210 protein-coding genes, 2 tRNA genes, 2 pseudogenes and 1 riboswitch (2 of these 215 running past the window's edge) are annotated in these 224,684 nt (G+C 71.6%); of the genes and pseudogenes, 127 read left to right on the top strand and 87 right to left on the bottom strand.

The window, feature by feature from the left end; translation table 11 throughout:
* A protein-coding gene (locus ACIQMR_RS10815; RefSeq protein ID WP_266386066.1) for an SsgA family sporulation/cell division regulator crosses the window boundary here: on the bottom strand, positions 1–188 show its start. It extends 229 nt beyond the left edge of the window; only the first 188 of its 417 coding nucleotides appear in the window; its start codon is at positions 186–188; the stop codon falls past the left edge of the window.
* Between the two features lie 158 nt (positions 189–346).
* Between ACIQMR_RS10815 and ACIQMR_RS10820 the strand changes: the two genes are divergently transcribed.
* A complete protein-coding gene (locus ACIQMR_RS10820; protein ID WP_401385069.1) occupies positions 347–1,444 on the top strand; it encodes a WD40/YVTN/BNR-like repeat-containing protein in 1,098 nt (365 codons plus the stop codon).
* A 98-nt stretch (positions 1,445–1,542) separates the two neighbouring features.
* Here the strand turns inward: ACIQMR_RS10820 and ACIQMR_RS10825 are convergent, their stop codons facing one another.
* Positions 1,543–1,842: a YciI family protein gene (locus tag ACIQMR_RS10825; protein ID WP_401385070.1), complete on the bottom strand. Its 300-nt coding sequence runs from the start codon at positions 1,840–1,842 to the stop codon at positions 1,543–1,545.
* A gap of 39 nt (positions 1,843–1,881) precedes the next feature.
* Here ACIQMR_RS10825 and ACIQMR_RS10830 point away from each other — a divergent pair, with 39 nt between their 5' ends.
* Positions 1,882–2,562, top strand: coding sequence for an endonuclease V (locus ACIQMR_RS10830; RefSeq protein ID WP_401385071.1), 681 nt, complete (start codon positions 1,882–1,884; stop codon positions 2,560–2,562).
* A gap of 201 nt (positions 2,563–2,763) precedes the next feature.
* Here ACIQMR_RS10830 and ACIQMR_RS10835 read toward each other — a convergent pair whose 3' ends face one another.
* On the bottom strand, positions 2,764–3,954 hold the full coding sequence (locus ACIQMR_RS10835; protein WP_401385072.1) for a saccharopine dehydrogenase family protein: 1,191 nt from the start codon (positions 3,952–3,954) through the stop codon (positions 2,764–2,766).
* Between the two features lie 95 nt (positions 3,955–4,049).
* Here ACIQMR_RS10835 and ACIQMR_RS10840 point away from each other — a divergent pair, with 95 nt between their 5' ends.
* Entirely contained in the window at positions 4,050–4,433 is a 384-nt protein-coding gene (locus ACIQMR_RS10840; protein ID WP_401385073.1) for an MmcQ/YjbR family DNA-binding protein, read from the top strand.
* Between the two features lie 80 nt (positions 4,434–4,513).
* Here ACIQMR_RS10840 and ACIQMR_RS10845 read toward each other — a convergent pair whose 3' ends face one another.
* Positions 4,514–5,023, bottom strand: coding sequence for a hypothetical protein (locus tag ACIQMR_RS10845; RefSeq protein ID WP_401385074.1), 510 nt, complete (start codon positions 5,021–5,023; stop codon positions 4,514–4,516).
* A 150-nt stretch (positions 5,024–5,173) separates the two neighbouring features.
* On the opposite strand from ACIQMR_RS10845, the gene ACIQMR_RS10850 reads away from it, so the two are divergent.
* Genes ACIQMR_RS10850 through ACIQMR_RS10865 form a run of 4 tightly spaced genes read left to right on the top strand, consistent with a single transcriptional unit; the run spans position 5,174 to position 10,956 of the window.
* Positions 5,174–6,328 carry a CaiB/BaiF CoA transferase family protein gene (locus ACIQMR_RS10850; RefSeq protein ID WP_401385075.1) on the top strand — a complete coding sequence of 385 codons (1,155 nt, stop codon included), beginning with the start codon at positions 5,174–5,176 and terminating at the stop codon, positions 6,326–6,328.
* Between the two features lie 5 nt (positions 6,329–6,333).
* Positions 6,334–7,476: an acyl-CoA dehydrogenase family protein gene (locus ACIQMR_RS10855; RefSeq protein WP_401385331.1), complete on the top strand. Its 1,143-nt coding sequence runs from the start codon at positions 6,334–6,336 to the stop codon at positions 7,474–7,476.
* 40 nt (positions 7,477–7,516) lie between these two features.
* Positions 7,517–8,731 carry an acetyl-CoA C-acetyltransferase gene (locus ACIQMR_RS10860; RefSeq protein ID WP_266386037.1) on the top strand — a complete coding sequence of 405 codons (1,215 nt, stop codon included), beginning with the start codon at positions 7,517–7,519 and terminating at the stop codon, positions 8,729–8,731.
* 44 nt (positions 8,732–8,775) lie between these two features.
* Positions 8,776–10,956, top strand: coding sequence for a 3-hydroxyacyl-CoA dehydrogenase NAD-binding domain-containing protein (locus ACIQMR_RS10865; protein ID WP_401385076.1), 2,181 nt, complete (start codon positions 8,776–8,778; stop codon positions 10,954–10,956).
* Positions 10,957–11,098: 142 nt separating this feature from the next.
* Here the strand turns inward: ACIQMR_RS10865 and ACIQMR_RS10870 are convergent, their stop codons facing one another.
* Together ACIQMR_RS10870 and ACIQMR_RS10875 are read right to left on the bottom strand one after the other, a co-directional pair.
* A complete protein-coding gene (locus ACIQMR_RS10870) occupies positions 11,099–11,707 on the bottom strand; it encodes a hypothetical protein (RefSeq protein WP_401385077.1) in 609 nt (202 codons plus the stop codon).
* A 58-nt stretch (positions 11,708–11,765) separates the two neighbouring features.
* On the bottom strand, positions 11,766–12,551 hold the full coding sequence (locus ACIQMR_RS10875; protein WP_401385078.1) for a MerR family transcriptional regulator: 786 nt from the start codon (positions 12,549–12,551) through the stop codon (positions 11,766–11,768).
* Positions 12,552–12,727: 176 nt separating this feature from the next.
* On the opposite strand from ACIQMR_RS10875, the gene ACIQMR_RS10880 reads away from it, so the two are divergent.
* From ACIQMR_RS10880 to ACIQMR_RS10890, 3 genes are all read left to right on the top strand, one after another.
* Entirely contained in the window at positions 12,728–13,297 is a 570-nt protein-coding gene (locus ACIQMR_RS10880; protein ID WP_401385079.1) for a MepB family protein, read from the top strand.
* A gap of 103 nt (positions 13,298–13,400) precedes the next feature.
* Positions 13,401–13,946, top strand: a complete 546-nt coding sequence (locus ACIQMR_RS10885) for an RNA polymerase sigma factor (RefSeq protein WP_401385080.1) — start codon at positions 13,401–13,403, stop codon at positions 13,944–13,946.
* On the top strand, positions 13,943–14,440 hold the full coding sequence (locus ACIQMR_RS10890; protein ID WP_401385081.1) for a transmembrane transport protein: 498 nt from the start codon (positions 13,943–13,945) through the stop codon (positions 14,438–14,440). The genes ACIQMR_RS10885 and ACIQMR_RS10890 overlap by 4 nt, the downstream gene beginning before the upstream one ends.
* 126 nt (positions 14,441–14,566) lie before the next feature.
* Here the strand turns inward: ACIQMR_RS10890 and ACIQMR_RS10895 are convergent, their stop codons facing one another.
* Together ACIQMR_RS10895 and ACIQMR_RS10900 are read right to left on the bottom strand one after the other, a co-directional pair.
* Positions 14,567–15,271, bottom strand: a complete 705-nt coding sequence (locus ACIQMR_RS10895) for a GntR family transcriptional regulator (RefSeq protein WP_401385082.1) — start codon at positions 15,269–15,271, stop codon at positions 14,567–14,569.
* A complete protein-coding gene (locus ACIQMR_RS10900) occupies positions 15,268–16,203 on the bottom strand; it encodes an ornithine cyclodeaminase family protein (RefSeq protein WP_401385083.1) in 936 nt (311 codons plus the stop codon). Before ACIQMR_RS10900 ends, ACIQMR_RS10895 begins: the two co-directional genes overlap by 4 nt.
* Positions 16,204–16,300: 97 nt before the next feature.
* On the opposite strand from ACIQMR_RS10900, the gene ACIQMR_RS10905 reads away from it, so the two are divergent.
* The 3 genes from ACIQMR_RS10905 to ACIQMR_RS10915 all read left to right on the top strand — a co-directional run bounded on the left by ACIQMR_RS10905 (position 16,301) and on the right by ACIQMR_RS10915 (position 18,829).
* The gene (locus ACIQMR_RS10905; protein WP_401385084.1) at positions 16,301–17,644 is read left to right on the top strand and encodes an MFS transporter; all 1,344 of its coding nucleotides are present in this window, start codon (positions 16,301–16,303) and stop codon (positions 17,642–17,644) included.
* 110 nt (positions 17,645–17,754) lie between these two features.
* Positions 17,755–18,237 carry a macro domain-containing protein gene (locus ACIQMR_RS10910; RefSeq protein ID WP_401385085.1) on the top strand — a complete coding sequence of 161 codons (483 nt, stop codon included), beginning with the start codon at positions 17,755–17,757 and terminating at the stop codon, positions 18,235–18,237.
* Between the two features lie 79 nt (positions 18,238–18,316).
* Positions 18,317–18,829 carry a hypothetical protein gene (locus tag ACIQMR_RS10915; RefSeq protein ID WP_401385086.1) on the top strand — a complete coding sequence of 171 codons (513 nt, stop codon included), beginning with the start codon at positions 18,317–18,319 and terminating at the stop codon, positions 18,827–18,829.
* Between the two features lie 119 nt (positions 18,830–18,948).
* Here the strand turns inward: ACIQMR_RS10915 and ACIQMR_RS10920 are convergent, their stop codons facing one another.
* The 3 genes from ACIQMR_RS10920 to ACIQMR_RS10930 form a co-directional block, all read right to left on the bottom strand.
* Positions 18,949–19,968 (bottom strand): cation diffusion facilitator family transporter, encoded by a 1,020-nt coding sequence (locus ACIQMR_RS10920; RefSeq protein WP_401385087.1) that lies wholly within the window; start codon positions 19,966–19,968, stop codon positions 18,949–18,951.
* A 92-nt stretch (positions 19,969–20,060) separates the two neighbouring features.
* Positions 20,061–21,050, bottom strand: coding sequence for a sphingomyelin phosphodiesterase (sph, locus tag ACIQMR_RS10925; RefSeq protein ID WP_401385088.1), 990 nt, complete (start codon positions 21,048–21,050; stop codon positions 20,061–20,063).
* 178 nt (positions 21,051–21,228) lie between these two features.
* The gene (locus ACIQMR_RS10930) at positions 21,229–21,951 is read right to left on the bottom strand and encodes an aspartate/glutamate racemase family protein (protein ID WP_401385089.1); all 723 of its coding nucleotides are present in this window, start codon (positions 21,949–21,951) and stop codon (positions 21,229–21,231) included.
* 119 nt (positions 21,952–22,070) lie between these two features.
* On the opposite strand from ACIQMR_RS10930, the gene ACIQMR_RS10935 reads away from it, so the two are divergent.
* Complete coding sequence (locus tag ACIQMR_RS10935) at positions 22,071–22,943, top strand: oxygenase MpaB family protein (protein ID WP_401385090.1); 873 nt, start codon at positions 22,071–22,073, stop codon at positions 22,941–22,943.
* Between the two features lie 228 nt (positions 22,944–23,171).
* Here ACIQMR_RS10935 and ACIQMR_RS10940 read toward each other — a convergent pair whose 3' ends face one another.
* The gene (locus tag ACIQMR_RS10940) at positions 23,172–24,275 is read right to left on the bottom strand and encodes a LacI family DNA-binding transcriptional regulator (protein ID WP_401385091.1); all 1,104 of its coding nucleotides are present in this window, start codon (positions 24,273–24,275) and stop codon (positions 23,172–23,174) included.
* Positions 24,276–24,340: 65 nt separating this feature from the next.
* Positions 24,341–25,870, bottom strand: coding sequence for a M1 family metallopeptidase (locus ACIQMR_RS10945; protein WP_401385092.1), 1,530 nt, complete (start codon positions 25,868–25,870; stop codon positions 24,341–24,343).
* A gap of 200 nt (positions 25,871–26,070) precedes the next feature.
* Between ACIQMR_RS10945 and ACIQMR_RS10950 the strand changes: the two genes are divergently transcribed.
* The 3 genes from ACIQMR_RS10950 (at position 26,071) to ACIQMR_RS10960 (ending at position 31,138) form a co-directional block, all read left to right on the top strand.
* Positions 26,071–28,047, top strand: a complete 1,977-nt coding sequence (locus ACIQMR_RS10950) for a Xaa-Pro dipeptidyl-peptidase (protein ID WP_401385093.1) — start codon at positions 26,071–26,073, stop codon at positions 28,045–28,047.
* Positions 28,047–29,333: a M14 family metallocarboxypeptidase gene (locus ACIQMR_RS10955; RefSeq protein ID WP_401385094.1), complete on the top strand. Its 1,287-nt coding sequence runs from the start codon at positions 28,047–28,049 to the stop codon at positions 29,331–29,333. Before ACIQMR_RS10950 ends, ACIQMR_RS10955 begins: the two co-directional genes overlap by 1 nt.
* A gap of 209 nt (positions 29,334–29,542) precedes the next feature.
* Positions 29,543–31,138: a BCCT family transporter gene (locus ACIQMR_RS10960; protein WP_401385332.1), complete on the top strand. Its 1,596-nt coding sequence runs from the start codon at positions 29,543–29,545 to the stop codon at positions 31,136–31,138.
* 42 nt (positions 31,139–31,180) lie between these two features.
* On the opposite strand, the gene ACIQMR_RS10965 is transcribed toward ACIQMR_RS10960, so the two are convergent.
* A complete protein-coding gene (locus ACIQMR_RS10965; protein WP_401385095.1) occupies positions 31,181–32,137 on the bottom strand; it encodes an FAD-dependent oxidoreductase in 957 nt (318 codons plus the stop codon).
* 66 nt (positions 32,138–32,203) lie between these two features.
* Here ACIQMR_RS10965 and ACIQMR_RS10970 point away from each other — a divergent pair, with 66 nt between their 5' ends.
* The 4 genes from ACIQMR_RS10970 (at position 32,204) to ACIQMR_RS10985 (ending at position 36,048) form a co-directional block, all read left to right on the top strand.
* Entirely contained in the window at positions 32,204–33,226 is a 1,023-nt protein-coding gene (locus ACIQMR_RS10970; protein ID WP_401385096.1) for an oxidoreductase, read from the top strand.
* 225 nt (positions 33,227–33,451) lie between these two features.
* Positions 33,452–33,985 carry a TrmH family RNA methyltransferase gene (locus ACIQMR_RS10975; protein ID WP_401385097.1) on the top strand — a complete coding sequence of 178 codons (534 nt, stop codon included), beginning with the start codon at positions 33,452–33,454 and terminating at the stop codon, positions 33,983–33,985.
* Positions 33,986–34,003: 18 nt separating this feature from the next.
* Entirely contained in the window at positions 34,004–35,641 is a 1,638-nt protein-coding gene (locus ACIQMR_RS10980) for an ABC-F family ATP-binding cassette domain-containing protein (protein WP_401385098.1), read from the top strand.
* Positions 35,638–36,048, top strand: coding sequence for a hypothetical protein (locus ACIQMR_RS10985; RefSeq protein ID WP_401385099.1), 411 nt, complete (start codon positions 35,638–35,640; stop codon positions 36,046–36,048). Before ACIQMR_RS10980 ends, ACIQMR_RS10985 begins: the two co-directional genes overlap by 4 nt.
* A gap of 204 nt (positions 36,049–36,252) precedes the next feature.
* On the opposite strand, the gene ACIQMR_RS10990 is transcribed toward ACIQMR_RS10985, so the two are convergent.
* Positions 36,253–38,631 carry a Tex family protein gene (locus ACIQMR_RS10990; protein WP_401385100.1) on the bottom strand — a complete coding sequence of 793 codons (2,379 nt, stop codon included), beginning with the start codon at positions 38,629–38,631 and terminating at the stop codon, positions 36,253–36,255.
* Positions 38,632–38,879: 248 nt separating this feature from the next.
* Entirely contained in the window at positions 38,880–39,743 is an 864-nt protein-coding gene (locus ACIQMR_RS10995) for a hypothetical protein (protein WP_401385101.1), read from the bottom strand.
* A 127-nt stretch (positions 39,744–39,870) separates the two neighbouring features.
* Here ACIQMR_RS10995 and ACIQMR_RS11000 point away from each other — a divergent pair, with 127 nt between their 5' ends.
* Positions 39,871–40,833: a GlxA family transcriptional regulator gene (locus ACIQMR_RS11000; RefSeq protein ID WP_401385102.1), complete on the top strand. Its 963-nt coding sequence runs from the start codon at positions 39,871–39,873 to the stop codon at positions 40,831–40,833.
* A 67-nt stretch (positions 40,834–40,900) separates the two neighbouring features.
* Positions 40,901–41,545 carry a DJ-1/PfpI family protein gene (locus ACIQMR_RS11005; protein ID WP_401385103.1) on the top strand — a complete coding sequence of 215 codons (645 nt, stop codon included), beginning with the start codon at positions 40,901–40,903 and terminating at the stop codon, positions 41,543–41,545.
* Between the two features lie 3 nt (positions 41,546–41,548).
* Here the strand turns inward: ACIQMR_RS11005 and ACIQMR_RS11010 are convergent, their stop codons facing one another.
* On the bottom strand, positions 41,549–42,310 hold the full coding sequence (locus ACIQMR_RS11010) for an enoyl-CoA hydratase/isomerase family protein (RefSeq protein WP_401385333.1): 762 nt from the start codon (positions 42,308–42,310) through the stop codon (positions 41,549–41,551).
* 74 nt (positions 42,311–42,384) lie between these two features.
* Between ACIQMR_RS11010 and ACIQMR_RS11015 the strand changes: the two genes are divergently transcribed.
* Positions 42,385–43,014 (top strand): HdeD family acid-resistance protein, encoded by a 630-nt coding sequence (locus ACIQMR_RS11015; RefSeq protein WP_401385104.1) that lies wholly within the window; start codon positions 42,385–42,387, stop codon positions 43,012–43,014.
* A gap of 136 nt (positions 43,015–43,150) precedes the next feature.
* A complete protein-coding gene (locus ACIQMR_RS11020) occupies positions 43,151–43,621 on the top strand; it encodes an ATP-binding protein (RefSeq protein WP_328726862.1) in 471 nt (156 codons plus the stop codon).
* 49 nt (positions 43,622–43,670) lie between these two features.
* Here the strand turns inward: ACIQMR_RS11020 and idi are convergent, their stop codons facing one another.
* The 5 genes and pseudogenes from idi to ACIQMR_RS11045 form a co-directional block, all read right to left on the bottom strand.
* Entirely contained in the window at positions 43,671–44,264 is a 594-nt protein-coding gene (idi, locus tag ACIQMR_RS11025) for an isopentenyl-diphosphate Delta-isomerase (RefSeq protein WP_358664123.1), read from the bottom strand.
* Between the two features lie 135 nt (positions 44,265–44,399).
* Positions 44,400–45,386: pseudogene (locus ACIQMR_RS11030) on the bottom strand (class I SAM-dependent methyltransferase).
* A 203-nt stretch (positions 45,387–45,589) separates the two neighbouring features.
* Complete coding sequence (locus ACIQMR_RS11035; protein ID WP_401385105.1) at positions 45,590–46,531, bottom strand: cation diffusion facilitator family transporter; 942 nt, start codon at positions 46,529–46,531, stop codon at positions 45,590–45,592.
* Between the two features lie 155 nt (positions 46,532–46,686).
* A complete protein-coding gene (gene galE, locus ACIQMR_RS11040) occupies positions 46,687–47,670 on the bottom strand; it encodes a UDP-glucose 4-epimerase GalE (RefSeq protein WP_401385106.1) in 984 nt (327 codons plus the stop codon).
* A 249-nt stretch (positions 47,671–47,919) separates the two neighbouring features.
* The gene (locus tag ACIQMR_RS11045; protein ID WP_401385107.1) at positions 47,920–48,192 is read right to left on the bottom strand and encodes a hypothetical protein; all 273 of its coding nucleotides are present in this window, start codon (positions 48,190–48,192) and stop codon (positions 47,920–47,922) included.
* Here ACIQMR_RS11045 and ACIQMR_RS11050 point away from each other — a divergent pair.
* From ACIQMR_RS11050 to ACIQMR_RS11135, 18 genes are all read left to right on the top strand, one after another.
* Entirely contained in the window at positions 48,124–49,827 is a 1,704-nt protein-coding gene (locus tag ACIQMR_RS11050; protein WP_401385334.1) for a DUF5941 domain-containing protein, read from the top strand. The genes ACIQMR_RS11045 and ACIQMR_RS11050 overlap by 69 nt on opposite strands.
* Positions 49,824–50,561 (top strand): sugar phosphate nucleotidyltransferase, encoded by a 738-nt coding sequence (locus ACIQMR_RS11055; protein ID WP_401385108.1) that lies wholly within the window; start codon positions 49,824–49,826, stop codon positions 50,559–50,561. The genes ACIQMR_RS11050 and ACIQMR_RS11055 overlap by 4 nt, the downstream gene beginning before the upstream one ends.
* A complete protein-coding gene (locus ACIQMR_RS11060) occupies positions 50,549–51,610 on the top strand; it encodes an iron-containing alcohol dehydrogenase family protein (RefSeq protein ID WP_401385109.1) in 1,062 nt (353 codons plus the stop codon). Before ACIQMR_RS11055 ends, ACIQMR_RS11060 begins: the two co-directional genes overlap by 13 nt.
* Positions 51,588–52,367 carry a CDP-alcohol phosphatidyltransferase family protein gene (locus tag ACIQMR_RS11065; protein ID WP_401385110.1) on the top strand — a complete coding sequence of 260 codons (780 nt, stop codon included), beginning with the start codon at positions 51,588–51,590 and terminating at the stop codon, positions 52,365–52,367. Before ACIQMR_RS11060 ends, ACIQMR_RS11065 begins: the two co-directional genes overlap by 23 nt.
* A gap of 5 nt (positions 52,368–52,372) precedes the next feature.
* Complete coding sequence (locus tag ACIQMR_RS11070) at positions 52,373–53,245, top strand: glycosyltransferase family 2 protein (protein WP_401385335.1); 873 nt, start codon at positions 52,373–52,375, stop codon at positions 53,243–53,245.
* A gap of 94 nt (positions 53,246–53,339) precedes the next feature.
* The gene (locus tag ACIQMR_RS11075; protein ID WP_266385940.1) at positions 53,340–54,269 is read left to right on the top strand and encodes an ABC transporter permease; all 930 of its coding nucleotides are present in this window, start codon (positions 53,340–53,342) and stop codon (positions 54,267–54,269) included.
* Positions 54,256–55,056: an ABC transporter ATP-binding protein gene (locus tag ACIQMR_RS11080; RefSeq protein ID WP_401385111.1), complete on the top strand. Its 801-nt coding sequence runs from the start codon at positions 54,256–54,258 to the stop codon at positions 55,054–55,056. The genes ACIQMR_RS11075 and ACIQMR_RS11080 overlap by 14 nt, the downstream gene beginning before the upstream one ends.
* A 447-nt stretch (positions 55,057–55,503) precedes the next feature.
* Positions 55,504–56,421: a squalene synthase HpnC gene (hpnC, locus tag ACIQMR_RS11085; RefSeq protein ID WP_401385112.1), complete on the top strand. Its 918-nt coding sequence runs from the start codon at positions 55,504–55,506 to the stop codon at positions 56,419–56,421.
* A gap of 8 nt (positions 56,422–56,429) precedes the next feature.
* A complete protein-coding gene (gene hpnD, locus ACIQMR_RS11090) occupies positions 56,430–57,368 on the top strand; it encodes a presqualene diphosphate synthase HpnD (RefSeq protein WP_401385113.1) in 939 nt (312 codons plus the stop codon).
* Between the two features lie 229 nt (positions 57,369–57,597).
* Positions 57,598–58,986 (top strand): hydroxysqualene dehydroxylase HpnE, encoded by a 1,389-nt coding sequence (gene hpnE / locus ACIQMR_RS11095; protein ID WP_401385114.1) that lies wholly within the window; start codon positions 57,598–57,600, stop codon positions 58,984–58,986.
* Positions 58,983–60,083, top strand: coding sequence for a polyprenyl synthetase family protein (locus ACIQMR_RS11100; RefSeq protein WP_401385115.1), 1,101 nt, complete (start codon positions 58,983–58,985; stop codon positions 60,081–60,083). Before hpnE ends, ACIQMR_RS11100 begins: the two co-directional genes overlap by 4 nt.
* 143 nt (positions 60,084–60,226) lie before the next feature.
* Positions 60,227–62,215, top strand: coding sequence for a squalene--hopene cyclase (gene shc / locus ACIQMR_RS11105; protein ID WP_401385116.1), 1,989 nt, complete (start codon positions 60,227–60,229; stop codon positions 62,213–62,215).
* Positions 62,216–62,893 (top strand): 1-hydroxy-2-methyl-2-butenyl 4-diphosphate reductase, encoded by a 678-nt coding sequence (locus tag ACIQMR_RS11110; protein WP_401385117.1) that lies wholly within the window; start codon positions 62,216–62,218, stop codon positions 62,891–62,893.
* 5 nt (positions 62,894–62,898) lie between these two features.
* Positions 62,899–63,921 (top strand): adenosyl-hopene transferase HpnH, encoded by a 1,023-nt coding sequence (gene hpnH / locus ACIQMR_RS11115; RefSeq protein ID WP_401385118.1) that lies wholly within the window; start codon positions 62,899–62,901, stop codon positions 63,919–63,921.
* Between the two features lie 71 nt (positions 63,922–63,992).
* Positions 63,993–65,885, top strand: a complete 1,893-nt coding sequence (dxs, locus tag ACIQMR_RS11120; RefSeq protein WP_401385119.1) for a 1-deoxy-D-xylulose-5-phosphate synthase — start codon at positions 63,993–63,995, stop codon at positions 65,883–65,885.
* The gene (locus tag ACIQMR_RS11125; RefSeq protein ID WP_401385120.1) at positions 65,882–67,267 is read left to right on the top strand and encodes an aspartate aminotransferase family protein; all 1,386 of its coding nucleotides are present in this window, start codon (positions 65,882–65,884) and stop codon (positions 67,265–67,267) included. Before dxs ends, ACIQMR_RS11125 begins: the two co-directional genes overlap by 4 nt.
* Before the next feature lie 93 nt (positions 67,268–67,360).
* Positions 67,361–67,978: a helix-turn-helix domain-containing protein gene (locus ACIQMR_RS11130; protein WP_401385121.1), complete on the top strand. Its 618-nt coding sequence runs from the start codon at positions 67,361–67,363 to the stop codon at positions 67,976–67,978.
* A gap of 12 nt (positions 67,979–67,990) precedes the next feature.
* Positions 67,991–68,125, top strand: a complete 135-nt coding sequence (locus tag ACIQMR_RS11135) for a DUF6126 family protein (protein ID WP_401385122.1) — start codon at positions 67,991–67,993, stop codon at positions 68,123–68,125.
* 23 nt (positions 68,126–68,148) lie between these two features.
* Here the strand turns inward: ACIQMR_RS11135 and ACIQMR_RS11140 are convergent, their stop codons facing one another.
* Positions 68,149–68,964: a tyrosine-protein phosphatase gene (locus tag ACIQMR_RS11140; RefSeq protein WP_401385123.1), complete on the bottom strand. Its 816-nt coding sequence runs from the start codon at positions 68,962–68,964 to the stop codon at positions 68,149–68,151.
* Between the two features lie 217 nt (positions 68,965–69,181).
* On the opposite strand from ACIQMR_RS11140, the gene ACIQMR_RS11145 reads away from it, so the two are divergent.
* From ACIQMR_RS11145 to ACIQMR_RS11160, 4 genes and pseudogenes are all read left to right on the top strand, one after another.
* A complete protein-coding gene (locus ACIQMR_RS11145) occupies positions 69,182–69,391 on the top strand; it encodes a hypothetical protein (protein WP_401385124.1) in 210 nt (69 codons plus the stop codon).
* Positions 69,364–69,807, top strand: a pseudogene (locus tag ACIQMR_RS11150) (GH36 C-terminal domain-containing protein); the annotation flags it as partial. The gene ACIQMR_RS11145 and the pseudogene ACIQMR_RS11150, both read left to right, overlap by 28 nt.
* 509 nt (positions 69,808–70,316) lie before the next feature.
* Positions 70,317–70,470, top strand: a riboswitch (cyclic di-AMP (ydaO/yuaA leader).
* Between the two features lie 4 nt (positions 70,471–70,474).
* Positions 70,475–71,488 carry a peptidoglycan DD-metalloendopeptidase family protein gene (locus ACIQMR_RS11155; RefSeq protein ID WP_401385125.1) on the top strand — a complete coding sequence of 338 codons (1,014 nt, stop codon included), beginning with the start codon at positions 70,475–70,477 and terminating at the stop codon, positions 71,486–71,488.
* Positions 71,489–71,698: 210 nt separating this feature from the next.
* Positions 71,699–72,490, top strand: a complete 792-nt coding sequence (locus ACIQMR_RS11160) for an SGNH/GDSL hydrolase family protein (RefSeq protein WP_401385126.1) — start codon at positions 71,699–71,701, stop codon at positions 72,488–72,490.
* 24 nt (positions 72,491–72,514) lie between these two features.
* Here ACIQMR_RS11160 and ACIQMR_RS11165 read toward each other — a convergent pair whose 3' ends face one another.
* Genes ACIQMR_RS11165 through ACIQMR_RS11185 form a run of 5 tightly spaced genes read right to left on the bottom strand, consistent with a single transcriptional unit; the run spans position 72,515 to position 77,780 of the window.
* Positions 72,515–73,363, bottom strand: coding sequence for an STM4011 family radical SAM protein (locus ACIQMR_RS11165; RefSeq protein ID WP_401385127.1), 849 nt, complete (start codon positions 73,361–73,363; stop codon positions 72,515–72,517).
* 7 nt (positions 73,364–73,370) lie between these two features.
* On the bottom strand, positions 73,371–74,798 hold the full coding sequence (locus ACIQMR_RS11170) for an STM4012 family radical SAM protein (protein WP_401385128.1): 1,428 nt from the start codon (positions 74,796–74,798) through the stop codon (positions 73,371–73,373).
* A complete protein-coding gene (locus ACIQMR_RS11175) occupies positions 74,795–75,619 on the bottom strand; it encodes an STM4013/SEN3800 family hydrolase (protein WP_401385336.1) in 825 nt (274 codons plus the stop codon). Before ACIQMR_RS11175 ends, ACIQMR_RS11170 begins: the two co-directional genes overlap by 4 nt.
* Positions 75,620–75,669: 50 nt before the next feature.
* On the bottom strand, positions 75,670–76,830 hold the full coding sequence (locus tag ACIQMR_RS11180; RefSeq protein ID WP_401385129.1) for an STM4014 family protein: 1,161 nt from the start codon (positions 76,828–76,830) through the stop codon (positions 75,670–75,672).
* Positions 76,827–77,780 carry an STM4015 family protein gene (locus ACIQMR_RS11185; RefSeq protein ID WP_401385130.1) on the bottom strand — a complete coding sequence of 318 codons (954 nt, stop codon included), beginning with the start codon at positions 77,778–77,780 and terminating at the stop codon, positions 76,827–76,829. Before ACIQMR_RS11185 ends, ACIQMR_RS11180 begins: the two co-directional genes overlap by 4 nt.
* Before the next feature lie 151 nt (positions 77,781–77,931).
* Between ACIQMR_RS11185 and ACIQMR_RS11190 the strand changes: the two genes are divergently transcribed.
* From ACIQMR_RS11190 to ACIQMR_RS11200, 3 genes are all read left to right on the top strand, one after another.
* The gene (locus tag ACIQMR_RS11190) at positions 77,932–78,201 is read left to right on the top strand and encodes a hypothetical protein (RefSeq protein ID WP_401385131.1); all 270 of its coding nucleotides are present in this window, start codon (positions 77,932–77,934) and stop codon (positions 78,199–78,201) included.
* A gap of 102 nt (positions 78,202–78,303) precedes the next feature.
* Positions 78,304–78,630 carry a hypothetical protein gene (locus tag ACIQMR_RS11195; RefSeq protein ID WP_266385880.1) on the top strand — a complete coding sequence of 109 codons (327 nt, stop codon included), beginning with the start codon at positions 78,304–78,306 and terminating at the stop codon, positions 78,628–78,630.
* A gap of 137 nt (positions 78,631–78,767) precedes the next feature.
* Positions 78,768–79,808 (top strand): DUF6745 domain-containing protein, encoded by a 1,041-nt coding sequence (locus ACIQMR_RS11200; protein ID WP_401385132.1) that lies wholly within the window; start codon positions 78,768–78,770, stop codon positions 79,806–79,808.
* Here ACIQMR_RS11200 and ACIQMR_RS11205 read toward each other — a convergent pair.
* The 6 genes from ACIQMR_RS11205 to ACIQMR_RS11230 form a co-directional block, all read right to left on the bottom strand.
* Complete coding sequence (locus tag ACIQMR_RS11205) at positions 79,799–80,719, bottom strand: carbohydrate kinase family protein (protein WP_401385133.1); 921 nt, start codon at positions 80,717–80,719, stop codon at positions 79,799–79,801. The two genes, ACIQMR_RS11200 and ACIQMR_RS11205, sit on opposite strands and share 10 nt — an antisense overlap.
* 29 nt (positions 80,720–80,748) lie before the next feature.
* Positions 80,749–81,369, bottom strand: a complete 621-nt coding sequence (locus ACIQMR_RS11210) for a TetR/AcrR family transcriptional regulator (protein WP_266385873.1) — start codon at positions 81,367–81,369, stop codon at positions 80,749–80,751.
* Positions 81,370–81,412: 43 nt separating this feature from the next.
* Positions 81,413–82,636: a GDSL-type esterase/lipase family protein gene (locus ACIQMR_RS11215; protein ID WP_401385134.1), complete on the bottom strand. Its 1,224-nt coding sequence runs from the start codon at positions 82,634–82,636 to the stop codon at positions 81,413–81,415.
* Between the two features lie 181 nt (positions 82,637–82,817).
* On the bottom strand, positions 82,818–83,990 hold the full coding sequence (locus tag ACIQMR_RS11220) for an amidase (protein ID WP_401385135.1): 1,173 nt from the start codon (positions 83,988–83,990) through the stop codon (positions 82,818–82,820).
* A gap of 143 nt (positions 83,991–84,133) precedes the next feature.
* On the bottom strand, positions 84,134–85,321 hold the full coding sequence (locus ACIQMR_RS11225; protein WP_401385136.1) for a Glu/Leu/Phe/Val dehydrogenase dimerization domain-containing protein: 1,188 nt from the start codon (positions 85,319–85,321) through the stop codon (positions 84,134–84,136).
* 65 nt (positions 85,322–85,386) lie between these two features.
* Positions 85,387–85,995, bottom strand: coding sequence for a carboxymuconolactone decarboxylase family protein (locus tag ACIQMR_RS11230; protein WP_401385137.1), 609 nt, complete (start codon positions 85,993–85,995; stop codon positions 85,387–85,389).
* Between the two features lie 240 nt (positions 85,996–86,235).
* Here ACIQMR_RS11230 and ACIQMR_RS11235 point away from each other — a divergent pair, with 240 nt between their 5' ends.
* Positions 86,236–87,438, top strand: coding sequence for an MBL fold metallo-hydrolase (locus ACIQMR_RS11235; protein ID WP_401385138.1), 1,203 nt, complete (start codon positions 86,236–86,238; stop codon positions 87,436–87,438).
* Positions 87,439–87,489: 51 nt separating this feature from the next.
* On the opposite strand, the gene ACIQMR_RS11240 is transcribed toward ACIQMR_RS11235, so the two are convergent.
* The gene (locus tag ACIQMR_RS11240; protein WP_401385139.1) at positions 87,490–88,041 is read right to left on the bottom strand and encodes a histidine phosphatase family protein; all 552 of its coding nucleotides are present in this window, start codon (positions 88,039–88,041) and stop codon (positions 87,490–87,492) included.
* Between the two features lie 491 nt (positions 88,042–88,532).
* On the opposite strand from ACIQMR_RS11240, the gene ACIQMR_RS11245 reads away from it, so the two are divergent.
* The 4 genes from ACIQMR_RS11245 (at position 88,533) to ACIQMR_RS11260 (ending at position 93,421) form a co-directional block, all read left to right on the top strand.
* Positions 88,533–89,540, top strand: a complete 1,008-nt coding sequence (locus tag ACIQMR_RS11245) for an ABC transporter permease (RefSeq protein WP_401385140.1) — start codon at positions 88,533–88,535, stop codon at positions 89,538–89,540.
* Positions 89,537–90,466 carry a carbohydrate ABC transporter permease gene (locus tag ACIQMR_RS11250; protein WP_401385141.1) on the top strand — a complete coding sequence of 310 codons (930 nt, stop codon included), beginning with the start codon at positions 89,537–89,539 and terminating at the stop codon, positions 90,464–90,466. The genes ACIQMR_RS11245 and ACIQMR_RS11250 overlap by 4 nt, the downstream gene beginning before the upstream one ends.
* A 106-nt stretch (positions 90,467–90,572) precedes the next feature.
* Positions 90,573–92,234 carry a hypothetical protein gene (locus ACIQMR_RS11255; RefSeq protein WP_401385142.1) on the top strand — a complete coding sequence of 554 codons (1,662 nt, stop codon included), beginning with the start codon at positions 90,573–90,575 and terminating at the stop codon, positions 92,232–92,234.
* Entirely contained in the window at positions 92,231–93,421 is a 1,191-nt protein-coding gene (locus ACIQMR_RS11260; RefSeq protein ID WP_401385143.1) for a Gfo/Idh/MocA family protein, read from the top strand. The genes ACIQMR_RS11255 and ACIQMR_RS11260 overlap by 4 nt, the downstream gene beginning before the upstream one ends.
* 162 nt (positions 93,422–93,583) lie before the next feature.
* Here ACIQMR_RS11260 and ACIQMR_RS11265 read toward each other — a convergent pair whose 3' ends face one another.
* Together ACIQMR_RS11265 and ACIQMR_RS11270 are read right to left on the bottom strand one after the other, a co-directional pair.
* A complete protein-coding gene (locus tag ACIQMR_RS11265; protein WP_401385144.1) occupies positions 93,584–94,030 on the bottom strand; it encodes a hypothetical protein in 447 nt (148 codons plus the stop codon).
* A gap of 2 nt (positions 94,031–94,032) precedes the next feature.
* Complete coding sequence (locus ACIQMR_RS11270; RefSeq protein WP_401385145.1) at positions 94,033–94,605, bottom strand: MarR family winged helix-turn-helix transcriptional regulator; 573 nt, start codon at positions 94,603–94,605, stop codon at positions 94,033–94,035.
* Positions 94,606–94,891: 286 nt separating this feature from the next.
* Between ACIQMR_RS11270 and ACIQMR_RS11275 the strand changes: the two genes are divergently transcribed.
* Genes ACIQMR_RS11275 through ACIQMR_RS11295 form a run of 5 tightly spaced genes read left to right on the top strand, consistent with a single transcriptional unit; the run spans position 94,892 to position 98,866 of the window.
* Positions 94,892–96,802: a sensor histidine kinase gene (locus tag ACIQMR_RS11275; RefSeq protein ID WP_401385146.1), complete on the top strand. Its 1,911-nt coding sequence runs from the start codon at positions 94,892–94,894 to the stop codon at positions 96,800–96,802.
* A 7-nt stretch (positions 96,803–96,809) separates the two neighbouring features.
* Entirely contained in the window at positions 96,810–97,244 is a 435-nt protein-coding gene (locus ACIQMR_RS11280) for a roadblock/LC7 domain-containing protein (protein WP_358664087.1), read from the top strand.
* Positions 97,245–97,246: 2 nt separating this feature from the next.
* On the top strand, positions 97,247–97,618 hold the full coding sequence (locus ACIQMR_RS11285) for a DUF742 domain-containing protein (protein ID WP_266385833.1): 372 nt from the start codon (positions 97,247–97,249) through the stop codon (positions 97,616–97,618).
* Complete coding sequence (locus tag ACIQMR_RS11290; RefSeq protein WP_401385147.1) at positions 97,596–98,303, top strand: GTP-binding protein; 708 nt, start codon at positions 97,596–97,598, stop codon at positions 98,301–98,303. The genes ACIQMR_RS11285 and ACIQMR_RS11290 overlap by 23 nt, the downstream gene beginning before the upstream one ends.
* Positions 98,300–98,866 carry a GAF domain-containing protein gene (locus ACIQMR_RS11295; RefSeq protein WP_401385148.1) on the top strand — a complete coding sequence of 189 codons (567 nt, stop codon included), beginning with the start codon at positions 98,300–98,302 and terminating at the stop codon, positions 98,864–98,866. The genes ACIQMR_RS11290 and ACIQMR_RS11295 overlap by 4 nt, the downstream gene beginning before the upstream one ends.
* A gap of 215 nt (positions 98,867–99,081) precedes the next feature.
* Here the strand turns inward: ACIQMR_RS11295 and ACIQMR_RS11300 are convergent, their stop codons facing one another.
* Together ACIQMR_RS11300 and ACIQMR_RS11305 are read right to left on the bottom strand one after the other, a co-directional pair.
* Positions 99,082–100,278 (bottom strand): acyl-CoA dehydrogenase family protein, encoded by a 1,197-nt coding sequence (locus ACIQMR_RS11300; protein ID WP_401385149.1) that lies wholly within the window; start codon positions 100,276–100,278, stop codon positions 99,082–99,084.
* A gap of 480 nt (positions 100,279–100,758) precedes the next feature.
* On the bottom strand, positions 100,759–101,847 hold the full coding sequence (locus ACIQMR_RS11305; RefSeq protein ID WP_401385150.1) for a LacI family DNA-binding transcriptional regulator: 1,089 nt from the start codon (positions 101,845–101,847) through the stop codon (positions 100,759–100,761).
* A gap of 158 nt (positions 101,848–102,005) precedes the next feature.
* On the opposite strand from ACIQMR_RS11305, the gene ACIQMR_RS11310 reads away from it, so the two are divergent.
* The 5 genes from ACIQMR_RS11310 to ACIQMR_RS11330 all read left to right on the top strand — a co-directional run bounded on the left by ACIQMR_RS11310 (position 102,006) and on the right by ACIQMR_RS11330 (position 106,032).
* Positions 102,006–102,869, top strand: coding sequence for an ABC transporter permease (locus tag ACIQMR_RS11310; protein ID WP_401385151.1), 864 nt, complete (start codon positions 102,006–102,008; stop codon positions 102,867–102,869).
* A gap of 28 nt (positions 102,870–102,897) precedes the next feature.
* On the top strand, positions 102,898–103,920 hold the full coding sequence (locus tag ACIQMR_RS11315; RefSeq protein WP_401385152.1) for an ABC transporter substrate-binding protein: 1,023 nt from the start codon (positions 102,898–102,900) through the stop codon (positions 103,918–103,920).
* Positions 103,917–104,783, top strand: coding sequence for an ABC transporter ATP-binding protein (locus ACIQMR_RS11320; RefSeq protein WP_401385153.1), 867 nt, complete (start codon positions 103,917–103,919; stop codon positions 104,781–104,783). The genes ACIQMR_RS11315 and ACIQMR_RS11320 overlap by 4 nt, the downstream gene beginning before the upstream one ends.
* 113 nt (positions 104,784–104,896) lie before the next feature.
* Positions 104,897–105,481 (top strand): helix-turn-helix domain-containing protein, encoded by a 585-nt coding sequence (locus tag ACIQMR_RS11325; RefSeq protein WP_401385154.1) that lies wholly within the window; start codon positions 104,897–104,899, stop codon positions 105,479–105,481.
* The gene (locus ACIQMR_RS11330; protein WP_401385155.1) at positions 105,478–106,032 is read left to right on the top strand and encodes a GNAT family N-acetyltransferase; all 555 of its coding nucleotides are present in this window, start codon (positions 105,478–105,480) and stop codon (positions 106,030–106,032) included. The genes ACIQMR_RS11325 and ACIQMR_RS11330 overlap by 4 nt, the downstream gene beginning before the upstream one ends.
* A gap of 63 nt (positions 106,033–106,095) precedes the next feature.
* Here ACIQMR_RS11330 and ACIQMR_RS11335 read toward each other — a convergent pair whose 3' ends face one another.
* The 3 genes from ACIQMR_RS11335 to ACIQMR_RS11345 all read right to left on the bottom strand — a co-directional run bounded on the left by ACIQMR_RS11335 (position 106,096) and on the right by ACIQMR_RS11345 (position 111,587).
* Positions 106,096–107,079 (bottom strand): tetratricopeptide repeat protein, encoded by a 984-nt coding sequence (locus ACIQMR_RS11335; protein ID WP_401385156.1) that lies wholly within the window; start codon positions 107,077–107,079, stop codon positions 106,096–106,098.
* A 133-nt stretch (positions 107,080–107,212) separates the two neighbouring features.
* Positions 107,213–108,106, bottom strand: coding sequence for a sugar phosphate isomerase/epimerase family protein (locus ACIQMR_RS11340; RefSeq protein WP_401385157.1), 894 nt, complete (start codon positions 108,104–108,106; stop codon positions 107,213–107,215).
* 13 nt (positions 108,107–108,119) lie between these two features.
* Positions 108,120–111,587: a ThuA domain-containing protein gene (locus ACIQMR_RS11345; protein ID WP_401385158.1), complete on the bottom strand. Its 3,468-nt coding sequence runs from the start codon at positions 111,585–111,587 to the stop codon at positions 108,120–108,122.
* 426 nt (positions 111,588–112,013) lie between these two features.
* Between ACIQMR_RS11345 and tgmA the strand changes: the two genes are divergently transcribed.
* Both tgmA and tgmB read left to right on the top strand, forming a co-directional pair.
* On the top strand, positions 112,014–112,205 hold the full coding sequence (tgmA, locus tag ACIQMR_RS11350; RefSeq protein ID WP_401385159.1) for a putative ATP-grasp-modified RiPP: 192 nt from the start codon (positions 112,014–112,016) through the stop codon (positions 112,203–112,205).
* A 15-nt stretch (positions 112,206–112,220) separates the two neighbouring features.
* Positions 112,221–113,159, top strand: a complete 939-nt coding sequence (tgmB, locus tag ACIQMR_RS11355; protein WP_401385160.1) for an ATP-grasp ribosomal peptide maturase — start codon at positions 112,221–112,223, stop codon at positions 113,157–113,159.
* Positions 113,160–113,555: 396 nt separating this feature from the next.
* Here the strand turns inward: tgmB and ACIQMR_RS11360 are convergent, their stop codons facing one another.
* On the bottom strand, positions 113,556–113,795 hold the full coding sequence (locus ACIQMR_RS11360; protein WP_401385161.1) for a hypothetical protein: 240 nt from the start codon (positions 113,793–113,795) through the stop codon (positions 113,556–113,558).
* Positions 113,796–113,922: 127 nt separating this feature from the next.
* On the opposite strand from ACIQMR_RS11360, the gene ACIQMR_RS11365 reads away from it, so the two are divergent.
* Positions 113,923–113,996, top strand: a tRNA-Pro gene (locus ACIQMR_RS11365).
* A gap of 200 nt (positions 113,997–114,196) precedes the next feature.
* Here ACIQMR_RS11365 and ACIQMR_RS11370 read toward each other — a convergent pair.
* The gene (locus tag ACIQMR_RS11370; RefSeq protein WP_401385162.1) at positions 114,197–114,895 is read right to left on the bottom strand and encodes an SDR family oxidoreductase; all 699 of its coding nucleotides are present in this window, start codon (positions 114,893–114,895) and stop codon (positions 114,197–114,199) included.
* 276 nt (positions 114,896–115,171) lie between these two features.
* Here ACIQMR_RS11370 and ACIQMR_RS11375 point away from each other — a divergent pair, with 276 nt between their 5' ends.
* A complete protein-coding gene (locus tag ACIQMR_RS11375) occupies positions 115,172–117,253 on the top strand; it encodes a DUF1996 domain-containing protein (RefSeq protein ID WP_401385163.1) in 2,082 nt (693 codons plus the stop codon).
* A 139-nt stretch (positions 117,254–117,392) separates the two neighbouring features.
* Here the strand turns inward: ACIQMR_RS11375 and ACIQMR_RS11380 are convergent, their stop codons facing one another.
* From ACIQMR_RS11380 to ACIQMR_RS11390, 3 genes are all read right to left on the bottom strand, one after another.
* A complete protein-coding gene (locus tag ACIQMR_RS11380; protein WP_266385794.1) occupies positions 117,393–117,626 on the bottom strand; it encodes a hypothetical protein in 234 nt (77 codons plus the stop codon).
* 126 nt (positions 117,627–117,752) lie between these two features.
* Positions 117,753–120,725, bottom strand: a complete 2,973-nt coding sequence (locus ACIQMR_RS11385) for an AAA family ATPase (protein ID WP_401385337.1) — start codon at positions 120,723–120,725, stop codon at positions 117,753–117,755.
* A gap of 232 nt (positions 120,726–120,957) precedes the next feature.
* A complete protein-coding gene (locus ACIQMR_RS11390; protein WP_401385164.1) occupies positions 120,958–122,757 on the bottom strand; it encodes a S8 family peptidase in 1,800 nt (599 codons plus the stop codon).
* 616 nt (positions 122,758–123,373) lie between these two features.
* On the opposite strand from ACIQMR_RS11390, the gene ACIQMR_RS11395 reads away from it, so the two are divergent.
* A complete protein-coding gene (locus tag ACIQMR_RS11395) occupies positions 123,374–123,793 on the top strand; it encodes a DoxX family membrane protein (protein WP_401385165.1) in 420 nt (139 codons plus the stop codon).
* Between the two features lie 6 nt (positions 123,794–123,799).
* Here the strand turns inward: ACIQMR_RS11395 and ACIQMR_RS11400 are convergent, their stop codons facing one another.
* Entirely contained in the window at positions 123,800–124,783 is a 984-nt protein-coding gene (locus ACIQMR_RS11400; RefSeq protein ID WP_401385166.1) for an ArsR family transcriptional regulator, read from the bottom strand.
* Positions 124,784–124,843: 60 nt separating this feature from the next.
* Between ACIQMR_RS11400 and ACIQMR_RS11405 the strand changes: the two genes are divergently transcribed.
* Positions 124,844–126,058: an MFS transporter gene (locus tag ACIQMR_RS11405; RefSeq protein ID WP_401385167.1), complete on the top strand. Its 1,215-nt coding sequence runs from the start codon at positions 124,844–124,846 to the stop codon at positions 126,056–126,058.
* A gap of 254 nt (positions 126,059–126,312) precedes the next feature.
* Here ACIQMR_RS11405 and ACIQMR_RS11410 read toward each other — a convergent pair whose 3' ends face one another.
* Positions 126,313–126,798: a DUF309 domain-containing protein gene (locus tag ACIQMR_RS11410; RefSeq protein WP_401385168.1), complete on the bottom strand. Its 486-nt coding sequence runs from the start codon at positions 126,796–126,798 to the stop codon at positions 126,313–126,315.
* 146 nt (positions 126,799–126,944) lie between these two features.
* Between ACIQMR_RS11410 and ACIQMR_RS11415 the strand changes: the two genes are divergently transcribed.
* The 4 genes from ACIQMR_RS11415 (at position 126,945) to ACIQMR_RS11430 (ending at position 129,307) form a co-directional block, all read left to right on the top strand.
* Positions 126,945–127,018, top strand: a tRNA-Pro gene (locus ACIQMR_RS11415).
* Positions 127,019–127,350: 332 nt separating this feature from the next.
* Positions 127,351–128,565, top strand: coding sequence for a helix-turn-helix domain-containing protein (locus ACIQMR_RS11420; RefSeq protein WP_401385169.1), 1,215 nt, complete (start codon positions 127,351–127,353; stop codon positions 128,563–128,565).
* 125 nt (positions 128,566–128,690) lie between these two features.
* Positions 128,691–129,113, top strand: a complete 423-nt coding sequence (locus ACIQMR_RS11425) for an ATP-binding protein (RefSeq protein ID WP_401385170.1) — start codon at positions 128,691–128,693, stop codon at positions 129,111–129,113.
* Positions 129,110–129,307, top strand: a complete 198-nt coding sequence (locus ACIQMR_RS11430) for a hypothetical protein (protein ID WP_401385171.1) — start codon at positions 129,110–129,112, stop codon at positions 129,305–129,307. The genes ACIQMR_RS11425 and ACIQMR_RS11430 overlap by 4 nt, the downstream gene beginning before the upstream one ends.
* Positions 129,308–129,427: 120 nt before the next feature.
* On the opposite strand, the gene ACIQMR_RS11435 is transcribed toward ACIQMR_RS11430, so the two are convergent.
* Together ACIQMR_RS11435 and ACIQMR_RS11440 are read right to left on the bottom strand one after the other, a co-directional pair.
* On the bottom strand, positions 129,428–130,087 hold the full coding sequence (locus ACIQMR_RS11435; RefSeq protein WP_401385172.1) for a 4'-phosphopantetheinyl transferase: 660 nt from the start codon (positions 130,085–130,087) through the stop codon (positions 129,428–129,430).
* Between the two features lie 97 nt (positions 130,088–130,184).
* A complete protein-coding gene (locus ACIQMR_RS11440) occupies positions 130,185–130,646 on the bottom strand; it encodes a Crp/Fnr family transcriptional regulator (protein ID WP_401385173.1) in 462 nt (153 codons plus the stop codon).
* A 232-nt stretch (positions 130,647–130,878) separates the two neighbouring features.
* Between ACIQMR_RS11440 and ACIQMR_RS11445 the strand changes: the two genes are divergently transcribed.
* Positions 130,879–131,364, top strand: coding sequence for a hypothetical protein (locus tag ACIQMR_RS11445; RefSeq protein ID WP_401385174.1), 486 nt, complete (start codon positions 130,879–130,881; stop codon positions 131,362–131,364).
* On the opposite strand, the gene ACIQMR_RS11450 is transcribed toward ACIQMR_RS11445, so the two are convergent.
* A complete protein-coding gene (locus tag ACIQMR_RS11450) occupies positions 131,358–132,248 on the bottom strand; it encodes a LysR family transcriptional regulator (protein ID WP_401385175.1) in 891 nt (296 codons plus the stop codon). The two genes, ACIQMR_RS11445 and ACIQMR_RS11450, sit on opposite strands and share 7 nt — an antisense overlap.
* Before the next feature lie 120 nt (positions 132,249–132,368).
* On the opposite strand from ACIQMR_RS11450, the gene ACIQMR_RS11455 reads away from it, so the two are divergent.
* Positions 132,369–133,310 carry a DMT family transporter gene (locus ACIQMR_RS11455; RefSeq protein ID WP_401385176.1) on the top strand — a complete coding sequence of 314 codons (942 nt, stop codon included), beginning with the start codon at positions 132,369–132,371 and terminating at the stop codon, positions 133,308–133,310.
* A gap of 118 nt (positions 133,311–133,428) precedes the next feature.
* On the opposite strand, the gene ACIQMR_RS11460 is transcribed toward ACIQMR_RS11455, so the two are convergent.
* A complete protein-coding gene (locus ACIQMR_RS11460; RefSeq protein ID WP_401385177.1) occupies positions 133,429–133,860 on the bottom strand; it encodes a hypothetical protein in 432 nt (143 codons plus the stop codon).
* A 382-nt stretch (positions 133,861–134,242) separates the two neighbouring features.
* Between ACIQMR_RS11460 and ACIQMR_RS11465 the strand changes: the two genes are divergently transcribed.
* The 3 genes from ACIQMR_RS11465 (at position 134,243) to ACIQMR_RS11475 (ending at position 138,326) form a co-directional block, all read left to right on the top strand.
* Entirely contained in the window at positions 134,243–134,638 is a 396-nt protein-coding gene (locus ACIQMR_RS11465; protein WP_401385178.1) for an STAS domain-containing protein, read from the top strand.
* A 2-nt stretch (positions 134,639–134,640) separates the two neighbouring features.
* A complete protein-coding gene (locus tag ACIQMR_RS11470) occupies positions 134,641–135,225 on the top strand; it encodes an ATP-binding protein (RefSeq protein ID WP_401385179.1) in 585 nt (194 codons plus the stop codon).
* An 86-nt stretch (positions 135,226–135,311) separates the two neighbouring features.
* Complete coding sequence (locus ACIQMR_RS11475; protein WP_401385180.1) at positions 135,312–138,326, top strand: HAMP domain-containing protein; 3,015 nt, start codon at positions 135,312–135,314, stop codon at positions 138,324–138,326.
* A 157-nt stretch (positions 138,327–138,483) separates the two neighbouring features.
* Here ACIQMR_RS11475 and ACIQMR_RS11480 read toward each other — a convergent pair whose 3' ends face one another.
* Together ACIQMR_RS11480 and ACIQMR_RS11485 are read right to left on the bottom strand one after the other, a co-directional pair.
* The gene (locus ACIQMR_RS11480; RefSeq protein WP_401385181.1) at positions 138,484–140,865 is read right to left on the bottom strand and encodes a SpoIIE family protein phosphatase; all 2,382 of its coding nucleotides are present in this window, start codon (positions 140,863–140,865) and stop codon (positions 138,484–138,486) included.
* A gap of 121 nt (positions 140,866–140,986) precedes the next feature.
* Positions 140,987–141,280: a DUF6381 family protein gene (locus ACIQMR_RS11485; protein WP_401385182.1), complete on the bottom strand. Its 294-nt coding sequence runs from the start codon at positions 141,278–141,280 to the stop codon at positions 140,987–140,989.
* A gap of 240 nt (positions 141,281–141,520) precedes the next feature.
* Here ACIQMR_RS11485 and ACIQMR_RS11490 point away from each other — a divergent pair, with 240 nt between their 5' ends.
* Positions 141,521–141,946 (top strand): CBS domain-containing protein, encoded by a 426-nt coding sequence (locus tag ACIQMR_RS11490; RefSeq protein ID WP_401385183.1) that lies wholly within the window; start codon positions 141,521–141,523, stop codon positions 141,944–141,946.
* Positions 141,947–142,116: 170 nt separating this feature from the next.
* On the opposite strand, the gene ACIQMR_RS11495 is transcribed toward ACIQMR_RS11490, so the two are convergent.
* From ACIQMR_RS11495 to ACIQMR_RS11510, 4 genes are all read right to left on the bottom strand, one after another.
* Positions 142,117–142,464: a PRC-barrel domain containing protein gene (locus tag ACIQMR_RS11495; RefSeq protein WP_401385184.1), complete on the bottom strand. Its 348-nt coding sequence runs from the start codon at positions 142,462–142,464 to the stop codon at positions 142,117–142,119.
* 27 nt (positions 142,465–142,491) lie between these two features.
* Positions 142,492–143,451 carry a SigB/SigF/SigG family RNA polymerase sigma factor gene (locus tag ACIQMR_RS11500; RefSeq protein ID WP_401385185.1) on the bottom strand — a complete coding sequence of 320 codons (960 nt, stop codon included), beginning with the start codon at positions 143,449–143,451 and terminating at the stop codon, positions 142,492–142,494.
* Positions 143,452–143,653: 202 nt separating this feature from the next.
* Positions 143,654–143,851, bottom strand: coding sequence for a hypothetical protein (locus ACIQMR_RS11505; protein ID WP_266385720.1), 198 nt, complete (start codon positions 143,849–143,851; stop codon positions 143,654–143,656).
* A 275-nt stretch (positions 143,852–144,126) separates the two neighbouring features.
* A complete protein-coding gene (locus ACIQMR_RS11510) occupies positions 144,127–144,549 on the bottom strand; it encodes a DUF350 domain-containing protein (protein ID WP_266385717.1) in 423 nt (140 codons plus the stop codon).
* Between the two features lie 177 nt (positions 144,550–144,726).
* Between ACIQMR_RS11510 and ACIQMR_RS11515 the strand changes: the two genes are divergently transcribed.
* The 3 genes from ACIQMR_RS11515 (at position 144,727) to ACIQMR_RS11525 (ending at position 146,839) form a co-directional block, all read left to right on the top strand.
* Positions 144,727–145,956 carry an MFS transporter gene (locus ACIQMR_RS11515; protein WP_401385186.1) on the top strand — a complete coding sequence of 410 codons (1,230 nt, stop codon included), beginning with the start codon at positions 144,727–144,729 and terminating at the stop codon, positions 145,954–145,956.
* A 67-nt stretch (positions 145,957–146,023) separates the two neighbouring features.
* Positions 146,024–146,458, top strand: a complete 435-nt coding sequence (gene panD / locus ACIQMR_RS11520) for an aspartate 1-decarboxylase (protein WP_401385187.1) — start codon at positions 146,024–146,026, stop codon at positions 146,456–146,458.
* A gap of 39 nt (positions 146,459–146,497) precedes the next feature.
* A complete protein-coding gene (locus ACIQMR_RS11525; protein ID WP_401385188.1) occupies positions 146,498–146,839 on the top strand; it encodes a GNAT family N-acetyltransferase in 342 nt (113 codons plus the stop codon).
* A gap of 532 nt (positions 146,840–147,371) precedes the next feature.
* Here ACIQMR_RS11525 and gndA read toward each other — a convergent pair.
* Entirely contained in the window at positions 147,372–148,814 is a 1,443-nt protein-coding gene (gndA, locus tag ACIQMR_RS11530; RefSeq protein WP_401385189.1) for an NADP-dependent phosphogluconate dehydrogenase, read from the bottom strand.
* A gap of 245 nt (positions 148,815–149,059) precedes the next feature.
* Here gndA and ACIQMR_RS11535 point away from each other — a divergent pair, with 245 nt between their 5' ends.
* Positions 149,060–150,328, top strand: a complete 1,269-nt coding sequence (locus tag ACIQMR_RS11535; protein ID WP_401385190.1) for a peptidoglycan DD-metalloendopeptidase family protein — start codon at positions 149,060–149,062, stop codon at positions 150,326–150,328.
* Here ACIQMR_RS11535 and ACIQMR_RS11540 read toward each other — a convergent pair.
* Positions 150,209–151,255, bottom strand: coding sequence for a DMT family transporter (locus ACIQMR_RS11540; protein WP_401385191.1), 1,047 nt, complete (start codon positions 151,253–151,255; stop codon positions 150,209–150,211). The two genes, ACIQMR_RS11535 and ACIQMR_RS11540, sit on opposite strands and share 120 nt — an antisense overlap.
* A gap of 204 nt (positions 151,256–151,459) precedes the next feature.
* Here ACIQMR_RS11540 and ACIQMR_RS11545 point away from each other — a divergent pair, with 204 nt between their 5' ends.
* The 5 genes from ACIQMR_RS11545 to ACIQMR_RS11565 all read left to right on the top strand — a co-directional run bounded on the left by ACIQMR_RS11545 (position 151,460) and on the right by ACIQMR_RS11565 (position 156,830).
* Entirely contained in the window at positions 151,460–152,146 is a 687-nt protein-coding gene (locus ACIQMR_RS11545) for an IucA/IucC family C-terminal-domain containing protein (protein ID WP_401385192.1), read from the top strand.
* A 132-nt stretch (positions 152,147–152,278) separates the two neighbouring features.
* On the top strand, positions 152,279–153,442 hold the full coding sequence (gene glgA, locus ACIQMR_RS11550) for a glycogen synthase (RefSeq protein ID WP_401385193.1): 1,164 nt from the start codon (positions 152,279–152,281) through the stop codon (positions 153,440–153,442).
* Positions 153,443–153,472: 30 nt separating this feature from the next.
* Positions 153,473–154,690 (top strand): glucose-1-phosphate adenylyltransferase, encoded by a 1,218-nt coding sequence (gene glgC, locus ACIQMR_RS11555; protein ID WP_401385194.1) that lies wholly within the window; start codon positions 153,473–153,475, stop codon positions 154,688–154,690.
* 210 nt (positions 154,691–154,900) lie between these two features.
* Positions 154,901–156,364: an SDR family NAD(P)-dependent oxidoreductase gene (locus ACIQMR_RS11560; RefSeq protein WP_401385195.1), complete on the top strand. Its 1,464-nt coding sequence runs from the start codon at positions 154,901–154,903 to the stop codon at positions 156,362–156,364.
* A 295-nt stretch (positions 156,365–156,659) separates the two neighbouring features.
* Positions 156,660–156,830, top strand: a complete 171-nt coding sequence (locus ACIQMR_RS11565; RefSeq protein ID WP_266385682.1) for a hypothetical protein — start codon at positions 156,660–156,662, stop codon at positions 156,828–156,830.
* Positions 156,831–156,914: 84 nt separating this feature from the next.
* On the opposite strand, the gene ACIQMR_RS11570 is transcribed toward ACIQMR_RS11565, so the two are convergent.
* The 3 genes from ACIQMR_RS11570 to ACIQMR_RS11580 are packed head-to-tail and all read right to left on the bottom strand — an operon-like array spanning position 156,915 to position 159,768.
* Positions 156,915–158,372, bottom strand: coding sequence for a lipase maturation factor family protein (locus tag ACIQMR_RS11570; RefSeq protein ID WP_401385196.1), 1,458 nt, complete (start codon positions 158,370–158,372; stop codon positions 156,915–156,917).
* Positions 158,339–158,950 carry a DUF1990 family protein gene (locus tag ACIQMR_RS11575; protein WP_401385197.1) on the bottom strand — a complete coding sequence of 204 codons (612 nt, stop codon included), beginning with the start codon at positions 158,948–158,950 and terminating at the stop codon, positions 158,339–158,341. Before ACIQMR_RS11575 ends, ACIQMR_RS11570 begins: the two co-directional genes overlap by 34 nt.
* Complete coding sequence (locus ACIQMR_RS11580; protein ID WP_401385198.1) at positions 158,938–159,768, bottom strand: YndJ family protein; 831 nt, start codon at positions 159,766–159,768, stop codon at positions 158,938–158,940. Before ACIQMR_RS11580 ends, ACIQMR_RS11575 begins: the two co-directional genes overlap by 13 nt.
* Before the next feature lie 152 nt (positions 159,769–159,920).
* On the opposite strand from ACIQMR_RS11580, the gene ACIQMR_RS11585 reads away from it, so the two are divergent.
* The 4 genes from ACIQMR_RS11585 to ACIQMR_RS11600 all read left to right on the top strand — a co-directional run bounded on the left by ACIQMR_RS11585 (position 159,921) and on the right by ACIQMR_RS11600 (position 165,821).
* On the top strand, positions 159,921–161,210 hold the full coding sequence (locus tag ACIQMR_RS11585) for a DUF6777 domain-containing protein (protein WP_401385199.1): 1,290 nt from the start codon (positions 159,921–159,923) through the stop codon (positions 161,208–161,210).
* A 56-nt stretch (positions 161,211–161,266) separates the two neighbouring features.
* Positions 161,267–163,384, top strand: coding sequence for a SpoIIE family protein phosphatase (locus ACIQMR_RS11590; RefSeq protein ID WP_401385200.1), 2,118 nt, complete (start codon positions 161,267–161,269; stop codon positions 163,382–163,384).
* 83 nt (positions 163,385–163,467) lie between these two features.
* Complete coding sequence (locus tag ACIQMR_RS11595; RefSeq protein ID WP_401385201.1) at positions 163,468–164,862, top strand: wax ester/triacylglycerol synthase family O-acyltransferase; 1,395 nt, start codon at positions 163,468–163,470, stop codon at positions 164,860–164,862.
* A 95-nt stretch (positions 164,863–164,957) separates the two neighbouring features.
* Positions 164,958–165,821: an Fpg/Nei family DNA glycosylase gene (locus tag ACIQMR_RS11600; RefSeq protein WP_401385202.1), complete on the top strand. Its 864-nt coding sequence runs from the start codon at positions 164,958–164,960 to the stop codon at positions 165,819–165,821.
* 22 nt (positions 165,822–165,843) lie between these two features.
* Here ACIQMR_RS11600 and ACIQMR_RS11605 read toward each other — a convergent pair whose 3' ends face one another.
* Entirely contained in the window at positions 165,844–166,527 is a 684-nt protein-coding gene (locus ACIQMR_RS11605) for a zf-HC2 domain-containing protein (protein ID WP_401385203.1), read from the bottom strand.
* A gap of 215 nt (positions 166,528–166,742) precedes the next feature.
* Here ACIQMR_RS11605 and ACIQMR_RS11610 point away from each other — a divergent pair, with 215 nt between their 5' ends.
* The 6 genes from ACIQMR_RS11610 to ACIQMR_RS11635 all read left to right on the top strand — a co-directional run bounded on the left by ACIQMR_RS11610 (position 166,743) and on the right by ACIQMR_RS11635 (position 171,707).
* Entirely contained in the window at positions 166,743–167,003 is a 261-nt protein-coding gene (locus tag ACIQMR_RS11610; protein WP_401385204.1) for a zf-HC2 domain-containing protein, read from the top strand.
* Between the two features lie 33 nt (positions 167,004–167,036).
* On the top strand, positions 167,037–167,861 hold the full coding sequence (locus ACIQMR_RS11615; RefSeq protein ID WP_401385205.1) for a LytR/AlgR family response regulator transcription factor: 825 nt from the start codon (positions 167,037–167,039) through the stop codon (positions 167,859–167,861).
* Positions 167,862–167,992: 131 nt separating this feature from the next.
* A complete protein-coding gene (locus tag ACIQMR_RS11620) occupies positions 167,993–168,262 on the top strand; it encodes a hypothetical protein (RefSeq protein WP_401385206.1) in 270 nt (89 codons plus the stop codon).
* Between the two features lie 97 nt (positions 168,263–168,359).
* Positions 168,360–168,740: a hypothetical protein gene (locus ACIQMR_RS11625; RefSeq protein ID WP_401385207.1), complete on the top strand. Its 381-nt coding sequence runs from the start codon at positions 168,360–168,362 to the stop codon at positions 168,738–168,740.
* A gap of 22 nt (positions 168,741–168,762) precedes the next feature.
* Positions 168,763–170,499 carry a cation acetate symporter gene (locus tag ACIQMR_RS11630; RefSeq protein WP_401385208.1) on the top strand — a complete coding sequence of 579 codons (1,737 nt, stop codon included), beginning with the start codon at positions 168,763–168,765 and terminating at the stop codon, positions 170,497–170,499.
* Entirely contained in the window at positions 170,496–171,707 is a 1,212-nt protein-coding gene (locus tag ACIQMR_RS11635) for a sensor histidine kinase (RefSeq protein ID WP_266385647.1), read from the top strand. Before ACIQMR_RS11630 ends, ACIQMR_RS11635 begins: the two co-directional genes overlap by 4 nt.
* A gap of 36 nt (positions 171,708–171,743) precedes the next feature.
* Here the strand turns inward: ACIQMR_RS11635 and ACIQMR_RS11640 are convergent, their stop codons facing one another.
* The 4 genes from ACIQMR_RS11640 to ACIQMR_RS11655 form a co-directional block, all read right to left on the bottom strand.
* Positions 171,744–172,265, bottom strand: a complete 522-nt coding sequence (locus ACIQMR_RS11640) for a hypothetical protein (RefSeq protein WP_401385209.1) — start codon at positions 172,263–172,265, stop codon at positions 171,744–171,746.
* A 227-nt stretch (positions 172,266–172,492) separates the two neighbouring features.
* Positions 172,493–173,035 (bottom strand): sigma-70 family RNA polymerase sigma factor, encoded by a 543-nt coding sequence (locus ACIQMR_RS11645; protein WP_401385210.1) that lies wholly within the window; start codon positions 173,033–173,035, stop codon positions 172,493–172,495.
* Positions 173,036–173,242: 207 nt separating this feature from the next.
* On the bottom strand, positions 173,243–174,673 hold the full coding sequence (locus ACIQMR_RS11650; RefSeq protein ID WP_401385211.1) for an amino acid permease: 1,431 nt from the start codon (positions 174,671–174,673) through the stop codon (positions 173,243–173,245).
* Positions 174,674–174,783: 110 nt separating this feature from the next.
* Positions 174,784–175,242, bottom strand: coding sequence for a universal stress protein (locus ACIQMR_RS11655; RefSeq protein WP_266385634.1), 459 nt, complete (start codon positions 175,240–175,242; stop codon positions 174,784–174,786).
* Positions 175,243–175,302: 60 nt separating this feature from the next.
* Between ACIQMR_RS11655 and lysX the strand changes: the two genes are divergently transcribed.
* Both lysX and ACIQMR_RS11665 read left to right on the top strand, forming a co-directional pair.
* Complete coding sequence (gene lysX, locus ACIQMR_RS11660; RefSeq protein ID WP_401385212.1) at positions 175,303–178,611, top strand: bifunctional lysylphosphatidylglycerol synthetase/lysine--tRNA ligase LysX; 3,309 nt, start codon at positions 175,303–175,305, stop codon at positions 178,609–178,611.
* Positions 178,612–178,703: 92 nt separating this feature from the next.
* The gene (locus tag ACIQMR_RS11665) at positions 178,704–179,558 is read left to right on the top strand and encodes a polysaccharide deacetylase family protein (RefSeq protein ID WP_401385213.1); all 855 of its coding nucleotides are present in this window, start codon (positions 178,704–178,706) and stop codon (positions 179,556–179,558) included.
* A gap of 161 nt (positions 179,559–179,719) precedes the next feature.
* Here the strand turns inward: ACIQMR_RS11665 and ACIQMR_RS11670 are convergent, their stop codons facing one another.
* Positions 179,720–180,382 (bottom strand): class F sortase, encoded by a 663-nt coding sequence (locus ACIQMR_RS11670; RefSeq protein ID WP_401385214.1) that lies wholly within the window; start codon positions 180,380–180,382, stop codon positions 179,720–179,722.
* Positions 180,383–180,690: 308 nt separating this feature from the next.
* Here ACIQMR_RS11670 and ACIQMR_RS11675 point away from each other — a divergent pair, with 308 nt between their 5' ends.
* Complete coding sequence (locus ACIQMR_RS11675; RefSeq protein WP_401385215.1) at positions 180,691–181,761, top strand: hypothetical protein; 1,071 nt, start codon at positions 180,691–180,693, stop codon at positions 181,759–181,761.
* A 134-nt stretch (positions 181,762–181,895) separates the two neighbouring features.
* On the opposite strand, the gene ACIQMR_RS11680 is transcribed toward ACIQMR_RS11675, so the two are convergent.
* From ACIQMR_RS11680 to ACIQMR_RS11690, 3 genes are all read right to left on the bottom strand, one after another.
* The gene (locus ACIQMR_RS11680; RefSeq protein ID WP_401385216.1) at positions 181,896–182,465 is read right to left on the bottom strand and encodes a hypothetical protein; all 570 of its coding nucleotides are present in this window, start codon (positions 182,463–182,465) and stop codon (positions 181,896–181,898) included.
* A gap of 190 nt (positions 182,466–182,655) precedes the next feature.
* Entirely contained in the window at positions 182,656–183,420 is a 765-nt protein-coding gene (locus ACIQMR_RS11685; protein ID WP_401385217.1) for a hypothetical protein, read from the bottom strand.
* Positions 183,421–183,435: 15 nt separating this feature from the next.
* Positions 183,436–183,945 carry a hypothetical protein gene (locus tag ACIQMR_RS11690; protein ID WP_401385218.1) on the bottom strand — a complete coding sequence of 170 codons (510 nt, stop codon included), beginning with the start codon at positions 183,943–183,945 and terminating at the stop codon, positions 183,436–183,438.
* A gap of 196 nt (positions 183,946–184,141) precedes the next feature.
* Between ACIQMR_RS11690 and ACIQMR_RS11695 the strand changes: the two genes are divergently transcribed.
* From ACIQMR_RS11695 to ACIQMR_RS11705, 3 genes are all read left to right on the top strand, one after another.
* Positions 184,142–185,101 carry an SCO0930 family lipoprotein gene (locus ACIQMR_RS11695; protein ID WP_401385219.1) on the top strand — a complete coding sequence of 320 codons (960 nt, stop codon included), beginning with the start codon at positions 184,142–184,144 and terminating at the stop codon, positions 185,099–185,101.
* 237 nt (positions 185,102–185,338) lie between these two features.
* Positions 185,339–186,148: an SAM-dependent methyltransferase gene (locus ACIQMR_RS11700; RefSeq protein ID WP_401385220.1), complete on the top strand. Its 810-nt coding sequence runs from the start codon at positions 185,339–185,341 to the stop codon at positions 186,146–186,148.
* Complete coding sequence (locus ACIQMR_RS11705; protein WP_401385221.1) at positions 186,148–188,334, top strand: putative bifunctional diguanylate cyclase/phosphodiesterase; 2,187 nt, start codon at positions 186,148–186,150, stop codon at positions 188,332–188,334. The genes ACIQMR_RS11700 and ACIQMR_RS11705 overlap by 1 nt, the downstream gene beginning before the upstream one ends.
* Positions 188,335–188,699: 365 nt before the next feature.
* Here the strand turns inward: ACIQMR_RS11705 and ACIQMR_RS11710 are convergent, their stop codons facing one another.
* Positions 188,700–189,596 carry a LysR family transcriptional regulator gene (locus tag ACIQMR_RS11710; protein WP_401385222.1) on the bottom strand — a complete coding sequence of 299 codons (897 nt, stop codon included), beginning with the start codon at positions 189,594–189,596 and terminating at the stop codon, positions 188,700–188,702.
* A gap of 73 nt (positions 189,597–189,669) precedes the next feature.
* Here ACIQMR_RS11710 and ACIQMR_RS11715 point away from each other — a divergent pair, with 73 nt between their 5' ends.
* Genes ACIQMR_RS11715 through ACIQMR_RS11725 form a run of 3 tightly spaced genes read left to right on the top strand, consistent with a single transcriptional unit; the run spans position 189,670 to position 193,065 of the window.
* A complete protein-coding gene (locus tag ACIQMR_RS11715; RefSeq protein WP_401385223.1) occupies positions 189,670–190,374 on the top strand; it encodes a succinate dehydrogenase in 705 nt (234 codons plus the stop codon).
* 1 nt (position 190,375) lies between these two features.
* Complete coding sequence (locus ACIQMR_RS11720; protein WP_401385224.1) at positions 190,376–192,322, top strand: fumarate reductase/succinate dehydrogenase flavoprotein subunit; 1,947 nt, start codon at positions 190,376–190,378, stop codon at positions 192,320–192,322.
* A complete protein-coding gene (locus ACIQMR_RS11725; RefSeq protein ID WP_401385225.1) occupies positions 192,319–193,065 on the top strand; it encodes a succinate dehydrogenase/fumarate reductase iron-sulfur subunit in 747 nt (248 codons plus the stop codon). Before ACIQMR_RS11720 ends, ACIQMR_RS11725 begins: the two co-directional genes overlap by 4 nt.
* Before the next feature lie 78 nt (positions 193,066–193,143).
* Here ACIQMR_RS11725 and ACIQMR_RS11730 read toward each other — a convergent pair whose 3' ends face one another.
* Positions 193,144–193,923: a crotonase/enoyl-CoA hydratase family protein gene (locus tag ACIQMR_RS11730; protein ID WP_401385226.1), complete on the bottom strand. Its 780-nt coding sequence runs from the start codon at positions 193,921–193,923 to the stop codon at positions 193,144–193,146.
* A gap of 371 nt (positions 193,924–194,294) precedes the next feature.
* Between ACIQMR_RS11730 and ACIQMR_RS11735 the strand changes: the two genes are divergently transcribed.
* Together ACIQMR_RS11735 and ACIQMR_RS11740 are read left to right on the top strand one after the other, a co-directional pair.
* A complete protein-coding gene (locus tag ACIQMR_RS11735) occupies positions 194,295–194,708 on the top strand; it encodes a tyrosinase cofactor (protein WP_401385227.1) in 414 nt (137 codons plus the stop codon).
* Positions 194,709–194,725: 17 nt separating this feature from the next.
* On the top strand, positions 194,726–195,553 hold the full coding sequence (locus tag ACIQMR_RS11740) for a tyrosinase family protein (protein ID WP_401385228.1): 828 nt from the start codon (positions 194,726–194,728) through the stop codon (positions 195,551–195,553).
* Between the two features lie 27 nt (positions 195,554–195,580).
* Here ACIQMR_RS11740 and ACIQMR_RS11745 read toward each other — a convergent pair whose 3' ends face one another.
* Together ACIQMR_RS11745 and ACIQMR_RS11750 are read right to left on the bottom strand one after the other, a co-directional pair.
* Entirely contained in the window at positions 195,581–197,956 is a 2,376-nt protein-coding gene (locus tag ACIQMR_RS11745; protein WP_401385229.1) for an ATP-binding cassette domain-containing protein, read from the bottom strand.
* 10 nt (positions 197,957–197,966) lie between these two features.
* Positions 197,967–199,016 (bottom strand): MsnO8 family LLM class oxidoreductase, encoded by a 1,050-nt coding sequence (locus tag ACIQMR_RS11750; protein WP_401385230.1) that lies wholly within the window; start codon positions 199,014–199,016, stop codon positions 197,967–197,969.
* 57 nt (positions 199,017–199,073) lie between these two features.
* Between ACIQMR_RS11750 and ACIQMR_RS11755 the strand changes: the two genes are divergently transcribed.
* Positions 199,074–199,565, top strand: a complete 492-nt coding sequence (locus tag ACIQMR_RS11755; protein WP_401385231.1) for a hypothetical protein — start codon at positions 199,074–199,076, stop codon at positions 199,563–199,565.
* Positions 199,566–199,695: 130 nt separating this feature from the next.
* Here ACIQMR_RS11755 and ACIQMR_RS11760 read toward each other — a convergent pair whose 3' ends face one another.
* The 3 genes from ACIQMR_RS11760 to ACIQMR_RS11770 are packed head-to-tail and all read right to left on the bottom strand — an operon-like array spanning position 199,696 to position 201,602.
* On the bottom strand, positions 199,696–199,920 hold the full coding sequence (locus ACIQMR_RS11760) for a dodecin (RefSeq protein WP_401385232.1): 225 nt from the start codon (positions 199,918–199,920) through the stop codon (positions 199,696–199,698).
* 24 nt (positions 199,921–199,944) lie between these two features.
* Positions 199,945–200,739: a GntR family transcriptional regulator gene (locus ACIQMR_RS11765; RefSeq protein ID WP_401385233.1), complete on the bottom strand. Its 795-nt coding sequence runs from the start codon at positions 200,737–200,739 to the stop codon at positions 199,945–199,947.
* Between the two features lie 32 nt (positions 200,740–200,771).
* Positions 200,772–201,602, bottom strand: coding sequence for a GntR family transcriptional regulator (locus ACIQMR_RS11770; RefSeq protein ID WP_401385234.1), 831 nt, complete (start codon positions 201,600–201,602; stop codon positions 200,772–200,774).
* Positions 201,603–201,800: 198 nt separating this feature from the next.
* Here ACIQMR_RS11770 and ACIQMR_RS11775 point away from each other — a divergent pair, with 198 nt between their 5' ends.
* From ACIQMR_RS11775 to ACIQMR_RS11810, 8 genes are all read left to right on the top strand, one after another.
* The gene (locus ACIQMR_RS11775; protein ID WP_401385235.1) at positions 201,801–203,057 is read left to right on the top strand and encodes an extracellular solute-binding protein; all 1,257 of its coding nucleotides are present in this window, start codon (positions 201,801–201,803) and stop codon (positions 203,055–203,057) included.
* Positions 203,054–204,010 carry a carbohydrate ABC transporter permease gene (locus tag ACIQMR_RS11780; RefSeq protein ID WP_401385236.1) on the top strand — a complete coding sequence of 319 codons (957 nt, stop codon included), beginning with the start codon at positions 203,054–203,056 and terminating at the stop codon, positions 204,008–204,010. The genes ACIQMR_RS11775 and ACIQMR_RS11780 overlap by 4 nt, the downstream gene beginning before the upstream one ends.
* Before the next feature lie 83 nt (positions 204,011–204,093).
* Positions 204,094–204,843, top strand: a complete 750-nt coding sequence (locus tag ACIQMR_RS11785) for a carbohydrate ABC transporter permease (RefSeq protein WP_358663229.1) — start codon at positions 204,094–204,096, stop codon at positions 204,841–204,843.
* A gap of 10 nt (positions 204,844–204,853) precedes the next feature.
* The gene (locus tag ACIQMR_RS11790; RefSeq protein WP_401385237.1) at positions 204,854–206,368 is read left to right on the top strand and encodes a beta-N-acetylhexosaminidase; all 1,515 of its coding nucleotides are present in this window, start codon (positions 204,854–204,856) and stop codon (positions 206,366–206,368) included.
* Positions 206,365–207,774, top strand: a complete 1,410-nt coding sequence (locus tag ACIQMR_RS11795; RefSeq protein ID WP_401385238.1) for a cellulose binding domain-containing protein — start codon at positions 206,365–206,367, stop codon at positions 207,772–207,774. Before ACIQMR_RS11790 ends, ACIQMR_RS11795 begins: the two co-directional genes overlap by 4 nt.
* 167 nt (positions 207,775–207,941) lie before the next feature.
* On the top strand, positions 207,942–209,195 hold the full coding sequence (locus tag ACIQMR_RS11800; protein ID WP_401385239.1) for an extracellular solute-binding protein: 1,254 nt from the start codon (positions 207,942–207,944) through the stop codon (positions 209,193–209,195).
* 187 nt (positions 209,196–209,382) lie between these two features.
* On the top strand, positions 209,383–210,162 hold the full coding sequence (locus ACIQMR_RS11805; protein ID WP_401385240.1) for a GNAT family N-acetyltransferase: 780 nt from the start codon (positions 209,383–209,385) through the stop codon (positions 210,160–210,162).
* Positions 210,159–211,118: a lysophospholipid acyltransferase family protein gene (locus ACIQMR_RS11810; RefSeq protein WP_401385241.1), complete on the top strand. Its 960-nt coding sequence runs from the start codon at positions 210,159–210,161 to the stop codon at positions 211,116–211,118. Before ACIQMR_RS11805 ends, ACIQMR_RS11810 begins: the two co-directional genes overlap by 4 nt.
* Here the strand turns inward: ACIQMR_RS11810 and egtD are convergent.
* The 4 genes from egtD to egtA are packed head-to-tail and all read right to left on the bottom strand — an operon-like array spanning position 211,013 to position 215,305.
* On the bottom strand, positions 211,013–211,975 hold the full coding sequence (egtD, locus tag ACIQMR_RS11815; RefSeq protein WP_401385242.1) for an L-histidine N(alpha)-methyltransferase: 963 nt from the start codon (positions 211,973–211,975) through the stop codon (positions 211,013–211,015). The genes ACIQMR_RS11810 and egtD overlap by 106 nt on opposite strands.
* Positions 211,972–212,727, bottom strand: a complete 756-nt coding sequence (gene egtC, locus ACIQMR_RS11820) for an ergothioneine biosynthesis protein EgtC (protein ID WP_401385243.1) — start codon at positions 212,725–212,727, stop codon at positions 211,972–211,974. The genes egtD and egtC overlap by 4 nt, the downstream gene beginning before the upstream one ends.
* Entirely contained in the window at positions 212,727–214,040 is a 1,314-nt protein-coding gene (egtB, locus tag ACIQMR_RS11825; protein ID WP_401385244.1) for an ergothioneine biosynthesis protein EgtB, read from the bottom strand. Before egtB ends, egtC begins: the two co-directional genes overlap by 1 nt.
* The gene (egtA, locus tag ACIQMR_RS11830; RefSeq protein ID WP_401385245.1) at positions 214,037–215,305 is read right to left on the bottom strand and encodes an ergothioneine biosynthesis glutamate--cysteine ligase EgtA; all 1,269 of its coding nucleotides are present in this window, start codon (positions 215,303–215,305) and stop codon (positions 214,037–214,039) included. Before egtA ends, egtB begins: the two co-directional genes overlap by 4 nt.
* Positions 215,306–215,441: 136 nt before the next feature.
* Here egtA and ACIQMR_RS11835 point away from each other — a divergent pair, with 136 nt between their 5' ends.
* Positions 215,442–216,269, top strand: coding sequence for a TIGR02452 family protein (locus ACIQMR_RS11835; protein ID WP_401385246.1), 828 nt, complete (start codon positions 215,442–215,444; stop codon positions 216,267–216,269).
* A gap of 41 nt (positions 216,270–216,310) precedes the next feature.
* Here ACIQMR_RS11835 and ACIQMR_RS11840 read toward each other — a convergent pair whose 3' ends face one another.
* Positions 216,311–217,012 carry an alpha/beta fold hydrolase gene (locus tag ACIQMR_RS11840; RefSeq protein WP_401385247.1) on the bottom strand — a complete coding sequence of 234 codons (702 nt, stop codon included), beginning with the start codon at positions 217,010–217,012 and terminating at the stop codon, positions 216,311–216,313.
* Between the two features lie 156 nt (positions 217,013–217,168).
* On the opposite strand from ACIQMR_RS11840, the gene ACIQMR_RS11845 reads away from it, so the two are divergent.
* Together ACIQMR_RS11845 and ACIQMR_RS11850 are read left to right on the top strand one after the other, a co-directional pair.
* Positions 217,169–218,203 (top strand): LacI family DNA-binding transcriptional regulator, encoded by a 1,035-nt coding sequence (locus ACIQMR_RS11845; protein ID WP_401385248.1) that lies wholly within the window; start codon positions 217,169–217,171, stop codon positions 218,201–218,203.
* Positions 218,204–218,281: 78 nt separating this feature from the next.
* Positions 218,282–218,551: a hypothetical protein gene (locus ACIQMR_RS11850; RefSeq protein WP_266385551.1), complete on the top strand. Its 270-nt coding sequence runs from the start codon at positions 218,282–218,284 to the stop codon at positions 218,549–218,551.
* A gap of 155 nt (positions 218,552–218,706) precedes the next feature.
* Here ACIQMR_RS11850 and trxA read toward each other — a convergent pair whose 3' ends face one another.
* Positions 218,707–219,075, bottom strand: coding sequence for a thioredoxin (gene trxA, locus ACIQMR_RS11855; protein WP_266385548.1), 369 nt, complete (start codon positions 219,073–219,075; stop codon positions 218,707–218,709).
* 115 nt (positions 219,076–219,190) lie between these two features.
* Here trxA and ACIQMR_RS11860 point away from each other — a divergent pair, with 115 nt between their 5' ends.
* Positions 219,191–220,627, top strand: a complete 1,437-nt coding sequence (locus ACIQMR_RS11860; RefSeq protein WP_401385249.1) for a dihydrolipoyl dehydrogenase family protein — start codon at positions 219,191–219,193, stop codon at positions 220,625–220,627.
* Between the two features lie 53 nt (positions 220,628–220,680).
* Here the strand turns inward: ACIQMR_RS11860 and ACIQMR_RS11865 are convergent, their stop codons facing one another.
* Positions 220,681–221,043, bottom strand: a complete 363-nt coding sequence (locus tag ACIQMR_RS11865) for a tetratricopeptide repeat protein (protein WP_401385250.1) — start codon at positions 221,041–221,043, stop codon at positions 220,681–220,683.
* A gap of 25 nt (positions 221,044–221,068) precedes the next feature.
* Between ACIQMR_RS11865 and ACIQMR_RS11870 the strand changes: the two genes are divergently transcribed.
* From ACIQMR_RS11870 to ACIQMR_RS11880, 3 genes are all read left to right on the top strand, one after another.
* Entirely contained in the window at positions 221,069–221,194 is a 126-nt protein-coding gene (locus ACIQMR_RS11870) for a hypothetical protein (RefSeq protein ID WP_401385251.1), read from the top strand.
* Positions 221,195–221,203: 9 nt separating this feature from the next.
* On the top strand, positions 221,204–222,169 hold the full coding sequence (locus ACIQMR_RS11875; RefSeq protein ID WP_401385252.1) for a pirin family protein: 966 nt from the start codon (positions 221,204–221,206) through the stop codon (positions 222,167–222,169).
* Positions 222,170–222,505: 336 nt separating this feature from the next.
* On the top strand, positions 222,506–224,684 hold the 5' portion of the coding sequence (locus tag ACIQMR_RS11880) for a pyruvate carboxylase (RefSeq protein ID WP_401385253.1). Its footprint extends 1,199 nt past the window's final position; only the first 2,179 of its 3,378 coding nucleotides appear in the window; it begins with the start codon at positions 222,506–222,508; the stop codon falls past the right edge of the window.

Genomic DNA, 224,684 nt, shown 5'->3' on the forward strand with positions numbered 1-224,684 from the left:
TGCGCGAGCAGCTCCCGCGAGAACGCCCAGGACACCTCGGTGCCCTCCAGCGTCGCCGGCGGCGGGAACGCCATGCTGACCGCGAACGGATCATGGCGGTCGTAGCGCAGGGTCGCGGGTACGGATTCCATCTGTGGCGCGGAGGCGACCAGACGGGCCTGTACGGCCTGCTCGATGACACTGGACAAGGCCCGCTCCCTCACTTCGCTGCGGCTCGGCCGACATGTTTCTGGCACAGAAGTAGACGGGGGAACGACGGAATCCGTGCATCGGTGGGGAGCGTGACATGCGTCACCGCGGGAGGCGCTCTGGACCGCGTGCCGGGGGTCGGCTACGTTCGCGCGCCATGAGACCCAAGGGGAAGTCGAGACGGACGGTGTCGGCGGGGCTGTGCGGGGTGGCGCTGGCCGCGGTGCTGGGAGCGGCCCTGGCGGTGCCCGCGCAGGCGGACACCCGGGACGCGGCGGGTGGGACACCGCACTGGGAGCTCAAGCAGACCGGTACGGACGTACGGTTCCGCGGCCTCGCCGCCGTCAGCCGTACGACCGCGTGGGCCGCGGGCTCCAAGGGCACCGTGCTCCGCACCACGGACGGCGGCCGCGGCTGGCGGAACGTCTCGCCGCCGGGAGCGGGCGAGTTGGAGTTCCGCGACGTCGAGGCCTTCGACGCCCGCAGGGCGGTCGTGCTGGCCATCGGTGAGGGCGAGGCGTCGCGCGTGCTGCGCACCGAGGACGGGGGAGCGACCTGGACCGAGGCCTTCCGCAACACCGATCCCCGGGCCTTCTACGACTGCATCACCTTCTTCGACCCGCGTCACGGCCTCGCCATGAGCGACCCGGTCGACGGCAAGTTCCGCATCCTGTCGACGGGCGACGGCGGGAGGTCGTGGAAGGTGCTGCCCGACGCCGGAATGCCGGACGCGCAGCCGGGCGAGGCGGGTTTCGCGGCGAGCGGCCAGTGCCTGGTGAGTTCCGGCCCGAAGGACGTCTGGCTGGCCACGGGAGGTGGCGCCACCGCGCGCGTCCTGCACTCCGCCGACCGCGGGCTGCACTGGACCGCCGCCGAGTCGTCGATCCCGGCGGGAGATCCGGCCCGGGGCGTCTTCGCGCTCGCCTTCCGGGACCGCGCGCACGGTCTCGCGGTCGGCGGCGACTACCGGACCGGGGAGGCCTCCCCGCGGGCCGGCGCGGTCACCCGGGACGGCGGCCGCAGCTGGCGGCAGTCGGCGACCCCGCCGCCCGCCTACCGCTCGGGCGTCGCCTGGCTGCCCCACAGCCGGTCGGCCGCGCTCGCCGTCGGACCCACCGGCACGGACCTGACGACCGACGCCGGCCGCACCTGGCGCACCGTGGACACCGGCTCGTACGACACCGTCGACTGCACACCGGACTTCGGCTGCTGGGCGGCGGGCGAGAAGGGACGCGTGGCACGACTGGAGCGGTGACGAAGCGGTGCCGAGCGCCGAGCACGGTGACGGGCACTGAGAACGGTGGCGAGGGCGGGTGCCCTCGCCACCGGGCGCGCTCGCCGGCCGCGCCTGCCCTAGGCGAGGGGCTGCTGCTTGTACCGCTCCAGCGCGGGCGTCGTCTTCGTCGCCACGAACTCCGTGATCCGGTACTCGCACACTCCGCCCACCGCGTACGGATCGGTCGCCGCGATCTCCTCGATGCGTGCACGATCGTCGCCGACGACGATCAGGACACCGCCGTCGCGCGGGTTCTTGCGGCCCGAGGCGAGGACGACGCCCTCCTCGTACAGGGCGTCCAGCCAGGCCACATGAGCCGCGGCCAGTTCGTCGACGCGCTCGATCGGTGCGGTGTAGGTCAATTCCATCACGAACATGATCGTCAGGTTAGCCGGGTGTCTAGGGTGGGGCTCATCATGACCACCATCAGGACACCCGCCGACGAGGCCGAGGCCCGTGCCGTACAGGACGAACTGCGCGCCCGCGTCGTGCTGGACGAGCCCGGCCCCCCGCCCGGCACCGGCCTGGTCACCGGGGTCGACGTGGCCTACGACGACGAGCGCGACGTCGTGGTCGCCGCCGCAGTCGTCCTCGACGCCGCGACGCTCGCGGTCGTCGAGGAGACCACCGCGGCCGGCCGGGTCACCTTCCCCTACATACCGGGCCTGCTCGCCTTCCGCGAGATCCCGACCGTGCTGAGCGCGCTGGAGTCGCTGGAGAACGACCCCGGGCTCGTCGTCTGCGACGGCTACGGCCGCGCCCATCCACGCCGCTTCGGACTCGCCGGCCACCTCGGGGTGCTCACGGGTCTGCCGGTGCTCGGCGTCGCGAAGAACCCGTTCACGTTCTCGTACGATCCGCCGGGCGATCGCCGCGGGGACTCCTCACCGCTCGTCGCGGACGACGGCGAGGAGGTCGGCCGGGCGCTTCGCACCCAACATGGGGTCAAACCGGTCTTCGTCTCCGTCGGCCACCGGATCTCCCTCGACAACGCCTGCGCCCACACGCTCGCGCTCGCCCGGCACTTCCGCCTGCCCGAGTCCACCCGCCGGGCGGACGCGCTCTGCCGCCGGGCGCTGCGCGAGGCGACCGCCTGACCCGGCCGGGAGACGGCGGCCGGCAGGCATCGGGCAGGCGACGGCTGCGGCAACGCGCGGTGACGCCGGCCGCCGGGGGCGGCAGCGCCTTCGTGGCCTCCGGCAGGCCCGCACGCCGGCCCGCGGTAGACGATGGCCCAGGCCGTGCGTCGTTCCGCGCACGCCGCCCCGCGCCGGGCGGCTGAGCGGGCCGTGCGCCGTTCAGCGCACGTCGGCGACCCTGAAGGTGATCCCGGCGGCGCGCAGGCGCTCCAGGAGCGCGTCGCCCATCGCGACGGCCGTGGTGACCTGGCCCGCGGTGTCCGGGAGTTCGTCCAGCGCGAGAGCGAGCACCGACTCGGCGAGCATCTTCGCCGTCTCGCCGTAGCCCGGGTCGCCGCCCGAGACCTCGGTGAAGACCCGCCGGCCACCGCCCTCACCGACGAAGCGGATCCGGAACCAGCTGCGTTCGCGCTGCTCGGCGCTCGGGCCACGGCCCGGTTCGTAACGGTCCATCAGCCACTTGCGGGCGGGCGGAAGCTGCGCCAGCGCGGCCAGCGCCCCGAGCGCGGCGGGGCCGCCGAGCGCCATCGGGAGCGTCTTGACCGAGGCGTAGTGGCGGTACTGGAAGTCGGGGCCGTAGCGCTTGAGGCCCGCGGCCGAGCGTGCCACGATCCGCGGGTCGAGCGTGGGCAGCGGCAGCGCCCAGGCGCCGGTCTCGCTGCTGAAGCGGGGCGCCCCGAGCTGCGCCCTGGCACGGCGGCCCACGAGCCGCGGCTCGTGCAGCTTGCGCTCCCGCGCCGCGCGGACGGTCTGCCGCTGCCGCCCCATCGCCGTGATCGCGGAGGCGAACGTGCCGCCCGAGAAGATGCCGCCGGCGCGCACGAAGCCGTCGACGCGCAGTGGTACGTCCTGCGGCAGCTGCTGGACCGTGAAGTACGCGCCCAGGTCGTGCGGCACCGAGTCGAAGCCGCACGCGTGCACCAGCCGGGCGCCGGTCTCACGGGCCCGAGCGTCGTGCCGTAGGAACACCGTGTCCACGAACTCGGGCTCACCGGTGAGGTCGGCGTAGTCCGTACCGGCCTCCGCGCACGCCGCCACCAGCGGCTCGCCGTACCAGACGTACGGTCCGACCGTCGTCGCCACGACGCGCGTGGACTCGGCGAGCGCGCGCAGCGAGTCCGGGTCCGCGGCGTCGGCGACGACCAGGGGCAGCCCGGCACACGCGGGGTTGATCGCGGTGAGCCGTTCGCGCAGCCGCTCCAGCCGTGCCGCGCTGCGTCCGGCGACGGCCCACCGGCACCCCTCGGGCGCATGTGCGGCGAGATACTCGGCGGTGAGCGTGCCGACGAAGCCCGTCGCCCCGAAGAGCACGATGTCGTACGGCCGCTCCGGTCCGTGCTGCCTGTTCACTGGCCCCTCCGCCCGCTGTGGGTCATGCTCCGTGCCGATGCTGCCGGCCGAGGCTAGCGTGAGCCGGGACAGTACGTGCGACCGGGAGGGACGGGATGGCTGCTCCACCGAAAGGCGCCCTGGCGAAATGGGAGAAGGTGCGGTCCTTTGCCCTGGGCCTGCCGGGTGCCACCGAGGAGTTTCCCTGGGGGGAGACCGTCGTCAAGGTCAACAAGAAGATCTTCGTCTTCCTGGGTGTCGACGACGGCAGCTACCCCCTGGGCATCGGCGTCAAGCTCAAGGACGAGGCGATGCACGCGCACGCCCTGTCCTGCCCGGGCGCTGAGCCGTCGGGCTACGGCCTCGGCAAGGCGGGCTGGGTGCAGATCCCGCTGGCCGTCAGGGGCGCCCCGGCGGCAGAGGTGCTCTGCGACTGGGTCGAGGAGAGCTACCGGACGATCGCCACGAAGAAGCTGATCGCCGAACTCGAGGCCCGCTGACGCGCTGCCCTCCGCCGGCACCCCGCTGGTCGACCCGCACCCGCGGGTCGACCAGCGGGGTGCCGGTGTCCGCCCTGCCGTCAGCGGTAGTCGTCCGGATGGTCCTGCATCCACACGTTGATCCGGTCACGGGTCCCCACGAGTTCCTTCTGGTGCGTCTTGAGGTTCTCGTACGACCTGTCCTGGCCGAGGGTCTTGCGCAGTTCCGCGATCCACTCGATCGGCTCGGGGAAATGCCCGGGGCCCTTGGGGTCGGCCTTCATCGCCTTGTCCAGCCGCTCCAGCTCGTCGTGGACCCGCCCGAGGAAGTACGCGCACTGGCCGTCGCCGCCCGTGCAGCCGTCGCCGAGGGTGGCCTGGAGTCCGGCGAAGGCGTCGCGGACCAGCTCCGGCCCGGGTGCGGGTGGCACGCTGGACCGTGTGCCGGCAGGGGGCTGCGCCTCGCCGGCGGCGGGCTGTGTCCCGGCGGCGGCCGTCGTGTGCGTACCCCCGGTGTCCGGCTGACCGCCGCCCGTGGCGGAGCAGGAGATCAGCAGTGCCGCCGGAAGTGCGACGAGCGCTGCGACGCGGACGGGGCGGGGTATACGCATGGAGTCTCCGTTTCCTGGATCCGGCCGCAGGACCCTACCGTCACGGAGAGAAAAACCAAGCGCTTGCTCGCCTCAAGGGCTTGTGCGAAGTGGAACGCGTTCTTAACATCACTGATGTTACATCAGTTGTGTCACAGTGCTGGGGGCTTGATGGCAGCGACAGGGAACGGTCCGCCGGGCGGTCCGCTGGCCGGGGTGCGCGTGGTCGAGCTGGCGGGCATCGGGCCCGGCCCGTTCGCCGCCATGCTGCTCGCCGACCTCGGCGCCGATGTCGTACGGATCGACCGCCCCGGCGGCTCCGGGCTCGCGATCGACCCGGCGTACGACCTGACCAACCGCAACAAAAGGTCCGTACTGATCGACCTGAAGGCCGACGGCGGTGCCGAACAGGTCCTCGACCTGGTCGAACGCGCCGATGTGCTCATCGAGGGCTACCGCCCCGGGGTGGCCGAGCGGCTCGGTGTCGGACCCAAGGAATGCCACGCCCGGAATCCCCGGCTGGTCTACGGCCGGATGACCGGCTGGGGCCAGGAGGGCCCGCTCGCCCAGCGCGCCGGCCATGACATCGCGTACATCGCGATCACCGGCACCCTTGGCATGATCGGCAAACCGGACGAACCGCCCGCCGTGCCCGCCAACCTCGTCGGCGACTACGCGGGCGGCTCGCTCTACCTCGTCATCGGCGTGCTGGCCGCACTGCAGCACGCCCGTACCACCGGCGGCGCCGGCCAGGTCGTGGACGCCGCCATCGTCGACGGCGCCGCGCACCTCGCCACGATGATCCACGGAATGATGGCCGCGGGCGGCTGGCGGGACAGCCGCGGCGCGAACCTCCTCGACGGCGGCTGCCCGTTCTACGGGACCTACGAGACCGCCGACGGGCAGTACATGGCGGTCGGCGCCCTCGAGCAGCAGTTCTACAACGAGTTCATCGAGCTGCTCGGCCTCGGGGACGAGGCGCCGGCCCGCAAGGACTTCGCCCGCTGGGACGAACTACGCGCCGCCGTGGCCGACCGCTTCCGTACGAGGACGCGGGACGAGTGGACGGCGGTCTTCGAAGGCTCCGACGCGTGTGTGGCCCCCGTACTGTCGCTGCGGGAGGCCCCGGCCCACCCGCATCTGGCCGCCCGCGGAACCTTCACCGACCACGGCGGGATCACCCAGCCCGCCCCCGCGCCCCGGTTCTCCGCGACCCCCGGGGCCGTGTACCGCCCGCCGGCCCAGCCGGGTGCGGACACCGAAGCGGTCGCACGCGACTGGGACGTACCGAGCATCCGGATCAGGCAGCAGGGCGGGGAGCGGTAATGGCGATGAAACGGCAGATCTTCGGACCGGAGCACGAGGCGTTCCGCGAGACCGTCCGCACCTTCCTCAGCAAGGAGGTGCTCCCGCACTACGAGCAGTGGGAGCTGGACGGCATCGTCTCGCGCGACGCCTGGCTGGCGGCGGGCAGGCAGGGGCTGCTCGGGCTCGCCGTCCCCGAGGAGTACGGCGGCGGCGGGAACACCGACTTCCGCTACAGCGCCGTCCTGGCCGAGGAATTCACCCGGGCCGGCGCCGCCGGGCTCGCGGTCGGCCTGCACAACGACATCATCGGGCCGTATCTCACCTCGCTCGCGACCGAGGAGCAGAAGCGGCGCTGGCTGCCCGGCTTCTGCAGCGGCGAGATCATCACGGCCATCGCGATGACCGAGCCGGGCGCGGGCTCCGACCTCCAGGGCATCCGCACCACGGCCGAGGACCGCGGCGACCACTGGCTGCTCAACGGCTCCAAGACGTTCATCTCCAACGGCATCCTGGCCGACCTGGTGATCGTCGTCGCGAAGACCACTCCCGAGGGCGGCGCGAAGGGGCTGTCCCTGCTGGTCGTCGAGCGCGGCACGGAGGGCTTCGAGCGGGGCCGCAACCTCGACAAGATCGGCCAGAAGGCGCAGGACACGGCCGAGCTGTTCTTCAACGACGTACAGGTCCCGAAGGAGAACCTGCTCGGCGAGCTGAACGGCGCGTTCATCCATCTGATGACCAATCTCGCCCAGGAGCGACTGAACATAGCCGTCGCCGGGATCGCCGCGGCCGAGTATCTGCTGGAGATCACGACCCGGTACGTGAAGGAACGCGAGGCGTTCGGGCGCCCGCTGGCGAAGCTGCAGCACATCCGCTTCGAGATCGCCGAGATGGCCACCGAGTGCGCCGTCACCCGCACCTTCCTCGACCGCTGCATCGTCGACCACTCCGACGGCGAGCTGGACGCCGTGCACGCCTCGATGGCCAAGTGGTGGGCCACGGAACTGCAGAAGCGGGTCGCCGACCGCTGTCTGCAGCTGCACGGCGGCTACGGCTACATGACGGAGTACCGGGTCGCCAAGGCGTTCACGGACGGCCGTATCCAGACGATCTACGGCGGCACGACCGAGATCATGAAGGAGATCATCGGCCGCTCGCTCCTCTCCTGACCCTCAACACCGAAGCTGCTGTGATGCGAAAGGTTCTGTTGTGAGTACCGAAGCGTTTGTGTACGACGCGATCCGCACCCCGCGCGGCCGCGGCAAGGCCAATGGCGCCCTGCACGGCACCAAGCCCATCGACCTCGTCGTCGGTCTGATCCACGAGATCCGCTCCCGCTACCCCGGCCTCGACCCGGCCGCGATCGACGACATCGTGCTCGGCGTCGTGGGCCCCGTCGGCGACCAGGGCTCCGACATCGCCCGGATCTCCGCCATCGCGGCCGGACTGCCCGACACGGTCGCCGGCGTCCAGGAGAACCGCTTCTGTGCCTCTGGCCTGGAGGCCGTCAACATGGCGGCGATGAAGGTCCGCTCCGGCTGGGAGGACCTCGTCCTCGCGGGCGGCGTCGAGTCGATGTCGCGGGTGCCGATGGCCTCCGACGGCGGCGCCTGGTTCGCCGACCCGATGACGAACTTCGACACCCGCTTCGTGCCACAGGGCATCGGCGCCGACCTGATCGCCACCATCGAGGGCTTCTCGCGCCGTGACGTCGACGAGTACGCCGCACTGTCGCAGGAGCGGGCGGCCGCGGCCTGGAAGGACGGCCGCTTCGACCGTTCCGTCGTCCCGGTGAAGGACCGCAACGGACTCGTCGTCCTGGACCACGACGAGCACCTGCGCCCCGGCACGACCGCGGACTCGCTGGCCGCCCTCAAGCCGTCGTTCGCGGGCATCGGCGACATGGGCGGCTTCGACGCCGTCGCCCTGCAGACGTACCACTGGGTGGAGCAGATCGACCACGTCCACCACGCCGGCAACTCCTCCGGCATCGTCGACGGAGCCTCGCTCGTCGCCGTCGGCTCCAAGGAGATCGGCGAGCGGTACGGACTCAGGCCCCGCGCCAGGATCGTCTCGGCGGCCGTCTCCGGCTCCGAGCCCACCATCATGCTCACCGGCCCCGCGCCCGCCACCCGCAAGGCGCTCGCCAAGGCCGGACTGACCATCGACGACATCGACCTCGTCGAGATCAACGAGGCGTTCGCCGCCGTCGTCCTGCGCTTCGTGCGGGACATGGGGCTCTCCCTCGACAAGGTCAACGTCAACGGCGGCGCCATCGCGCTCGGCCACCCGCTCGGCGCCACCGGCGCCATGATCCTCGGCACGCTCATCGACGAGCTGGAGCGCCAGGACAAGCGGTACGGCCTCGCCACGCTCTGCGTCGGCGGCGGCATGGGCATCGCCACCATCGTCGAGCGTCTCTGACCCTCCCGTCCCTCCCTCCCCTTCCCCCGTACGGAGAAGCAGCAATGACCGCAACGCCGGCGAGTTCCACCATCCGCTGGGAGCAGGACGAGACCGGGATCGTCACCCTCGTCCTCGACGACCCCGACCAGTCCGCCAACACCATGAACCAGGCCTTCCGGGAGTCGATCGCGGCGATCGCCGACCGCGCCGAGGCCGAGAAGGACTCCATCCGCGGCATCATCTTCACCTCCGCCAAGAAGACCTTCTTCGCGGGCGGCGACCTCAAGGACATGATCCAGGTCGGTCCCGAGCACGCCCAGCAGGCCTTCGACATGGGCATGGGCATCAAGCGCGCACTGCGCCGCATCGAGACCCTCGGCAAGCCCGTCGTCGCCGCCGTCAACGGCGCGGCCCTCGGCGGCGGTTACGAGATCGCCCTCGCCTGCCACCACCGCATCGCCCTCGACGCGCCCGGCTCCAAGATCGGCCTGCCCGAGGTCACCCTCGGCCTGCTGCCGGCCGGCGGCGGCGTGACCCGCACCGTACGCCTCATGGGCATCGCCGACGCGCTGCTCAAGGTGCTCCTGCAGGGCACCCAGTACTCCCCGCAGCGTGCCCTGGAGAACGGCCTGATCCACGAAGTGGCCGCCACCCGTGAGGAGATGCTCGCCAAGGCACGCGCCTTCATCGAGGCGCACCCCGAGTCGCAGCAGCCCTGGGACGTCAAGGGCTACAAGATCCCCGGCGGCACGCCGTCCAACCCGAAGTTCGCCGCCAACCTGCCGGCCTTCCCGGCCAGCCTGAAGAAGCAGCTCAACGGCGCCCCGTACCCGGCTCCGCGCAACATCCTCGCGGCCGCCGTCGAGGGCTCCCAGGTCGACTTCGAGACCGCGCAGATCATCGAGGCGCGGTACTTCACCGAGCTGCTCACCGGCCAGACCGCCAAGAACATGATCCAGGCGTTCTTCTTCGACCTCCAGGCCGTCAACTCCGGTGCGAACCGGCCCAAGGGCATCGAGCCGCGCGAGGTGCGCAAGGTCGCCGTCCTCGGCGCCGGAATGATGGGTGCGGGCATCGCGTACTCCTGCGCGAAGGCCGGTATCGAGGTCGTCCTCAAGGACGTCAACGCCGACGCCGCCGAGCGAGGCAAGGCGTACTCGGAGAAGCTGCTGGACAAGGCGCTCAGCCGGGGCCGTACGACCGAGGCCAAGCGCGCCGAGCTGCTCGCCCGCATCACGCCGACCGCCGACCCCGCCGATCTGGCGGGCTGCGACGCCGTCATCGAGGCGGTCTTCGAGGACCCGGCGCTCAAGCACAAGGTGTTCCAGGAGATCCAGGGCGTCATCGAGCCGGACGCACTGCTGTGCTCCAACACCTCGACCCTCCCGATCACCCTGCTCGCCGAGGGCGTCGACCGGCCCGTCGACTTCATCGGGCTGCACTTCTTCTCGCCCGTCGACAAGATGCCGCTCGTCGAGATCATCAAGGGCGAGCAGACCGGCGAGGAGGCGCTGGCGCGCGCCTTCGACCTGGTCCGGCGGATCAACAAGACGCCGATCGTCGTCAACGACTCGCGCGGCTTCTTCACTTCGCGCGTCATCGGCCAGTTCATCAACGAGGGCGTCGCGATGGTCGGCGAGGGCGTCGAGCCCACCTCCGTCGAGCAGGCCGCGGCCCAGGCCGGCTACCCCGCGAAGGTCCTCTCCCTGATGGACGAGCTGACCCTCACCCTCCCGCGCAAGATCCGCGACGAGACGAGGCGGGCGGTGGAGGAGGCCGGCGGCACCTGGACCCCGCACCCGGCGGACGCGGTCATCGACCGCCTGGTCGACGACTTCGGGCGCACGGGCCGCAGCGGAGGCGCCGGCTTCTACGACTACGTGGACGGCAAGCGGGCCGGGCTGTGGCCGGGCCTGCGCGAGCACTTCGGCAAGCCCGACGTGCACGTCCCGTTCGAGGACATGAAGGAGCGGATGCTCTTCTCCGAGGCACTGGATACCGTCCGCTGCCTGGAGGAGGGCGTGCTGACGTCGGTCGCCGACGCCAACATCGGCTCCATCATGGGCATCGGCTTCCCGGCGTGGACGGGCGGCGTGCTGCAGTACATCAACGGGTACGACGGCGGCCTGCCCGGCTTCGTCGCCCGGGCGCGCGAGCTGGCGGAGGCGTACGGCGAACGCTTCGCACCGCCGGCGCTGCTGGTGGCCAAGGCCGAGCGCGGCGAGGTCTTCACGGACGCCTGATCCCGACCGCCTCGTGGGATGGAGGGCGGGCCCGTCTCAGGCGCGGGCCCGCCCTCTCGGCCGTGGTTCCCCGGCGGAAGAGCCGGGTGCGCTCGGCCGCGGTCACGCTGCGGCGGGCGCGGGTCTCGGGTGCCGGCCGCGGTTACCCGGCGGCGGAGCCCGTCGGCGCCTCCGGGTCGGGTATCCGCTCCAGCAGTTCGGCGAGGACGTCGAGCCGCAGCGAGACGCGGTGGACGTCGGCGGCCGCGATCCGGTCCGGGGGCGGGGCCTCGAACACCGGCTCCGGGGCCGCGCCGAGCGCCGTCATCCGGCGGAGTATGCGCTCCTGGAGCTCCTCCGGCGACGTGTAGGCGCACACGACGTCCTTCGGCTCGAAGATCGTCCAGGACAGCCGGCTGTCCTGCTCCCGCGCGGGAACGGCGTGCCAGGGCAGTCGCTGCACCGAGGGGTCCGGCAGGGGAGTGGGCAGCGCGGCCATCGGCCTCGCCCATCGCTGGATGCCGCGCCGCAGTGCGCCGCCGGTGCCCTCGGTCTCGGGCCAGGCGGCCGGCGGCACCACGGCCAGATAGCCGATGCCGTGCTTCAGGGACGCACGCCGCACGTCCTCGGCCACTTCGTAGGACCAGCGCTTCTGGTTCCACCGCCACAGACGACGGGACTGGCTGACCCGGATCAGGGTCAGCTCCCAGCCCGGTCTCCCGTGGACGCGCTTGACGTAGAGCCCGCCGGGTCTCAGCTCCGCGAATCTCATGGGTCCCCCCCAGGCCGGTGTGGTCGCCGGCCGTCGATCCCGCTCGTGTTCCCCGAGACTAGATGTCGCCACCGACAGTCGGTTCCCCACCGGTCCGCCGCGCGTCGGGTGTCTCGCCGTCCGTGCCGAACGCCGCGCGCAACTCCTCCCGCAGCGAGCGCTGGAAGGCCGTCACGAGCGCCTGGATGACCATCGGCTGCATATGAGCCGACAGGGACTTCATGGCGGCGACATGATCCGGGTCCGACTCGCGCTCCCGGTACGGGCCCCAGACCTCGTCCCGGAACAGCCGGGTCAGCTCGTGCGCGGCCGCGCGGGCGTGCTCCAGCAGGACCGTCCGGGAAGCGAGGATCGTCTCGTGCGCGATCGGTACGTCGAGCAGCTCGACGCCGAGCCGCAGCAGTCCGCCGTCGAGCCGGAACACGTCCGGGACTCCGGTGCGGTCCAGCACGCCCATCGCCGCGAGCCGGTCGATGTCCTCGTCCGACAGCGGCCGCCCCGCCCGGCGCTCCAGCTCTTGACGTCCCGTCTCCTCTGCCGACTCCGGCGCCCAGGAAGCCACCAGGGCCCGGTGGATCGCCAGATCGTGGGCGCTGAGGCCGGGCGGCAGCTGCTCCAGGTAGCGTTCGATCGCCGCGAGCGTCATGCCCTGGTGCTGCAACTCCTCGATCAGCGCCAGCCGGGAGAGATGGTCCGCACCGTAGTGCCCGACCCGGCGCGGGCCGATCACCGGCGGCGGCAGCAGCCCGCGGGTGCTGTAGAACCGGATCGTCCGGACGGTGACACCCGCACGCGCGGCCAGCTCGTCGACGGTCAGCGTCAGCTCCTCGGTCTCGGTCGCCATGGTCTCCCTCGCTCCGTGCGTGCTCCCCTCGAGTGCAACAGTATTGCTGTCTCACCAGTGTTGTGAAAGCGCGGGGAATCCCGGACCGAGGGCGCGACCGGTCGCCCGCAGCCCGAAGGCACGGCCCGCACGTGCCGGGCCGGAGCCTGTACACACCCCTGTGACAGGGTGGACGAATGACGGCGCACCACGAGTACTCCTCCGCTTCGCACTCGACCGCACCCGGACCGTGGTCGGACACCACCCCGGCACACAGCGACCTCCTGGCCGCGAAGGCGCGCGTCTACGACCCTTGCGGATTCACCTGCTCGCAGCCGGTTCCCGAAGCCGAGAGCGCCGAGTACGCCGCCCACGCGTTCACCCTCGACGGTCTCTCCGTCCGGTTCCGCGCAGCCAGGACGACCCCCACCAAGGTCGGTCAGTTCGTCACCGTGTGGAAGAGGTCACCCGGCGGGCCCATCCAGCCCTTCGACGCCGCGGACCCCGTCGACCTCTTCGTCATCAGCAGCCGTGACCACCAGCACTTCGGCCAGTTCGTCTTTCCCATGGAGGCGCTCCGCCGGCGCCGGGTCGTATCAGTGAACGGTTCAGGGGGTAAGCGGGCCTTCCGCGTCTACCCGCCGTGGGTGACGACCACCAACCGCCAGGCCGGCAGTGCGCAGGCATGGCAGGTGGACCACTTCCTGCAGCTGGACGAGGGCGGGCCCGTCGACTCCGCTCGCGCCCGGGCGCTCTACCACCCGTAGGGCGGCGGCGGCCCGCTCACGAGGTCGCCGCACCGCCCCGTGAACCTTTCCGTCCCGGACACCGACTGTCCTGGTAACGCGTGAGGCGAGGCAGGGAGACGTGGTGAGCGACGACAGGCGCGTGAGTCTGCTGGTGGTGCGCTGCCGGCTCGGGGAGCGGGAGGCGTTTCACGATCTGGTGCGGATCTGGCACGACCCGCTGTGGCGCTACGTGCGGGGAATGGTGGGAGCCCCGCACGTCGCGGACGACGTCGCTCAGGAGACGTGGGTCGCGGTGGTGCGCGGGCTGCCGCGGCTGCGGGAGCCGGAGCGGTTCGCACCGTGGTTGTTCACCATCGCCCGGCGCACGGTGACCGACCACCTGCGGCAGGCGTACCGGACTCCGGAGACCGCGGAGGAAGTGACGGAGGCCGTCGCCGATGACAGCGGCGGTCTCGGCGGTGTCCTGACCACGCTGGAGATCGAAGCGGGACTCGGGGGGCTGCCGCCGCTGGAACGCGAGGTGCTGATCCTGTTCCACCTGCAGGATCTCCCGCTGGCCGACTGCGCCGACGTGCTCGGCGTACCGCCCGGCACGGTCAAGAGCAGGCTGCATCGCGCCCGTCGCATGTTGCGGGACGTCCTGGTGGAGAGGGGATACGAGGCATGAGCGAGCACGACGACACGGCAGGCCGGGGTGTACCGAAGGAACTGGAGCGCGCGCTCGCCGCGGAAGTCTCGCTGCGTGCCCGCATGCGGCATGTGGCCGTGGGCCTCGCGGGAGGGTGCGGCGCGGCCCTGATCGCGGTGCTGTGGGCGACCGAACCCCACTCGCTCCCCGCGCGCACCCAGGCCGCCTTCGCCGCACTGATCGCCCTCGGCCTTGCCTGGGCCGCCTTCGCCGCGTGGGTCCTGAGCAGGCGCCGACCGCTGTTCGCCCGGGACCGGGTGCTCGGCGCCCGGCTCGCGCTCGCGGCCACCTCCGTGACCGGGGCGGCGGGCACGGCACTGGCGGTCATCCGCGGCACCACGGCCGAGGCCCTGACCACCGGGCTCGGATCCGGCGTCCTCGTCGCGGCCGCGGGACTGCTGCTGGTACGGGCCCAGGCTCGTCGCCGTGAGTTGCTGCGCTTGCGGAACTCGCTGCGGGAAGACGCCGCGTGAACCAGCGGACACCTCAGAACCGCACCGATCCGGATCACCGAACAGATCCGACGTCGTCGGCAAGCGGCCTTCCGAGCTCACTGACGGACGCGCCGACCGACCGTCGTCATGGCCGGCCGGACACCGCTAGTCCGCGACGGTGCCGGAGCCTTCGGCCCAGATGCCGCGCACATGGCGGATGTGGCGGTGCATCAGCGCCTCGGCGCCGTCGGCGTCCCCTGCCGCCACCAGGTCCAGAAGCGCGGCGTGCTCCCGGGCGGAGTCGATCAGCTCGTCCCGGTCGGCGAGGGCCCGCAGACCGTAGATGCGAGATCGGGTACGCAGCGAGCGCACCGTCTCCACCAGGTTCGCGTTGCCGGCGAGCGTGAGGAGCGTGAGGTGGAAGTCCATGTCGTGCGTGACATGCGCGATGAGATCGCCCCGGACGGCGGCGTCCTCGATGGCGGCCGCCAGGGGGCGCAACCGCTCGATCACGTCGGGGAACGGGCCGGACGCGGCGATGCGGCGGACCGTGGGCACCTCGATGAGCGCCCGTAGCTCGGCGATCTCGTCGAGTTCCTCGTCGGACAGTTCGACGACGCGGAAGCCCTTGTTGCGCAGGGGCTCGATGAGCCCTTCCTTGGCGAGTTCGAGCATCGCCTCGCGCACAGGTGTCGCGGACGCGCCGAGCCGGGCCGCCAGGCTGGGTGCCGAGTAGACGACGCCGGGCCGGAGTTCGCCCGAGATCACCGCGCCGCGCAGCGTCTCGGTGATCTCTCCGCGCAGGCTGCGCCGGGCGGAGAACGAGGGCAACGCCGGGAGGGCACCGTCATCCGTCGTCATATGGGTCATCCCCTCATGGTCGCCTCGTAGGCGGCGCCCGCGAGGACAAGATCCTCCCATGCCATGCCGACGCTCTTGAAAAGGCGGGGGCGGTCCCGGTCGGCCGGAACGCCGCCGCGCACGAGTTCGGCGAGCGTGAACAGCTCATCGGGGCTCAACTTCCCCGCCAGCACCGGCTGGACGATGTCGCCCGCCTCGCGCAGGGCGGCGGATCGCGCCTCCACCACGACCGTCGAGCGGCGCACGGTCACCTCGTCGACCTCGCGGGCGTCGGGCTCGTGCGAGCCGACGGCGACCACCGTGGCGTGGTCGGCGAGACGGGAGCCGTCGAAGAGCGGGGTGCGGGCGGTGGTGCAGCAGGCGACCAGGTCGGCGCCGGACACCGCGCCGAGGTCCCCGGCCTCGACGACGAGGCCGGAGTCCTCGTAGCGCCGGAGGAACTCCTCCCGCCGCTGTTCGTCGCGCGCGATCACCGCGACATGGCGGAGCGGGCGGACGGATCGCAGTGCCTCGACATGGCTGTGGGCCTGCGGACCGGTTCCGAAGACGACGAGGCGTGCCGCGTCCGGCTCGGCGAGGAGGTCTGCGGCGGCGGCGGAGACGGCCGCGGTGCGGATCGCGGTCAGTTCGACGGCGTCGAGGATGGCCAGCGGCGTGAGGGTGACCGCGTCGAGCAGCAGATAGGCGCCCTGGATGCGGGGGAGTCCCCGGGCGGGGTTGTCCGGTGCGACCGAGGCGATCTTCACCCCGGCGTACCGGCTCGACTGGGCCGGCATGAGCAGGAGTTGTCCGGCGCCGACCGGCACCGCGGTACGCGCCGGGTCGGTCTCGGGGTCGAGTCCGTCCCGCAGCGCCTCCTGCACCGCGGCGACGGCGACGCGCATCGGGAGGGCGGAGCGCACCTCACCGGCTGCGATGACGGGGGTGGTGCGGTCGGTCATGGCGACCTCCATCGAAGACGGCGAACCCTTCATCTGTGCAATGTTACATGGTACGTTGCGGACCCCTCGCCCCCGACTCCACGCCATGGGAGGCCCCATGACCAGCGCAGCGCCCGAACGGCACGACCGCCGAGTGGCCCGCAAAGTCCTGCTGTCGAGCCTGATCGGCAGCACCGTCGAGTGGTACGAGTTCTTCATCTACGGCACGGCGGCCTCGCTCGTCTTCGGTGATCTGTTCTTCCCGGAGTTCGACCCGCTGGTGGGCACGCTGCTCTCCCTGTCCACCTTCGCGATCGCGTTCATCGCCCGGCCGGTCGGCGGTGTGCTCTTCGGCCACTTCGGCGACCGGCTCGGCCGCAAGTCGATGCTCGTGCTCACGCTGACGCTCATGGGCGCCGCCACGTTCGCGCTCGGCCTGCTGCCCACCTACGACCAGGTCGGCGTGGCCGCGCCCGTCCTGCTCGTCCTGGTCCGCCTGGTGCAGGGCCTCTCGCTCGGCGGGGAGTACGGCGGGGCGGTGCTGATGAGCGTCGAACACGCCGACCAGCGGCGGAAGGGACTGTACGGAGCCGTCGTCAACACCGGCGTGGGCTGGGGGCTCCTCCTGGCCAACCTGCTGTTCCTGATCGTCACCCAACTCCCGGACGACGCCTTCCGCACCTGGGGCTGGCGCGTTCCGTTCCTGCTCAGCGCCGTCCTGGTCGGCCTCGGCCTGTTCATCCGGCTCAAGGTCGCGGAGAGCCCGGACTTCCAGGCGGTGAAGGAGTCCGGAGAGGTGCGCAGGCGCCCGGTGGTCGAAGTGATGCGCAAGAGCCCCGGCCTCGTCGTGCTCATGTGCCTGGCCTACGTCTCCACGGGCGCCACCTTCTACGTGCTCTCCGTCTTCTCGCTGGCCTACGGGGAGGACCAGGTCGGCGTGGACAAGAGCACGATGCTCGGCCTCGTCCTCGGCGGCACGGCACTCACCATCGTCGCCGTCCCGTACTTCGGTCTGCTCTCCGACCGCCTCGACCGCCGGAGGGTCCTGCTCGCGGGCATCGCCGCGATGGCCGCCCTCCCCTTCGCCTGGTTCAGCCTGCTCCACAGCGGGAACACGCTGCTGATGCTCGCCGGGTTCCTGCTGCTGTTCCTGGCCTTCTCGGTGGCCTACGGGGCGATGCCGACGTTCTTCGCCCACGTCTTCCCCGTCGACGTGCGCTACACCGGCATGTCGGCCGGCTACACACTGGGCACGGTCCTGGGCGGCGGGTTCGCGCCCATCATCGCCGCGTACCTGCTCGACCGGACCGGCGACTGGCCCGCGATCGCGTGGTACATGACCGCGGCCGGCGCGGTCTCCTTCGTCGCCGCGCTGTTCCTGCGCGAACGACCGGACGACGGCCCGGGCCGGAGTGACACGTCGTCACCGTCGAGCCTCCAGGGCGTCCCGGCCAACGGCTGACACGCCCCCTCCCGGCCCGCCGTCCTGCCGCGAACGGCGCCGCGACGGCATTCCGGTCGGCATGCCGTCGCGGCGCATCGATTGTCGGAGGCGCCCCGTACGGTGAGCGCATGACGGGGATCACGTACATACGGGGGGACGCCACCGCGCCGCAGGCCAAGGGCGTCAAGCTGATCGCGCATGTCTGCAACGACCTGGGCGGCTGGGGCAAGGGCTTCGTGGTCGCGATATCCCGACGATGGCCGGAGCCTGAGGCGGCGTACCGGCGCTGGCACCGCGAGCGGGCGCGCAACGACTTCGGGCTGGGCGCGGTCCAGTTCGTCCAGGTCGGCCGGTATGTGTGGGTGGCGAACATGGTGGGGCAGCGGGGGATGCGTACCGGCGGCAGAGGTGTGCCGCCCGTGCGGTACGAGGCGATCGACGCGGCGCTGGGCGCGGTCGCCGACAAAGCCGTGGAGCTCGGCGGGTCGGTCCATATGCCGCGCATCGGCTGCGGGCTGGCGGGTGGTACATGGTCGCGGGTGGAGCCGCTGATAGAGGCGCGGCTGGCTGCGCGTGGCGTTCCCGTGACGGTGTACGACCACGGGTCGTAGCCCCGGTGCGGTTTGGTGTGTACCTGACGCTAGAGTGCGGTGCTTGTTCGAGTGAGCGCATCGGGGGACGGGGAGGGGCATGAGCGCGCAGCTGAGGGAAACCGCCACGGAGTTGGCGGAAGTACTGTGGCGTGAGCACACCGTGTACCGGGACCGCGCGGGGGGCGTGGTCATCCGGGGAGAGCATGTGCAGCGCTGGATCAGCCTGGCGCCGAGCGGCGGCAGGGACGAGATCCTGGTTCGCGCGGGCCGTATCCTCGACGGCGGCACCACCGCCCCGGCGCGTGCGGAGGCGGTCGTGAGCCTCGCCGCGGGCACGAGTGAACTCGCCGCGGTCTGCCGCCGACTGCTGGCCGAAGCGGCCGCGGACGCCATGGCCGGTGCGATGCCGACGGGTGGCGCGTCCCGGTCCGGTCGCACGGCCAAGCGGTCCAAGCAGCCCAAGGGACCCAGGAGTTCCGGGAGACCCCGGAGACCCGGACGGTCCGGACGCACCGGACGGCACACGAGCTTCGGGTCCTGGGCGGTCATCGTCTGCGTGGTCGCACTCGTCGCCCTCTACGCGTACAGCATGTCCGCCGCCTACCGCTAGCCGCCCCGGCCGGTGCCGGAGCCCCGAAGCCTTCCACCCGTCACCGGACCCGGCAAGATCCCGGGGCCACGGAACAGGCGCGATCCGGAAGGCAGGCTCAGGCGCACCTGACCGACGCGTTACGCGAAGTGATGGGCCAGTGCGGCATGCGGGTCCTGGTCCGTCGCGTGCCCGTGGTCGATGTGGACGGTCGCGCCCGCCAGCCGTGGCACTGCGTGCAGCAGCGCGTGTTCGGCGGCGACCGCCACCGAATGGGCCTGGACGACCGTCAGTTCGGGGTCCACCTCGACGGACGTCTCGGCGCGCAGGGCGTGCCCGAGCCAGCGCATGCGAACGGCGCCCACCGCCCGTACGCCCTCTACATGGGACAGCGCGTGCTCGGCCTCGTCGACCAGGCGCGGGTCCACGGCGTCCATCAGCCGGTGCCAGATCTCGCGCGCCGCACCGCGCAGCACGAGGAGGATCGCGCCGGTGATGACGAGACCGATCAGCGGGTCCGCGTAGCGCCAGCCGAGCGCCGAACCGGCCGCGCCGAGCAGCACGGCGAGTGAGGTGAATCCGTCGGTGCGGGCGTGCAGTCCGTCGGCGACGAGCGCGGCCGAGCCGATGCGACGGCCGGTACGGATACGGGCCCTGGCCACCCACTCGTTGCCGGCGAAGCCGACGATCCCGGCCGCTGCGACGGCCGGGAGGTGCGTGACGACCTGCGGGTCCAGCAGCCGCCGGACCGCCTCGTACCCCGCGAAGGCGGCGGACGAGGCGATCACCAGCACCACGAAGACCGCGGCCAGGTCCTCGGCCCGGCCGAAGCCGTAGGTGTAGCGGCGGGTGGCGGCCCGCCTGCCCAGCACGAACGCGAGGGCGAGCGGCAGGGCGGTCAGCGCGTCGGTCGCGTTGTGGACGGTGTCGCCCAGCAGCGCGACGGACCCCGACAGCGCGGCGATGACCGCCTGCACCACGGTCGTCGCGGTCAGGATCCCGAACGAGAACCAGAGCGTACGAAGCCCCTCGGCCGAGCCTTCGAGAGCGGCGTCGAGGCGCTCGCCGTGATGGTGATGGTGGTGCCCACGACCGTGCCCGTGTCCACGACCGTGCTCGTGACCGTGTCCATGACCGTGCCCGTGTCCATGACCCGCCATGGACACCACCATGGCAGCCGGAGAGCATTGCAGCCACTGCCGAAAAGCGGCCCCCGACCAGCTGCGAGACGCTCGCGACTACGACCCGGCGGCTACTGCCCGGACGCGGCGACCGGGTAGTGGTCCGACAGGTTGGTGTACGTGTAGTCCGTGCCCCAGCTGCTCACGGTCCACGGCGCGCTCTGCTCCTTGATGACCTCGTTCTTCCAGCCCGCCGGCTTGGCGTGGCCCGCCCGGTGGAGGACGTAGTCGAGGTCCTCGCGCGGGTCGTCCGGGTAGCGGTCGGCCGCGATCGAGTTGTCCTGGGTGTCGAAGGAGTACGGGTGGCCGGTGCGGGTGTCGGCTCCGGTCAGCCCGCCGTCGGCGAGCATCGTCGCGTACTCGGGCGTGTGCGAGTCCACGTTGAAGTCGCCCGCGACCAGGACCTGCTCGGACGCCGGGATGTTCTTGGCGTCCAGGAAGGCGTCGATCGCCTTGAACTGGCGGCTGCGCATCTGTGCCGCCTCACCCGCGGAACAGCCCGGGTCGGTCGACTGCGCGTGGGTGCCCACCACATGCACCCTGGCGCCGTTGACGTCCAGCACGACGTACGCGAAGCCCTTGTTGGACCACCAGTCGGAGCCGCACGCGTCCTTGTAGACGTGCTGTTCCTTGCGCACGATCGGCCACTTGCTGAGGATGGTGACGCCGCCGTCCTCCGGGGTCGTCGCCGAGTAGGCCCCGCCGGTCGCGTCCCAGCCGCTCTTGCTGCGGCCCACCACCGGGGTCTGGTACGGGTACTGGGCCCGGGCGTTCTGCTGCAGCGCGTCGGAGGAGGAGTTGTCGAACGCCTCCTGGAGCACGACGACGTCGTTGCCCTGGAAGAAGGAGGTCCTGGGGATCTCGGTGGCGCGGTGGTCCTGGCCCCAGTTGGGGTACAGGGTCTTGCTGAAGAGGAAGACGTTGTACGTCAGCACCTTCAGCGACGGCGTCGCTGCGGCGGGCGCGGCGGTTGCCGACGGCGCGGCAGCCGCCAGGGTGGCGGCGGCGAGAGCCGTGGAGAGGGCTGCGCCGGAGAGACGGCGGAGCGCGGAGTGCGGCACTGGAACTCCCGTTTCTGATGGGGGGTAATGCCCGGCGCGCACATCAAAGCAGCGGGAGTTACCTTGGGGTAACCGCCAGGTGCCCAGTTTCTGTCCAGGGGTTCACCATCCCCGGAACTTGTACGGACAACTTGCCAACTCGCACGGGCGGCCCGCACGGACGGCCCGCACGGACACCTCACACGGGCCCGCCCCGCCACACCGGCAACGGCCGCCTGCCGACCGCCGCCTCGAACGCCGCGTGCGCCAGCAGCCGCGTCGAGTCCAGCGTGGGCAGCGGCGAGTCGTCCGGTGCCACCAGCAGCGGGATCTCGGTGCAGACCAGCGCGACCGCGTCGCAGCCGCGCTCCGCCAGCCGCTCGATGACGCGGACGTACGCCGCACGCGAAGCCGTCCTGAACTCCCCGTTCACCAGCTCCTCGAAGATGATCCGGTCGACGACGGCACGCTCCGCCGGCTCCGGCACCTCGGAGCCGATCCCGCGGCTGCCGAAGGCCCGCCGGTAGACCGGACCGTCCATCAGGAAGCGGGTGCCGAGCACCCCGACGCGTCCCCGCCCCTCACGCATCGCACGGTCGGCGACCACCTCGGCGATGTGCAGCCCGGGCAGCGCGAACGGCTCACCGGCAAGCTCGAGCGCCTCATGGGCGGTGTTGTCCGGGCACACGAAGAAGTCCGCACCGGCCGCGGCGAGCCGCCGTACGCTCTCGGCGAGCGTGGCCCGGATCGCGGCGAGGTCCCCGGCGTCCCACGCGGGGATGCTGCGCGCCAGCGGAATGCAGTCCAGCGTCACCTCCGGATGGTCGTGCGGCCCCAGCTCACGGAAGCCCTCACGGCAGAACTCACGGAAGCAGAGCGCCGCGCCCTCCACGCTGTGCGCGAGCACGCCGAGGTGTGTCATGGGCCCTCCGGAGCAGGTCACGGGTACCGCCGCACCCCGGCCGCGGTCGTGATCGCATACTGGACCACATGGAGACCGGGCGCACCGTCCCGCGCCCGCACGCTGCCGGGAGTGCACACATGAGCAGGCCGCAGGAAGCCGGATCCGCGCCGCAGGACCCCGTACCGCCTCCGCCGGGCGGTGTGCTGTGGAGCCTCGCGGGCGACATCCGGGGGCTGCTGATGCTGCCCGCCGCCCTCACGATGCAGGTCGCGCACCCCGCCGTCGGCGCCGGGGTCGACGAGCACTCCGTCTTCCGCACCGACCCCTGGGGCCGTGGCGAACGCTCCCTGCGCTCGCTGCAGCTGTGGGTGTATGGCGGGGAGGCCGCGGCCGAGGAGGGCCGCCGGCTGCGCAGGCTGCACCGGACGATCCAGGGGACCGACACCCGGGGCCGCCGCTACCACGCGCTCACCCCCGAGTACTACGCGTGGGTCCACGCCACCGGCTTTCCCGTCTACCGGCACGCCGCCCGCTATCTGTACCGCCCGTTCACCGAGGCGCAGGAGCGCAGGCTGTACGCGGAGTGGCTGCGGGTCGGCCGGGTCCTCGGCATCCACGACCGCGACATGCCGCAGACCGTCGAGGAGTTCTGGCCGTACTACCGCAAGGTCCTCGCCGACGAGCTGGAGCCCACCGCCGTCGTCCAGGACCTCACCGCGACCGACGGCGACGTCCCGCCGCCGGACCGCGGACCCCTGCCGCTCAGGCTGCTGCTCCGTGCCCTCTGGCCGGTGATCCTGCCGAGGTTCCTCCGCATCAGGCGCTTCCTCACCATCGGCCTCATGCCGCCCGAGGCGCGCGAGGCCATCGGGCTGCCCTGGACGGCCGGGGAGGAACGACGACTCAGGCGCCTCGGCCGCGTCGTACGGGCCGTGGTCCCCGTCCTCCCCGAACGCCTGCGCTACCTGCCCCTGGCCCGTGCGGCCCGGCAGGCCCGCCTAGTGCTGTGACCGGAAAGGTTCACCGGCTCGCGACGCCCGGCACGGCACTCCCCCGTAGCCCTTTGGGCACGGGAGGTGCCCCCACGCGGCGTTGTGGGAGTCGCCCGAGTACGCCCGGTACGAGGGCGATCTCCCCCAGCCTTCGGCCGGGGGTACCCCCACCGCCTGGCGATGCACCGCACCGGACGCCGCGAGCGACTCGGCAAACCTTTCCGGTCACAGCACTAGCCGCACCGGTCATGCCGAAGCCCGGCGCACCAGGGTCGTCGCAGTGATCACCGAGGCCGGCGTCCCGGCCTCCGGGTCGCTCCCGTTCAGCAGGCGCATCAGCAGACGCACCATCAGCCGCCCGTTGCCCTCGATGTCCTGACGGACCGTCGTGAGCGGCGGGTCCGTGGCCTCGGCGATCGACGTCATGTCGTCGAAGCCGACCAGGGCGATATCGTGCGGCACCCGCAGACCACGCCCGTGCAGGACCCGCAGCGCCCCCGTGGCCATCAGATCGTTCGAGGCGAACACCGCGTCGGGGGCGGCCGGCCCCCGGTCGAGCAGTTCGGCCATCGCCCGCGCCCCGCTCTCCACCGTGAAGTCGCCCTGGGCCGTCAACTCCGGCCCCGCCCCGGGCAGTACGTCCCGGTAGCCGTCGAGCCGGTCCAGCGCCGAGGTCTGGTCGCGCGGCCCCGCTATGTGCGCGATCCGGGTACGGCCGAGGCCGACGAGATGACGCACCGCCTCGCGGGCGCCGCCGCGGTTGTCGCAGTCGACGTACGGCACCGCGTATTCGGAACCGGCCCCCGGCCCGCCGGGCCTGCCTCCGAACACCACCGGCACCCCCGACTCCGTGACCACCGAGGGAAGTTCGTCGCTGTCGTGGAGAGAGAAGGCGAGCGCGCCGTCGACATGGCCACCGCCGAGGTAGCGGGCGATCCGGTCGTGGTCGTCGGGGCCCTCGACCCACAGCAGCACCAACTGGGAGTCATGGACGACCAGCTCACGGCTGATGCCGCGCACCTGACGCTCGAAGAACGGGTCGGAGAAGACCCGGAACTCCGGCTCGGCGATGATCACGGCCACCGCGCCGCTGCGCCGGGTGACCAGGCTCCGCGCCGCCTGGTTGGGTACGTATCCCAGCTCCGCCACCGCCGCCCGCACCCGGTCCGCCAGCGGGGCGCGGACCCCGGCCCCGCCGTTGACGACCCGGGACACCGTGGCCCGGGAGACCCCGGCCCGTGCGGCGACGGCCTCCAGGGTCGGTCTGGGGGATGTCGCCCTGGCCCCACTGCTCCGATCGGGCACGGGATGCTCCTCACCGGCGGTGTCCGTACGGGGGACACGGGTCATGAGGGGCCAGGGTAACCGCAGGCGCCGCCGCCCAGGAGTGGCGCGGCGGCGCCGGGAGCCACAGGTCAGTGACCGTCCGAGCGGTGGTGGTCGTGACCGTGGTCGTGCACCGAGTTCGTCGCGGCGATCTTCCGGTACGACGTGGGCTCTGCGGGCCGGACACCCGTGCGCGCGGCGGCTGCCGCTCCGGCCGGTGCCGCCGTCGCCCCGGCCGGCTTCGAGGGCTCGTACAGCCAGGTGTCGAAGAGCTCCGAGAGCGGCTTGCCGGAGACCTTCTCCGCGTACGTCACGAAGTCCCCGACGTTCGCGTTGCCGTGGGCGTGCACCGTCGGCCAGCCCTTGAGGATCGAGAAGAAGTCCTCGTCGCCGACCTCGTTGCGCAGCGCCTGGAGGGCGAGCGCGCCACGGTCGTACACGGCGATGTCGAACTGCTTGTCAGGTCCGGGGTCGCCCGGCTTCACCGTCCAGAACGGGTCGTCGGCCGGGTGCAGGGCGTAGACGTGGTCGGCCAGCTCCTGCGCCGTGCCCTCGCCCTCCTTCTCCGACCACAGCCACTGGCTGTAGCGGGCGAAGCCCTCGTTGACCCAGATGTCCTTCCAGCCCTTGACGGAGACGCTGTCCCCGTACCACTGGTGGGCCAGCTCATGGACGACCACCGAGACGTTCGCCCCGTTCGCGAACTGCCGCGGGCTGTAGAACGGGCGGGTCTGCGTCTCCAGGGCGTAGCCGCTGGTGACATTCGGGACGTAGCCGCCGAGCGCGTTGAACGGGTACGGGCCGAACACCTCCTCCAGCCACTCGGCGACCTCGGTCGTCCGCTCGACGCTCGCGCGCGCCGCGCCCGCGTTGTCGCCCAGATCCCTGCTGTACGCGTTGAGGACGGGCAGGCCCTTCGCGGTCTTGTCGGTCGTGATGTCGAACTTGCCGACCGCGAGCGTGGCGAGGTACGACGCCTGCGGCTTGTTCGACCGCCAGTTGAAGCGGGTCCAGCCGAGCCGCGACGACTGCGACTGCAGCACACCGTTGCTGATGGCCTGGGTGCCGTCCGGCACGGACACGGAGACGTCGTACGTCGCCTTGTCCAGCGGATGGTCGTTGGAGGGGAACCACCACACGGCCGAGTCCGGTTCCTGCGCGGCGACACCGCCGTCCGGGGTGCGGTGCCAGGCGGTCCAGCCGCCGATCTTCAGCTCGGAGGGCTTCCCGGCGTACCGGACGACCACCGAGACCGCCCGGCCCTTCTCCAGCGGTGCGGCCGGGGTGATCTCCAGTTCCTGGTCGCCGCTCTTCGCGAACGCCGCTTTCCTGCCGTTGACGCGCACCTCACCGACCGCAAGGCCGAAATCGAGATTGAAACGGGAGAGGTCCTGCTTGGTGGTGGCGACGATCGTCGCCGTGCCCTCCAGCAGATCGGTCGCCGGCTGGTATTTCAGCCGCAGGTCGTAATGCGCGACGTCGTAGCCGCCGTTTCCGGCGGCCGGGTAGTAGGGGTCGCCAATTCCCGGGGCCCCGGCGGTGAAGTCCGCGGCCGATGCCGGGACCGCCAGCACGAGCGAAGCCGCGAGCGCACTCGGAACGAGGATTCTGCGGTGCACGAATGCTCCAAGAAGTCGGGGAGGATGATTTCTTCGGACCCTATTCACGCGGCCGGCGCTCCGTCGTGTCCATGGCCCCTGCTGTCACGCGATCGCCATTCGGCCGACACGACGCACGCTGTCCCATCCGTCGCTCCTGTCCTCACGTGGCCCACTACTGCCCTCTGTTGCACCGGAGTTGACCGGAGTACCGTCCGCCCATGCCGATACGTGTGCAGCGCATCCGACTTGCCGGCAGAACGATCGCCGTCGCGGCCACGACCGCCCTGATCACCCTTCTCGTCCCGCCGGGCAGCGCACAGAGCGCCGCGCCCCGGGAGAGCAGACCCGTCTACTCCTACGACGACGCGATCCGCGAATCCGTCTGGGTCGACACCAGGCTCGACGGCGACGGGGACGGCAGAACGGACCGTGTCGCCGTCGACATCGTCCGGCCGCGAGAACCGGGGCAACATGGCCGGAAAGTACCCGTCATCATGGATGCCAGCCCGTATTACTCCTGCTGCGGGCGCGGCAACGAAAGCCAGAAGAAGACGTACGACGCGAACGGGAACCCGGTGCAGTTCCCGCTCTACTACGACAACTACTTCGTTCCGCGCGGCTATGCCTTCGTCGCCGTCGACCTCGCCGGGACCAATCGCTCCGACGGCTGTGTCGACGTCGGCGGACGCTCCGACATCCACTCCGCCAAGGCCGTCGTCGACTGGCTGAACGGTCGTGCCCGCGCCTACACCACTCGCACCGGCACCGAGCGCGCCGCGGCCCGCTGGACCACCGGCGACGTCGGCATGATCGGCAAGAGCTGGGACGGCACCATCGCCAACGGTGTCGCCGCCACCGGGGTCGAGGGTCTGAAGACCGTCGTCCCGATCGCGGCGATCTCCTCCTGGTACGACTACTACTTCGCCAAGGGGGCCCCGCTCTACGACTCCGGTCCCGACTGGCTGTCCGACTACGTCAACAGCCCCGAGGCCCGCGCCCGCTGCCAGGCCGTGCAGCAGCGGCTCGTCGACGGGGCCCCGCGCACCGGGGACCGGACCCGGCTGTGGAGCGAACGCGACTACGTCCCCGACGCGTCCCGCGTCCGGGCCAGCGTCTTCGCCGTCCACGGCATGCAGGACCTCAACGTACGTCCGAAGCACCTCGGCCAGTGGTGGGACGCCCTCGCCGCGAACGGTGTGGAACGCAAGGTCTGGCTGTCGCAGACCGGACACGTCGACCCCTTCGACTTCCGCCGCGCGGACTGGGTCGCCACCCTGCACCGCTGGTTCGACCACTACCTCCTCGGCTACGACAACGGCGTCGACCGCGAACCCATGGCCGACATCGAACGCGCCCCGGGACGGTGGTCCACCGACCGGGTCTGGCCGCCCCGTTCCACCGCCACCACCACCGTCCGCCCCGCGGGCGGCGCCGTGCCCGGCGTCGGCACGCTCGGCCTGAAGCCGGCCGGGCCCGGCGCCACGGAGACCTTCACCGACGACCCGTCACTCGGCGAGAGCGACTGGGCCGCCGACATCGACCGCGCCACGCCGGCCAAGGCCGGGTTCTCCACCCGGCCGCTCAGCCGCCCGCTGCGCCTGGCCGGCTCCTCCACGGTCACCGTCACCGCCACCCCGACGACCACCAGCGCGCATCTGACGGCGGTCCTCGTCGACCTCGGACCCGACACCATCCGCGACTACGCCGGCGCCGGCGAAGGCATCACCACCCTCCCCGAACGCACCTGCTGGGGCGCGAGCACCAGCGGTGACAGCTCCTGCTTCAAGGAGACCGAGGCACGCACCACCGCCGTCGAGTACACCGTGGTCAGCCGCGGCTGGGCCGATCTCGGCAACCACGCCTCGGCGGACAGCGGCCGCCCGCTCACGCCCGGCAGGCCGTACACCATCACCCTCGATCTGCACGCCACCGACCACGTCGTCCCGGCCGGGCACCGCCTCGCCCTCGTCATCGGCGGCACCGACAAGGACCTCATCGACCCCCCGGCCACCAGGCCGGGACTGACCCTCGATCTGTCCCGCACCGCGGCGCGGCTGCCCCTCGACGGCGGCGCCGCAGCGTTCCTGCGGGCCACCACGGGCACCGCCCCGTCGGTCGCGGCCCCGCGAGGTGCCCGGCTCGACGGCGTCGACGGACCACGTACCCTCCGACCCCTCCCGGGAGGCGGCAACTGATGCAACGCCGTATCCGCACCATCGTCGTGGCGGCCTGCGCGCTCGCGGCCGCCGTCGTGACCGCGCCCGTCCGTCCGGCCGCCGCCGACGCCGGTCCGCCGCGCACCGGATTCGAGACGTCCGGCGGAGCGCGCTGGACCAGTCAGCCGGAGGAACAGTCGTTCCTCGCCGCCGTCGACCGGGCGAGCGACCGGACGTCGCTGCGCACCATCGGCACGACCGGGCAGGGCCGACCGCTCCAGCTCGTCCGCATCGGCGGCGACCGGCCCACCGCGAACACCATGCTGCTGATCTGCAGTCAGCACGGCGACGAGCCGTCCGGCCGCGAGGCCTGCCTCACCACGGTCCGCGACCTCGCCCACGCCAGGGACGCCGCGACCCGCCGCTTCCTGGACCGTACGACCGTCCTGGTCATCCCGACCGCCAACCCCGACGGCCGTGCGGCCGACACCCGGGGCAACGCCGACGGCATCGACATCAACCGGGACCACATCGCCCTGGCGACCGCCGAGGGCCGCGCGACGGCCGCCGTCATCCGTGATCAACGCCCCGACGTGATCTACGACTTGCACGAGTACGGCGCCACGCCCGGCTACTACGACAAGGAACTGCTCTCCCTCTGGCCGCGCAACCTCAACACCGACCCGAAGGTCCACGAGGAGGCGCACACCCTCTCCGAGACCTATGTGCGTCCCGCCGCCCACGACGCCGGGTTCAGCAGCGGCATCTACGGCATCTGGACCGACCCCGTCACCGGTGAGCCCGTCAAGCAGGTCGCGGGCGACGGCCAGGAGCGCATCCTGCGCAACACCGCCGGTCTCAAGCACTCCGTAGGGCTGCTGGTCGAGACCCGCGTCGATCCCCTCACGGACGAGGAGAAGGCCGACCCGGCTCTCAACAACCGCCGCAGGGTCGCCACCCAACTCGTCGCTCTCGACGGTGCTTTCGACTTCGTCGACGAACGCAGGAGCAGGATCGAGGCCGCGACCACGCTCGCCCGTCTCAAGGGGTTCGCCGACCGCGGCCCGGTCTGGACCGGCGGCGCCGACAACGACCCGGCCGGCCCCGAGGACACCCTCCAGGACCCGCCGTGCGGCTACCGCCTCACCGCCGCCCAGTACGCCGACGTGAAGGACGAACTCGTCCTGCACGGCATCGTGTCGAAGCCCGTGGGCGGCGGTGCGTACGTACCACTGCGGCAGTCCGGGCGAGCGCTCGTACCCCTGCTGCTCGACGAGCGTGCCGCCTACCACCTCACATCAGGACGGCCCGTGACCGCTTGTTGATACGAGTGGACCCGCGGCACCTGTGGTAGGAGGGCTTACGGAGAGCGAATCCGGGCTCCGCAAGCCTGCGAAAGGTGGCTTCCGTGCCGCACGACGAGTCGCGTGACGAGTCGCATGACGAACAGCGAGAGGGCGACCGGGGAGGTCCGGCGCAGACGGCGGACCTCCCCGGCCCGTCCCGTGACACCCGGCACCGCGCCACCGACCGCGTGGTCTTCGGGGTCACCGCCGGCCTCACGGTCGCCTTCGTGGTCTGGGGCTCGCTCGCCACGGACTCCCTGGAGCGCATCTCCGGCAGCATGCTGTCCGGCCTCATCCACAACGGCGGCTGGGCGTTCGTCCTGGCCGCCTCCGGCTTCGTGATCTTCGCGCTGTGGCTCGCCATCAGCCGCTACGGAAGGATCCCGCTGGGTGGCGAGGACGAGGAACCCGAGTTCCGCACCGTCTCCTGGGTCGCGATGATGTTCAGCGCGGGCATGGGCATCGGCCTGATGTTCTACGGCGTCAGCGAACCCCTCGCGCACTTCACCGAGCCGCCGCCCGGCACCGACCCGGCCGACGCCGCGCAGGCCATGGAGACCGCCATGGCCACGACCCTCTTCCACTGGACCCTGCACCCGTGGGCGATCTACGCCGTGGTCGGACTGGCCATCGCGTACAGCACCTTCCGGCGGCGACGCCGCCAGACCATCAGCGCAGTCTTCGAACCCCTCATCGGCAAGAAGCACGCGTACGGAACCGGCGGCCGGATCATCGACATCCTCGCCATCTTCGCCACCCTGTTCGGGTCTGCCGCCTCCCTCGGACTCGGCGCCCTCCAGATCGGCAGCGGCGTCCGGGAACTGGGCTGGATGACCGGTGTCAGCACGGCGCTGTTGGTCGCCATCATCGCCGTGCTGACGCTCGCGTTCGTCCTCTCGGCCGTCTCCGGCATCGAGAAGGGCATCCAGTGGCTGTCCAACACCAACATGGTGCTGGCGCTGATCCTCGTCCTGTTCGTCTTCGTCGCCGGACCGACCATCATCGTGCTCGACCTGCTGCCGACCTCGATCGCGGGCTACTTCGGCGATCTGCCGCAGCTCGCCGGGCGCACCGAGGCCTCCAGCGGCGCGGGGGTCGCCGACTGGCTGGGCACCTGGACGGTCTTCTACTGGGCCTGGTGGATCTCCTGGACGCCGTTCGTCGGCATGTTCATCGCCCGGATCAGCCGGGGACGGACGATCCGTCAGTTCGTCGGCGGAGTGATCCTCGTGCCGAGCACGGTCAGCCTCTGCTGGTTCGCCGTCTTCGGCGGTACGGCGATGACCCTGCAGGACCGCGGCCGGCTCGGTGAGGAAGCGACGCCGGAGGGCCAGCTCTTCGCCGTGCTCCAGCAGTTCCCCCTCGCCACGGTGATGAGCCTCCTCGTGATGATCCTCGTCGGGATCTTCTTCGTCTCGGGCGCGGACGCCGCGTCCCTCGTCATGGGAACGCTCTCCCAGAAGGGCGCCCTGGAGCCCGGCCGGTTCGTCGTCGTCTTCTGGGGCGCGGTCACCGGTGCCGTCGCGGCCGTGATGCTCCTCATCGGCGGTGGCCAGGGCGACGCCCTCGCCGGCCTCCAGAACCTGACGATCCTGGTCGCCGCGCCGTTCGTCGTCGTGATGATCGGCATGTGCTTCGCCCTCATGCGCGACCTCCGCCACGACCCGATCATCGTCCGCGGCGAACGCGGCGAGGAAGCCGTCGAATCCGCCGTCATCGCCGGCCACGAGAAGTACGACGGCGAGTTCGAACTCCGCATCGGTCCGACGCCACCGGAGAGATGAGGCCGGGGATTCCGGCCCGGAGCTCCTCAGCGGGCGACGGCCTCAGCGGGCGAGCGCGGCGGCGGCGTGGGCGCAGCCCCAGGCCACGGTGACGCCGGCGCCGCCGTGCCCGTAGTTGTGGATCAGGCGCGAGTCGTGGGAGCCGGGGGCGGCGGAGAGACGGACACCGCCGGCCCTGGAGGGACGCAGGCCGACCCGGTGGCCGAGGACCCTGGCGCTGGCGATCTCCGGGCGGATGCGGGCACAGCGCTCCACGATGGCCGTTGCGGTCGCCGGATCCGGTTCCAGGGACCAGGAGTGCTCACCCGCCGTGCCGCCGAGGATCAGCCGTCCCGGCTGCGGGAAGAAGTACGTCAGCTCGCTCGACGCCTCGTCCGCGGCCGTGAACCAGGTGTCGATCCCGGGGTTCTCCACCAGCACCAACTGCCCCCGGACCGGCGTCATCCCCGGGTCGGGCACGAGGTCGCGCGACCCGAGCCCCGTGCAGTTGACGACAGCCTTCGCCTCGGCGGCCGCTTCGTCCAGCGAGCCGACTCCTCGGGTCTCCACGGTCCCTCCCGCCGCCTCGAACCGCGCCCGGAGCCAGTCCAGATGGACGGGCATGTCGATCAGCGGCAACCGGGCCCACAGCGCGGACGTGACACCGTCCGGCAGTTCGCCGGGCACCGGTTCCCGCACCCTGCCCGCCAACTGCCCAGCCCACGGGCCCAGATCAGCCTGCCGCACCCCGGAGTGCACCCCGGCCACGAGCCGCACCCCGGTCTCCTCCGGACGCTTCGCCAGCTCCTCGTACACCCGCAGCGAGGCCAGTGACCACTCGCCCGCCAGTGCCGCCGGCTCGATCCGGTACGGCCACCACAGCGCCCCCGCGACCGCGGACGTGGACGCCTGCGCCGGCTCGCGGGTCCACACCCGCACCCGGCGGCCCTCCTCCGCGAGCACGACGGCCGTCGTCAGCCCGATGACCCCGCTCCCCACCACGATCACGTCGCCGCTCATGGCGGGACCGTAGCCGAATCCGTGATGACGCGCTCACATCGCGTGGTGACTGGGGATACTCCAGACATGTCTGCCGAGTACGCGACCTTCGCACTGGCTCCGGCGATACGGGCCGGGGGAGTCCTCGCCGATGGCGGGTACTGCGTCCACCGGGACTTCATGGACTTCATCGTCGACGGCCGCCCGCTGCTGTTCCAGCTCTCCGACCTCGACGCGGTCTCCCCGCTCGCCTCCGACATCCCGCTCGCGATCTTCACCCGCCAGGTGCGCGCCCTGCTGCTGGACGCCGAGGCCCCGCTGCCCGGCGGACGCTACGTCATCTACGGCTGCCCCGAGTGCGAGGGCCTCGGCTGCGGTGCCGTCACCGCCGTCATCGAGCGCGACGGCGACGACATCGTCTGGCGGGACTTCGCCTGGCAGACGGACGAGACCGCCGATCTCGAGCTCAACGGCTACCACGGGACAGGCCCGTTCCGTTTCCGCGCCCACCAGTACCGCACGGAGCTGGAACGGCTCCTCGACGGCGGGGACGGCCGGCCGCGCCGCCGCGTCCTGCTCATCGGCGCCCGTGTCGCCGTCCTCGCCAGACTCGCCGCCGCGCTGCGCACCATCGGCATCGGCGCCGACATCACCCACGACGCCTCCACGGTCCCGGCCGACGAGCTCCGTGCGTACGGGGCCGTCGCCTTCGGCCCTGCGATCGGCGTACCCGAACGCGCCGCGGTCCGGGCGGCCTTCGCCTCGGCCGGAGTGGACGTCGCGTACATCGACGGCCTCCCCCCGGTCATCCCGCTCCTGGTCGCCCAGGTCGAGCACGCCCTCGACCGCGGTCCCGTGGAACGCCGCCGGCTGACCGGACTGACGGCGACGGGGGACGAGGCGTCCGTCACCGTCACCTCCGCCTGCCGCGTCCAGCTGCTCGCGTACCGCCTGGACAGACTCCACCGCACCCACACCCGGCATGTGTTCGACGGGATGCTGGAGCCCGGCACGCACCGAATTCCGCTGGACGGGCGGGCGGTGAAGGGGCAATCCTTCGTAGTGGCACGCGCCACCGGGGGCGTGCTGGTCGCACCCGTGGTGCGATGACCGGCAGAGAGGCCCGGGCGAGCCGTCGAATCGCCAAGACGCCATGCAGCGCCAGCACCCCATGCAGTGCCGACACCACGAGCAGTGCCGACACCACGCGCAGAGCCCACGCCACGAGCAGTGCCAACACCACATGCAGTGCCGACACCACGCGCAGAGCCACGTCGCCATGCACCGCCGAGAGGCCGTGCGGCGACCGAACCGGAGGTCCGCCTCCCCGCGCCGATGAGCGCCCGGAGGAACGGACCCGCGATCCGTACCCGCACCCGCGCCGAACTGCGCCGCGTACGAAGACCACGGGCCCACTCCTGCTGGGACCACCTCTACGCCGCGCCGCTGTGGCCACTGCACGGCGCCAACCTCGGGACCCTCGCCCGCACCTGTGACGCGGTCGGCGCGTGTCTGACCGTGCCCCGCTTCCCCTGGGTCCCCGAGGCCCTCGCCCGCGGCAACACCCTGCGTCAACCGCTCTGCACGCACTGGACGGGTGATCCCCTCGCCTGGCTGGAGAAGCAGCGCGGACGCGGCCTGCGGATCGTGGGTGTGGAGCTCGCCGACGAGGCGGTGCGTCTCGCCGATCTCCCGCCCGCGCGGGAGCCCACGGTCATGGTCCTCGGCCACGAGCAGACGGGCATCCCGCCCGAGGCCCTCGACCTCCTCGACGCGTGCGTGGAGATCCCGATGATCGGCACGGGCGCCAGTCTGAACGTGGCCGTCGCCGGATCGCTCGCCCTGTACAAACTCGCCGGCCTGCTCTGACCTAGGATCGTCCCCCTGATGACTGCAACCCTCGTCGCCAAGGACCTCGCCGCCGGACACGGCGACCGCTCGCTCTTCTCCGGGCTCGACCTCGTCGTCGCGCCCGGCGACGTCATCGGCCTCGTGGGCGTGAACGGAGCCGGGAAGTCCACCCTGCTCCGGCTGCTCGCGGGGCTGGACACGCCGGAGCACGGTGAGCTGCGGATCTCGCCGCCCAGCGCCGCCGTGGGCCATCTCCCGCAGGAGCCGGAGCGGCGCGAGGGAGAGACCGTACGACAGTTCCTCGCCCGCCGTACCGGGGTCGCCGCCGCGCAGGCCGCGATGGACGAGGCCACCCAGGGGCTCGTCGACGGGACCCCCGGGGCCGACGACGCGTACGCCATGAGCCTGGAGCGCTGGCTGGCCCTCGGCGGCGCCGACCTGGACGAGCGCGCCGAGGAGGTCGCCGGCACGCTCGGCCTGACCATCGGCCTCGACCAGCCCATGACCTCGCTGTCCGGCGGCCAGGCCGCCCGTGCCGGGCTCGCGTCCCTGCTGCTGTCCCGCTACGACCTCTTCCTCCTCGACGAGCCCACCAACGACCTCGACCTGGACGGGCTGGAGCGGCTGGAGACCTTCGTCCAGGGCCTGCGCGCCGGCACGCTCGTCGTCAGCCACGACCGCGAGTTCCTGGCCCGTACGGTCACCAAGGTGCTCGAACTCGATCTCGCCCAGCAGCAGATCACCCTGTACGGCGGCGGCTACGAGGCCTACCTGGAGGAGCGGGCGACCGCCCGCCGGCACGCGCGCGAGGAGTACGAGGAGTACGCCGACAAGAAGGCGGCGCTCGAGGGCCGCGCCCAGATGCAGCGCTCCTGGATGGACAAGGGCGTCAGGAACGCCCGGCGCAAGGCCACCGACAGCGACAAGATCGGCCGCAAGCTCCGCAGCGAGGCGAGCGAGAAGCAGGCGGCCAAGGCCCGCCAGACCCAGCGGATGATCGAACGGCTGGACACCGTCGAAGAGCCCCGCAAGGAGTGGGAGCTGCACATGGAGATCGCCTCCGCGCCGCGCTCCGGCTCGGTGGTGGCGACCCTGCGCGAAGCGGAGGTCCGGCGGGGCGACTTCCGCTTCGGGCCGGTGTCGCTGCAGATCGACTGGGCCGACCGCGTCGCGATCACCGGCGCCAACGGCGCCGGAAAGTCGACCCTTCTCGCCGCTCTCCTCGGCCGCCTGCCGCTGGACGGGGGCCACGCCGCGCTCGGCTCCGGTGTCGTCGTCGGCGAGGTCGACCAGGCCCGCAAGCTCTTCCACGGCACCGACTCGCTGCTGGACGCCTTCTGCGCGGCCGTTCCCGACACCGAGCCCGCCGAGGTCCGCACCCTCCTCGCCAAGTTCGGCCTCAAGGCCGGCCACGTGCTGCGCCCCGCCGTCACCCTCTCCCCGGGCGAACGGACCCGCGCCGCGCTCGCACTGCTGCAGGGCCGGGGCGTCAACCTGCTCGTCCTCGACGAGCCGACGAACCATCTCGACCTGCCGGCCATCGAACAGCTGGAGTCCGCGCTCGGCTCGTACGACGGCACGCTGCTCCTCGTCACGCACGACCGGCGGATGCTGGAGGCGGTCCGTACGACCCGGCGCGTCGAGGTCGCGGACGGCAAGGTGACCGAGCTGTGACGGCCGACGACCCCACGACCAGGCTGTTCGCCCTCCTCGACGACCTGGACGCCGACGTCGACGAGACGATCGACCTGGCCGACGAGGTCGCGGCATCCGGTGACCGCGGTCTGCTGCCGCGCCTGGAGGCCGGGCTGGACCGCTCCCTCGCCGAACGGAACTCCTACGCCCGCGAACTGCTCGGCGGCGTGATCGCGGCGATCGGCGGCACCGGCGCACTGCCGGTGCTGCTGAGCGCCTCGGCCGTCGACCTCGGTGACGACCAGGACGCCCTCGCAGCGGAGATCGTCGACCTGGTCCACACCGACCCGCCGGCCGCCCGCGCTCTCCTGACCCCCCTGACCCACTCCGAGGACCAGGCGGTCCGCGCCCGCGCCGAGTGGGCGCTCCACTTCCTCCCGGACTGAGCGGCCCCGTTCGACCCCAGGGCCCGGCCACCCGGCCGGGCACGCGTGGCCGGCCCTCGGGGCGAGCGGCCGATGCCGGGCGTGGCTCTCGGGCCCGTGCGGCGTTCGAGGTCCGGCACACCGCTCACCCGGAGCCGGGGAGCCCCGGCCCGCGAGGCGGGACGGGGCTCCAGTGGCGAACAGGGGCCGCAAGCCCCGGGCGGATCAGCCGCGGCGGCCGCCCTGCTTGGGGTCCAGCAGGCCCGCCTTGCGCAGGGCGTCCGCCATCGCGCTGTTCGCCGGGGGCGGGGCCTGGCGGCTCGTGCCCGCGCCGCCGCCGCGAGGGGCACCACCGCGTCGCTGCTGGGGCGGGCGCCCGCCCTGGTCGCGCTCGCGGCGGCCGCCCTGAGCCCCGCCGCCGGACGCCTGCGGCGCCGCCTCGTCGTCCAGCCGCAGCGTCAGCGAGATCCGCTTGCGCGGGATGTCGATGTCGAGGACCTTCACCTTGACGACGTCACCCGGCTTCACCACGTCCCGCGGGTCCTTGACGAACGTGCGGGACATCGCGGAGACGTGGACGAGCCCGTCCTGGTGGACACCGACGTCGACGAACGCGCCGAACGCCGCCACGTTCGTGACGACACCCTCCAGCACCATGCCCGACGCCAGGTCGGAGATCTTCTCGACGCCGTCCTTGAAGGTCGCCGTCTTGAACGCGGGCCGTGGGTCGCGGCCGGGCTTCTCCAGCTCCCGCAGGATGTCCGTGACCGTCGGCAGACCGAAGGTCTCGTCGACGAAGTCGTCCGCACGCAGCGACCGCAGCACCCCGGTGTTGCCGATGAGCGACGCCACCTCGCTGCCGCTCGTCTTCACCATCCGCCGCACCACCGGATACGCCTCGGGGTGCACGCTGGACGAGTCGAGGGGGTCGTCGCCGCCGCGGATGCGCAGGAAGCCCGCGCACTGCTCGTACGCCTTCGGCCCGAGCCGCGCCACGCCCTTGAGTTCCTTCCGGGACCGGAAGGGACCGTTCGCGTCGCGGTGCGCCACGATGTTCTCGGCGAGCCCCGAGCCGATGCCCGACACCCGCGACAGCAGCGGCGCGGACGCCGTGTTGACGTCGACGCCGACACCGTTCACACAGTCCTCGACGACCGCGTCCAGCGAGCGCGACAGCTTCACTTCGGACAGGTCGTGCTGGTACTGGCCGACGCCGATCGACTTCGGATCGATCTTGACCAGCTCGGCGAGCGGGTCCTGGAGCCGGCGTGCGATCGACACCGCGCCGCGCAGCGACACGTCCAGTTCCGGCAGTTCCTGCGAGGCGAACGCCGACGCCGAGTACACCGACGCGCCCGCCTCGGACACCATCACCTTCGTGAGCTTCAGCTCCGGGTGCCTGGTGATGAGATCGCCGGCCAGCTTGTCCGTCTCGCGCGACGCCGTGCCGTTGCCGATGGCCACCAGCTCGACCGCGTGCTCCTTGGCGATGCGCGCCAGCTTCGCCAGCGACTCGTCCCACTTGTTCGCCGGTACGTGCGGATAGATCGTGTCGGTGGCGACGACCTTGCCGGTCGCGTCGACGACGGCCACCTTCACGCCCGTACGGAAGCCGGGGTCGAGGCCCAGCGTCGCGCGCGTACCGGCCGGCGCGGCGAGCAGCAGATCGCGCAGGTTCGCCGCGAAGACCCGTACCGCCTCGTCCTCCGCCGCCGTCCGCAGCCGCAGCCGCAGATCGATCCCGAGGTGGACGAGGATCCGGGTCCGCCAGGCCCAGCGCACCGTGTCCGCCAGCCACTTGTCGCCCGGGCGGCCCCGGTCGGCGATGTCGAAGCGGCGGGCGACGAGGCCCTCGTACGTGGACGGGCCGTCCGTCGCCTCCTCGGGCTCCAGGTCCAGGGAGAGGACGTCCTCCTTCTCACCGCGGAGCATCGCGAGGACGCGGTGCGAGGGCAGCTCGGTGAACGGCTCGGCGAAGTCGAAGTAGTCGGCGAACTTCGCGCCGGCCTCCTCCTTGCCCTCCCGCACCTTCGCGGCGAGCCGGCCGCGCGTCCACATCCGCTCGCGCAGCTCGCCGATGAGGTCGGCGTCCTCCGAGAACTGCTCGGTCAGGATCGCCCGCGCGCCCTCCAGCGCGGCTGCCGGGTCCGCGACGCCCTTGTCGGCGTCGACGAACGCCGCCGCGGCCGCGAGCGGTTCGACGGACGGGTCGCCGAGCAGCCCCTGGGCGAGGGGCTCCAGCCCGGCCTCGCGCGCGATCTGCGCCTTGGTGCGCCGCTTGGGCTTGAAGGGCAGATAGATGTCCTCCAGGCGGGCCTTGGTGTCGGCCGCCCGGATCTGCGCCTCGAGCTCGTCGGTGAGCTTGTCCTGCTCACGGACGGATTCCAGGATCGCGGTCCGCCGCTCCTCCAGCTCCCGCAGATACCGCAGCCGCTCCTCGAGCGTGCGCAGCTGCGCGTCGTCGAGCATCTCGGTCGCTTCCTTGCGGTAGCGAGCGATGAACGGCACGGTCGACCCGCCGTCGAGCAGCTCGACGGCCGCCTTCACCTGCCGCTCGCGTACGCCGAGCTCCTCGGCGATCCTGCCTTCGATGGACGTCGTCACGGTTCCCCGACTCGCCTTCTGATGCTGGCTGTGCTGTGGAGGCCGCGCGGACGGGTGCCCGCGAGGTCCCTTCGCCTGCATTCTGCCGGGTGGCCGGGGGCCGTGTCGCGCGTCCCCCCTGTGCGCGGCGCGTACGTCGCCCGCCGCCGGGGGAACCAGGGGTGGCCCCTGACCGGCCACGTCGCCGGCTCTGTCACCGGCTACGCCGTATGCTCCCCGCCGGTCGCCGCGCGGCGGGTCGCCGGACGTCAGCCCTTGCCGGTCAGGTCCGCCGGGAACGCCCCGGCCGCGGCGGCCGTCATGAGGAAACCACGGGCCAGCTCGGTGAGGCGTTCGACGTCCGCCGCGCCGAGGTGCTCGTACGGCGCGAGATCGAGCCGGTCGGTGTGCTCCTCCAGCTCCGCGCGCAGGGCCGTGCCCGCCTCTGTCAACTCGCCGTCCTCGGCCAGCAGCCCGCGCTCGCGCAGCCGGCCGGAGGCGGCGTCCCAGTCGGTGCGCCGCCAGCCGCGGCTGGCGAGGATCCAGCGCGGCGACATGCCCTTGCCGGTCGCGGTGTGGCTGACCAGGGCCTCCAGCGGGTCGAGCCCGGCGGAGAGCAGCGCGGTCAGATGACCGTCGCCGCGGTGCTCCCGCAGCAGCGTGGCGGCGTGCCAGTAGGCGAGGTGCGGCTCCTCGGGGACGGGCAGGTCCGCATGGGCCGCGTAGAGCGGGCGGGCGTGCCGGGTGCAGGCCTCCGCGGCGCGCAGCGCCAGCCGGGCCGCCTCCGCCATCTCGTCCGAGGCGACGGCGTCGTCACCGAGCAGCCGGCGCAGTGTCGCGTCCACGCCGCGCAGCCGGGCCGCCAGCACCGTGGCGGGCGGCGCCGTCTCCCACACCGCGGGGAGATGCCGGGCGATCAGCTCGTGGTTGAAGTTGTAGAAGGTCGCCGCGACCGTACCCGGGCCGACGGCGCCCATCGCGGCGGCCCGCCCGGCGAAGTAGGCGGCGCTCGCGTCCTCGACGCCGATCCCGGCGAGCTCCTTCGCGTAGTCGGGCGAGAAGTACACGGTGGAGTGGAGCGGGTTGACGGCGTTGTGGCAGCGGCGTCCCGCGCGCGGAGGCAGAGAGGTCATGCCAGCAGGTTACCGACTGGTCGGTACGACCGTAAGGGCAGGGGCGGGACACCAGGGCGAGTCCATGGCAGGAAAGGTGGGGATCTCGTCATTGCGGTCGTGCGGCCGCGGCGCCGACCATGGAGGCATGCCAGAGCGAACCGTGCTCGTCGTGCTCTTCGACGGGGTGCAGAGCCTTGATGTGACCGGCCCGCTCGAGGTCTTCTCGGGCGCCGGCAAGGCCCCGTCCGCCGCGTTCGGGTACCGCATCCGCACCGCCTCGCTCGACGGCGGGCCCGTCCGCACCTCCAGCGGGCTGACCCTCGTCCCGGACGGCCGACTCGGTGACGGGGGCCCGCCGCACACGCTGATCGTCCCGGGCGGCGAGGGCACCCGATGCCCGGATCCCGCGCTGATCGACTGGCTGCGCGCGCACGCCACCGGGGCCGAGCGCCTCGTCTCCGTGTGCACCGGCGCGCTGCTGCTGGCGGAGGCCGGGCTGCTCGACGGCCACCGCGCGACCACGCACTGGTCCGTCTGCGACCATCTCGCCCGCACCTACCCGCGGGTCGACGTCGACCCCGAGCCGATCTTCGTCAGGGACGGGCGGCTCTCCACCTCGGCCGGGGTCACCGCGGGCATCGACCTGGCCCTCGCGCTGGTCGAGGAGGACCTGGGCCGCACGACGGCGCTGACCATCGCCCGCCATCTGGTGGTCTTCCTGCGCCGTCCCGGCAACCAGGCGCAGTTCAGCGTCCAACTCGCCGCGCAGACCGCCCGGCGCGAACCGCTGCGGGAGGTCCAGCAGTACATCACCGACCACCCCGACGGCGATCTCGGCGTCGAGGCCCTGGCCGGCCGGGCCCGGCTGTCGCCCCGTCAGTTCGCCCGTGCCTTCCTCGCCGAGACGGGGACCACTCCGGGCAAGTACGTCGACCGGGTCCGTCTGGAGCACGCCCGGCGGCTCCTGGAGGACACCGGCGACGGCATCGAGGAGATATCCCGGGCCTGCGGTTACGGCACGCCCGAGGCGATGCGCCGCGCCTTCGTGAAGGCCCTCGGCGCGGCCCCGGCCGAGTACCGCCGCCGCTTCCACGCACCCGTCCGCTGAGACCCCCGTTACAGGAGGAACCCGTCTCCACCGGAACCCGCGTACACCGAGACCGAGAGGGACCGTCATGCAGATCGCCATCCTGCTCTACGACCGCTTCACCAGCCTGGACGCCGTCGGCCCGTTCGAACTGCTCAGCCGGCTGCCGGGCGCCGAAACCGTGTTCGTGTCGAAACAGCCGGGTCCGGTGCGCAACGACCAGGGCAACCTCGCGCTCGTCGCCGACCGCGCCATCACCGAGGTGACGGCTCCCGACATCGTCGTCGTGCCCGGCGGCCCCGGCGCACGCCAGGCCATGCACGACGAGACGCTCCTCGACTGGCTCCGCGCGGCCGACGCCACCAGCACCTGGACCACGTCCGTGTGCACCGGCTCGCTGGTGCTGGCCGGCGCGGGACTGCTCGACGGCCGCCGTGCCACCTCCCACTGGCTCGCCCTGGACGACCTGGTGCCGCACGGCGCCGAACCGACGGGGGAGCGCGTGGTCTTCGACGGGAAGTACGTCACCGCCGCCGGGGTCTCGTCCGGGATCGACATGGCCCTGCACCTGCTCGGCCGGATCGCGGGCGACGACGTCGCCCGGACGGTTCAGCTGATGACCGAGTACGACCCGCAGCCGCCGTACGACGCGGGCTCGCCGGAGAAGGCACCGGAGCAGGTCGTCGCGTTCTCGCGCACGCTGGCGGACGAGGTCTCCACGGCGAACGGCTGACCCTCACACGCTCCAGGTGAAGCGCGGCCGCCTTCGCTCCAGGAACGCGGCGACACCCTCCGCGGTGTCGCCGCTGCCGCGCGCCTGCCCGGCCCAGTGCTCGTCCCGGTCGGTGCGGCCCGAGGCGAACTCCTTCGCCGCGGCCTGGGTCAGCTGCGAGCGGGAGGTCAGCACCCGGGCGAACTCGGCGACCCGCTTGCCCAGTTCGCCCTCGGGAAGCACCTCGTCGACCAGACCGGTGCGCAGCGCCCGTTGCGTCCCGATCAACTCGCCTGAGAACAGCAGGTACTTCGCGGCCGCGGGCCCCACCAGCGACACCAGCCGCCGGGTCGAGGACGACGGGTACACGATGCCCAGCTTGGCCGGGGTGATCCCGAAGGAGGCGCCGTCCTCGGCGAACCGCAGATCGCAGGCCGCCGCCAGCTGGCAGCCACCGCCCACGCAGTAGCCGCGTACGGCGGCCAGGGTCGGTTTGGGGAACGCCGCGAGCGCCTCCTCGGCCCGTACGGCCAGGTCCTGCGGCGTCTCGCCGGGTACGGGCGGCTCGCTCAGCGAGGAGATGTCGGCGCCCGCGCAGAAGGTGCCGCCCTCGCCGGTCAGCACCAGCACCCGCACCCCCGGATCGTGCGCGAGGCCGTCCAGCAGGCCCGGCAGCGCGCGCCACATCGCGGCCGTCATCGCGTTGCGCTTGGCGGCGTGGCTGATGACGACGGTCGCGACGCCGTCCGAGACGGAGTGGCGCAGCTCCGGCTCCGTGCGGTTCATCCGGTCCATGCGCCGGATGCTATCCGCCGGGCCCGTACCTATGATCAAGAAGGGGGCGCGACGAGGAGGCACCGATGGCCGGTCCCGCCCACGAGGGCAGAAAGCTCCGCCGCAGCTTCGGCTGGCTCGCGGCACTCGGGGTGATTCTCGTCGTCGCAGGTGTCGTCGGGCTCGTCTACGTCGGCGTCGCCACCCTGACCTCGATGCTGCTCTTCGGCTGGCTGCTGCTGATCGGCGGTCTCGTCGGACTGCTCCAGGCGATCGAGTCGCGCGGCAGCAACTACTTCTGGCTCGGGGTGGTCGTCGCCGCGCTCAACATCGCGGCCGGCGTGGTCGTCATCCGCCACCCGGAGGGCAGCGCGGAGGCGCTGACCATGTTCGCAGCGTTGCTGTTCCTGACCGGTGGGCTGTTCCGTCTGGTGGGGAGCCTCGTCGTGCGCGGGCCGCAGTTCGGCTGGACGCTGCTCCAGGGCGCGTTCGGGCTGCTGCTGGGCATCCTGGTGCTCGTGAACTGGCCGGAGAGCAGCCGCTACGTCATCGGGACGTTCTTCTCGCTGGCACTGCTCTTCGACGGGCTGGGACTGATCGCGATCGGGTTCGGCGGCCGCCGGATCGTGGACATGGTCGAGGACGCCGACGACACCGCCGGTATCACCGCGTCCGAGAAGCCGACAGAAGAAGATCAGGATCGGTCGAAAGGCTGACCCTGGCGTACTTACCTGGTCGGATGCAGTCGATAGCAGCTGATTTCTGTTCAGCGGCCCGGTGTGGACCAGTGCATTCCCAACACTCGGTACTCAACAGTTCCCAGCAACGTTTCACGAGGGTGGGTGCGGGAGTATGGAGAGCCCGGGGAGCGTCCCGGCCCGGCCGCTGTCGTACGAAGGTGTCTGGCGGTTCACCGCCCCCGCGCTCGACGTGTCCGTACCGCAGGCACGGCACGCAGTCCGCGATCTGATCCACCGCCAGGGCGTCCCCGTCCACGACGACGTGCTCCAGGGACTGCTGCTGATCGTGTCCGAACTGGTCACCAACGCCGTACGGCACGCGGCCCTGCTCTCGCCCCAGGTCGCCGTCGAGGTCGCGGTCGGCCCGGAGTGGATCCGGGTGGCCGTCGAGGACAACCACCCCTACCGGCCCAAGGCTCTGGAGACCGACTCCGCGAAGACCGGCGGGCGCGGCCTGCTCCTGGTCAAGGAGATCACCAGGGAGGCGGGCGGCGAATGCGACGTGGAGCACACGGCGAGCGGCGGAAAGATCGTCTGGGCCGCACTGCCGCTCGTTCCGCTGAGCGGCGCGGCGCCCCTGTAGGGCGCCTCACCACAGCGAAGGGCACCTCACCACAGCGCGGCCGGAGCCGTCACCAGCCGCCGGCCGGACCCGTCAGTTCCTTGATCGCCGGACGCGCCGCGTCCAGGACCGTCATGAACCAGGCGGAGAACGTGTCCCGTGCGTGCCGCTCGGCCAGCTCCGCGGCCGTCACGAACGCCGTCTCGCCGACCTCCTCCGGGTCCGGGCGCAGCGAGGACTGCACCATGCCCACGAAGAGGTGGTTGAACTCCTGCTCGACCAGGCCCGAGGCCGGGTCCGGATGGTTGTAGCGCACGGTGCCCGCCTCCGCCATCAGCGACGGCGAGACCCCCAGCTCCTCGTGCGTACGACGGGCCGCCGCCGTGAAGGGGGCCTCACCCGGATACGGGTGCCCGCAGCAGGTGTTCGACCAGACACCGGGGGAGTGGTACTTCCCGAGCGCCCGGCGCTGCAGCAGCAGCCGCCCCTGCTCGTCGAAGAGGAACACGGAGAACGCCCGGTGCAGCTGCCCGGGTGCCTGATGGGCGGAGAGCTTCTCCGCGGTGCCGATGGTATGGCCGCTCTCGTCGACAAGTTCGAGCAAGATCGGCTGCATGGTGCCGTTCGGCGAGCTGTTCGCCGCGGTGGCGGGTGTGGTCGGCATGGCCATCCTTCGCATCGGTCCTCGGCCCGGCGGGGCTCCCTCAGTCTGCCGTACAAAAGCGGCTTGTCCGCACTTCGTCACCCTGGGCATGTCCGTGCCCGCCGCGCGAGGAGCGCGACAGGCACGGACGGCAGATCAGACCCCGCAGGCCTCCGGATAGATGATCGTTCCCTGCGGGAACACCGGGGAACCGTCGGGGACCAGCGCCTTCACCGCCTCGCCCGGTGCGTCGGGGCCCGGCCGGATGCCGGGCTTCGAAGCGGGCCCGGAACCGGACCGGGGGCAGTACTCCGGATGAACCAGCGCCACGGCGGACCGCTCACCCCGCACCCACGCCCGGGCGGCCGGGGGAACGGTGCGTCAGCCGCCGTCGGCATACCGCAGCACATAGCCCGTGTAGCCGTACTCCGAGCCGTGGTCGCGGCGCATGGCGATCTCGGCCCGTGTCGCGTCGAGCACGGCGGCCATTCCCGGAGCGGTGGGGTCGGCGGCATCGGCCCGCGCTCCGAGCGGCCCGTAGTACTCCTGCCAGTCGCTGTCGGGCTGCCGGTGGACGCCGAGCACGTCGTAGCCGGCCGCGGCCGCCGCCGCCGCGTTCCGCGCCGCAGTACGCAGGGGGTAGTGCTCGTCCCAGAAGGCACGGGCCTCCGGGCTCGGCTCGTCGCGGGTCCACTCGCATTCGGTGACGACGAGCGTGCCGCCCGGCGCCAGCAGCCGGCGCCAGTCGCGCAGCGCCGTGTCGAATCCGATCGAGTACGCCGAGCCCTCGGCCCAGACCAGATCGAACGACCCGTCCGGGAAGTCCGGGGACGGCAGTGCGCCCATGTCGGCGTTGACGGTGCGGATACGACTGGAGAGCCCGCGCGCGGCGGCGGCCCGCCGCAACTCGTCGAGGAACGGCTCGTGCAGATCGACGGCCGTGACGTCGGCGCCGGCCTCGGCGGCCAGCAGCAGCGCGGCACGGCCGGGGCCGCAGCCCAGATCGAGCACCCGCGGACGGGACGGCAGCACGCCCGCGAGGGAGAGCAGCCGGCGCGTGCTGGCGTCGGAACCGGGACTCTGCCGGGGCAGGCCGTGGTGGAGGGAGAAGAACGCTTCGTACAGTTCGGCGTTGTCGGACAACGTGGGAACCCCTTGGAAGGAGCGGGCCCCGGCCGGCGTACGCGGTCGGTCGGCGTACGGATCAGGCAGGCCGGTGAGCCCGGAGATCGATGAAGGACCGGGCGGTGCTGCGCTCGGCAGCTCGTACGACGGTCATCGACCTCAGCTCCCCTCAAGATCACGGCTTCGCGCAAATGTAGCAGCCGAAGGTGACGTGCCCGCCCTCAGTGGCAGTACCCGGCCTCGTGCTCGGCATGGCCGCTGGGCTCCAGCTGGAACGTGCAGTGCTCGACGTCGAAGTGGGACCCGAGACAGCCCTGCAGATCGTGCAGCAACTTCTCGTGGCCGACCGCGTCCAGGACGTCCTGGGCGACCACCACGTGCGCGGAGAGCACCGGCATCCCGGAGGTGATGGTCCAGGCGTGCAGATCGTGGACGTCCTCGACGCCCGGCAGGGCCCGTATGTGCTCGCGCACCTCGGCCATGTCGACGCCCTTCGGCGCCGCCTCCAGCAGCACGTTCAGCGTCTCCCGCAGCAGCTTGACCGTGCGGGGCACGATCATCACGCCGATGGCGAGCGAGGCGATCGGGTCGGCCGCCTGCCAGCCGGTGGTCAGGATCACGGCGGCCGAGATCAGCACCATCACCGAGCCCAACGCGTCCGCGAGGACCTCCAGATAGGCGCCGCGTACGTTGAGGCTCTCCTTCTGCCCGCGCACGAGCAGGGACAGCGACACCATGTTGGCGGCAAGACCGACCAGGGCGAAGACGATCGCCACCCCGCCCCTGGTCTCGGCCGGGGTGATGAAGCGCTGCACCGCCTCGTACAGCAGGAAGCCGCCGACGCCGAGCAGCAGCACACAGTTCGCGAGCGCGGCGAGGATCTCGGCCCGGGCGAATCCGAAGGTGCGGTTCGTGTCGGCGGGGCGGCCCGCGAAGTGGATCGCCAGCAGCGCCATGGCGAGGCCGAGCGCGTCCGTCGCCATGTGCGCGGCGTCCGCGATCAGGGCCAGCGAGTCCGCCAGGATGCCGCCGACGATCTCCAGGACCATCACGCCCAGCGTGATCCCCAGGGCGATCCGCAGCCGTCCGCGATAGGCGGCGGCCGCGGTACCCGTCGGCGGCGGACCGCCGTGCGTATGCCCGTGGTCGTGCCCAGCCCCCATGCGAGACGCCTCCCGGCTCGTGCGAATGATCTGTCCGAGTGGCCAGTGAACTACGGGCAGGGGGTATGGGGCAACACGACGCTGAACACCGTTGTCATATGCTCTGACCTGCGGTTACGACAGCAGGTCAGAGCCTCGGCGGGCGGTTGCGGAGCTCAGCGGGGAGCGGCCTCGGGATGGTGCAGCAGCCAGCCCTCCCAGGCCGACTCGACCATCTCGCGCACCCCGAGCGAGGCGCTCCAGCCCAGCTCCTTGCCGATCCGGTCGACCGACGCCACGGCCCGTGCCGCGTCCCCGGGCCGGCGCGGCTCGACGATCGCGGGGGTGCCGTGACCCGTCACCTCGGCGACGAGACGGGCGAGCGTGCGCACGGAGACGCCCTCGCCGCGGCCGACGTTCACCGTGAGATCCCCGGCGCCGTCCTGGCCGGCCAGCCGGCGGGCCACGGCCAGATGGGCGTCGGCGAGATCGGCGACGTGGATGTAGTCGCGGACGCAGGTGCCGTCGGGCGTCGGGTAGTCGTCCCCGAAGATCCGCGGCGCTTCACCGCGGGTGATCCGGTCGAAGAACATCGGGATGACGTTGAACACCCCGGTGTCCGCGAGCTCCGGCCGGGCCGCGCCCGCGACGTTGAAGTAGCGCAGACAGGCGGTGGCGATGCCGTGCGCCCGGCCCGCCGCCCGCACCAGCCACTCGCCGGTGAGCTTGGTCTCGCCGTACGGATTGATCGGCACGGCGGGGGTGTCCTCCGTGATCAGGTCCGCGTCGGCCATCCCGTACACGGCCGCCGACGACGAGAAGAGGAACCGCTTGACGTCCGCCGCGACGACGGCCTCCAGCAGCACCGTCAGCCCGTGCACGTTCTCCCGGTAGTAGCGCAGGGGCTGCTCCACGGACTCGCCGACCTGCTTCTTCGCCGCGAGATGCACCACACCCGTGACCGAGTGGGCGGTGAGCGTGCGATCCAGCAGCTCCCGGTCCAGCAGCGAGCCCCGCACCAGCGGCATGCCTTCGGGCAGCCGCCCCGGACGCCCCGTCGAGGCGTCGTCGAGTACGACGACCCGCTCGCCGGCCTCCGTCATCGCACGGGCCACATGCGCCCCGATGTACCCCGCCCCGCCTGTGATCAGCCATGTCATGCCCGCCACCCTAGGCCGTGCCGGGCGGCTCTTGCCGGGCCCGCGACGCTGATCCGGCCCGGACCACCGCACACCCCTGAGCCGTCCCCGGCGCGGTTTGTGACGTGAGCCGCCGATCGACGATGATGATCTCGGCCGCGGCACCGCCGGCCGGCCGTGGCCGCGGCAGGGACGCCCGGCCCGGCAGGAGACCGGCGGGGTGAGCGGGAGTGTCCTCACCGGGAAACCTCGGTGAACTCGCGCTTCCGTTCATCCGATAGCCTCAGCCGACATGCCGCCGCCCGGTCCCGGGCCGAGTCGTCGTGCCCACCCATGATCAGCGCCAAGGAGTGAGTCCGTCTGTCGACCGCAATCCTCACCGGTCCGCCGGTACCCGGATCGCCGCTCGAAGGCGATCTCCGGTCGCTGGGCTTCGACGTACGGGTCGCCTCGGGCGCCGCCGAGGCCGCAGACCTGCTCACGGCGGTACCCGCCGCCGAGCGCGTCGCCCTCGTCGACCCCCGCTTCGTCGGACACGTCCACGCCCTGCGCCTCGGACTGACGGACCCGCGCTTCCCCGCGGCCACGGTCCCGGGCGCCGTCACGGCACAGCCCGAGGCCCGTACGGCGCTGCTCGCCGCGCTGCACGCGAGCACGGACGCCGCACCGTCCGCCGGTGGAGCCCCGGTGGCCGCCGGGGTACTCGCCGACCGTGTCGCCGACGCCCTCGAAGCGGAGGGCGCCACCGCGCACCGTCCCGAGCTCGGGACGCTGGTCGCGACCGTGCCCGACGACCCGCAGGGCCGCAACGAGGCCCGCCAGGCCGTCGCCGCCGTCGACGACGAGGCCGTACGGCTGCGCTCCGCCGTGAAGGCGCGCGACGGGTTCTTCACGACCTTCTGCATCAGCCCGTACTCGCGCTACCTCGCCCGCTGGTGCGCGAACCGCGGACTGACCCCGAACCAGGTCACCACCGCCTCGCTGATCACCGCGCTCATAGCGGCCGGCTCCGCCGCCACCGGCACCCGCGCCGGCTTCGTCGCCGCCGGAGTGCTGCTCCTCGTCTCCTTCGTGCTGGACTGCACCGACGGACAGCTCGCCCGCTACTCCCTGCAGTACTCGACGATGGGCGCCTGGCTCGACGCCACCTTCGACCGCGCCAAGGAGTACGCCTACTACGCCGGCCTCGCCCTCGGTGCCGCGCGCGGCGGGGACGACGTCTGGGCCCTCGCCCTCGGCGCCATGGTGCTGCAGACCTGCCGGCACGTCGTGGACTTCTCCTTCAACGAGGCGAACCACGACGCCACCGCCAACACCTCGCCCACCGCCGCCCTCTCCGACCGTCTCGACAGCGTCGGCTGGACGGTCTGGGTGCGCCGCATGATCGTGCTGCCGATCGGCGAGCGCTGGGCCATGATCGCCGTGCTGACCGCCGTGGCCACCCCGCGCATCGTCTTCTACGCACTGCTCATCGGCTGCGCCTTCGCCGCCACGTACACCACCGCGGGCCGGGTGCTGCGCTCCCTCACGCGCCGGGCGCACAGGACCGACCGCGCCGCCCGGGCCCTCGCCGATCTCGCCGACTCCGGCCCGCTCGCCGAGAGCGTCGCGCACGCCGCCAAGGGCCTCGCCTCCCGGCTCCCCGCCATGGCACCCCTGGCGATCGCGGTGCTGGGCGCCGCCGCCGTCACGGCCACCGCGTGGCTCACGCCGTACGGCAGCCCCTGGCCGGTCGTCGCCGCCGTCGGCTACGCCCTGACCTCCGGCATCGCCGTCGCCCGCCCCCTCAAGGGGGCCCTCGACTGGCTCGTCCCCCCGGTCTTCCGGGCCGCGGAGTACGGCACGATCCTGCTGCTTGCCGCCAAGGCGGACGTGAACGGAGCCCTTCCCGCGGCTTTCGGCCTGGTGGCCGCCGTCGCCTACCATCACTACGACACGGTGTACCGCATCCGCGGCGGCACCGGCGCGCCCCCGCACTGGCTCGTCCGTGCGGTCGGCGGGCACGAGGGGCGGACCCTGGCGGTCGCTCTCCTGGCCACCCTGCTCGGCGCCCCGCAGTTCACGATCGCGCTGACGGTCCTCGCGGTCGCCGTGGCGGTCGTGGTGGTCGCGGAGTCCATCCGCTTCTGGGTCTCCTCCGGAGCACCCGCCGTACACGACGAAGGAGAACCCGCATGATCGGCCTCGTACTGGCAGCCGGTGCCGGACGGCGTCTGCGTCCTTACACCGACACGCTTCCGAAGGCCCTCGTGCCGGTCGACGGGGACCTCTCGGTCCTCGACCTCACGCTGAAGAACTTCCATGAGATCGGCCTCACCGAGGTCGCCGTCGTCGTCGGCTACCGCAAGGAGGCCGTGTACGCGCGCAAGGAGGAGTTCGAGGCCACGTACGGCCTGAAGCTCACCCTGATCGACAACGACAAGGCCGAGGAGTGGAACAACGCCTACTCCCTGTGGTGCGCCCGTGACGTCCTGAAGCAGGGCGTGATCCTCGCCAACGGCGACACCGTGCACCCGGTCTCCGTCGAGCGGACCCTCCTCGCCGCCCGCGGCAACGGCCAGAAGATCATCCTCGCCCTCGACACGGTGAAGCAGCTCGCCGACGAGGAGATGAAGGTGATCACCGCCGACGGCCAGGGCGTACGGAGGATCACCAAGCTGATGGACCCCGCCACCGCCACCGGTGAGTACATCGGCGTCACCCTCATCGAGCCCGAGGCCGCCGAGGAGCTGGCCGACGCGCTGAAGGCCACCTTCGAGCGCGACCCCGACCTCTACTACGAGGACGGCTACCAGGAGCTGGTGAACCGGGGCTTCCAGATCGACGTGGCACCGATCGGTGACGTCAAGTGGGTCGAGATCGACAACCACGACGACCTCGCCAAGGGACGGGAGATCGCGTGCCTGTACTGACCCGCCTCATCCCCTCCCCGGTCGTCGTCGACATCCGCCCGGGCGCCCTGGACGATCTGCCCGGCCTCCTCGCCGACCAGCGGATCTCCGCCTCCGGCAAGCTGGCGTTCGCCATAAGCAACGGCTCCGGGCAGGCCCTGCGCGAGAAGCTGGCGCCGGTGCTGCCCGACGCCGACTGGTGCGAGGTCGCGGACGGCACCATCGACTCCGCCGTCAGGCTCGCCGACGACATCAAGGGCAAGCGGTACGACGCGGTCGTCGGCCTCGGCGGCGGCAAGATCATCGACGTGGCCAAGTACGCCGCCGCCCGGGTCGGGCTGCCGCTGGTCGCCGTCGCCACCAACCTCGCGCACGACGGACTCTGCTCCCCGGTCGCGACGCTCGACAACGACAACGGGCGCGGTTCGTACGGCGTCCCCACCCCGATCGCCGTGGTCATCGACCTCGACGTGATCCGTGACGCCCCCGTCCGGTTCGTCCGGGCGGGCATCGGCGACGCGATCTCCAACATCTCCGCGATCGCCGACTGGGAGCTGTCCCACCGGATCACCGGCGAGCCGGTCGACGGACTGGCGGCCGCCATGGCCCGTACCGCCGGCGAGTCCGTGCTGCGCCACCCCGGTGGCGTCGGGGACGACGGCTTCCTCACCGTGCTGGCCGAGGGACTGGTCCTGACCGGCATCTCCATGTCGATCAGCGGCGACACCCGGCCCTCGTCCGGCGCCTGCCACGAGATCAGCCACGCCTTCGACCTGCTCTACCCCAAGCGCTGCGCGCTCCACGGCGAGCAGGTCGGACTGGGTGCCGCCTTCGCGATGCATCTGCGCGGCGCCCACGAGGAGTCCGGGCTCTTCGCCGGAGTCCTCCGCAAGCACGGCCTGCCGGTCCTCCCCGAGGAGATCGGCTTCTCCGTGGACGAGTTCGTCAGGGCCGTGGAGTACGCACCGCAGACCCGCCCCGGACGTTTCACGATCCTCGAGCACCTCGACCTGTCCACCGACCAGATCAGGGACGCGTACGCCGACTATGCCAAGACCATCCGTAGCTGAACTCCGACCGGTCGTTCACCCGGCGGGAGTCAAGGACCGGCGCAGTGGCGAGCACTGGGGCGGCCGCCTCTACATGCGCGAGATCTCCCTGCGCATCACCCGCGTCCTGGTCACCACCAAGGTCACGCCGAACCAGCTGACCTACCTGATGACCCTGGCCGGTGTCCTGGCCCTGCCGGCCCTGCTGGTGCCGGGCATCTGGGGCGCCGTCCTCGCCGTGGTGATGGTGCAGCTCTATCTGCTGCTCGACTGTGTCGACGGCGAGGTCGCCCGCTGGAAGAAGCAGTACTCCCTCTCCGGCGTGTACCTGGACCGGGTCGGCGCCTATCTGTGCGACGCGGCGGTCCTGGTGGGCTTCGGCCTGCGCGCCTCCGACCTGTGGGGCGGGGGCCGGATCGACTGGCTGTGGGCCTTCCTGGGCACCCTCGCGGCGCTCGGTGCGATCCTGATCAAGGCCGAGACCGACCTGGTCGGCGTCGCCCGGCACCAGGCCGGGATGGAGCCGGTCAAGGACGCGGCGGCGGAGCCTCGCTCGTCCGGCATGGCGCTCGCCCGCCGGGCCGCCGCCGGGCTCAAGTTCCACCGGCTGGTCCTCGGCATCGAGGCGTCCCTGCTCATCCTGGTGCTGGCGGTCCTCGACCAGGTCCAGGGCGACCTGTTCTTCTCCCGCCTGGGCGTCGCCGTGCTGGCCGGCATCGCGATGCTGCAGACCGTGCTGCACCTGGTGTCCATCCTCGTCTCCAGCAGGCTGAGGTGAGCACCGTGAAGCTCGGCGCCGTCATCATCACCATGGGCAACCGGCCCGACGATCTGCGTGCCCTGCTCGACTCGGTCGCCAAGCAGCAGGGCGACCCGGTCGACGTGGTCGTCGTCGGCAACGGCGCTCCCGTCACCGGAGTGCCCGACGGCGTCCGCACGGTCGACCTCCCGGAGAACCTGGGCATCCCGGGCGGCCGCAACGTCGGCATCGAGGCCTTCGGCCCCGCCGGCGGCGACGTCGACGTCCTGCTCTTCCTCGACGACGACGGGCTGCTGCCCAACACGGACACCGCCGAACTGATCCGCCGGGCCTTCTCGGAGGACCCCGGCCTCGGGATCGTCAGCTTCCGGATCGCCGACCCGGAGACCGGGCTCACCCAGCGCAGGCACGTCCCGCGGCTGCGCGCCTCCGACCCGATGCGCTCCTCACGCGTGACGACCTTCCTCGGCGGCGCCAACGCCGTCCGCACGAAGGTCCTGGCCCAGGTCGGCGCGCTGCCGGACGAGTTCTTCTACGCGCACGAGGAGACCGACCTCGCCTGGCGGGCCCTGGACGCGGGCTGGATGATCGACTACCGCTCCGACATGGTGCTGTTCCATCCGACGATGCCGCCGTCCCGGCACGCGGTCTACCACCGCATGGTGGCCCGTAACCGGGTGTGGCTGGCACGTCGCAATCTGCCCGCGCCGCTGGTGCCCGTCTATCTCGGAGTGTGGATCGTGCTCACACTCCTCAGGCGGCCCACCGCCCAGGCGCTCAAGGCATGGTTCGCCGGTTTCAGGGAGGGATGGACGACCCCGTGCGGTCCGCGCCGTCCCATGAAGTGGCGTACCGTGTGGCGACTGACGCGACTGGGCCGACCGCCTGTCGTGTGACCGGCCGGGATCTGAGAGCATCGGGCGTACTCCGGGACCTGGCCGCCACCTGAGGCCCGATTGACGCGCATCTTGAACACGAAAGTTTCAACTTGTGAGTGACACAACCCATGACGGTGCGATCGCCATGAGCGCTCGGCCGTCTCCCGACGACGGTCTGACGCCGGCGGAGCTGGCCGCCAAGTACGGCCTGTCGGTGAGCGGTGCCCGACCTGGGCTCATCGAGTACGTCAGGCAGCTCTGGGGCCGCCGGCACTTCATCCTGGCGTTCTCCTCCGCGAAGCTCACGGCCCAGTACAGCCAGGCCAAGCTCGGCCAGCTGTGGCAGGTGGCGACGCCGCTGCTGAACGCGCTGGTCTACTACCTGATCTTCGGGCTCATCCTCGGCGCCGGACGCGGGATGTCGAAGGAGGTCTACATCCCGTTCCTGGTGGCGGGCGTGTTCGTCTTCACGTTCACGCAGACCTCGGTGATGGCCGGTGTGCGGGCGATCTCGGGCAATCTGGGCCTGGTACGGGCGCTGCACTTCCCACGCGCGTCGCTGCCCATCTCCTTCGCGCTGCAGCAGCTCCAGCAGCTGCTGTTCTCGATGATCGTGCTCGTGCTGATCGTGGTGGCGTTCGGCAGCTACCCGTCGCTCAGCTGGCTGCTGGTGGTCCCCGCGCTGGCGCTGCAGTTCGTCTTCAACATCGGCCTCGCGCTGATCATGGCCCGCATGGGCAGCAAGACGCCCGACCTCGCCCAGCTGATGCCGTTCATCATGCGTACATGGATGTACGGCTCCGGCGTCATGTTCTCGATCAAGGTGATGCTCGCGGACAAGCCGGCCTGGATCGCCGAGGTCCTGATGTACAACCCCGCGGCGATCTACATGGACCTGATCCGCTTCGCCCTGATCGACGGCTACGACTCGTCGAACCTGCCCTCGCACGTGTGGCTGGCCGGAGTGATCTGGGCGGTGCTCCTCGGTGTCGCCGGCTTCGTGTACTTCTGGAAGGCGGAGGAGCGCTATGGCCGTGGCTGAGCACCTCGAAGACCCGCGCGACGCCCGGGTGCCCACCGTCATCGCCGACGAGGTGCACATCGTGTACCGCGTCAACGGCGGCAGCGGCGGCAAGGGCAGCGCGACCGCCGCGCTGAGCCGCATACTCCGGCGCGACCGCGGCGAGTCCCGCGGTGTCCGCAAGGTCCACGCCGTGCGCGGTGTCTCCTTCACCGCCTACCGGGGCGAGGCCATCGGCCTGATCGGCACCAACGGCTCCGGGAAGTCGACCCTGCTGCGGGCCATCGCCGGCCTGCTGCCGACCGAGAGCGGCAAGGTCTACACCGACGGCCAGCCGTCGCTGCTGGGTGTCAACGCGGCCCTCATGGGCGATCTGACCGGTGAGCGGAACGTCATCCTCGGCGGTCTGGCCATGGGCATGTCGCGCGAGGAGATCCGCACGCGCTACCAGGGCATCGTCGACTTCTCCGGCATCAACGAGAAGGGCGACTTCATCACCCTGCCGATGCGCACGTACTCGTCCGGTATGGGCGCCAGGCTCCGCTTCGCGATCGCCGCGGCGAAGAACCACGACGTGCTGATGATCGACGAGGCGCTCGCCACCGGTGACCGGAGGTTCCAGATCCGCTCCGAGGAGCGCATCCGGGAGCTGCGCAAGGAGGCCGGTACGGTCTTCCTGGTCAGTCACAGCAACAAGTCGATCCGTGACACCTGCGACCGCGTCCTGTGGCTGGAGAAGGGCGAGCTGCTGATGGACGGCCCGACCGACGAGGTCATCAGGGCGTACGAGAAGGAGACCGGGAAGTAGGTCCCGCTCGCGAGGCGCGCCACGCGGAAGGGCCCCCGCCGGAGTGCTCCGGCGGGGGCCCTCGCACGCGGGCCGGTCCCACCGGCCCGTGCGCGAGGCGCGGATTCCGGGTCGAGCGGTGGTCCGTACCCCGTCAAGCATCCGTCAAGTCCTGTGTTCCTTCGGAACGTTGGCCCCGGATCGCCCGGTTCTCGTCACGCACACAGCACCCCGGAGGGGTCCGGGACGTTGTACAACGTAAGCTGTACCGGTGCTGATTCATGGCAAGTGGGGCGATACACCCTGAAGAATCCCGCTGGCCGGGCGGCGAAACCCCTCGTGGGGACCGGCGGCGTGTCCGAAATAGGATGTATTGGGTCAGCAGTGTAGAACGGGAGATGTGACGGCCATGACGGAAAATCTCCAGCTCCGCGAGGGCAGCGCCGTCCCCGCACCGGGCAGTCCGCAGTGACAGGTACCCGGCAGGTGCGCCTCGACGCCTCCACGCGCACCACGCTCGACAAGGCCGCGGACGAGAACTTCCCCGTGGCGCCCTTCTTCCTGCCCCGCGCCTGGCGCAACGACCTCATGGCCGTCTACGGCTACGCCCGCCTGGTCGACGACATCGGCGACGGCGACCTCGCCCCCGGCGGGGCCGACGCGCGGCACCTCGGCCTCGACCCCGCGCAGAGCGACGACCGCCTCGCGATGCTCGACGCCTTCGAGGCCGACCTGCGGCGCGTCTTCGCCGCCGGCGAGGACCCGCGCCATCCGCTGCTGCGCGCCCTGGTGCCCACCGTGCGCCGCTGCTCGCTCACCCTCGAGCCGTTCCTCGGCCTCATCGAGGCGAACCGCCGGGACCAGCTCGTGCACCGCTACGGCACGTACGACGACCTCGCCGCCTACTGCGAGCTCTCCGCCAACCCCGTCGGCCGTCTCGTTCTGGGCATCACCGGCACCGCCACCCCCGAGCGGATCCGCCACTCCGACGCCATCTGCACCGCGCTGCAGATCGTCGAGCACCTCCAGGACATCGCCGAGGACCTGGCCGCCGACCGCGTCTACCTCCCGGCCGAGGACATGAAGCGGTTCCAGGTCACCGAGGCGGACCTGGCGGCGCCGACGGCGGGCGCGCCGGTGCGCGCCCTGGTCGCGTACGAGGCCGAGCGCGCGGGGCGGCTGCTGGACGAGGGCACCCCGCTGGTCGGCAGCGTCCACGGCAGGCTCAGACTGCTGCTCGCCGGATTCGTGGCCGGGGGACGCGCCACCCTCGCCGCGATCGAGGCCGTCGGACACGACGTGCTCCCCGGACCGCCCAGAGCCACCAAGCCCCGACTGATGCGTGAAGTGGGAACCGTCTTGCGTAGAGCGCGTAGAGAGGGGTGAGCCGGAGCATGGAGGAGTACACACACATGTCCGCGCCGGTCCAGGCCGCGTACAGCTACTGCGAGGCCGTCACGGGGACGCAGGCACGCAACTTCGCCTACGGCATCAGGCTTCTGCCCGCCGACAAGCGGCAGGCCATGTCCGCGCTGTACGCCTTCTCCCGGCGGGTCGACGACATCGGCGACGGATCGCTCGGCGAGAGCGCCAAGCGGGACCGGCTCGAGGCGACCCGCGAGCTGCTCGGCAGGATCCGCGACGGCAAGGTGGGCGAGGACGACACCGACCCGGTCGCGGTGGCCCTCGCGGACGCCGCGCACCGCTTCCCGATCCCGCTCGACGGGCTCGACGAGCTCATCGACGGCGTCCTCGCGGACGTCCGGGGCGAGACGTACGAGACCTGGGACGACCTCAAGGTCTACTGCCGGTGTGTCGCGGGCGCCATCGGCAGGCTCTCGCTCGGCGTGTTCGGCACCCTGCCCGGCGCGCACGGCGCCGAGCGCGCCCCCGAGTACGCCGACACGCTCGGGCTCGCACTCCAGCTCACCAACATCCTCCGTGACGTCCGCGAGGACGCCGCCAACGGCCGGACGTACCTGCCCACCGACGACCTCGCCAAGTTCGGCTGCTCCGCGGGCTTCCACCGCACCACCCCGCCGCCCGGCGCCGACTTCAGCGGCCTGGTCCACTTCGAAGTGCGGCGCGCCCGGGGCCTGTTCGCCGAGGGCTACCGGCTCCTGCCCATGCTCGACCGGCGCAGCGGCGCCTGTGTCGCCGCCATGGCCGGGATCTACCGCCGGCTCCTCGACCGCATCGAGCGCGACCCGGAGGCCGTCCTGCGCGGCCGTGTCTCGCTCCCCGGCCGGGAGAAGGCCTACGTCGCCGTCCGCGGCCTCTCCGGTCTCGACGCCCGGCACATCTCCCGCCAGGCCGTCAGGAGGCGCGCGTGACGCCCCGCCTGACGGCGATTCAGGACCTTCCGCCGGCGACGTCCCCCGGCTCGCGCCCCGCTGTGCGTACGGCGGCCGGACCCGTCAGCGCGGTGGCGCGGTCGGTGCCGGCCGCCTCGTCCTGTTCCCGCACGTCCGGACGGGCCGCCCGGCCCTCCCGCCGTTCGCGGGCAACCCCTCACGTCGTCGCCGCGTCCCTGACTGCGACGGCGGCCCGAGGGGAGGGGGCATGACGTACGAGGACACGACCTCCGCGCGGCACGCCGTCGTCGTCGGAGGCGGACTCGCCGGGGTCACCGCCGCGCTGCGGCTGGCCGATGCCGGCCTGCGGGTCACGCTCCTGGAGAACCGGCCGCGCCTCGGCGGTCTCGCGTTCTCCTTCCGGCGCGGCGAGCTGACCGTGGACAACGGCCAGCACGTCTATCTGCGCTGCTGCACCGCCTACCGCTGGTTCCTCGACCGGGTCGACGGCGCCCGCCTCGCCCCGCTCCAGCACCGCCTCGACGTACCCGTCCTCGACGTCGCCCACCCCGGCGGCCCGAGGCTCGGACGGCTGCGCCGCACCGCCCTGCCCGTGCCGCTGCATCTCGCGGCGAGCCTCGCGACGTACCCCCACCTCTCCCTCGCCGAGCGCGCCGCCGTCGGGCGGGCGGCGCTCGCCCTCAAGGGACTCGACCCGGCCGATCCCGCCCTGGACGGCGTCGACTTCGCCACCTGGCTCGGCCGCCACGGCCAGTCGGGCCGCACGATCGAGGCCCTCTGGGACCTCGTCGGCGTCGCCACCCTCAACGCCGTCGCGCCGAACGCCTCGATGGGCCTGGCCGCGATGGTGTTCAAGACCGGACTGCTCTCCGAGCCCGGCGCGGCCGACATCGGGTGGGCGCACGTCCCGCTCGGAGAGATCCACGACACCCTCGCCCGCAAGGCCCTCGACTCCGCCGGAGTGCGCACCGAACTGCGCACCCGTGTCAGCGCTCTCACCCGCACCGCCGACGGCCGCTGGAACGTCACGGCAGGCGCCGAGCGGCTCGACGCGGACGCCGTCGTCCTCGCCGTACCGCAGCGCGAGACGCACGCCCTGCTGCCCGAAGGCGCCCTCGACAACCCCGACCGGCTGCTCGACATCGGCACCGCGCCGATCCTCAACATCCATGTGATCTACGACCGCACGGTGCTGCGCCGGCCCTTCTTCGCCGCGCTCGGCACCCCCGTCCAGTGGGTCTTCGACCGCACCCACGCCTCCGGTCTGCGCGGCGGACAGTATCTGGCGCTGTCCCAGTCCGCCGCCGAGGACGAGATCGACACCCCCGTCTCCGCACTGCGTGAGCGCTATCTCCCCGAGCTGGAACGGCTGCTGCCCGCGACCCGCGGCGCGGAGGTACGGGACTTCTTCGTCACCCGGGAGCGCACCGCCACATTCGCCCCCGCCCCCGGCGTCGGCAGGCTCAGGCCCGCCGCGCGCACCCGAGCTCCCGGCCTGTATCTGGCCGGATCGTGGACCGCCACCGGCTGGCCCGCCACCATGGAGGGCGCCGTGCGCAGCGGGTTCAGCGCCGCATCCGCCGCGCTCACCACCCTCGGCCGCCCCCATGAACATCCGCTCAAGGAGGCGGCATGAGACCCAGGTCTGGAACCAGAGGAGAGAAAGTGCCGACTGCGCCTTCGGCGAACCCGGCTGTCGACACCGCGGCCGTCACCGCGCTGCTCGAGCGCGGGCGGACCATGTCCACCCCGGTGCTGCGTGCTGCCGTGGACCGGCTCGCGCCGCCCATGGACACCGTCGCCGCCTACCACTTCGGCTGGATCGACGCCCACGGCCGCCCCGCGGACGGTGACGGCGGCAAGGCCGTGCGTCCGGCGCTGGCTCTGCTGTCCGCCGAGGTGGCCGGGGCCGCGCCCGAGGTCGGCGTCCCCGGTGCCGTCGCGGTCGAGCTGGTCCACAACTTCTCGCTGCTCCACGACGATCTGATGGACGGTGACGAACAGCGACGGCACCGCGACACCGTATGGAAGGTGCACGGCCCCGCGCAGGCGATCCTCGTCGGCGACGCCCTCTTCGCGCTCGCCAACGAGATCCTGCTGGAGCTCGGCACCGTGGAGGCCGGCCGAGCGACGCGCCGGCTGACCACCGCCACCCGCAAGCTGATCGACGGCCAGGCGCAGGACATCTCCTACGAGCACCGCGAGCGGGTCACCGTCGAGGAGTGCCTGGAGATGGAGGGCAACAAGACCGGCGCGCTGCTGGCCTGCGCCGTCTCCATCGGCGCGGTCCTCGGCGGCGCCGACGACCGCACGGCCGACACGCTGGAGGCGTACGGCTACCACCTCGGCCTCGCCTTCCAGGCCGTCGACGACCTCCTCGGCATCTGGGGCGACCCCGAGTCGACGGGCAAGCAGACCTGGAGCGATCTGCGCCAGCGCAAGAAGTCCCTGCCCGTCGTCGCGGCGCTCGCCGCGGGCGGCCCGGCCTCGCAGCGGCTCGGGGAACTGCTCGCGGCCGACGCGAAGAGCAATGACTTCGACAGCTTCTCCGAGGAGGAGTTCGCCACCCGGGCGGCCCTCATCGAGGAGGCGGGCGGGCGTGAATGGACCTCGCAGGAGGCCCGCAGGCAGCATGGAACGGCGGTCGAGGCACTGGACCGCGTCGACATGCCCGAGCGCGTGCGCGCCCAGCTCGTCGCGCTCGCCGACTTCGTCGTCGTACGCAAGAGATGATCACCGGTCCCCGGACGGATCACGCGACGGAGATGATCACGATCAATCGCATATGAGTTCGCAGTCGCCGGCCGGTGCCGCTCCGGGCACCGGCCGACGGCAGACCCGAAAAGCAGCACATCCGACTGCACGAAGGGGAAGCCATGACAGCGACGACCGACGGAAGCCCAGGGGCCCCGGGCCCCCGCGCAACCGCGGCCAGCGAAACGACCGACGACCGTACCGTTCCGGGTGACACGCACGTGGCCGCCGGGCTGGCGGCGCAGCGATCCGTCGAGTACCTGCTCGGCAGGCAGGACGCCCAGGGCTGGTGGAAGGGCGACCTGGAGACCAACGTCACCATGGACGCCGAGGACCTGCTGCTCCGTCAGTTCCTGGGCGTCCAGGACGAGAAGACCACCCAGGCCGCCGCTCTGTTCATCCGCGGAGAGCAGCGCGACGACGGCACCTGGGCCACCTTCCACGGCGGCCCCGGAGAGCTCTCCGCCACCGTCGAGGCCTATGTCGCCCTGCGCCTCGCCGGCGACCGGCCCGACGATCCGCACATGGACCGCGCCGCCGCCTGGATCCGGGGGCAGGGAGGCATCGCCGCGAGCCGCGTCTTCACCCGCATCTGGCTCGCGCTGTTCGGCTGGTGGAAGTGGGAGGACCTGCCCGAACTGCCGCCCGAACTCATCTATCTGCCCTCCTGGTTCCCGCTCAACATCTACGACTTCGGCTGCTGGGCGCGGCAGACCATCGTGCCGCTCACGATCGTCTCCGCGATGCGGCCGGTGCGACCCGCCCCGTTCCCGCTCGACGAGCTGCACACGGACCGCCACAACCCCAACCCGCCCACGCCCCTTGCCCCGGCGGCGAGTTGGGACGGCGTGTTCCAGCGCCTCGACAAGCTGCTGCACCGCTACCACGGGATCGCCCTGCGCCCGCTGCGCCGCGCGGCCATGAACAGCGCGGCCCGCTGGATCATCGAGCGGCAGGAGAACGACGGCTGCTGGGGCGGGATCCAGCCGCCGGCCGTCTACTCGGTGATCGCCCTGCATCTGCTCGGCTACGACCTCCAGCACCCCGTGATGCGCGCCGGCCTGGACTCGCTGGACCGGTACACCGTCTGGCGCGACGACGGCGCCCGGATGATCGAGGCGTGCCAGTCACCGGTGTGGGACACCTGCCTCGCCACCATCGCGCTCGCCGACGCCGGAGTGCCCGCGGACCACTCGGCCCTGGTCAGGGCAGCCGACTGGATGCTCGGCGAGGAGATCGTCAAGCCCGGTGACTGGGCCGTGCGCAGGCCGCGACTCGCCCCCGGCGGCTGGGCCTTCGAGTTCCACAACGACAACTACCCCGACATCGACGACACGGCCGAGGTGATCCTGGCCCTGCGCCGGGTGAAGCACCCGGACCCGTCCCGGATCGAGGCGGCGATCGCCCGCGCCGGCAACTGGACCCTGGGGATGCAGTCGAGGAACGGCGCCTGGGGCGCCTTCGACGCCGACAACACCAGCGCCTTCCCCAACCGGCTGCCGTTCTGCGACTTCGGTGAGGTCATCGACCCGCCGTCGGCCGATGTCACCGCGCACGTCGTCGAGATGCTGGCCCACGAAGGCCGGGCCCACCACCCCCGCGCCCGCCGCGGTGTCGAGTGGCTGCTCGGCGAACAGGAGCCGAACGGCGCCTGGTTCGGACGCTGGGGAGTCAACTACGTCTACGGCACCGGCTCGGTCGTCCCGGCGCTGACCGCGGCCGGACTGCCCGGGTCGCACCCCGCGATCCGGCGTGCCGTCGGCTGGCTGGAGTCCGTCCAGAACGACGACGGCGGCTGGGGCGAGGACCTGCGCTCGTACCGCGAGGAGTCGTGGATCGGGCGCGGCGCCTCCACCGCCTCCCAGACCGCGTGGGCGCTGCTGGCGCTGCTGGCCGCGGGGGAACGGGACGGCAAGGCCGTCGAGCGGGGCATCGCCTTCCTCGCCGGGACCCAGCGCGAGGACGGTTCGTGGGACGAACCGCACTTCACCGGCACCGGATTCCCGTGGGACTTCTCCATCAACTACCACCTCTACCGGCAGGTGTTCCCGCTCACGGCGCTCGGCCGCTACGTGCACGGGGAACCGTTCGCCGGCCGGAACGGAGGCTGAGTGGACGCTTCCACGGAGCCGCCCCCGGCGAGCGGGACGCCCGGCTCCACGGCGCCGCCGCTGCTGATCGCCTGCGCGCTCGGCATCGAGCGTCTCGCCCTGCGCGCGGCCGGCCGTGGCGGCGCACCGGGCCCGGTGACCGTCCTGCGTACGGGCATGGGGCCGAGGAACGCCCAGCGTGCCGTCGTACGCGCGCTCCGCGACGAGAGGGCCGCGGGCGCCACCGCCGTCATCGCCTCCGGCTTCTGCGCGGGACTCGCCCCCGACATGCACCCCGGCGATGTGGTCGTGGCCGACGAGACCCGTGGGCCCTGGGGCGTCACGCCGTGCACGGCGACGGACCTGCTGACGGAGGCGCTGGCCCGGGCGGTGCCGGGGCGGACCGTCCACACCGGCCCCCTGACCGGCTCGGACCACGTCGTACGCGGCCAGGAGCGGGCCGAGCTGGCGGCGACCGGGGCGATCGCGGTGGACATGGAGTCCGCCGCCACGCTCCACAGCGCGCTGAGCGCGGGATCGCGCCCGGTTGCGGCCGTCCGGGTGGTCGTGGACGCTCCTGAGCATGAACTGGTCCGCCTCGGCACGGTACGCGGTGGAATATCGGCTTTCCGCGTACTGCGTGCCGTCCTACCGGCTTACTACGAATGGCACCGTTCTTTGCTGCTCCCCAGGAGGTGAGCCAGATGGCCATGCCGCTCCGCCAGACCATCAGGGTCGGGACCTATCTCTTCGAACAGAAGCTCCGCAAGCGTGAGAAGTTTCCGCTGATCGTGGAGCTGGAGCCGTTGTTCGCGTGCAATCTGAAGTGCGAGGGCTGCGGAAAGATCCAGCACCCGGCCGGGATCCTCAAGCAGCGGATGCCGGTCGCCCAGGCGGTGGGCGCCGTCCTGGAGTCCGGTGCGCCGATGGTCTCCATCGCCGGCGGCGAGCCGCTGATGCACCCCCAGATCGCCGACATCGTCGGGCAGCTGGTGGAGCGGAAGAAGTACGTGTTCCTCTGCACCAACGCCATGCTGCTGCGCAAGAAGATGGACGAGTTCACCCCGTCGCGGTACTTCGCCTTCGCCGTCCACATCGACGGACTGCGCGAGCGTCATGACGAGTCGGTGGCCAAGGAAGGCGTGTTCGACGAGGCCGTCGAGGCGATCAAGGAGGCGAAGCGGCGTGGCTTCCGGGTCACCACCAATTCCACCTTCTTCAACACCGACACCCCGCAGACCGTCATCGAGGTGCTGAACTTCCTCAACGACGATCTCAAGGTCGACGAGATGATGATCTCGCCCGCGTACGCCTACGAGAAGGCGCCCGACCAGGAGCACTTCCTCGGTGTCGAGCAGACCCGCGAGCTGTTCCGGAAGGCCTTCTCCGGCGGCAACCGGCGGCGCTGGCGGCTGAACCACTCGCCGCTCTTCCTGGACTTCCTGGAAGGCAGGGTCGACTTCCCGTGCACCGCCTGGGCCATCCCCAACTACTCGCTCTTCGGCTGGCAGCGCCCCTGCTATCTGATGAGCGACGGTTACGTGCCCACGTACAAGGAACTCGTCGAGGACACCGACTGGAGCAAGTACGGCCGCGGGAAGGACCCGCGGTGCGCGAACTGCATGGCGCACTGCGGATACGAGCCGACCGCCGTCCTGGCCACCATGGGCTCGCTCAAGGAGTCGCTGCGGGCCGCGCGGGACACCGTCTCCGGAAGCCGCGGATGACCGCCGGGCAGCGGGCGGCGGGACCGTCCGCTGCCGACCGGAGTTCAACCGAACAGAGAGGGGGCACGAGCGTGACGGTGCTGGAGAACATCCGGGGGCCGCGCGACCTCAAGGCGCTGCCGGAGGCGGAGCTCGAGGAACTGGCCGAGGACATCAGGGAGTTCCTGATCCATGCCGTGGCGAGGACCGGGGGCCATCTGGGACCCAATCTCGGGGTGGTGGAGCTGTCCATCGCCCTGCACCGGGTCTTCGACTCGCCCGTCGACCGCATCCTCTGGGACACCGGACACCAGAGCTACGTCCACAAGCTCCTCACCGGCCGCCAGGACTTCTCCAAGCTGCGCGGCAAGGGCGGGCTGTCCGGCTATCCGTCCCGGGAGGAGTCCGAGCACGACGTCATCGAGAACTCGCACGCCTCCACGGTCCTCGGCTGGGCGGACGGCCTGGCCAAGGCCGACCAGGTCCTCGGCCGCACCGGCCATGTCGTCGCCGTCACCGGCGACGGCGCGCTCACCGGCGGCATGGCCTGGGAGGCGCTGAACAACATCGCCGCCGCCAAGGACCGGCCGCTGATCATCGTCGTCAACGACAACGAGCGCTCCTACGCCCCGACGATAGGAGGCCTCGCCAACCACCTCGCCACGCTGCGCACCAGCGACGGCTACGAGCGCTTCCTCGCCTGGGGCAAGGACGTCCTCCAGCACACGCCCGTCGTCGGCAGGCCGCTGTACGAGTCGCTGCACGGCGCGAAGAAGGGCTTCAAGGACGCTTTCGCCCCGCAGGGCATGTTCGAGGACCTGGGGCTCAAGTACGTCGGCCCCGTCGACGGCCACGACATCGCCGCCGTCGAATCGGCGCTGAGCCGCGCCAAACGCTTCCACGGGCCGGTGCTGGTGCACTGCCTGACCGAGAAGGGCCGTGGCTACCCGCCGGCGCTGGAGGACGCGGCCGACCGCTTCCACACCGTCGGCGCGATGAACCCGTCGACCTGCGAGCCGCTGGCACCCTCGGGCGGCCCGTCGTGGACCTCGGTGTTCGGCGACGAGATCGCCGCCATCGGCGCCGAACGGCCCGATGTCGTGGCGATCACCGCCGCCATGCTCCACCCGGTGGGACTGGCGAAGTTCGCCGAGCGCTTCCCCGACCGGGTCTGGGACGTGGGGATCGCCGAGCAGCACGCCGCCGTGTCCGCGGCCGGGCTCGCCACCGGCGGTCTCCACCCCGTCGTCGCCGTGTACGCGACCTTCCTCAACCGTGCTTTCGACCAGCTGCTGATGGACGTGGCCCTGCACCGGTGCGGTGTCACCTTCGTCCTGGACCGGGCCGGTGTCACCGGCGTCGACGGCCCTTCCCACAACGGGATGTGGGACATGTCGGTGCTCCAGGTCGTGCCCGGTCTCAGGATCGCCGCTCCGCGCGACGCGGACCAGTTGCGGGCCCAGCTGCGCGAGGCCGTCGAGGTGAGCGACGCGCCGACGGTGGTGCGCTTCCCCAAGGAGGCGGTGGGGGAGCCGCTGCCCGCGCTCGACCGGGTCGGCGGGATGGACGTGCTGCACCGCACCGAGGACGCGGAGGTGCTGATCGTCTCGGTCGGGGCGCTGGGCGCGGTGTGTCTGCAGGCAGCCGATCTGCTGGAGGCCCGGGGACTGCGCTGCACCGTCGTCGACCCGCGCTGGGTCAAGCCCGTCGACGCGCAGCTCGCGCCGCTCGCCGAACGCCACCGGATCGTCGCGGTCGTCGAGGACAACAGCCGGGCGGGCGGCGTCGGTTCGGCCGTGGGACAGGCCCTGCGGGACGCCGACGTGGACGTACCCCTGCGGACGTTCGGCATCCCCGAGCAGTTCCTCGACCATGCCAAACGCGGCGAGGTACTGGCCGACATCGGACTGACGCCGGTGGAGATCGCGGGGCGGATCAGCGCCGCGCTCGCGCGCCGCGGGGAGAAGGAGGAGCACGGGCGATGAGCGGGGAGTTCGACCTCGGCCGGCTGCTCGCGGAGCGCGGTGGCGAACGGTACGGGCTGCACGCCAAGCATCTCAACCACCAGCTGCCGCGCATGCTCCACACCATCGGCTTCGACAAGGTGTACGAGCGGGGCGAGGGCGCGTACTTCTGGGACGACGAAGGCAACGACTACCTGGACATGCTCGCCGGCTTCGGGGTGATGGGCCTCGGCCGGCACCACCCGGTCGTCCGCAAGGCGCTCCATGACGTCCTCGACGCCTCGCTCGCCGACCTCACCCGCTTCGACTGCCCGCCCCTGCCCGGGCTGCTCGCCGAGAGGCTGCTGGCCCACAGCCCGCATCTGGACCGGGTCTTCTTCGGCAACAGCGGTACGGAAGCGGTCGAGACGGCCCTGAAGTTCGCCCGGTACGCGACCGGCAGACCGCGGATCCTGTACTGCACGCACGCCTTCCACGGGCTGACGACCGGGTCGCTCTCCGTCAACGGCGAGGCGGGCTTCCGGGACGGGTTCGCCCCGCTCCTCCCGGACACCGCGCTGGAACTCGGCGACCTGGCGGCGCTGGAGCGGGAGCTGAAGCGCGGCGACGTGGCGGGCTTCGTCGTAGAGCCCGTCCAGGGCAAGGGTGTGCACGAGGCACCGCCCGGTTTCCTGCGCGCCGCACAGGATCTGCTGCACCGGCACAAGGCGCTGCTGATCGCCGACGAGGTGCAGACCGGTCTCGGCAGGACCGGTGACTTCTACGCGTACCAGCACGAGGACGGCGTGGAACCGGACCTGGTGTGCGTCGCCAAGGCGCTCTCGGGCGGCTATGTTCCGGTCGGCGCGACCCTCGGCAAGGAGTGGATCTTCAAGAAGGTCTACTCGTCGATGGACCGGGTGCTGGTGCACTCGGCGAGCTTCGGTTCCAACGCCCAGGCGATGGCGGCCGGGCTCGCCGTCCTCTCGGTGATCGAGGACGAGCAGATCGTCGCGAACGCGCGGGTGACCGGGGACCTGCTGAGGACACGGCTCGCGGCGCTCGTGGACCGCTACGAGCTGCTGCACGAAGTACGCGGGCGGGGGCTGATGATCGGGATCGAGTTCGGCAGGCCGTCGTCGCTGAAGCTGCGCAGCCGCTGGACCATGCTGCAGGCCGCCCGCAAGGGACTCTTCGCGCAGATGGTGGTGGTCCCGCTGCTGCAGCGGCACCGTATCCTCACCCAGGTCTCGGGCGACCGGCTGGAAGTGATCAAGCTGATTCCGCCGCTGATCATCGGTGAGCAGGAGGTCGACCGTTTCGTGGAGGCCTTCACCGCCGTGATGGACGACGCGCACGGCGGCGGCGGGCTGATGTGGGACTTCGGCAAGACCCTGGTCAAGCAGGCCGTGGCCGACCGCTGATCCTCCGGGCGCGCGGGCCTCGTACAGCCCGCGCGCTTTTGCCTCCGGGGCAATAAGTTTGCCTCGGAGGAAAACTCCTGGCCCAATGGGGTCATGAGCCATCCCTCAGGACAGTCTCCCGGCCCGTCCGCCGGCGAGGCGGCGGACGACCTGCCGGACGTCGCACCCCGGCTGCGCGCGCTGCGCCGCCGTCGCGGTCTCACACTGGAGGCTGCCGCCCAGCGGGCGGGCCTCTCGCCCGCCCATCTCTCCCGGCTGGAGACGGGCAACCGGCAGCCGTCGCTGCCCATGCTCCTCACTCTCGCCCGTACCTACGGTACGACGGTCTCGGAGCTTCTCGGCGAGCAGGCGCCGGAGCGTGACGCGATCATCCGCGGCGGCCGGATGGGACCGGCGGAGGCCGACGGCTGGACGTACCGGCAGGCCGGGGGCCGCGGGCGGGCCATGCAGGCCCTGCGGGTGCACGTCCCGTACGGCGCCCAGGGCGATCTGGTGCGGGTCCATCCGGGCGAGGAGTGGCTCCACGTGCTCGAAGGGCGGCTGCGGGTCGGCCTCGGCGACACCGTCCACGAGCTGGAGCCGGGGGACAGCGCCCACTTCGACTCGCTCACCCCGCACCGCATCGCCGCCGTCACCCATGAGGGCGCCGAGCTGCTCTTCGTCCACACGCTGCTGCAGAGCCCCGACCCGCATGCCCACCCGCACGCCTAGAGGAGACGCGTCATGTCCAAGAAGACCTCATCGAACCAGGAGACGAAGTTCCCGGTCGGACTGGTCGTCCGCCTCTTCGCCTACCTGGTGGCGGGCCACCTGTTCGCGGCCTTCCTCTATCTGCTGTTCACCGTGGGCGGCGAGTGACCCGGCCCGTCACCGGGCGAGGCTCAGACCGAGCCGTCGAGCAGCCGCTCACGCAGCCGCTCACGCGTCTCGGGCGCGAGCTTCAGTCCCTCGGAGAGGTAGCGCTCCGTGCCGCCCCAGACCTCGTCCATGGTCGCGAACGCCGCCGCCAGATACTCGGCCCGGGCGTCGAACAGCGGGCTGAGCAGCTCCATCACCTCCGGCGACATCCCGGCCGGTGAGGTGTCGCTGCGGCGCACCTTGTAGCGCCGGTGCGGGTCGTTCGACTTGAGGTAGTCGGCCTCGATCGCCTCCCGCTCGACACCCACGGCCAGCAGTGAGATCGCGATCGACAGGCCCGCCCGGTCCTTGCCCGCCGCACAGTGCATCAGCGCCGGCACGCTGTCCTGCGCCAGCGCGTGCAGCACCCGGCTGTGCTCGGCGGTGCGCTCCTTGATGATCGTGCGGTAGGAGGCGGTCATCCGGCCGGCGGCCTTGCCGTCGGCGAGGATCGTCTTCAGCTGGTCGAGATCACCGTCGCGGACCATCCGCCAGAACTCCGCGCCGTCTGCCGGGTCGGACAGCGGGATGTTCACGTTGCGCACACCGGGCAGCTCGACGTCCGGGCCCTCCAGCTTGTGGTCCGCCGCATTGCGGAAGTCGAAGATCGTGTGGAGCCCGAGCGAGCCGAGGAAGGCGGCGTCGCTGCCGGTCGCGTGCGCGAGATGGCCGCTGCGGAAGAGCCGTCCGTAGCGCGTCCGGTGCCCGTCGACGGTCGGCAGTCCGCCCACGTCCCGGAAGTTGCGAACCCCGGACAGCTCGGGCTCGGTCGGCGGGGTCTGGGGCAGCTGCTGCGTCACGGGGGCTCCTCCGTGTCTGCGGTCGGCGCTGCTCGCCGACAAAGGGGCGCGCTGCTGACCCTACGACATCGATTCCTCAGGCAAGTATCTCGGCCCATGGCCGCAAGGCCGTTGCCCCGCTGATGAATTGCGCCCGATGATGTGCGGACGTGTGCGAATTTGAGGGGTCTGGGTGATCGAGGCGGTTGGTGACGGTCGCATCTGGGTTCTGTCCGGGATGACGAGCAGCTATGCGCTGCTCCTCACCGACCGGGACGAGCTGCTGCATCTGCACTGGGGACCGCGGATCGGCCCGGCCGACGCCGAGGCGCTCGCGGCGGACCCGCTTCCTCCCTCCTGGCCCTCGAGTCGCCGCTCGACGGGCACGAGGAGTATCCCGTCGAGGGCGGCCCCCGGTTCGTCCGGCCCGCGCGCTTCCGGTTCGTGAGCGCCATGGCCGGGGTGCTCGGCATCGGCGGCGACCTCACCGCATGGAGCGAGGACGCGCTGACCGAGGCGCGTGACTGGGTGGAGCTCTACAAGAAGATCAGACCGGTCGTCCAGCACGGCGAGCTGTACCGGCTGCGGCCGCCGGAGGGCGGGCTGAGCGCGGTGCCGTATCCGCGCGGGGACGAGGCCGTCGTACTGGCCTGGCTGCAGGCCCAGTGCCACGGCGAGCGTCCGCCGCGGCTCCCGCTGCGCGGACTCGACCCGTCGGCAGAGTACGGTGCCTGGCCGGCGGAGTACGTGTGCCTGGACACCGGCAGCCTCCACCGTGGCGCCGTCCTCCTCCATCACGGCTTCTCCACCGGCCTCAGCGGTGACCTCGACGCGATGGTCCTCCGCCTGCCCCGCCGGGTCTGACGGGGGCGCCGGGTCTGACGGGACAGCGGGCCTGACGGGACGCCGGGCGGAGGTCCTCGACCGGGTTCGAGGACAACTCGGCCTGTGCCGTGGCGAGTTCCGGGGAGCGTCGGTCGAATTGCCGAATTCACCTGTTGTTCGGAATTGGTTCCACATACGGAAAGGGGCCACCTTTTCGTGGCCGGGCGCGCCATTGGCTGCATTCTGTCGCTAATGGGCGATGTGTCCGGATTGGGTGTTTTTGTATAACGCGCCCCGGTTGAATAGGGGATGGGGATCCGTCCGTGAGCGGGATCATATCCGTGACGTTCTGTGGTGGTGCACCGCGGTCGAACTCCCTTGTTCCCGGGGGAATCGAAGATCCGTAATCCACGCAGCGTGACCGGGAAATGTGCGCTGATATCCGGTAGGGGGATTCCCGGGGGGAATAGACGGCTTGTTCACTTCGACCCGGCTCGCTTACGGTCACCGCAATCCGGTCGGAACGCCCAATCCTGCCGCCGTCCGGAATATCGCACCCACCCACGTGTGGCAGGAGCGGGGGACCCAGGTAGTACGCCGTCCGGAGCCCCGGACGGCTTGGGGTGAAGTCGCGCGAGTCGCGCGGCCGGGCAGCTCCAGCCCGAACCCGACAGCTCACCTCGCAGGCGGCGGAGAGGAATTGGCCATGCCCGGTAAGGGTAAGCATCGTCGTCCGAGGACCAGCCCGTTCACGCGCGGATTCGTCGCCGCGGGAACGGGCGGGGCCGCCATCGCGCTCCCGCTCATGGGCGCCGCCGGTGCGCACGCCGCCGAGAAGTCCGCGCCCGTCGCGATTCCCGAGCAGGTCGCCTCGGTCGCTCACAAGGCCGTCACCCCGCAGGCGCCGCAGGCTCCCAAGGCGCCGAAGCCGTACACGGTCGTGGCCGGTGACTACCTCTCCAAGATCGCCGATGAGCACAACGTCAGCGGCGGCTGGAAGAAGCTGTACGCCGACAATCGCGCCGCCGTCGGTACGGACCCCTCGCTGATCCACCCGGGTCTGAAGCTCGTCCTCGGCGGCAAGGCGAAGGCCCAGGGTGAGGCGAAGGTCCAGCCGAAGCCCGAGCGGAAGGCCGCGGCCCCCGCCAAGAAGGCGCCTGCCGACAAGGCCGCCGCCAAGGCCGAGAAGGCCGTGAAGGCGGAGAAGGTCGTGAAGGCCGAGAAGCCGGCCGCTTCCGTCGAGCGTGCCTCCCGCACCGCCGACCGCGCCGCCGGTGCCGCGGCCGCTCCGGCCGCTGCCCAGGCCCCCGCGCCCTCGGGCTTCTTCGCCCCGGTCACCAGTGGCATCGGCACCGCGTACAAGACCGCCGGTTCCATGTGGTCCAGCGGCTACCACACCGGTGTCGACTTCGTCGCCTCCACGGGTACGTCCGTGAAGTCGGTCGGCCCGGGCACCGTCGTCTCGGCCGGCTGGAGCGGTGCGTACGGCAACGAGGTCGTCATCAAGCACGGCGACGGAACGTACTCGCAGTACGCCCATCTCTCCCAGCTGTCCGTCGCGTCCGGTGACGGTGTCACCGGCGGCCAGCAGATCGGGCTGTCCGGCTCCACCGGCAACTCCTCCGGTCCGCACCTTCACTTCGAGATCCGCACGAGCCCGAGCTACGGCTCGGACATCGACCCGCTGGCCTACCTGCGCCAGCACGGTGTCTCGATCTGACGCGCGTCCCGAACCTGACGCGGCGTCCCGAACCCGACGCCGCGCAACTCCGTCCGCCGGCCCCGCGCAGGGGCCGGCGGACGCCCGCGTCTTTACGGGTCCCCGCCTATTCCCGCTTTGCCGAAAACTGACCTGGTGGTCTATATCACGCCCCGTCAACCCCTCCCTACGGTGGCGTAGGTCACTTCTCACCAGGAAAGATGACTCGACGTGGCAGACGATTCGCGATCAAGAACAAAGGGCTCATTCGGGTCGTACGCGGCGATCGGTGACAGTTTCACCGAGGGGGTCGGAGACGCGGGACCCGGCGGACAGTTCGTCGGATGGGCGGACCGCCTCGCGGTCCTGCTGGACGACCGCGTGCCGGAACACACCTTCCGCTACGCCAATCTCGCCGTACGCGGCAGGCTCCTGGACCAGATCGTCGAGGAACAGGTCCCGCGAGCGAAGGAACTCGCCCCCGATCTGGTGACGTTCTGCGCGGGCGGCAACGACATCATCCGGCCGGGCAGCGACCCGGACGACGTCGCGGAGCGCTTCGAACGGGCGGTCGCCGAACTCGCCGCCTCCGTCGGCACCGTCATGGTGACGACGGGGTTCGACACCCGCGACGTGCCCGTCCTGCGCCATCTGCGCGGCAAGATCGCCACGTACACCGCGCACGTCCGCGCCATCGCCGACCGCTACGACTGCCCCGTCCTCGACCTCTGGTCGCTCAAGTCCGTCCAGGACAGACGTGCCTGGGACGACGACCGGCTGCACCTCTCGGCCGAGGGCCACACGCGTGTGGCACTGCGCGCCGCCCAGGTGCTCGGCCTGGACGTGCCCGCAGACCCGGACCAGCCGTGGCCGCCGCTGCCGCCGCGCGGCACGCTCGAAGTCCGCCGCGACGACATCCAGTGGGCGCGCGAGTACCTCGTGCCATGGATCGGCCGTCGGCTGCGGGGCGAATCGTCCGGTGACCATGTGGAGCCCAAGCGCCCGGACCTGCTTCCGCTCTGAGTTCCATCTCTCCGGGCACGTCTCTTACACGGAGGCGGGGATCCTCTCCAGGACCCCGCCCGCGAACACGTCGTATAGCGGCAGCGACTCCAGATGGACATAGCCGATGTGACAGTCGCACACCGCGAGCGGGCAGGCGCGCGGCCGCAGCGCCGCCCGGTACGAGCCGTCGTAGAGATTGCCCAGCTCGGCCGGGACGAAGTGGCAGCGCCGCACCGTCCCGTCACCGTCGACCGAGATCACCGACTCGCCCGTACGGCACGGCAGACCGGCCGAGCGGTGCGGATGGCGGCTGTACGGGAAGAGCGGGTCGAGCGCCGTCCAGCGGGCGGCCTCCTCGTCCGTGTAGTCACGCCCCTCCGCCGCGTTGACCCACAGATAGACGTGCCCCGGGAGATCGGCCCGCAGCCGGCGGGCGGCCTCAAGATGCTCCTCGAAGCCGACGATCCCGACACTGAACCTGATGCCGCGCGCCGACAGTTCACGGCACTTGCCGAGGAAGCGGTCGTAGGGCGTCTGACCCGGGTGGTACGTGCACCACAGCGCCAGGGTCTCCGGATCGGCTTCCGCCAGCCAGTCCGTACGGCAGCTCAGGTTCGTCTGGACGGCGACGCGGCGGATGTGCGGCAGCCGGGACAGCTCGGCCAGCGTGCGCCGGTACCAGGAGCGCACCAGGCCCTCGCCCCAGGGCGTGAAGAGCACCGACAGCCGGTCCTCCGCCTGCCGCGCCGCCGCCCAGCCCGCGAACCGCTCCAGCGCGTCACGGTCGGCCCGCAGCTGCTCCCGGCTGTCACGGCGCTTGGCGAACGGGCAGTAGGGGCAGTCGTAGTCGCAGGAGGCCAGCGGCCCCCGGTACAGCACGGTCAGGTCCATGTGCGCCTCACTTCGCCTCGTACGCGGCCATCGCGGCCCGTACGGCGGGGGAGAACAACGCGGGGCCCAGGGCGTCGGAGTACGCCAGCCCCTCCGCAGTGAGCCGCAGCAGTCCGCCGTTCTCCTCCAGCCAGCCGCGATCGGCGAAGGCGGCCAGCTCGGCCGGGAAGTCGTCCGCCGGCGCGGTGCCGAACCGTGTCCGGTACTCGGCCACCTCCATCCCCCGGGCCTGCAACAGCGACTGGAGCAGATGGCGGCGGCGCGCCTCGTCGGTGTCGATCCGCCGGCCGACCTCGGCACGGGTGAAGTCCTCCGTGGCCGTGTAGTCGTCGATGATCGTGCGTATCCGGCGCATGTCGACGGCGTAGTCGAAGGAGTAGTGCAGCCCCGAGGTGTACGAACGGGCCCCGCAGCCGAGGCCGATCATGCCGTCGGTCTGGCAGGCGTGGTCGTCCGGGCCGCCGAGTGCCGCGTCCGGGCCGCCGGTGCGGCGGAACATGCGCATCGACACCTGCTCGTACCCGTTCGCCAGCAGGTGCTCACGGCCGAACCGGTACAGACGCAGCCGCTGCTCGTCCCAGACGGTGTCGAGGTCGGTGCCGGTCCCCGGATCCGTACCCGTGCCGTCGAGGCGTCCGAGCCCTGTCAACGGTCGCACATAGAGGGGGTACAGATACAGCTCCTCGGGCCGCCAGGCGAGCGCCGCGTCGAGCGAACGGCGCCAGGTCGCCTCCGTCTGGCCGTCGATGCCGTAGATCAGGTCGATGTTGAGGACGGGGATCGCGGCGTCCCGGATGCGGGAGAGCGCGGCCTCGACATCGGCGCGCCGCTGCGGGCGAACGGCGGCCCTCGCCTCGTCGTCGACGAAGCTCTGGACGCCGATGCTCAGCCGGGTCGTCCCGCGCTCGGCGAGTACGGCGAGCCGGTCGGCGGTCGCGGTGGCCGGTGAGGTCTCCACCGAGAACGGCACCGCGCGCAGGTCTGCGCCCATCCGCTGCTCCGCGATGTCGCAGAGCCGCTCCAGCTCCCCGGCGGTGAGGAAGGTCGGTGTGCCGCCGCCGAACGCGGCGGCGGCGAAACGGACCGGGCCGGTGCCCGCGACGCTGTCCGTGACCTTGTCCATGCCCGTGTCGCCGAGGGCGTCACGGACGGCCTGGGCCTGTCGCTCCAGCGCGTCGAGATAGCGCGTGGTCAGTTCGTCCGGGGCGCCGATCCGCGTGAAGAGGTTGCAGAAGCCGCAGCGGACCTCGCAGAACGGGATGTGGAGGTAGAGGGAGAGCGCGTCCTTGGGCTCGGGGCTCCACAGCTCGCGCAGCACGGGCCGGTCCGGCAGCGGACGGTAGGACGTCTTGTGCGGGTAGGCGTAGACGTAACTCTGGTACGGACGGATCACGTTCGTGTCGGTGCTCGTGCTCATCGTCGTGCTCGCGTTCATCGGGCGCCCTCCGCCGGGCCGGGGCCGGGCAGGAAGAACTGCGCGTACGGAACGGTCCAGACGACCTCGTGGCCGAGCCGGTGTCCGGTGTAGCCGTCGTCGCCGTACGCCGTGCCGTGGTCGGAACAGACGATGGCCAAGCAGCGACGCCGGCTGCCGGCGGCGGCGAAGAGCCGGCCGATGTGCCGGTCGACGTACTCCAGCGCGGCGGCATGGGTCTCGCGCGAGTCGCCGCTCTCGCGGGTCGCGCCGGGCAGATGGAACCAGTTGGGCTGGTGCAGCGCGGACACATTGACGAACAGGAACAGCCGCCGGCCGTGCGGGAGCGAGGCGATCACCTTCTCCGCCCGGTCGACCTGGGACTCGAAGGAGGTGGGGGAGGCCACGCCGAACTCCGGCTCCCAGTGGCTGTCCTGGAACAGCCCCGGCAGCACGGAGCCCAGCGGGCCCTGCCGGTTGAAGAACCCGACACCGCCCACGCACACGGTCCGGTACCCGGCCTCCGCGAGTCCGGAGACCAGGTCGGGTGTGTCGTACACGAACGTGCCCTCGGCGGTCGTCTCACTTCCCGCGAAGCGCGCGGCGAACAGTCGTGGATGGGGACCGGGCGCTGCCGGTGTCGGCAGGAAGCCGGCGAAGATCGCCTGGTGCGAGGCGTAGGTGAAGCTGCCCGGGGCGTGCCGCCGCTCCCAGACGCCGCCGGGCAGATGGCGCGCCAGGTTCGGGATGCGGCCGGCCGCCGCGAGCTCCTCCGCGACGTCGAAGCGGAGGGTGTCGAGCGTGACGAGCAGCAGATCGTCCGTGCCGACGACGGACGACATGTCGATCGTCGTGCTCGTCCCGGCGGGGACGTCCGGCCCGTGCGTCGGGGTCATGCCGGACCTGCCGTGAGCGGCTGAGTGGTGCATGGCTGTTCCTCGTGGTGCGGTGGAAGGGCGGCGGCGACCTGGGCCGCATACGTGTCGAGGCCCTCGGCGCCACTGCCGGGCAGCCCCGTGAGTCCGGGCAGCAGATCGCCGAACGCGTTGACCTCGCCGACGGCGAACCTGCGCCAGCCGGTGGCCGGCAGCAGATCGACGCCGACGCACAAGGTCTCCGGGAAGAGGGCGGCCGCCCTCTCGGCCAGGCCCAGCACGTCGTCGCGCCAGCTGCGTCCCGCGGCCCGGACGGCCGTCCCGGCCTCGGCCAGATCGCCCCGCAGGCCGCCCAGATGCAGATTGGTGAGCGGCGAGCGACTGGTCCGTACGACGGCGTGGGTCGCCCGGCCGGCGACGACCACGACGCGCAGATCGGCGGCCCTGCCGTGCTGGAGGGCCTTGGGCAGCCAGCGCTCGATGTGCAGACCGTCGGGCGCGAGCGTGTCCACGATCGCGGCGATCTCGGACTCCCCCGTGTAGCGGCGGAGCCGGAGCGAGTTGAACAGCCGCCCGTCCGGCGTCCGTTCGACCGAGGTGGTCGCCCGGATCCGGCCACCGCCGGCGACTTCCACCGCGAGGACACCCGAGGCGGAGGAACCATGGGCGAGCTTCACGAACACACGCTGGAAACACGGCCGGCCGAGCACCGCACGCACGTCGTCCCAGCCGCGCACGACAGGAGCCGCGGCCCCCGAGGTGGGCGACGGCGGCACCGCCACCCCGGCGGACCCGAGCCGCTCATGGCACAGCCGCTTGTCGAACAGCACGGCGACGTCGGCCGCGTCGTCGAGCAGTGTGCCGCCCGCCGTCTCCACGGCCTGCGCCACGGACCGGACGGCCTGCGTGAAGCGGGCGTACCAGCGGCCGGTGCCCTCGACCCTGGCCGGGTCCTCGGCGCCGCGCAGCAGCAGGTCCACCTCCGGGTCCTCACCGGGGGAGTCGATCCGTACGATCTCGCCCGGCAGGAACCGGGCCCTGTCGTGCAGAACGTCCAGCCAGGGGACGACACGCGGCTCGGGCAGCCCCGCGGCGCGCACGGCCCGCCGGAAGAACGCCACCCGGCGGTTGTCCGGGATCCCGACGACGGCGAAGCGCTGTGGTGCGGCCGGTCTCACTCGGCCACTGCGGTGAAACGGCCGCCGTCCTCGTCGTCGTCCCAGGGCTTCTGCTCGTCGTCGAGGTCGATGGCGACCCCGGCAGGTTCGAGGGACCGGCGTATGCGCTCGGCCATCGCCTCGCTGATGAAGTGGTGATGCAGGTCGAGCTTCTTGAGGTGGGTGAGCGGCTGGCCTTCGAGCAGGGCCGCGGCGCCCCGGTCGCCGAGGGTGCCCATCGACAGGTCCAGGGTGTCGAGGCGCTCGACGACCGGGGCGGCGGCGAGAGCCGCGGCGATCTCGTCCTGGATCTCACTGTTGCGCAGGGCGAGCCGGCGCAGGCGGGGCAGCCGGGTGCCGGCGAGGAACGGCTCCAGATCGGCGATCTCGGCGTCGGCGCCGTACCAGGACGTGCCGAGCCAGAGGTCCAGGTGCTCCAGCGCGGGCAGTTCGCTCGCCGCGACGCCCCGCACCACCTGGACCGGCAGACCACCTGTCTCGATCCGGAGCGTCCGCAGGTTCTCGTGGCGCACGGCGTCGAAGACCAGGTCCTGGCCGCCGCGAACACCGAACTCCAGCAGTTCGGGGAAGCCGCCCAGCAGCGGGGTGACATCGCCCTGGTGGATCCACGAGATCTCGCACTCCTCGAAGGTGATGTCACCGACGAACAGGGCGCGCAGCCGCGGCAGCCGCTCGCGCGCGGCGAGCAGCGCGGAGAAGACCTCGCCGGGACCGCTGTCGTACGCGTCGCTCCAGGAGCCGACGATCAGCGCCCGGACCTGCGTGGGGTCGACAGCGGTGGTGAAGCGGGCGAAGGCCTCCTCCCACTCCTCCTCGCTCTCGTACGAGTCGACGCCGACCCGCCAGGCGACGGCCGCGGCGTCCGGCAGCCCGTCCGCCTTCGCGTCGGCGCCGGGGAAGTCGAACGCGGGCAGGCCGTGCAGCTCCTGCAGGTGGTCCCCAATGGTCATGACGATGCTCCAGACAGCGGACGGCGTGGATCGGCTGATGTGCGAGAAGTTGTACCAAGCGGCACTGACAACGTCTGCCGCGGGGCCGTGCGAAGTCCGGGCCCGGCCGGGCGCTCTTCTCCCGTGGACGCGGCTGTGTTCCGATGAGGACATGGACCGAGCGGCACGGCGGGGACACAGCGGTACCGGACCGGGAGCGATCACGCCCGACGGGTGCGCCGTCGAGGTGTACGAGCGTCTTCCGGTGCTCGACGAACCCGATGTCTACGTGTTTCCCGACGCCCGCTGGACGCAGACGTTCCTGTCCTGCCCGCTGAGCGACGAGGCGTTCGAGTCCGCACTGACACAGGCGGGGCTCGCCGTCGACACGTACCTCACCGAGGACCGCACCTGGGTCCGGGCGCTGCCGGTCACGGGCTGACCCGCCGGCCCGGTCGAGCCGACTCCCCGTCATTGTCAGACCCTGCCTCTAACTTCGGTTCCAGGTCCGGCGCGCTCGGCGCCGGATACCGAGGGGAGAGCCATGTACCGGCAGGGAGACGTGCTGATCGTGCCCGTCGCGGAGGACGCCGTCCCGGCGCACACCGAGGGCGCGCCGGGGGAGCCGAGGGACGGCCGCGGGCGGCTCGTGCTCGCGCTGGGCGAGGTCACGGGTCACGCCCATGCGCTGACGGGTCCCGGCCGGCTCTTCCGTGAACCGGGTTCGGCCGGGCCGATGTTCCTCCATCTTCCCGAGGGCGGGCGTGTGGTGCACGAGGAGCATGCGCCGATACCGCTGCCCAAGGGCTGGTACCGGGTGGTGCGCCAGCGGGAGTACATCCCGGGCGCGGTGCGGATCGTCGCGGACTGAGGGCGTCGGCCCGGTCGGGCGGCACGGCCGCGGTCACGGGGAGATCGGACGCAGCAGCAGCCGCCGGGCGCGCGCGACGGGCAATCGGCAACAGCCGGCTGACAGCAGATGACAGGGAATCAGGGGACGGGGCTTCGATGCAGTACGTGGACAAGTGGCGGGCCGTGGCGACGGCGACCGGGCAGGCCGACCGGGCGGCCGCGGAGGAAGGCGTCCGGCTGGCCTACCGCACCGCCGGGCTCGCCGAGCCCGAGCGGTTCGTGTGGGCGGCGTCGCCCAGGGCCGGGGCGACGGCCGTGCGATCCCTGGAGGACGCGGGCCGCTCGGTGCGTGAGGAGGTCAGGACGCTGCCCTGGGCCGAGGAGCGCCGTCGCGTGCACGACGCACTCGGCCCCGCGGGCTGGACCGAACTGTGGGGGAGGAGCGGCGCGCTGCTGTGGGAGTCCACGCGCGCCCTCGCCGAGCGGATACGGGCCGCAGTGGCCGACTCCTGCGCCGACGAGGCGGCGGCGCTCGCCCCGTCGGACGCCGAAGCGGCGGCGGACACCGAGCGGAAGGCGGTCCGGCTGGTGCTGCTCGACGCGGTGCTGGGCCAGCACGACGCGGCCTGGCTCGCCGCCTTCGAAGGCCGCGGCGACCGGCTCACGGGCCTGGCCCGGGTGGCCGAGCACGCGGGATGGTGGTGGCCGTTCGAGAAGGTCGCGGTGATCTGCGAGCGCCCCGTGGAACTGCACCGCGACGAAGCCGGCCGGCTGGACCGCGGTGACGGCCCGGCACTGGCGTTCTCCGACGGCTTCGAGCTGCACGCCTGGCGTGGAATGACCGTTCCCGCCGCGTTCCTCGCCGGACTGGCCACCCTGACCCCGGAGCGGATACGCGCCGAGGAGAACGCGGAACTGCGGCGCGTCATGCTCGAGTTCTACGGCTACGACCGCTACCTGTCCGAGTCGGGGGCGCGGCCCGTGCACCGCGACGAGACCGGCGTGCTGTGGCGCATCGCGCTGGACGACGACGAGGACGTGACGATGGTCGAGGTCGTCAACTCCACGCCGGAGCCCGACGGTACGCACAAGACCTACTGGCTGCGGGTGCCGCCCACCACCGGCAGCGCGAAGGAGGGCGTCGCCTGGACCTTCGGCCTGGACGCCGGGGCCTACGCCCCGCTGCGTCAGACCTGAGCCGCCGCCAGTTCCGCGGGACCGATCAGCGCCGAACTGCCCACGCCCGTACAGGCGTAGGCTCCCGCGACCGCGCCCAGCCTCGCGCAGTCCTCGATGTGGCGGCCTCCCAGCCGCCCGTAGAGGAAACCGCAGACGTACGCGTCGCCCGCGCCGTTGGAGTCCACCACCGGTGTGGGCGGCACCGTCGCCGGTATGGGACGCGGGGTCCTGCCGCCGTCGCGCGTCATCAGGTACGAGCCGCCGGCCCCGGCCGTCGCGATGACCGCCTCGGCCCGGCCCTCCCGCAGGATCTCCCGCATCACCGACGCGATCCGCCCACCGGCACCCGCCGCGCTCAGGAAGACCACGTCGGATCGCAGCGCGAACTCCCTGTGGTAGTCGTCCACTCCGTCCCAGTCGTGGAGATCGGTCGACACGCTCACCCCGAGCTCCGCGATGTCGTCGTACAGGAACCGGGCGAAGTCCATGATCGACAGATGCACATGGCGGGCCCGCCGGAGATGGGGGAGGTAGAAGTCGCGCGGCATCCGCAGATCACCGGAGTCGCGGGGGTCGTAGAACGACATCCTGCGGCCCGTCGCGTCCACGAGGTTCACCGCACGCCGCGTACCGGAAGGGGAGACCAGATGCTCGAAGTCCACACCCCCGTCGGCCAGCCGCTCACGGACCTGTTCGCCCGGCCGGTCGTCACCGATGAAGTCCAGGAAGGTCACGCCGAGTCCGAGGGCCCGGCAGCCGAGGGCCACATTGCCGCCCGTCTGGCCGGGCCATTCCACTATCGGCGGTACCCCGACCGAATCCGCCGGCGGGACCGGCAGCGATCCGACACGGACCACCGTGTCGACCCCGCTGCCACCGATCACCAATACGTCGAGGTCCGGCCGATCCGTAAGCTGCTGCGCCGACACCGTCTTCCCTTCTGCGCGCCTTCGGTGGGCTACGCACTCTGCCGGGTCAGCGCCTCGCGGTCGAGCCCCAGTTCACGGGCGAGCGCCTCCTCCGCCCACTCCAGCATGGCGGAGCGGCTGAGCGAGCCCGCGTACGAGGTCATCTGCACGGCCAGACCGTCCAGCAGCGCCGTCAGCCGCCAGGCCGCCGACGCCGGGTCCGCGCAGGGGAATTCGCCCGCCGCCGCACCCTCCGCGATGACCGCGGTCAGCTCCGCCTTCCACTGCCGGTCCAGATCGCGGGACACATCGCGCAGCGCGGGTTCCCGCAACGCCGCGGCCCAGCCCTCGATCCACAGCCGCCATCCCTTGGCCTGCCCGGTCGGTGCGTACCAGCGGACCGCGGCCCGTAGCCGTCGTACCGCCGACGTCCGGCGCCCCAGGAGCTTGCGCAGATGCGCGAGGTCCCCCTCCGCGGCATAGGTGAAGGCGGCCGCGACGAGCTTCTCCTTCGTCGAGAAGTGGTACAGCACCAGCGCGTTGCTCACCCCGAGGGCCGAGGCGACGTCGGCGATCCGGAGGGCGGCCACACCACGGGCCTCGATCTGCTCCACGGCGGCCCGCAGCAGCTCTTCCTGCCGCTCCGCCACGCTCAACCGGACTCTCGCCACGGCGTCACCCTATGCCGTGGCGACCACGACGTGGAGCGGCGTCTCAGGAATGCCGGACAGCGAACGGTCCGGCGGAGCCGAAGGCCACGGCGGCGAAGCGTTCGCCGATGCGGCGATGGGTGGCGGCGTCCGGGTGGAGCTGGTCGGGCAGCGGCAGTTCGGCGAAGTCCGCCTCGCCGTAGAGGGCTCGCCCGTCGAGGTGGTGGAGGTTCGGGTCGTCGGCAGCGCGCTGCTTCACGACACGGGCCAGTTCGTCCCGGATGACGTTGAGCGTCAGCTTCCCACCGGCCCGCTCGGCGGGATCGCCCGCGGCCCGGAACCGGAGCCGTCCCTCCTGGAGCATGCTGAAGTCCGGTTCGGTGGGGCCCGGGGTGTCTTCGTGGATGGGGCAGTAGAGGGGCGAGACGACCAGCAGTGGCGTGGCCGGGTGTCCTTCTCGGACGGTGTCGAGGAAGCCGTGCACCGCCGGGGTGAAGGCGCGCAGGCGCATCAGGTCGGTGTTGACCAGATTGATGCCGATCTTGATGCTGATCAGGTCCGCGGGGGTGTCACGCAGGGCGCGGGCGGTGAAGGGGTCGAGCAGGGCGCTGCCGCCCAGACCGAGGTTGATCAGTTCCACGTCGCCGTGGGACGCGGCCAGCGCCGGCCAGGTCGTGGTGGGACTCGCGGCGTCGGAGCCGTGACTGATCGAACTGCCGTGGTGCAGCCACACCCTGCGGCCCCGTTCCCGCGCCGGCTCTACGGGGGCGTCGGTGCGCAGGGCGACCAGCTGGGTGATCTCGTTGTGCGGCAGCCAGATCTCGATGTCCTTCACACCCTCCGCCAGCGGGGGGAAGCGCACGGTGCCGACCGGGCCGGGCAGGGTCTCCGCGGAACCGTCGGCCATGTCCACCATGAGGACGTTCCCGCCCGTCGTGCCGGCCCGGGCGGTCGGACGGCCGTCGACGAGCAGGTCGTACACGCCGTCAGGGCGGGGCGGCGCACCTCGATAGGCCATCTTGGTACGGAGGGTGTCCAACTCGACGACGGTGGCTTCGGTACGGAACACCAGCCGTACGCCGGACGGCTGTGCCTCGGCCATCGCCAGCCGCCCGTCGGAGCACTGGGCGCGGGCCCTGGCGGGCAGCCTGTGCGGCAGCAGCCCGTGCTCGGTGCGTTCCACTTCGAGTGCGCCGCGCAGGAGGTCCTCGGTGACGGGCGTGGCGATCCGCTCCGTTCCCCGGGACGGTCCGCAAGGGCCGGCGGTGGGGTCGTACCGTGCGTTCATGAACTCAGCCTGCCAACGGGGTAGCTGATCCACACATGGATTTCCGCTCTCCTCCGCCCGGTGTTCCGGTCTCTCCTTGCCCGGTGCGCCGTCGACCACCCGCGCGGCGTTGCGGACTTGGCGTGCGCCGCGTGCCGTTCCACCTGACCGGTGGAGGCGAACGGCCGTCGTCCGCCCGCGATCAGCCGGCGAGCTCCAGCAGGCGCCGGTCCGTCCCATGGCCACCGGCCACCGCGAGGCCGACGGGGAGTCCGTCCACCGACATCCGCGGCAGCACCAGACACGGGAGGCCCGCGCTGCTCGCCGGGCAGGTGAGGCGGAAAGCGGCGTCCCGGAGGGCGGACTTGCGCTCGGGGGACTCGTCGACGAGCGGAGCGGGGCCGCCCGCCGCGGGCAGCAACAGCACCGTGTCCTCGCGGAGGGCCGCCCGCAGGGTGCGGCCCGCCCGGTGGACCGCCGCCTCGGCGATCGTCCGGCGCTCGGCGGTGACCTCCGAGGCGCGGGCGAAACGCGCGCCGATCCCCGGCCCCAGCACCCCGGGATGGGCACTCAGCCAGTCGCCGTCGCACTCCCAGGCTTCGGCCGCCTGGGCGATCGCGAACGCCTGGGCGAGGTCAGCCGGATCGGCGCCCAGGGTCGGTACGTGTGAGAGGTGCAGTCCGGCCCGCTCCGCGAGTTCCGCAGCCGCCGCGGGGAAGGCCTCACGTACCCCCGGCTCGGCGACTGCGAGGAGGTCCGCGACCACCAGCGCCGTACGGAACGGGGCCCCGGCCTCTGCGCCGGCCGGCAGGAGGGCGTCGCCCACACGCGCCAGGGTTTCCGCGTCCCGCGCGAGCCAGGCGACGGTGTCGAACGACGGCGCCAGCGGCAGCATTCCGGTGACGGGTACGGCGCCATGGGTCGGCCGCAGCCCGTACAGCCCGCAGTACGAGGAGGGCACCCGGATCGAACCGGCCGTGTCGCTCCCGAGACCGGCGTCGGCCTCGCTGAGCGCCACCGCGGCGGCGGGGCCGCTGGAGGAGCCGCCGGGTACCCGGCCGGGCGCGGCCGGGTTGGGCGGAGTGCCGTAGTGCGCGTTCGTACCGTTGAGGCTGTAGGCGAACTCGTCGGTCCGGGCGATCCCGGTCACCTCTGCCCCGGCGTCCAGCAGGGCCGCCACCGCCCAGGAGTGGGCGGGCTGCGGTTCGGCCTCGGCCAGCCATGCCGGGTTGCCGGCGCCGATCGGGTGTCCGGCGACGGCGTACAGGTCCTTCACCGCCAGCCGCAGCCCGCGCAGCGGCCCGCGGCCTGAGCCGGCGACCAGGGGCTCACCGCGCTCCCGCCACACCGTCGTGTCCATGTCCGCCGACTTCATCGTGGGCCTCCTTGCCTCCGAGGACGGCCCTCTCATCGAAGTATCCCGCGTGCGGGCGTGCGGGCGTGCGGGCGTGCGGGTGTGCGGGCGTGCGGGTGTGCGGGCGTGCCGGTGGGCAGGCTGTGCGGACCCGCCCGCAGGCGTCAGGGGGCGTACCACCCGAAGCGGTCGGCGATCTCCGGAAGCCGGTCGGCGACGATCGCGTGGGCCGCGGCGCGGGGTGTGGTGCCGTCCGCCTCCGCACGCGTGAGCATCCGGTCGACCAGGGCGCGCATGGACCGGCGTGTGTAGGCGAAGGCCTCGTCCGCGTCCGCGCCGATGTCGCCGAAGAGGGTCCACCACCACCAGGCGTTCGTGCCGGAGTTCACGACGACGTCCGGCAGTACGGTGATCCCGCGTGCCCGGAGCAGCTCCTCCGCTTCCGGGAGGACCGGCATGTTGGCCGCCTCGACGATCCAACGCGCCCGGATCAGGGCCTGGTTGGCGGGGTCGACGGCATACGAGACGGCGGCCGGTACCAGCACCTCCACGTCGGCGGACAGCCAGGCGTCACCGGGGAGTTCGAGGTCGCCGGGCCGAAGTGCCGCACGGTCCACCGTCCCGAAGGCGTCCCGCGCGGCGAGCAGGGCCTCCACGTCCAGGCCGTCCGGGTGGGCGATCGTCCCCTTGATGTCGGCCACGGCGACGATCCTGAGCCCCGCCCGGGACAGGAAGCGCGCGGTCGCCCCGCCCATCGTGCCGAGGCCCTGCACGGCGACCCGGGTCCCCTCGTGCCGCACACCCGCGCGGTCCAGCGCGGCGAGCACCGACTCGGCGACCCCGCAGCCGCCGACCAGCTCGTCGAGGCCGATGCCGTCGACCTCGACGGCGAATGCGTCGGCCAGCCTCTCGCGCGCCGCCGTCTCGTCGTCGAGCAAGGGGTACACGGCCTGCACGGACGAGACGAGGCCGGCCTCGGCGGCGGCCCTGTCGACGAGGTCCTGGGTGAGCCCGAGGTCCTCCCCGGTGGTCCACATGTGCTCGATGTACGGTCGCATCGCGCGCAGATAGCGGACCAGGACGCCGTAGGCCTCCGGGTCGCGCGGGTCGCAGTCGATGCCGCCCTTCGCCCCGCCGAGCGGGATGTACCGGCCCTGCGGGTTGTAGTGCAGGGCCTCCTTCATGGACATGCCCCGCGCCAGCCCGGCCACCTCGTCGAGCGTGCAGCCCTCGCGCATCCGCAGCCCGCCGCTGCACACCCCGCGGACGAGCCGGTCGACCACGAGATGGCCCTGGCGCCCGGTGACGTGATCCGTCCAGGTGAGCGAGACCAGCGGGCTGGGGTGGGACATCGGGGCCTCCGGATACGGCTTCGAACTGAACCGTCGGTCAGTATCTGGAGGGGGTCGCAATCATGTCAACGCCGCTCGCCGGGGGCACCGGAAGCGCTGTCCGCCTCGGAGGCCGCGCCGGCCGGCCGCTGTGGCAGCTCGCACAGGTCCTTGAAGCCCTGGCTGGTGAGCCCGAGCGCGGCGTTCATCCGCGACCGCAGGTTCTCCACCGCCACCATCGCGGTGAGCTCGACGTACGCCGCCTCGCCCAGCGCCGTGACCAGCCGCTCGGCCAGCTCGTCCGTCACCTCCGGCGGATTCGCGGTCATCGCCTCCGCGTACTCCATCACGTCCCGCTCCAGCGGGGTGTACACCGTGCTCTGCCGCCACACGGGCACGTCGCGCACCTTCTGTACGTCCATGCCGCGCCGCTGGTTCTCCCAGTGGCCGAAGTCCATGCACCAGCTGCAGCCGATGGAGGCCGCCGACGCCATCACGGCCAGCCCCTTGAGGTCGGCGTCCAGCCGGTTCCACTTCGCGACGGCCAGCTCGAAACGGAGGTCGGCGCGCAGGACCTTCGGGTTGTGGCCGAGGGCCTTCGCGGGGTCGAGGACCTTTCCGTACGTCCGCGTCGAGTACCACTCCATGGCGCGGTGGAAGAGCGTACGGGGCGGGGTCAGGGAGATGCGGGCCATCAGGGGCTCCTCGGTCGTCGGGTTATCGGGGTGTCGATGTGTCGAGGCGATGTGCCGGCGACACCCGTACGACGGACGGGCCCGGTACGGATGTGACATCCGGGGCCCGCGCCCCGGCATTTTTCTTCGCCCTCGTACGTTGCGACTGCCGTGGGGGTTGTCGCGACCCCGGGTCCGTGGGCCCGGCGGGGGGCATACTCGCGCACATAATGGAACAACCCGAAGATCACAGGAGGTGCCGTGACCGGCGCTGCTTCCCCGCATCCGCTGCGCTCCCGCCTGCGATCGCTGCGGCCCGCCGCTTTCGGCGCCGATCCCGCAGGGGAGCGCATGGAGCGGATCCGCCGCTCTCCGAACTTCGCCGACGGGGTGTTCCAGAACCCGCTCGGGGCCAGGACGCGGCCGTCCGGCTCCACGCTCGAATTCGCGAAGATCTACTTCCAGAAAGAGGCACGCAGACACCGCGGCCCCGTTGCCCCCGTGCCGCTGCACGCCGCGACACTCGCCGACCTCGCGAAGCCCCCGGCCTCCGGGCTGCGGCTCACCTGGATGGGTCACTCCAGCGTGCTCGCCGAGATCGACGGCCGCCGGGTGCTCTTCGACCCGGTGTGGGGGCAGCGCTGCTCGCCCTTCCCCTTCGCCGGGCCCAAGCGGCTGCACCCCGTGCCGCTCCCGCTCGCCTCGCTCGGCCCGGTCGACGTCGTCGTGATCTCCCACGACCACTACGACCACCTCGATCTGCCCACGATCCAGGCCCTGGCCTCCACGGACACGCAGTTCGTGGTGCCGCTCGGCGTCGGGGCGCACCTGGAGCGCTGGGGCGTCTCCGAGGGCCGGCTGCGCGAGCTGGACTGGAACGAGTCGACGCAGCTGGACGGGCTACGGCTGACGGCCACCCCGGCCCGGCACTTCTGCGGCCGCGGCCTGCGCAACCAGCAGCACACGCTCTGGGCGTCCTGGGTCGTCGAGGGGCCTTCGGGCCACCGGGTCTACCACAGCGGTGACACGGGGTACTTCCCCGGCTTCAAGGAGATCGGCGCGGAGCACGGCCCCTTCGACGCGACGATGATCCAGATCGGCGCCTACAGCCAGTACTGGCCGGACATCCACATGACCCCGGCGGAGGGCATGGACGCCCATCTCGACCTGCAGGGAGGCAGGCCGCACGGAGTGATGGTGCCGATCCACTGGGGCACGTTCAATCTCGCCCTTCATCCCTGGGCAGAGCCGGGGGAGTGGACGAAGGACGCCGCCGAGGAGGCCGGTCAGACCGCGGCGTTCCCCCTGCCGGGCCAGCCCTTCGAGCCGGCCGGGGACGTCCCGACCGATCCCTGGTGGCGGGCTGTGTCCCACCCCATCCAGCACCCGTGGCGCCGGCCCACGACCCTGGAAGCGCCTGCCGAGCCCCGGAGCAGCGGTCTCGACCTCGCGGGTGACCGCTGACCCGGGCGGGTTCGGGGCGGGCGTCCGGCACCGGCCCCGGATCGCCGGGAATCAGTCGAAGCGGACGTCCCAACCGTCGCCCCGTGAGGTGAGGGTGACGGCGGAGAACGCCGGAACGTCGTAGTGCCAGAAGGCCCGTGCCGGTGCGGCCAGGGCGTGGACGAGCGAAGCCCGGACAACGGCGGGTTCGGTGACGACCCAGGTGTGGCCGTTTCCCGGAGGCACGCTGCCCAGCCATCGGGCGACCCGGCGGCAGAACTCGCGCACCGACTCCCCTCCATGGGGCGTGGCATCCGGGTCCGTGAGCCAGTCGGACAGTCCGTGAGGGTCGATGGCGGCGACTTCTTCGACGGTGAGGCCGCACCACTTGCCGTAGTCGCAGTCGCGCAGCGCCGGCTCCGGCCTCGAACCCAGACCGAGGGCGTCGGCGGTCTCCGAGCAGCGGAGAGAAGGGGCCCGGACGGCGGGCGCGCGGGGAGCCAGTGCCGCTCCTGCCGCCCTGGCCGCACGCAGGGCGCGCTCGGTCGCAGGACTGTCGCCGAGGACCGTGTCCCTGGGGGTGTCCCCGGTGGTCGTGCACAGGAATGTCAGGCGGACCATCATGTCGTTGACCTCCCCGCCGGCCCCGCAGGGCGCGTCTGAGGGTGTGAGTTCCCCGAATGCCGGAATCGGTCGTCCGGTCGGCACAGCCGGTCGTACGTCGCAGGTCACTCACTCAGGATCGGGACGGCCGCCGGGCCGAACCATCCGGCAGATGTCCGGACCGCCCCCGCAGACCGGCTGGCGTGGCCCCGCCGCCCTGGAGGTTTCCCGCGGCGCTCGCCTCGATCGCGCGTCCCGCGGCCGCCTGCTGTCCGTGGAAAGCGTTTGCTGCGGACGCGCCCGATCGGCGTGTCCGCGGTGAAACCGAGGCCCAGGTGACCGGCGCGTGACACGGGGCGCCGTTTTGCTTGTTTGTGATTGAAACAGCGAGTTTCCAATCACCTATTGTCTTCACCAATCACGTCGGTGCAAGATTCAGGAGCCCCGCGGCCGGAGAGCACCGCCGCAGTGGCTACTTCTTGCGCTCCCGATCCCCTGCTGAGGTGAAAGTGATGGCCTCCGCGCCCGCGTCACCCCGCCTGGCTTCGCCGCCGTCAGACGCGATCCGTGCCGGAACCACGCCCCCCGACGGGCGGAACCGGCCGAATCCGAAGCGGACGTCGTCGCGCCGGCGGTTCCGGCGTGACCGGACCCTGCTCCTGCTGTGCGTGCCCGGCATCCTGTACTTCGCGGTGTTCTTCTACGTGCCGCTGGCGGGCAACGTCATCGCCTTCCAGGACTACCAGCCGTATCTGGGCTTCCAGCAGAGCCCGTTCGTGGGCTGGACCAACTTCACGGCGCTCCTCGAGGAGCCCGAGTTCTGGTCCGCCGTGTGGAACACGCTGGAGATCAGTGCCGTCCAGCTGTTCCTCTACTTCCCGGCACCGATCGCCCTCGCGCTGTTCCTCAACTCACTGATCAGCAGCAAGGTCCGGCGGCTGATGCAGACCGTGGTCTATCTGCCGCACTTCCTGTCCTGGGTCGTGGTCGTCGGGATGTTCCAGCAGGTCTTCGGCGGTGCCGGCACGGTCAGCAGCTATCTGAACGAGCACGGTGTCCACGTCGGCAACATCATGAACAACCCCGACACCTTCATCCTGCTGCTCACCTCCCAGTCCATCTGGAAGGACGCGGGCTGGGGCGCGATCATCTTCCTCGCCGCCATGGCCTCCATCGACAACTCGCTCTACGAGTCGGCGGCCATGGACGGTGCGGGCCGGCTGCGCCGGATGTGGCACATCACCCTGCCGGGTATCCGCCCCGTGCTGATCATGCTGCTGATCCTGCGGCTCGGAGACATCCTGTCCGTCGGGTTCGAGCAGATGCTGCTCCAGCGCGACGCGGTGGGCAAGGAAGCGGCCGAAGTGCTCGACACCTATGTGTACTTCCACGGCGTCGTCGACGGCGACTGGGGCATGTCCACGGCGGCCGGGCTGATGAAGGGCGTCATCGGATTCATCCTGATCGTCCTCGCCAACAAGCTCGCCCACCGCCTCGGCGAGCAGGGAGTGTACCGATGAGCACGGCACAGATATCCGGGTTCCTTCGCCGCGGCCGCCGCGGGACCGAACGGCCCGCGTGGATGGAGAAGCCCTCCCCGGCAGGGCAGACGCTCAAGCTGCTGGTCATCGTCGCGATGATCGTGGCCGTCGGCTATCCCTTCCTGCTCGCCATCGGCACCAGCCTCTCCACCAAGGCCGAACTGGCCGCCAACGGTGGCTATGTGCTGTTCCCCGCGCACCCCACCCTGGAGTCCTACCAGGTGGTGCTCTCCGGCGGTGTGGTCACCCGGGCCGCGTTGGTCAGCGTGGGTGTCACCGTCGTCGGTACGGCGTTGAGCCTGCTGTGCACGATCTGCCTCGCCTACGGGCTCTCGCGGCCCGGGACTCTCGCCGGGAAGCCGCTGCTCCTCATCGTCGTGGGAACGTTCCTCTTCACGCCCGGCATCATCCCCAACTACCTGGTGGCGCAGTCGCTGGGGCTGCTCGACACCTACGGGGCCATGGTCGTCCCCATCATGCTCAACGCGTTCAACGTCATCGTGGTGCGGGCGTTCTTCCAGGGCATCCCCGAGGAACTGCACGAGGCCGCACGGCTCGACGGGGCAGGCGACCTGAAGGTGCTGCTGCGGATCGTGCTACCGCTGTCCAAGGCGGTGATCGCGGTGGTCGGCATGTTCTACGCGGTCACGTACTGGAACAGCTTCTTCAACGCGATGCTCTACATCAACGACCCGGACAAGCTGCCGCTGCAGGTCGTCCTGCGTTCGTACGTCCTCCAGGGCGACACCTTCAACGCGAAGGCGATGGGCGTCAGCGTGCTCCCGGCCTCCACGTCGTTGTCGATGGCCGTGCTGATCCTCGCCGTGCTGCCGATCATCGCCGTCTACCCCTTCCTCCAGAAGTACTTCAACAAGGGCGTGCTCACCGGCGCCATCAAGGCCTGAGCCGTACCTCGCCGCTCACCCTCGCCCTTCACCCCTCACCCTCACCCTCAGCCTCACCCTCGCCCTTCACCCTTCACCCTCACCGTTCATCGCTCGAAGGAGAGCCATGTCCTCCAGAAACCTCAACCGTCGCGGTTTCCTCGGCGCCGCGGGCGCCGCCGGTCTCACGGTCGCCGGCGGCGGCACCCTCACTGCCTGCAGCTCCGGTGAGGGAGCGGCCGGAGGCGGCGGTGCGGAGGCCTCGGCCAAGCTGAAGCTGCCGACGTACGTCGCGGCGAGCGTCCCTGCCCCGGACCTGCCGGGCAACGCCGACGGTCTGGACCCGGCCTACGTGCGCTACCCCAAGGACCTGGTCCGCAGCGTCGCCGCAGCACCGGGTGACGGAAAGCCGGTCACCGTTCTGACGGAGACGTTCACCACCGCCGCCCCGGCGATGAACCGCAACGCCTACTGGCAGGAGCTGAACAAGCGGCTCGGCTCGGAGCTGCGGATGACGATCGTCAACGGGCTCGGCGCCGACGACGTCTACCGCGCGAAGTTCAACGCCACCATCGCCGGCGGCGACATGCACGACCTGATGTGGTTCCCGCCGAACCAGGGCCTCAAGAACGTCCCGGCTCTCCTCCAGGCGAAGTTCCACGACCTCACCCCGTATCTCTCCGGCGACGCGGTCAAGAAGTACCCGAACCTGGCCAACATCCCCGACTTCGCCTGGCGGACCGCGGTCCTGGGCGGGAAGATCTGGGGAGTCGCCGTCCCCTACGGCCGGATGGGCCAGGTCTACGTGGCCAACGAGGACTTCTGGAAGCCGGTCGGCGGCGTGCGGTTCGACAGTGCCCAGGACTTCCTCGACAAGGGCAAGGAACTGCTGGACACCAAGCGCAAGAAGTACGTGCTGGAGCCCGCCTACACCAACCACATATTGCAGTTCGCGATGTGGCACGGCCTCCAGAACAGATGGGCCGTGAACGGCGGCAAGCTCACCTACATGTTCGAGACGGACGAGTACTTCGCCGGGATCGAGTTCGCCCTCAAGTGCCAGGAGGCGAAGCTCTTCTGGCCGGACCCGAACCTGCCCACCACCCTGGAGAAGATCGAGGGCGGCTTCCTCGGCGTCCACGTCCAGTCCTTCCCCGGCTTCCTCGACGACAGCAACATGTACGACTGGCCGGCTAAGGTCGTCGTCCCCTTCGCCGCCGAGCCCGGGATGACACCCACCTGGCACTTCGGCTACGGCTCGGTCGGCTTCACCGCCATCAACAACACGGTGCCCAAGGACCGCATCGAGACGCTGCTGCAGGTCATGAACTATCTCTGTGCCCCGTTCGGCAGCGAGGAGCGGCTCTTCCTCGACAACGGTCTGCCGGGCACCCACCACTCGCGCTCCAAGGACGGCGACGTCGTCCTGAACACCAAGGGCAACGCCGAGGTGCTCACCACCCGGCAGGCCATCACCTTCTTCGGCAACAGCCCGCAGACCCTGTACCTGCCCGGAAAGCCCGAGGTCACCCGAGGCGTCCACGCCACCGAGGTCGAGCTGATGAAGATCGCCAAGGCCGACGCCAGCGCCGGATACTTCTCGGACACCTACGCCGACAAGGGCCCCTCCTCGTCCGACGAGCTGTACCAGAGCGTCAAGGACATCATCGCCGGACGCAAGCCGCTCTCCTCGTACAAGAAGGAGATCCTGCCCAAGTGGCAGCGGGCGGCGGGCGACGCGATGCGCCGTGAATACGAGAAGGCCATGGAGAAGGGCGCGGGCAAGTGACGGACGACCTGCGTATCGGTGTCATCGGCCTCGGGCTGCGCGGCAACCTCGCCGCTGTCGCGCACCGCCCGGGCGCCGGATCGGTCGTCGCCGCGGTCGCGGACACCGACCCGGCGGTGCTCGCGACCGTCGCGGGCCGCTTCCCCGGCGCGGCCGCCGTCGCCGGCCATCGCACACTGCTCGACGACGACGGGATCGACGCCGTCCTCGTCCTCACCCCCGACGACACCCACGAGGAACTCGCCTGCGCCGCCCTGGAGGCGGGCAAGGCCGTGTTCCTCGAGAAGCCCATGCACATCACCGTCGAGGGCTGCGACCGCATCCTGCGCACCGCGTACGAGACGGGCAGCCGGCTCTACGTCGGGCACAACATGCGGCACATGGGGGTCGTACGGCTGATGCGCGACATCATCGCGCGCGGTGACATCGGCGAGCCGAAGACCGTGTGGGTACGGCACTTCGTCTCGTACGGCGGCGACTACTACTTCAAGGACTGGCACGCCGACCGCCGGCGCACCACCGGCCTGCTGCTGCAGAAGGCCGCGCACGATCTGGACGTCGTCCACTGGCTGGCCGGGGGTTACACCCAGCGCGTCAACGCCCTGGGCGACCTGATGGTGTACGGGGATCTGCCGCGACGGGAACCGGACACCCCGCGGCCGGAGGGCTGGCTGCGGGAGTTCGAGTGGCCGCCGGCCGAGCGCAAGGACCTGCACCACATCGTGGACGTCGAGGACGTGTCGGTGATGAACATGCGGCTCGACAACGGCGTCGTCGCCGCGTACCAGCAGTGCCACTTCAGCCCCGACTACTGGCGCAACTACACGGTCATCGGCACCGAGGGCCGGCTGGAGAACTTCGGTGACCGGCCGGGGGACGAGGTCCGGGTCTGGAACACCGGTCCGAGCGACTACCGCGCGGACGCCGACGCGGTCCACAAGGTGCCCGACGCCACCGGCGGCCACGGCGGCGCGGACCATCGGATCATGGAGGAGTTCTGCCGCTTCGCCCGCGACGGCGGAGCCACGGACACCTCACCGGTCGCCGCCCGGATGAGCGTCGCCGCCGGCGTGATGGCCACGCGTTCCCTGCGCGAGGGCGGCGCGGCGTACGAGGTGCCACCCCTGGACCCGCAGCTGGCCGCGTACTTCGCGAACGGACAGCGACGCACGGGGGCGGTTCGGTAGGGCGCCAGGCCGCAGGGCTCCCGCCCGCGGACCGCCGCGGACCGCCGCGGACCGGACGGGAGCCGGCGCCGCCGACGCCACGCCGGATTCCGCGACTGCCCTGCGCAGTGGCGGAATCCGGCGCCGGCGTGCGACGGCACGCGACCGGCCGCGCCGCTCGGCCTACGCGGCCGCGTCGAGTTCGGCGTTCGCCCGTGCCAGGACCGTGGTCAGGACGCGGGCGGCGGTCTCCATGTCCTCCGCCGGGATTCCGCCGTACAGACGGGAGGTGATCGCGGCGGTCGCCTCCTTGAGACGGTGGCTCAACTCCTCGCCCGTGCCGGTGAGCCGGAGCCGCGAGGGATCGTCCGGTGCCGGTTCGACGAGCCGGGCCTCGGCGAGTTCGGTGAGGATCGCCGTGGCGGAGGTGCCGTCGACCTTCAGTCCGGTGGTGAGCCGGGTGGTCAGCTGCTCCCGGGCCATGCTGTCGCCGTTCCCCGCGAGCGCGTTGACGGCCACGGCGTGCTGGAACGTGGCGCCGCTGCCGGCCAGGGTCCGCTCCAGGACGGCGCGGGTCGCGTAGTGGGTCATGCCGATGGTCTGGCCGGTGAGCTTCGGTGCGGTGGACATGCCTACTCCTCGGTCTTGGTCTTCTTGGCCGGGCGCCGGGTGAGCGAGGCGCCGAGTGATACGTCTGCGGGTGGTACGTCGACGGATACGTCGAGCGGTGCTTCGAGCAGGGCCGTGAGCTGACGGGCGAACGCCTGCGTGCCCGGCCCCTCCAGCCCGCCGAGCGGCGCCAGCATCCCGTCCATGACCTGACGTACGACCGCGATCGCGCGCTCGGCGACCTCCCGGCCCTCTTCGGTCAGCGACAGCTGGACCGCCCGGGTGTCGGTGGGGTCCTCCGCGCGCTCGATCAGGCCGGCTGCGGCCAGTGCTCGTGCCAGCTTCGAGACGTAGAGCGCTTCGAGGCCCGTGTGGTCGGCCAGCTGCCGCTGGCTGGGCCGCAGGCCGGCGCGATGTACGTCGTACAGCGAGCCCAGCAGGGAGTACTGCGCGTGCGTCACCCCCAGGGGTGCGAGCGCCCGGTCGACGGCCCCGCGCCACTTCATCGACAGGCGCCATACCAGAAACCCCGGCGTCGGACCGGGCGTCGGGTCGTTCGTGGGGTCGTTCGTCGGTCGGTCCGGCCTCTCGCTCATGACAAATAGAGTACATGGCTACTATGTCCATGGCTAGTAAAAGGAGAGTCCACGGCGTCCAGGACGTATGTATCGGCCAGGGCGGCGGGAAAATTTCGGCCCTTCGTGCGAGGCCTCATACCAGAGCGGGACGCTCTACGGGCAAGTTTGTCAACTGCACTCCGCACCTGAACCGTTGGCGACTACCGTGTGTGCCCGGTGATCAACGGTGCGCTCAACACACACCCTTGGCGCCGCCGCACACCGCTCGGTACACCGAATCCTGGGCCACGTACCAAGGACGCTGATGTCTCAACTTCGCGCACCCGCCGCGCGGCCGGACCGCCGCGAGGGCGGCGGGCGGCACGGCCGGTCGAGCGCCCGCTCTCTCTCCTCCGCGGGCAGGCCGCAGTCCACGCCGTCGACCTCCGAAGCCCGCATACGTTCCCAACTGCTGCGAACCGCCGTGCTGCCCGCCGTCGTCGTGGCGCTCGGCGGCGCCGCCGCGGTGCTCTTCACGATCCGCTCCACCGACGCACGGCCGTCGGCCGCGCTGTGGGTCGCGCTCGTCGGCTCCGCGGCCCTCGCCGTCGCCGCCGTGGTGGCGGCGGCACTGGGCGCCGAACGCACGGCGAGATCCGTGCTCGACCGCGTCCACGGCCTGCGCCGCTCCAGCGCGCGTGGACAGGCCGAACTGCAGGCCGTCGTCGACGGGCTGCGGCGCGGCGAACGCCCGCCGGCCCGCGAGAGCCTGCCGGCCCCCGCCGCCGACGGCGACGAGTTCGACCTGCTGGCCCAGGAGCTGGGGCGGTCCTACGACGCCGCGGTGACCGCGGTGCTGCAGGCCTCCCGGCTCTCCAGCAGCGTGGGCAACGAACAGAAGGTCGAGGTCTTCGTCAATCTGGCCCGCCGCCTGCAGTCGCTCGTGCACCGCGAGATCCAGCTGCTCGACGAGCTGGAGAACGAGGTCGAGGACCCGGAGCTGCTCAAGGGCCTCTTCCACGTCGACCACCTGGCCACCCGTATCCGCCGGCACGCGGAGAATCTCGCGGTCCTCGGCGGCGCCATCTCCCGGCGCCAGTGGTCCAACCCGGTCACCATGACGGAGGTGCTCCGTTCCGCGATCGCCGAGGTGGAGCAGTACCCCCGGGTCAAACTCGTGCCGCCCATCGACGGCACCCTGCGCGGGCACGCCGTGGCCGACGTCATCCATCTGCTCGCCGAACTGGTCGAGAACGCCACGCTGTTCTCCGCTCCGCACACACAGGTCCTGCTGCGTGCCTCGCACGTCACGGCGGGCCTCGCCGTGGAGGTCGAGGACCGGGGCCTGGGCATGCCGGTCGCGGAGCAGAACAAGATGAACGCCCTGCTCGCCGACCCCGACCAGGTCAATGTGGCGCACCTCCTCCAGGACGGCCGTATCGGGCTGTTCGTGGTCTCCGCGCTCGCCCGCAGGCACGGCATCGCGGTGCGACTGCAGTCCAACATCTACGGCGGCATCCAGGCCGTACTGGTGCTGCCGCAGGGGCTGCTCGGTGTCGATCCCGGCGGCCAGGCGGGTACGGACCGCACGGCCGCCCAGCGTCACGGCGACCATCCGCCGGTGGCCGCGGCCGCCGTGGCGGGTGGAGTGGCCGGCCGCGAGCGGGCCGCCGCACCCGTCGGCGCCGGCCCGTACCCCGCCGAGCAGCCGGCCCATGCCTCCGCGGAAGGGCCCCACACCGGCAGCCAGCGCACGCTGACCTACGCGACGAGCATGCCGGGCATGCCCCAGCAACCGCCCCCGGCGGACGGTCAGGCGCCCGGACCGCTCCCGGTGCGCGGCGAGCATCCCGAGCGTCCCAACCCGGCCACCGGACGCCCCGGGGCCGGCCACAACGCGTCGCACCCGGGCGCACGGCCCGCGGCTCCGCAGCCACCGGCTCCGCAGCCACCGGGTCCGCGGACCGCGCCGCCCGCGGTTGATTCCCACGCCGTACGCGGCACCATGGGCCGTCCGCAGCTGCCCAAACGGCGGGCCCAGGAACACCTGGTGCCCCAGTTGCGGGGTGAGCCTCCCGCCCCGCGCAGTACCGAGGACGAAGCCCTGCACGACCCCGGTCTGATGGCGGCCTTCCAGCGGGGCATCGGCCTGGCCGAGTCCCAGACGCAGGGCGCCTCCGTGGCGGCGGCCCCGTCCCCTGAACCGCAGCAACAGGACGAAAACCACAAGGAGTAGATGCACCATGGCGAGCGATGTGCCGACCGGCCATTCCTCGGATCTCGACTGGCTGCTCAGCGGTCTGGTCCAGCGGGTGCCGTACACCCGGAACGCGGTTCTGCTCTCCTCCGACGGCCTGGTGAAATCCGTGCACGGCCTCGACACCGACAGCGCCGACCACATGGCCGCCCTGGCGTCCGGGCTGTACTCGCTCGGCCGCAGCGCCGGTGCCCGGTTCGGCGACGGCGGCGAGGTGCGCCAGGTCGTGGTGGAACTCGACTCCACCCTGCTGTTCGTGTCCACCGCCGGCTCGGGCACCTGCCTCGCCGTGCTGGCGGGGCGAGAGGCGGACGCGGCGGTCCTCGGCTACGAGATGGCGATGCTCGTCAAGAGCGTACGGCCGTATCTGGTCACCCCGGCCAGAGCGGCCACCGGGGCGCCGAGCGCCACGGGGCTCTGACCGTGGCGGCCCCGCAGGACGGGCCGTGGCTCGACGACGCGGCCGGCCGTCTGATCCGCCCCTACACGGTGAGCGGCGGCCGTACTCGTCCGACGGCCGCCCTCGACCTGCTCTCCCTGGTGATGGCCACCGGTTCGGTCCCGCAGGGGCCGCTCGGGCCCGAGCACGCCCTGGCCCTCGGCCTGTGCGACGGTCCCACGTCGGTGGCGGAGATCTCGGCGCACTTACGCCTCCCGGCGGTCGTCACCAAAGTGCTTCTCTCCGATCTCGTGGACTGCGGGGCGGTCACCGCTCGGGCGCCCCGCTTCCAGGAATCTCCCACCGACCGTTCCTTGCTGGAGGCAGTGCTCGATGGCCTACGACGACGGCTTTGACCACCGCCCTGGACACAGCCCTGACCACGGGCCCGAACACGGGCCCGGACCTGGTCCCGTGCACGGGCCCGGGCACGACGCCGACCCTGACGACCGGGCCGACCTCTTTCCCACGGCGCTGAAGATCCTCGTCGCCGGCGGTTTCGGAGTGGGCAAGACGACCTTCGTGGGCGCCGTGAGCGAGATCGAACCGCTCAGCACCGAAGAGCTGCTGACCACCGTCAGCGCCGCGACCGACAGCCTGGAGGGCGTGGAGTCCAAGACCACCACCACGGTGGCGATGGACTTCGGGCGGATCACCCTCGACGACCGGCACGTGCTCTATCTCTTCGGCACACCGGGCCAGGAGCGCTTCTGGTTCATGTGGGACGAGCTCTCCGAGGGCGCTCTCGGCGCGGTCGTCCTCGCCGACACGCGCAGACTGGAGGACAGCTTCTCCGCCGTCGACTTCTTCGAACGGCGCGGCATCGGATTCGTCGTCGCCGTCAACGAGTTCGACGGTGCCTACCGCTACGAGGCGGAGGAGGTGCGGGCCGCGATCGACCTGAAGCCCGAGGTTCCGGTGGTGCTGTGCGACGCCCGCATTGCCAGCTCCGGGATCGGCACCCTGGTGACCCTTCTCCAGCATCTGCTCACCACCATCCCGGCACCGGCAGCGGCGCCGAGCTACGGAGCTCAGTCATGACCTACGACCCGACCGGCCATCTGCTGCTCACCCCCGTCGACCGGGAGGCTCCCGTGCGGGTGCAGCGGCTGCGTCAGCTGGGGCTGGGGGACCGGCCCGATCCGGCGTTCGACGAGTTCGCCCACAAGCTCGCGGAAGTGACCGGAGCGCCCTACTCGATGGTCAACTTCATCGACGAGAACCGGCAGTTCTTCGCGGGGCTGCACACGCCCGCGGGTACGCACTCGGGCAGCGACCTCGCCGGGGCGGCGGGCGGGGACGTCAGCCGGTTCATGGCGCGTGACCACGGCTACTGCCCGCATGTCGTGGTGCGACGCAAGGCGCTCGTCCTGGAGGACGTCTGCGACTATCCGCGGTTCGCCGGCAACCCCGTCGTCGACGAGATCGGCATCCGCTCCTATCTCGGGGCGCCCCTCATCGACCGTACGGGTATCGCGCTCGGCACGATCTGCGTCGTGGACACCGAGCCGCGGCCCTGGGGCCGGGCGGGCCTGGAGACGATCAAGGCGCTCGCCGCGGAGCTGGTCGAGCAGATCCACCGCCGGGAGGACTCGCGGCTGTGACCGACGTGAAGTGACGTCCCCGGGGCAGATCGCGTGCCACCGGGGACGTCATGCGTCCGCGTCCGGACCGGCCGGTGTGGCGCCGGTTCCCTGTCCTGACCGCTCTCCGAAGGTTCCCGCGGGTCTCGGAGGGTTTCCGCGGGTCTCGGCGGATGCGCGTCCCCGTACCCGTCCGTCCACGTCCATGTCCACGTCCACGTCCACGTCCACGAGCCTCAGACCAGGGCCTCCATCCGCGTCAGCTCCGACAGACGCTCCGACCACTGCCCCTTCGACGTACCGAGCGCCACCTCGGCCAGCCGCAGCAGCTGGATGTCGGAGGTACCCGCGGGCGCGAAGATGTGGTGAGCGTCGCGGAGATACCGCTCGATGGGACGGTCGGTGAACAGCCCGGCCGCCGCGTGGATCTCCATCGCGTTGCGCGCCGAGTCGAGCGCGGACTCCACATTGACGAGCTTCGCGTTCATCAACTCGGCATCGCAGGGCAGCCCCTGGTCCAGCAGATGCACCGCGTGGTACGCGGCGAGACGCGCCGTCATCATCCGTGACTGGAGCTGTCCGAGCTTCAGCTTGATGGACGGCAGTTCGTGGAGCGGTTTGCCGTAGCGCCGGCGCTCCGCACAGAACCGGCTGGTCTCCTCCAGGATCGCCTGGTGCAGGCCGAGGGCCACGGCGGTCAGATTGGCCCGGCCGTAGAGCACGCTGGAGGAGTACGCGACGGCGAGACCTGAGCCCTCCCCACCGAGCCTGTTGTCCACCGGAACCCGGCAGTTGTCGAAGAAGAGCTCGCCGAAGCTGAACCCGTGCAGCCCCATCGTCGGCTTCTGCTCGCCTATGCGGAACCCCGGCCGGGACGACTCGACGAGGAAGGCGGTGAGCCCCTGGGAACCCGGCCCCGTACGGACCACCACGCCGTGCAGATCACCGACATGGCTGTTGCCGACGTACACCTTCTGGCCGTTGAGGACGTAGTCGTCGCCGTCACGGACGGCGGTGGCGGTCATCCCCAGCACATGGCCGCCCGACTCGGGTTCGGTGACCGCGATCGTCGGCAGACACTCGCCCGCCGCGATCGCCGGGAGCCAGGTCTTCTTCTGCTCCTCGCTCCCGAAGTGGACGATCTTGGCGACGCCCAGCTGGGAGGCCTGGACCATGGCTCCCATCGCGCCGCTCACGCGGGACAGTTCCTCGATGATGATGGTCTTCGCGAGATGTCCTGCACCCATCCCGCCGTGCGCCTTGCCGATGGTCGCTCCGAGCCAGCCCTGCCGCGCGATCAGCCGCGACAACTCGCCGTGAACCGTGCGGGCCGCCTCCATGGCGGGAACCCGCGGGCGTACCTCGCTCTCCGCGAAGAGCCGGACCTGGTCCCGGAGCTGGTGATGAAGTCGACCGGCGAAATACCCGTCCATCGCGAGCCCTCCTCTGCGAAACGCCTGCTCGCGCCTGTGTTCGAGCAGGTGGTGCATCGGCATGGTCCCGTCCCGTGCAGGCCGACCACATCATGGTGTTGATCGCTTACGGACGGTACAACATCGTGGCCAAATTTGGCTGAAATGCGGTCCATTGATGTGTGATTGGGTGTGCGTCGTCGGTGGTAACGGCCTGTCCGGTCCCACCCGTAGGGCATTCCCACGGGGCCTGTTTCTGCCACATGCCATCGGCAAAGGTTTGGTGGGCATATGGCACTGAGGGACAGCATTCCGCTTCCGGAGGCCCGCGAACAGGCCCGGAAGCCAGGAGAGTCCACCCAACTCCCCCGTAGAGGCCCTACGTTGCCCTACGGCTGACCATGCCGCGGCACGCCTCACCCCGGCGTACGGACGTGCCACCCGGCGCGTACCCCCGGTCGTCGCGCCGCCCGAGAGCGCCCCGAACGGGCTCGATGCTCATCAACGCGACATTTCTCTACGGGGGTTGTGGTCCTGCCGGGCCGGGGGTGCCGTGCTGGCGCGCAGGACGACCTCGCCGCCGACCCGCAGCACACGTGAGCGCCGTCCTGCCGGCTCCCGCAGTGCGAGGGCCATGACGTCCTGCCCCATGGCGGTCAGCGGAAGGGCGACCGTGGTGAGCGGTGGTGTCAGCTCCCGTACGAGGGGGATGTCGTCGAATCCCGCGAGCGAGATGTCCTGCGGTACCCGCACGCCCGCTTCCCGGAAGGCGGCCAGAGCCCCGACGGCCATCACGTCCGTCACGGCGAACACACAGGTCGGGGGCGGGGCGTCGGTGCGGGCCAGCAGTTCCCGCGCGGCCGCGTGCCCGCCCTCGCGGGTGAAGGCGCCGTGGACGACCCGCTCGGGCCGCAGCGCGGCCCCGCCGGCGGAGAGACCCTCGCGGAACCCGGCCAGCCGGTCGGCGACCGTGGTGAGTTCGGCAGGCCCGCTGAGCACCGCGAACTCCCGGTGCCCCAGGGCCAGCAGGGCCCGCGCGAGCGCGGCCGCCCCGGCGCGGTTCTCCGGCAGGACGGCGTCCACGCGCAGGCTGCGGTGCCGGCTGACGACGGCGACCCGGCCGCCGGCCCGTACGTACGGTGCGAGTTCGGCGGCCAGTGACTGTTCCCAGAGGCGGTCCTGGAAGCCGGACCCGATGAGGAGGATGGCGCGGGCGCGCTGGGCGCGGAGCATCGAGACGTACGCGATCTCCCGCTCCGGCTCCCGGAACGTGCTGGCCAGCATGACCAGGAGGTCCTGCTCCGCGGCGGCCCGCATCACCCCGCCGGCTATCGCGGCGAAGTACGGGTCGCCGACGTCGTGGCAGATGACCCCCACGGTGTTGTTGGAGGCGCTGGCGAGGGCCTGCGCATGGGCGTTGGGGATGTAGCCCAGGACGTCCGCGGCGGCGCGCACCCGCTGTCGCAGTTCCTCCCTGACCCGGGTCGTGCCGTTGAGCGCCCTGGACGCCGTCGCCAGTGAGACGCCCGCCCTGCGGGCGACCGTGTCCAGCGTGACGTGGGGGTGTGCCTGTGCTTGCCGTTCACTCAACCCGACCTCCCGGAAACTTCGGGACGACCTATTGACCGTGCGTGCAGGCAGTCATTAGCGTGGCGACACCTTAGCAGAAAGCGCTTTCTGAAAGCGCTTCTTCGGACCGAAGCGAACACCGCTCTTCGCAACTGCCCCGGATTCCCGAGGAGTTCACCGTGAGCCAGAGCGTCATACCGGCACCGTCGGCAGAGGTGAAGGGGGTCGCCGAACGCAGCGCACCAGGAACGGGCGAGCGGATCGCCCGCGCCCTGGAGAAGAGCTGGCGACCCTTCGCGCTGCTGCTGGCGTGCTTCGGCGCCTGGTGGGTCATTGCCGCCGCCGAACTCGTCGAGCCGTATCTCGTCCCTTCGCCCGGCGCGACGCTGGACGTGCTGCTGGAGAAGACCGACTACGTCTGGCACCACACCTGGGTGACGACGTACGAGACCCTGCTCGGCTTCCTGATCGCCGTCGCCGTGGGCGTCTTCGCGGCCGTGGTCATGGTCTACTCGCAGACCGTCGAGAAGACGCTCTATCCGATCCTGCTGTTCGCCCAGGTCGTACCCAAGATCGCGATCGCTCCGCTGTTCGTCGTCTGGCTCGGGTTCGGCATCGCGCCGAAGATCCTGATCGCCGTGCTGATCGCCTTCTTCCCCGTGGTGATCTCCATGGTCACCGGACTCAAGGCCGTCGACCCCGAGATGCTGCAGCTCTCCGCCACCATGGGCGCCGGTCCCTGGCAGACCTTCGTCAAGATCCGCTTCCCGGCATCGCTTCCGCATCTGTTCGCCGGCCTCAAGGTCGCCGTCACCCTCGCCGTGACCGGCGCCGTCGTCGGCGAGTTCGTCGGCGCGAACGAGGGGCTCGGCTACGTGATCCTCCAGGCCAACGGCAACCTCGACACCCCGATGCTGTTCGCCGGGCTCCTCGTCATGTCGCTGATCGGCGTCGTCCTCTTCGTCCTCGTCGAGGTCGCCGAGAAGCTGCTGCTCCCGTGGCACGCCAGCCGCCGCGGCACCGATGTCACGACCACGTTCTGAGACCACCGGACTTCCGAGAGGGCCAGCCATGACTGCGCGCAGACTCCTGATCGGCCTCGTACCGCTGCTCCTGGCCGCAACGGCCTGCGGTGACGGCGACGACGCGGCGACCACGACGAGCGACTCCGGCAAGAAGCTCGACAAGGTGACGCTGACGCTCAACTGGTATCCGTACGGCGAGCACGCGCCGTTCTACTACGGCAAGCAGCAGAAGATCTTCGAGAAGCACGGCATCGATCTGACGATCAACGCCGGGCAGGGTTCGCAGAAGACGGTGCAGGCGACCGGCGCCGGCCAGACGGACTTCGGCTGGGCCGACACCCCGGCGGTGCTCGCGGGCGTCGACCAGGGCGTCAAGGTCAAGAGCCTCGGGGTCTTCCTCCAGACGACGCCGTCGTCCGTGCAGTTCTTCGACTCCGCCGGCATCAAGTCCCCCGCCGACCTCAAGGGCAGGACCATCGCGGGGACGGCGGGTGACGCGCTCTCCAAGACCTTCCCGATCTTTCTCGAGAAGAACGGCCTGAGCGAGACCGACGTCAAGGTCCAGAACACCGACCCGGCGGGCAAGATCGCCGCGGTGATCTCCGGCAAGACGGACGGGCTGCTGGGCTACGCCAGCGACCAGGGCCCGACCATGCAGAACAAGGCCAAGAAGAACGTGTCGTACCTGCGATTCTCCGAGAACGGGCTCAACTTCTACTCCAACGGGCTCATCGCGGGCCAGAAGACCCTCAGCGGCCGGTCCGACGTCGCCGAGCGTATGGTCCAGGCCGTCAGCGAGGCCTGGGCGGCGGCCGAGAAGGCGCCAGGGCCGGCCGTCGCCGCGATGGACGGCGCCTCGGAGCAGCTGCCTCCGAAGGAGGTCCTCGCCGAGCAGTTCAGGACGACCGTGACCCTGCTGCACACCGACGCCACCCAGGGCAAGGCGCCCGGGGTCAACACCGAGGCGGACTGGCAGCAGACCATCGACGTGTTCGCCGAGGCCGGACTGGTCAGGAGCCCCAAGGCCGTCTCGGAGTACTGGGACAGCGCCACCGCGCTGAAGGGATGACGATGACCAGGGACACGAGGCTGCGGGACTCCCCGGCGACGACGGCGCCAGGGGCGGCGGGGCACGCCGGGAAGACGGCGGAAGCGGGGGCGGCGGCCGCGGTGGGCCTGGAGGAGATCGCCGTCCGCTTCCGCTCCCGGCGCCGCGACGTCACCGCGCTGCACGAGGTCTCGCTCGACGTCGCCATGGGGGAGTTCGTCGCGATCGTCGGACCGTCGGGCTGCGGCAAGTCGACACTGCTGAAGCTGGTCGCAGGGCTGCTGAAGCCCTCGGCCGGCCAGGTCCGGCTGAACGGCGAGGAGGTGAACGGGCCACGCCACGACATCGGTTACGTCTTCCAGCGCGCCGCGCTCCTGGAGTGGCGCTCGGCCCGGCGCAACATCCTCATCCAGGCGGAGATGCGCCGGATGCCGTCCGTCCTGGCCCGTGCCCGCGCCGACGAACTGATCGCGATGACCGGACTCACCGGCTTCGAGGACGCCTATCCGCACGAACTGTCCGGCGGAATGCAGCAGCGCGTCGCGCTCTGCCGCGCGCTGCTGCACGAGCCGCCGGTGCTGCTGATGGACGAGCCGTTCGGAGCGCTGGACGCGCTGACCCGCGAGCAGATGAACATGGAGCTCAACCGCATCTGGCGGGAGACCGGCACGACCGTGCTGCTGGTCACGCACTCGATCTCCGAAGCCGTCTATCTGGCCGACCGGGTGGTCGTGATGAGCCCTCGTCCGGGCACGATCACCGAGATCATCGACGTCGGCCTGCCGGCCGAGCGGGACTACACGCAGACGCTGGCCCGGCCGGAGTTCCATGAGGCCACCGGGCACATCAGAGACCTTCTGGGAGCGGCCTCGGCGCACGACTGACGGATGTCTCCAGCGGTGTCGACGGTCGTCCTCGCGCGGCCGGGCGTCCCTGTCCCGCCGGTCTCCGCTCGTCCCGAACCAGGTCGTCCCGAATCCGGGATAGGCTTCCGGATGTGAGAGAAGTGGAGGACGGCGGGGAGCGAGACCCCGTCGACGTACGACTGGCCGAGCGGCTCGCCGAACTCCGGGCCGACCGGGGCTGGTCGCTCGACGAACTGGCCCGGCGCAGCGGCGTGAGCCGCTCGACCCTGTCCCGTGCGGAAAGGGGGGAGATCAGCCCCACCACCTCCCTGCTCGGCAAGCTGTGCGCGGTCCACGGCCGCACGCTGTCCCAGCTGCTCAGTGAGGTGGAGGCCGCACCCGCCCAGCTCGTACGGGCGGCGGACCAGACGGTGTGGACGGACGCGGCCGCCGGCTTCGTCCGCCGCTCCGTGTCGCCGCCGTACGCCGGTCTGCGCGCCGACGTCGTCGAATCGAGGCTCGCGGCGGGGGCCGACATTGCCTACGAAGCCCCGCCCGTACCCGGAATGGAACAGCACGTCTGGGTGCTCGACGGAACGGTCGAGTTCACCGCCGCAGGGACGGCGCACGAACTGCGCGCCGGCGACTGCCTGCGGTTGCGCCTGTGGGGACCGACACGCTTCCGCTGCCTCGGCCCGGACGGGGCTCGCTACGCCGTGGTGGTGGTGCTCCCATGACCAGCCCCACCGTGTCCCGGCTCCGGCCGGACGAACTTGGCGCGGCCGCACCACAGTTGGCGGAGCTTCTCATGGACGCGGTCGACGGCGGCGCCTCCGTGGGCTTCCCCGCATCGCTCGACCGCACAGCCGCCGAGGCGTGGTGGCTCTCGCACGCCACCGCGCTCGCCGACGGCAGTCACGTCCTCGTGACCGCTCGCGACGGCGACCGGATCACCGGAACGGCCGGCGTCGGCTTCGCCTCGTATCCGAACGGCCGGCACCGCGCCGAGATCTTCAAACTGCTCGTCCACCGCGACGCCCGGCGCCGCGGTCTCGGCCGCGCCCTGCTTGCCGCGGCCGAGCACGGCGCCGCGAGCGCCGGTGCCACCCTGCTCATCCTGGACACCGAGACCGGCAGCCCCGCCGAGACGCTGTACCGCTCGGTCGGCTGGACGGCGGCCGGAGTCATCCCGGACTACGCCGCCGACCCGGCCGGTGAGCTGCGTCCGACGACGTTCTTCTTCAAGAAACTGGTCTCCAAGTGCCCTACGGTTGACCCCGCTTCGTGACCGCCCGAGCGGGATGGCAGGGAACGCCTGAACCGGCCGGGACAGCCGTTCCCCGAAGAGCTCTCAGCTCTCGCGGATGCGGTCAGCCTCGGCCACGAGGCCACCAGGAAGCTTCGGCCCTGCACATGCGTAGTCGATCAGCAGGTTCCGGTAGGTGGTGTTCGCGAGCTGCGGCGCCAGGGCGATCAGGGCCGACAGGTCGTCGGACGAGCCGGAAAGGCGTGTGCGGTAGGCGGCACCCGCCGCGCGCAGGGAGACCTCGTGCGGTTCGTACTCCAGGCCCTGTTCGACGAGGCGCGCGGCCGCGGCGAAGTCGCCCTGCTCGGCTCGCACGTCCGCCAGGTCCAGGTAGAGGGACCAGTTGGCCGAGTCCAGGGTCAAGGCGCATTCGAAGGACGCCGCGGCCTGCTCCAGGTCGCCCATCACGCGCCAGGTGGCCGCTCGCGAGACCGCGGTCCACATGACCCGATCGACGGCATCGGCGCGGTCGCACAGTTCGAAGGACAGCTCGAAGCGGCCGCAGGACCGGGGGAGCCGTGCCATGGAGGCGAGCGACTCCGGGACGGGACTGCGTGCGGACACCACCTCGATGGCGTGGAACCAGGGCGCGAACCGCTCACGCATCTCGTCGCTGTCCAGGTCGTGGCCGTAGTCCAACGTCCGCAGACACGCCTCGGCCAGTGCCTCGGCACTCAGTGCTCCGAGCAAGCGCGCATCGCTGAACCACGGCGCGGCACCCCAGGCCACGTCGGGCCGCGCACCCGTGACCGAACCAAGGGCCATCACCGCGCCGTCCATGTCCCCGTCGAGGAACAGAAAGTACGCCTGTGCCAGCACCGCGCTCAAGGAGCCGTCTCCTTCGAGGCTAGCCTTCAGTTCCGAGCGCGGGACCTGCCACAGCTCGGCGAGTGCCGCGTAGGGCTCCGGGGCTGTCGGTGCCGAGGCTATGGCCCCCGCCAGAAACCTCACCGCGGCGGCCGGACTTCCACCGCAGTGCGCCATGACACCAGCGAGACCGACGCCCGCGGCCACTGACTTGTTCGACATGGCCCGAGAATATCCCTGGCCAAGGGTCCTGAGAGCCGTCGCCCGAGTCCTTCACCTGTCCGGTCGCCGGACTCCCGTCGCCGGACCCCCGTCCCGGCCCCGCCGACGCGGCCGGGACGGGGGAGATCCGGAGTCAGTACCGCAGCCGCGACAGATACGTGTAGCTGTTCAGCGCGGTCGCGAACGGATCGGCAGGAGAGTCGTGTTCGACGAGCCACTGCCGGACGCCGCCGCTCTTCGCCGTGTCGAACATCGCGGCGAAGTCGAGGACGCCCGAACCCACATCGGCGAAGCCGCCGTCCGGTGCCATGTCCTTCACATGGAGCGCGGGGAAGCGGTTCCGGTGGCGCGCGAAGAGCGATCGTGGATCGGCCCCGCCCTTCGCCGCCCAGTACACGTCCAGCTCGAAGCCGACCAGTTCGGGGTCGGTCTCCGTGAGCAGGATGTCGTACAGGTTCTCCCCCTCCACGACCGCGTGATCGCTGCCGTGGTTGTGGAAGAGCAGCGGTCCGAGCCCGGCCTCCCGGGCGGCCAGGCCCGCCTTGTTGAACTGCCGCGCCGCCTCCCGGAACCCGGCCGGACTGTGCATCTCACCGGGCAGGCTCGGGACGACGATCCACCGTGCGCCCAGCGTGTGGATGTCCTCCAGCGCCTGTGGCAGCCCGCTTCCGGTCACCGTGGAGTGGCCGACGTGCTCCAGGACCGCCTTGAGCCGTGTCTCGTCGAGCATCTGCCGGATGGCGGCGGCCGAGTGCCCGTGCCGGCCGCTCACCCCGACCGTCGCGTACCCGGTCTCGGCGAGCCGGACGAGGGTGCCCTTGAAGTCCTGGGCCAGCGGGGTCCGCATGGTGTACAGGTGCATGCCGAGCCCCGACGGCGGGATGCGCCGGCGTCGGCAGCCGTGCCGGCCGGCCGCCGCGGACGCGTCCGCGGCGTGGGCGGTCGTGCCGAGCCCGGCCGTCAGTCCCGCCGTGGTCGCGGCGAGCCCGAGCGCTCTGCCGAGGAACGCGCGTCTCGAACCGTGCATGGTCTGTCCCCTTTCAGCTCACTGTGATGCGGACGGCGCCGGTCGTCGTGTCGCCCTTGTCGTCCGTGACGGTCAGATGCGCCGTGTACGAGCCCGGCCTGGCGTAGGTGTGCGTCGCCGTCGGTCCCTCCGGGGCGGTGGCCTTGCCGTTGTCGCCGAAGTCCCAGTGGTACGAGGCGATCGTGCGCCCGGATGCCGGCTTCACCTTCGAGGCGAGCCGGACGGCGAGCGGTGCCGTGCCCGTCGCCGGAGCCGCCGAGACGGAGACCTTGGTGCCCTTGCCCTTCTCCACGCCGGGGCCGTTGAAGTGCAGCCAGTCCACGGCGAAGAGATCCGGCTTCTCGGCGGACCACTCGGGATTCGTGAAGACGGCGTACAGCTTCACCGTGCGGCCCGGGTCCAGCAGCTGCGTGGTGGGCGAGACGACATTGCCCCAGTCGCCGGTGCTGGGGACGGTCACCTTGCCCAGCAGACGGCCGGTGGGTGAGTCGGCGCGGAACTCGACCGTGCCGCCCAGCCCGGCCGACGCCGCGCCGACCGTCACCGAGTCGACGCCCTTGAGGTTCACCGGGTCGAAGCTGATCCAGTCCCCGGACTCGATCTCCGTCAGCCGCTTGCCGCCCGACGCGTCGGTGCGGCTCGCCACCACGGCGCCGCCCTGCGCGCCTCCCGTCGCCGTGAAGTGCTCGGCCTCGCGGAAGGACGTACGCAGGGTGAGCGACGAGGAACCGGTCAGCGCGGGCACCCCGCCCGGGCCGCCCTTGTCCTCGTACTGGGCGCTGATCCCGTAGTACAGGTTCTGGCCCGGGCCGTGGCTGTCCCCGGCATCGGTGACGATCTCGCCCGCGCAGCCCGTGTGGTTGTCGAGCGGATGCAGATGGGAGTCATGGCCGAGTTGGGACTGGACCACGACGCGCGAGCAGTCGATCGTGCCGTTGCGCCCGTCCTCCCGGTCCTTCACCTTCACGGTGAACGGGATGGTGTCGCCGAAGCTGAACATGCCACCGGCCGGCGGCTGCTGGATGGTCACTTCCGGGCGGGTGTTGCCCACGGTGATGTCCTGGACGGCGAGCGCGGTCAGCTCCTGGGGCCCGGTCACCGTCAGCCGGGCCGTGAACCTGCCCTTCGTACGGTACGTGTGGGTCGGGTTCGCCTCGGTCGAGTCCGTCGTCCCGTTGCCGTCGAAGTCCCAGGCGTAGCCGACCGGTTTGCCGTCCGGCAGCCCGGATCCCGCGCTGGAGAACTTCACGGTGAGGGGCGCCCGGCCGCTGTCGGGCACCGCCGCCGTCTTGGCGTCGGGCAGCCGGCCGTCGGCGACGTAGTCGATGCGGTAGATGCCGGAACCCTCGTTGCTCCCGCCGCGTCCCGTGCCGCTGCCGAGCCCGAAGTCGATGACGTAGAGAGCCCCGTCGGGACCGAAGTCCGCGTCGAAGGGCTGATTCCACTTCATGTCCCCGAAGATCGCGTTGATCGAGTGCAGATCACCCGCCTTGGCGGGTGCGAAGCGGGGATCGGTGAAGGTCTGGTCCTGCTGCTGGAGGGAGAAGGACTTGAACCAGGTGCGGGTCAGCTCGTAGGTCAGCCACTTGCCCTCGAAGGACTCGGGGAACTTGGTGCGGTAGGTGTTCGCCGGGTCGTAGTCGTAGACCGGACCGCTCATCGGGCCGCCGCCTCCGGTGCCCAGTTCCGGGAACTCGGCGGAGGCGGAGTAGGCGTACCAGACCGTGGCGGGCTGGGCGGGCGGAAGTTCGCGCAGCCCCGTGTTGTTGGGGGAGTCGTTGACCAGGTTCGCGCAGTCGAACTTCGCACCGGAGGTCCTGGTCGCGAAGTCGTAGTCGTTGAAGGGGGTGTTGTTGCCGACGCAGTACGGCCAGCCGAAGTTCCCGGCCCTGGTGACGCGGGTGTACTCGACGGTGCCCTCGGGTCCGCGGTCCGGCTTGGCCTGCCGGGCGTCGGGTCCGTAGTCCGCGACCAGCAGCGCACCGCTGAGCGGATCGGTCGTGATCCGGAACGGATTGCGCATGCCCATCGCGTAGACCTCGGGCCGGGTCTTCTCCGTGCCGGGCGCGAAGAGATTCCCCTCGGGCACGGTGTACGTGCCGTCGTCCTGCGGGGTGATGCGCAGGATCTTGCCGCGCAGATCGTTGGTGTTGCCCGCGGTGCCCTGGGCGTCCCAGGCCCGGCGGCCCTCCTGTTCGTCGATCGGCGTGAAGCCGTCGGAGGCGAACGGATCGGTGTTGTCGCCGGTCGCGACGTACAGATTGCCGTGTCCGTCGAAGGCGAGAGAGCCTGCCATGTGCGAGTTCGCCCGGCCCTCGCCGCGCAGTGTCGGCACGGTCAGCAGTCGCTTCTCGGAGGCCGGGTCGACCGTGTTGCCGGTGACCGTGAACCGCGACAGATTGAGCTGCTTCTCGGTCTTGTCCGAATGCAGCAGGTACAGCCAGTTGTTGGTGGCGAAACCGGGATCGAGTGCGAGCCCGAGGAGGCCGTCGGACTGGCTCGTCATGTCCGGGGTGTAGGCGAGGTCCAGCGCGGTCGTGACCTTCAGCGTCGACTGGTCGATCACCTTCAGCTTGCCGGTGCGCTGGGCGAAGAAGACCCGGCGGTCGGGCGCGACGGCCAGCTCGAACGGGTCGGCCAGATCGCTGGTGGCGAGCGGGGTCCGCTGGAAGGCGCCGGTGCGGCCGGCGGAGCAGTCACCCGGCTCGGCACCGGAGGCCCACTCGATGCCCCCGAGCAGATGCTTGAGGAAACCCTCTTCCTGGAAGGCGGACTTGGCGTGTCCTCCGGCGGTGAACCAGGAGCGGCCGCCGTCGTAGTTCTGGCACCACGACCAGGGATGGTCGACACCCTCGTCGAGACCGGTGATGCCGTCCCGCACCTTGATCTGGGCGAGCGTGTGGACCTTGCCGGTCGGGTTGGTGCGCCAGTTGTACCACTCCTCCGTACGCTCCCAGAGCTCCGGAAGCCCCCGGGTGGAGGGGTGGGTCCGGTCGAGCACCTTGACGCGGCCGGTCTGTACGGCGGGGTGCTGGTCGAAGATCGCGCCGACCAGGCCCTCGTACCACGGCCAGTCACGCTCGCTCGCCGACGCGGAGTGCAGGCCGACCCAGCCGCCGCCCGCGCGGACGTACTTCTGCAGGGCCGCCCGCTGTTCGGCGTCGAGCAGGTCGCCCTTCTCCGGCGTGGAATTGGTGTTGTTGAAGACGATCGCCTGGAACCGGGCGAGATTGGCGTCGGTGAAGGCCGCGGCGTCATCGGTGGCTTCGACCTCGAAGCCGTTCTCGCTGCCGAGCTTCTTGATGGCGTCGATCCCCGCCGGGATCGAGTCGTGTGCGAAATTCGTGACCTTGGAGAAGACCAGGACGCGGTACGGGACCGCCGCCTCGGCCCGAGGGGTGGCGGCGATCCCGAGTCCCAGGATCAGCGCCAGCAGAGCCGTGATGACGGTGACGGGGGACGGAGTTCTTCGACTGCTCATGGCGCTCCCGGTGCTGGTGAGACGGCTGCGGGTGTCGTCGTGCCTAGAAAGCGCTTTCTGGGGTGCGTCACTCAGCGTAGGTTCCGGCGTCACGAGGGGTCAATGGGTCGGAAGGGGGCTGTGCGGCGCGGTTGCGGGCGAAAGGCCGCTCCGGCGCCCGGCGTTGCCGTGGGGCGCTCCGCGGGTTCGCGACCCGATTCACGCATCCTTCGGCGGACGTCCCCGTCGGTCGATGTCATGAAGTGACGTGATGAGGGAACCCTGGCCGTTCTTTCATCCGTCTATCGATCGGGATCGATCCCGCGGGGTCGATTCCGTGTGACGACATTCACGCCCAGCCCGGCCCAAGGTGACGGATAGTAATGAGTGCCCTACATCATCGGCACGTACTGTTACGTGTGCCCAGACAGTCGACGAAGGAGACTCATGCGACCGTTCGTACTGAACTACGTACTTCCGGCCGAGAGTCCAGTGGTCACCGTGCCTTACGCCTACGACTCCGCCCTTCAACTGAACGTGCTGCCGGACGGGCGGCCCGCCATCGCCGACCGCGAGCTGATCCTGGCCGTCGGTACGACGACGTCCACCGCCGGCTCCAAGACCCATTTCGACGACTGACCGTCCGGCGCATCGATGACTGTCCTGATACTGACGAGCCGTCAAGACGTGACGGCGGACATGGTGATCGCCAAGCTGCACGACAGGGGCGTCCCTCTGGTGCGTCTCGACCCGGCCGACCTTCCCGGCGAGGCGGCCCTGTCCGCCGAGTACGTACAGGGTGACTTCTACGGTCATCTGTCGACGGACGGGCGGCTGGTGAGCATGGGTGCCCTGCGATCGATATGGGTGCGAAGGCCGGGGGAGCCGGCGGCACACGCCCCCGAGCCCTCGAAGTGGCTGACGGCCGAGACCGAGCAGGCCCTGTACGGGATGCTCTACTCGGCCACGGTGCGCTGGATGAACCATCCGTGTGTCGCCGCGCAGGCCCGGTGCAAGCCCTGGCAGTTGAGCCTCGCGCACCGCAGCGGGTTCGCCGTCCCGCCCACGGTCATCACCACGTTCCCGCGTGTGGCGCGCCAGTTCGCGACGCAGTACCGCGACATCGTGGTGAAGTCCGCCTCGGGCCCGCCGCCCGGAGATCCGCCGGTCGCCCTGCCGACCACCCGAGTCGCCCCCGGCACAGACTTCTCGGGTGTGGCCGCCGGTCCCACACTGCTCCAGCAGTACATCCCCAAGCGGGCCGACATCCGGCTGACCGCCGTCGGCACACGGCTGTTCGCCGCGCGGAAGGTCTCCGCGTCCGGGCAGGTGGACGGGCGCTACGGCGACACCGGCCACGCCTGGAAGCCGTTGGACGTACCGGACCGCATCGCCCGGGCCGTGCGGGACTACATGAGCCTCGCCGGACTGGCCTACGCGGCCTTCGACTTCGCCGAGGACGAGGAGGACGTGTGGTGGTTCCTGGAGTGCAACCAGGGCGGCCAGTTCGGCTTCATCGAACTGGAGACCGGTCAGCCGATAGCGGAGGCCGTCGCGGCGTGGCTGTCCCCGCCCGCCCGGGAGCCGTCGTGAGGGCCCAGGGGCCGCCGCGTCAGCGTCGGCTCCCGTTCGCCTGGAACCGGCTGATCCGCTTCCGCGGTCCTGTCGGGTCCAGGCCGTGAGCCGCCACATGCTCTCGAACCGTTCGCAGTGCCGCGGCTCACGCCGGGCGGCATCCGGCTCCGGTATCCGGTGCGCCGGATCCGTCGGCGTGTCGTTCGCGGCGGCCGTCGACGTACCCGCGAGATACGGCTCGACGATCACGGCGTCGGCGGCCCCGGCCCCCTCTCCGTACACGGCCAACCGCCCGGCCGCACGCCCGGCCGCGGCCGACGGGCCGCAGCCCGGTCCGCGCCGGCCCGCTGCCGACACCGATGATCAGCTGCTCGCGAATGCCGGCCGATGATCACCCGGTCGGGACGCGCCTGATCAGCGGGCCGACTGTCGTCCGGTCCATGATCGATATCCCTTTTGCCTGATAGGGGCGCACCGGCCGGCGTAGACGAGGGCCTCGTGGGCGCTGCCCTCGTTCAGCTCGGCGTCGCCGATCAGTACCGGCACCGCGATCAGTACCGGCACCGGGGCTCGGTCGGCCCCTTGGCCCGCGGCACCCAGGTCCTGGTGGCTGTACGCGCGGTCACGGATCGTGGTGCGTTCTGAGGTGTCCATGAAGCTCGGACTGTCGACTTAAACCTTGCTTGAGGTCGACGGGGCAATCGGTTCGTGACCACCCGAGGAAGTGCGGTATGGTTCTCATGCGCGTTCGGCCGGGGGAAACCCCAGGTCAGGCGGGCACCGGGACGTGGCGCAGCTTGGTAGCGCACTTGACTGGGGGTCAAGGGGTCGCAGGTTCAAATCCTGTCGTCCCGACGGTGCAGAAGGGTCCAGGACCCGATCGAGAGCCCCGCCTCACACACATGTGAGGCGGGGCTCTCGACATTCCATGGCTGTCGTGTCCTGCTCCGGCATGCCGTCGACCACGTGACGACGCCCGACCGCCCGACCGCCCGACTGGAGGACCCGGAGGACCCGGAGGAACGCCCGACCGGACGACCGCCACGCCGGGACGGTCAACGATTGGCGTAGAGGGTCTCCAGATCCCCCGAGAGCGCGGCGCGTATGTGGCGTGTGGTGTCGTCGACCAGCACTTCGGATTCCTCGTTGAGCAGCGCCGTCATCGTCTTCTCGGCCACGTCGGTCGCAAGGATCTTCGGGGAGTCGATGTCCGCCGCCAGGTCGGTGTCGACGTAGCCGGCGTACACGCCGACCACCAGCGTGCCCTGCTCCCGCAGCGCCAGCCGGAAGGCGTTCGTCAGCGACCACTGAGCGGACTTCGACGCCGCGTAGCTCGGAAGCCGTCTGTTGGCCACCCACGACGCCACGGACAGCATGTTGACCAGCGCTCCACCGCCGTGGGCGGCCAGAACGGGCGCGAACGCGCGCGAGACGGCCCACGTTCCGAAGTAGTTGACCTCCATCTCGCGCCTGGCACCGTCGAACGACCCCTCGAGGAGCGACGGGCCGCCGGCGACCCCGGCGTTGTTGACGACGATGCCGACGTCGTCGGCCGCACGTGCGACCGCGGCAACCTGCTCCTCGTCGGTGACGTCCAGCCGCAGCGGGACGAGGCCGGGATCCCGGACGGTCTCCGGCTCCCGGACACCGGCGTAGACCTTGGCGGCGCCGTGCGCGAGCAGTGCCTGGGCGAAGGCTTTCCCGATGCCCCGGTTGGCTCCCGTGACAAGGGCCACCGAACCCTGGATCTCCATGGTCACCCTCCCTGCGAGCGGATGTGGAGGACTCCTTTCTACGACGCTAGGCCCCGAACGGCGGCTCCTCCACCCGTCACCCGGCTGCACCTGCGTCGTCATCGTCCGTCACGGCTTCCGGTGGACGCGGCCGACGCGATGGCCGTGGTCACCGATGCCGACGAAAAAGCTGTTGTCGGTGAACACTCCGCGCGTCTCCTCCGTATGTAGCTCCGTGCTGCTTCCCTCACCCGGGGCACGAGCACGGCCGGCCGGAAACAACGCAGAGGAGTTCCCTTGAGATCTACTACGCGGAGACGCTCGAAGAGCGGCAGAAGAGTGGTCGGTGCCTCGATCGCGCTGATGCTGGCCGGGGGAGGACTCATCGCGGTCAACTCCTACGCCTCCGCCGGCGAAGGGTGGGGTTGGGCCGGCGAGCAGAGCGAGCAGCAGAACCAGACCCGGAACGCCGGTTCCTCCGCGTCCACCATCAAGTGTCCCGAGGTGGCGAACGGGCTCTCCGAGGTCCCGGAGGGGGCCAGGCCGGAAGTCGATCGCGAACTCGCCACGATGGACAGTCAGATCACCGAGGCGTACGAGCGGTTCGTCGATCAGAGGGAACAGATCGAGCAGGATCCGCAGTTCGCCCAGAACGCGGTACTCGCGCCGTTGCAGAGCAAGCGCGAAGCGAGTATCGAGCGCATCGTCATCGCCATCGGCCGGGTGGCCGGCGAGGGGCCGCAGGGGCTGGAGTCCATGGCGCCGTGCGCCCTGCAGGTGGACGACGCGGAGGACGCGGGAGGCGCCGACTCCGGTGAGAACGGCGGCCAGGGCCAGGACCAGGGTGCGGGACAGGACGGCGACGGACAGGACGGCGACGGGCAGGACGGCGGCAACGGCGACGGGGACCAGGGCGACGGCGGTCAGGGCGGTGCCGGCCAGGCGGGCAACGGTCCCGAGGCGTCCGACTTCGTCTCCATCCAGTCCGTCCAGCCGAACGCCCAGAGCCCGCGCAAGCTCCGGAACGCCTCTCGTGGCACCTTCGCCACCGACTGCGGCGTGAACGCGAACGGCAAGTTCAACCCGGACAACGTGATCGTCGCGCCCGGTGTGAGCAACGGCGCGCACCATATGCACGACTACGTCGGCAACCAGGCCAACGACGCCTTCGCCAGCGACGACGACCTCGCGAACGGTGCGACCACGTGCCGCGACCAGGGGGACAAGTCGACGTACTACTGGCCCGTGCTGCGTGTGCAGAACGGCCAGAACGAGGGTGACGTCGACGCGGACGGCGGCGGCAAGGACAAGAACGTCGGTGAGATCCAGACCCCGGCCCAGGTCACGCTGAACTTCGTCGGCAGTCCGGTCTCCAAGGTCACCGCGATGCCGCGATTCCTGCGCATCATCACCGGTGACGCCAAGGCCTTCGTCAACGGCAACGCGAACGCCAACGCCTCGTGGAGCTGCACCGGCTTCGAGGACCGCCAGTTGAAGGACAAGTACCCCATCTGCCCCCAGGGCAGCAAAGTGGTGAGGTCCTTCAAGTTCCAGAGCTGCTGGGACGGTCAGAACACCGACAGCGCCAACCACCGTACGCACGTTGCCTTCGCCGACGAGGGCGGCCGTTGCCCGGACGGCTTCAAGGCCATCCCGCAGCTGGTGCAGCGGATCGTGTACGACGTGCCGCCGCCGGTCCTCGAAGGGGCGAACCCCGTGGTGTTCGCGGTCGACTCCTTCCCCGAGCAGCTGCACAAGCCGGTCACCGACCACGGAGACTTCATCAACGTCTTCGACGACGAGCTGATGCGGACGATGGTGAACTGCATCAACGGCGGACGCGAGTGCGGCCCCGGCGGCGCCGGCGAGCCCAGTGCTCCTCCGGCGGACGAGCCTGCTCCTCCGGCCGATGAGCCTGACGCTCCCCCGGCGGACGAGCCTGCTCCTCCGGCTGACGAGCCCGACGCTCCCCCGGCCGACGAGCCCGACGCTCCCCCGGCTGACGAGCCTGACGCTCCTCCGGCCGACGACCAGCAGGAGCCCGGAGGTCAGGAGCCTGAAGGGCAGGAGCCCGGAGCGCAGGAGCCCGAGGGCCAGCAGCCTGAAGGGCAGAAGCCCGAGGCGCAGAAGCCCGCGACCCAGAACCCCGAGGTTCTGTCCGGGGCGGCCGCCGGCACGTCCGGTGGGCAGTCCACTCCGGACGCCCGCCAGACGACCCCGGTGCCGGACTCCGGCACCGAGCCACAGGCGAGCCGGGGCGGGCTCGCCGCCACCGGTGCGCAGCTGTGGCCCTCCGCGGCCGGAGCCGCGCTGCTGATCGCGGGAATCGTGCTCCTTCGGACACGTAACCGCAGTGAGCGTGCCGCCCGTCACCGTTGACATCGGCACCGCTCCGGTCCGGCAGGACCGTCCGCGTTCGGGGGGACGCGGACGGTCCGTCGTCGTGGCCCCTACTGCGTAGCCCCCGGGACACGGCTCCGTACGATCCGCACGATGGGAACCCGGAGCCGTCGCCGGGTCAGCCCTCGTGCGCGGCGCTTTGCTCGTCCTGCAGGACGGCGCCGTCGTGGCGCACGATCCTGATCTGCACACTTCCGTCGTGGAACTCGTGCCGCGACCGGCGGCAGCCGCACGCGTAGGTCACCTTGTCGACGAACAGCCCGGCGGCGTCGTTCTCCTGGTACCGCAGCCCGTCGACGATCCGTCCGCACGGAGCCCGTTCCTCGGTGAAGTCAATGGTGTTCCCGACCATTGCTCACCTCCTCGACGGCTGCGGTCGAGCCTTAGGGCTCATCACTCACCGTGATCGTACCGCCCGGGGAGGGGCCTCGCAGGCCGGGCACGAGAGGGCAATCAGGCGGGAGCCCGGCGGGGGAGCCTAGGACGCGGGCCCGTCCGGAGGGATCGCCGGGGGACGCAGCCCCGGCCAGGCGCCCAGCGCGGTGGCCAGCTGCGACCGTGAACGGACGTCCAGCTTCTGGTAGATGCGGGTCAGCCGGGCCTCGACCGTCTTCACACTGAGGTAGAGCCTGGCCGCGGCCTCCTGGTTGCTGGCGCCCTGCCCGACGAGCAGAGCGAGATGCAGCTCTGCCTCGGTGAGGGACGACAGCGCGCCGCCCTGGGACGGCGCGGGCTCGGCGGTGCCCGTGGGGGTTTCCGTGGCCAGTGCCAGCCAGGGAGCCGCTCCCGAGCGTTCGAAGACCGTGGCCGCCGCCTGCAGTGCGCTCTGGGCGGCCGAGCGCCTGCGGCGGCGGCGCTCCACGCGGGCGAGCGCGATCAGCGCCCGGCCGCGCTCCAGGGGGAGGCCCGCCTCGTCGAAGCGGCGGGCGGTGTCCGACAGCAGCGTGGCCGCCTCGTCGGGCTTTCCGCTCCCCGCCAGATAGAGCGCGTACACCCGGTCGCAGCCGAGCAGCACCGTGGAGCGTCCCAGGCGCTCGGCGACCGGACGGACGTCGGCGAGCAGTGCAGCGGCCTCCTCCGGGGAGTCGTTCGCGAGCAGCGCCTCGGCCAGCTCCTCGTGCCAGCGCAGCATGGACGGGTCGACGGCCGACTGGGCGCGTTCGCCGGCCTGGACCCGGCGCAGGGTCTCCAGGGCGTTCGCGACATCGCCGGTGACGAGCTGGACCCGGCCGAGCGCGTACAGACTGCGGGAGAGGAAGACGTGGTCGCCCTCCTCCTCGGAGGCCTGGGCGCTGCGACGCGCGTAGCTCGCGGCACGGGCGAAGCTCCCACCGGCGGTTTCGGCCAGGGCCAGCCCGTACCAGGCCGGGCCGGGGGAGAGGCCCGCCTCCAGCGTCAGGGCCAGTGACCGGCCGGCGTGCGACAGCGCGGCCGCGCAACTCCCCCTGCGGGCCTCGACCTCGGCGGAGGTGTTGAACAGCTCGATGGCATCCTCGATCGTGCCACGCCGCTCGACCAGCGGCAGCAGCGCGTTGAGCTGGTCGCGGGCGTCACCGAGCCGGTCGTCGAACAGCGCGTGACGGATCGTCAGTATCTGGGCGGCGTTACGGATTCCGAGCGGGCGCTCGACCAGTTCGAGCGCCCGTGCCTCGGCGAGCACCCGCTCGGCGTCCGGAGAGCCGAGGAAGCGTTCCATGCGTGCCTGGACGGTCAGCGCCCTGGCCGTCGTCCGCGCGTCGCCCACCGATCCGGCCAGCGCGGCCGATTCGACGGCGGCGTCCCGGGAACGCACCGGATCGCCGTCGGCCAGCACGTACTTCACCGCGAGCCGCAGCTGTACGGCAGCCCGCAGCGCGGTGTCCCCCTCGGAGTCCTCCATGGCGTGGACGTAGATCTCGTCGAGGTCCGTCAGTCCCTGGCCGGCCGTGTCCAGCACCGCGAGCCGGGCGCGGACCCGGTCGGCGGGGGCCGTGTCCCGGGAGAGGAGATCGGTGGCGGCGCGAACGGCCAGATCGGCGCGGGCGGCCCGGGCGGCCTCCTCGGCGGCGTCCACGAGGCGGGCGATCCGCTGGGCTCCGTGCCGTCCGGGTGTGGACTCGGCGGCGAGCAGGGCGAGTTCGGCCGCCAGGCGGGTGTTGCCGCGGCGGCGCGCGGCGTCCGCGGCGGCCGCCACCTCGGCGGCCAGCCGCTCGTCGGGAATGTCCGTGGCGAGCGCCCGGTGCCGTACCTCCTCGACCGGGTCGTCCACGACCCGCGCGAGTGCCGCGTGCCCCTCGCTGCGCTCGATCCAGCAGGCGTCGTGCACGAGCGTGGAGGGCAGCACGCCGGCGGTGAAGGCCACCGTTCCGTCCTCGGTGAGCGAGACCAGTCCGGCACGCTCGGCGACGGCCAGGTCGGACTCGGCGGTGGGCCGCCCCGCGCGCCGTATCAGCGAAGCCGTCGGCCGCAGCGCGAGCGCCGCGAGCAGGAGGGTGCCGCGTACGGCGGGGGAGGAGACGCCGAGCAGTTGCCGCGCGAGGTCGCGGGCGCGGCCGGTCAGGGACAGCGCCTCGGCGTGGTGCACCGGTGTCCGCGCGTCGGCGAGGGAGCGCCCGATGGCGAGCGCGAGCCGCGGATTGCCGCCGCTGGCGCGGTGGATGCGGCCGGCCATCCGGGACGGGAGCCGGTGGTGGATGAGGAGTTCGGCGATCTCGTCGGCGTGCAGCGGAGCCACGTTCAGCACATCGGCCTCGGAGGGCACCCACAGCGGTTCCGGGGCGTCGGCCGGTGTGCCCGGGCCGTACGCCTCCGGGGTCTCGACCGCGATGACCCGCAGCGAGGCGGGGGCCAGGTGCAGCGCGAAGCGCAGCAGATCGGCGCTGTCGGCGTCCATCCGCTGGACGCCGTCGACGACGAGCAGCACCGGGCTGCGGTCGGCGAGCGTCCGGAGGATCTGTGCGAGGGCGAGCCGCAGGGCGATGCGGTCCCAGCCCTCGTCGGGCACCGGCGCCTCGCGGCACAGCATGGCCACGGCGCCGCGCTGCGGACCGGGCAGCCCTTCGAGGGCGTCATGGGCCCGGGCCGTCGCCGGTGTGCCGGACGCGGTGGACGCACGGGTCGGGGCGGCAGGACCGGACGTGCCGGCAGAACCGGACGTGCCGGAGGCACGAGGCGCCCCGGACGTGCCGGATGCCCCGGGCCGCCGCCGGGGCGCGGGTGCGGTCGTCTGTGCGGAGACCAGGGCGACGAGCGCGGCGGCCACCGCACCGGGAGTCGCACGGTCGCCCGGGAGGGTGGCGAGCCACAGCACCGTCTCACCGCGAGCCTCGGTGCGGGCCGCGATGGCGAGCGCGACCTCCGACTTGCCGACCCCCGCGGGGCCGGTGAGCAGCGCGCGCCCGCGGCCGTGCAGGACCCGGTCGAGGCGGTCGAGAAGTTCGGCCCGGCCGACCGGAGCCGGGGGGCCGCCCATGCCCGCGGGGCGTTGAGGGACGTACGACACGGACGTCACGTACCCACCACCACCTTCCGGCGTGCGCGGGCCCCCTGCCCGTTCGAGCAGAGGATACGAAGCAGATCGCCCACGTCCAGGCCCGGTGTCCGGCATGCGGACAGGTCTGGACCGGGACGACGGCGGGGCGCGCCCGCGGGAATCACCCGCGGACGCGCCCCTGACCAGCGATGATGCCGATCTGACCAGTGTCTCAGAAAGTGAGACTCCAGGAGTTGATGTAGCCGGTGTCACCCGATGCCACATCGCGGACCCGCAGCTGCCAGGTTCCGTTGGCGACCTCGCTGGAAGCATCGACCGTGTACGTCGCGATGACGTTGTCGGCGCTGTCCGAACCGGACGAGGACTTCAGGTTGCGCACGGTGCCGTCCGGGGCGACCAGGTCGACGACCAGGTCCCCGCGCCAGGTGTGCTTGATGTCCACGTCGACCTTGAGGGCGGCGGGGGCGTTGCCGGTGCGGCCGGTGACGGCGATCGAGGACGAGGCCGTCGCGTTGTCGCCGATCGCGACGTCCGTGCCGTTGGTGAACGTCGTACCGCCGGGGGTGGTGCCGGTGACGGCGTTGACGGTCTTCGCGGCGTCCGCGACACCGGTGCCGCAGCCTCCGCTGCAGGTGCCGGGCAGCGGACGGGCGTTGGCCTTGATCGCGGACTCGATCTCGGCCGGGGTGAGCGCGGGCTTGGCCGACTCCAGCAGGGCGGCGAGCCCGGCGATGTGCGGTGCGGCCATCGAAGTGCCCTGGTAGGGCTTGTAGTTCTCGGCGGCCTGGGTGGTGGCGCCCGAGTTCAGCGTGGAGAGGATGCCGTTCTGGGGCGTGGTGACGGTACCGGGCGTGTCGGTGGCACGGCGGGTCTCACCGCCGGGCGCGGCGACATCGACGATGCTGCCGTAGTTCGAGTAGAACGACCGGTTGCCCTCACGGCTGGTCGACGCCACGTTGATGATGTTGGCGCAGTTGGCCGGGGTGAAGCCCGAGGCGTTGGCGTTGCTGTTGCCGGCCGCGACGACCACGGTGGTGCCGCGCGAGACGGCGCCGTTGATGGCGTTCTGGTAGACGCTCGGGCAGGTGGAGCTGGCGCCGCCGAGGCTCAGGTTGATGACCTTCGACGGGGTCGGGTTCGCCGGGACGCCCGGGACGCTGCCGCCGGACGCCCAGGTGATCGCGTCGGCGATGTCCGAGGACGCGCCGCCGCACTTGCCGAGCACCCGCACCGGCTGGACCTTCGCGCCGTAGGCGATGCCCGCGACGCCCTTGCCGTTGCCGGTCGTCGCGGCGATGGTGCCCGCGACATGCGTACCGTGCCAGGAGGAGTCGCCCGCGGTGGAGCCGAGTCCGCACTCGCCGTCGGTGGCGTTCCAGTCGCCCTCGTCCTTGGCGTCCGCGTCACGGCCGTTCCCGTCACGCGCGTCGGCGGAGGCGGAGATGAAGTCGTAGCCGGAGACGACGTTGGCGGCCAGGTCCGAGTGGGCGGCGTAGCCGGTGTCGATGACGGCGACGGTGACCCCGCTGCCCGTGGTCTTGTCCCAGGCGGTCGGCACGTTCATGCCGCCGGTGGCCTCGAACAGGTCCCACTGCTTGGCGTACTCGGTGTCGTTCGGGGTGACCGCCATCGCATAGGCGCGGATGTCGGGCTCCACGGAGGCGACGGAAGGATCGGCGCGGAAGGCGTCCATGACCTCGGTGAGGTCCTTCTTCGAGGCCTCGCCGCCCAGGTCCACCAGGGCGGCGCCGCCGGCGAGGCGGCGCTCGAACTTCAGGCTCTCACCCGTCTCGGCGCCCTTGGTCCTGGCGTCCCCCGCGGCCGCCGTGTTCGAACCGGCCTCGGCCGACCGGGACTTGTAGGTGACGATGACCTTCTCGACGGGCGAGGAGGGCAGCGTCGTCAGGGAGCGCGAAGCCGGGGCGGGCTTCGGCGAGTCTTCCCCCGGGGCGGCGGCGAACGCCACGGTGGAGGTGGCGGCGACACCCACGATCGTGGCACTCGCGGCCACGATGGATATGAGTCTCCGTCCGGAACCGTTCAAGGTGTTCCCTTTCACATGACGGTGCGGAGCGCGGGCGGGCGGCGCATGGGTACCGCGGTTCGCTGTGGGGGTGCGATCCGTGGTCCCCCGGGCCGGGTCGCCCGCGCGCCGCCGCCGGCGCGACGGCCCCTGGTCAAGAGCCGTCACCGGACGAAAGCCGAGATTTACATGCACCTGACAGCTAAGCGTCAGAGGCCGGAATCCGCCGGTGCGGCAGACAGTAGGGAAAGGCGAGATGAACCCGATACGGGGAAAACCCTTGTCACCCCCCGCGCGGCCACCCGGGGCCGGGCGGCGGCACGGCCGCGGGTCACGCCCACGGCGACACCGCGTGGCCTGTTTGCTCGCCCGGAGCGTGGACACCGCGTGGCCTGTTTCCTCGCCCGGAGCGTGGACACCGCGTGGCCTGTTTCCTCGCCCGGAGCGTGGACACCGCGTGACCTGTTTCCTCGCCCGGAGCGAGGGACAATGGGCAGGGGCGATACGGAGAGACAGCGCGGTCGAAGGCCGTCGCGCGGATTCCGGAGGTCATCGCTCCGCTTCCGCCGGGCCGGGCCGTCGCCAACGATTCCGGGAGGCAGGTATGGATGTCCTGGTACTGATCGGCCGCATTCTCTTCGCGGTGGTCTTCCTCTCCTCCGCCGTGGGGCACCTCACCCATTCCAGGGAGATGGGCGCCTACGCCGCCTCCAAGGGCCTGCCCGCTCCGGTGGCCGCCACCGTGGCGAGCGGGGTGCTGCTCCTCCTTGCGGGGCTGAGCCTGGTCCTCGGCATCTGGGCGGACCTGGGCTGTCTGCTGATCGCGGTCTTCCTCTTCCCGACCGCCGTGCTGATGCACCCGTTCTGGAAGGAGACCGATCCCCAGACACGTCCGACGGAGCAGATCATGTTCCTGAAGGACACCGCGCTCGGCGGCGCCGCACTGATGCTGCTCGCCTTCTTCTCCTACGCGGGCCACGACCTCGGGCTGACCCTCACCGGCCCGCTGTTCCACATCGGCTGACGCCGCTCACCCGTCCTCCTGCGCCTTCACCAGGACCTCACCCGCGGCCGTACGGTGGTAGAGCACCGACCGCCCGGCCCGCCTGCGCCCGACCAGTCCCGCGTCGAGCAGCACCTTGAGATGGCGGCCCACCGACCCCAGACCCTGGCCGGTCAGCGCCACCAGCTGCGTCGTGCTCATCGGCGTACAGAGAAGGACCAGCACACCCGCCCGCGCGGGCCCGAGAAGCCGGCCCAGCGACTCGGGCACCGCCGCCCCGAGCGGCCCGGCCAGCACGCCCGCGCACGGGTACACCACCGCGTAGCGGTGCGGCTGGTCCCAGGCGACCCAGCCGTGGCGCGGAGTGACGGGGACGAACGACAGCTGCGCCCCGGAGATCTCGCGAGGCGGGTTGTCGTACGGATTGATCTGCAGCCGGCCCTCGCCGAGCCAGCCCATCCCGGGGCGCATGCCGTCCAGGACGGCGGCCCAGCCACCCTGGCTCAACTGCCCCGTCCGCGCGGCGACATCGGCCTCGATGATCCGCCGGCGCCGGGGCCAGTACGGCAGCACGGCCTCCGCCCACACCCACTCCAGCAGAGCCGCCGCGCGCTCCGGGAGGCCGTCGTCGCGCAGTGCGCGGGGAAGCGGGCCGCCCAGCGACACCTCGAGGTCCGCGCGGGCGGTGTCGGCAGGAGTGTCGCGTATCCGCACCAGCTCCTCCTCGAACGCGGGCCCGGCGCCCAGCGGCCCCTGCCCGGCGGGTGCCGGCGTGAGGAAGTCGGCGGTCCATCTGTGCCCCAAAGCCGCCCGCACGAGCAGCGCCGTGACCGGATCGGCGGCCAACCGCTGCTGATACGCGGCCAGATGGGCGTCGAGCCATGCGCGCTCGCCCGGATGCGCGGCCGTGCCCCGCTCCAAGGCCATCAGGCTCGCCGTGGCCTCGGCCAGTGGTGAGACGACGAAGCGGCTGCCCGCGAGCGTGTCCGCACCGACCTGCCACCAGCCCATCGTTTCGCCTCCCCGCGAAACAGTAACGCCGCCGTGCGCGGGCGCACGAGACTCCCCGGCATGCGCACCTACCGAGAGCTGTTCCGCACCCCGGAGTTCACCCCGCTGTTCCTGAACACCACCACGCAGATCGCGGCCTCGACCGTGAGCGGGCTGGCCATGGGCACGCTGGTCCACTCGGCGACCGGGTCGCCACTGCTCTCCGCCCTGGCCATGTTCGGGCCCTCGCTCGCCCAGGTGCTCGGTGCCACCACACTGCTCGCGGCCGCCGACCGGCTGCCGCCGCGCGCCGCCCTGACGGCGATGGCGCTCGTCTTCGGCCTGGCCACCGCCGCCATGGCCGTTCCCGGGCTGCCGGTGTGGGCACTCTTCGCGATCCTCTTCGGCCTGGGGACGATCGCGGCCGTCGGCGGCGGCGTCCGGGGCGGACTGCTCAACGAGATCCTCACGACCGACGGCTATCTGCTCGGCCGTTCCGTCCTCAACATGTCCGTCGGCACGATGCAGATCTGCGGATACGCGGTCGCCGGAGCACTGGTCACCGTGCTCTCGCCGCGCGGCACGCTGCTCACCGGCGCGGCTCTGTACCTGGCCGCCGCGGCCGTCGCGCGGTTCGGCCTCACCCGGCGGCCGCCACGTACGACCGAGCGGCCGTCGATCGGCAGGACCTGGCGGAACAACGCACTGCTCTGGTCGTCCGGGCCGCGCCGCTACGTCTATCTCGCTCTCTGGGTGCCCAACGGGCTGATCGTCGGCTGCGAAGCGCTCTTCGTCCCGTACGCGCCCGCGCACGCCGGGCTCCTCTTCGCCTCGGCGTCGATCGGCATGCTGTTCGGGGACACCGTGCTCGGCCGCTTCGTCCCGGCACGGTGGCGGGAACGGCTCGGCGCTCCGCTGCGCCTGCTGCTCGCCGTCCCGTTCCTCGTCTTCGCCCTTCACCCGCCACTGCCGCTCGCCATGGCGGCCGTCGCCATCGCCTGTGTCGGCTACGCGGCGAGCCTGCTGCTCCAGGAACGCCTGATGGCGCTGACGCCGCACGAACTGAGCGGACACGCCCTCGGCCTGCACACCTCCGGCATGCTCACGATGCAGGGCGTCGCCGCCGTGCTCGCGGGCACCCTTGCGCAGTTCACCTCGCCCGCGACGGCGATGACGGTCATGGCCGTGGCATCGGTCGCGGTCACCCTGGCTCTGGCGCCGGGCCTGGCACCCCGGCAGCCCCGGGACGCCGACGACACGGCCGCGCCGCGGCACCGGGTCACACGTCGGACGTGACGCGCCGCGGCACCGGGTCACACGTCGGACGTGACGCGCCGCGGCACCGGGTCACACGTCGGACGTGACGCGCCGCCGCCCACGCGCGGCCCGGATTGGGTGTTCTACACGGGTCTCCGGGCTTCCGCGGGGCGCCCTCGCGACGCTCTCACGGGTAGGTAGAAGCACGTCCCGCGTTCTCGACATCGGTGCCGAGACTCCCCACAAGATCTTTTGCGGACTGTGTCACGCCGCCTCTCTCCGTGTCCGGTCCCTCAGCGCCCGCGCAGCCGGGGCGCCCGCCCGGCCGCGGGCACCGTGCCCCCGTCGCGGCGCAGTTCGCCGGCCAGCCCCTCCGCCCAGCCGATCAGCCCGCCGATGTCGATCCCGTACGGCCGCGCGGCCGCGAACGGTGCGATGGACCCCGCCCCGCGGGTCAGCAGGGCCGCGCCGCCCGTCGCATTGCCGCGGGCGGCATGGGTGAGCCCCACGGCCAGCTGCGCCAGGCCCCGCCACAGCCCGCGTTCCTCGTCCGGCCCGGACTTCCAGGCGTCCTCCAGCACCTCATGGGCGTGGAACGGCATCCCAGCGTCCAGCAGCCGCTGGGCCTCGGCCAGGGTCTCCCGCGGTGAGCGGACCACGCCCTCCGGCTGCCGGGCGACGCCTGCCTCCCCGTACGGCAGTGGCCGCCCCAGCCCGTCACGCGGGCGTGCGCTGCGCGCCCGGCCCTCGGTATCGCGATCCCTCGGCGTCCTGTTCACGCCCCCGATTGTCACTCGCCGCGGGCGGACCGGCAGAACCGCAGGCAGGGCGCGCGCGACGAGGACCCACGTGGCCATACCGGGCGCGGATTGAGGTAATGTTCTCTTGCGCGCTCGGCAGGAGCCAGCTCCGCGGACGCGCGCATCGGGACGTGGCGCAGCTTGGTAGCGCACTTGACTGGGGGTCAAGGGGTCGCAGGTTCAAATCCTGTCGTCCCGACGGTGCAAGAAGGGCTTGGAGCCCAGATCAGGGCCTTGTTCTCGCTTCGGCGGGGCAAGGCCCTTCATCGTTACCAGGGGCCTTCGTTGCACTGTCCCCCGCAAGCGCCGTCGATCAAGATCGGCTGAGCAGTCGGCCAGCTTCTCTGATTCTCTGAACCCGCCTCCACGGACTGCTGGTCGGGGTGCATGCAGACCCACGCGGCGCTGTAGACGAACGAACCGGAGTAGCTGACTGCGCAGGCATCCGTCGCTCGGCTCAGCAGCCCGGCTCCGTCCTGCAGTGGCGATAACCCGGGCTGCTGACAAAGCGTGGCGGCGTACGGTGGCAGCGTGGCAAACGAAGACCTGGGACGGACCCTGCGCCGCTTGCGCCGGCTGGCCTCCCTGACGCAGGAAGAGCTGGCCGAACGCTCTGGCGTGTCAGTTGATGTCATCCGTCAGCTCGAACAAGGGAGGAAGCACTCGGCGCGCCTCCCCACGCTGCACGCATTGGCCAACGGTCTCGGTGTGGAGCTGACCACGCTCCTGGGAGACCCTCCTGCGGTCGCCTCCACAGGCGAGAACGACGGACCGCGCTTCGTGGCCGTGCGCCGCGCCATCATGCCCGCGCTCTGGGGTCCGGAGCCGGAGCCGCCAGGTCCCGACTTCTCGTCGGCCCGTCTGCGCGAACAGATCGCGGACGGCTGGACGCAGTACCACGCCGCCGAGTTCGACACCGTGATGAAGGCGCTCCCGGACATGATCTCGGACGCGCGCACCGCCATGGCCTCGGGCGACGACGACGATCGCAGAGCCGGTTTCGCGGCGCTGGGCAAGGCGCTTCAGCTCGCCGGGCACGTCGCCGTGCGCATGGGCAAGACGGACCTGGCCCTCACGAGTCTGGAGCGTGCGATAGACGCTGCGGGACAGTCGTCCGATCCGCTGCTTCTGCCGATGATCGTCAATTCCACGGCGTGGACCTATCAGCGGCAAGGACGACTGGAAGACGCATTGAGCATCGCGCTACGCGCCGCCGACGACATGGCGGACGCAGGGCGGACCCAGACCGCGGACGGACTGAAGGTGTGGGGCGCGCTGACCATGAGCGCCGCCACGTCCGCTGCGCGAAGCGGCGACTACGAGCGCGCCGCGCAGATGATGGAGACGGCGGAGAAGGAAGCCGCTCGGGTCTCAAAGCTGCCCGACGCCGGCGACAACCGTATGGTCAGCGTCTTCAGTCCGTCATCTGTCCGCATCGAACGCGTCCGTCTCGCCGTTCAGTACGGACATCCGCAAGATGCCTTGTCCCTGGCCAAGGGGATGCGGCTGAGCAAGGACACCCCGCCGTCGTGGCGGACGTGGCTTCTTCTGGACGTGGCCCGGGCCCACACGGACATCGGGGACGCCGTTGGAGCGGTGAAGACTCTGGAGTCGCTGCGGCGGGTGGCGCCGACGTGGATGCAGCACCACACGTTGGCCGTGGCCATCGTGCGCGACCTGTGGTCACTCCCCAACCACCCGACGGGGCTCCGGCCGTTGGCAGAGTTCCTGGGGGTCGGTGAATAGCGTGGTGAAAGTGGGACGTTACGCCCCTGTGAGCGTCCCCGGCATGTCGCTTACATGAGAGGACAGTGCCCCGGCGGCCGCGTGAACAGCCCCGGGGCTCGGCCGATCTGAGAGAGCAGACCGACATGCCGCAACCTGCGACCCGGGCGCGTCCCACTGGCTATCCCGGGTACAGCGAGACTCTGCCGCGCGAGCCCGAGAGTGCGGGCACAGCCCGGCGCCTGGTGCGCGTCGCACTGGCTGCCTGGGGCCTGGACGACTTGGGCGACGACGGGGCCCTGATCGTTTCCGAGCTGGTGTCCAACGCCGTCCGGCACGTGCGGAGCCATTCGATTCGGGTCACGGTCACCCGGCCCGAGGCGACGCGGGTGCGCATCGGCGTCGTGGACAGGTCGAAGCGATTACCTGAGCCTCGGGAGCCGTACGAAGAGGACGAGAGCGGACGCGGCCTCGTGCTCGTGGCAACGCCGGCGAAGGACTGGGGCACCGATTCGCTGCCGTGGGGCAAGCAGGTGTGGGCGGAACTGCACGGTGGGGAACGCGGATGACCGGCGAGCGGAAGCCCTGGGTGGGCGACTTGATCCATGACACGGACGCCAACAGGCGCGGCGTCGTGACGGATGTGCGCGGTGGCGCGGTCTGGGTGCTGCGACCGGAGTCCGGGCCGGGGCAGTGGACTTCGCGGCAGCCGGAGCGCCTTACCGTGGTGACGCCGCGCGAGGAGATGCAGGGACGGCTGTGAATACGGGGCAAGCTCCGGCCTGGTGCTGTTCACCGGCCGGGGCTTCGCCTATGTCCCGTCAAGCGCCTCACACGTCCCGGCCGGGATCAACAGGAACCGCGAAGGTGCTCGGGGCAGCCGTCAGCGCATGACCGCGATCGCCGTGACCACCAGGCCCGACTCGACCAGCCAACGTCCGTCGAAGCCGGACAGCCGTCGTCCCTCCACCACCGGACCCTCGACCAGCAGCCGGGCGTGGAACGAGGCGTCGTCGGGGTCGATCGTGATGACCGCCTCCTCGAAGTCCAGCCAGCGGCCGGCCAGCGGGTACCACGCCTTGTAGACGCTCTCCTTGGCGCTGAACAGGAGCCTGTCCCAGCAGACTTCCGGCCGCAGCGCACCCAGCCGCGTCAGCGCCGCCCGCTCCTGCGGCAGGGTCACGAGATCGCGTACGCCCTCGTCCGGAAGCGGCAGATGCGGCTCCGCGTCCACGCCGATCGTCAGCACCTCGGACGAACGTGCCACGGCGGCGGCCCGGTAGCCCTTGCAGTGCGTCAGGGCTCCGACGGCGCCGGGCGGCCACTGGGGCGCCCTGCCGGGCCCGGGAAGGATCGGCGCGGGCGCGAACCCCAGCTCTTCCAGGGCCTTGCGCGCACACACCCGTACCGTGCCGAACTCCCGCTGCCGCTCGGGAACGGCGTTCGCCACGAGTTCCCGTTCCTCGGGGAACATCCCGACCGCCGGCGGATCGCCGAACAGCTCGGAGGCCGCGATCGGCGGAGGCAGCAGTTTGCCGATCATCTGCGCGCTCCGTCCGGCGTGGGATGTTCCGCACAGAATAGTCGTCACACCGTACGGACCGGCCGGCCAGGCCGCGCCCCTGACGAGGCGGCCAGGGTCACGGTGTGAGACCGCTTCCGTACGGGGCGTACAGGTCCAGCAGCCGGATCCGGGCGGAGTGCAGCCGGTGCGCGAGCACCCTGCCGACCCAGTGGCCGATCGCCGAGCCGAAGGCGGGATCGGCGTCCATCAGCAGCCGGATGGTCACCGCGTCGAACTCCTGGGCGCGCACCGGGGTCATGGCCTCGGCCCCCAGCTGCCAGACGTACGGCGGGAACAGCCAGGACCAGCCCACGAGTTCACCGAAGCCGAGGTTCTCGATCACGGCCGGCCGGCGGCCCGGGACATGGATGTCCAGGGTGACGGTGCCGGACCGGATGATCCAGAAGCGGTCGGCCAGACGGCCTTCCTCGAAGACACGGGCTCCCTCGCGAAACTTGACGTCCCTCGCCGTCTCCAGCAGCCGGGCACGGTGCTCGGCCGACAGCGCCGTTGTCATACGGATCGAAGAGTTGCTCATCCTGGGCCTCCGTTCGCCTCAAGCCCATCGTGAGCCGTCCGCCCCCTGGGCGCACGGCCGGACGGGTGACGAGCCCGTCCAGGTCTCCGACGGGCTCCCGCCGGGCGGAGGGCACACCCGCGCGGCACCCCAGGACGAGCGATGCCTCCGGGCGGTCACACGGCCGGGTAAAGGTCCGCGCCGGTCAGCCTGTCGCCCTGTCCCTGCGGCACCCCGCTGATCACCTTGCGGCGTGAACTCCCACCGCCTGCGGGCGGCGTGCCGTCGCACCGCCCCGCTCCACGCCGGCCTCGGCTGTCTCGCCGTTCTGTCGCTGCTGCCCGCGCTCCCCGCCGCGGCTCGGCCCGCGCAGGCCCCCGCGCCGCGGCCGGAGACGCGCGCGAAGCGGCGCGTCTCCTCGTACCTGGACTCCGTGCGGGACCGCCCCGAGGCGCTGCGCGCCTTCTTCCGCGCCCTGCCCAAGGGTGGCGATCTGCACCACCACCTTTCCGGCGCCGCCCCCACCGAGTTCCTGATCCGGCTCGCCGGCGAGGACGGGCTGTGTGTCGACGCGTCGATGACCGCCGTGCCGCCGCCCTGTAGTCCCAGCGCTCCAATGGCGCCTGGAGGCAGCGTTCGCGAGGTTCGAGCACCGCTTCTGACGCCGCCGCCGAGCCGCTCCCGGCATCGCTCGCCCGGCATCGCGCTCCCGACGTCGCTCGCCCGACATCGCTACTGAACGGCCGCGTCCTTGAGCGCGTCGAGCAGTCCGCGCAGCGCGGGCGCGGCCGGCGCCGTCTCGCGCACGGCCGCGTGCACGGCTCGCACCGGCTCGGGCCGGCGGACCTTGCGTACGACGACACCCGGATGCGGGGCGCGCAGCCCGGTCAGGGGGATCATGCCGATGCCGAGTCCGGCCGCGACGAAGCCCTGGGCAGTGGCGTAGTCCTCGCTGTCGACGACGAACGCCGGGCTGAACCCGGCAGCGGCGCAGGCGTCGGTCACCGCGTCGAGACACGGGCCGGGCCGTTCGCTGCCCACCCAGGGCTCGTCGGCGAGGTCGGCCAGGTCGACGACGCGTCTGGTGGCCAGCCGGTGTCCCTTGGGCAGGACGGCGCGGTACGGGTCGTCCAGCAGGTGCTCCAGCCGGATGCCGTCCACGGACCGGCCGTGCGGCCGCACCACGAGGGCCACGTCGGCCTGCCCCTGCGCCACCTCCGGCAGCGGGTCCACGGGGTCGGACAGCTTCAGCTCCACCTGGACACCCGGATGGTCGCGCCGCAGCCGTGCGAGCGCGGGAGCGACCAGCGGGGCGCCGACCGTGGCGAAGTAGCGCACCGAAAGCCGCCCCGTGCGGCCCTCCTTGAGATCGGCCAGCGCCGTCTCCGCCTCGGCGACCTGGCGGCTGATGGCGGCGGCGTGCTCGGTGAGCAGCAGCCCGGCCGCCGTGGGCCGCACGCCCCTGCCGACGCGTTCGAGCAGTGCCGCACCCGCCTCCTTCTCCAGGGCGGCGACCTGCTGACTGACGGCGGACGGGGTGTATCCCAGCCGACCGGCCGCCGCCGTGACCGATCCGCTGCTGACGACCGCCCTCAGGACCTGCATGCGCCTCACATCGAGCATGCAGTACAGGTTAATGGTGTGTGCAGTACTTTTCACTTGTCCTGTCGAATGTGGTGCGGGACGGTTGCCCGGGAGAGCGATGGCGACGGGACGTCGGACACCGGGCAGGGGAGACAGGGCATGACGAGCGGCAGTCGGGGAACGGCGATGCGGATGGGCGTGCTCGCCCTGTTGTGGGGATCGGGCTTCCTCTGGATCAAACTGGCCCTCAACCATGGCCTGTCGCCGCTGCAGATCACCGTGGCCCGCTGTGTGCTGGGCGCGGTGGTCCTGCTCGCCATCGCCCTCGCGTCCGGCGCCCGCCTGCCGCGCGACAGGCGGACCTGGGGTCACCTCGTCGTCGCCGCGTTCCTGTGCAACGCCCTGCCGTTCTTCCTGTTCGGCCTCGGCGAGCAGACGGTCGACTCCTCGGTGGCCGGCGTCCTGAACGCGACGACCCCGCTGTGGTCACTGCTGATCGGCATCGGGCTCGGCACGGAACGCGGGCCGCGTCCCGTCCGGCTGGGCGGACTCGTGCTCGGATTCGCGGGAACGCTGCTGATCTTCGCCCCCTGGCAGCGGTCCGGCCTGTTCGGCTGGGGCGCCCTCGCCCTCCTGGGCGCGGCAGTCAGCTACGCCGCGGCCTTCGCCTACATGGGGCGCACCCTCACCGGCAGAGGCACGGAGCCCCTCGCGCTCTCGGCGGCCCAGCTCGTCACCGCGAGCGGCCTGAGCATTCTCGCGCTCCCCGCCGCGGGCGGACTCGCGCCGGTGCGGGCCGACGCGACGGCACTCGTCGCCGTCGTCGTCCTCGGGATCTTCGGCACCGGCCTCACGTTCTTCCTCAACTACCGCCTGATCGCGGACGAGGGTGCCACCAGTGCCGCCACCGTGGGGTATCTGCTGCCGGTCGTCTCGGTCGCGCTCGGCGCGGTGGTGCTCGGCGAGGCGATCGGTCCGCGCGTCGTCCTCGGCATGCTCACCGTGCTCGCCGGCGTCGCCATGACCCGCGCCCGGGGGCGCACGGCGCAGAAGCCCGGTGCGAGGTCCGTGTCCGTTTCATCGGTCTCGGCCACCCCGTAGGCCGGCGAGGCCCCCAGCGAGGCCGTCGGCGAAGCCGCCAGCGAGGCCGTCAGCTCCGCCGGCCCAGTCAGCTCCGTCCGCGACTGCCGTCGGCGACTGCGGACGGCGACCGCGGACGTCAGTGCGGCCAGTCCTTCGTGATCTCGAAGCTGTGGGTCTCGCAGCCCAGCACCCGCCCCTCCTTGTCCACGAAGGTGCCGGTGACCTGGTAGACGTCCCTGGCCATATGCCCGATCGGCAGCCGCTCCGGCGGCAGCACGATCTCGTACGGCCCGCCGTGCCGGTAGTCGCCCAGCAGGATCTCCTGGTGGCCGACCGTCACGCCCTGCCGCGTGCGTTCGTCGATGAAGCGCAGCCCCGCCAGGTCGTACCCCGACCCGACGGCGAACTTCAGCCCCACCCGGAACTCCGCGCCCTCCCTGAGCACCAGCGGCGCGGGCGGCGGCTCACTGCCGCGCTCCGGCGCGGGCGCCAGGCGTACGGGCATGTCGGGGCGGCCCTCCACCTGGATCGTCACGGCCAGCAGCTCGAAGTCGGGAGTTGAATTCATCGGATGCGCCAGCTTTCGCCGCTCATGAGAGGAACCGACGGGTATCTCAGACTAGCCATGCGAGCGTGGGGTGGTCGCCGCACGGGACGCCGAGTACCCGGCCGAACGAACCGACCGACGAGGAGGCCGCGGCGCGCTGGCATCGTCGAGGGCCCGGCGGCGGGGCGACGCGGCGGAACGCGTACGCACTGGTCGAACCGGGTGAATCCGAAGCGGCCGCGGCCGGCGGACGCAGGTCCAGGGGGCTAGGCGCACTCCTGGTTCCGCACCGGGTCCCGGCGGTGGGCGGTCGCCGGCCGCCCAGCGCAAGCGAGGCGCGGCGGCCGATGTCATAGTCGGTGTGTCACCGTCAGGCCGGACGGACGGACCAGGAGAACCGGGCATGGTGTCAGCACAGGACGGTTGGCCGGCGAGCACCGGCGGGGGCCGGTTCACGGTCGAGACGCGGCCGGGCCCGGAGCCGGACATCGTGGTGCTCGCGGTCGCGGGGGAGCTCGACCACGACACGGCCGAACCGCTGCGCACCGCCCTGGACGAGGCGGTCGCGAGCGGCGCGCGGCGCATCCTCGTCGACTGCGGCGGGTTGCTGTTCTGCGACTCCACCGGCCTGAACGTGCTGCTGCGCGCGCGGCTCGCGGCGCAGGAGAACGAGGCCCGGGTGGAGCTTGCGGCGCTTCGGCCCCAGGTGGCCCGGATGCTCGCGATCACCGGTGCCGGAGCGGTCTTCCCTCGGTACGCGAGCCTCGCGGAGGCCCTCGCGGGGCCCCGGCAGGAGTAGTCGTGAGCGCGGCCCTTCCCGCACAGGGACAGACCCGCAGACTCGTCCTCTCCGGGACCCGCGGCGTGGTCGGGCGCTGCCGGGACTTCAGCGCCACGGCCCTGGCCGACTGGGACTGGCTCCCGCCCGACGGCGCCGGATACGGCCCGCACGGCGGCCCGCACGACGCGGCGGAGAACGGCACGGCACGCGTCGAGTTCGCCCCCGACGAGTACGGGGGCTGGGACGAACGGTCCTGGAACGAGAGCGCCTGGAACGAGACCCTGGACGCCCCGGTGACCTGGGACGACGAGCGGCGGGCCATCGCCGAGGACGTGCTGATGGTCGTGTCCGAGCTGGTCACCAACGCCTGTCTGCACGCCGGAGGGCCGCTGGAGCTGGTGCTGCACTGCACGCCCGACCGGCTCCGTATCGAGGTCACCGACGCCAGCCCGGTGCCGCCGCGGCCGCGCCCGCATGCCGACCCCGCGGTGCCCGGCGGACACGGACTGGTCGTGCTGGCGAGGCTCGCCCGAGACTGGGGCTCGGTGCCGCACGGCTCGGGAAAGACGGTGTGGGCGGAGGTCGCGGCACCACGGCGGCCCTGACCGTATCCGGGGCGCCGACCCGGACGCCACGTGCGACAGTCGGTAGTGGACACAAGACGCCGGACGAGCGACACACGAGGTCGGCGATGGACGCATCCGGTCACTCTCGGCCCCCGCTGCGGGACCAGGAACGGGAAGAGGTCCGGCCACCGGCGGCGCTGAGCGAAGAAGGGCTCAGAAAGCTCCTGGCCGGACTCACGGCCGTACGCGACGGCGACTTCTCCGCCCGGCTGCCCGACGAGGCCGACGGCATCATGGGCGAGATCGCCGGCGTGTACAACGGCATGGTCGACCAGCTCTCGCTGGTCACCGCGGAGGTCACCCGGGTCGCCCGCGAGGTCGGCGGCGAGGGCCGGCTCGGCGGCCATGCCCGGGTGAAGGGCGTCGGCGGCGTCTGGCAGGAACTCACCACCGGCGTGAACACCATGGCCGACAACCTCACCTCCCAGGTGCGGTCGATCGCCCAGGTCGCCTCCGCCGTCGCCCGCGGAGATCTGACCCGGAAGATCCGGGTCGACGCGCGCGGCGAGATCCTGGAGCTGAAGGAGACCATCAACACGATGGTCGAACGGCTCTCCTCCTTCGCCGAGGAGGTCACCCGGGTCGCCCGCGAAGTGGGCACCGAGGGCAACCTGGGCGGGCAGGCGACCGTGCGCGGAGTGTCCGGCACCTGGAAGGACCTCACCGACAACGTCAACTCGATGGCGATCAACCTGACCAACCAGGTGCGCAACATCGCCCAGGTCACCACGTCCGTCGCACAGGGCGATCTGACACGCAAGATCGACGTGGACGCGCGCGGCGAGATCCTGGAGCTGAAGACGACCATCAACACGATGGTCGACCAGCTGTCGTCGTTCGCCGCGGAGGTCACCCGCGTCGCCCGCGAGGTGGGCAGCGAGGGGCGGCTCGGCGGCCAGGCCGAGGTCGAGGGCGTCTCCGGCACCTGGAAGCGGCTCACCGAGAACGTCAACGAGCTGGCCGGGAACCTCACCCGCCAGGTCCGCGCGATCGCCGAGGTGACCAGCGCCGTCGCCGAGGGCGACCTCACCCGGTCGATCGCGGTCGAGGCGCCGGGAGAGGTCGGCGATCTCAAGGACAACATCAACGCGATGGTCGAGTCGCTGCGCGCCACCACCCGCGCCAACGAGGAACAGGACTGGCTGAAGACGAATCTGGCCCGCCTCGTGGGCCTGATGCAGAGCAGTCGCGACCCCGCCCAGGTCGCCCACGTGATCATGGAGGAGGTGCCGCCGCTGGTCTCGGCGCAGTACGGCGCGTTCTTCCTGGCCGAGTACGCCGAGTACGCGGAGAACGCCGGCCATGACGCCGAGGAGGAGGGCGAGGGCCCCCAACTCGTCATGACCGCCGCCTACGGTGCCCCGCCCACGAGAGCGTCCGAGCGGCCCGCCCGCTTCCGGCTCGGCGAGTCCCTGGTGGGCCAGGCCGCGCTCAGCGGCCGCACCATCGCCGTCGACGATCTGCCGCCCGGCTACGTCACGATCTCCTCCGGTCTCGGCGCCGGGACGCCCGCGGCCCTGATCGTGCTGCCGATCCTGGTCGAGGGCCAGGTGCTCGGCGCCGTGGAACTCGCCTCGTTGCGCCCTTTCACCGGCATCCACCGCGACTTCCTCGACCAGTTCGTCGAGACCGTCGGTGTCATCGTCAGCTCGCTCATCGCCCATGCCCGTACCGATGAGCTGCTGGACCAGTCTCAGCGGCTGACCTCCGAACTGCGCACCCGCTCCCAGGAGTTGCAGGCACGCCAGGAGGAGCTCCAGCGCTCCAACGCCGAACTCGCCGAGAAGGCGGCCCTGCTGGCCGACCGCAACCGGGACATCGAACGGAAGAACCTGGAGATCGAGCAGGCCAGGCAGGAGCTGGAGGAGCGGGCCAAACAGCTCTCCCGCACCTCGATGTACAAGTCCGAGTTCCTCGCCAACATGAGCCATGAGCTGCGCACCCCGCTCAACAGCCTGCTCATCCTTGCCCAGTTGCTCGCCCAGAACCCCGAGGGCAATCTGACGGAGAAGCAGGTCGACTACGCCGAGGTCATCCACTCCGCGGGTTCCGACCTGCTGCAGCTGATCAACGACATCCTCGATCTGTCCAAGGTCGAGGCGGGGAAGATGGACGTCCACCGCGAGCCGCTCTCCCTGCACCGGCTGCTGGAGTACGTCGAGATGACGTTCCGCCCCCTGGCGAGCGAGCGCGACCTGGACTTCCGGGTCGTCACCGCGCCGGGAGTCCCCGCCGAGATCACCACCGACGAACCACGGCTGCGGCAGGTGCTGCGGAACCTTCTGTCCAACGCGCTGAAGTTCACCGAGAGCGGCGCCGTCGAACTGCGGGTCGACAAGGCGTCGGACGACGAGCTCCCGGAGGCGCTCCACGGCGTGCAGGTGGTCGCCTTCCGGGTACGGGACACCGGGGTCGGCATCGCACCGGAGCATCTGGACAGCATCTTCGGCGCGTTCCAGCAGGGCGCCGTCACCACCGGCCGCCGCTACGGCGGCACGGGCCTCGGACTGTCCATCAGCCGCGAGGTCGCCCAGCTCCTCGGCGGCGTGCTCGTCGCCGAGAGCCGGCTCGGCGAGGGCAGCGAGTTCACCTTCTACGTGCCCGTCGGCGGCTCCCTGCCGCGGGGGCCCGTCACCGGGTCCGGGATCGCGGCGGGCGCGTCACGGCCGGGCGGTGCGGCCCTGCCCGCCGCCGACGGATCGCTCGCCGGGCGGGTGGTCCTGATCGTCGACGACGACGCGCGCAATGTCTACGCGCTCACCGAGATCCTGGAGGCCGAAGGAGTGCGGGTGCTCACGGCGGACGACGGACGGACCGGCATCGAACTGCTCACCGCCCACCGGGAGGTGGACCTCATCGTGATGGACGTGATGATGGCCGGGATGGACGGCTACACCGCCACCGCCGCCATCCGGAGGATGCCCGGCTTCGCCGACGTCCCCGTCATCGCCGTGACCGCCAAGGCCATGCCGGGCGACCGGGCCAAGAGCCTGGCGGCAGGTGCCAACGACTACATCACCAAACCGGTGGACGCGGACGACCTGGTCACCCGTGTACGCAGCTGGCTCAAGCGGCGCTGACGCACCGGGACGAGGGCGGACGGGCCGCAGAGGGGACACGCGAAGACGGGGCGCAGAGGGGACGCGCGAGGACAGGCCGCGGAGGGACAGACGAGGACGGGCCGCAGAGGGACACACGAAGACGGACTGCAGGCGGACGCGCGAAGACGGGGCGGCGTCAGGACAGCCGGACGACGACCAGGCTGGTGTCGTCGTCCGTGTCACCGGTGACCGAGGCCAGCAGGGCGTCGGTGCGCTCGTCCAGTCCGCCGGGGCGCAGGCGTTCCACCGCGCGCCGCAGCCGCTCCAGCCCCTCGTCGATGCCGGTGCGCCGGCTCTCCACCAGACCGTCCGTGTACAGCATCAGCGTGTCCCCGGGCACGAGGGGCGTCACCGTCTCCGTGTACTCGGCCGCCGGTACCGCCCCCAGCAGGATGTTGCGCGGCGGTTCGAGGAAAGTGGCCTCACCGGCACGCAGCAGGAGCAGCGGAAGGTGCCCGGCGCTCGCCCAGCACAGCGACCGGTCCGACGGGTCGTACAGCGCGCACACCGCGGTGGCCGTCGGACGTCCGTGCGTGTGCAGCGTCACCTCGTTGAGCCAGGCCATCAGGCGTGCGGGCGAATGACCGGTGAAGGCCAGCCCGCGCAGCGCGTTCCGCAGCGCCACCATGCCGGTCACCGAGTCGATGCCGTGCCCGGCGATGTCGCCGACGGCGACGAGCACCCGGCCGTTGGGCAGCGGCAGTACGTCGTACCAGTCGCCGCCGACGCGGTACTCCTCGGCCGCCGGCCGGTAGCGCGCCGCGACCTGGAGGCCGGGCAGGCGCTGCAGCACGGGCACTTCGGGGACGATCGCCTGCTGGAGCTGGAGGACGAGCTGGTGGCGCAGAGCCGCCTGGGTCTGTGCGGCGGTCAGCCGGTCGAAGGTCGCGGTGAGCGCGATCTCGGTGTGGTGCTGCGCCGAGACGTCCTGGTAGACGCCGGTGATGCCGGTCAGGACCCCGCCCGTCAGCAGCGGCTCGGCCGCGATCCGTACGTGCCGCAGCCCGCCGTCCTCGCGGACCGCGCGCACGACGGTGTGCGCGCCTTCGCGGCGCTCCGTCAGCTCCACCAGAAGCTCGTTGAGGTTGCCGATCTCGTCGCGGTGCAGATGCGGGGCGAGCCGGCGCAGCGGCACCGGGGGAGCGGCGGGATCGAGCCCGAAGATCCGGTATGCCTGGTCGCTCCACCGGGACTTGCCCGTGATCAGGTCGTCCTCGAACGCGGCCAGGTTCTCCAGCCGGCCCAGCACGCGGCTGAGGGACAGCCCGGGGTCGGTGGCGCCGTGCCAGAGCACCACGGTCCGGCCGGGGCCGACGGGCAGCACGCGCACGTCGTGCAGCGGATCGGGATCGCCGGGCCGGTGCTCGACGGGCACCCGGGCCGCCCGTTGCGGGGCCGCCGACTCCCTGGCCATCTGTGCCAGCCGTACGAGATCGGCCTGCATGGCCGGGAACAGCTGGGCGAGCGGCCGGCCCGCCGGGCCGTGCACATGACGCGCCGAGTCCAGCGCCGGCCGGTTGAGATGCTCGACGTGCAGCGTCGCGGTCTCCGGATCGGCGCGCAGGACCATGGCCGGATGCGTCAGCAGATCCAGGAGCGGGACGAGCACACCGGACTCCGAGGGGTCGCTCACGCCCGCGTCCAGGATCCGCGCGGCCGGTACGGCCAGACCGGTCAGCGCCCGTCGTACGGGCTCGTCCAGGGCCGTGGGCCCGGGCCAGTCGACGAGGGCGAGGCCCGTCACCACACCGCGCTGCCGCAGGGGCAGCAGGGCCCGGGCCGCGTCCGGCGCGGGCCCCGGCAGCCGCTCGCCCTCGGGCGGACCGGCCGGCAGCCACAGGGGCGCCGCCTCGGCCAGCACCCGGTGCAGCGTGCTGCCGGTACCCGGTGGCACCCAGCGCCAGTGCGCGGCCTCCAGCGCGCTCACTCCGGCCTGACCGGCGAGCTGGAGGCAGTCCGTCTCGGTACGCCGGAACAGCCAGAGCCCCCGGACCCCGAGCGGCCGCATCCCGCCGTCCAGCAGGGTTCCGGCGATCTCGTCGACCGAGCTGCCGGTCTGTGCCGCCGATTCCGCCGTCGCCTCGACGAGGCGTGCTCTGCGGGCCGCGGACCTGTCCTCGTCCGGGGCGGCGGCGGCCCCGGTCCCCGCGGCGGCTTCGATGTCCCCGCTCGCTGCACGGTCCCCGCCTGGTGCGCTCTGCCCGGCCGCGGCATTGACGATGTCGGCGGCGAGATCCTCCGGGGAGACGTTCGTGGTCTCGGCCAGCTGGGCGAAATGGTCCGCGGCGTCGGCGGGGGTGAGGGAGCGCTGGGCGACGAGGACGCCCGAGGCGAGGTCGAGCAGATGACGCCGTGCGAGATCCCGGCGCAGGCCGGCCAGTTCGGCGGTGAGCTGGGCGACCGCGGCGGTCAGTGCGTCCGGGTCCGGTTCGTGGGGCCTCGGTTCGTCCTGCCTCGGTTCGTGGGGCCTCGGTCCGTCCGGCCTTGGTTCGTCCTGTCCTTGATTGGACATGGTCATGTCGTCTCCAGCGTGACGAACCGGATTCTACCCGGGCGAACCGCCCCGGGCAGCGGACGGCCGCCGCACCCGTACAGGGGTACGGCGGGCCGCCGCCTCCTCGGGCCAGGCGCGCTGTCGGTCAGGCGCCGCGCGGCCGGTCCGGCCCGGGGCCGTGCGGTCCGGGGCTGTGCGGTCCGGGGCCGTGCGGTCCGTGCCGCCGATGGTGCTGCTGCTGGTCGTGGCGCGACGGAGCGGGGGCGTCCGGAGCGCCGTCGTCGCCGTCGCCGTCGCACTCCCGGCGCAGCTGCTCGGCCCTGCGGCGCAGTCGTGCGCGGTGCTCGGGGTCCTTGCAGCGCTCCGCGCCACGGGCCAGTTCCTCGGCCATCACCCGGAGCTGCTCCGACGTCCTGACGGGTTCACCTGCTGTGCTCATGGCTCCTCCTTCCGTGCCCGCACGCCTGACGGCGACGGGCCAGGGGCCATGTGCCAGGCAAACACGGCGAGGTCACGTACGCATCCGATCGCGTCGCTCAGTGTGATGACATGGGCTCCCACCTGGGGCTTTCCTTCGGGGGCCCGGCCATGGCCGGCAGCTTCCTCCACTTTTCCGGGATAACCGGGAGGAACCGGGGCAGGCGCCGTACGTCAGCGAAGGGAGAGGGGAGTGGACACCATGACGCAGCTGGTGAAGGACGTGATGACGGCCGGAGTACTGACACTCCCGCCCGAGGCGTCACTCGTCGAGGCAGCCCGGTTGATGCGCGACAGGGACGTCGGCGATGTGCTGGTCGCCGCCGACGACCGGCTGCTCGGTGTGCTGACGGATCGTGACATCGCGGTACGTTCGGTCGCGATGGGCCATGACCCGCACTTCATGCCGGTCCGATCCGTATGCACCCCCGACGTGCTCACCGTCCGGCCCGACGCGGACTCCGCGGAAGCCGTGAGCATCATGAGGGAGTACGGGGTGCGCCGGCTCGCGGTCGTCGACGACGGTCACCCCATGGGTGTCGTCACGCTCGGAGACCTGGCGAGGGCGCGCGATCCCGGATCCGCCCTGGCCGGCATCAGCGCGGCCCCACCGAACACCGGCGCCTGAGCAACTGCCGTACGAGCAACCACCGCAAGGGCGCGTGATGCCCGGCCGCCGCGCGGGGTGGCCGGGCGTGAGCGGGGTGGCCGGGCGTGAGGCGTCGTCTGCGACTCGCGCCGGTGCGACGGGGCGCGACGCATCGGCGCGAGTCGCGAGCGAGAGAACCCCCTGAGCCGTCACATATGACGGCCGTAGTGCTGCTCGATGAGACGGATGGAAGCCACATCGTCGTCGTACCGCCCGCTCTCGAAGTCCGGCGAGTCCTTGATCTGCTGCTTCGAGCAGTCCACGTGGACCGTCTCGCCCTCGTGATCGATGCGCGAGATGACTCCCGCCGGGACGAGCACATGGTGACCGAAGATCCACGGCCCGGTGTTCACGACGATGTAGGACCTGCCGACGTCCCCGGAGTGCTTGTCGATCTTGCCAATGGCGCCGTCGGTCGCCTCGACGTGGTAGCCGATGAGCTGCGCCCCCGGTACGAGTCCCGCGCTCTCCGGGAAGCCCCAGATGCCTTCACCCATAGCGAAGTCCAATCCTCTCTCGTCGACCTACCGCTGCGGCGCCCTCCACTGCGGACGCGGGACTAATAACCGTGTTGCGCACCCACGTCCGACCGGTTCGTCCTCCGGTCCGGCGTCGTCCGCCAGCAGCGCCGCGCGCAGTTTCGCGAGGACCCGAGCCAGCAGCCGGGAGACGTGCATCTGCGAGATGCCGAGCCGCTCGCCGATCTCCGACTGGGTCAGATCGTCCCCGAACCGCAGGGCGAGGATGGTGCGTTCGCGCTCGGGCAGCTCCGCGATCAGCGGCTTCAGGCACTCCAGACACTCGACGATGTCCAGGGCCGGATCCTCCGCGCCCAGTCGGCGCGTGAGGGGACTCGTGGACTCGTCGTCCTCGAGAGGCTCGATAGAGCGGGCCACGTAGCCGTTGGCGGCGCGCTGGCCCTCGACGACCTCCTCCTCCGTGAGCCCGAGGCGGTCGGCCAGTTCTGCCGCGGTGGGCGCGCGGCCGAGGTCCTGCTCCATGACGTCGTACGCCTTGGCGAGGTCCAGTCGCAGCTCCTGCAGCCGCCGCGGCACCCGCACGGCCCAGCTGGTGTCACGGAAGAAGCGCTTGATCTCTCCGACGACGGTGGGCAGCGCGAAGGAGGTGAACTCGACCTCGCGCTCGACGTCGAAGCGGTTGATCGCCTTGATCAGGCCGACCGTGCCGACCTGGACGATGTCCTCCATGGGTTCGCTGCGGCCGCGGAAGCGGGTGGCGGCGAACTTCACGAGGCTCAGATTGAGCTCCACGAGCGTGTTGCGGACGTACGAGTACTCCTCCGTACCCTCCTCCAGCGTGCGGAGCCGCCGGAACAGGGAAACGGAGAGCGCTCGCGCGTCCAGCGCGCTGATGGTGCGGAAGTCCGGAATCTCCGGCAGACCGTCGAGTGCCGCCGAACGCTCCGGGCGGGCGGCACGGACGGTCGTGGGATGTCGGGTGCTGGCGATGGGGGACATGAGCATCCTTCGACGGGAGGAGGCCGACGCCGTTGGTTGCGGCGCGACCGTCGGTCGAGCTCTGCCGGGCTCATACCCATATGCCCGCTTTTGATGCTTTGACGTTACGCTTTGGCGTTTCTGCGCCGAGCGCTGCGGTGTGTGCGAAGGGGGAGGGGGCGGCAACCGTACGTCACGGCTTCGGTGGTGTGCGGGCGCGCACTCCCCGTCACGGCAGGTAACGCTCCAGCGCCGCGGCGCCCTTCTCCTCGATCTCCTTGCGGGCGCGTGCCAGGTTGGCGGGCGTGGGCTCACGGCCGGACGCCATCACCAGATCCTCGGCGTCGAAGGGCCGTTCCGATCCGGTGAATATCTGCGCCGGCCCCTGCCTGCTCTCCGGCTGCTCGCCGCTCTTTTCCTGCTTCATGATGTGCCTCCGGGCGAATCCCGTGTCTGGGGACGGGGGAACTGACTACCAGCATCACGCGGGATCCGGCGCAATGCAGCCCGGCGGGCACAAAGCGCCGGAAATCCGGCCCGGTCGGTCGCGCGGCGGCAGTACGGCCCGGCATGGTGCGGCCCGTAAGGCGTGCCTTCGGAGTCACGCACGGTCCGCGGTGGGCACGGTCCGTAGCGCGCAAGGCGGGTAGCGCGTACGGTCCGTAGCGCGCCAGGTCCGTGTCGTCAGGCGGATTCCTGTCGTCAGGCGATCGACGCCGAGACGATCGCCGCCACCGCGATGTTGCACGACGCCGTGACCCACACCGCCGGGTGCGGCTCCGGCTCCACCAGCGTCGCCCCCAGCTTGCCCGGCGTCACGAGGTCGACGACCAGGAACGCCACGGCCATCAGCACCAGCCCGAGCAGACCGAACGCCGCGGTCGACGCGAGGCCCTTGCCGAAGTCGTTGTAGGTCGTCCAGATCGAGGTGAAGACGATGCCGCCGATACCGAGCAGGGCAGAGCTCAGCAGAACGGCCGCGTTGCGATTGCGCTCCTCCCAGATCTGCCGGCCCAGCTTTCCGGGCGTCAACAGGTCCACCAGGAGGATTCCGAGGATCAGCAGTACCACGCCGAGGGCACCGTAGGCGGTGGCCCGGCCAAGTCCGTTGACTATGTCCGTCATTGAGAAGCCAGTCTCCGTCGTCTGAAAATGATCGTGGTCAAGGCGCCGCAAAATGTATCGCACGGGCTTCGCCCCGGGTCGCCCGCCCGACTCGCCGCCCGCCGGGCGGATTCGCCCTCGCACGCGCTGGGGAGCGCCCGACGCGCGGATGCTCCTGCCCGGCGAGATGCTGTTGCTGTGCGCAGTGATGGCGGGCCGCCCCGGCGCCCGGGTTATCTCGCGGCGGCCGCCGTGTTCGCGATCGGCATGGCCGGGACGACCCTGCCCACCCCCCTGTATGGCCTCTATCAGCAGGAGATCGGCTTCTCCGAGCTGGTCGTCACGCTGGTGTTCGCCGTCTACGCCCTCGCCGTCATCACCGTGCTCCTGGTGGCCGGCAACTACTCGGACGACGTGGGCCGAAGGCCTGTGCTCCTGGCCGCCATGGCCTTCTCCGCCGCGAGTGCGGGCTGCTTTCTGCTGGAGCGCGGTCTGCCCCTGCTCTTCGCGGGGCGACTGCTCTCCGGTGTCGCCGCCGGGCTGCTGAGCGGTGCGGCGACGGCCGCCGTCATCGAACTCGCCCGCCCGGGACGCAAAGCGCGTGCCGGGTTCGCCGCCACCGCCGCGAACATGGGCGGCCTCGGCTGCGGACCACTGCTGTCAGGCCTGCTCGCGCAGTACGCGCCCCGGCCGCTGACGCTGGTCTTCTGGGTCCACCTGGGACTGATCGCGGTGGGGTGCCTGATCACCTGGTCGCTGCCGGAGACCGTCGAGCACCCGAAGAAGTGGCCACCGCTGAAGCCGCAGGGCGTCAGCGTGCCCGACGAGGTCAAGGGCGTGTTCGTGCCCGCATCGGTAGCGGCCTTCGCCGGCTTCGCGCTGCTGGGGCTGTTCACCGCCGTGGCGCCGAGCTTCGTGGCGACGACCCTGGACGTGCACAACCTCGCCGTCACCGGCGCGGTCGTCTTCTCCGTGTTCCTCGCCTCGACGGCCGGACAGTCGCTGACCCCGATGGTCGGTGTCCGCCGGGCGCTCCCCGTCGGGTGCGGCCTCCTGGTCGTGGGACTCATGCTGGTGGCCTCGTCACTGATCGCCCAGTCGCTGCCCCTGCTCGTGGTGGGCGCCCTGTGCGGGGGAGCGGGCCAGGGCCTCGCCTTCCGCGCGGCGCTCACCCTCGTCGGCGACGCGGCCCCGGCACACCAGCGGGGCGGGACGATCTCGGCGTTCTTCGTCGTCGCGTACACCGGTATCTCCCTGCCGGTCGTCGGCGTCGGCGCGATGGCCACCTGGCTCGGGCTGCGCACGGCGGGGCTCGTCTTCGCCGTCTGCGTGATGGTGATCGCCGCCTGCGCGGGCACCTACGCTGCCCTCCGCCCGCCCCCGGAGCGCAGCACCGAACCCGCTGCCCGGGCAAGCGACTCGTTGTAGGCTCCAGAGATCGCCCTTGACCTGCAGAAAGCAGGCAGGGAGCAGCAGGCATTTCAGGAGTTTTGGCATGTTTCGTACCATGTTCAAGTCCAAGATCCACCGCGCCACCGTGACCCAGGCGGATCTCCACTACGTCGGATCCGTGACCGTCGACGCCGCACTGATGGAGGCCGCGGACCTGCTCCCCGGCGAACTCGTGCACATCGTCGACATCGACAATGGGGCCCGGCTGGAGACCTACGTCATCGAGGGCGAACGCGGTTCCGGAGTCATCGGCATCAACGGTGCTGCCGCCCATCTCGTCCACCCCGGCGATCTGGTGATCCTCATCAGCTACGCCCAGGTCGACGACGCCGAGGCTCGCGCGCTGGTGCCGCGCGTCGTCCATGTCGACGAGCGCAACCGCATCGTCGAGCTGGGCTCGGACCCGTCGCGGCCCGTGCCCGGCAGCGACACCGAGAGCAGCCCCCACGCAGTCCCGGCCGCCACCGCGGCGAACTGACCCGAGAACCGACCCGAGAACTGACCAGAGGAGAACACGATGGCCGATCCAGACATCCGCGACGACCGGGAGAAGGGTCGCCTGGAGGCGTACGTGGACGGCATGTTCGCCGGTCACGTCGCGTACTTCACGCTGGACTTCGATCCGGCCGCGCTCGTCCCGGTCCACACCATCGTGGAGCCGATGTTCGAGGGCAAGGGCGTCGCGAGCTCGCTGGTTCGCGAGTTCTACGCGATGGCCGCCCGCGAGGGCGTGCCCGTCGTGCCTCTTTGCCCGTACGCGGCCAAGTGGGCCCAGCGCCATCCCGACGAGGCGCCGGTGCCTCCGGCCGCGCTGGTGCAGGAGGCCGAGCGGCAGCTGACGAGGCACCCGGGACTGTGACGGCCCGGTGCGGGCCCGGGGTGCCACCGGCGCCCCGGGCCCGCACCTGCCTCGCCACACACCCGGCCGGCCCCAGCACCCGTTCTCGACGCCGCGAGCGTCAGCGGTGGCGGTCTGCGGCAACGGCCTGCGGTGGCGGCCTCCGCTTGGAACAGCCGCCCTCCCAATGACTGGACCGGGCACGCGGGGGCACCCGCATCGGTGGACCCTGGAATCCGGAGCCGTACGGCCCCGGATGTGCTGCCCCACCGAACCGGGAGAGTCCGTCATGACACAACCGCCGCCCCCCGACCCCGTACCACCCGCACCCACCCCGCCGCCCGGTCCAGGACCGGGACCCGGACCCGGACCGGAACCGGGACCCGCACCGGGACCCGAGCCCGGGCCCGTACCCCCGCCACAGCCACCGCCCGGCCCCGCACCCGACCCGATCCCGAAGCCCCCGGGACCCGACCCGGTGCCCGAGCCCGAGCCGCCCGGCCCGATGAGCTGAGCGGGCCCGGCTCTCCGGGCGAGGCGGCCCCGTACCGCGTCAGTCGGTGCGCACCTCCGACCGGTCGCCGCCCCACAGCGTGTGGAACGATCCGTCACGGTCGGTGCGCCGGTAGGTGTGCGCGCCGAAGAAGTCGCGCTGGCCCTGGGTGAGCGCCGCCGGCAGCCGGCGCGCCCGCAGCGCGTCGTAGTACGCGAGCGCCGCCGAGAAGCCCGGAGTCGGTACGCCCTGCCGCGCCGCCGCCGCGACCACGGCGCGCCAGTCGTCCTGGGCCGTGCCGATCTCCTCGGCGAACTGCTTGTCGGACAGCAGGCTCGGCAGGTTCGGCTGTGCGTCGTACGCGGCGCGGATCCGGTCCAGGAACGCGGCGCGGATGATGCATCCCGCCCGCCAGATCGACGCGACCGCGCCCAGGTCGATGTTCCAGTCGTAGGCGTCGCTGCCCGCCTGGATGTGGTGGAAGCCCTGGGTGTACGACACGATCTTCGACGCGTACAGGGCCTGCTCGACCTGGTCCGCGAAGTGTGCGGCGTCCTTCTCGCCGAGCGGCTGCGGCACCGGCCCCGGCAGGGAGTGCGAGGCCTCGCGCAGGTCGGCGTGCCCGGAGAGCGAGCGGGCGAAGACCGCCTCGGCGATACCGGAGACGGGAACCCCCAGGTCCAGCGCGATCTGCACGGTCCAGCGACCGGTGCCCTTCTGCTCGGCGCGGTCGGCGACGATGTCGATGAACGGCTTGCCGGTCGCCGCGTCCTTGTGCGCCAGCACTTCGGCCGTGATCTCGATCAGATAGGAGTCGAGCCGTCCCGTGTTCCAGCCGCGGAACGTCTCGGCGATCTTCTCGGGCGAGTAACCGGCGACCGAGCGCAGCAGGTGATACGCCTCGGCGATGAGCTGCATGTCCGCGTACTCGATGCCGTTGTGCACCATCTTCACGAAGTGGCCCGCGCCGTCCGGGCCGATGTGCGTGGTGCAGGGCGTGCCGTCCGGCGCCTTCGCGGCGATCTTCTCCAGCAGCGGGCCGAGCGAGGCGTAGGACTCCTCGGAGCCGCCCGGCATGATGCTCGGCCCGTGCAGCGCGCCCTCCTCACCGCCGGAGATGCCCACGCCCACGAAGTGGATGCCGCGCTCGCGCAGCTCGCGTTCGCGTCGCCGGGTGTCGGCGAAGTGCGCGTTGCCGCCGTCGATGATGACGTCACCGGGCTCGAGCAGCGGCGCGAACTCCTCGATCACCGCGTCGGTGGGATCGCCCGCCTTGACCATGATCACCAGGCGGCGCGGCCGCTCCAGCGCGGCCACGAACTCCTCGGCGCTCTCGGCGGGGACGAAGGACCCTTCGTCGCCGAAGGCCTCGACGAGTTCGCGGGTGCGGGCGCTGGTCCGGTTGTGCAGGGCCACCGTGAATCCGTTGCGCGCGAAATTGCGGGCGAGATTGCGGCCCATCACCGCGAGCCCGGTGACGCCGATCTGGGCGGTACCACTCATGCGTGTGCTCCTGGAGTACGTCGAGTACGTCGAGTCCGTCGGAAGTGCGCCCCCGTGGCCAGTATGGATACGCAGGACGGGAGTGCGGCGTTCATGAGAGGCCAAGTCGCTCAAGGGGCGCATCATTCCCCGAATTCCTCCGAACGGCGGCCCGCCGTTGCGCCGTGGCGCCTGACGCACCCTCTTGTCATGCCGTGTTCCGAGCCCATAGCTTGGGCGGCTGCCGAGGTGTTCAAGGGGGACTCATGGCCGTTCGTGGACGACACCGCCGCTACCAGCCGAGCCGTATCAACCGTGCCTCGCTCACCGTCACGGCGGGTGGCGCGGGCATGGCGCTGCCGCTGATCGGCGCGGGCGTGGCGAACGCGGCCTCCGAGGACGTCTGGGAGAAGGTCGCGGCCTGCGAGTCCACCGGCAGATGGCACGTCAACACCGGCAACGGCCATTTCGGCGGGCTGCAGTTCAGCCAGTCGACCTGGGAGGGGTATGGCGGGACGGCCTACGCCCCCCGCGCCGACCTCGCCACCAGGGACCAGCAGATCGCGATCGCCGAGAGGGTGCTCAAGGGGCAGGGGCCGCGCGCCTGGCCGACCTGTTCCTTACGCGCGGGGCTCACCCGGGGCGGTGACGCGCCCGACGCCTCACAGGTGGGGCAGCGCGAGCCCGGTACCGCCCCCGTCAAGCGGACCGTGCAGGCGGTGACGCCGACCACCGTGCCCACCCAGCGTGAGAGCTACACGGTGGCGCGGGGCGACTCGCTCTCCGGCATCGCCGACTCCCAGCGGGTCCGGGGCGGCTGGCAGGCCCTCTACGACGCCAACCGGAAGGTCGTCGGCGACGACCCCGATCTCATCCTCCCGGGCCAGCGGCTCGTCCTGCGCGTCACCGCGCCCCGTCCGGCGGCGCCCGGTCGGCCGGAGGCACAGCCGAAGCCCCAGCAGCGCAAGCCGCAGGCGAAACCGGAGGCTGTGCACCAGGCGAAGCCGAAGCCCGAGTCCGAGCCCCGGCAGGAACAGCGGCAGAAGGAGCGGCAGAAGGAACAGCGCCAGAAGGAACAGCGCCAGAAGGAACAGCGCGGGCAGGAGCGCACCGACCGGGCCAAGCACACGTCAGGCTTCAGCGCGCCCGTGGCCGCGGGCACCGGCACTCCGTACGGCAAGGCCGGTTCCTCCTGGTCCAGCGGCTACCACACGGGCGTGGACTTCCCCGTGCCCACCGGCACATCGGTGAAGGCCGTCGCCAACGGCCGGGTCGTCTCGGCCGGCTGGGCGGGGGCGTACGGCTATCAGATCGTCATCCGGCACGAGGACGGCAGGTACAGCCAGTACGCGCATCTGTCGGCGCTCACCGTCCGCGAGGGTCAGCGGGTCAACAGCGGCCAGCGGATCGCCCGTTCAGGATCCACCGGCAACAGCACCGGACCGCATCTCCACTTCGAGGTGCGCACCGGCCCGGGGTACGGCTCCGACATCGATCCGCTGGCGTACCTCCGCTCCGGCGGGGTCGGGATCTGACACGGGTCCGGGCGCCGGCCCGGCCGCCGTGGGATGGCGCCGCGCCGTGAGCAGAAGGAGCCCCGCGCCTGCCGCGACGGCGCAGACGACGGCGAGCGCGGTGCCGCCCGGCCCGTAGCGGAACCGTTCGCCGAAGAGCAGGACGCCGACCGCGGCAGCGACCACCGGGTTCACGACCGTCACGGTCGCCAGGGGTGCGGCGAGCCCCGCGCTTCGGTAGGACGCCTGCGACAGCAGCAGTCCGGCCGTGGCCGTCGCCGCGATCATCAGGAGACCGGGCAGCACGCCGGGCAGCAGCCCGACCGGCGAGCGGACCGTCAGGTCGGTCAGGTTCGTCAGGTCGGCCAGGTTCGTCAGGTCTGTCATGCCCGCCCGGCCCGGCAGTTCCTCGGCGACGATCTTGGTGAACACCGAAGCGACGCCGAAGGCCACCCCCGCGCCGCCCGCCAGGGCCACCCCGCGCATCATGGGCCGCCGCACCCGCCGTGCCACGACGAACAGCGCGGCGATCGCCGCGAACGCTACCGCGGCCAGCGCCAGCCGTTCCCCGCCGTCCGGCGCACGGGACTCCCCGGTCTCCGTCAGCGCCAGCAGACCGGCGAGCCCCGCCGTGGCGAGCCCCGCGCCCCGCCAGGTGCCCGCCGCCGCCGTGCGCCCTGTGAAGAGGGCGGCCATGGGCAGGGCGAACACGACGGTCAGCGCGCCGAGCGGCTGCACCAGGCTCAACGGCCCGTACGCCAGCGCGGCCACGTGCAGCAGCCCGCCCGCCCCGTTCAGACCCAGAGCCGCCCACCACCCGGCGCTGCGCACCGGCGCGTACGACCCGTCGGAGTCACCCGCGGCCACCCGCTCCTGCACGATCGCCGCGGCCGCGTAGGCGACCGCGGAGACCAGGGACAGCAGCACGGCCGGCGCGAGGGAGCTCATGGCAGACACGATCTCGAAGGCCGGCCGCTCCCGTCGTCGTCCTTGAGCAGGCACTTCGGTGTACTGCCGACGGAGTACGGGAGTACGCGCGGGGCACCGCCCGGCGGTTTCGCCGGGCCACCTGGCAAGGTGACGGTGAGCGGTCCCGGGCGGGATTCGCTCCTGACCGACGCGACACCGATCATCGACCGAACCGGGGGAGAAGTGGACGGGAAAGAGCTGGAGTCGGTCGGCGGGTTCTTCGCCGTACGCACCGGGGAGCCCGGCACGGGGCATCTGCCGCTGGCCCGGCTCTACGGCGGAGACACCGCACCCCTGACCGCCCGGGTCGACCGCGTCGCCGCCCGGCTGCACACGCCCGAGCGCAGGGTCGCCGCCTCCATCGCGCATCTCGGGCTCGCCGCCCGCCTCTGGTCCACCGCGCTCGGCCCCGCGGCGCTCTACGGCGAGTTCCCCGACCCGGCGGCCGGCGCCCTGCACTGGGACCCGGCACTCACCTCGCCCGACGACCTGCGCTGGACCCGGGCCGGGACCCTCCCCGGCACCGTCGAGAGCATCCGGGACGCCGTCCAGTACGGCCATCTCGTGCCGCTCGCCGAGGCGCTGCGCCGCGACGTGGGCATCTCGCCCCGGCTGCTGTGGGGCAACGCCGGCTCCGCGCTCGCCGGAGCCCTGCGCGAACTCACCCGCTGGGCCAGGGCACAGCACCGGCCCGAGGCCGCCGCACGGGCCGCGGACCTCACGGCCGGACTGCTGGCGCACCCGGACCTGTCCGGCACCGTCCGTGGCCCGGCCCTGCGCCGGACCACCTGCTGCCTCTACTACCGCTGCTCCGGCGGAGGGCTGTGCGGCGACTGCGTCTTCGACCGCCCGCCGACGCGCCGGCGCTGAGGCGTCTCCGGTGCGGACACGTCCTCGGGTCCCGTTCCGGATGGTGCCTCCTCCTGCCCGCGCCCGGTTCCGGATCGTGCCTCTGCCCGCAGCGGTCTTCCGCCCCGGCCGTATCTGAGTGACCATCGAGGTATGAGGGTGGGACTGCTCACACGCGAGTATCCGCCGGATGTCTACGGCGGCGCCGGAGTTCATGTGGAGTTCCTCGCCCGTGAGTTACGGGCACTGACCGACCTGGATGTGCACTGCTGGGGCGAGGGCCCTGCGAACGGGGCGGTCCGGCACACCGCCCTCGCTGGGCTCGACGGAGCCAACGACGCCCTGCGCACCTTCTCCGTCGATCTGTCGATGGCCGCGGCGCTCGCCGGCCGTGAAGTCGTGCACTCCCACACCTGGTACGCGAATCTCGCCGGCCATCTCGCCAAGCTGCTGTACGGCGTCCCGCACGTCGTCACCTCGCACTCGCTGGAGCCCCTGCGGCCCTGGAAGGCCGAGCAGCTCGGTGGCGGATACGCCCTGTCCGGCTGGGCCGAGCGCACCGCGGTCGAGGCGGCCGACGCCGTCATCGCCGTCTCCCACGGCATGCGCGCCGACATCCTCGACTGCTACCCGGCCCTCGACCCGGCCAGGGTCCACGTCGTCCACAACGGCATCGACACGGCCCTCTACCGGCCCGACCCCTCGACGGACGTGCTGCGCGGCCTCGGCATCGACCCCGCGCGCCCCTACGTCCTGTTCGTCGGCCGCATCACGCGCCAGAAGGGCGTTCCGCACCTGCTGCGCGCAGCCCGCGCCCTCGACCCCGCCGCCCAGCTCGTGCTCTGCGCCGGCGCCCCCGACACCCCCGAGATCGGCGCCGAGTTCCGTGAACTCGTCGAGGAGCTCGGCCGTGCCCGGGACGGGGTGCTGTGGATCCCCGGCATGCTGCCGAGGCCGGACGTGGTCCAACTCCTCACCCATGCCGCGGTGTTCGCCTGCCCTTCCGTGTACGAGCCGCTCGGCATCGTGAACCTGGAGGCGATGGCCTGTGGAACCGCCGTCGTCGCGTCGGCCGTCGGCGGCGTTCCCGAAGTCGTCGAGGACGGCCTGACCGGGCTGCTCGTACCGTACGACGCCCGGCATCCGCAGGACTTCGAGACGGGGCTCACCGAAGCCCTCAACCGGGTGCTCGACGACCCCGCGACGGCGCGGCGGATGGGCGAGGCCGGCCGGCGGCGCGCGGTCACCACATTCGGCTGGGACCAAGTGGCCCGGCGTACCTACGAGGTGTACGAGCGGACGCTCAAGTCGGACTGACGGCGCGAGCCGATGGCGTGAGGGGGCGCGATGCGCGGTGGACCTTCGGTGCTCGGGATCGTTCTGGCGGGAGGGGAGGGCAAACGGCTGATGCCGCTCACCGCCGACCGCGCGAAACCGGCGGTCACCTTCGGCGGCACGTACCGGCTCGTCGACTTCGTCCTGTCCAACCTGGTCAACGGGGACATCCTGCGGATCTGCGTACTGACCCAGTACAAGTCGCACTCCCTGGACCGCCACGTCACCACCACATGGCGGATGTCCGGCCTCCTCGGCAACTACGTGACGCCCGTGCCCGCGCAGCAGCGGCTCGGCCCGCGCTGGTACCTCGGCAGCGCGGACGCGATCCTGCAGTCCCTCAATCTGGTCCACGACGAACAGCCCGACCACATCGCCGTCTTCGGCGCCGACCACGTCTACCGCATGGACCCGCGCCACATGCTGAAGCAGCACATCGAGAGCGGGGCCGGGGTCACCGTGGCCGGGATCAGGGTGCCGCGCGCCGACGCCTCGTCGTTCGGCGTCATCAGCCCCGCCGCGGACGGCACCCGGGTGGAGCGTTTCCTGGAGAAGCCCGCCGACCCTCCCGGCCTGCCCGGCGACCCGGACCGGGTCTTCGCCTCCATGGGCAACTACGTCTTCACCACCAAGGTCCTCGTCGACGCGCTGCACCGGGACGCCGAGGACCCCCGGTCGGTGCACGACATGGGCGGCTCGATCCTGCCGATGCTCACCGAGCGAGGGATGGCGCAGCTCTACGACTTCGACGCCAACCACGTGCCGGGGGAGAGCGCGGCCGAGCACGGCTACTGGCGCGACGTGGGCACCCTCGATTCGTACTACGAAGCGCATATGGACCTGATCGCGGAACGCCCCGGATTCAGCCTGGAGAACCGCCTCTGGCCCATCTACACCCACCCCGGCCAGCTGCCGCCCGCGAGGTTCTGCGCGGGCGGGATCGCGAGCGAGTCGGTCGTCAGCCCCGGCTGTGTGATCCGCGGCCAGGTCACCCGGTCCGTGCTCTCACCCGGAGTGACCGTCGGACCCGGCGCCGTCGTGCAGGGCTCGGTCCTGCACGACAACGTGCGCATCGGGCGCGGTGCGGTGGTACGCGGAGCCGTCCTCGACAAGAACGTCGAGGTCCCGGCTGGCGCCACGATCGGCGTCAATCCGGAGCGGGACCAGGAGCTGTACACGGTGTCGAAGGGCGGGGTGATAGCCCTCGGGAAGGGGCAGCGGGTGCTGTGACCGCGGAGCGGGGTGCGCCGTCCGGTACGCCCAGGTGCGACCTCGCCAGGCAGGGTCACGATCCTGACCCTGCGCGCAGGCGGGGTCACTGCCGTGACCTTGCGTGCAGGCGGTTTGGCCCGCACACCCTCGTCTGAAGTAAAGTTCCGCTTTTGGAAACTTCACGCGGACACCACGCGGGTCTCAGGGACACAGGGAACGGCAGCGGCGATGACGGTGACAGACGACAGCCTGGAGTACGGCCCCGGCATCGACCCGGAGCGCCTTGCCGTCTGCCTGGGTGTCCTGGAGGAGCTCGACCGGCTGGAGGTCGACCACCCCGACGCGATCATGGTGCGCCGTGCCACCGCCGGTATCTACCGGACCGTGAAGCAGCGCCGCCGCCAGGAGCGCCGGGCGGCCAAGACGGCCCATGACAAGTCGGTCACCGAGGCCACCGCCACCGGCTCCGCCGAGCGCATCGACGACGAGACCCAGGGTCTGCTGCCCTCCTCCTCCGTGGCGGGGGAGATCGCCGGCATACTCCAGCGCCCGAGGTCCTGCTACATCTGCAAGACCCGGTACGTCGAGGTCGACGCCTTCTACCACCAGCTGTGCCAGAAGTGCGCCGCCGAGAACCGCGCCCGCCGTGACGCCCGCACCGACCTGACCGGACGCCGCGCCCTGCTCACCGGCGGCCGCGCCAAGATCGGCATGTACATCGCCCTGCGGCTGCTGCGCGACGGCGCGCACACCACCATCACCACCCGGTTCCCGAACGACGCGATCCGCCGTTTCAAGGCGATGCCGGACAGTGACGAGTGGATCCACCGCCTCAAGGTCGTCGGTATCGATCTGCGCGACCCGGCGCAGGTCGTCGCGCTCGCCGACTCGGTCGCCGCCGAGGGCCCGCTGGACATCCTGATCAACAACGCCGCCCAGACCGTGCGCCGCTCTCCCGAGGCCTACAGCGAGCTGGTCGTCGCCGAGAGCGCCCCGCTGCCCGCCGGTGAGCTGCCCGCCGCCGAGGTGATCGGCACCTTCGGCAGCGGTGGCGTGGACCGGATGGCCGCCCTGCCCGCGCCGCGGTCCGAGGGGCTCACCGCCCAGGACGTGACCGAGCTGGCGCTGGTCACCGGCTCGGCGTCGCTCGCCAGGATCGAGGCGGGCACCGCCATCGACGCCGGCGGTCTCGTCCCCGATCTGCACGACACGAACAGCTGGATCCAGACCGTCTCCGAGGTCGACCCGGTCGAGCTGCTCGAAGTGCAGCTCTGCAACTCCACCGCGCCGTTCATCCTGATCAGCCGGCTGCGCCCGTCGATGGCCGCCTCGGCCGCGAAGCGCAAGTACGTCGTGAACGTCTCCGCCATGGAGGGCGTCTTCAGCCGTGGCTACAAGGGCGCAGGCCACCCGCACACCAACATGGCCAAGGCCGCGCTGAACATGCTGACCCGCACCAGCGCCCAGGAGATGTTCGAGTCCGACGGCATCCTGATGACCGCGGTCGACACGGGCTGGATCACGGACGAGCGCCCCCACCCGGACAAGATCCGGCTGGCGGCCGAGGGCTTCCACGCCCCGCTGGACCTGGTCGACGGCGCGGCCAGGGTCTACGACCCGATCGTGCGCGGTGAGGACGGCGAGGAGCTCTTCGGCTGCTTCCTCAAGGACTACGCGCCGGCCAACTGGTAACCCGAATGGCCCAACCCCCCGGGCGAGCAGGACTCCCCGGGGGTTTCCTGTACCCGATGGAGCGTCACCTCTGGCCTGTTTCCTGTAAAGAAACGCCCAATGTGACGTAATCCATCGAGCGCAGCCGCGCTCATATGGGTACTCTGGAGCCAACGGACGGTCGGCAAGGGCCCACGAAACCCCCCGCGACCGCCCTGGGACAGGCCCGCAACCTCGGCCGCGATCCCGCCAGAAGACGGCGCCACCGCGACCGGACTGCCCCTGTCCCTTGTGACGCGACACTAAGGAGTGCGCGGTGACGACTGAAATGAAGAAGAAGGACAAGCCCTCGGCGGATCCCGGAGAACGACCCGGGCGGCCCGACGAGCTGGGGAGCCTCGAGGTCTGGGCCAGGTCGGCGCCCATCCGGCTGGCCGGATACGAGGACGATCTCGCCGAGCCGCACATCCTGCCGGGCATCGACTGAGCCGGCGCCGCACAGCGATCGCGTACCCCCTGGTCCCCGCACGGACCGGGGGGTACGCGCGTTCGACGGCGGTATGCGTGCTCCTTACACCCGGTCGGTGCTGACGTCCGTGCCGGCATCGGCGCCGGCATCGGTCGTGCTCAGCCGGGTCGGCGGCAGGAAGTCGCGCAGGTAGCGCCGCTGCCACCAGGCCCCGGTGGCGCGCAGCTGCCGCCATGTCGTGAACTCGTAGTGGTACAGCCGGGCCCGGACGTACAGCGGTGGCGCGTCGGGGAACGGGTTGCGGCGCAGCAGCCTCAGCGTGTCACGGTCGTTGTCGAGCAGTCGTTCGACGAAGCCGCCGAACCAGGACCGGGCGTACGCGGGGGAGAGGGCGGCGAACCACATCAGCCAGTCGAGGCGCAGGTGGTACGGGGCGAACTGCCGGGGCAGCCGGCGGACGTCACCGGGTTTGCCGTGGAACTCGTACTCCCGCCATACGGTGCCGGGGCGCGGTACGCGCTCGTCCGTGCCCTCCACGACGACCTCGAACCGGACCCGCCCGACGGTGCCGAACGCCCCGTAGGTGTTCACCAGGTGCAGCGGGTCGAAGGAGCGGTTCATCGCCTGCCGCCGGGAGAGCAGATTGCGCACCGGGTGGTAGCTGAGGGCCAGGACGAGCACCGTCACCGCGATCACCAGGACCTCGTACCACAGCGGCGCGGCGGGGAGCGGATGCGGCCCCGTGAGCGGGGAGAAGTCGACGGCGGACAGGGCGAGGGCGATCGTCAGCCAGTTCAGCCAGGAGAAGTTGCCGGAGAGCACCAGCCACAGCTGGGTCAGGGCGATCATGCCTGCCGCCGCGGTCGCGATCGGCTGCGGGGTGAAGAGGAGCACGGGGACGAGCAGTTGGGTCACATGGTTGGCCCCGGCCTCCACGCGGTGCAGCGGCCCCGGCAGGCGGTGGAAGAACCAGCTCAGCGGGCCCGGCATCGGCTGGGTCTCGTGGTGGAAGTAGAGACAGGTGAGCCGGCGCCAGCACTCGTCGCCCCGGATCTTGATCAGCCCGGCGCCGAACTCCACCCGGAAGAGCAGCCAGCGCAGCAGCCACAGCACCAGCACCGGCGGCGCCGCGCGCTCGTTCCCGAGGAAGACCGCGAGGAATCCCGCCTCCAGCAGCAGGGATTCCCAGCCGAAGGCGTACCAGGTCTGCCCCACGTTGACGATCGAGAGATACAGCGCCCACAGCGCCGCCCACCACAGCATCGCCGTCCACAGCGGCAGCCGGTCGGCCGCGCCGGCGAGCAGCGCGGCCGAGAGCGCCGCCCCGCCCCAGGCGCAGCACGCGAAGAAGCGGTCCGAGTAGTGCAGTTGGAACAGGCTCGGCGCCCGCCGCATCGTCGCGTACCGCAGGTACTCGGGTACCGGCAGCATGCCGCGCTCACCGATCAGCGCCCGGAACTGCAGGGCGGCACCGACGAAACCCACGAGGTACACGGTGGCCAGCGCCCGCTGGAAGACCAGTCTGCTCAGCCAGTAGTCGGGTGCCGTGAACCACTCCATCGCGGACCTCCGGTACCTCCAGTATCGGCCTCGGCCGCGAGGCGTCGCAGCGTGGCGCCGAGCCTGCGGGCGTACAGGCGCTGGAGGAGCGGCACGAGGGGTCCGGCGAGCCGGGTGTACCAGCGGTCCGGCCTGCTGAAGGCCATCACGGTGAACCAGACGGAGCCGTCGTCCCCGAACTCCACGACGAAGCACTCCTCGCCGCGTTCCGGGTGGCCGGTCAGGGTGCCGTAGGCGAAGCCGGTGCGGTCGCGCTCGTACGCGGTCCAGATCACCCGGCAGGGGGCGCGGAACCGCACCGGTCCGATGCCGAGCGACACCTCCACGGCGCTGCCCGGCTCGGCGCGGGTGGTGGAGGCGTCGACGCGCGCGCCCGAGGCGCGGTGCATCCGCCAGCTGGTGACGGCGGCACCGGCGGTCTCGAAGGCGGGGCGGCCGCGGCCGATACGGGTGCGGTGGTGGAGGTGGTGGTAGCCGTCGGGCAGGGGGCCGAGGCGGGTGGCTCCGGCCTGGGGGTAGTTGAGCCCTTCGGTGGAGGTCATGGGGTGGTCCTCTCCGTTCCTCTTCATCGTGCCCATGCGGTCGTCTCCTTCAGTCGTCGCCAGGCCAGGAGCGAGCAGAGCGCGAAGCCCAGCGCGTTGCCGAGGCCGTGCGTGGCGGCCATCCAGGTGAGGTCGGGGTGAGGCAGGCCGGTGGCTTCGCCCAGGGCCCAGCTCAGTGCGAGGAGCATCGTCGCCACCAGAACGGCCGCAGATACCCCCAGCAGTGTGCGAATCAGCCGTTCGGCGCTGCTGCTGCGTACATCACGCCAGGTCAGCAGGGCGACGGCCCACATGCCGGCGGTCAGCACCAGCGCCCCGACGAGCTCGGCCCAGTCGTCGACGAAGTAGCCGGCGAGCACCAGCAGGGTGCCGACCGGGACGCTGAGCGCCGCGAAGCGGCCGGTGGGACCGTCTGCCGACCGGCATACCAGGCCTGCCACCAGCGCGGCGGCGAAGCCCGCGAAGTGGAAGTGCGGCACGGTCAGCGCCAGGATCTCCAGGTCGAAGCCGAAGAGTTCGTGGCCCGAGCGTTCGGCCACCAGGGCGACACCGGCGACGGCCGGCGTGACCAGGGCCGTCAGTACGGCGATCTCCGCGGGGGCGAGCGAGCGGGTGCGCCGCAGCCGGGCGGGGGCGTGCAGGGCGAGTGCCGTGGTGGCGAGGGCGTACACCGAGGCCAGGGCGGTGGCGGCGGGGCCGCGGGGCAGCCACAGAGCCACGGCGCCGGGGACGGCGAGCAGCGGCCACAGCCTGCGCAGCAGTACCGGGGCCGGCGGGGCGACGAGGCGCAGCCCGAACGGAACGATCACCAGCATGCCCAGCATCACGATCACGTTGACCAGCGCGGTCCTCATGCCCCACCCCCTGCTTGAACATGTTCAGTTCCAGGGATTGAGCCTAGAGGGTGACTTGAACATGTTCAAGTCGCGGGTTGCGGGTGAATGCGGCAAGACATGGAGGGATCACTCTGGGTACACACCTCAAAACAGGCGGGAGATGGCGGGGCATGTTCGTGCGCTCACCGATGTATCGCCGGTACGCCGGGCCGGCAGTGTTGTCGGCCGGTCTGTCGGCCGCGCTGCTGGTCACGGGTTGCAGCAGCCTGACGGATCAGGGCCAGTCCGGTTCGGTCCCCACGCAGGAGATCCGTCTGCAGCCCGCCGCGGAACCGGGCCCCGATCCCTTCACCCCGTCGACGGCCACCGCCACCGCGGTGTCCCGGCAGCTTCCCGCGCCGCGGGCCTCGGCGTCCGGCGAGGGCTCCGGCACCGTCCGGTCCATCCGCACGGTTCTGGGGTCCACGCCCGGACTGTACGGCGGCACCCGTTCGGTCGCGAGCTGTGACGTCGAGCAGCAGATCCGGTTCCTCGTCGGCGACCCGGGCAAGGGGCAGGCGTTCACCGAGGGGGTCGGCGTCAGCCAGGAGGACATGCCGGCGTTCCTGCGCGGGCTCACTCCCGTCGTGCTCCGCGCGGACGCCAGGGTGACCAGCCACGGCTACCGCGACGGCGTCGCCCAGCGCCGCCAGGCCGTCCTGCAGGCCGGTACCGCCGTCCTGGTCGACGAGCACGGCTCGCCCCGGGTGCGCTGCGTCTCCGGCAGCCCGCTGGCCTCGCCGGTCGTCACCGCGGGGGCTCAGAACGAGCAGGGCAAGCCCTGGCCGGGCTACGACCGTGACCGGGTCGTCGTGATCACCCGTGCCGCCCAGGTGATCGACAACCTGGTGATCGTCGACCTCGCCGGGAACAGCTGGATGGAGCGCAGGAGCGGCTCGGACGGCGAAGCGGACCAGAACCCTCAGGTGCCGCCCGCGTACGACCCCGGACTTCATGTCACCGAGGTCCCGCCCGGGCCCCAGCCGGCCGGGCCGGACAGCCCCAGCGCGCCGCCGCCGAGCCCCGACGCCGGCAGCCCGCAGCCGACGCCTCCGGGGACGGTCGGTCCCGGTGTGCCGACCTCCCCGACCCGCGGCCCCGACGGACCCGGCGCGGCCATCGTGCCGGATGCCGACCCGCCCGTCGATCCGGGCGGCGCGGGCCAGGACCCGGGCGGTCAGGGAATCGACCCGGGCGGTGCCGGCCAGGACGACAGCGGTCTGCTCATCTCTCCCGACTCGGGTGGTGCGCTCCCGCCGGGCGGAGTGGACGGTTCCGGACAGGGGACCGGCTCCGGTGACGGCGGAGGCGGCAACCCCGACGGCGGGCCCGACGTCATCCTTCCGGACGCCCCGATGCCCGACGGCGTCGGAAGCGCCCCGGAGCCGCAGGCCGACGGGGACGGGAGCTTCCAGGGCTGACACCGAGGGAGGCCCGCTCGCTCGATAAATCGGACAAACGATGGCAGAGTGTCACCATGGTTGATCGGGCAGCGGGTGCCCTGTCGCTTCCCGACGACTGGCCCGCCCACCCGGATCTGAGTCTGGCCCTCAACCGCATGGGCAGCTTCGACTGGGATCTCGACAGCGGGCTGATGCATCTGGATCAGCCCGCTCTCGACGTGTTCGACACCCCGGCCGACGTCTACGACGGACGCCCGGAGACGCTCGCCTCCCGCTTCCCGCGCGGAGAGTCGACCCGGCTGGACGGGCTGGTCTCGCAGGCCCTGAAGGACGGCAGCACCAGCTACGGCGCGTACTTCCGCATCCGCTGCAGGGACGGCACGCTGCGCTGGACCCACACCCAGGGATCGATCCTCCGCGACACCGCGGGCCGCCCCCACCGCATCATCGGCATCGTCCGCGACGCGACCCAGGAGCTCGCCGACTCCACCGCCCGGGTGGAACTCGACGCGGAACGCCGCCGCCAGACCAGCGTGGTCGAGAGCACCACCGCGGCCCTCGCGCACGCCAGAACGGTCAAGGACGTCATCGACGTACTGAAGGACTCGCACGGCCTGGAGCATCTCGGCGCCACCAGCCTGGTCATGGGCCTGCTGGAGGCCGGCCGGATCCGTCTGGTCGCCGAGGGCCCCGAAGGCTCGTTCGTACCGGGCACCCGCTACACCCGGGTCGACGAGCAGTACCCGATGAGCGAGGTCATCCGCACCCTCGCGCCCCGCTTCATCGAGTCCAAGGAGGACTTCGCCACCTCCTACCCCAGGCTCTGGCCGCACATCAGCGGGCTCGGCATCACCTCGGCCGCCTACATGCCGCTGATCGCCCAGGCCCGCCCCATCGGCGCTCTCGGTCTGCTGTACCGGGAGAAGACCGGCTTCACCACCGAGGAGCGCAATCTGCTCGTCGCGCTCGGCAGCAGCATCGCGCAGAGCCTGCAGCGAGCCGTCCTGTTCGAGCAGGAGCATGATCTCGCCGAGGGGCTCCAGCAGGCGATGCTGCCGCGCCGGATCCCGTCCGTGCCCGGAGCGCAGATCGCGGTCCGCTACCGCTCCGCCCGGCTCGGCCGCGACATCGGAGGCGACTGGTACGACGTCATCCCGCTGCCGGGCGGACGCGTCGGCGCGATCATCGGCGACGTCCAGGGTCATGACACCCACGCCGCGGCGGTCATGGGACAGCTCCGCATCGTCCTGCGCGCGTACGCCGCCGAGGGGCACACCCCGGCGACCGTGATGGCGCGCGCCTCCGTGTTCCTCCACGAGCTCGACACCGATCGCTTCGCGACCTGTATCTACGCGGAGGCCGATCTGACCACGGGCGTCGTGCAGATGGTCCGGGCCGGCCACATCGACCCCCTGCTGCTCGGCGCCGACGGCGACTGCCGCCGCCTTCCCGTGGACGGCGGGCTGCCGCTCGGCCTCTCCGCCGAGTTCGGCCGGCTCGAGTACCCCGTCGCCACCCTCGAACTGGACCCGGGGCAGACGCTGTTGCTCTGCACCGACGGGCTCGTCGAGCAGCGGGGCGCCGACCTCGACGACGGAATGCAACTGCTCACGGTCATGATCCGCGGTGGCCCCAAGAACCTCCAGCTGCTGGCCGACCGGCTCTGCGAGGAGGTCGACGAGCGGGGCGGCGACGACGACGTGGCGATCCTGCTGCTGCGGCGCCACGGCGCGTACGCCCCGCGCAGCGGCGGACGTCTGCAGCAGCACGTCGCCCAGAACGATCCCGAGGCGCTCAGCTCCGGCAGGCACATGATCCGGGCCGCGGTACGGGCCTGGGGTGCGGCGGACCGTTCCGACGAGATCGAGCTGGCGGCCGACGAACTGATCACCAACGCGCTGATGCACACGGACGGCGGCGCGATCGTGACGGCCCGGGTGCTGCCGGGGCCCGAGCGGCGGCTGCGCGTGGAGGTGGAGGATTCGTCCAGCGCACTGCCCCGGCGCCGTGAGGCGGGGGAGTCCGGCGTCTCGGGCCGGGGGTTGATGCTGGTGGACCGGCTGGCGGACGTCTGGGGTGTGGAGTCGCGCGGCAGCGGCAAGTGTGTGTGGTGCGAGTTCGTCGTCCCGGGCAGGGTGGCCGCCGGACGGCCACGGGAACTACCGGAACTACCGGACGGTAACCCTATGTAACCTGATTGTACTTGACCGTAACCGACTGCAGGCGATTGACTGCGTACTCCTGTGTTCCGGCCTCCTAGGACATGAGGACCTCCTTGAGCACCGAGCTTCTGGCACCTCTCGATCTCGCTTTCTGGCACCTCGAGACCGCCGACCACCCGATGCACCTCGGTGCGCTCGCCTACTTCTCCCCACCCGCGGCCGGCGACGACGCCGCCGCGACCGGCAGCGAGGAGATCCTCGGCCTGCTCGCCACCCGCGCCGCCGCGATTCCCCGGCTGCGGATGTGCGTACGGGACGTCCTGCTGCCCGTGGGCGGCTCCGCCTGGACGGCCGACAAGGACTTCGACGTCCGCCGGCACCTGCGTCAGGTCCGGCTTCCCGCAGGTGACTTCGCCGAGGCGGCGGCGAGGCTCGCCGGAGAGCTGATGGAGCGCCCGCTCGAACGAGGGCTGCCGCCGTGGGAGATGTACCTGCTCACCGGCGGGCCGGGCGATCCGTTCGGTGTGCTGGTCAAGCTGCACCACGCCCTCGCCGACGGCATGCGCGCCGTCGCCATCGGCGCCGGCATCTTCGACGAGATCGCCGGGCCGCTCGCCGCCCGCGCCCGCAAGAGCGGGCGCAGGGCGGGCCTGGGGCCGTCCCCCGTGCCCCCTCGCTCCTGGCTGCCCGGACCCTGGCAGGTCGCCGGAATGGCACGAGGCCGCATCGAGGAACTGGGCCGGGCCCTCGGCGTCGGCGCGTCCCTCCTCGGCGCCTCGCTCGCCAGGGCCGGCCGCCTCGACCCGCGCGGCGCGGCCGCGCTGAGCGCCACCTCCAGCGGTACGCGCCGGCTCGCCACCGCCGTGCTCGACCTCGACGACGTCCACGCGGTGCGCAGGGTCGCGGGCGGCACCGCCAACGACGTGCTCCTCGCCACCGTCGCCGGAGCGCTCCGGCGCTGGATGGCGGAGCGCGGCGACACGCTGCCGCTCACCGATCCCAGCGCCCTCGTCCCGGTCTCCCGCCGCCGCCCCGGGGGCCCGCCCGGCTCCGGCAACAAGCTCTCGGCGTACCTGCTCGGACTGCCCGTCTCCGAAGCCGACCCCTGGGCCAGGCTCTACGCGGTCCGCACCGGCATGGACCGCAACAAGGCGGCCGGCCCGCTCCGCGGCGCCGGAGCCGTCGCCGTCCTCGCCGATCAACTTCCGCCCCTGGCTCACCGGTTCGGCGCCCCGCTCGCCGGGAACGCCGCCCGGATGCTCTTCGACCTGCTGGTCACGAGCGTGCCTCTGCCCCGCTCGGCCCTCTCGCTCGGCGGCTTCCCGCTCCGTGAGATCTACCCGATGGCACCGCTCGCCCGCGGCCAGTCGCTCGCCGTGGCGATGTCGACGTACCGCGGCCACGTCCACTTCGGCCTGGTCGCCGACGGCAAGGCGCTCCCCGACGTCGACCGTCTCGCCCGAGCCGTCGAGGAGGAACTCGCGGCGCTGGTGGAACTGGTCTGCTAGATCCCCCCGCGTAGGTCCCCCGGGCCCGGGGCCGAGCCCTCGGAAAAGGGGCCGGGGCGCTCGCCGTACGCGGCGCCGTGCGGCACGCTGGTGGCATGCCCGAACTGCCCGAGGTCGAAGCTCTCAGAGAGTTCCTCGACGAGAACCTGGTCGGCAAGGAGATCGCCAAGGTGTTCCCCGTGGCGATCAGTGTGCTCAAGACGTACGACCCGCCGCTCACCGCCCTCGAGGGCGGAGACGTCACCGCCGTGCACCGGCACGGCAAGTTCCTGGACATCTCCACCGGAGCCGGGCTGCATCTCGTCTTCCACCTCGCCCGCGCGGGCTGGCTGCAGTGGAAGGACGTCCTGCCCTCCGGAGTGCCCCGCCCCGGCAAGGGCCCGCTCGCCCTGCGCACCGCGCTCACCGGAGGCGACGGCTTCGACCTCACGGAGGCCGGCACCACCAAGCGGCTCGCCGTCCATCTCGTACGCGACCCCGCCGATGTGCCCGGCATCGCCCGGCTCGGCCCCGATCCGTTCGCCGACGGCTTCGACCGGGAGGCCTTCGCCGCGCTGCTCGCCGGCGAGCGCCGCCAGATCAAGGGCGCGCTGCGCGACCAGAGCCTCATCGCGGGGATCGGCAACGCCTATAGCGACGAGATCCTGCACGCCGCGCGGATGTCGCCGTACAAGCTCGCCGCGAAGCTGGACGAGGACGAGGTCACGACTCTGTACGAGGCGCTGCGCACGACGCTCACGGACGCCGTCGAGCGCTCGCACGGGCTGGCCGCCGGCCGGCTGAAGGCCGAGAAGAAGAGCGGACTGCGGGTGCACGGCCGCACCGGCGAGGCCTGCCCGGTGTGCGGCGACACCATCCGCGAAGTCTCCTTCCACGACTCCTCGTTGCAGTACTGCCCGACCTGTCAGACCGGCGGCAAGCCGCTCGCGGACCGGCGGATGTCCAGGCTGCTCAAGTAGCGGCGCCGGTCGGGGCTGGTGCTCAACGGGCCAGGGACACCAGATGCTCGCCGCGCACGGTGCGGACCTCGAAGCCGCCGATCTCCTCGCGCCGCAGCGCCGTACCCACCTCGACGTCCAGCGGATCCGCCGCCTCGGACGAGCCGGGGATGCCGTAACCACGGTCCGGCACCGACCAGGTGGTGACCGTGTGCTCCTTGCCGTCCTTGCCGACCACGACGAGGACGCACGTCCGCGGACCGGGCAGCCTGGCCATGCGCAGCGCGACGGACGTGCCCCAGTCCGCCGAGCGCAGATCGACCGCCCCGTGGACACCGGTCGCGGAGTCGGTCGCGGCGATCCGCTCGTCGGGGCCGCCCTTCCCCCCGGCCGTGCGGTCCCCCGCGAGGCCCACGGCGACGGCGGGCAGCGCCACGATCAGCGCGGCCGCCGCGGCGACCAGCCGCAGCCTGCGGCGCGAACTGTTCCGGCGCCGCAACGCGACCTCGTGGAGCAGGCGTTCCAGCAGCCGCGGCGCCGGGGGCTGCTCGGGCCGGCCCGGCCCGCTCAGATCGCTCAGCGCCGAGGCGATCGGCGTGAAGTCGGACAACTGCACCGCGCACAGCACACACTCCGACAGATGCTCCTCAAAGCGGAAGGCGTCCGCGGGCCCGAGGACGCCCAGCGCGTAGGCGGCCACATCCCGGTGCTGCTCCCGCAGATTCATGGACCAATCCTTCGGCTCGTCGGCTACGAACGGTCCATACGCGTCGTACGCACCGTGTGGTCTCGACCAGGAATACGCAGCGGAACCGTGCCGTGCTCACCGGCGGAGGCGGAAAGTGCGCTCCGGTCACACAGAGCGCAACCGCCGTGAGAGAGTGTGGAGAAGGCTCGTGGAACAGGTGTGTAAATGGTGGAGAATCGAGGAGCGGGATCCGTATGACCGGGCCCCGATCTGCCAGTCCCCACGTGGAAGTGCTGCTCGGCGCGTATGTGCTCGGTGCGCTCGCCCCCGGGGAGGAGGCCCGTGTGGCCGGGCATCTCGCTCACTGCGGCACATGCCGGATCACGTATCTGGACATGGCCGATGCCCAGGCGCTGCTGGCCACGCTCTCCGAGGACGATCTCCTGGACCTCCTCGGCGGACCCGGCGGACCCGGCGGGTCCGGCAGCCGGCCCGGCGGGGGCACCACCCCGTAGTCCCCGGCCTCCCGCGCGCCTAAGATCCGCTGCATGCTGCGCGTACTGGCGGTCGACGACGAGAAACCGGCTCTCGGGGAACTGCTCTATCTGCTGCGCTCCGACCCGCGGGTGCACAGCGCCGACGGGGCCACCGACGCCACCGAGGCGCTGCGCCGCATCGGCCGCGCCCTCGACGCCGGACCCGACGACGCGAACGGCATCGACGTCGTGTTCCTCGACATCCACATGGCCGGACTCACCGGGCTCGATGTCGCCAGGCTGCTCGCCGGCTTCGCCAGCCCCCCGCTGATCGTGTTCGTCACCGCCCATGAGGGCTTCGCCGTGCAGGCGTTCGATCTGAAGGCCGTCGACTACGTGCTGAAGCCCGTGCGCAGGGAGCGGCTCGCCGAGGCGGTACGCCGGGTCAGCGAGCTGGTCGAGTCGGCGCGCGAACCGCGGCAGCCCGTGTCGTCGTCGGCGACCGCAGCCGCCTCGGCCCAGGCGCCGCACGGTGCGACGGTACCGGCCGTACAGCGCGGAGCACCCGACCAGATCCCGGTGGAACTCGGCGGTGTCACCCGCTTCGTGGCCATCGACGACATCACCTACGTCGAGGCCCAGGGCGACTACGCCCGCCTGCACACCACGGACGGCAGCCACCTCGTACGGATCCCGCTGTCCACACTGGAGGAGCGCTGGGCTTCCCGGGGGTTCGTCCGCATACACCGCAGCCATCTCGTCGCGCTCGGCCGTATCGACGAGCTCCGTCTGGACGCGGGCGCCACGACCGTACGGATCGGCACGGCGGAACTCGCCGTCAGCCGCCGCCACGCACGCGAGCTGCGCGACCTGCTGTTGCGGCACGCTCGCCGCTGACCGCCGCCCGGCGCGCGCGGCGCACCGTTCACCGCCCCGGGCGGACCGTACGGCGACGGGTGCCCCGGCAGGTCCGCGAGGACCCGTCACCCCTGCCTACCCTTGATCGGGAAGCGAGAAGGGGCGGCCGGATGTCCGATATCGAAGCGCTGCTCCGCGAGCTCCGAGCTCTGGAGGCGATCCGCGGTGCCGGACCGGGCGAGATCGCGGAGCTCCTGACCAAGGCCAAGAGCGCGGCCGGCCGCTGGGCCGACGTGCTCTACGAGATCCAGGAGTCCACGCAGGGGCTCGTCGGACCGCGCGCGGAGGCCGCCCTGGAGTTCGCGTTCCGCCGCGCCGAGGAGTCGTACGTCGAACTGGAGATCGCCCTCGCGGACTGCTCCCGCGAGCACGGCCGATGAGACCGGGACGAGAGACGTCGTTCGCCTACCCTCCCCGATCGTCCCTGCGTAGACTCCTCGGACCCCTGTACGAACGAGTCGCCGGGAGCGGACACCGATGTCTGCAGCACAGCCACCCCGCCGTGAAGTCGTCACGGGAGTGCCCCGCGGCGCCCGCCGCCGCCCCGGTCACGCACCCGCCCGCTCCGAGATCAGCGAGCACACCCCGCTCGGCACCGTGTACGTCCGCTCCCTGATGCGCAGCCAGCTGCGCGCGGCGCTCTACGCCCTGGCAATGCTCGCCCTCCTCGTCGGCACCCTCCCGCTGCTGTTCGCCTTCCCCACCGCCGTGCTCGGCTCCTTCTCCTCCCCCGAGCCGTTCGTCTGGGTCGCGCTCGGCGTCGCCGTCTATCCCGTGATGTGGCTGATCGCGCGCTGGTACGTGCGCCGGGCCGAGCGCAACGAACGCGACTTCACCGGGCTCGTCGAAGGCCGCTGAGAGCGCCAGTGGGGGACGACCGGTGAACCAGACCTACGCGGTGACGGCCGTGACGTTCGTCGTCCTCATGACCGTCCTCATCGGCGCACTCGGCCTGCGCATATCCCGCACCACCTCCGACTTCTACGTCGCCTCGCGCACCGTCAACCCGGGCCTGAACGCCGCCGCCATCAGCGGCGAGTACCTGTCCGCCGCCTCCTTCCTCGGCATCGCGGGGCTCGTGCTCCTCCAGGGCCCCGACATGCTCTGGTACCCCGTCGGCTACACCGCCGGATATCTCGTCCTGCTGGTCCTGGTGGCCGCCCCGCTGCGCCGCTCGGGCGCCTACACGCTCTCCGACTTCGCCGAGGCCCGGCTCGAATCGTCCGCGGTGCGGCGCCTCGCCAGCATGTTCGTCGTCGGTATCGGCTGGCTCTATCTGCTGCCGCAGCTCCAGGGCGCGGGACTCACCCTGGAGATCCTGACCGGCGCGGCCGACTGGGTCGGCGGACTCGTCGTCGCCGTCGTCGTCACGGGCGCCGTGGCGGCCGGCGGGATGCGCTCCATCACGTTCGTCCAGGCGTTCCAGTACTGGCTGAAGCTCACCGCGCTGCTCGTGCCCGCCCTGTTCCTCGCCGTCGCCTGGGCTGGCGACGACGCGCCTCGGGCCCGCTTCGACGCGCCCACCGTCTTCCGCGAGCACACCGAGGTCCGGATCGACGACACCGTACGGATCGAGCTGACGGCCCCGCTCACCGTCACCGTGTCCGGCGCGGTCGACGGCACCCGGCACGACGGCCGGCCGCTCACCCTCGACGAGGGCACCCACCGCATCGACGCGGGTACCACGCTCGGCTTCCCCGAGGGGGCCGCCGTACCCGAACGGGCCTCCACAGGCGCCGACCCCGCCAGCTGGTCCCAGCCGCTCGCCGGCGGACGCGACGGCTACCAGCTGTACGCCACCTACGGGCTGATCCTCGCCACCTTCCTCGGCACCATGGGCCTGCCGCACGTCGCCGTCCGCTTCTACACCAGCCCCAACGGGCGCGCCGCACGCCGGACCACCCTCGTCGTGCTCGGGCTGATCGGCGCGTTCTATCTGCTGCCGCCCGTGTACGGCGCCCTCGGCCGGATCTACGCCCCCGAACTCGCCCTCACCGGCGATGCCGACGCCGCCGTGCTCGTCCTGCCGGAACGGATGGTCGGCGGACTCGCGGGCGATCTGCTCGGCGCGCTCCTCGCGGGCGGTGCCTTCGCGGCCTTCCTGTCCACCGCCTCCGGGCTGACCATGTCCGTCGCGGGAGTCATCACCCAGGACGTGCTGCCCGCGCGCGGTGTACGGCACTTCCGCCTCGCGACCGTCCTCGCCATGGCCGTACCGCTCGCCGTGAGCGTCGTCGCGACCAACGTGCCCGTCGCGGACGCCGTCGGGCTCGCCTTCGCCGTCTCCGCGTCCTCCTTCTGTCCGCTGCTCGTCCTCGGCATCTGGTGGCGGCGGCTCACCCCGCCCGGCGCCGCGGCCGGACTCCTCACCGGCGGGGGCGCCGCGCTGACCGCCGTCATGGCCACCCGCGCCGGACTCGCGCCCGAGGGCTGGCCGCACACCCTGATGGCCTGGCCCGCCGTCTGGTCGGTGCCGCTCGGCTTCCTCACCATGGTGCTGGTGTCGCTGGCGACACCGCGCCACATACCGTCCGGTGCCGCCGCCATCCTCGCGCGCCTCCATCTGCCCGAGGACCTCGTCGGGCGGCCGTCCCAGGCGGAAGGAGCCCAGCGGTGACCGGGACGGCGCTCGCCGCGCTCGGCGCCGCCGGAGCCCTGCTGCTCGCCGCCGGATTCGCGCTCGGCCGGCTCACCGCACGGCGCGGCGGCAGCCCCGACCTCGACCTCGGCACCCCCGTGGAGCGGGCCACCTTCCACACCCTGCACACCGCCTCGCTCGCCGCACCGCCGCTGCGCGCCGGACTCACCGAGGACACCGCCCGCAAGGCCGCCCGCCGGCTGCGCTCGCTGCTCGGCACCGAGGCGCTGTGTCTCACCGACCGCGAGAGCGTCCTCGCCTGGGACGGCCTCGGCGGCGACCACCACCAGCAGCGGGTGATGCTGCGCGTCACCGAGGTGCTGGACTCCGGGCGCAGTCAGAGCATCCGCACCGGCTGCGACGACGTGGAGTGCCCGCTGCGCTGGGCCGTGATCGCGCCGCTGACCGGCGAGGAGGGCGTGCTCGGCGCGCTCGTCGCCTACGGCTCCCGGGAGTCGGCGGTCCTCGTACGGGCGGCGACCGAGGTCGCCCGCTGGGTGTCCGTCCAGCTGGAACTGGCCGAACTCGACCGCTCCCGCACCCGGCTCATCGAGGCCGAGATACGCGCCCTGCGCGCCCAGATATCCCCGCACTTCATCTTCAACTCGCTCGCCGCGATCGCTTCCTTCGTCCGCACCGACCCCGAGCGGGCCCGTGAACTCCTCCTGGAGTTCGCCGACTTCACCCGCTACTCGTTCCGCCGGCACGGCGACTTCACGCATCTCGCCGACGAGTTGCGCTGCATCGAGCAGTATCTGGCGCTCGCCGGTGCCCGCTTCGGCGACCGGCTCAAGGTGACCCTCCAGATCGCGCCCGAAGTGCTGCCGGTGGCGCTGCCGTTCCTGTGCCTCCAGCCGCTCGTCGAGAACGCCGTCAAGCACGGGCTGGAGGACTCCGGACAGGCGTGCCGTGTCTCCATCTCCGCGCAGGACGCCGGCTCCGAGGCGGTCGTCACCATCGAGGACGACGGTGTCGGCATGGACCCCGCCGAGCTGCGCCGCATCCTCGCGGGCGAGGCGGGTGGCTCCTCCGGCATCGGACTGTCCAACGTCGACGAGCGGCTGCGGCAGGTGTACGGCGACGACCACGGCCTGGTCATCGAGACGGGCCTCGGGGCGGGAACGAAGATCACGGTGCGGATCCCCAAGTACCGGGCGGGTGTGCACAAGAGCACGGGCGGCCACTGAGCCGTCGGGCCCGCGTGCCGCGTCCGGCGGCGGGCGTCAGTAGAGGTGGATGGCCAGATGCCCGAGCGGAAGCCCCAGCCGCCAGGCCGGAGTCCACACCTGCGCCGACTCGCCGGCGGCCGGGTCCGGCCCGAGCGCGGGATGCCACAGGCCGCCGTCCTCGCCGAGATCGGCGGCGAGCAGTTCGGTCCGCTCCAGCCACGTCCAGGCATCGCGCGCCAGTGCCAGATCGGGGTCCGCGCCGGTGATGTCCCGCTCGAAGGATTCCCGTACGGCCATGCGTTCACGTACCCAATCCCGCCACGGGTGCCCGTACGCCGTGACGGAGAGCCACTCGTCCAGCCGGGACGGCGTACGCCCGTCGGCCGGCCCGTCGTTGGCCTCGCACAAATAGACCGTCAGCGCCAAGGTCTCCCGGCCGGCTCTGTACTCCAGCGAACCGGGCTCCACGAGGCCTCCGGTGCGCAGGACCTCATCGGCTGTGTACTCGGCGCACAGCCAGGCCATGGGGACCGCAAGACCGCCTCCGCTGGTGCCGTTCGTACCCTCGGGCAGCACTCTCTCCACCTTCTCCCTGACGTGTTCTGGCACGGGTTTCGACGACGAGCCTCCACCCGGAGACACGCGTCAGGGTTCCTCTTTACTCAACTCGAGCGGGTCGTTTCGAATCCGGTCGTCCGCGGACGTGGCCCCAGGGGGAGCAGCACGCCCATGGGGGAGCGGGGACTGAAGTGACCCGCCCGGGGGCCGCGTTGAGGTCGGGCGGTCGGGGCCGGGCGGTCCCCTCACGCGGCGGACGTGAGCGGCGTCCTGCTGTAGCCGGGCAGGCAGCGTGCCAGGGCACGCAGCGCGTAGTACGAACGCGACTTGACCGTGCCCGCGGGGATGCCGAGTGCCTGGGCGGCCTCGGCCACGCTGCGGCCGTGGAAGTAGATCTGCACCAGCACGGCACGGTGCTCGGGGCTCAGCGACCTGACCGCGGCACGGACGTCGAGCACGGCGACCGCGCGCTCGGTGACGTCGGACGGGTCCGGGGTGGCGGCCAGGATGCCGTCACCGATCTCGGTGGGCCGCGCCAGCCGCGAGCGCCGCGCGTCGATCGCGAGCCGGCGGCCGACGGTGAACAGCCACGGCCTCATCGACTCGTACGGCGCGTCGAACGCCTCGGGATGCTGCCACGCCCGCAACAGCGTCTCCTGCAGCAGGTCCTCGGCGCGCTGCTGGTCGCCGTACGTCAGGCCGACGAGAAAGCTCAGCAGGGCGGGTCCGTGTTCGCGCTGCAGCTCGACCAGGGCCCGCTCGTCGGTCGTCGCCGTCGCCGTCGTCATCGTCGGCTCCTTTCCCGCATGAATGTCCGGAGAGTTCGCTCCTACGTGGCGTATCCGAACGCATCGGTGCGCGAAGGGACAGGCGTCACACACGGATGTGCGACGAGCGGTCGCACAGAGCGGCGAATGGTGCGCCGAACGGTCCACCGGCCGCGTGTCGTGCCGACGTGAGCCGCGGCCGGCCGCGTGGGCCCCGCCGCCGCGCCGTCACTGCGGCGGCGTCGCCCCGGTCTCCTGCTTCGCCAGGTTGGACTTCCGGTACGAGTAGCCGAAGTAGATCAGCAGGCCGACCACGAGCCAGACCGCGAAGCGGAGCCAGGTCTGCCAGGCCAGGAAGGTGATCAGCCAGACCGAGAACACGACGCCGAGCGCCGGCACGAACGGCATCCACGGACAGCGGAAGGACCTCGGCAGCTCCGGCCGGCGGTAGCGGAGCACGATCACCGCGATGCAGACGACGACGAACGCGAGCAGAATGCCGATGTTCGTCAGTTCCGCCGCCTCGCCGATCGGCAGGAACCCGGCGATGAGCGCCGACGCCACACCGACGATCCACGTCACCCGCACGGGCACGTGCCGCGTCGGGTGCGTCTTCGCGAACCAGTGCGGCAGCAGCCCGTCACGGCTCATGGAGAACCACACCCGGGTCACGCCCAGCATGAACGTGAACATCACCGTGAGGATGCCGATGATCGCCCCGATCGCGATGACGTTCGCGAGACCCGGCAGCCCGACCGACTCGAACGCCGTGGAGAAGCCGCTCTCCGGGTCGATCTCCGTGTAGTTCTGCATACCCGTCAGCACAAGGCAGGCCAGCACGTACAGCACCATCGAGATCGCCAGCGAGTAGAGGATCGCCTTCGGCATGTGCCGCTGGGCGTCTTTGGACTCCTCGGCCGCCGTCGACATGGCGTCGTAGCCGAACACCGCGAAGAAGACGGTCGCCGCACCCGTGAACGCCCCGCTGACGCCGTACGGGAAGAAGGGGTTGTAGTTGGACGTGTCGATGTGGAAGAAGCCGACCGCGATCACCAGCAGCACGACCAGCACCTTCAGCACCACCACGACCGTCTCGAACCGGGCCGCGTTCTTGATGCCGAGGGTGAGCAGGTACGCGGTGAACAGGCACAGGATCATCGCGAACAGATCGACCTCGTGCCCCGGGCCCGTGCCCGGCGCGCCCAGCATCCAGGCGGGCAGGTCCACCCCCAGCGCGCCCAGGAGGAAGCCGAAGTAGCCCGAGATGCCGATGGCGACCACCGCCACGATCGCCGTGTACTCCAGCAGCAGGTCCCAGCCGATGAACCAGCCCGCCAGCTCGCCGAGCACCGCGTAGCCGTAGGTGTACGCCGACCCCGCCTTCGGGATCATGCCCGCGAACTCGGCGTACGAGAAGGCCGCCGCCGCGCTGGCCACGCCCGCGATGAGGAACGAGACGAGCACCGCGGGACCGGCCGTACCGTTGGCGACCGCTCCGGCGAGGGCGAAGATGCCCGCTCCGATGATTCCGCCGACTCCGATCGCGGTGAGCTGCCAGAGGCCGAGTGTCCTGGTGAGCTGCTCGCTCGGAGCACCTTCTTCGATCTGTTCGATGGGCTTGCGGCGCAGCACGCCCTGTCCCATCCGGAGCCCTGCCATGAGTCACCTCTTCGCAGACTGCTGTCGGCCGATGGCGGCTCATGATGGCCCAGGGAGAACAGCGGCGGAAGACGACATGCGGTGTCGGCGAGGTGAGGGTTCCTGGGGGCTTACGGAACCACCGTCACCGGCCAGCGCCCGGCCTTCACCAGCCGCACCGCCACCGAGCCGATGAACCGGTGTCCCGCCGACTCGGACGCGCCCACCACCACCGCGTCCGCCTTCAGCTCGTCGGCTGCCGTCACCAGCCCGCTGTACGGATCACCACGGAAGGTGTGGAACTCCCAGCGTACGTCCCAGATGCCGCGCACCCGCTCCGTCGCCGCGCGGATCTCGGCGACCAGACCCTCGGCGATCTCACCGGTCGCGTCCACGACCGGAACGCCCAGCGCGGCGCCCGCGGGCATGACCGGCTGCACGTACACGAGCGCGAGCAGCGCGTTCTGGCGCCGGGCGAGCCCGCTCGCGTACGCCGCCGCCCGCAGCGACGATTCGGAACCGTCCACGCCTGCCACGATCACCTTCGGACCGTCGGTGCCGCGCTCGAAACCGCTGGGCTGCTCATTCACACCCTGAGGCTATCCCCGCCCGACAGGCGGCGGGGCGGCGGTCTCCCTAGAGTGCGGAACATGAGCGTCAGCGTGGCGGAGCGGGCGACCACGGCCCGGAGCGGATTCCTCGGCAAGGTGCCCGGCGCCTTCGCGATGTTCTTCGCCCTGCTCGGGGTGTACTGCGCGGTCATCGCGCTGATCGCACCGCTGCGCCGGCTGCTGGTCCCCGTCTCCGACTTCCTCGACCAGGTCGCCGTACCCGTCAGCGCGAACCTCGCCTACGCCGTCTTCCTGATGCTGCTGGCCGCCGCGATCGGCGCGCGGAAGAGGATCGCCTGGTGGCTGGTCGTCACCTATCTCGCACTGCTCGTCATCACCGACGCGCTGACCCTGATCCTCCAGCGGGACTGGGACTGGATCCCCAACCTCGTGCTGTGCCTGATCGCGCTCGCCCTGCTGGTCGTCGCCCGGCGGGAGTTCTACGCCCTGACCCGGCGCGGCGCGCTGCGGCACGCCCTGCTCGTCCTGGTCCTCGGACTGGCCGCCGGCATCCTCGTCGGCTGGGGGCTCGTCGAGCTCTTCCCGAACGACCTCGTACCCGAGCAGCGGCTGCTGTGGTCCGCCAACCGGGTGCTCGGCGGGCTCGCCTCCAGCGCCCAGTTCGACGGCACCCCGCCCCGGGCCCTCTTCTTCCTCCTCGGCCTCTTCGGCGCCCTGGCGCTGCTCAACTCCGCCCGCACGCTCTTCCGCTCCCAGCGCATGGAAGCCGCCCTGCACGGTGACGAGGAGCCCCGCATCCGCGCCCTGCTCGGCGCCTACGGCTCCCAGGACTCGCTCGGCTACTTCGCCACCCGCCGGGACAAGGCCGTCGTCTTCTCACCCAATGGCAGGGCCGCGGTCACCTACCGCGTCGAGGCGGGCGTCGCCCTGGCCAGCGGGGACCCCGTGGGTGACAAGGAGGCCTGGACCCCCGCCGTCGAGGCCTGGCTCGACGTCGCCCGCCGCTACGCCTGGGCGCCCGCGGTGATGGGCGCCTCCGAGGACGGCGCCCGGTCCTACGCCCGATCCGGACTCGGTGCCATCCAGCTCGGAGACGAGGCGATCCTGCAGGTCGACCGCTTCGACCTCGACGGCCGGGACATGCGCGTCACCCGGCAGGCCGTCGGCCGGGTCCGCAGGCTCGGCGCGACCGCCCGCATCCGCCGTCACTCCTCCCTCACCGAGGAGGAGATGAAGCAGGTCGTCGACCGTGCCGACGCCTGGCGGGACACCGAGACCGAACGCGGCTTCTCCATGGCCCTGGACCGCCTCGGCGACCCCGAGGACGGCGACTGTCTGCTCGTCGAGGCCTTCGACGCCGACGACGGCCTCATCGCCCTGCTGTCCTTCGTGCCCTGGGGGCGCGACGGGATCTCCCTCGACGTGATGCGCCGCGACCGCGACAGCGCCCCCAACGGAATCATGGAGTTCATGGTTGCCGAGCTGTGCGCGCAGGCCCCGCAGTTCGGCGTGCGCCGCGTCTCGCTCAACTTCGCCGTGTTCCGCTCGGTCTTCGAGGAAGGCGCCAGGATCGGCGCGGGACCCGTGCTCCGGCTCTGGCGCAGGATGCTGCTCTTCTTCTCCAGATGGTGGCAGCTGGAGGCCCTGTACCGGTCCAACGTCAAGTACCGGCCCGCCTGGTACCCGCGCTTCCTCTGCTACCAGGACGCGGGCGCCCTCGCCCGTATCGGCCTCGCCTCCGCGATCGCCGAGGGTTTCGTCTCCGTACCCCGGCTGAGCAAGCGCCGGGGCAGGGGACGGCCACGCGGCATCGCCGGACCCGTGGCGGGCACCGCGGGCCTTCCGCCGATCGACGCGATGGAGCTGACCGGGCCCGACACCGTACTTCCGATGGGGGAGCGCAGACTGCCCGAGCAGGTGCGCATCCGTCATCGCAAGCTGGAGCGGCTGCGTGAGCGAGGCACCGACCCCTATCCGGTCGGCATCGCCGCACGCACCGCCACGCTCGCCGCTGTGCGCGCCGCCCACCCCGACGTCCCGGCCGGGGCGCGCACGGGGGAACGGGCCACCGTCGCCGGGCGCATCATGGCCGTACGCGACTTCGGCGGCATCGTCTTCGTCGTGCTGCGCGACTGGTCCGGCGATCTCCAGGTCGCCTTCACCCGCGAAGGGACCGGCTCCGAGGTCCTCGACGGGTTCTCCGCCGACGCCGACCTCGGCGACCACATCACCGCCACCGGCGCGATCGGCGCCAGCGACCGCGGCGAGCTCACCGTCTTCGCCGACGCCTGGCAGCTCACCGCCAAGTGCCTGCGCCCGCTGCCCGACAAACGCCGAGGACTCGCCGACCCCGAGGCCCGGGTCCGCCGCCGCTATCTCGACCTCGTCGCGAGCCCCGACGCGCGCGGCGTCGTCCGTGCCCGCTCCACCGCCGTCCAGGCGCTGCGCCAGGGGCTCCTCGACCGCGGCTATCTGGAGGTCGAGACGCCGATGCTCCAGCAGATCCACGGCGGAGCCAACGCCCGCCCCTTCACCACCCACATCAATGCCTACGACATGGACCTCTATCTGCGCATCGCGCCCGAGCTGTTCCTCAAACGGCTGTGCGTGGGCGGTATGGAGAAGGTCTTCGAAATGGGCCGCACCTTCCGCAACGAGGGCGTCTCGTACAAGCACAACCCCGAGTTCACGATGCTGGAGGCCTACCAGGCCTTCGCCGACTACGACGTGATGCTCGACCTGGCCCGTGAACTGATCCAGGGCGCCGCCACCGCCGCCTTCGGCTCGCCCGTCGCCCACCGGGCAGGCCCCGACGGCAAGCTCGTCGTCCACGACATCTCCGGGACGTGGCCCGTCAAGACCCTTTACGGCGCGGTGTCCGAGGCGCTCGGCGAACGTGTCGACGCCGACACGGAGGAGGACGCGCTGCGCAGGCTCTGCGATCTGGCCGGAGTGCCGCACGGCCCCGACGACACCCGGGGCGACGTCGTGCTGGAGATGTACGAACGGCTCGTCGAGGAGAAGACCCAGCTGCCCACCTTCTACAAGGACTTCCCGACCGACGTCTCCCCGCTCACCCGCCAGCACCGTCGTGACCCCCGCCTCGCGGAACGCTGGGACCTCGTCGCCTTCGGAACGGAACTGGGCACCGCCTACTCCGAGTTGACCGACCCGGTCGAGCAGCGGCGGCGACTCACCGCCCAGTCGCTGCTCGCCGCCGGTGGCGATCCCGAGGCGATGGAGCTCGACGAGGACTTCCTCGACGCCCTGGAGTACGCGATGCCGCCGACCGGCGGACTCGGTATCGGGGTCGACCGGCTGGTGATGTTCCTGACGGGCCTGACCATCCGCGACACGCTGCCGTTCCCGCTGGTACGCCGCCACTGAACAACGTCAACTGATCGTCCCATCGGGTGTATTCGACCGCCGAACCGGTGTTGTTGAGGAGCCTCCGCCATCGCCCGTGGCAGCCATTGCTCATGGAGAACGATCAGATGCCGCAGAACCGCCGGTCGGTGCTGCGCATCGCCGCCTGTGTCGCGGCCGCCACAGCCGTGGGCCTGCTCGTCGACGAACGGTTCGAGTCGCCGGCCGCCGGGCCGGCCGGGCCGTCCGCCGCACCGGCGTTGGGGGGTCCGCAGGCGGGTACGTTGAGCACCGTGAGGAAGTCGTCCGCGTACCGGCTGCAGCCCATGACGGCGTTCGCCCCTGCCGGCCTGGCCAGGGGGACGACTCCCGTACGACAGCAGGCATTTGTGCGCATGCCCGGGCTCGGCCGCTCCATGGTGCTGAGCTTCGACGACGGCCCCGACCCCCGCTGGACCCCTCAGATCCTGAAGACGCTGCGGCGCCACGGAGTCCGGGCCATGTTCTTCGTGTGCGGTGAGATGGCCGTCCAGAACCGGGACCTGCTGCGGGAGATGGCCGACGACGGGCATGTCGTGGGCAATCACTCCTGGTCGCACCCCTTGCTCCCACAGCTCGCCCCGGCCCGGGTCCGTGACGAACTCGGCCGTACCAGCGAAGTCGTCGAGCGGACACTCGGCACTCCACCGCTGTGGTACCGGGCGCCGTACGGGGCCTGGGACAGGCACTCCTTCGCGATCGGCGCCGAGCTGGGCATGGAGCCGGTGGCCTGGACGATCGACACCCTCGACTGGTGCGAGCCCGGCACCGGCAGCATCGTCGGCCGGGTCATGGACGGGGCGGAACCCGGCGCCATCGTCCTGTCCCACGACGCGGGCGGCGACCGCTCGCAGAGCGTGGCCGCGCTGAGGAGCTATCTGCCGAAGCTGCTGCGGGCCGGGTACCGGATCAAGGTACCGACTCGCTGACGCAACGCCCCCTGGCGCAACGCCCGCTGATGCAACGCCCCGTGAAGCAACGCCCCGTGATGCAACTCCGCGTGATGCAACTCCCCGTGAGGCGAGGACCTCTGACGCAACGGCGCCGCCGGCCGGTCCGCCGTTCGCGGACCGGCCGGCGGACGGGACGCTCAGCGTGACGCGACCATGCGGGCGAAGACGACGACGTTGCCGTCGTATCCGGTGCCTCGCGAGTAGCCGCCACCACAGGTGATCACCCGCAGTTCAGGGGTGCCGGTGTCGCCGTAGACACGGGCACCCGGGAAGTTGTTCTTGGAGAAGACCTCGACGCCGTACACCTCGAAGACCGCCACCCTGCCGTCGAAGCGGGTCACTTCGACGTGCTGGCCCTTCTGCAGCGAGCCGAGGCCGTAGAAGACGGCAGGGCCTCCGGCGTTGTCGACGTGGCCGACGACCACGGCGGTGCCCTGCTGGCCCGGTGCGATGCCGTTCTGGTACCAGCCGGCGAGGTTGGGGTCCTGCGCGGGCGGTGCCTCGATCCATCCGTTCGCGTCCAGCCCCACATCGACCATCGGGGCGTCGACACCGATCGCCTGGACGGCGATGCGGGACGCGGGTGCGTACGGGAGCGGCTCCACGGTGCCGGGCAGAGGGACCGAGTCCGGGTTGGCCCGCATGTCGTCCAGCGCGGCCGCGACAGCCGGCTGGGGCGGGCCCATGCCGACGTCGACGCCGTTCCGCACCAATGCGAGTCCGGTGAGCATGACAAGAGCGAGAACGCCCCAGGGTGAGCGTTTTCTCGACTCCGAGCCGGTGTAGTCCTGGCGGCCCATGGTTCTCCCATCTCATCGTCTGCACGCACGCTAAGCGCGCCTGCCGGAACCGGCGACCTGAGAGGGGCGAACGGGTGGTACGGCCACTTGGGGTGACCCATACGAGTACGCAGTCATACAAAATCTCTGATGGTCTGTGACCTGCGGCTCCGTCAGATCCGGGCTCTTCACGTCGGCGTGTCGCTCACTGGGGTGGACGAGTCCCGAAATGCGTCGGATGTTCCTGCCGGTGAGGGTTCGTCATGGAGGGCGTTCTCGTCGAATCTCCGGAGCGCCGTTCCGGGGCGCACCTCCACTGGAGGTTCACCATGCGTGCTTCACGCGCTCTCGCGGTGGCGATCACCGCGTGTGCGGCCATGGGCGCCACCTCGCCCGTGGTCGCCGCCACCGCCTCCGGGGGTGGCAACGGTCCGACCAACGTCCGCATCTCCCCGTCCGAGGTTCACCAGGGCGCGACCCTGACCATCCTGGTCGATGGCTGCCACCGCGGCGGCACCGTCACGTCCAACGCCTTCCCCGCGGCGATCCTGACCACAGAGCGTGGGGGATATGGCCCGCCCGGCAAGCGAGCGGGCGAGGAGGGCTCGGGCGAGGCCGGGAACGGGACCGTGAACGGCAACGGCAACGGCAACGGCAACGGCAACGGCAACGGGACCGGGAACGGGACCGGGACCGGGAACGGGAACGGAAGCGGCTTCGGCCAGGACCAGGGCGGGAACGCGAACGCGAACGGGAACGCGAACGGGAACGGGAACGCGAACGGGAACGGGAACGGGAACGGGAACGGCAACGGGAACGGGAACGGGAACGGGAACGGCAACGGGGTCGGGAACGAGAACAACAACAACGGCCACAATGACCAGGGCGGGAACAACAACAACGGCCGTAACGACCAGGGCGGGAACAACAACAACGGCCGTAACGACCAGGGCGGGAACAACAACAACGGCCGTAACGACCAGGGCGGGAACAACAACGGTCGTAACAACAACAACGGCCGCAATGACCAGGGCGGGAACAATGACCGCCGCGGCAACGAGGGCCGTAACAACAACCACCACAACGACAACCGTCGCAACGACCGCGACCGTTTCGACAACTTCCGGCGCGGTGAAGGCGTCGCCCTCGCGACGGCACGGATCTTCGACCGTGCGACCCCGGGCCAGTACAACCTGGCCGTCCGGTGCCACGACAGCAACCGGATCGCCACCCGGACCTTCATCGTCCTCTCGGGCCGTGGCGCCCTGGGCGGCATCGGTGGCTCACAGAAGGCCTCCAGCACCGAGATGGCCGTCGGCGGCGGTCTCGTCGCCACCGCGGCAGTCGGCAGCGCCGTCTACCTCTTCCGCCGCCGCCGCATGAGCAGCAGAAAGGCTTGACCCGCCGAAGCTCCCATTCGGCCTTCACCGCCCGTCGCCCCGAATCCTGGCTCAGGACTCGGGGCGACGGGCGTTGCGGGGATGCTGTGGGAGTTGTGGGTGCTGTGGGGCGGATGCCGTGAGACTGCGAGCGGTCAGTGAAGCCGGCCGCCCGAGCGGCGGCGCAGTACGTAGAACACTCCGCCAGAGGCCGCCAGGACGAGCACCGCACCTGCCGCGATCTCGCCGGCGTTCATCCTGCTGATGCTGCCGCCGATGCCGCCCCTGACGCCCTGGGGGGCGGGGACGGTCGAGGTGGCCGTCGACCGGGTCGTCGGCGTGGCCGAACCGCCTGCGCCGCCGCTGATGGTCAGGTCGGTCGTGCCGGTCTGGCCGTTGCAGGTGAACTGCACCGAGTACACGGCACCGCGCCGGGCGTCCCAGTCGATCGTGGCCGTGCCGGTCTGGCGCGGATTGATGGTCTCGGTGTCGAACACGCCCGACGAGGCCGTGGCCGTCGTGCTGCAGCCGGACACGCCCAAGGTGACCGTGCCGCCGGGGGCGACGGTCGAGGGGGTGACGGCGAACGCGAACGGCTGTGCTGTCGGCTGCTTGTGGACGCTGCCGCCGGCGCCGTCGGCGGTGTCCGCCGCCGCGGTGGGAAGGGTCAGAGCGAGGGCGGCCGCTCCCATGAGAGCGGCGGACGCGACGGGTATCGCGCGCATGGCAATCCTCCGGGTCCCCGAGGAGCAGTTGCGGAAGGGTTTCCACAAGGGCAGGGAATGCACCTCGATGACCGAAACGCTAGAAGTGCGCATTCACCTCCGCGATCTCAGACGGACGAATGGGGCACGCTTGTCCCCCGAGTGGCGCACCGGCGGTTTCCCCGGCTTGCGCCGCCCGGGGATCGTGCTCTCAGTTCACGATGTGCGGGAAGAGGTCGGTGAACGGTCCCGCGGTGGCCGCGAGGCCCCTGCCGAACGGTGCGTCGAAGTCCCAGATGAGGAAGAGCAGAAAGGCGATCAGCGCACTGAAGAGTCCGGCCAGCAGCAACTCGCGGAAGGTCCGGCGGATCTGGAGCGTGAAGATCAGGCCAACGGTCACCAGTGCGCCGGAGATGAGTCCGAACCAGACCACACCGGGCATCGTCGCCTCCGCGCCCTGCCCGCGGGCACTTCGCGCGTCGTCGGCCGCCGCGACCTGATCGACCAGTGGCTGGTACGCCTGCCCCTCGTGGTCGGTCTTCGGCACATAGTCCGTCACGTCCCGGCGCACCCGGTCGAGCAGCCTGGTGCCCTTCTCGGTGAGCTGTCCCTTCTCGACCATGTGGTCCCACTCGGTGTTCACGGCATAGCCGACATAGGCGTCGACGTCCTCACGGATACGGGCGCGGACCTCGGCCGGATAGACCTCCGCGCGTGCGCTCACCTCGTGCAGCGCCTGCGCTTCGTGGCGCACCGACTCCTGGGCCGCGCTGCGAGCCTCCCAGACGCCCGCGATGGCCAGGCCCAGCACGATCGCGTACACCACGCCGATCATCATCGTCATGTACTCGATGACGCTGGGGGTCTCCGACGGGTCGTCGTCCTCGCCGACCCGCCGGTGGTTGATGGCGGTGATGGTGAGGACGACGGCGCACGCCGCGGCCATCGCGATCGACAGTACGACCCATTCCGACAAGGAAACCTCCGGGAGCTAGCGGGATCGGGGGCGCAGAAAGGCCGCGGCGAGCACGGCGGGGGCGGTGACCAGGAGCGTGAGCGAGACCAGTGACGGACCGTCCCGCGGCTCCTCGCGCTGAGGTCTGCGGTAGTGGGGGAGCGCGACCGGCGCCGGCGGCGGGGGCGCCGGCCGGGCCTTGACCGGAGCGGACGGCGGCGGTGCCGGGGGAGGCGGTGGCGGGGGCGCCTGCTCGATCCGTGGCGGCGCGGGCGGTGGCGGCGGTGGAGGAGGCGGTGGAGGTGGGGGTTCCGGTGGTGGTGGCGCCGGGGCGGGCGGCGGAGGAGGTGGCTCCGGAACGGGCGATGGCCCCGCCACGCAGTGGGCGCTGCCCGCGACGGCGACGGCGGAACCGGGCCCGCCCGGGCCGATCGAGGCATACGAGCAGGAGTCGGCCGCGGCGGGCAGTGGGGCCGTCAGCAGCCAGGCGAGTGCGGCGGCTGAAAGCAGCCGTCCGACGAGCGATCCGTACACGCCGGTGAGCATGATCCACGAGGGTGGCCGGCACGCCCGAGCGGGTGGTGATTCGCCTGATGGAGGGGTTGTCGGCGGATCGGGTTTGCGGCCCCGGGGAAATTTTCCGCCGGCCGTTGAACACTCGATGCCCTCCCGCCCGTACCTAGGGCCATGAACGGGCGCACCCCAGGCGCCACAACAGACACCGGGGATTACGGGAGTTGACATGAACACCTGGCGGAACGCCTCGCTCGCGGTCACCGCGGCGGCCGTACTCGCGCTGACGACGGCGTGCGGTCAGGAAAAGGGAACGGAGACCAACGGCCAGGCGGTGGGTGCGGTCAATCCGGCCGGACAGCCCGCGGCCGACAGCGGCTACGGCGCCGGGTACGGCTCCGGCGCCGACGTCGCCGCCAACCCCAAGACGGCGGGACAGCTCGCCGTCTGGGACAGCAAGAAGCTCGGCAAGGTCCTCACCGACAGCGAGGGGTTCACGCTCTACCGCTTCGACAAGGACACCGCCACTCCGCCGAAGTCGAACTGCAACGGTGACTGCGCGAAGGCCTGGCCCGTGGTGGCCGCCGGCGATGTCACTCCCGCCCCCGGCACGGACACCTCGATGATCGGCGAGGTCACCCGCGCCGACGGCACGAAGCAGCTGACCATCGGCGGCTGGCCGATGTACCGCTATGCGAAGGACACCAAGCCCGGCGACGCCAACGGCCAGGGTGTGGGCGGCACCTGGTTCGCCTCGGCCCCCGACGGCAAGAAGGCCGCGCTCGGCGGAGGCGGTGCGGCGGAGGAGGGCGGCGAAGCCGCCGACCTCGCGGGTCTTTCCGTCCGCAAGGACCCCAAGCTCGGCGAAGTCGTCGTCGACAAGAACGGAATGACCGTCTACCGCTTCATGAAGGACTCGGCCTGGCCGATGAAGACGGCCTGCACCGGGTCCTGCCTCACGAAGTGGCCGGTCGTCGAGCCCGTCGACAAGAACGACACCGAGGGCATCCTCAAGAAGGGCTTCGTCACCTTCGACCGCCCCGACGGCATCAAGCAGCAGACCATCGACTGCTGGCCGATCTACACCTTCTCCGGCGACAAGAAGCCCGGCGACACCAACGGGCAGGGCGTGGGCGGCACCTGGTTCGCCGTATCACCCCAGGGTAAGCCGGTCGGAGCGCCCAAATAGGTCCCCACGCAGCGCCTCCGGCCACCGGCCCGCCGTCACGCCCCCGCGTGCCGGCGGGCCGGCTGTTTGCCGCTGTTCGCCCATGGTCCGAGGGTGCACGTGCCGGTGGCGTGTGACCAAGAACGGATCGTTAATTTCCGTTTCTGCTCGCTCTCTTGGCGGGCGATCAGTAGCCTCGGCTCGAACACCGGCCGCGAAGTCGGCCGTATCCCCCGTGGCGACTTGTTGGAGACATCAATGGAGCGTCCCGCCTGGGCCCCGCCGGGCATCGACATTTCGGTGCCGAGCGTGTCCCGCATTTACGACTACTACCTGGGCGGCTCGCACAACTTCGAGGTCGACCGTGAAGCCGCCCGCAAGGCCATGCAGTTCCTGCCGGGCCTCCCGAAGATCATGCAGGCGAACCGGGCTTTCATGCGCCGAGCCGTACACTACGCCGTCGGTGAGGGCGTCACGCAGTTCCTCGATATAGGTTCTGGCATACCGACGTTCGGCAATGTGCACGAAGTCGCGCAGAAAGCCGAACCGGAGGCCCGCGTGGTGTACGTCGACCACGACCCGGTCGCCGTCGCCCACAGCCAGGCCGTGCTCGACGGCAACGAGCGGGCCGGCATCGTCCAGGCCGACCTGCGCAAACCGGCCGAGATCCTCGGGAGTGCCGAGGCCGGCCGGCTGCTCGACCTCGAACAGCCCGTGGCCCTGCTGCTCGTCGCCGTGCTCCACTTCCTGGAGGACGCCGACGACCCGATGCGCTCCGTCGCCGAACTGAGGGACGCGCTCGCGCCAGGCAGCCTCCTCGTCCTCACCCACGCCTCGTACGAGGGCATTCCGCTTCCCAAGGAGCAGGCGGGCGGTGCCGTCGGCGTCTACCGGGACATCCGCAACCCGCTCGTCATGCGCTCCCGCGAGGAGATCGCGCGCTTCTTCGACGGGTTCGAACTCGTCGATCCGGGGCTGGTGTCGATGCCCGACTGGCGGCCCGACGCCCCGGCCGAGGAGGACCCGTTCGCGTTCTCCGGTTTCGCAGGGGTGGGGCGCAAGGCGTGATGTCGCCGTCGCAGGCAGCGGGTTCCGCGGCGGACCCGGACGATCCGGAGGACAGACTCCGGCGGTTCGCGACGATCTGGAGCCGGGCGATCTTCCCGGTGACGGCCACGTCGCTGACCCGCCCCGAGTTCGAACAGCATCTCCTGCCACTGGCACGGGAGTTGAGCGAGGCGCTGCACACGCGTCCGTTCGACCCCGTCGCCGCACAGCGGGTCGGAGCCGCCCTCGTCGACGCCCACTGCACGGATCCGGACTCCCTCAGTCGTACGCTCGGCGTCGTCGACGCGTATCTGGTCCTGTACTGCGGGGCCGACCAGGAGCCGGCGGAGGACAGCCGCGCCCGCTGCGCCCGGCTGCAGCACGCCCTCGCCGCCGGCTACGCCCAGGCGCTGCGGGAGCGCACCCTCACCGAGCAGGAGGCCATCGCCCGTTCGGCGCTGGCGGCGCGCAGCGACGCCATGGACGCCCTGCACGCCACCGAGACCCGCTTCCGCGCCGTGTTCGAGGGAGCGGCCATCGGCATCGGCATCGCCGACCTCGACGGCAACGTGCTGGAGGTCAACGACACCCTGACCCGGATGTTCGGCGGGCTGGAACACCATGTGCGCGGCCGCAAGGTCAACGAGTGGGCGCACCCGGAGGACCGGCCGCAGACCTGGAACCTGTACGACGAGCTCGTACGCGGCGAACGCGAGCACTACCGGGTCGAGAAGCCGTTCTTCCGCAACGACGGCACGGTGCTGTGGACCAATCTCACCGTCTCGCTGCTGCGGGACGCGGAAGGTCTGCCGCAGTACCAGCTGGCGCTGATGGAGGACACCACCGAGCGGCGGCTGCTCAACCTCCGGCTCCGGTACGAGGCGACGCACGACGCCCTCACCGGTCTGCCCAACCGCACCCTCTTCTTCGAGCGGCTGGAAAAGGCCCTGGCCGCGGCCGACGGGGCGCGCTTCGGACTCTGCTACCTCGATCTCGACGGCTTCAAGGCCATCAACGACAGCCTCGGCCACTCGGCGGGCGACCGGCTGCTCGTCGAGGTCGCCGACCGGCTGCAGAGCTGTGCCACGGCACCCGTCGAGATGGTGGCGAGGCTCGGCGGCGACGAGTTCGTGGCCCTGACCACCGGCCGGGACACCCAGCAGGCGGTGCGTGACCTCGCCACCAGGATCCTCACCGTACTGGCCGCGCCGATCACGCTCGACGGACGGGAGATCAGGGTCCGCGGCAGCATCGGGATCGTCGAGGGACCCGCGGGCGAGCGGACCTCCGCGGAAGTGCTGCGGAGCGCCGACATCACCATGTACCGCGCCAAGTCGGCGGGCGGCAACCGGTTCGAACTCGCCGACCCCGAGGCGGACGCCCGCGCGATCACCCGGCACGGGCTGACCACGGCGCTGCCGGCGGCGCTGGAGCGCGGCGAGTTCTTCATCGAGTACCAGCCACTGGTGCATCTCGGCGACGGCACCGTGTACGGCGCGGAGGCGCTGGTGCGCTGGTCCCATCCGCAGCACGGCGTCCTCGGGCCCGACCACTTCATCCCGCTCGCCGAACACACCGGGCTGATCGTGCCGTTGGGCCGCTGGGTGCTCCAGGAGGCCGTAGGGCAGGCCCGGTTCTGGCACGAGCAGGCGAGCCTCGGGGGGCAGGGCGAGCACGGGGCCGCCGCGCGGCCGCTGCGGATCAACGTCAACCTGTCGCCGACCCAGCTGCACCATCCCGGTCTCGTCGCCGACACGGTCGACGTCCTGGAGCGCTCGGGCCTCGCACCCGGGGCGCTGTGCCTGGAGGTCACCGAGTCGGCACTGATCGGCGCGGACGAGGATCTGCTCAAGCCGCTGCGGCAACTCGCCGAGATGGGCGTCGACATAGCGCTCGACGACTTCGGCACGGGCTACTCGAACCTCGCCAATCTGCGGCGGCTGCCGGTGAGCGTGCTCAAGCTGGACCGCTCCTTCACCCAGGGCATGCAGCGGCATCCGGCGGATCCGGTCGATCTGAAGATCGTCGAGGGGATCGTCTCGCTGGCCCACAGCCTGGAACTGGCGGTGACGGTGGAGGGCGTGGAGACCGGCGTGCAGGCGGAGCAGCTCCGTGAACTGGGCTGCGACACGGCCCAGGGCTGGTACTACGCCCGCCCCGGCCCGCCGGACCGCCTTCACACCCTGTCCCTGGCGGACGCGGTGTAGCTCCCGGCACGGGGCGGGGTGGCTCGCCCGGGCCGTCCGGCCGAGTACGTGGGACGCGGTGCCTGTCGCGCCAGGGCCGTCACCCGCGGGTCGTGCCGGGGCGCCGTCACCCCGGGTCGCGACCGTGCCGCATGCGCCGGGCGCCGTGGCCGCGCGCGGTCGGTCGTGGACGGCGCACGCCGCCCGCCCGCGCGTGAGCGCGGGCCCGGTTCGCAGCTTCCCGGGACGTTCGTTCGTCCGGGCTCGCTTCGCCCCGTGGCGAACTCGCCGGTCCGCGCGCCCCCCGTCACCCCCGTTGCCGGCGTCCAGCGGGGTCGCCACCGCGTGGGAGCGGGCGGCCCCGGGGCCCGGCTCGTACGCGTTCGTCAGGCGTCCGGGGCCGGTGAGCGGGTGCGCAGCAGCATCCGCTGGAGTTCGCGTGCCGCGCGCGGGGGCGCGACGTCACTGCGGTGTGCCAGCGCGATCGTGCGCCGCAGCCCCGGCCGCGCCAAGGCCGTCACGCGCAGGTCGCGACCCGCCCGCGCCGCCACCATGCGCGGTACCACCGCCAGCCCCAGCCCCGCCCGCACGAACCCCAGCACCGCGTCCATCTCACCGCCCTCCACCGTGAAGGCCGGCTCGAAACCCTCCGCCCGGCACGCCGCCACCGTCAGGTCCCGCAGGTCGTAGCCGTGGCGGAACATCACCAGCGGCTCGCCCTCGAGGTCCGCGATCCGCACCGGACGGCGCGGCGCGGGCGCGGCCGCCGACGAGACGACGACCAGGTCCTCCTGAAGCAGTTCCACCGTCGTCAGCGCCGGAGCCGGCGTCGGCAGCGGCAGCACCACCAGCGCCAGGTCCAGCGCGCCGCGCGCGAGATCCCGTACGAGATCGTGCGAACCGCTCTCCTCGATCAACAGTTCGATCCCGGGGTGCAGATCATGGAACGCGCGCAGCACGTCGGGCAGCAGCCCCGTGCACACGCTCGGCGTCGCTCCGAGCCTGATCCGCCCCCGCCGCAGCTGCGCGAGCTCCTGCACCTCGTGCCTGGCCGTGTCCGCGTCCGCGAGGATCCGCCGGGCCAGCGGCAGCAGGGTCTCGCCGGCGTCCGTGAGCGCGACATTGCCGCGCGCCCGGCTGAACAGCTCCGCCCCCAGCTCCTTCTCCAGCGCCCTGATCTGCTGCGACAGCGACGGCTGCGAGACGTGCACCCGCTCCGCGGCCTGCGTGAAGTGCAGGGTCTCGGCCACGGCCACGAAGTACACGAGCTGCTGGAACTGCATAGGCACAGCCTATCGAGATGAGCTGGACCATGTCTTGGACCTGTCGCCACCACCGGCCCTAGCGTCTGTGTCCATGGCTCTGGCAACGCGGACGGACCGACGACCGTCCATGACCCGCACCCTGTGGGGATCGACCGTCGGCAAGAAAACGGTCATGGCCGTGACCGGCCTGATCATGCTCGGCTATCTGGTCGTCCACATGCTGGGCAACCTCAAGATCTTCTTCGGCTCCGACGAATTCAACGGCTACGCCCACTGGCTCCGGACCCTCGGAGAGCCCTTCCTCCACTACGAGTGGGCCCTCTGGATCTTCCGCGTGGTGCTGCTCGTCGCCGTCGTGCTGCACGCGGTGTCGGCGTACCAGCTCAGCCGCCGCGACATCAGGGCGCGCCCCGCCGCCTACGTCCACAAGCGGCGCCGCGCGAGCTACGCCACCCGCACCATGCGCTGGGGCGGCATCATCCTCGGGCTGTTCATCGTCTGGCACCTCCTGGACCTGACCACGCTCACCGTCAACGAGAACGCCCAGCACGGCCGGCCGTACGAGAACGTCGTCGCGACCTTCTCCACCCCCTACGGCAACGCCATCTACCTCACCGCGATGCTCGCCCTCGGCCTGCACATCCGCCACGGCTTCTGGAGCGCCGCCCAGACCCTCGGCGCGGGCAACGCACGGCGCGACCGCGCCCTCAAGACCACCGCCAACGCCCTCGCGCTGGTACTGACGCTGGGATTCATCGCGGTGCCCGTCGCCGTCATGACCGGAATGGTGAAGTGACATGACCTTCCTGGAGTACGAGAACGGCGCACCGATCGCCGACACCAAGGCACCCGAAGGCCCCATCGCCGAGCGCTGGGACCGTCGCCGCTTCGAGGCCAAGCTGGTCAACCCGGCGAACCGCCGCAAGCACACCGTCATCGTCGTCGGCACCGGCCTCGCCGGTGGCTCTGCCGGAGCCACCCTCGCCGAACAGGGCTACCACGTGGTCCAGTTCTGCTACCAGGACTCACCGCGCCGCGCCCACTCGATCGCCGCCCAGGGCGGTATCAACGCTGCCAAGAACTACCGCAACGACGGCGACTCCATCCACCGCCTGTTCTACGACACCGTCAAGGGCGGCGACTTCCGCGCCCGCGAGTCCAACGTCCACCGTCTCGCCCAGATCTCCGTCGAGATCATCGACCAGTGCGTCGCCCAGGGCGTGCCCTTCGCCCGCGAGTACGGCGGCCTCCTCGACACCCGCTCCTTCGGCGGTGTCCAGGTCTCCCGGACCTTCTACGCCCGCGGCCAGACGGGCCAGCAGCTGCTCCTCGGCGCCTACCAGGCGCTGTCCCGGCAGATCGCGGCCGGCAACGTCGAGCTGCATCCGCGCACCGAGATGCTCGACCTGATCGTCGTCGACGGGCGGGCCAGGGGCATCGTGGCCCGCGATCTGATCAGCGGGAGGATCGACACCTACTTCGCCGACGCGGTGGTCCTGGCCAGCGGCGGCTACGGCAACGTCTTCTACCTGTCGACGAACGCCATGAACTCGAACGCCACCGCCGTCTGGCGGGCCCACCGGCGCGGTGCCTACTTCGCCAACCCCTGCTTCACCCAGATCCACCCCACCTGCATCCCGCGCACCGGCGACCACCAGTCCAAGCTGACGCTGATGAGCGAGTCGCTGCGCAACGACGGGCGGATCTGGGTCCCGAAGGCGAAGGGCGACACCCGCCCGGCGAACGCGATCCCGGAGGACGAGCGCGACTACTACCTGGAGCGCATCTACCCCTCCTTCGGCAACCTCGTGCCGCGCGACATCGCCTCGCGCGCGGCGAAGAACGTCTGCGACGAGGGACGGGGCGTCGGCCCCGGCGGCCAGGGCGTCTACCTCGACTTCGCCGACGCGATCCGCCGGATGGGCCGGGCCAAGGTCGAGGAGAAGTACGGCAACCTTTTCGACATGTACGAGCGGATCACCGCGGAGAACCCGTACGAGGTGCCGATGCGGATCTATCCCGCCGTGCACTACACGATGGGCGGACTCTGGGTCGACTACGACCTCCAGACCAACGTCCCCGGCCTCTTCGCGATCGGCGAGGCCAACTTCTCCGACCACGGCGCCAACCGCCTCGGTGCGTCCGCGCTGATGCAGGGACTCGCCGACGGCTACTTCGTCCTCCCGTCGACCATCAACGACTACCTCGCCCGCAGCCCGCACCTGGACGCCCTCGACGCATCGCACCCCGTGGTGGCCGACGTTCTCGCCGAGACCGAGGACCGGCTCCGGCTGCTCCTCGCCGTCGACGGCGACCGCACGCCCGACTCCTTCCACCGTGAACTCGGCGAGCTGATGTGGGAGTTCTGCGGAATGGCCCGCACCGAGGAGGGGCTGCGCAAGGCCCTGGACCGGATCCCGCAGATCCGCGAGGAGTTCTGGCGCCGGATCAAGGTTCCCGGTACCGGCGAGGAGTTCAACCAGTCGCTGGAGAAGGCCAACCGCATCGTCGACTACCTGGAGCTCGCCGAGCTGATGTGTCTCGACGCGCTGAACCGGAGCGAATCCTGCGGCGGTCACTTCCGTGAGGAGTCCCAGACCGCCGACGGCGAGGCGGAGCGGAGGGACGAGGAGTTCTCGTACGCCGCCGCCTGGGAGTTCACCGGCACCGGCGAAGCCCCCGTCCTGCACAAGGAAGACCTCGTCTTCGAGTACGTCCACCCCACCCAGCGGAGCTACGCATGAAGCTCAGACTGCGCGTCTGGCGCCAGCAGAACACCGACACCCCCGGCGCCATGGCCACCTACGAGGTGGACGGGATCTCGCAGGACATGTCGTTCCTGGAGATGCTCGACACCCTCAACGAGGAACTCATCCTGCGCGGTGAGGACCCCGTCGCCTTCGACCACGACTGCCGCGAGGGCATCTGCGGTGCCTGCTCGCTCGTCATCAACGGCGACGCGCACGGCCCCGAGCGCACCACCACCTGCCAGCTCCACATGCGGTCGTTCCAGGACGGCGACACGATCGACGTCGAGCCGTGGCGTGCCTCCGCCTTCCCGGTGGTGAAGGACCTGGTCGTGGACCGCTCGGCCTTCGACCGGATCATCCAGGCCGGCGGCTACATCTCGGTGCCGACCGGCGCCGCCCCCGAGGCCCACGCGACCCCGGTCCCCAAGGCCGACGCCGACACCGCCTTCGAGCACGCCGAGTGCATCGGCTGCGGCGCGTGCGTCGCGGCCTGCCCCAACGGCTCGGCGATGCTCTTCACCTCGGCGAAGATCAACCACCTCAACGTGCTGCCCCAGGGCGCCCCCGAGCGCGAGACCCGGGTGCTCGACATGGTCGCGGCCATGGACGAGGAGGGCTTCGGCGGCTGCACCCTGACCGGTGAGTGCGCCACCGCGTGCCCCAAGGGCATCCCGCTGCCGTCCATCACGGCGATGAACCGGGAATGGCTGCGGGCGACGCGCAAGGTCAACCGGTAGGGCCGACGAGGAGCCGGCCGGCCTGCGGACGCCGAGACGCGCCGGTCCGGCCGCCGGTCCGGTCGCCGAGTCGTACCGTCACGTGAACGACCCGTGGCGGCCCGCGCCGTCCGCGAAGCGTTCCGCGCCCTTCTGAGTCTCCCCGGCGGTGAGCGGGACAAGGCCGTGCCGGTACTCGCCGGCCAGCGCGTCCGCTTCGGTCAAGCCGTGCTGTTCGTGCACGGAGAGCCGGTCGTGGCGGAGACAGAGCTGCGGGAACGCCGCGATCTCCCGGGCGAGTTGCTCCGCCGCCCTGCGTGCGTCGCCGGTCGGCACCAGCCGGTTGGCGAGCCCGATGTCGAGCGCCTCGGCGGCCGGGACGGGCCGGCCGGTGAGGATCATGTCCATGGCGCGGCTCTCGCCGATCAGCCGCGGCAGCCGCACCGTGCCGCCGTCGATCAGCGGAACGCCCCAGCGTCGGCAGAACACCCCGAAGACCGCGTCCTGTTCGGCTACCCGCAGATCGCACCAGAGCGCGAGTTCCAGTCCACCGGCCACCGCATGTCCGGAGACCGCGGCGATGACGGGCTTGGTCAGCCGCATCCGGGTGGGACCCATCGGCCCGTCGCCGTCGGCGGTGACCTTGTTTCCGCGCTCGGTGCCGATGCCCTTGAGGTCGGCGCCCGCGCAGAACGTACCTCCCTCGCCCCACAGCACCGCGACCGCCGCCTCCTCGTCCGCCTCGAAGCGGCGGAACGCGTCCGCGAGCAGGGCTGCCGTCGGGCCGTCGACCGCGTTGCGCACCTCGGGGCGGCTGAGGACCACCGTCAGCACGGGGCCGTCTCGTTCGGTCCGTACGGATGGACTGTCGTCGTTCATCGTTCGCCCTCCTCGGTGACCGGCCCGGCACGGGACATGGTCGCGCGACCACGGGGCCGACGCTGCCTTTGGCATATGTTCAGGCCAGATTTTTCCTGTGACTCCCGGCACGCACGACACGCACATTGTGAAGATCTTTCACGTGATCGTCACATTCGGGCCCGGACTTCACGTCCGGAGGTCCGGGGGAGCGCGCGGACCGCAAGATCGGCCTTGTTCAACCCTGCACTGTGTGTGACGACATGTCCGTATGGCGGCCAACCCGTTCCCGGCGATTTCTGCCCATTGCCGACCGGGCGGTAGTCATGGCGACGGCGGTACCGACCGACCAGCGGAACCGCCGTACGACCACATCCACTTGGGGGTAACGCATGTCCGGAATCACCCGCCGCCAGGCCCTGGGCGCGGCCGCCGGTGCCGCCACGGGCCTCGCCGTCGCCGGTGCCGCCTACGGCGGCGCGGCACAGGCCGCAGCCGATCCGCAGAACGAGCCCGGTACGCCCGGCTCCTTCGACGAGGTCTACAAGGGCCGCCGTATACAGGGCGGACCGTCGCACGACGGCGGCCACGGGGGCGGTCACGGAGGCGGCGGCGACCACGGAGGCCACGGCGGCGGCTACACCGTCCGCATAGACGGCCAGGAGCTCCACGTCATGCGCAACGCGGACGGCACCTGGATCAGCGTGATCAACCACTACGAGCCGCAGGCCACGCCACGCGCCCTGGCCCGCGCCGCCGTCACCGAACTCCAGGGCGCCGCCCTCGTCCCGCTCGCCCTCGTCTGATCCGGAGCACCACCGCCATGACCATACGCAAGAACCAGGCCCAGCTCAGCGCCGACGAGAAGCGACGCTTCGTCAACGCCCTCCTCGCCCTCAAGCGCAACGGGCAGTACGACACCTTCGTCACCACCCACAACGCCTTCATCATGAGCGACACGGACACCAGCGACCGCGTGGGTCACCGCTCGCCGTCGTTCCTGCCGTGGCACCGCAGATTCCTCATCCAGTTCGAGCAGGCCCTGCAGTCCGTGGACCCGACCGTGGCACTCCCGTACTGGGACTGGACCGCCGACCGCACCACCGCCTCCTCGCTCTGGGCCGCCGACTTCCTCGGCGGCACCGGCCGCGCCCGGGACGGACAGGTCATGGACGGCCCCTTCGCGGCCGCCTCCGGAGGCTGGAACATCAACGTCCGCGTCGACGGCCGCGGTTACCTCCGGCGCGCCCTCGGGTCCGGCGGGCGGCAGCTCCCGACGAAGGCCGAGACCGACTCCGTCCTCGCCATGTCCACCTACGACGCACCGCCGTGGAACAGCGCCTCGGACGGCTTCCGCAACCACCTCGAAGGGTGGCGCGGTGTCAACCTGCACAACCGCGTGCACGTCTGGGTCGGCGGCCAGATGGCGACCGGAGTCTCCCCGAACGATCCGGTGTTCTGGCTCCACCACGCGTTCATCGACAAGCTCTGGGCCCAGTGGCAGCAGCGCCACCCCGCCTCCCCGTACCTCCCGGCCGCCGGCACACCGGATGTCGTGGACCTGCACGACACCATGCGCCCGTGGAACGACGTGACACCCGCGGACATGCTGGACCACACGCCGCACTACACGTACGACACGGCCGCCTGACCCACCACGGGACCCGCGCCCCGGACGTCACTCGACGGCACCGGGGCCCGGACTCCCGCCGGTCGCGCGGCCGAGCGCTGTGGCGAGATACGGCGCGGTGCGGCTCCCCGCCGCCCGCGCCACCTCCGCCGGGGTGCCCTCCGCCACGATCCGCCCGCCTTCGTCCCCGCCGCCCGGGCCCAGGTCCAGCACCCAGTCGGCGCCCACCACCACGTCCATGTCGTGCTCGACGACCACCACCGAGTGCCCGGCGTCGACCAGGTCGTGCAGCCGGCGCATCAGCACCTCCACATCCGCCGGATGCAGCCCGGTGGTCGGTTCGTCCAGGACGTACAGCGTGTGGCCCCGGTGCTGCCGCTGCAGCTCGGTGGCGAGCTTGATGCGCTGCGCCTCGCCGCCGGACAGTTCGGTCGCCGGCTGGCCGAGCCGCAGATAGCCGAGGCCGACGTCCAGCAGCGCCGCGAGGCTCCGCAGCGCCGCCGGGGTGCCGGCGAAGACCTCCGCCGCCGCCTCCACGGTCAGATCGAGCACGTCGGCGACGGTCAGCCCGCCGTGCCGTACTTCGAGGGTCTCCGGGTTGTAGCGCGCCCCGTGGCACTCCGGGCACGGCGCGTACGTACTGGGCAGGAAGAGGAGTTCCACGGACACGAAACCCTCGCCCTGGCAGGTCTCGCACCGGCCGCCCGCCACGTTGAAGGAGAACCGCCCGGCCCGGTATCCGCGTGCCCGGGCCTCGTCGGTGGCGGCGAAGAGCTTGCGTACGACATCGAAGAGCCCCGTGTACGTGGCGAGATTGGACCGGGGCGTGCGGCCGATCGGCTTCTGGTCCACGGTCACCAGCCGTTCCACACCCGGAAGCTCCTCCGTGACGGCGCCGACCAGCGTCGACTTCCCCGAGCCCGACACACCGGTGACCGCCGTGAACACACCGAGCGGCAGCCGCGCCGTGAGACCGCGCAGATTGTGCCGGGTGACCGGCCCGACGACGAGTTGCCCGGACGGCTCGCGCACCGGCCGCCGAGGACCCGATCCCGACTCGAAGAGGAAGCGGCGCGTCGCCGACTCCGCCACCTCGGCCAGCCGCTCGGGGGGCCCGCTGTGCAGCACCCGGCCGCCGTGCTCACCGGCCCGCGGCCCCACGTCGACCAGCCAGTCCGCGTGCCGCACCACCTCCAGATGGTGCTCGACCACGAAGACCGTGTTGCCGCTCGCCTTGAGCCGGTCCAGAACGACGATCAGCGCATCCGTGTCCGCCGGGTGCAGCCCGGCCGACGGCTCGTCGAGCACGTACACGACACCGAAGAGCCCGGACCGCAGCTGGGTCGCCAGGCGCAGCCGCTGAAGCTCCCCGCTGGAGAGCGTCGGCGCCGCACGGTCCAGACTCAGATAGCCGAGACCCAGTTCGGTCACCGTGGCGATCCGGGCCAGCAGATCCGCGGTCAGCACCCGCGCCGGCTCGTCACCGGGGCCCTCGCGCAGCACCCGGGCCAGGTCGGTCAGCGGCAGTGTCGCCACCTCGGCGATCGTCCGCCCCGCGAAGGTCACCGCGAGCGCCTCCGGCCGCAGCCTGCTGCCCCGGCACACCGGGCACGGCTCGGCCGTCAGGAAACGCTCGGCCTTCGCGCGCAGGGTCGGGCTCTTGGAATCGGCGAAGGTGTGCAGCACATAGCGCCGGGCGCTCATGTACGTACCCTGGTACGGCCGCTGGATACGGCCCGCCTCGCGGACCGGATGCACCGTCACCACCGGCTGCTCTTCGGTGAACAGGATCCAGTCGCGGTCCTTCTGCTCCAGCTCGCGCCACGGCCGGTCGATGTCGTACCCGAGGGCGTCCAGGACGTCGCGCAGGTTCTTGCCCTGCCAGGCCCCCGGCCACGCGGCGATCGCTCCCTGCCGGACCGACAGCGCGGGTTCCGGCACCAGCAGCTCCTCGGTGGTGCGGTGGATCCGCCCGAGACCGTGGCACTCGGGGCAGGCCCCGGCCGCTGTGTTGGGCGAGAACGCGTCGGAGTCGAGCCGCTCGGCGCCGTCCGGGTACGCGCCGGCCCGGGAGAACAGCATCCGCAGCGAGTTCGACAGCGTCGTGACCGTGCCGACGGAGGAACGCGACGTGGGGGAGGAACGACGCTGCTCCAGGGAGACGGCCGGTGGCAGCCCGGTGATCTCGCCGACCTTCGGTACGCCAACCTGGTGGATGAGCCGGCGCGCGTAGGGGGCGACGGACTCGAAGTAGCGCCGCTGGGCCTCGGCGTAGATCGTGCCGAAGGCGAGCGAGGACTTGCCCGACCCGGAGACGCCGGTGAAGACGGTGAGGGCTTCCCGGGGAATGTCGACGTCGACGTTCCTGAGATTGTGCTCGCGGGCGGCGCGGACGCGGATGTAGGGATCGTGGGGGCCTTGCATACCGCGGATTCTAGGCAGCGGCCGGGACATCCGCGCTGGTCAGCCCCGCGAGCAGGGCGAGAAGGCGGTACGACTCCAGCAGTGCGGCGCGGTCGTACGTACTCGTCGTCACCAGCACCTCGTCCGCGCCGGTGTCGTTGATCACCGCCTCCAGCGCCTCCTTGACCTGCCCCTGCGTGCCGTGGATCGGGCCGCGCAGCCCCGACTCGTAGAACTCCCGCTCCTTCGGGGTCATCGCCAAGGCCTCGATCCGCCCGGCAGGCGCGAGCGGCGGGAACGTGCCGTGTGTGCGGGAGTACGCCATCGCCCACGCCTCCGGCACCAGCAGCCGCCTCGCCTCCTCCTCGCTGCCCGCGACCGCGACGGTGCCCGCCACGACGACGTACGGCTCGTCCGCCCATACGGACGGGCGGAACTCCGCGCGATACCGGTCGACGGCCGCCGACAGCCGGTCCCGCCCCTTCAGGTCGCCGATCACCAGGGGCACCCCGGCGGCGGCGGCGATCCCGGCGCCCTCACCGGTGGCCAGCACGAACGGGGGCACCCGCAGCCCTTCGGAGGGATGGGCGTGCACCTGCGGATGCGCTCGCCGTGTGCCTTGCGGTCCCCGTGATCCCTCGAACCACCCCAGCAGCTCGCTCAACTGCCCCGCGAAGTCCTCGGCGTCGTCCTTCTCGCGCCCGAGCGCCCTGCGGACGCCGCCCGTGAACCCCACCGAGCGGCCGAGGCCCATGTCGATCCGGCCCGGGAAGAGCGACTCCAGTACGCCGAACTGCTCGGCCACCACCAGCGTTCGGTGGTTGGGCAGCATCACCCCGCCCGTCCCGACCCGGATCGTGGACGTCGCGGCGGCCACCGCGGCCGCCAGCACCGTCGGCGCCGACCCGGCCACGCCCGGCACCCCGTGGTGCTCGGCCACCCAGAAGCGGTGGAAGCCCAGCTCCTCCACCTGCCGCGCGAGCCGGACGGTGTCGCGGAGCGCCTGAGGGGCGTCCTGGCCCTCACGGGTTCGGGAGCGGTCCAGTACGGAGAACCGGGTCGAAGCGATCACTGAGCTCATACACGGTTCAACAGGTGTGGGCCATGATGATTCCCGCAGGCCGTACGCTTGGGGCGCGTGACGCAAGCGACGACGCAGACGGGCCGTGAGCCGGGCCGTGAGACAGGCCGGGGCAGCAGACCGCTGGCCGTGTTCGACCTGGACGGCACCCTCGCGGAGAACGGCCACCGCCAGCACTTCCTGGAGCGCAGGCCGCGCGACTGGGCGGGCTTCTTCGCCGCCGCACCTGACGACCCACCGCTCGCCGAGGGCCTGCGGATCGTGGCCGAGGCGGCGGTGGAGTGCGAAGTCGCGTATCTGACCGGCCGGCCGGAGCGCTGCCGGGCGGACACCGTGGCGTGGCTGGAACGGCACGGCCTGCCGGCGGGCCCCATCTGGATGCGCCGCAACGACGACCGGCGCCCCGCCCGGACGACCAAGCTGGACACGTTGCGGCGCCTCGCACGCAGCCGCGAGATCCGCATGCTCGTGGACGACGACGAACTCGTCTGCGACGCCGCCGAACGAGCGGGCTTCCGAGTGGTGCGGGCCCGCTGGGCCGAGGCGTAGCGCCTCAGGCCCGCGGACGCGGGTGCCTCACGCTCCCGGATGTAGGCCCTCGGACGTGGGTGCCTGCTCGCGGACGTGGATGCCTCACGCCCTCGGACACGTCTGCCCTGCGCCCTCGGACGCGGGTGCCTCAGACGTCGCCCTCTGCGTCCTCGAGGCGGAAACCGACCTTCAGGCCGACCTGGTAGTGCTCGATCTCGCCGTCCACGATGTTGCCGCGCACCTGCGTCACCTCGAACCAGTCGAGGCCCCTCAGCGTCTGGTTGGCGCGGGCGATGCCGTTGCGGACGGCCTGGTCGACGCCCTCGTGCGAGGTGCCGACGATCTCAGTGACCCGGTAGGTGTGGTGGGACATGGGATCGCATTCCTCTCGGCCGTGTCAGTGGTTCCCCTCCACGTTGCCCCACCACGCCGAGGCGCGCGAGGCGTCGGCCACCGGCCGCCCGCCGTCGTCCCGGCCCACCGCCAGCCGCGACACGATGCGGTAGCGGTCGCCCCGGTACAGCGAGCGGACGTACTCCACGGGCCGGTCCGCGGCGTCGACGGTGACGCGGTCGAACAGCAGCGCGGGAGAGAGCACCGGCACGTCGAGCAGCCGCGCCTCGTCCTCGCCGAGCACGGTCGGCTCGATCGACTGCGTGGCGTGCGCCAGGCGGATCCCGAGGCGCTCGCGCAGATGGGCGTAGAACCCGCCCTCCATCTGCTCCGGCGACAGGCCCGGGACCAGGTCCGCCGGGATGTGCAGGTGCTCGAGGGCGATCGGCGCCCCGCCCACGAGGCGCAGCCTGGCCACGTACACCAGGGCGGTGGTGGGGGAGACCCGGAGCCGGCGCCCGACGCGGGCGCCGGCCCGGACCTCGCGCAGCTCCAGGACCCGGCTGGTCCACGCACCCGGAGCCCGCGGGGCCGTCCCCGGGCGGTCCTCGGCGACGAGCTCCTGGGTGATCTTGGCCGGGGCGACGAACATCCCGCGCCCGTGCTCGCGCACGAGCCGGCCCGTGGAGACCAGTTCGTCCACGACGGCCCGCAGGGTGGGGCGGGAGACGTCCAGTTCGGCGCAGAGGGTGCGCTCGGAGGGGATCGCGTCGCCCGGATGACGGGTCTCGATCAGAGTGAGCAGCCGGGCCCGCACGCGCTCGCGCTTGACCGCTCCCTTCGCGCGGCTGGTGTCCATGCTTCCTCCCCCGTCGGCGCGGCCGATGCCGGTCAGTATGCATCGCCGGTCGTCGAGGACGTGATGATGCCGTCGTGGGCGGAGTCCCCCGGCGGGATGCCCGGGTGGTGGCCGTCCGTGCGCGGCCGGGGGCCGGGGCTGCCGAGCGCGAGGCGCGAGACGATCCGGTACCGGTCGCCGCGGTAGAGCGAGTGCACGTACTCGACCGGACGGCCGGAGGTGTCGGTGGTCAGCCGCTCGATGAGCAGCGCCGGTGAGAGCACCGGGACGTCGAGCACCGCGGCCTCCGTCTCGTTGACGACGGTCGGTTCGATGGACTGGGTGGCCTCGTCCACCGCCACCCCGTGATGCTCCCTCAGATGGTCGTAGAGGTCACCGGCTTCGAGTTCCTCGGCGGTCAGGGAGTCGGGGACCAGCACGGCGGGGATGTGGAGGTGCTCGATCGCCATGGGGGATCCGTCGACGAGACGGAGCCGCGCGATGTAGACCAGTTCGGCGGCGGGGGAGACCCGCAGCCGGCGGCCGATCCTGGCGCCGGCCTGGATCGTGGCACGCTCCAGGATCCTGCTCGACCAGGAGCCGGAGGCCCGGGGTACCGCGAACGCCGCCGCGTCGGGGGCGAGTTCCTGGGTGATCTTGGCGGGGGCGACGAAGGTGCCGCGCCCGTGCTCGCGCAGGAGCTGGCCGGTGGCGACCAGTTCGTCGACGGCGGTGCGCAGGGTGGGGCGGGAGACGCCCAGTTCGGTGCACAGGGAGCGCTCGGAGGGGATGGCGTCACCCGGCCGGCCCGCCTCGATCAGGCCGAGCAGGTGCTCCCGCACCCGTTCGCGCTTGAGCATCGCACTCGACGAACCACTCTCCATGGGCACCACCCTCTCCGCACACGGGGCAACTGGTCAACTGGTAAGAGGCATTGTAGCTGTCCGGTGTGATGGATGGATCCGCGTGATCGAGTAATGCCCAGTATTTACAAGGGGATTGACGGCGTCACTGGTCCATGCCACCTTCTGGGCACCGGTCTTACCAGTTGACCAATTGGTCAATTCCTTATCGAGGTGCCCGTGAAGATCCGCTTCATCGCCGGTTCCGCAGCGCTCGCCGCGGCCTTCGCCCTCACCGCCTGCGGCCAAGGCTCCCAGTCGTCCGACCCGGACGACGGCCCCCAGAAGCTCACCGTCTGGATCATGAAGGACAGCGTCACCGACGACTTCCTCACCCGCTTCACCCAGGACTTCGAGAAGCAGCACAAGGACATGGACCTGGACATCCAGATCCAGGAGTGGGACGGCATCGGCGAGAGGGTCACCGCGGCCCTGGCCGGCAACGACGCACCCGACGTGATCGAGGTCGGCAACACCCAGGTCGCCCAGTACGCCGCGAGCGGCGGCGTCAAGGACCTCAGCGGCAAGGTGGGGGAGCTGCAGGGCGCCGACTGGCTCCCCGGCCTCGCCGAGCCGGGGAAGATCGACGGCAAGCAGTACGGCATCCCGTGGTACGCCGCCAACCGGGTCGTGATCTACAACAAGGACCTCTTCGCCAAGGCGGGGATCGCCGCCCCGCCGAAGACCCGCGACGAGTGGCTCGCCACCACGGCGAAGCTCAACCGCGGCGCCACACAGGGCATCTACCTCCCCGGCCAGAACTGGTACACCCTCGCCGGCTTCGTCTGGGAGGACGGCGGCGAGCTGGCCGAGGAGAGCGGCGGCACCTGGCGGGGCGCGCTCGACAGCCCCGAGGCGCTGAGCGGCATGGACTTCTACCGGCAACTCCAGGCGCTCGGCAAGGGGCCGAAGGACTCCGACGAGGCCAAGCCCCCGCAGGCCGAGGTCTTCGCCAAGGGCGACGTCGCGCAGGTCATCTCCGTACCCGGCGGAGCGAAGATCGTCGAGGAGGCAAATCCGGCCCTCAAGGGCAAGCTCGGCTTCTTCCCGATCCCCGGCAGGACGGCGGACAGGCCGAGCGCGACCTTCACCGGCGGCTCCGACCTGATCGTTCCCGAGGCCTCGGCACACCACGACGCCGCGTACGAGGTGGTCAAGGCGCTCGCCGGGGAGAAATGGCAGTCGGACATGGCGCGGACCATGAGCTACGTCCCGAACCGGACCTCGCTCGCCCACGTCATCCAGGACAACGAGGGCACCGCCGCGATGGCCGCCGCCGCCGCGCAGGGCCGGGCGACCCCCAACTCACCGCAGTGGGCGGCGGTCGAGGCCACCAACCCCATCAAGCAGTACATGACGGCCGTCCTCACCGGGGACGACCCCGCCACGGCGGCCAAGGCGGCGTCCGACAGCATCACCAAGACGCTCGGCTCATGAGCCGAACGGCACCCGCCCGTGTCGTGAGCCGTGCACAACGGGCGCGGCTCACGAACCGGGCGGCACCGGTGCGCGCCGCCTGGCCCTACCTCCTCGTCGCACCCACCGTCATCGGCGGCGTCCTGCTGCTCGGCTACCCGCTCGTGCGCAACCTGGTGATCTCCGTCCAGCACTACGGCATGGGCGAACTCATCCGCGGAGGGGCCGAGTTCGCGGCGTTCGACAACTACGCGCGGATCCTCTCCGACCCGCAGCTGTGGGAGGTCGTACGCCGCACCGGTTGGTGGACCCTGGTCAACGTCGTCCTGATCATGGTCATCGGGACACTGGTGGCGCTGATGATGCAGCGTCTCGGCAAGCGGATGCGCATGCTCGTCATGAGCGGACTCGTCCTCGCCTGGGCCAGCCCCGTCATCGCCACCACCACCGTCTTCCAGTGGCTCTTCTCCTCCCGCCTCGGCATCGTCAACTGGTTCCTCACCGCGCTCGGCCTCGACTCGTTCCGGGACTTCTCCTGGATGGCGGACGGCACGGCCGCCTTCTGGGTCCTCGTCCTCCTCGTGGTGTGGCAGTCGGTGCCCTTCGCCGCCATCACCCTCCACTCGGCGCTGCTGACCGTGCCGGAGGAGCTGTACGAGTCCGCGCGGCTGGACGGGGCGGGCGGCTGGCGGATCTTCCGCTCCGTCACCCTCCCCATCCTCCGGCCCGTCTTCGGCCTTGTCCTGTGTCTGGAGATCATCTGGGTCTTCCGCTGCTTCGCCCAGATCTGGGCGGTCACCAGGGGAGGCCCGGGCGACGCCACCACGACGCTGCCCGTGCACGCCTACCGCGTGGCCCAGTCGCTGCACCGCTACGACCTCGGCGCGGCCGTGTCCACGCTCACCGTCGTGCTGCTGATCGCCGTACTCGTCCCGTACTTCCGCCAGCTGCTCCGCCAGGAGGCCGACCGGTGAAAGCGCCCCCGATCCTGCGCCGACTGCCCCTCGACGCGGGCGCGCTGATCGTCTTCGTCCTCTCGGTGTTCCCCGTGTACTGGATGATCCTCACCGCGTTCAAGCCCACCCGGGACATCCAGGCGGAGACCCCGGTCTTCTGGCCGGCGTCGCTCACGCTGGAGCACTTCGCCACGGCGGTCCGCGCGGACGGCTTCACCCAGTTCTGGCGCAACAGCTTGCTCGTCACGCTCAGTTGTGTCGTCCTCGCGCTCGTCGTCGCGCTGGGCTCGGCGTTCGCCGTCTCCCGGATGCGCTGGAAGGGCCGCAGGGCCTTCATCCTCATGGTCTTCATCGCGCAGGTCGCGCCCTGGGAGGCGCTGCTCATCCCCATGTACGTCATCGCCCGCGACACCGACATGCTCGACCGGCTGCCGACGCTCACCCTCATCTACTTCATGATCACGCTGCCGTTCACCATCGTGACCCTGCGGTCGTTCCTCGCCGCCGTCCCCGTCGAGCTGGAGGAGGCCGCCCAGGTCGACGGCTGCACCCGCGCCGAGGCATTCCGCCGCGTCACCCTCCCGCTGCTCGCCCCCGGACTGCTCGCCACCTCGCTCTTCGGATTCATCACCGCCTGGAACGAGTTCGCCTTCGCCAACATGCTGATCATCAAGAACCAGGACGACCGCACCCTGCCCGTCTGGCTCTCCTCCTTCTCCAACGTCTTCGGCACCGACTGGGGCGCCACGATGGCCGCCTCGACCCTCTTCGCCCTGCCCGTCCTCCTCCTCTTCCTGGTGCTCCAGCGCCGGGTCGCCGCCGGGCTGACCGGCGGCGCGGTCAAGGGATAGGGGGCGCGTCGTGTCCGCACCCCCGCGCCCGGCGCCCGCGATCGTCCCGAGCCCCCACCGGCTCACCCCGTTGTCCGGCAGGTTCACCTTCGACACGGACACCGCCCTGCGCGTCGCCCCCGGCGCGGAGCACGCAGCCGTGCTCCTGCGGGAACTCCTCACCCCCGCCACGGGACTGCCCCTGCCCACCCACTCCGACGGACGGGTCGTCCTCGCCCTCGACCCGGCCCTCATCGGACTCGGAACGGAGGGATACGGACTCACCGCCGGGCCCGACGCCGTCCTGCTGCGCGCAGCCCGCCTCGAAGGACTGCTGCGCGGCATCCAGACGCTCCGCCAGCTCCTGCCGCCCGACGCCCTTTCGGACACCCCCGTCCGGGGCACCACCTGGTCCGTCCCCTGTGTACAGATCACCGACGTGCCCCGGTTCTCCTGGCGCGGCGCGATGCTCGACGTCGCCCGCCACTTCCAGCCGGTCGCGTTCCTGCGCCGCTACGTCGATCTGCTGGCCCTGCACAAGCTCAACGTCCTCCACCTCCATCTCACCGACGACCAGGGCTGGCGCATGCCCGTCGCCGCCTACCCCGAGCTCACCGAGGTCGGCGGCCTCCCGCACGGCGGCGCCTACACCCGTGCCGAGCTCGCCGGCCTCGTCGCCCACGCCGCGGCACGCGGAGTGGCCGTCGTGCCCGAGATCGAGATGCCCGGCCATGTGCGCGCCGCCCTCGCCGCCTATCCGCACCTCGGCAACGACCCGGGCCGGCGCCTCGGTGTGTGGCGGCAGTGGGGTGTCTGCGACACCGTCCTCGGCGTCCACGACGAGGTCCTCGACTTCTGCCGGACGGTCCTCGACGAGGTCATGGACACCTTTCCCGGCCGCCATGTGCACATCGGCGGCGAGGAGTGCCCGACGACCGAGTGGGAGCGCTCCCCGGCCGCGCTCCGCCGGGCAGCCGACGAGGGGCTCGACGGACCGAAGGCCCTGCACGGCTGGTTCATGCGGCGGATCGGGGCCCATCTCACCGCGGCCGGACGGACCCCTCTCGGATGGACCGAGACCGGCGAGGACCTCCCCGCCGGCTTCACCGTCCTGCCCTGGCGCGACGCGGCCCACGGTCTCACCGCCGCGCGCCGCGGCCACGACGTGATCATGGCGCCGTACCGCTCGACCTATCTCGACTACCCGCAGTCCGACGACCCCGGCGAACCGCCCGGCCAGCCCGGCGGCATCGTCGACCTGCGCACGGTCCACGAGACCGAACCCGCCCCCGCCGACTGGGAACCCGAGGCCGCCGCCCGCGTCCTCGGCACCCAGGCCCAGCTGTGGACCGAGTACGTGCCCACGCCCGCGCACGCCGAGTACCTGTCCTTCCCCCGGCTGTGCGCACTCGCCGAGACCGCCTGGTCCGGCCGCCGCGACTGGCCCGGCTTCCAGGAGCGGCTGCACCACCACCGCGTCCGGCTCGACACTCTCGGTGTGCCGCGCCGGCCCCCCACCAACGCCTCAGGAGAGGACAGCTCATGAACCTCAGACGCACCCGGATACGCGCGGCCCTCGCCGCCGCCCTCGTCGCCGGCGTCGGCTGCGCCACGCTCACCGCGGTGCCCGCGGCGGCAGCCGGTGAGCAGGTCAAGGTCCAGTACCGGCAGAGCTCCACCGGCGGAGACCAGGCCGAGCCCTGGTTCAAGGTGGTCAACACCGGCTCCGCCTCCGTCGCGCTCGGCCAGGTCAAGCTCCGCTACTACTTCAAGGCCGAGGCCGGCGCCTCGTACACCTACGCCTGTTCCTGGGCGGTGAAGGGCTGCGCCAACATCACCGGCACCTTCGGGACTCTCGCCAACCCGACCGCCACCGCCGACCGTTATCTGGAGATCGGCTTCACGGCGGGCGCGGGCAGCCTCGCCCCCGGCGCCGACACCGGCGACATGCAGCTGCGCTTCTACCGCTCCAACTGGCAGTCCCTCGTCCAGAGCGACGACTACTCCTTCGGGCCCACCCAGACCGCGTACGGGGACTGGACCAAGGTCACCGCGACCGTCGGCGGCAGCCTGGTCTGGGGCACGGCGCCGGCGGGCAACGACCCCGACCCCGATCCGACCGATCCGACCGACCCGCCGCCCACCGGCGCGGCCCTCTTCGACGACTTCACCTACACCTCGCACACCGACCCGGCGATCAGCGCACACGGCTGGAGCGTACGGTCCAACTCCGGCGGCCCCGGGGTGCCCGGCGCCACCTGGGCCCCCGAGAACGTCACCTTCGCCCTGGAGGGGACGAACTCGGTGATGAACCTGGAGACGTCCACGGCGGGTACGGCCCAGTCGACGGAGATGACCGAAGTCCTGACCCGCGCCTCGAAGTTCAGGAACGGGACCTACGCGGCGCGCGTCAAGTTCTCCGACACGCCCAAGAACGGCGGCCCGGACGGCGACCGCCTCGTCCAGACGTTCTTCACCATCAACGACCTCAAGGCGCCGATGGCGGACGACTACGCCGAGTACGACTTCGAGTACCTGCCCAACGGCGGCTGGGGCGAGCCGTCCAGCATCCTCTACTCCACCTCGTGGGAGACCTACCGGCCCGACCCCTGGGAGGCCGTCAACCAGCACTCCGAGGTCCGGGCCAGCTACGCCGGCTGGCACGACCTGGTCTTCACCATCGACAACAACAACATCGTCTACTACGTCGACGGGCAGGAGTTCGGCCGGCACACCTATCTGCCCGAGCGGCCGATGTCGATCAACTTCAACCACTGGCTGATCGACCTGGCGGGTCAGCCGAGCACCACGCCGCGCGCCTACGACCAGAAGGTCGACTACGTGCTGCACGTGAAGGACCAGGTGCTCACCCCGGCGCAGGTGGCGGCCAAGGTCGCGGCCTACCGGTCGGCCGGCACGGCCTTCGAGGACACGGTGCCCGCGAGCCAGTGACCGGGTGCCCCGGGCCGGGCGGGCGAGGCGTCCCCTCGCCCGCCCGGTGGCACGGAGGGTTGACCATCTGATTGGTCCATACCAAAATCCGGCCAACACCCGCGCGAACTTTTCGCTCCCCCCACGTCGGGTTCCCGTTCCGTGCCCACACGAGAAGGTGACCTCACGTGAAGAACCGCATGCTGGCCTGCGCCCTCGCCCTGGCGTCCGCCACCGCGTCGAGCGGATGCGCACTGCTGCCCGGCAGTGCTTCCGGCGACCGGACGGTCAGGGTCTGGCTGATGAAGGACAGCGTCTCCGACGACTTCCTCGAACGCTTCACCACCGAGTTCGAGCAGACCCACCCCGGCATCGAACTGGACATCACCTTCCAGGAATGGACCGGGATCGGGAAGAAGGTCACCGCCGCCCTCGACAGCGACGAGGCTCCGGACGTCATCGAGGTCGGCAACACCCAGGTCGCGCAGTACGCGGAGAGCGACGGACTGCTCGACCTCACGCTGGAGTCCGTACGGGATCTCGGCAGCGAGGAATGGCTGCCGGGCCTCGCCCAGCCCGGCAGCGTCCGCGGCACGCAGTACGGCATCCCCTGGTACGCCGCCAACCGTGTCGTCGTCTACAACAAGGACCGCTTCGCCGAGGCGGGGATCACCCGGCCCCCGAAGACCCGCGCCCAGTGGATCAAGGACACCGAGAAGCTCAACAAGCACGGCAACCAGGGCATCTACCTCTCCGGACAGGACTGGTACACCCTGGCCGGGTTCATCTGGGACGAGGGCGGTGACCTCGCCGTCGACCGCGGCGGCGTCTGGGAGGGAACGCTGCACGAGCCCGCCGCGGTGCGCGGGATGACGTTCTACAAGAAGCTCCAGGCACTGGGCGAGGGCCCGGAGAACGCGGACGAGATGACGCCACCGCAGACGGGTGTGTTCGCCGAGGGGAACGTCGCCCAGATCATCACCACCCCGTCGGCCGCCACACTGATCGAGAAGGAGAACCCGGCGCTGAAGGGCAGACTCGGCTTCTTCCCCGTCCCCGGGAAGACCGCCGAGAGACCCGGCGCCGTCTTCACGGGCGGCTCCGATCTGATCATTCCCAGGAAAGCCTCCGAACGCGCCGCAGCGATCGAGGTCGTCAAGGCTCTCGCGGGTGAACGCTGGCAGACCGATCTGGCCAGGACCATGAGCTACGTACCCAACAAGACCACTCTCGCACCGGTCATCGAGGGGCAGGAGGGCACCGCCGCCATGGCCGCCGGCGCCGCCCGGGGCCGTGCCACACCGAACTCGCCGCAGTGGGCCGCCGTCGAGGAGGACAACCCGATCAAGCCGTATATGACGGCCGTGCTGCGGGGCGACGATCCGGGAAAGGCCGCCAGGAACGCCTCCGACCGCATCTCCGACACCCTCGCAAGCGGCTGATCGCACGGTGCCCGGCGCTCACGTGAGGCTCCGGTGCCCCCTCGCCGCCCGCGGTCGCCCGTCATTCAGATGGCGCACATCCGCACTCCGCACCCCCGTCATGTCGAATCCAGCCGGTCACGGAATTAGTTAGGTGCCGGACCGCCGCAGGCGCGGTCCGTCCCCACCGTCCGGCAAGGAGACCGCCATGCCCGCATCGCCAGCCCTCGTCCCGGCCCCGCTCATGTCCGCCGCCGAACCCCGTTACGTGGTGTCCCTCGCCCGTGACCAGGACGACGTACGGGCCGCACAGCGGCTGCGCCACCAGGTGTTCGCCGGCGAGATGGGTGCCCGGCTGGAGGGCCCCGAGCCCGGCCTCGACATCGACGCCTTCGACGCGTACTGCGACCACATCCTGGTGCGCCACGAGGACACCGGCGAGGTCGTCGGCACCTACCGGGTGCTGCCGCCCGAGCGCGCGAAGGTCGCGGGCCGGCTGTACTCCGAGACCGAGTTCGACCTCGCCCGGCTCGAGCCCATCCGCGACGACCTCGTGGAGGTCGGCCGTTCGTGCGTCCACCCCGCGCACCGCAACGGCGCCGTCATCGCCCTCATCTGGGCGGGCCTCGCGCGCTACATGACCCGCACGGGCCACACCTGGCTGTCCGGCTGCTGCTCGATCCCGCTCGCCGACGGCGGCACGCTCGCGGCCGCGACCTGGGACACGGTCAAGGCCAAGCACCTCGCCCCCGAGGAGTACTGGGTCACCCCGCACAAGCTCTGGAGCGCCGACGGCATCGCCCGCCCCGAGGGCCGCACCGAGCTCCCGCCGCTGCTGCGCGGTTACCTCCGCCTCGGCGCCTGGGTGTGCGGCGCGCCCGCCCACGACCCGGACTTCGGCGTCGCCGACCTGTACGTCCTGCTGTCGCTGCGCCGCACCAACCCCCGCTACCTGCGCCACTTCCTCTCGCTGGCGCCGGTGAAATGAGCGTCTGGCTTCCCACCGCGCCCTGCACCCCGGCCGGCTGCGCGAGCCCGCAGTGGCCGACCGTCGGGCGGCTCACCGCCGTCCTGCGGCTGATCGCCGGTGCGTCGGCGGTCCTCGCGGGCGTCGTCCTGTCCCCGCTGGCGATCCCGCTCGGCCCGCGGGGCCGTGCCCGGCTGGTCGGGCTGTGGTGCCGCACCGTGATCCGGGCCTTCGGGGTACGGATACGGATCACGGGTCCCGTGCCCGCGAGCGCGCCGGGCACCGGGCAGCGCCCGGCGGCCGGCACGCTCGTCGTCCCCAACCACATCTCCTGGCTCGACATCCCGCTCGTCGCCGCCGTGCTGCCCGGACGGATGCTCGCCAAGCGCGAGGTGCGGCAGTGGCCCGTCCTCGGGCCGCTCGCCGGATTCGGCGGGACGCTCTTCGTGGACCGGGACAGACTGCGCGCCCTGCCCGGGGTTGTCAGGGTCATGGCCGAGGGGCTCCGGTCCGGCGCACGGGTGATCGTCTTCCCCGAGGGGTCCACCTGGTGCGGCAGGGAGAAGGGGCGCTTCCGGCACGCGGCGTTCCAGGCGGCGATCGACGCCGGTGCGACCGTGCAGCCCGTACGGATCAGCTACGGGCCCGTCGGTGCCGCGGCGTTCGTCGGCGACGATCCGCTGGCCACCTCGCTCTGGCGGGTCGCGACGGCCGCCGGGCTCACGGCGGAGATCACGCTGCTGCCGCCGATCCCTGCGGCCGCCCACCCCGACCGCCGCGCACTGGCCCGCGCGGCACAGCGCGCCGTGGCCGGGACGACGGCGGGCAACCACGCCGCCGCCCCGCACCTGGTGCGTGTGGCAATCCCCGGTCAGACCGCCGTCGACAGGGACAGCGCGAACCTGCCCTCCGCGTCCGTCCACCACTCGACCAGCTTCATCCCGGCATCCGCGAGTTCGGAACGCACCCCTTCCTGACGGAACTTCGCCGACACCTCCGTACGGATCTCCTCACCCGCCTCGAACGGCACCACCAGGTCCAGCTCGCGGATCTTCACGCTCACCGCCTCCCGCGCCCGGAGCCGCATCTCGATCCACTCCTCCCGCGCGTTCCACACGGCGACATGCCCGAACCGGTCCGCGGGGAAGTCCGCACCCAGCTCCCGGTTCATCACCGCCAGCACGTTCTTGTTGAACTCGGCGGTGACACCGGCCGCGTCGTCGTACGCCGCGACCAGGACCCGCTCGTCCTTCACCAGGTCCGTGCCGACCAGCAGCGCGTCCCCCGGCGCGAGGAGGGCCCGTACGGACTTCAGGAACGCGGCCCGTTCGGCCGGCAGCAGGTTGCCGATCGTCCCGCCGAGGAAGGCGACGAGGCGCGGCCCGGGTGTCTCCGGCAGGGCCAGCACCCGGGTGAAGTCGGCGATCAGCGCGTGGACATGGAGGTCCGGACGCTCGGCGAGCAGTGACCGGGCCGCCCCGGTCAGCGCGCTCTCGCTGACGTCCACCGGCACATAGCTGTGCAGCCCGTCGAGGGCGTCCAGCAGATACCGGGTCTTCTCCGACGAACCCGAGCCCAGCTCCACCAGGGTGCGGGCGTCGGTCGCCGCCGCGATCTGCGCCGCCCGGGCCACGAGGATCTCCCGCTCGGCGCGGGTCGGGTAGTACTCGGGAAGCCGGGTGATCTCCTCGAACAGCTCACTTCCGCGGGCGTCGTAGAACCACTTGGGCGGCAGCTCCTTGGGCGTACGGGTCAGGCCGCGCAGCACATCGGTGCGCAGCGCGGCGCTGGTGGCGTCCTCGGGCAGGGTGCGGGTCAGCTGGAACGGGCTCACGCGGATGGCTCCTTGAGCGGGGTCAGTAGTACGTCGGTACCGGTGGCCGCGAGCAGCGTGCGGTCGGGCACCTCGCACCAGTGGGGGTCGTCGTCGTACGGCTCCGAGGCCACGACCGTGCTCCGGCCGGGGCCGGCCAGATACCAGAGCGTGTCGCCCCAGGCGGTCGCGGTGATCGTCACACCGTCGGTGAGCAGCAGATTGAGCCGGGACTCCGGGGCGGCGGCCGCCACCTCCAGGACGGTCCCGGCGAGCGCCTCGCCCATCTCGTCGCCGTCCCGGAGCCTGTGCATCACCAGGGCCCAGACGAACGCCGAGTCGCAGCGCGACTCCAGCGACAACAGTTCGGCGGCGGGCAGCGCGGCGGCGAGCGGCGCGACGCTGCCCGGCCAGCCCCTGACGGCGCCGTTGTGGCTGAACAGCCACGGCCCGGCGGCGAACGGAGCCGCCGCGGCCTCACCGTCCGCGCCCGCCTCGGTCGCGTCCCGCACGGCGGCCAGCAGCGCCTCGCTGCGGACCACCCGGACGAGGTCCGCGAAGGACTGGTCGGCCCAGACCGGCCCGGCACGGCGGTAGCGGGCCGGGACCGGATCGCCCTCGGCGTACCAGCCGACGCCGAAACCGTCGGCGTTGACCGTGCCGTACCGCTGCCGGCGCGGCGCCCAGGACTGCCGCAGCAGTCCGTACGGCGGCTCCACCAGCAGCTCGCCCAGAGCCGTCGGCCGCCCCAGGAAGGCGATGTGACGGCACATCAGGCGTCCCTGGCGGTGCGGAAACCGGAGAAGATCTGCCGGCGCACCGGCAGGTCCCAGTTGCGGAACGTGCCCCGGCACGCCACTTGGTCCACGGCGAACGAACCACCCCGCAGCACCTTGTGGCCGGGCCCGAAGAACACCTCCGAGTACTCGCGGTACGGGAACGCCAGGAAGCCCGGGTAGGGCAGGAAGTCGCTCGACGTCCACTCCCACACGTCGCCGATCAGCTGCCGCACCCCGAGTGGCGAGGCACCGTCCGGGTACGCCCCGGCGGCCGCGGGCCGCAGATGCCGCTGGCCCAGGTTGGCCCGCGTCGCGGTCGGGTCCTCGTCGCCCCACGGATAGCGCCGCGAGCGGCCGGAGACGGGATCGTGCCGTGCGGCCTTCTCCCACTCGGCCTCCGTCGGCAGCCTCCGCCCGGCCCAGCGGGCGTACGCGTCCGCCTCGTACCAGCTGACGTGCAGGACGGGCTCGTCCTCCGGCACCGGCTCGGTCACCCCGAACCTGCGGCGCAGCCACTGGCCGCCCTCGCGCCGCCAGAACAACGGCGCGGTGATGCCGTGCTTGCGGATCTGGTCCCAGCCCTCCGGCGCCCACCAGCGCTCGTCGGTGTAGCCGCCCTCCGCGATGAACGCCTGGAAGGCGCCGTTGGTGACGGGCGTGGTGTCGATGAAGTACGCCGGTACGTCGCGGCGGTGCGCGGGCCGCTCGTTGTCCAGCGCCCACGGCTCGGCCGAGGTCCCCATCGTGAACGGACCCTGGGGGACCAGCACTTCGGCCGGCAGGCCGGCGGTGCCGCCGACGGGCGGCTCGGGCGCGTCGAGGGCTGCCGGACCGCGCCGCAGCTGATGGGTGATCAGCATCGTCTCGTCGTGCTGCTGCTCGTGCTGCGCGATCATCCCGAAGGCGAACGCGGAATCGACCAGCGGGCCGCCGCTCAGCGGGTGCGCTTCGAGGATGTCGAGCACCCGCCCGCGTACGTCGGAGGCGTACGTCCGGGACTCGGCGGGGGAGAGCAGCGGCAGCGTGGGGCGTTCGGCGCGGGGGTGCTCGAAGGCGTCGTACACCGAGTCGATCTCGGGCCGAATCGCGTCACGCCCGGCGACGGCCCGCAGCAGCCACTGCTCCTCCTGGTTGCCGATGTGCGCCAGGTCCCAGACGAGAGGGGACATCAACGGCGAGTGCTGGGCGGTGAGTTCGTCGTCGTCGACGCAGGTCGTGAGCAGTGCGGTGCGGGCCCGTGCGGTGGTCAGCGCCTCCAGGGCGCGCTCCCTGAGCACGTCGTCCGGCACCACCGGGGACTCGTTCATGAGCTGGTCTCCTTGCTGAGGAGCGTGAAGTCGTCGGCCGGGCAGCGGCCGGGCAGGACATAGCGGTCGTGGAACGCGGCGACCGCGTCCTGCACGGCCGTGGACGCTCCCAGCCGGGGCAGCGCGTCCAGGGCGACGGCGAAGCAGGTGACGGCGGCGCTGTGCAGCTCGGGCTCGGCCAGGCCGAACCGTGCGGCGTCCTGCCACAGCGGATTGCGCGGCGCGGGCAGCGGCCCGGCCGTCTCGGCGAGCGGCTTGACCGTGCGGTAGGCGGTCTCCGCCGCCTCCGGATCGTCGAAGAGCGCCATGGTGACGGCGAGCGGGACCCTCCAGCCGTCCTCGCCGGACTGCGCGTCGATCATGCGCAGTTCGAGATGTCCGCGAGGGCGTACCGGCGGGAACAGCGTGGTGATGTGGTACTCCAGATCGGCGCGGGAGGGCGGCCGGGGCGCCCCGGACCGTATCCACTCCCGGAACGTCAGCCGTTCCGGCACCGGCCAGGGCCCGTCCTGCGCACGTATGCACATCACCGGTGTGTCCAGGACGTGCGTGGCCCAGGCCTCGCGCGGCGGCGTGTCCGGCGACGGTGCGAGGGCCCGGCGCGGATCGAGCTCCGTCCACAGGGCCTGACGGGTGGATTTCCAGCCGGTGGGTCTGCCCGCTCCGGACGGCGAGTTGGCGAACGCCGCGACCAGCACGGCGCCGAGGAGATGTGCCAGCTGCCAGCGCCGGCCGAGGCCCAGGGGGCCGGGCTCCTCGAAGCCCGCGTCCAGGCACACCTGTACGGACGCGGACGAGCACATCATGGACCGGCCGGCGGGCCCGGTGCGGTCGAGGCATGCCTCCATGGCGTCGTACCGCGGCTCACGCAGCAGTCGGCGCGGAGGAAGCCAGGGGTCGTGACCGAGACCGGTCAGAGCGAGTCCGGAACCCGCCAGCGCGGTCCGGACGGCGGTCAGATCCGCCGAGGTGGAGTCGATGCACTCCATCAGCGAGGCGGCGGGCGGGGAGCTGAGCTCCAGCTGGCCGCCGGGCTCGAAGGTGAGCGCCGAGGCCAGGGGCAGGGTCCGCAGCCCCGCGAAGGCCCGGTCGAGCCGGGTGGCCGCGACGGGCAGGTGCGGCAGGTGCTGATCGTGCACGAGCCACTCCAGTTCCACTCCGACGGTGCGGGGCGGGCCCGTCTTGAAGCAGATACATCGAAGCAGGTCTTCTGCGTCGTCCTCGGTGAGCGGCGGACCGCTGCCCCCGAAGCCTGGTGCTGCCATGGTCGATCTCCTCCTGTCGATGGCGTTCCGTCCACCTAAAGCCACCGCCGACGGTTCGCACAAGAGTGCCCCTGTGCGCCGTAAGCGGGGCGTAATAGGTTTGCCGCCACCTTTCGTGATCACCGAGGATTCGGGCATGAGTGCACGTTTGCGGGGGATGGCGCGGCATACCCAGGAGATCGTCGAAGCGGGTCGCTACCGGGCACCGGGCGGCCACACGGTGACGATCGGCGGGGATCTGTCCGCCGCGGTCGAGGGGACACGGATGTTCGGGCCCGAGCCCGTGCCGGTGGTCCCCGACACGGACCGTTTCAGCGTATGCGAGGTCTCCGGGGAGAGCAGCCTGGAGGCTGCCCGGCGGATGACGGCCCGGGGCGGCGGGCCCGTCGCGGTCCTGAACTTCGCCTCGGCCCGCAATCCCGGCGGCGGCTTCCTCAACGGCGCCCAGGCACAGGAGGAGGCGCTCTGCCGGGCCTCCGCGCTCTACACCACGCTGCTGACCGCTCCGGGCTTCTACGCGCACCACCGTGCGGACCGGAGCCCCTTCTACACCGACCGGGTGATCCACTCGCCCGGAGTCCCGGTCTTCCGGGACGACCGCGGTGGCCTCCTCGACACGCCGTACACGGTGGGCTTCCTCACCTCACCCGCACCCAACGCGGGCGTGATCACCGGCCGCACGCCCGAGCAGGCAGGCCGCATACCGCGGGCCCTCGCCTCCAGGGCGGAGCGCGTGCTGGAAACGGCCGCCGCCACCGGCTACCGGCGACTCGTCCTCGGCGCCTGGGGCTGCGGGGTGTTCCGGAACGACCCGGCCCAGGTCGCCGAAGCGTTCAGGGCCCTGCTCACCGACGGCGGCCGGTTCGCCGGACACTTCGACGAGATCGTCTTCGCCGTCCTGGACCGCACACCGGGCCGGACCACGCTGGGCGCCTTCCGTGAGGCGTTCCCGGCGGCTGCCTGAGGCCGGGCCGGCCAGGTCGGCACCCGGTGCGCCACCTGCCGTCAGACCCATCCCTCCAGCGACGCCATGAAGGCGCCGAAGTCGTCGCGGTGGATCGTGTGCCCCGCGCCCGTGACCGTCCGTACCTCGAAACCGCGCGAGGTGAGGAGCCGGGCCTGCTCGGCCGACACCAGGGAGCTGCCGTCCGCGCGCTGGACCAGTGACGGCACGACCGGCTTCGCCGGCAGCAGGTCCGTACCGGCCGGTCCGGCCAGTCCGAAGGCGGACGCCTCGTCCCACACCGCGAGGGTCGCCAGCTCGATGTCGACGTCCTCGCGCTCCCATCGCGGGTTGAGCTGCTCGATCCGCTCCCGGGTGGCGACCGACCTGAACTCGGCGAACTGCGCGGGGTCGAAGCCGTTCCCCGGTGAGCCGAGATGCCAGGCGGGATCGGAGTAGACGGCCCGCAGCGGAGCGAGGCGCTCCACCGCGAGGGACAGCGTGAGCCCGCCGAGCGAGTGCCCGACGGCCAGGTCGGCGCCCGTCGGGAGGGTCTCGGCCAGATCGTCGGCGTGGTCCTGCGCGGTGTACGAGGCGGCGCGGCCGCTCCGGCCGTGGCCGCGCAGATCGACGGCGACGACCCGGTAGCCCCGGCCGGCGAGCGCGGGCCCCACCTTCCGCCAGGTGCGATGGTCGGCCATGATGCCGTGGATCAGGAGCGCGACGCGGTCGCCCGCGCCCCAGGTGTGGGTGTGCAACTGCACGTCGGTGCCTTCCGGCCGGCGGAGCGGGGCGGTGAATGCGGAGCTGCCCAGCAGTCGATTACTCGTGTCAGTGACGCGTGTGACCCTTGTCTAGCATCCACTTCAGGCCAACCGCCAGAGCCCGGACGGGACCGGTCTGGAAAGATGCGGAACGCGATGAGCCAGACACCGAGACAGTCAGCAGAACGCTCCGTAGAACGCTCCGTTCCGACCAGTGCCGACGTCGCCAGGCTGGCCGGGGTCTCCCGCGCCACCGTCTCCTACGTACTGAACAACACCTCCGCGGTACGCATCAGCGAACCCACCCGCCGCCGGGTGCGTGAGGCCGCGGAGGAACTGGGCTACGTGCCGCACGCGGCGGCGCGCAGCCTGCGCGCCGGGCACACCCGCATGGTGCTGCTGCCCACCGGGCAGGTCCCGGTCGGCCCGCTGCACAGCCGCTTCCTCAACGAGATCCAGTGGGCGCTGCGGCGCCTGGACTACACCGTCGTGCAGTACGGCAGCATGGGCCTCGACGGCGACACCGCCGCCCGTGCCTGGGCGGAGCTGCGGCCCGTGGCGATCGTCTCGCTCGGGGAGATCGCACTGACGCCCCACGGCGTCGAGGTGCTCAAGCGTTCCGGCGCGAAAGCCGTGATCACGCTCGGCCCGCGGCACGTCGAGGGGGCGCACTCCCTGGTCATGGACCAGCGTGAGGTGGGCGCCAGAGCCGCGGAGCATCTGCTGGAGCGCGGTCGCCGGCGGATTGCGGTGATCATGCCGGAGGAGCCCGGCCTCGACCTCTTCTCCGAGCCCCGTCTCGCGGGGGTCCGCCAGGCCGCCGAGCCGGCGGGAGCGACCGTACGAGCCGTCCCCCTCGCCTACGAGGAGGGCGCCGCCGAGGCGCTCGCGGCGCGGTGGCGGGAGCTGGGCGCGGACGCCGTGTACGCGTACAACGACGAGTACGCCATGCTCCTGATGCGCGCCCTCCAGGACGCCGGGATCCGCGTCCCGGACGAGACCGCCGTGATCGGCGCCGACGACCTGCTCCTGGGGCGGCTGCTGCGGCCCCGGCTCAGCACGGTGCGCATGGACTTCGTGACCGGGCAGTACCTCGCGGAGCTCGTGGACCGCGTGGTGCGGGAGCCCGGCGGTGCGCCGGAGCGGCACGATCCGATGGGGGCGACGGTGGTACGGCGCGAGTCCACCTGAGCGGGCGGTGACCTCGTGGGGCCCGAGAGCCCTGGGCGCTGACATGCGCGGTGGGCCGTCCGTGGCTAGCGTCATGGCATGAGCACAGTTCCGCGGCGCTTCGAGATCCTGCTCGTGCCCGAGCACGTCGAGGACCGCGGTGGTGCGGCGGTCGAGGACAGCGCGGTCCGCTCGGCCGTCGTGGAGGCCACCGGCGAGAACGGAGCCTCGGGCTACCCGCGGTACTCCGGCCACGGAATCGTCGCGGACATCGACCCCGCCACGCGCACCGTCGAGGCACTGCTCGTGGACGGCTACGAACTGGACTACGGACTGACGGCCCTGGTCTCGGACCGGGCGCCGCGCTGACGTCCGAACCCGGGTACGCCCAACACCCCTGCCGTCACCGCGTGTTGGCGCCCCACCGATCACCGACCGACATCACCGGCCGTGGCGCGGGCCGCGGCCCGGCCGCCCGGGCCCGCGGTGTCCCGGGCCCGGGCGGCGCCGGGGATCTCCTGCTTCTACTGCTTCTGCTCCGCGTCGGCGATGGACTTGCGCACCTCGTCCATGTCCAGCCCGCGTGCCTGGCCGATCACGTCCTCCAGAACAGGCTCCGGCAACGCGCCGGGCTGGGCGAAGACCGCCACGTTGTCCCGGACGATCATCAGCGTCGGGATCGACTGGATCTCGAAGGCCGCCGCGAGTTCCGGCTGTGCCTCCGTGTCCACCTTCGCGAAGACGAGATCGGGGTGCCGGTCCGCGGCCTTCTCATATACGGGGGCGAACTGGCGACACGGACCGCACCAGGAAGCCCAGAAGTCGATCAGGACGAAGCCGTTCTCGGAGACGACCTGATCGAAGTTTTCCTTGGTGAGCTCGACAGTGCTCATTACTCGCTACCTCTTCCTGATGTCCGATCGGACCGCTCCCAACAACGGCGCATGGGGCGGCCGTATTCCGCCTGCCCATGTGGCCGCGGCGCACACGTAGCACCACACTGTCCGTATGACGGAAGCCGTGGAGTACGACGTTGTGGTGCTGGGGGCCGGGCCGACCGGGGAGAACGTGGCGGACAGGGCACGCGCCGCCGGACTGAGCACCGCGGTGGTGGAGAGCGAACTCGTCGGCGGTGAGTGCTCGTACTGGGCGTGCATGCCGAGCAAGGCGCTGCTGCGGCCCGTCATGATCCAGGCCGACGCGCGCAAGGTCCCGGGCGTACGCCAGGACGTGCAGGGCCCGCTCGACGTCGAGGCCGTGCTCGCCCACCGTGACGACTACACCTCGCACTGGAAGGACGACGGCCAGGTCGCCTGGCTGAACGGGATCGGCGCCCGGCTGTACCGCGGACAGGGCCGACTGCACGGCCCGCGCAAGGTCGTCGTCGAGGGATCCGAGGGCGAGCATCACGTCCTGACCGCGCGGCACGCCGTGGCCGTGTGCACCGGCACCCGCGCCGTCCTGCCCGACCTGCCGGGACTGGCCGGCGCCCGGGCGTGGACCAGCCGCGAGGCGACCAGCGCGCAGGCCGCCCCCGGCCGCCTGGTCGTGGTGGGCGGGGGAGTCGTCGGTACGGAGATGGCGACCGCGTGGCAGGCCCTCGGCTCCCGGGTCACCATGCTGGTGCGGGGCGCAAGGCTGCTGTCGCGCATGGAGCCCTTCGTCGGTGAGCACGTCGCCGACGCGCTCACCGCGGCGGGCGCGACCGTGCGCACGAGGGTGGGCGTGGCATCGGTGCAGCGCACCGATGCCGGCGGTCCGGTCATCGTCGTCCTCGACGACGGTGAGCTGATCGAGACCGACGAAGTCCTCTTCGCCACGGGCCGCGCCCCGCGCACGGACGACATCGGGCTGGAGACCGTCGGCTTCGAACCCGGTTCCTGGCTTCCGGTCGACGAAAGCTGCCGGGTGGACGGCACGGAGTGGCTGTACGCCGTCGGAGACGTCAACCACCGTGCCCTGATGACCCATCAGGGCAAGTACCAGGCACGCATCGCGGGCGCGGCGATCGCGGCCCGCGCCCAGCACGTACCGCTGCTGGAAACGGACCGCTGGGGCGCGCACTCCGCGACCGCGGACCACGACGCCGTGCCCCAGGTCGTCTTCACCGACCCGGAGGTGGCGTCGGTCGGCCTCTCCCTCGCCGAGGCGGAGGCCGCCGGCCACCGGGTGCGCGCGGTCGACCAGGACATCGCCGCGGTCGCCGGCGCGGGACTCTACGTCGACAACTACCGCGGCCGCGCCCGGATGATCGTCGACCTGGACCGGGAGGTACTCCTGGGTGTCACCTTCGTCGGCCCCGGCGTCGGCGAACTGCTCCACTCGGCCACGGTCGCCGTCGCCGGGGAGGTCCCGGTCAGCCGGCTCTGGCACGCGGTCCCCGCGTACCCGACCATCAGCGAGGTGTGGCTGCGCCTGCTGGAGGCGTACCGGGACGGGCGCTGAGCGCCCGTCCCGGCTCCCGCTGCCCCATTCCCGTGTCCCGCCCGGCGCCCGCCTCAGGCGACGTCGGGCAACTCGCCGGACATCGCCGCGGCCATCCGCAGATGCGGAGCGGCCTCGGCGTGCCTGCCCTGCCGCTCCAGCGTGCGGCCGAGCATGAGCCGGGCGTAGTGCTCGACCGGATCACGCTCCAGGACCGCGTTCAGCTCGGCCTCGGCCCTGCCGAGCCGGGCCGAGTGGTAGTAGGCCCGGGCCAGCAGCAGCCGCGGCGCCACCTGCTCCGGCACCTCGGCGACGAGCCCGGCCAGGATCCGCGCCGCGGTCACGTACTCCTTGGCGTCGAAGAAGAACCGCGCCCGGTCCCAGCGCTCCGCCGGCGTCCCGAACTCGTAGTACGTGTCGTCGTACGTGTCGCTCATACGCCCTCCTTCTCCGGCCCACCTGATGACCCCGGCAACCGGAGAACGGGATTCGATATTCCACGTCCGTATCCGTATCCGTATCCGTATCCGTATCCGTATCCGTATCCGTATCCGTGCCGTGCAGCGCATCGGCAGCGCACAGGACTAGGTTGGCCCCATGAGCAATCTCGATCGGCAGGCCGCGCTCTCCGTGTGCGGCGGCAGGGGCTTCGTCGTCGCCGAGCCGGTGCGTGAACTCCTCGCACCCCGCCGCGTCCAGCTCGGCGAGTCCACCGAAGTGCGCCGGCTGCTCCCCAACCTCGGCCGCCGTATGGTCGGCGCCTGGTGCTTCGTCGACCACTACGGTCCCGACGACATCGCCGAGGAACCGGGTATGCAGGTCCCGCCCCACCCGCACATGGGACTTCAGACCGTGAGCTGGCTGCACGAGGGCGAGGTGCTGCACCGCGACAGCGTGGGCAGCCTGCAGACGATCCGGCCGCGGGAGCTGGGGCTCATGACCTCGGGGCGGGCGATCAGCCACTCCGAGGAGAGCCCGAAGGCGCACGCCCGTCTGCTGCACGGCGCCCAGCTGTGGGTCGCGCTCCCCGACACCCACCGCAACGTGGAACCCCACTTCCAGCACCACGCCGAGCTGCCCCACGTCACCGCTCCCGGACTGACCGCCACGGTCGTCCTGGGCGAACTCGACGGCGCGGCCTCACCGGGCTCGACGTACACACCGATCGTCGGCGCCGATCTGGCCCTCGCCTCCGGCACCGAGACGAGTGTCCCGCTGGAGCCCGACTTCGAGTACGCCGTGCTCTCGATGTCCGGCGAGGCACACGTCGACGGCGTGCCCGTCCTGCCCGGCTCCATGCTCTACCTCGGCTGCGGCCGCACCGAACTGCCGCTGCGCGCCGAGTCGGACGCCGGCCTGATGCTGCTGGGCGGCGAGCCGTTCGAGGAGGAGCTGGTCATGTGGTGGAACTTCATCGGCCGCACCAACGAGGAGATCGCGCAGGCCCGTTCGGACTGGATGGGCGGCTCCCGCTTCGGCGAGGTGAAGGGCTATGACGGCGCCCCGCTGCCCGCCCCCGACCTCCCGCCGGTGCCGCTGAAACCACGGGGACGCGTGCGCTGACCCGACCGGCACGGCGGCCCTTCGGCACAGCCCAGCACCGGCACGGCAGCCCTTCGGCACGGCACAGCACGGACGCGGCGGCCCTTCGACACGGCCCAGCACTGACGCGGCCGAATGAGCCCGCGCGGAGCCGGGAAGGGAGCTCCCGTCCCGGGCCACCGGCCCGGGACGCGCCGACGACTGCCGGTGACGGCGTGACGTAGCTCCCGTCCGTAGGAGATCGACTACACCCCTACTGATCGGTACCGTCCACGGGAACAGCGGCTGCCGGACCCGGCAGCCGGAATGACATCGCCACCTTCAGTCCGTACGCCCGCAACACGACAGGGGTCAACGATGTTCCGCAAGGTATTGGTCGCCAACCGGGGCGAGATCGCGATCCGCGCCTTCCGTGCGGCTTTCGAGCTCGGCATCTCCACCGTGGCCGTGTTCCCTTACGAGGACCGCAACTCGCTCCACCGGGCAAAGGCGGACGAGGCCTACCGAATCGGTGAGAAGGGCCACCCGGTACGCGCCTATCTCTCGGTCGACGAGGTGATCAGGGCCGCGCGCAAGGCCGGCGCCGACGCCATCTACCCCGGCTACGGCTTCCTCTCGGAGAACCCCGACCTCGCCGCCGCGTGCGCCGAGGCCGGGATCACCTTCGTCGGGCCCCCCGCCGCCGTTCTGCACCTCACCGGCAACAAGTCCCGCGCGGTGGCCGCCGCCCGTGCTGCCGGGGTCCCCGTACTGAAGTCGTCCGAGCCGTCCACGGACGTGGACAGTCTGGTCGAAGCCGCCGACTCCATCGGCTTCCCGGTGTTCGTCAAGGCCGTCGCAGGCGGCGGCGGGCGGGGAATGCGTCATGTCACCGAGCCCGCGGAGCTGCGGGACTCCATCGACGCGGCGATGCGCGAGGCGGAGTCGGCGTTCGGAGACGCCACCGTCTTCCTGGAGCAGGCCGTCGTCAACCCGCGGCACATCGAGGTGCAGATCCTCGCCGACGCCCAGGGCAACGTCGTCCATCTGTACGAGCGTGACTGTTCGGTGCAGCGGCGCCACCAGAAGGTCGTGGAGATCGCGCCCGCTCCCGCGCTGGACCCGGAGCTGCGCGATCGCATCTGCGCCGACGCCGTCGCGTTCGCCCGGCACATCGGCTACGTCAACGCGGGCACCGTGGAGTTCCTGGTCGACGAGCGCGGCAACCACGTCTTCATCGAGATGAACCCCCGTATCCAGGTGGAGCACACGGTCACCGAGCAGGTCACCGGACGGGACCTGGTCATCGCCCAGCTGCGGATCGCCGACGGAATGACGCTTCCGGAGCTGAACCTGACGCAGGACGACATCGTCCTCACGGGCACGGCCCTGCAGTGCCGTATCACCACCGAGGACCCCGCCAACGGATTCCGCCCCGACACCGGCACCATCTCCGCGTACCGCTCCCCGGGCGGCCCCGGCGTACGGCTCGACGGCGGCACGGTCCACACCGGCGCCGAAGTGTCCGCCCACTTCGACTCGATGCTGGTGAAGCTGACCTGCCACGGACACGACTTCGCCAACGCCGCACGCCGCGCACGGCGTGCGATCGCCGAGTTCCGCATCCGCGGAGTCGCCACCAACCTGCCCTTCCTCGGCGCCGTGCTCGACCACCCCGGATTCCGCGAGGGCCGTGTCACCACGAGCTTCATCGCCGAGCATCCGGAACTGCTCCGGGCGCGACCCTCGGCCGACCGCGGAAGCCGCATGCTCACCTATCTCGCCGAGACCACCGTCAACCGTCCCCACGGCCCGCGTCCCCAGGTCATCGACCCGGCTGCCAAGCTCCCTCCCGCCGCACTGGACCAGGCACCGGCGGCAGGCTCCCGGCAGCGCCTCGCGGCGCTCGGGCCGGAGGCGTTCGCCGCGGAACTGCGCGCGCAGCGGGCCGTCGCGGTGACGGACACGACCTTCCGCGACGCGCACCAGTCCCTGCTGGCGACCCGGGTGAGGACGCGCGATCTGCTGGCCGTCGCCCCGTACGTCGCGCGCACGGCACCGGAGCTGCTGAGCCTGGAGTGCTGGGGCGGCGCCACCTACGACGTGGCCCTGCGCTTCCTCGCCGAGGACCCCTGGGAGCGTCTCGCGGCCCTGCGGGAGGCGGTGCCCAACATCTGTACGCAGATGCTGCTGCGGGGACGCAACACCGTCGGCTACACGCCCTACCCCGTCGAGGTGACCGACGCCTTCGTCGCCGAGGCGGCGGCGACCGGCATGGACATCTTCCGGATCTTCGACGCGCTCAACGACGTCTCGCAGATGCGTCCCGCCATCGACGCCGTACGGTCCACCGGCACGGCGCTGGCCGAGGTCGCCCTGTGCTACACCGCGGACCTGTCGGACCCGGCCGAACAGCTCTACACGCTCGACTACTACCTGCGCCTCGCGGAGCAGATCGTCGAGGCAGGCGCGCACGTCCTGGCCATCAAGGACATGGCCGGCCTGCTGCGCCCGCCCGCCGCCCGCACCCTGGTGACCGCGCTGCGCGAGCGCTTCG

Origin of the sequence: Streptomyces sp. NPDC091376, assembly GCF_044757085.1 — a bacterium.
Classification (GTDB): domain Bacteria; phylum Actinomycetota; class Actinomycetes; order Streptomycetales; family Streptomycetaceae; genus Streptomyces; species Streptomyces pratisoli.

Bases quoted from the DNA above. Each gene is read 5' to 3' on its own strand.
- ACIQMR_RS11720 (WP_401385224.1), top strand. From the start codon at position 190,376: ATGACCTTCCTGGAGTACGAGAACGGCGCACCGATCGCCGACACCAAG.
- ACIQMR_RS11440 (WP_401385173.1), bottom strand. From the start codon at position 130,646: ATGAGCAACTCTTCGATCCGTATGACAACGGCGCTGTCGGCCGAGCAC.
- ACIQMR_RS10865 (WP_401385076.1), top strand. From the start codon at position 8,776: ATGACCGCAACGCCGGCGAGTTCCACCATCCGCTGGGAGCAGGACGAG.
- ACIQMR_RS11725 (WP_401385225.1), top strand. From the start codon at position 192,319: ATGAAGCTCAGACTGCGCGTCTGGCGCCAGCAGAACACCGACACCCCC.
- ACIQMR_RS11485 (WP_401385182.1), bottom strand. From the start codon at position 141,280: ATGAGCACAGCAGGTGAACCCGTCAGGACGTCGGAGCAGCTCCGGGTG.
- ACIQMR_RS11290 (WP_401385147.1), top strand. From the start codon at position 97,596: ATGGCCTACGACGACGGCTTTGACCACCGCCCTGGACACAGCCCTGAC.
- ACIQMR_RS11340 (WP_401385157.1), bottom strand. From the start codon at position 108,106: ATGCACGGTTCGAGACGCGCGTTCCTCGGCAGAGCGCTCGGGCTCGCC.
- tgmA (WP_401385159.1), top strand. From the start codon at position 112,014: ATGCGACCGTTCGTACTGAACTACGTACTTCCGGCCGAGAGTCCAGTG.
- ACIQMR_RS10900 (WP_401385083.1), bottom strand. From the start codon at position 16,203: ATGACCGACCGCACCACCCCCGTCATCGCAGCCGGTGAGGTGCGCTCC.
- ACIQMR_RS11575 (WP_401385197.1), bottom strand. From the start codon at position 158,950: ATGGGCACGATGAAGAGGAACGGAGAGGACCACCCCATGACCTCCACC.
- ACIQMR_RS11130 (WP_401385121.1), top strand. From the start codon at position 67,361: ATGAGCCATCCCTCAGGACAGTCTCCCGGCCCGTCCGCCGGCGAGGCG.
- ACIQMR_RS11250 (WP_401385141.1), top strand. From the start codon at position 89,537: ATGAGCACGGCACAGATATCCGGGTTCCTTCGCCGCGGCCGCCGCGGG.
- galE (WP_401385106.1), bottom strand. From the start codon at position 47,670: ATGACATGGCTGATCACAGGCGGGGCGGGGTACATCGGGGCGCATGTG.
- ACIQMR_RS11870 (WP_401385251.1), top strand. From the start codon at position 221,069: ATGACCCCGGCAACCGGAGAACGGGATTCGATATTCCACGTCCGTATC.
- ACIQMR_RS11490 (WP_401385183.1), top strand. From the start codon at position 141,521: ATGACGCAGCTGGTGAAGGACGTGATGACGGCCGGAGTACTGACACTC.
- ACIQMR_RS11645 (WP_401385210.1), bottom strand. From the start codon at position 173,035: ATGACGACGGCGACGGCGACGACCGACGAGCGGGCCCTGGTCGAGCTG.
- ACIQMR_RS11200 (WP_401385132.1), top strand. From the start codon at position 78,768: ATGCAGTACGTGGACAAGTGGCGGGCCGTGGCGACGGCGACCGGGCAG.
- ACIQMR_RS11080 (WP_401385111.1), top strand. From the start codon at position 54,256: ATGGCCGTGGCTGAGCACCTCGAAGACCCGCGCGACGCCCGGGTGCCC.
- ACIQMR_RS11615 (WP_401385205.1), top strand. From the start codon at position 167,037: ATGCTGCGCGTACTGGCGGTCGACGACGAGAAACCGGCTCTCGGGGAA.
- ACIQMR_RS11590 (WP_401385200.1), top strand. From the start codon at position 161,267: ATGGTTGATCGGGCAGCGGGTGCCCTGTCGCTTCCCGACGACTGGCCC.
- ACIQMR_RS11570 (WP_401385196.1), bottom strand. From the start codon at position 158,372: ATGGAGTGGTTCACGGCACCCGACTACTGGCTGAGCAGACTGGTCTTC.
- ACIQMR_RS11425 (WP_401385170.1), top strand. From the start codon at position 128,691: ATGCCGCAACCTGCGACCCGGGCGCGTCCCACTGGCTATCCCGGGTAC.
- ACIQMR_RS10845 (WP_401385074.1), bottom strand. From the start codon at position 5,023: ATGCGTATACCCCGCCCCGTCCGCGTCGCAGCGCTCGTCGCACTTCCG.
- ACIQMR_RS10855 (WP_401385331.1), top strand. From the start codon at position 6,334: ATGAAACGGCAGATCTTCGGACCGGAGCACGAGGCGTTCCGCGAGACC.
- ACIQMR_RS11795 (WP_401385238.1), top strand. From the start codon at position 206,365: ATGAACCTCAGACGCACCCGGATACGCGCGGCCCTCGCCGCCGCCCTC.
- ACIQMR_RS11170 (WP_401385128.1), bottom strand. From the start codon at position 74,798: ATGAACGCGAGCACGACGATGAGCACGAGCACCGACACGAACGTGATC.
- ACIQMR_RS11835 (WP_401385246.1), top strand. From the start codon at position 215,442: ATGAGTGCACGTTTGCGGGGGATGGCGCGGCATACCCAGGAGATCGTC.
- ACIQMR_RS11865 (WP_401385250.1), bottom strand. From the start codon at position 221,043: ATGAGCGACACGTACGACGACACGTACTACGAGTTCGGGACGCCGGCG.
- ACIQMR_RS11010 (WP_401385333.1), bottom strand. From the start codon at position 42,310: ATGAACCGCACGGAGCCGGAGCTGCGCCACTCCGTCTCGGACGGCGTC.
- ACIQMR_RS11240 (WP_401385139.1), bottom strand. From the start codon at position 88,041: ATGATGGTCCGCCTGACATTCCTGTGCACGACCACCGGGGACACCCCC.
- ACIQMR_RS11480 (WP_401385181.1), bottom strand. From the start codon at position 140,865: ATGACCATGTCCAATCAAGGACAGGACGAACCAAGGCCGGACGGACCG.
- ACIQMR_RS11155 (WP_401385125.1), top strand. From the start codon at position 70,475: ATGCCCGGTAAGGGTAAGCATCGTCGTCCGAGGACCAGCCCGTTCACG.
- ACIQMR_RS10830 (WP_401385071.1), top strand. From the start codon at position 1,882: ATGACCACCATCAGGACACCCGCCGACGAGGCCGAGGCCCGTGCCGTA.
- ACIQMR_RS10840 (WP_401385073.1), top strand. From the start codon at position 4,050: ATGGCTGCTCCACCGAAAGGCGCCCTGGCGAAATGGGAGAAGGTGCGG.
- ACIQMR_RS11280 (WP_358664087.1), top strand. From the start codon at position 96,810: ATGGCGAGCGATGTGCCGACCGGCCATTCCTCGGATCTCGACTGGCTG.
- hpnE (WP_401385114.1), top strand. From the start codon at position 57,598: ATGACGTACGAGGACACGACCTCCGCGCGGCACGCCGTCGTCGTCGGA.
- ACIQMR_RS11145 (WP_401385124.1), top strand. From the start codon at position 69,182: ATGACGAGCAGCTATGCGCTGCTCCTCACCGACCGGGACGAGCTGCTG.
- ACIQMR_RS11735 (WP_401385227.1), top strand. From the start codon at position 194,295: ATGTCCGGAATCACCCGCCGCCAGGCCCTGGGCGCGGCCGCCGGTGCC.
- ACIQMR_RS11665 (WP_401385213.1), top strand. From the start codon at position 178,704: ATGGAGAACGATCAGATGCCGCAGAACCGCCGGTCGGTGCTGCGCATC.
- shc (WP_401385116.1), top strand. From the start codon at position 60,227: ATGACAGCGACGACCGACGGAAGCCCAGGGGCCCCGGGCCCCCGCGCA.
- ACIQMR_RS11610 (WP_401385204.1), top strand. From the start codon at position 166,743: ATGACCGGGCCCCGATCTGCCAGTCCCCACGTGGAAGTGCTGCTCGGC.
- ACIQMR_RS11460 (WP_401385177.1), bottom strand. From the start codon at position 133,860: ATGAATTCAACTCCCGACTTCGAGCTGCTGGCCGTGACGATCCAGGTG.
- ACIQMR_RS10975 (WP_401385097.1), top strand. From the start codon at position 33,452: ATGAGCGCCCGGAGGAACGGACCCGCGATCCGTACCCGCACCCGCGCC.
- ACIQMR_RS10820 (WP_401385069.1), top strand. From the start codon at position 347: ATGAGACCCAAGGGGAAGTCGAGACGGACGGTGTCGGCGGGGCTGTGC.
- ACIQMR_RS10970 (WP_401385096.1), top strand. From the start codon at position 32,204: ATGTCTGCCGAGTACGCGACCTTCGCACTGGCTCCGGCGATACGGGCC.
- ACIQMR_RS11295 (WP_401385148.1), top strand. From the start codon at position 98,300: ATGACCTACGACCCGACCGGCCATCTGCTGCTCACCCCCGTCGACCGG.
- ACIQMR_RS11845 (WP_401385248.1), top strand. From the start codon at position 217,169: ATGAGCCAGACACCGAGACAGTCAGCAGAACGCTCCGTAGAACGCTCC.
- glgC (WP_401385194.1), top strand. From the start codon at position 153,473: ATGCGCGGTGGACCTTCGGTGCTCGGGATCGTTCTGGCGGGAGGGGAG.
- ACIQMR_RS11785 (WP_358663229.1), top strand. From the start codon at position 204,094: ATGATCCTCACCGCGTTCAAGCCCACCCGGGACATCCAGGCGGAGACC.
- ACIQMR_RS11710 (WP_401385222.1), bottom strand. From the start codon at position 189,596: ATGCAGTTCCAGCAGCTCGTGTACTTCGTGGCCGTGGCCGAGACCCTG.
- lysX (WP_401385212.1), top strand. From the start codon at position 175,303: ATGAGCGTCAGCGTGGCGGAGCGGGCGACCACGGCCCGGAGCGGATTC.
- ACIQMR_RS11875 (WP_401385252.1), top strand. From the start codon at position 221,204: ATGAGCAATCTCGATCGGCAGGCCGCGCTCTCCGTGTGCGGCGGCAGG.
- ACIQMR_RS11345 (WP_401385158.1), bottom strand. From the start codon at position 111,587: ATGAGCAGTCGAAGAACTCCGTCCCCCGTCACCGTCATCACGGCTCTG.
- ACIQMR_RS11760 (WP_401385232.1), bottom strand. From the start codon at position 199,920: ATGTCCCACCACACCTACCGGGTCACTGAGATCGTCGGCACCTCGCAC.
- ACIQMR_RS11625 (WP_401385207.1), top strand. From the start codon at position 168,360: ATGTCTGCAGCACAGCCACCCCGCCGTGAAGTCGTCACGGGAGTGCCC.
- ACIQMR_RS11380 (WP_266385794.1), bottom strand. From the start codon at position 117,626: ATGGTCGGGAACACCATTGACTTCACCGAGGAACGGGCTCCGTGCGGA.
- ACIQMR_RS11475 (WP_401385180.1), top strand. From the start codon at position 135,312: ATGGACGCATCCGGTCACTCTCGGCCCCCGCTGCGGGACCAGGAACGG.
- ACIQMR_RS11805 (WP_401385240.1), top strand. From the start codon at position 209,383: ATGCCCGCATCGCCAGCCCTCGTCCCGGCCCCGCTCATGTCCGCCGCC.
- ACIQMR_RS11185 (WP_401385130.1), bottom strand. From the start codon at position 77,780: ATGACCATTGGGGACCACCTGCAGGAGCTGCACGGCCTGCCCGCGTTC.
- ACIQMR_RS11455 (WP_401385176.1), top strand. From the start codon at position 132,369: ATGACGAGCGGCAGTCGGGGAACGGCGATGCGGATGGGCGTGCTCGCC.
- ACIQMR_RS11850 (WP_266385551.1), top strand. From the start codon at position 218,282: ATGAGCACAGTTCCGCGGCGCTTCGAGATCCTGCTCGTGCCCGAGCAC.
- ACIQMR_RS11620 (WP_401385206.1), top strand. From the start codon at position 167,993: ATGTCCGATATCGAAGCGCTGCTCCGCGAGCTCCGAGCTCTGGAGGCG.
- ACIQMR_RS11265 (WP_401385144.1), bottom strand. From the start codon at position 94,030: ATGTCCACCGCACCGAAGCTCACCGGCCAGACCATCGGCATGACCCAC.
- ACIQMR_RS11315 (WP_401385152.1), top strand. From the start codon at position 102,898: ATGACTGCGCGCAGACTCCTGATCGGCCTCGTACCGCTGCTCCTGGCC.
- ACIQMR_RS11675 (WP_401385215.1), top strand. From the start codon at position 180,691: ATGCGTGCTTCACGCGCTCTCGCGGTGGCGATCACCGCGTGTGCGGCC.
- ACIQMR_RS11430 (WP_401385171.1), top strand. From the start codon at position 129,110: ATGACCGGCGAGCGGAAGCCCTGGGTGGGCGACTTGATCCATGACACG.
- ACIQMR_RS11765 (WP_401385233.1), bottom strand. From the start codon at position 200,739: ATGGACACCAGCCGCGCGAAGGGAGCGGTCAAGCGCGAGCGCGTGCGG.
- glgA (WP_401385193.1), top strand. From the start codon at position 152,279: ATGAGGGTGGGACTGCTCACACGCGAGTATCCGCCGGATGTCTACGGC.
- tgmB (WP_401385160.1), top strand. From the start codon at position 112,221: ATGACTGTCCTGATACTGACGAGCCGTCAAGACGTGACGGCGGACATG.
- ACIQMR_RS11495 (WP_401385184.1), bottom strand. From the start codon at position 142,464: ATGGGTGAAGGCATCTGGGGCTTCCCGGAGAGCGCGGGACTCGTACCG.
- ACIQMR_RS10965 (WP_401385095.1), bottom strand. From the start codon at position 32,137: ATGAGCGGCGACGTGATCGTGGTGGGGAGCGGGGTCATCGGGCTGACG.
- ACIQMR_RS11125 (WP_401385120.1), top strand. From the start codon at position 65,882: ATGAGCGGGGAGTTCGACCTCGGCCGGCTGCTCGCGGAGCGCGGTGGC.
- ACIQMR_RS11000 (WP_401385102.1), top strand. From the start codon at position 39,871: ATGCCAGAGCGAACCGTGCTCGTCGTGCTCTTCGACGGGGTGCAGAGC.
- hpnH (WP_401385118.1), top strand. From the start codon at position 62,899: ATGGCCATGCCGCTCCGCCAGACCATCAGGGTCGGGACCTATCTCTTC.
- ACIQMR_RS10980 (WP_401385098.1), top strand. From the start codon at position 34,004: ATGACTGCAACCCTCGTCGCCAAGGACCTCGCCGCCGGACACGGCGAC.
- ACIQMR_RS11450 (WP_401385175.1), bottom strand. From the start codon at position 132,248: ATGCTCGATGTGAGGCGCATGCAGGTCCTGAGGGCGGTCGTCAGCAGC.
- ACIQMR_RS11035 (WP_401385105.1), bottom strand. From the start codon at position 46,531: ATGGGGGCTGGGCACGACCACGGGCATACGCACGGCGGTCCGCCGCCG.
- ACIQMR_RS11395 (WP_401385165.1), top strand. From the start codon at position 123,374: ATGGATGTCCTGGTACTGATCGGCCGCATTCTCTTCGCGGTGGTCTTC.
- ACIQMR_RS10870 (WP_401385077.1), bottom strand. From the start codon at position 11,707: ATGAGATTCGCGGAGCTGAGACCCGGCGGGCTCTACGTCAAGCGCGTC.
- ACIQMR_RS11330 (WP_401385155.1), top strand. From the start codon at position 105,478: ATGACCAGCCCCACCGTGTCCCGGCTCCGGCCGGACGAACTTGGCGCG.
- ACIQMR_RS11540 (WP_401385191.1), bottom strand. From the start codon at position 151,255: ATGAGCTCCCTCGCGCCGGCCGTGCTGCTGTCCCTGGTCTCCGCGGTC.
- egtA (WP_401385245.1), bottom strand. From the start codon at position 215,305: ATGGCAGCACCAGGCTTCGGGGGCAGCGGTCCGCCGCTCACCGAGGAC.
- ACIQMR_RS11465 (WP_401385178.1), top strand. From the start codon at position 134,243: ATGGTGTCAGCACAGGACGGTTGGCCGGCGAGCACCGGCGGGGGCCGG.
- ACIQMR_RS11580 (WP_401385198.1), bottom strand. From the start codon at position 159,768: ATGAGGACCGCGCTGGTCAACGTGATCGTGATGCTGGGCATGCTGGTG.
- ACIQMR_RS10910 (WP_401385085.1), top strand. From the start codon at position 17,755: ATGACGGGGATCACGTACATACGGGGGGACGCCACCGCGCCGCAGGCC.
- ACIQMR_RS11175 (WP_401385336.1), bottom strand. From the start codon at position 75,619: ATGTCGTCCGTCGTCGGCACGGACGATCTGCTGCTCGTCACGCTCGAC.
- ACIQMR_RS11600 (WP_401385202.1), top strand. From the start codon at position 164,958: ATGCCCGAACTGCCCGAGGTCGAAGCTCTCAGAGAGTTCCTCGACGAG.
- ACIQMR_RS11690 (WP_401385218.1), bottom strand. From the start codon at position 183,945: ATGCTCACCGGCGTGTACGGATCGCTCGTCGGACGGCTGCTTTCAGCC.
- ACIQMR_RS11020 (WP_328726862.1), top strand. From the start codon at position 43,151: ATGGAGAGCCCGGGGAGCGTCCCGGCCCGGCCGCTGTCGTACGAAGGT.
- ACIQMR_RS11780 (WP_401385236.1), top strand. From the start codon at position 203,054: ATGAGCCGAACGGCACCCGCCCGTGTCGTGAGCCGTGCACAACGGGCG.
- ACIQMR_RS11320 (WP_401385153.1), top strand. From the start codon at position 103,917: ATGACGATGACCAGGGACACGAGGCTGCGGGACTCCCCGGCGACGACG.
- ACIQMR_RS11225 (WP_401385136.1), bottom strand. From the start codon at position 85,321: ATGTCCCACCCCAGCCCGCTGGTCTCGCTCACCTGGACGGATCACGTC.
- ACIQMR_RS11605 (WP_401385203.1), bottom strand. From the start codon at position 166,527: ATGAATCTGCGGGAGCAGCACCGGGATGTGGCCGCCTACGCGCTGGGC.
- ACIQMR_RS11525 (WP_401385188.1), top strand. From the start codon at position 146,498: ATGGCCGATCCAGACATCCGCGACGACCGGGAGAAGGGTCGCCTGGAG.
- ACIQMR_RS11370 (WP_401385162.1), bottom strand. From the start codon at position 114,895: ATGGAGATCCAGGGTTCGGTGGCCCTTGTCACGGGAGCCAACCGGGGC.
- ACIQMR_RS11560 (WP_401385195.1), top strand. From the start codon at position 154,901: ATGACGGTGACAGACGACAGCCTGGAGTACGGCCCCGGCATCGACCCG.
- trxA (WP_266385548.1), bottom strand. From the start codon at position 219,075: ATGAGCACTGTCGAGCTCACCAAGGAAAACTTCGATCAGGTCGTCTCC.
- egtB (WP_401385244.1), bottom strand. From the start codon at position 214,040: ATGAACGAGTCCCCGGTGGTGCCGGACGACGTGCTCAGGGAGCGCGCC.
- ACIQMR_RS11385 (WP_401385337.1), bottom strand. From the start codon at position 120,725: ATGGGCGGCCCCCCGGCTCCGGTCGGCCGGGCCGAACTTCTCGACCGC.
- ACIQMR_RS10940 (WP_401385091.1), bottom strand. From the start codon at position 24,275: ATGACCCGTGTCCCCCGTACGGACACCGCCGGTGAGGAGCATCCCGTG.
- hpnD (WP_401385113.1), top strand. From the start codon at position 56,430: ATGGAGGAGTACACACACATGTCCGCGCCGGTCCAGGCCGCGTACAGC.
- ACIQMR_RS11220 (WP_401385135.1), bottom strand. From the start codon at position 83,990: ATGAAGTCGGCGGACATGGACACGACGGTGTGGCGGGAGCGCGGTGAG.
- ACIQMR_RS11135 (WP_401385122.1), top strand. From the start codon at position 67,991: ATGTCCAAGAAGACCTCATCGAACCAGGAGACGAAGTTCCCGGTCGGA.
- ACIQMR_RS11245 (WP_401385140.1), top strand. From the start codon at position 88,533: ATGGCCTCCGCGCCCGCGTCACCCCGCCTGGCTTCGCCGCCGTCAGAC.
- ACIQMR_RS10920 (WP_401385087.1), bottom strand. From the start codon at position 19,968: ATGGCGGGTCATGGACACGGGCACGGTCATGGACACGGTCACGAGCAC.
- ACIQMR_RS11810 (WP_401385241.1), top strand. From the start codon at position 210,159: ATGAGCGTCTGGCTTCCCACCGCGCCCTGCACCCCGGCCGGCTGCGCG.
- ACIQMR_RS11100 (WP_401385115.1), top strand. From the start codon at position 58,983: ATGAGACCCAGGTCTGGAACCAGAGGAGAGAAAGTGCCGACTGCGCCT.
- ACIQMR_RS11300 (WP_401385149.1), bottom strand. From the start codon at position 100,278: ATGGACGGGTATTTCGCCGGTCGACTTCATCACCAGCTCCGGGACCAG.
- ACIQMR_RS11255 (WP_401385142.1), top strand. From the start codon at position 90,573: ATGTCCTCCAGAAACCTCAACCGTCGCGGTTTCCTCGGCGCCGCGGGC.
- ACIQMR_RS11670 (WP_401385214.1), bottom strand. From the start codon at position 180,382: ATGGGCCGCCAGGACTACACCGGCTCGGAGTCGAGAAAACGCTCACCC.
- ACIQMR_RS10850 (WP_401385075.1), top strand. From the start codon at position 5,174: ATGGCAGCGACAGGGAACGGTCCGCCGGGCGGTCCGCTGGCCGGGGTG.
- ACIQMR_RS10895 (WP_401385082.1), bottom strand. From the start codon at position 15,271: ATGACCCATATGACGACGGATGACGGTGCCCTCCCGGCGTTGCCCTCG.
- ACIQMR_RS11405 (WP_401385167.1), top strand. From the start codon at position 124,844: ATGCGCACCTACCGAGAGCTGTTCCGCACCCCGGAGTTCACCCCGCTG.
- ACIQMR_RS11500 (WP_401385185.1), bottom strand. From the start codon at position 143,451: ATGCTCATGTCCCCCATCGCCAGCACCCGACATCCCACGACCGTCCGT.
- ACIQMR_RS10935 (WP_401385090.1), top strand. From the start codon at position 22,071: ATGAGCAGGCCGCAGGAAGCCGGATCCGCGCCGCAGGACCCCGTACCG.
- panD (WP_401385187.1), top strand. From the start codon at position 146,024: ATGTTTCGTACCATGTTCAAGTCCAAGATCCACCGCGCCACCGTGACC.
- ACIQMR_RS11695 (WP_401385219.1), top strand. From the start codon at position 184,142: ATGAACACCTGGCGGAACGCCTCGCTCGCGGTCACCGCGGCGGCCGTA.
- ACIQMR_RS10905 (WP_401385084.1), top strand. From the start codon at position 16,301: ATGACCAGCGCAGCGCCCGAACGGCACGACCGCCGAGTGGCCCGCAAA.
- ACIQMR_RS10915 (WP_401385086.1), top strand. From the start codon at position 18,317: ATGAGCGCGCAGCTGAGGGAAACCGCCACGGAGTTGGCGGAAGTACTG.
- ACIQMR_RS11510 (WP_266385717.1), bottom strand. From the start codon at position 144,549: ATGACGGACATAGTCAACGGACTTGGCCGGGCCACCGCCTACGGTGCC.
- ACIQMR_RS10955 (WP_401385094.1), top strand. From the start codon at position 28,047: ATGCAACGCCGTATCCGCACCATCGTCGTGGCGGCCTGCGCGCTCGCG.
- idi (WP_358664123.1), bottom strand. From the start codon at position 44,264: ATGCCGACCACACCCGCCACCGCGGCGAACAGCTCGCCGAACGGCACC.
- ACIQMR_RS10930 (WP_401385089.1), bottom strand. From the start codon at position 21,951: ATGACACACCTCGGCGTGCTCGCGCACAGCGTGGAGGGCGCGGCGCTC.
- ACIQMR_RS10995 (WP_401385101.1), bottom strand. From the start codon at position 39,743: ATGACCTCTCTGCCTCCGCGCGCGGGACGCCGCTGCCACAACGCCGTC.
- ACIQMR_RS10880 (WP_401385079.1), top strand. From the start codon at position 12,728: ATGACGGCGCACCACGAGTACTCCTCCGCTTCGCACTCGACCGCACCC.
- ACIQMR_RS11065 (WP_401385110.1), top strand. From the start codon at position 51,588: ATGCCAAGACCATCCGTAGCTGAACTCCGACCGGTCGTTCACCCGGCG.
- ACIQMR_RS11715 (WP_401385223.1), top strand. From the start codon at position 189,670: ATGGCTCTGGCAACGCGGACGGACCGACGACCGTCCATGACCCGCACC.
- ACIQMR_RS11705 (WP_401385221.1), top strand. From the start codon at position 186,148: ATGTCGCCGTCGCAGGCAGCGGGTTCCGCGGCGGACCCGGACGATCCG.
- ACIQMR_RS11360 (WP_401385161.1), bottom strand. From the start codon at position 113,795: ATGGACACCTCAGAACGCACCACGATCCGTGACCGCGCGTACAGCCAC.
- egtC (WP_401385243.1), bottom strand. From the start codon at position 212,727: ATGTGCCGTCACATCGCCTTCCTGGGGCGGCCGACGGCTCTGGGCGAG.
- ACIQMR_RS11650 (WP_401385211.1), bottom strand. From the start codon at position 174,673: ATGGCAGGGCTCCGGATGGGACAGGGCGTGCTGCGCCGCAAGCCCATC.
- ACIQMR_RS10890 (WP_401385081.1), top strand. From the start codon at position 13,943: ATGAGCGAGCACGACGACACGGCAGGCCGGGGTGTACCGAAGGAACTG.
- ACIQMR_RS11585 (WP_401385199.1), top strand. From the start codon at position 159,921: ATGTTCGTGCGCTCACCGATGTATCGCCGGTACGCCGGGCCGGCAGTG.
- ACIQMR_RS11015 (WP_401385104.1), top strand. From the start codon at position 42,385: ATGGCCGGTCCCGCCCACGAGGGCAGAAAGCTCCGCCGCAGCTTCGGC.
- ACIQMR_RS11275 (WP_401385146.1), top strand. From the start codon at position 94,892: ATGTCTCAACTTCGCGCACCCGCCGCGCGGCCGGACCGCCGCGAGGGC.
- ACIQMR_RS11165 (WP_401385127.1), bottom strand. From the start codon at position 73,363: ATGGACCTGACCGTGCTGTACCGGGGGCCGCTGGCCTCCTGCGACTAC.
- ACIQMR_RS11215 (WP_401385134.1), bottom strand. From the start codon at position 82,636: ATGAACGCACGGTACGACCCCACCGCCGGCCCTTGCGGACCGTCCCGG.
- ACIQMR_RS11535 (WP_401385190.1), top strand. From the start codon at position 149,060: ATGGCCGTTCGTGGACGACACCGCCGCTACCAGCCGAGCCGTATCAAC.
- ACIQMR_RS11270 (WP_401385145.1), bottom strand. From the start codon at position 94,605: ATGAGCGAGAGGCCGGACCGACCGACGAACGACCCCACGAACGACCCG.
- ACIQMR_RS11730 (WP_401385226.1), bottom strand. From the start codon at position 193,923: ATGAACGACGACAGTCCATCCGTACGGACCGAACGAGACGGCCCCGTG.
- ACIQMR_RS11190 (WP_401385131.1), top strand. From the start codon at position 77,932: ATGGACCGAGCGGCACGGCGGGGACACAGCGGTACCGGACCGGGAGCG.
- ACIQMR_RS11750 (WP_401385230.1), bottom strand. From the start codon at position 199,016: ATGAGCTCAGTGATCGCTTCGACCCGGTTCTCCGTACTGGACCGCTCC.
- ACIQMR_RS11860 (WP_401385249.1), top strand. From the start codon at position 219,191: ATGACGGAAGCCGTGGAGTACGACGTTGTGGTGCTGGGGGCCGGGCCG.
- ACIQMR_RS10950 (WP_401385093.1), top strand. From the start codon at position 26,071: ATGCCGATACGTGTGCAGCGCATCCGACTTGCCGGCAGAACGATCGCC.
- ACIQMR_RS11740 (WP_401385228.1), top strand. From the start codon at position 194,726: ATGACCATACGCAAGAACCAGGCCCAGCTCAGCGCCGACGAGAAGCGA.
- ACIQMR_RS11680 (WP_401385216.1), bottom strand. From the start codon at position 182,465: ATGCGCGCGATACCCGTCGCGTCCGCCGCTCTCATGGGAGCGGCCGCC.
- ACIQMR_RS11335 (WP_401385156.1), bottom strand. From the start codon at position 107,079: ATGTCGAACAAGTCAGTGGCCGCGGGCGTCGGTCTCGCTGGTGTCATG.
- ACIQMR_RS11700 (WP_401385220.1), top strand. From the start codon at position 185,339: ATGGAGCGTCCCGCCTGGGCCCCGCCGGGCATCGACATTTCGGTGCCG.
- ACIQMR_RS11230 (WP_401385137.1), bottom strand. From the start codon at position 85,995: ATGGCCCGCATCTCCCTGACCCCGCCCCGTACGCTCTTCCACCGCGCC.
- ACIQMR_RS11005 (WP_401385103.1), top strand. From the start codon at position 40,901: ATGCAGATCGCCATCCTGCTCTACGACCGCTTCACCAGCCTGGACGCC.
- ACIQMR_RS11505 (WP_266385720.1), bottom strand. From the start codon at position 143,851: ATGAAGCAGGAAAAGAGCGGCGAGCAGCCGGAGAGCAGGCAGGGGCCG.
- ACIQMR_RS11435 (WP_401385172.1), bottom strand. From the start codon at position 130,087: ATGATCGGCAAACTGCTGCCTCCGCCGATCGCGGCCTCCGAGCTGTTC.
- ACIQMR_RS11055 (WP_401385108.1), top strand. From the start codon at position 49,824: ATGATCGGCCTCGTACTGGCAGCCGGTGCCGGACGGCGTCTGCGTCCT.
- ACIQMR_RS11400 (WP_401385166.1), bottom strand. From the start codon at position 124,783: ATGGGCTGGTGGCAGGTCGGTGCGGACACGCTCGCGGGCAGCCGCTTC.
- ACIQMR_RS10825 (WP_401385070.1), bottom strand. From the start codon at position 1,842: ATGTTCGTGATGGAATTGACCTACACCGCACCGATCGAGCGCGTCGAC.
- ACIQMR_RS11770 (WP_401385234.1), bottom strand. From the start codon at position 201,602: ATGGAGAGTGGTTCGTCGAGTGCGATGCTCAAGCGCGAACGGGTGCGG.
- ACIQMR_RS10875 (WP_401385078.1), bottom strand. From the start codon at position 12,551: ATGGCGACCGAGACCGAGGAGCTGACGCTGACCGTCGACGAGCTGGCC.
- ACIQMR_RS11745 (WP_401385229.1), bottom strand. From the start codon at position 197,956: ATGCAAGGCCCCCACGATCCCTACATCCGCGTCCGCGCCGCCCGCGAG.
- gndA (WP_401385189.1), bottom strand. From the start codon at position 148,814: ATGAGTGGTACCGCCCAGATCGGCGTCACCGGGCTCGCGGTGATGGGC.
- ACIQMR_RS11195 (WP_266385880.1), top strand. From the start codon at position 78,304: ATGTACCGGCAGGGAGACGTGCTGATCGTGCCCGTCGCGGAGGACGCC.